General features: G+C 72.3%; 152 protein-coding genes, 4 pseudogenes and 1 riboswitch (1 of these 157 running past the window's edge). Of the genes and pseudogenes, 93 read left to right on the top strand and 63 right to left on the bottom strand.

The features are described from left to right. The 6 genes from ACFYW7_RS27295 to ACFYW7_RS27320 form a co-directional block, all read left to right on the top strand. A protein-coding gene (locus ACFYW7_RS27295) for a Zn-ribbon domain-containing OB-fold protein (protein ID WP_389506919.1) crosses the window boundary here: on the top strand, positions 1-706 show its 3' portion. Its footprint begins 239 nt before the window's first position; 706 of the gene's 945 nt are visible here — the last part of the coding sequence; its start codon lies off the left edge, out of view; the stop codon is at positions 704-706. Continuing rightward, the gene (locus ACFYW7_RS27300; protein WP_389506921.1) at positions 707-1,762 is read left to right on the top strand and encodes a thiolase domain-containing protein; all 1,056 of its coding nucleotides are present in this window, start codon (positions 707-709) and stop codon (positions 1,760-1,762) included. After that, a complete protein-coding gene (locus ACFYW7_RS27305) occupies positions 1,759-2,925 on the top strand; it encodes a thiolase domain-containing protein (RefSeq protein ID WP_389506923.1) in 1,167 nt (388 codons plus the stop codon). The genes ACFYW7_RS27300 and ACFYW7_RS27305 overlap by 4 nt, the downstream gene beginning before the upstream one ends. Positions 2,926-3,008: 83 nt before the next feature. After that, entirely contained in the window at positions 3,009-3,251 is a 243-nt protein-coding gene (locus ACFYW7_RS27310; protein ID WP_081222806.1) for a DUF397 domain-containing protein, read from the top strand. Between the two features lie 302 nt (positions 3,252-3,553). Further along, a complete protein-coding gene (locus tag ACFYW7_RS27315) occupies positions 3,554-6,445 on the top strand; it encodes an AAA family ATPase (protein WP_389506925.1) in 2,892 nt (963 codons plus the stop codon). A gap of 77 nt (positions 6,446-6,522) precedes the next feature. Then, positions 6,523-7,020 carry a hypothetical protein gene (locus ACFYW7_RS27320; protein WP_389506927.1) on the top strand — a complete coding sequence of 166 codons (498 nt, stop codon included), beginning with the start codon at positions 6,523-6,525 and terminating at the stop codon, positions 7,018-7,020. A gap of 21 nt (positions 7,021-7,041) precedes the next feature. Here the strand turns inward: ACFYW7_RS27320 and ACFYW7_RS27325 are convergent, their stop codons facing one another. The 3 genes from ACFYW7_RS27325 to ACFYW7_RS27335 all read right to left on the bottom strand — a co-directional run bounded on the left by ACFYW7_RS27325 (position 7,042) and on the right by ACFYW7_RS27335 (position 12,943). Further along, positions 7,042-9,360, bottom strand: a complete 2,319-nt coding sequence (locus ACFYW7_RS27325; RefSeq protein ID WP_389506929.1) for a PAS domain S-box protein — start codon at positions 9,358-9,360, stop codon at positions 7,042-7,044. A 209-nt stretch (positions 9,361-9,569) separates the two neighbouring features. Beyond that, the gene (locus tag ACFYW7_RS27330; RefSeq protein ID WP_389506931.1) at positions 9,570-11,540 is read right to left on the bottom strand and encodes an N-acetylmuramoyl-L-alanine amidase; all 1,971 of its coding nucleotides are present in this window, start codon (positions 11,538-11,540) and stop codon (positions 9,570-9,572) included. A 263-nt stretch (positions 11,541-11,803) separates the two neighbouring features. Beyond that, complete coding sequence (locus tag ACFYW7_RS27335; RefSeq protein WP_389506933.1) at positions 11,804-12,943, bottom strand: aminoglycoside phosphotransferase family protein; 1,140 nt, start codon at positions 12,941-12,943, stop codon at positions 11,804-11,806. A gap of 231 nt (positions 12,944-13,174) precedes the next feature. Here ACFYW7_RS27335 and ACFYW7_RS27340 point away from each other — a divergent pair, with 231 nt between their 5' ends. Beyond that, positions 13,175-14,674, top strand: coding sequence for a hypothetical protein (locus ACFYW7_RS27340; RefSeq protein ID WP_389506935.1), 1,500 nt, complete (start codon positions 13,175-13,177; stop codon positions 14,672-14,674). Between the two features lie 118 nt (positions 14,675-14,792). Here the strand turns inward: ACFYW7_RS27340 and ACFYW7_RS27345 are convergent, their stop codons facing one another. From ACFYW7_RS27345 to ACFYW7_RS27360, 4 genes are all read right to left on the bottom strand, one after another. Continuing rightward, complete coding sequence (locus tag ACFYW7_RS27345; protein ID WP_389506937.1) at positions 14,793-16,217, bottom strand: PP2C family protein-serine/threonine phosphatase; 1,425 nt, start codon at positions 16,215-16,217, stop codon at positions 14,793-14,795. A gap of 382 nt (positions 16,218-16,599) precedes the next feature. Beyond that, positions 16,600-17,280, bottom strand: coding sequence for a TetR/AcrR family transcriptional regulator (locus ACFYW7_RS27350; protein WP_389506940.1), 681 nt, complete (start codon positions 17,278-17,280; stop codon positions 16,600-16,602). A 205-nt stretch (positions 17,281-17,485) separates the two neighbouring features. Continuing rightward, positions 17,486-17,785, bottom strand: a complete 300-nt coding sequence (locus ACFYW7_RS27355; RefSeq protein ID WP_389506942.1) for a hypothetical protein — start codon at positions 17,783-17,785, stop codon at positions 17,486-17,488. A 229-nt stretch (positions 17,786-18,014) separates the two neighbouring features. After that, positions 18,015-19,028, bottom strand: coding sequence for a Gfo/Idh/MocA family protein (locus ACFYW7_RS27360; RefSeq protein WP_389506944.1), 1,014 nt, complete (start codon positions 19,026-19,028; stop codon positions 18,015-18,017). A gap of 251 nt (positions 19,029-19,279) precedes the next feature. Here ACFYW7_RS27360 and ACFYW7_RS27365 point away from each other — a divergent pair, with 251 nt between their 5' ends. Both ACFYW7_RS27365 and ACFYW7_RS27370 read left to right on the top strand, forming a co-directional pair. Next, entirely contained in the window at positions 19,280-20,698 is a 1,419-nt protein-coding gene (locus tag ACFYW7_RS27365) for a basic amino acid/polyamine antiporter (protein WP_389506946.1), read from the top strand. Between the two features lie 33 nt (positions 20,699-20,731). Further along, a complete protein-coding gene (locus ACFYW7_RS27370; protein ID WP_389506948.1) occupies positions 20,732-21,994 on the top strand; it encodes an arginine deiminase in 1,263 nt (420 codons plus the stop codon). A gap of 20 nt (positions 21,995-22,014) precedes the next feature. On the opposite strand, the gene ACFYW7_RS27375 is transcribed toward ACFYW7_RS27370, so the two are convergent. The 3 genes from ACFYW7_RS27375 to ACFYW7_RS27385 form a co-directional block, all read right to left on the bottom strand. After that, positions 22,015-23,610, bottom strand: a complete 1,596-nt coding sequence (locus tag ACFYW7_RS27375) for an FMN-binding glutamate synthase family protein (protein ID WP_389506950.1) — start codon at positions 23,608-23,610, stop codon at positions 22,015-22,017. Positions 23,611-23,730: 120 nt separating this feature from the next. Then, positions 23,731-24,279, bottom strand: a complete 549-nt coding sequence (locus ACFYW7_RS27380; RefSeq protein ID WP_389506952.1) for a DUF4232 domain-containing protein — start codon at positions 24,277-24,279, stop codon at positions 23,731-23,733. A 226-nt stretch (positions 24,280-24,505) separates the two neighbouring features. Further along, on the bottom strand, positions 24,506-26,110 hold the full coding sequence (locus ACFYW7_RS27385; RefSeq protein ID WP_389506954.1) for an alpha/beta hydrolase: 1,605 nt from the start codon (positions 26,108-26,110) through the stop codon (positions 24,506-24,508). Positions 26,111-26,417: 307 nt separating this feature from the next. Between ACFYW7_RS27385 and ACFYW7_RS27390 the strand changes: the two genes are divergently transcribed. Further along, positions 26,418-27,200, top strand: coding sequence for a chaplin (locus ACFYW7_RS27390; RefSeq protein WP_389506957.1), 783 nt, complete (start codon positions 26,418-26,420; stop codon positions 27,198-27,200). A 259-nt stretch (positions 27,201-27,459) separates the two neighbouring features. Continuing rightward, the gene (locus ACFYW7_RS27395; protein WP_389506959.1) at positions 27,460-28,317 is read left to right on the top strand and encodes a GNAT family N-acetyltransferase; all 858 of its coding nucleotides are present in this window, start codon (positions 27,460-27,462) and stop codon (positions 28,315-28,317) included. On the opposite strand, the gene ACFYW7_RS27400 is transcribed toward ACFYW7_RS27395, so the two are convergent. The 3 genes from ACFYW7_RS27400 to ACFYW7_RS27410 form a co-directional block, all read right to left on the bottom strand. Next, positions 28,295-29,053 (bottom strand): class I SAM-dependent methyltransferase, encoded by a 759-nt coding sequence (locus tag ACFYW7_RS27400; protein WP_389506961.1) that lies wholly within the window; start codon positions 29,051-29,053, stop codon positions 28,295-28,297. The two genes, ACFYW7_RS27395 and ACFYW7_RS27400, sit on opposite strands and share 23 nt — an antisense overlap. Continuing rightward, positions 29,037-33,356 carry an aminotransferase class I/II-fold pyridoxal phosphate-dependent enzyme gene (locus ACFYW7_RS27405; protein ID WP_389507242.1) on the bottom strand — a complete coding sequence of 1,440 codons (4,320 nt, stop codon included), beginning with the start codon at positions 33,354-33,356 and terminating at the stop codon, positions 29,037-29,039. Before ACFYW7_RS27405 ends, ACFYW7_RS27400 begins: the two co-directional genes overlap by 17 nt. A 340-nt stretch (positions 33,357-33,696) precedes the next feature. Then, on the bottom strand, positions 33,697-34,452 hold the full coding sequence (locus ACFYW7_RS27410) for a TetR/AcrR family transcriptional regulator (protein WP_389506963.1): 756 nt from the start codon (positions 34,450-34,452) through the stop codon (positions 33,697-33,699). Positions 34,453-34,610: 158 nt separating this feature from the next. On the opposite strand from ACFYW7_RS27410, the gene ACFYW7_RS27415 reads away from it, so the two are divergent. The 3 genes from ACFYW7_RS27415 (at position 34,611) to ACFYW7_RS27425 (ending at position 40,075) form a co-directional block, all read left to right on the top strand. Continuing rightward, positions 34,611-37,391 carry a DegT/DnrJ/EryC1/StrS family aminotransferase gene (locus ACFYW7_RS27415; RefSeq protein WP_389506965.1) on the top strand — a complete coding sequence of 927 codons (2,781 nt, stop codon included), beginning with the start codon at positions 34,611-34,613 and terminating at the stop codon, positions 37,389-37,391. Continuing rightward, positions 37,391-38,440, top strand: a complete 1,050-nt coding sequence (locus tag ACFYW7_RS27420; protein WP_389506967.1) for an LCP family protein — start codon at positions 37,391-37,393, stop codon at positions 38,438-38,440. The genes ACFYW7_RS27415 and ACFYW7_RS27420 overlap by 1 nt, the downstream gene beginning before the upstream one ends. 66 nt (positions 38,441-38,506) lie before the next feature. Continuing rightward, positions 38,507-40,075 carry a lipopolysaccharide biosynthesis protein gene (locus ACFYW7_RS27425; protein WP_389506969.1) on the top strand — a complete coding sequence of 523 codons (1,569 nt, stop codon included), beginning with the start codon at positions 38,507-38,509 and terminating at the stop codon, positions 40,073-40,075. A 1,129-nt stretch (positions 40,076-41,204) separates the two neighbouring features. Here the strand turns inward: ACFYW7_RS27425 and ACFYW7_RS27430 are convergent. After that, complete coding sequence (locus ACFYW7_RS27430; RefSeq protein ID WP_389506971.1) at positions 41,205-42,623, bottom strand: O-antigen ligase family protein; 1,419 nt, start codon at positions 42,621-42,623, stop codon at positions 41,205-41,207. An 8-nt stretch (positions 42,624-42,631) separates the two neighbouring features. Continuing rightward, positions 42,632-44,047: a Wzz/FepE/Etk N-terminal domain-containing protein gene (locus ACFYW7_RS27435; RefSeq protein ID WP_389506973.1), complete on the bottom strand. Its 1,416-nt coding sequence runs from the start codon at positions 44,045-44,047 to the stop codon at positions 42,632-42,634. A 126-nt stretch (positions 44,048-44,173) separates the two neighbouring features. Here ACFYW7_RS27435 and ACFYW7_RS27440 point away from each other — a divergent pair, with 126 nt between their 5' ends. The 4 genes from ACFYW7_RS27440 to ACFYW7_RS27455 all read left to right on the top strand — a co-directional run bounded on the left by ACFYW7_RS27440 (position 44,174) and on the right by ACFYW7_RS27455 (position 48,124). Continuing rightward, positions 44,174-45,247 (top strand): glycosyltransferase, encoded by a 1,074-nt coding sequence (locus tag ACFYW7_RS27440; protein WP_389506974.1) that lies wholly within the window; start codon positions 44,174-44,176, stop codon positions 45,245-45,247. Then, the gene (locus tag ACFYW7_RS27445; RefSeq protein WP_389506976.1) at positions 45,244-46,287 is read left to right on the top strand and encodes a glycosyltransferase family 2 protein; all 1,044 of its coding nucleotides are present in this window, start codon (positions 45,244-45,246) and stop codon (positions 46,285-46,287) included. The genes ACFYW7_RS27440 and ACFYW7_RS27445 overlap by 4 nt, the downstream gene beginning before the upstream one ends. A 146-nt stretch (positions 46,288-46,433) precedes the next feature. Next, on the top strand, positions 46,434-47,153 hold the full coding sequence (locus ACFYW7_RS27450; protein ID WP_389506979.1) for a sugar transferase: 720 nt from the start codon (positions 46,434-46,436) through the stop codon (positions 47,151-47,153). After that, positions 47,153-48,124, top strand: a complete 972-nt coding sequence (locus tag ACFYW7_RS27455; RefSeq protein WP_389506981.1) for an NAD-dependent epimerase/dehydratase family protein — start codon at positions 47,153-47,155, stop codon at positions 48,122-48,124. The genes ACFYW7_RS27450 and ACFYW7_RS27455 overlap by 1 nt, the downstream gene beginning before the upstream one ends. Positions 48,125-48,139: 15 nt before the next feature. Here ACFYW7_RS27455 and ACFYW7_RS27460 read toward each other — a convergent pair whose 3' ends face one another. Then, on the bottom strand, positions 48,140-49,111 hold the full coding sequence (locus ACFYW7_RS27460) for a class I SAM-dependent methyltransferase (protein ID WP_389506983.1): 972 nt from the start codon (positions 49,109-49,111) through the stop codon (positions 48,140-48,142). A 211-nt stretch (positions 49,112-49,322) separates the two neighbouring features. Between ACFYW7_RS27460 and ACFYW7_RS27465 the strand changes: the two genes are divergently transcribed. From ACFYW7_RS27465 to rfbD, 6 genes are all read left to right on the top strand, one after another. Next, complete coding sequence (locus tag ACFYW7_RS27465) at positions 49,323-50,600, top strand: glycosyltransferase family 4 protein (RefSeq protein ID WP_389506985.1); 1,278 nt, start codon at positions 49,323-49,325, stop codon at positions 50,598-50,600. A gap of 71 nt (positions 50,601-50,671) precedes the next feature. Further along, positions 50,672-51,997, top strand: coding sequence for a UDP-glucose dehydrogenase family protein (locus ACFYW7_RS27470; protein WP_389506987.1), 1,326 nt, complete (start codon positions 50,672-50,674; stop codon positions 51,995-51,997). Positions 51,998-52,016: 19 nt separating this feature from the next. Continuing rightward, on the top strand, positions 52,017-52,994 hold the full coding sequence (locus ACFYW7_RS27475) for a UDP-glucuronic acid decarboxylase family protein (RefSeq protein WP_389506989.1): 978 nt from the start codon (positions 52,017-52,019) through the stop codon (positions 52,992-52,994). Further along, positions 52,991-54,058 carry a glucose-1-phosphate thymidylyltransferase gene (locus ACFYW7_RS27480; RefSeq protein WP_389506991.1) on the top strand — a complete coding sequence of 356 codons (1,068 nt, stop codon included), beginning with the start codon at positions 52,991-52,993 and terminating at the stop codon, positions 54,056-54,058. The genes ACFYW7_RS27475 and ACFYW7_RS27480 overlap by 4 nt, the downstream gene beginning before the upstream one ends. Next, positions 54,055-55,050, top strand: a complete 996-nt coding sequence (gene rfbB / locus ACFYW7_RS27485; protein ID WP_389506993.1) for a dTDP-glucose 4,6-dehydratase — start codon at positions 54,055-54,057, stop codon at positions 55,048-55,050. The genes ACFYW7_RS27480 and rfbB overlap by 4 nt, the downstream gene beginning before the upstream one ends. Next, positions 55,047-55,934 carry a dTDP-4-dehydrorhamnose reductase gene (rfbD, locus tag ACFYW7_RS27490; RefSeq protein ID WP_389506995.1) on the top strand — a complete coding sequence of 296 codons (888 nt, stop codon included), beginning with the start codon at positions 55,047-55,049 and terminating at the stop codon, positions 55,932-55,934. Before rfbB ends, rfbD begins: the two co-directional genes overlap by 4 nt. Here the strand turns inward: rfbD and rfbC are convergent. Further along, positions 55,868-56,485 carry a dTDP-4-dehydrorhamnose 3,5-epimerase gene (gene rfbC, locus ACFYW7_RS27495; RefSeq protein ID WP_389506997.1) on the bottom strand — a complete coding sequence of 206 codons (618 nt, stop codon included), beginning with the start codon at positions 56,483-56,485 and terminating at the stop codon, positions 55,868-55,870. The two genes, rfbD and rfbC, sit on opposite strands and share 67 nt — an antisense overlap. Before the next feature lie 131 nt (positions 56,486-56,616). On the opposite strand from rfbC, the gene ACFYW7_RS27500 reads away from it, so the two are divergent. After that, entirely contained in the window at positions 56,617-58,425 is a 1,809-nt protein-coding gene (locus tag ACFYW7_RS27500; RefSeq protein WP_389506999.1) for a glycoside hydrolase family 15 protein, read from the top strand. A 130-nt stretch (positions 58,426-58,555) separates the two neighbouring features. Here the strand turns inward: ACFYW7_RS27500 and galE are convergent, their stop codons facing one another. Together galE and ACFYW7_RS27510 are read right to left on the bottom strand one after the other, a co-directional pair. Continuing rightward, positions 58,556-59,611 (bottom strand): UDP-glucose 4-epimerase GalE, encoded by a 1,056-nt coding sequence (gene galE / locus ACFYW7_RS27505; protein ID WP_389507001.1) that lies wholly within the window; start codon positions 59,609-59,611, stop codon positions 58,556-58,558. 356 nt (positions 59,612-59,967) lie between these two features. Continuing rightward, on the bottom strand, positions 59,968-60,717 hold the full coding sequence (locus ACFYW7_RS27510) for an MBL fold metallo-hydrolase (RefSeq protein ID WP_389507003.1): 750 nt from the start codon (positions 60,715-60,717) through the stop codon (positions 59,968-59,970). Positions 60,718-61,124: 407 nt separating this feature from the next. Between ACFYW7_RS27510 and ACFYW7_RS27515 the strand changes: the two genes are divergently transcribed. The 9 genes from ACFYW7_RS27515 to ACFYW7_RS27555 all read left to right on the top strand — a co-directional run bounded on the left by ACFYW7_RS27515 (position 61,125) and on the right by ACFYW7_RS27555 (position 73,133). Next, a complete protein-coding gene (locus ACFYW7_RS27515) occupies positions 61,125-63,131 on the top strand; it encodes a lectin (protein ID WP_389507005.1) in 2,007 nt (668 codons plus the stop codon). Between the two features lie 579 nt (positions 63,132-63,710). Beyond that, positions 63,711-65,825, top strand: coding sequence for an elongation factor G (gene fusA / locus ACFYW7_RS27520; RefSeq protein WP_389507007.1), 2,115 nt, complete (start codon positions 63,711-63,713; stop codon positions 65,823-65,825). 452 nt (positions 65,826-66,277) lie between these two features. Further along, complete coding sequence (locus ACFYW7_RS27525; protein ID WP_389507009.1) at positions 66,278-66,928, top strand: GntR family transcriptional regulator; 651 nt, start codon at positions 66,278-66,280, stop codon at positions 66,926-66,928. Positions 66,929-67,003: 75 nt separating this feature from the next. Beyond that, entirely contained in the window at positions 67,004-67,789 is a 786-nt protein-coding gene (locus ACFYW7_RS27530; RefSeq protein ID WP_389507011.1) for a PIG-L deacetylase family protein, read from the top strand. Beyond that, positions 67,786-68,496, top strand: coding sequence for a 4-carboxy-4-hydroxy-2-oxoadipate aldolase/oxaloacetate decarboxylase (locus ACFYW7_RS27535; RefSeq protein ID WP_389507013.1), 711 nt, complete (start codon positions 67,786-67,788; stop codon positions 68,494-68,496). Before ACFYW7_RS27530 ends, ACFYW7_RS27535 begins: the two co-directional genes overlap by 4 nt. Beyond that, positions 68,493-69,581 (top strand): 4-oxalomesaconate tautomerase, encoded by a 1,089-nt coding sequence (locus ACFYW7_RS27540; RefSeq protein ID WP_389507015.1) that lies wholly within the window; start codon positions 68,493-68,495, stop codon positions 69,579-69,581. The genes ACFYW7_RS27535 and ACFYW7_RS27540 overlap by 4 nt, the downstream gene beginning before the upstream one ends. Before the next feature lie 9 nt (positions 69,582-69,590). Then, positions 69,591-70,541 (top strand): catechol 2,3-dioxygenase, encoded by a 951-nt coding sequence (locus ACFYW7_RS27545; protein WP_389507017.1) that lies wholly within the window; start codon positions 69,591-69,593, stop codon positions 70,539-70,541. A 290-nt stretch (positions 70,542-70,831) separates the two neighbouring features. Then, positions 70,832-72,160 carry an MFS transporter gene (locus ACFYW7_RS27550; RefSeq protein ID WP_389507019.1) on the top strand — a complete coding sequence of 443 codons (1,329 nt, stop codon included), beginning with the start codon at positions 70,832-70,834 and terminating at the stop codon, positions 72,158-72,160. Between the two features lie 196 nt (positions 72,161-72,356). Continuing rightward, a complete protein-coding gene (locus ACFYW7_RS27555) occupies positions 72,357-73,133 on the top strand; it encodes a GNAT family N-acetyltransferase (protein WP_389507021.1) in 777 nt (258 codons plus the stop codon). A gap of 126 nt (positions 73,134-73,259) precedes the next feature. On the opposite strand, the gene ACFYW7_RS27560 is transcribed toward ACFYW7_RS27555, so the two are convergent. Together ACFYW7_RS27560 and ACFYW7_RS27565 are read right to left on the bottom strand one after the other, a co-directional pair. Then, positions 73,260-74,141: a GNAT family N-acetyltransferase gene (locus ACFYW7_RS27560; RefSeq protein ID WP_389507023.1), complete on the bottom strand. Its 882-nt coding sequence runs from the start codon at positions 74,139-74,141 to the stop codon at positions 73,260-73,262. A 470-nt stretch (positions 74,142-74,611) separates the two neighbouring features. Further along, complete coding sequence (locus tag ACFYW7_RS27565) at positions 74,612-74,875, bottom strand: GlsB/YeaQ/YmgE family stress response membrane protein (protein ID WP_351122977.1); 264 nt, start codon at positions 74,873-74,875, stop codon at positions 74,612-74,614. Positions 74,876-75,038: 163 nt separating this feature from the next. Between ACFYW7_RS27565 and ACFYW7_RS27570 the strand changes: the two are divergent. After that, positions 75,039-75,275: pseudogene (locus ACFYW7_RS27570) on the top strand (amino acid permease); the annotation flags it as partial. A gap of 66 nt (positions 75,276-75,341) precedes the next feature. On the opposite strand, the gene ACFYW7_RS27575 reads toward ACFYW7_RS27570, so the two are convergent. Further along, positions 75,342-75,911 (bottom strand): GNAT family N-acetyltransferase, encoded by a 570-nt coding sequence (locus ACFYW7_RS27575; RefSeq protein ID WP_389507026.1) that lies wholly within the window; start codon positions 75,909-75,911, stop codon positions 75,342-75,344. A 149-nt stretch (positions 75,912-76,060) separates the two neighbouring features. Between ACFYW7_RS27575 and ACFYW7_RS27580 the strand changes: the two genes are divergently transcribed. Then, positions 76,061-77,596 (top strand): AMP-binding protein, encoded by a 1,536-nt coding sequence (locus tag ACFYW7_RS27580; protein WP_389507028.1) that lies wholly within the window; start codon positions 76,061-76,063, stop codon positions 77,594-77,596. A gap of 215 nt (positions 77,597-77,811) precedes the next feature. Further along, complete coding sequence (locus ACFYW7_RS27585; protein ID WP_389507244.1) at positions 77,812-78,579, top strand: ArsR/SmtB family transcription factor; 768 nt, start codon at positions 77,812-77,814, stop codon at positions 78,577-78,579. An 87-nt stretch (positions 78,580-78,666) separates the two neighbouring features. On the opposite strand, the gene ACFYW7_RS27590 is transcribed toward ACFYW7_RS27585, so the two are convergent. After that, positions 78,667-79,107 (bottom strand): SPW repeat protein, encoded by a 441-nt coding sequence (locus ACFYW7_RS27590; protein ID WP_389507030.1) that lies wholly within the window; start codon positions 79,105-79,107, stop codon positions 78,667-78,669. 321 nt (positions 79,108-79,428) lie between these two features. On the opposite strand from ACFYW7_RS27590, the gene ACFYW7_RS27595 reads away from it, so the two are divergent. From ACFYW7_RS27595 to ACFYW7_RS27615, 5 genes are read left to right on the top strand one after another with little or no spacing between them, the layout of a single operon-like run. Continuing rightward, entirely contained in the window at positions 79,429-80,754 is a 1,326-nt protein-coding gene (locus tag ACFYW7_RS27595; protein ID WP_389507032.1) for an NAD(P)/FAD-dependent oxidoreductase, read from the top strand. Further along, positions 80,751-81,482 (top strand): DUF1365 domain-containing protein, encoded by a 732-nt coding sequence (locus tag ACFYW7_RS27600; protein WP_389507034.1) that lies wholly within the window; start codon positions 80,751-80,753, stop codon positions 81,480-81,482. The genes ACFYW7_RS27595 and ACFYW7_RS27600 overlap by 4 nt, the downstream gene beginning before the upstream one ends. Continuing rightward, positions 81,479-82,747: a class I SAM-dependent methyltransferase gene (locus ACFYW7_RS27605; protein WP_389507038.1), complete on the top strand. Its 1,269-nt coding sequence runs from the start codon at positions 81,479-81,481 to the stop codon at positions 82,745-82,747. The genes ACFYW7_RS27600 and ACFYW7_RS27605 overlap by 4 nt, the downstream gene beginning before the upstream one ends. Beyond that, the gene (locus tag ACFYW7_RS27610) at positions 82,744-82,869 is read left to right on the top strand and encodes a hypothetical protein (protein WP_389507041.1); all 126 of its coding nucleotides are present in this window, start codon (positions 82,744-82,746) and stop codon (positions 82,867-82,869) included. Before ACFYW7_RS27605 ends, ACFYW7_RS27610 begins: the two co-directional genes overlap by 4 nt. Next, a complete protein-coding gene (locus ACFYW7_RS27615) occupies positions 82,866-83,672 on the top strand; it encodes a DUF1295 domain-containing protein (protein WP_389507043.1) in 807 nt (268 codons plus the stop codon). The genes ACFYW7_RS27610 and ACFYW7_RS27615 overlap by 4 nt, the downstream gene beginning before the upstream one ends. 112 nt (positions 83,673-83,784) lie before the next feature. On the opposite strand, the gene ACFYW7_RS27620 is transcribed toward ACFYW7_RS27615, so the two are convergent. The 3 genes from ACFYW7_RS27620 to ACFYW7_RS27630 form a co-directional block, all read right to left on the bottom strand. Beyond that, positions 83,785-84,537 carry an anti-sigma factor domain-containing protein gene (locus ACFYW7_RS27620; RefSeq protein WP_389507045.1) on the bottom strand — a complete coding sequence of 251 codons (753 nt, stop codon included), beginning with the start codon at positions 84,535-84,537 and terminating at the stop codon, positions 83,785-83,787. After that, positions 84,534-85,118, bottom strand: a complete 585-nt coding sequence (locus ACFYW7_RS27625) for a sigma-70 family RNA polymerase sigma factor (RefSeq protein WP_389507046.1) — start codon at positions 85,116-85,118, stop codon at positions 84,534-84,536. Before ACFYW7_RS27625 ends, ACFYW7_RS27620 begins: the two co-directional genes overlap by 4 nt. Positions 85,119-85,271: 153 nt before the next feature. Next, complete coding sequence (locus tag ACFYW7_RS27630) at positions 85,272-85,865, bottom strand: sigma-70 family RNA polymerase sigma factor (protein WP_389507048.1); 594 nt, start codon at positions 85,863-85,865, stop codon at positions 85,272-85,274. Between the two features lie 112 nt (positions 85,866-85,977). Between ACFYW7_RS27630 and ACFYW7_RS27635 the strand changes: the two genes are divergently transcribed. Further along, the gene (locus tag ACFYW7_RS27635; RefSeq protein ID WP_389507050.1) at positions 85,978-86,976 is read left to right on the top strand and encodes a MerR family transcriptional regulator; all 999 of its coding nucleotides are present in this window, start codon (positions 85,978-85,980) and stop codon (positions 86,974-86,976) included. Positions 86,977-87,043: 67 nt separating this feature from the next. Here ACFYW7_RS27635 and ACFYW7_RS27640 read toward each other — a convergent pair whose 3' ends face one another. The 3 genes from ACFYW7_RS27640 to ACFYW7_RS27650 form a co-directional block, all read right to left on the bottom strand. After that, the gene (locus ACFYW7_RS27640) at positions 87,044-87,781 is read right to left on the bottom strand and encodes a DUF4142 domain-containing protein (RefSeq protein ID WP_389507052.1); all 738 of its coding nucleotides are present in this window, start codon (positions 87,779-87,781) and stop codon (positions 87,044-87,046) included. 229 nt (positions 87,782-88,010) lie between these two features. Continuing rightward, positions 88,011-89,384 (bottom strand): cryptochrome/photolyase family protein, encoded by a 1,374-nt coding sequence (locus ACFYW7_RS27645; RefSeq protein ID WP_389507054.1) that lies wholly within the window; start codon positions 89,382-89,384, stop codon positions 88,011-88,013. 76 nt (positions 89,385-89,460) lie between these two features. After that, the gene (locus tag ACFYW7_RS27650; RefSeq protein ID WP_389507057.1) at positions 89,461-90,990 is read right to left on the bottom strand and encodes an SDR family oxidoreductase; all 1,530 of its coding nucleotides are present in this window, start codon (positions 90,988-90,990) and stop codon (positions 89,461-89,463) included. Positions 90,991-91,144: 154 nt separating this feature from the next. Here ACFYW7_RS27650 and ACFYW7_RS27655 point away from each other — a divergent pair, with 154 nt between their 5' ends. The 3 genes from ACFYW7_RS27655 (at position 91,145) to ACFYW7_RS27665 (ending at position 94,425) form a co-directional block, all read left to right on the top strand. Further along, positions 91,145-91,666: a MarR family winged helix-turn-helix transcriptional regulator gene (locus ACFYW7_RS27655; protein WP_389507059.1), complete on the top strand. Its 522-nt coding sequence runs from the start codon at positions 91,145-91,147 to the stop codon at positions 91,664-91,666. Positions 91,667-91,857: 191 nt separating this feature from the next. After that, complete coding sequence (locus tag ACFYW7_RS27660) at positions 91,858-94,035, top strand: MMPL family transporter (protein WP_389507061.1); 2,178 nt, start codon at positions 91,858-91,860, stop codon at positions 94,033-94,035. Positions 94,036-94,257: 222 nt separating this feature from the next. After that, a complete protein-coding gene (locus ACFYW7_RS27665) occupies positions 94,258-94,425 on the top strand; it encodes a hypothetical protein (protein WP_389507063.1) in 168 nt (55 codons plus the stop codon). A gap of 221 nt (positions 94,426-94,646) precedes the next feature. On the opposite strand, the gene ACFYW7_RS27670 is transcribed toward ACFYW7_RS27665, so the two are convergent. After that, positions 94,647-95,633 (bottom strand): hypothetical protein, encoded by a 987-nt coding sequence (locus ACFYW7_RS27670; protein WP_389507065.1) that lies wholly within the window; start codon positions 95,631-95,633, stop codon positions 94,647-94,649. 178 nt (positions 95,634-95,811) lie between these two features. On the opposite strand from ACFYW7_RS27670, the gene ACFYW7_RS27675 reads away from it, so the two are divergent. The 3 genes from ACFYW7_RS27675 (at position 95,812) to ACFYW7_RS27685 (ending at position 98,096) form a co-directional block, all read left to right on the top strand. Beyond that, entirely contained in the window at positions 95,812-95,895 is an 84-nt protein-coding gene (locus ACFYW7_RS27675; RefSeq protein WP_358855171.1) for a putative leader peptide, read from the top strand. Positions 95,896-96,307: 412 nt separating this feature from the next. After that, complete coding sequence (gene ssuE / locus ACFYW7_RS27680) at positions 96,308-96,862, top strand: NADPH-dependent FMN reductase (protein WP_389507067.1); 555 nt, start codon at positions 96,308-96,310, stop codon at positions 96,860-96,862. 91 nt (positions 96,863-96,953) lie between these two features. Further along, a complete protein-coding gene (locus ACFYW7_RS27685) occupies positions 96,954-98,096 on the top strand; it encodes an LLM class flavin-dependent oxidoreductase (protein ID WP_389507069.1) in 1,143 nt (380 codons plus the stop codon). Positions 98,097-98,209: 113 nt separating this feature from the next. Here the strand turns inward: ACFYW7_RS27685 and ACFYW7_RS27690 are convergent, their stop codons facing one another. Continuing rightward, a complete protein-coding gene (locus tag ACFYW7_RS27690) occupies positions 98,210-99,262 on the bottom strand; it encodes an acyl-CoA dehydrogenase family protein (protein WP_389507071.1) in 1,053 nt (350 codons plus the stop codon). A gap of 103 nt (positions 99,263-99,365) precedes the next feature. Between ACFYW7_RS27690 and ACFYW7_RS27695 the strand changes: the two genes are divergently transcribed. Together ACFYW7_RS27695 and ACFYW7_RS27700 are read left to right on the top strand one after the other, a co-directional pair. Next, positions 99,366-99,719 (top strand): YciI family protein, encoded by a 354-nt coding sequence (locus ACFYW7_RS27695; RefSeq protein WP_389507073.1) that lies wholly within the window; start codon positions 99,366-99,368, stop codon positions 99,717-99,719. Continuing rightward, entirely contained in the window at positions 99,719-100,918 is a 1,200-nt protein-coding gene (locus ACFYW7_RS27700; protein WP_389507075.1) for an RNA polymerase sigma factor, read from the top strand. The genes ACFYW7_RS27695 and ACFYW7_RS27700 overlap by 1 nt, the downstream gene beginning before the upstream one ends. 23 nt (positions 100,919-100,941) lie before the next feature. Here the strand turns inward: ACFYW7_RS27700 and urtE are convergent, their stop codons facing one another. The 5 genes from urtE to urtA all read right to left on the bottom strand — a co-directional run bounded on the left by urtE (position 100,942) and on the right by urtA (position 105,760). Further along, complete coding sequence (gene urtE, locus ACFYW7_RS27705; protein WP_389507077.1) at positions 100,942-101,634, bottom strand: urea ABC transporter ATP-binding subunit UrtE; 693 nt, start codon at positions 101,632-101,634, stop codon at positions 100,942-100,944. After that, on the bottom strand, positions 101,634-102,437 hold the full coding sequence (gene urtD, locus ACFYW7_RS27710; RefSeq protein ID WP_389507080.1) for an urea ABC transporter ATP-binding protein UrtD: 804 nt from the start codon (positions 102,435-102,437) through the stop codon (positions 101,634-101,636). The genes urtE and urtD overlap by 1 nt, the downstream gene beginning before the upstream one ends. Beyond that, entirely contained in the window at positions 102,434-103,549 is a 1,116-nt protein-coding gene (urtC, locus tag ACFYW7_RS27715) for an urea ABC transporter permease subunit UrtC (protein WP_389507082.1), read from the bottom strand. Before urtC ends, urtD begins: the two co-directional genes overlap by 4 nt. Then, positions 103,546-104,442: an urea ABC transporter permease subunit UrtB gene (gene urtB, locus ACFYW7_RS27720; protein ID WP_389507084.1), complete on the bottom strand. Its 897-nt coding sequence runs from the start codon at positions 104,440-104,442 to the stop codon at positions 103,546-103,548. Before urtB ends, urtC begins: the two co-directional genes overlap by 4 nt. 61 nt (positions 104,443-104,503) lie before the next feature. Beyond that, on the bottom strand, positions 104,504-105,760 hold the full coding sequence (gene urtA, locus ACFYW7_RS27725; protein WP_389507086.1) for an urea ABC transporter substrate-binding protein: 1,257 nt from the start codon (positions 105,758-105,760) through the stop codon (positions 104,504-104,506). Positions 105,761-106,268: 508 nt separating this feature from the next. Between urtA and ACFYW7_RS27730 the strand changes: the two genes are divergently transcribed. Together ACFYW7_RS27730 and ACFYW7_RS27735 are read left to right on the top strand one after the other, a co-directional pair. Beyond that, positions 106,269-106,553, top strand: a complete 285-nt coding sequence (locus tag ACFYW7_RS27730; protein ID WP_389507088.1) for a hypothetical protein — start codon at positions 106,269-106,271, stop codon at positions 106,551-106,553. Between the two features lie 161 nt (positions 106,554-106,714). After that, complete coding sequence (locus ACFYW7_RS27735) at positions 106,715-107,737, top strand: zinc-dependent alcohol dehydrogenase (RefSeq protein WP_389507090.1); 1,023 nt, start codon at positions 106,715-106,717, stop codon at positions 107,735-107,737. Positions 107,738-107,888: 151 nt separating this feature from the next. Here ACFYW7_RS27735 and ppk2 read toward each other — a convergent pair whose 3' ends face one another. Next, positions 107,889-108,692: a polyphosphate kinase 2 gene (ppk2, locus tag ACFYW7_RS27740; protein WP_389507092.1), complete on the bottom strand. Its 804-nt coding sequence runs from the start codon at positions 108,690-108,692 to the stop codon at positions 107,889-107,891. An 86-nt stretch (positions 108,693-108,778) separates the two neighbouring features. On the opposite strand from ppk2, the gene ACFYW7_RS27745 reads away from it, so the two are divergent. Next, positions 108,779-111,160: a phosphoketolase gene (locus ACFYW7_RS27745; protein ID WP_389507094.1), complete on the top strand. Its 2,382-nt coding sequence runs from the start codon at positions 108,779-108,781 to the stop codon at positions 111,158-111,160. Between the two features lie 65 nt (positions 111,161-111,225). Here ACFYW7_RS27745 and ACFYW7_RS27750 read toward each other — a convergent pair whose 3' ends face one another. Then, on the bottom strand, positions 111,226-111,810 hold the full coding sequence (locus ACFYW7_RS27750; protein ID WP_389507096.1) for a hypothetical protein: 585 nt from the start codon (positions 111,808-111,810) through the stop codon (positions 111,226-111,228). A 455-nt stretch (positions 111,811-112,265) separates the two neighbouring features. On the opposite strand from ACFYW7_RS27750, the gene ACFYW7_RS27755 reads away from it, so the two are divergent. After that, positions 112,266-112,670: a hypothetical protein gene (locus ACFYW7_RS27755; RefSeq protein ID WP_389507098.1), complete on the top strand. Its 405-nt coding sequence runs from the start codon at positions 112,266-112,268 to the stop codon at positions 112,668-112,670. Between the two features lie 125 nt (positions 112,671-112,795). Here ACFYW7_RS27755 and gndA read toward each other — a convergent pair whose 3' ends face one another. The 3 genes from gndA to ACFYW7_RS27770 all read right to left on the bottom strand — a co-directional run bounded on the left by gndA (position 112,796) and on the right by ACFYW7_RS27770 (position 116,761). Then, a complete protein-coding gene (gene gndA / locus ACFYW7_RS27760; RefSeq protein ID WP_389507100.1) occupies positions 112,796-114,238 on the bottom strand; it encodes an NADP-dependent phosphogluconate dehydrogenase in 1,443 nt (480 codons plus the stop codon). 226 nt (positions 114,239-114,464) lie between these two features. Beyond that, on the bottom strand, positions 114,465-115,262 hold the full coding sequence (thiD, locus tag ACFYW7_RS27765) for a bifunctional hydroxymethylpyrimidine kinase/phosphomethylpyrimidine kinase (RefSeq protein ID WP_389507102.1): 798 nt from the start codon (positions 115,260-115,262) through the stop codon (positions 114,465-114,467). Between the two features lie 98 nt (positions 115,263-115,360). Continuing rightward, the gene (locus ACFYW7_RS27770) at positions 115,361-116,761 is read right to left on the bottom strand and encodes a purine-cytosine permease family protein (RefSeq protein ID WP_389507104.1); all 1,401 of its coding nucleotides are present in this window, start codon (positions 116,759-116,761) and stop codon (positions 115,361-115,363) included. Further along, a riboswitch (TPP riboswitch) is annotated at positions 116,752-116,846 on the bottom strand. It overlaps the preceding gene by 10 nt. Positions 116,847-117,277: 431 nt before the next feature. On the opposite strand from ACFYW7_RS27770, the gene ACFYW7_RS27775 reads away from it, so the two are divergent. From ACFYW7_RS27775 to ACFYW7_RS27785, 3 genes are all read left to right on the top strand, one after another. Further along, positions 117,278-118,111, top strand: a complete 834-nt coding sequence (locus ACFYW7_RS27775) for an alpha/beta fold hydrolase (RefSeq protein WP_389507106.1) — start codon at positions 117,278-117,280, stop codon at positions 118,109-118,111. Between the two features lie 236 nt (positions 118,112-118,347). After that, the gene (locus ACFYW7_RS27780) at positions 118,348-119,715 is read left to right on the top strand and encodes a phospholipase (protein ID WP_389507107.1); all 1,368 of its coding nucleotides are present in this window, start codon (positions 118,348-118,350) and stop codon (positions 119,713-119,715) included. Between the two features lie 773 nt (positions 119,716-120,488). Beyond that, positions 120,489-120,884 carry a DUF5994 family protein gene (locus ACFYW7_RS27785; RefSeq protein ID WP_389507108.1) on the top strand — a complete coding sequence of 132 codons (396 nt, stop codon included), beginning with the start codon at positions 120,489-120,491 and terminating at the stop codon, positions 120,882-120,884. 151 nt (positions 120,885-121,035) lie between these two features. Here the strand turns inward: ACFYW7_RS27785 and ACFYW7_RS27790 are convergent, their stop codons facing one another. Continuing rightward, the gene (locus ACFYW7_RS27790) at positions 121,036-121,629 is read right to left on the bottom strand and encodes a hypothetical protein (protein WP_389507110.1); all 594 of its coding nucleotides are present in this window, start codon (positions 121,627-121,629) and stop codon (positions 121,036-121,038) included. 129 nt (positions 121,630-121,758) lie between these two features. Continuing rightward, a complete protein-coding gene (locus ACFYW7_RS27795) occupies positions 121,759-122,292 on the bottom strand; it encodes a DUF5994 family protein (RefSeq protein ID WP_389507113.1) in 534 nt (177 codons plus the stop codon). 1,949 nt (positions 122,293-124,241) lie between these two features. Here ACFYW7_RS27795 and ACFYW7_RS27800 point away from each other — a divergent pair. Beyond that, positions 124,242-125,156, top strand: coding sequence for an aldo/keto reductase (locus ACFYW7_RS27800; protein ID WP_389507116.1), 915 nt, complete (start codon positions 124,242-124,244; stop codon positions 125,154-125,156). Between the two features lie 97 nt (positions 125,157-125,253). Here the strand turns inward: ACFYW7_RS27800 and ACFYW7_RS27805 are convergent, their stop codons facing one another. Further along, positions 125,254-126,003: a phosphatase PAP2 family protein gene (locus ACFYW7_RS27805; protein ID WP_389507118.1), complete on the bottom strand. Its 750-nt coding sequence runs from the start codon at positions 126,001-126,003 to the stop codon at positions 125,254-125,256. Between the two features lie 419 nt (positions 126,004-126,422). Here ACFYW7_RS27805 and ACFYW7_RS27810 point away from each other — a divergent pair, with 419 nt between their 5' ends. Both ACFYW7_RS27810 and ACFYW7_RS27815 read left to right on the top strand, forming a co-directional pair. After that, entirely contained in the window at positions 126,423-126,815 is a 393-nt protein-coding gene (locus tag ACFYW7_RS27810; protein WP_389507120.1) for a VOC family protein, read from the top strand. A 108-nt stretch (positions 126,816-126,923) separates the two neighbouring features. After that, positions 126,924-127,988, top strand: coding sequence for an adenosine deaminase (locus tag ACFYW7_RS27815; protein WP_389507122.1), 1,065 nt, complete (start codon positions 126,924-126,926; stop codon positions 127,986-127,988). Here ACFYW7_RS27815 and ACFYW7_RS27820 read toward each other — a convergent pair. Together ACFYW7_RS27820 and ACFYW7_RS27825 are read right to left on the bottom strand one after the other, a co-directional pair. Continuing rightward, a complete protein-coding gene (locus ACFYW7_RS27820; RefSeq protein ID WP_389507124.1) occupies positions 127,976-128,485 on the bottom strand; it encodes a DUF664 domain-containing protein in 510 nt (169 codons plus the stop codon). The two genes, ACFYW7_RS27815 and ACFYW7_RS27820, sit on opposite strands and share 13 nt — an antisense overlap. A gap of 133 nt (positions 128,486-128,618) precedes the next feature. After that, positions 128,619-129,512, bottom strand: a complete 894-nt coding sequence (locus ACFYW7_RS27825; RefSeq protein ID WP_389507126.1) for a LysR family transcriptional regulator — start codon at positions 129,510-129,512, stop codon at positions 128,619-128,621. Positions 129,513-129,658: 146 nt separating this feature from the next. Between ACFYW7_RS27825 and mgrA the strand changes: the two genes are divergently transcribed. Next, complete coding sequence (gene mgrA / locus ACFYW7_RS27830) at positions 129,659-130,651, top strand: L-glyceraldehyde 3-phosphate reductase (protein WP_389507246.1); 993 nt, start codon at positions 129,659-129,661, stop codon at positions 130,649-130,651. A gap of 164 nt (positions 130,652-130,815) precedes the next feature. On the opposite strand, the gene ACFYW7_RS27835 is transcribed toward mgrA, so the two are convergent. After that, positions 130,816-131,193: a nuclear transport factor 2 family protein gene (locus ACFYW7_RS27835; RefSeq protein WP_389507128.1), complete on the bottom strand. Its 378-nt coding sequence runs from the start codon at positions 131,191-131,193 to the stop codon at positions 130,816-130,818. A 363-nt stretch (positions 131,194-131,556) separates the two neighbouring features. Between ACFYW7_RS27835 and ACFYW7_RS27840 the strand changes: the two genes are divergently transcribed. From ACFYW7_RS27840 to ACFYW7_RS27855, 4 genes are all read left to right on the top strand, one after another. Beyond that, on the top strand, positions 131,557-131,967 hold the full coding sequence (locus ACFYW7_RS27840) for a hypothetical protein (protein WP_389507131.1): 411 nt from the start codon (positions 131,557-131,559) through the stop codon (positions 131,965-131,967). An 80-nt stretch (positions 131,968-132,047) separates the two neighbouring features. Continuing rightward, on the top strand, positions 132,048-134,390 hold the full coding sequence (locus ACFYW7_RS27845) for an FHA domain-containing protein (RefSeq protein ID WP_389507134.1): 2,343 nt from the start codon (positions 132,048-132,050) through the stop codon (positions 134,388-134,390). Positions 134,391-134,396: 6 nt separating this feature from the next. After that, positions 134,397-135,146 carry a hypothetical protein gene (locus ACFYW7_RS27850; protein WP_389507135.1) on the top strand — a complete coding sequence of 250 codons (750 nt, stop codon included), beginning with the start codon at positions 134,397-134,399 and terminating at the stop codon, positions 135,144-135,146. 34 nt (positions 135,147-135,180) lie between these two features. Further along, positions 135,181-136,176 carry a serine/threonine-protein kinase gene (locus tag ACFYW7_RS27855; protein WP_389507137.1) on the top strand — a complete coding sequence of 332 codons (996 nt, stop codon included), beginning with the start codon at positions 135,181-135,183 and terminating at the stop codon, positions 136,174-136,176. A 49-nt stretch (positions 136,177-136,225) separates the two neighbouring features. Here ACFYW7_RS27855 and ACFYW7_RS27860 read toward each other — a convergent pair whose 3' ends face one another. Next, positions 136,226-137,518, bottom strand: a complete 1,293-nt coding sequence (locus tag ACFYW7_RS27860) for a streptophobe family protein (RefSeq protein ID WP_389507139.1) — start codon at positions 137,516-137,518, stop codon at positions 136,226-136,228. A gap of 162 nt (positions 137,519-137,680) precedes the next feature. Here ACFYW7_RS27860 and ACFYW7_RS27865 point away from each other — a divergent pair, with 162 nt between their 5' ends. After that, the gene (locus ACFYW7_RS27865; RefSeq protein WP_389507141.1) at positions 137,681-139,090 is read left to right on the top strand and encodes a DUF6777 domain-containing protein; all 1,410 of its coding nucleotides are present in this window, start codon (positions 137,681-137,683) and stop codon (positions 139,088-139,090) included. Positions 139,091-139,170: 80 nt separating this feature from the next. Then, positions 139,171-139,674, top strand: a complete 504-nt coding sequence (locus ACFYW7_RS27870; RefSeq protein ID WP_389507142.1) for a helix-turn-helix domain-containing protein — start codon at positions 139,171-139,173, stop codon at positions 139,672-139,674. A 26-nt stretch (positions 139,675-139,700) separates the two neighbouring features. Here ACFYW7_RS27870 and ACFYW7_RS27875 read toward each other — a convergent pair whose 3' ends face one another. The 3 genes from ACFYW7_RS27875 to ACFYW7_RS27885 form a co-directional block, all read right to left on the bottom strand. Next, positions 139,701-140,303 carry a ClpP family protease gene (locus ACFYW7_RS27875; RefSeq protein WP_389507144.1) on the bottom strand — a complete coding sequence of 201 codons (603 nt, stop codon included), beginning with the start codon at positions 140,301-140,303 and terminating at the stop codon, positions 139,701-139,703. Between the two features lies 1 nt (position 140,304). Then, positions 140,305-140,958, bottom strand: a complete 654-nt coding sequence (locus ACFYW7_RS27880) for an ATP-dependent Clp protease proteolytic subunit (RefSeq protein WP_389507146.1) — start codon at positions 140,956-140,958, stop codon at positions 140,305-140,307. A gap of 141 nt (positions 140,959-141,099) precedes the next feature. Continuing rightward, positions 141,100-142,296, bottom strand: a complete 1,197-nt coding sequence (locus tag ACFYW7_RS27885) for an epoxide hydrolase family protein (protein WP_389507148.1) — start codon at positions 142,294-142,296, stop codon at positions 141,100-141,102. Between the two features lie 211 nt (positions 142,297-142,507). On the opposite strand from ACFYW7_RS27885, the gene ACFYW7_RS27890 reads away from it, so the two are divergent. Together ACFYW7_RS27890 and ACFYW7_RS27895 are read left to right on the top strand one after the other, a co-directional pair. After that, entirely contained in the window at positions 142,508-142,996 is a 489-nt protein-coding gene (locus ACFYW7_RS27890) for a VOC family protein (RefSeq protein ID WP_389507150.1), read from the top strand. Positions 142,997-143,136: 140 nt separating this feature from the next. Continuing rightward, a complete protein-coding gene (locus ACFYW7_RS27895) occupies positions 143,137-143,532 on the top strand; it encodes a nitroreductase/quinone reductase family protein (RefSeq protein WP_389507152.1) in 396 nt (131 codons plus the stop codon). 24 nt (positions 143,533-143,556) lie between these two features. Here the strand turns inward: ACFYW7_RS27895 and ACFYW7_RS27900 are convergent. After that, positions 143,557-144,271, bottom strand: a pseudogene (locus ACFYW7_RS27900) (PP2C family protein-serine/threonine phosphatase); the annotation flags it as partial. A gap of 159 nt (positions 144,272-144,430) precedes the next feature. Between ACFYW7_RS27900 and ACFYW7_RS27905 the strand changes: the two are divergent. The 5 genes from ACFYW7_RS27905 to ACFYW7_RS27925 all read left to right on the top strand — a co-directional run bounded on the left by ACFYW7_RS27905 (position 144,431) and on the right by ACFYW7_RS27925 (position 150,024). Further along, positions 144,431-145,228 carry a VOC family protein gene (locus ACFYW7_RS27905; protein ID WP_389507154.1) on the top strand — a complete coding sequence of 266 codons (798 nt, stop codon included), beginning with the start codon at positions 144,431-144,433 and terminating at the stop codon, positions 145,226-145,228. A 123-nt stretch (positions 145,229-145,351) separates the two neighbouring features. After that, a complete protein-coding gene (locus ACFYW7_RS27910; RefSeq protein ID WP_389507156.1) occupies positions 145,352-146,059 on the top strand; it encodes a ribonuclease H in 708 nt (235 codons plus the stop codon). A 433-nt stretch (positions 146,060-146,492) separates the two neighbouring features. Further along, positions 146,493-147,695 (top strand): FAD-dependent monooxygenase, encoded by a 1,203-nt coding sequence (locus ACFYW7_RS27915; protein WP_389507158.1) that lies wholly within the window; start codon positions 146,493-146,495, stop codon positions 147,693-147,695. A gap of 230 nt (positions 147,696-147,925) precedes the next feature. Continuing rightward, positions 147,926-149,371, top strand: a complete 1,446-nt coding sequence (locus ACFYW7_RS27920) for an MFS transporter (RefSeq protein WP_389507249.1) — start codon at positions 147,926-147,928, stop codon at positions 149,369-149,371. Continuing rightward, entirely contained in the window at positions 149,368-150,024 is a 657-nt protein-coding gene (locus tag ACFYW7_RS27925; RefSeq protein WP_389507160.1) for a TetR family transcriptional regulator, read from the top strand. Before ACFYW7_RS27920 ends, ACFYW7_RS27925 begins: the two co-directional genes overlap by 4 nt. 39 nt (positions 150,025-150,063) lie before the next feature. On the opposite strand, the pseudogene ACFYW7_RS27930 reads toward ACFYW7_RS27925, so the two are convergent. Then, positions 150,064-150,270, bottom strand: a pseudogene (locus tag ACFYW7_RS27930) (alpha-ketoglutarate-dependent dioxygenase AlkB); the annotation flags it as partial. Between the two features lie 59 nt (positions 150,271-150,329). Between ACFYW7_RS27930 and ACFYW7_RS27935 the strand changes: the two are divergent. Then, the gene (locus ACFYW7_RS27935; RefSeq protein ID WP_389507162.1) at positions 150,330-151,169 is read left to right on the top strand and encodes a helix-turn-helix transcriptional regulator; all 840 of its coding nucleotides are present in this window, start codon (positions 150,330-150,332) and stop codon (positions 151,167-151,169) included. 36 nt (positions 151,170-151,205) lie between these two features. On the opposite strand, the gene ACFYW7_RS27940 is transcribed toward ACFYW7_RS27935, so the two are convergent. Beyond that, positions 151,206-152,093, bottom strand: coding sequence for an aminoglycoside phosphotransferase family protein (locus tag ACFYW7_RS27940; protein WP_389507164.1), 888 nt, complete (start codon positions 152,091-152,093; stop codon positions 151,206-151,208). A gap of 332 nt (positions 152,094-152,425) precedes the next feature. Between ACFYW7_RS27940 and ACFYW7_RS27945 the strand changes: the two genes are divergently transcribed. From ACFYW7_RS27945 to ACFYW7_RS27955, 3 genes are all read left to right on the top strand, one after another. Then, the gene (locus tag ACFYW7_RS27945; RefSeq protein WP_389507251.1) at positions 152,426-153,478 is read left to right on the top strand and encodes a tetratricopeptide repeat protein; all 1,053 of its coding nucleotides are present in this window, start codon (positions 152,426-152,428) and stop codon (positions 153,476-153,478) included. Then, positions 153,478-154,542, top strand: a complete 1,065-nt coding sequence (locus tag ACFYW7_RS27950) for a polyprenyl synthetase family protein (protein WP_389507166.1) — start codon at positions 153,478-153,480, stop codon at positions 154,540-154,542. Before ACFYW7_RS27945 ends, ACFYW7_RS27950 begins: the two co-directional genes overlap by 1 nt. Before the next feature lie 270 nt (positions 154,543-154,812). Further along, positions 154,813-156,588, top strand: coding sequence for a M4 family metallopeptidase (locus tag ACFYW7_RS27955; RefSeq protein WP_389507169.1), 1,776 nt, complete (start codon positions 154,813-154,815; stop codon positions 156,586-156,588). 57 nt (positions 156,589-156,645) lie between these two features. Here ACFYW7_RS27955 and ACFYW7_RS27960 read toward each other — a convergent pair whose 3' ends face one another. Both ACFYW7_RS27960 and ACFYW7_RS27965 read right to left on the bottom strand, forming a co-directional pair. Next, on the bottom strand, positions 156,646-157,323 hold the full coding sequence (locus ACFYW7_RS27960) for an AIM24 family protein (RefSeq protein ID WP_389507171.1): 678 nt from the start codon (positions 157,321-157,323) through the stop codon (positions 156,646-156,648). 125 nt (positions 157,324-157,448) lie between these two features. Further along, complete coding sequence (locus ACFYW7_RS27965) at positions 157,449-158,012, bottom strand: NAD(P)H-dependent oxidoreductase (RefSeq protein ID WP_389507173.1); 564 nt, start codon at positions 158,010-158,012, stop codon at positions 157,449-157,451. Between the two features lie 124 nt (positions 158,013-158,136). Between ACFYW7_RS27965 and ACFYW7_RS27970 the strand changes: the two genes are divergently transcribed. Together ACFYW7_RS27970 and ACFYW7_RS27975 are read left to right on the top strand one after the other, a co-directional pair. Further along, positions 158,137-158,799: a TetR/AcrR family transcriptional regulator gene (locus ACFYW7_RS27970; protein WP_389507175.1), complete on the top strand. Its 663-nt coding sequence runs from the start codon at positions 158,137-158,139 to the stop codon at positions 158,797-158,799. A 52-nt stretch (positions 158,800-158,851) separates the two neighbouring features. Then, positions 158,852-159,979, top strand: coding sequence for a sulfite oxidase (locus ACFYW7_RS27975; protein WP_389507177.1), 1,128 nt, complete (start codon positions 158,852-158,854; stop codon positions 159,977-159,979). 118 nt (positions 159,980-160,097) lie between these two features. On the opposite strand, the gene ACFYW7_RS27980 is transcribed toward ACFYW7_RS27975, so the two are convergent. Further along, complete coding sequence (locus ACFYW7_RS27980; protein WP_389507179.1) at positions 160,098-161,294, bottom strand: glycoside hydrolase family 64 protein; 1,197 nt, start codon at positions 161,292-161,294, stop codon at positions 160,098-160,100. Between the two features lie 350 nt (positions 161,295-161,644). On the opposite strand from ACFYW7_RS27980, the gene ACFYW7_RS27985 reads away from it, so the two are divergent. From ACFYW7_RS27985 to ACFYW7_RS28005, 5 genes are all read left to right on the top strand, one after another. Continuing rightward, positions 161,645-162,331 (top strand): FadR/GntR family transcriptional regulator, encoded by a 687-nt coding sequence (locus ACFYW7_RS27985; RefSeq protein WP_389507181.1) that lies wholly within the window; start codon positions 161,645-161,647, stop codon positions 162,329-162,331. After that, positions 162,328-163,710, top strand: coding sequence for a hypothetical protein (locus tag ACFYW7_RS27990; protein WP_389507183.1), 1,383 nt, complete (start codon positions 162,328-162,330; stop codon positions 163,708-163,710). The genes ACFYW7_RS27985 and ACFYW7_RS27990 overlap by 4 nt, the downstream gene beginning before the upstream one ends. Continuing rightward, positions 163,707-165,551, top strand: a complete 1,845-nt coding sequence (locus ACFYW7_RS27995; protein WP_389507185.1) for a GMC family oxidoreductase N-terminal domain-containing protein — start codon at positions 163,707-163,709, stop codon at positions 165,549-165,551. Before ACFYW7_RS27990 ends, ACFYW7_RS27995 begins: the two co-directional genes overlap by 4 nt. Positions 165,552-165,690: 139 nt before the next feature. Beyond that, on the top strand, positions 165,691-166,320 hold the full coding sequence (locus ACFYW7_RS28000; RefSeq protein WP_389507188.1) for a hypothetical protein: 630 nt from the start codon (positions 165,691-165,693) through the stop codon (positions 166,318-166,320). 670 nt (positions 166,321-166,990) lie between these two features. After that, complete coding sequence (locus ACFYW7_RS28005; protein WP_389507191.1) at positions 166,991-167,863, top strand: universal stress protein; 873 nt, start codon at positions 166,991-166,993, stop codon at positions 167,861-167,863. Positions 167,864-167,958: 95 nt separating this feature from the next. On the opposite strand, the gene ACFYW7_RS28010 is transcribed toward ACFYW7_RS28005, so the two are convergent. Further along, the gene (locus ACFYW7_RS28010) at positions 167,959-168,312 is read right to left on the bottom strand and encodes a hypothetical protein (RefSeq protein WP_389507193.1); all 354 of its coding nucleotides are present in this window, start codon (positions 168,310-168,312) and stop codon (positions 167,959-167,961) included. A gap of 107 nt (positions 168,313-168,419) precedes the next feature. Between ACFYW7_RS28010 and ACFYW7_RS28015 the strand changes: the two genes are divergently transcribed. Next, a complete protein-coding gene (locus ACFYW7_RS28015; RefSeq protein ID WP_389507195.1) occupies positions 168,420-169,085 on the top strand; it encodes an NUDIX domain-containing protein in 666 nt (221 codons plus the stop codon). 71 nt (positions 169,086-169,156) lie between these two features. Then, positions 169,157-170,143: an aldo/keto reductase gene (locus ACFYW7_RS28020; protein ID WP_389507197.1), complete on the top strand. Its 987-nt coding sequence runs from the start codon at positions 169,157-169,159 to the stop codon at positions 170,141-170,143. A gap of 47 nt (positions 170,144-170,190) precedes the next feature. Here ACFYW7_RS28020 and ACFYW7_RS28025 read toward each other — a convergent pair whose 3' ends face one another. Further along, positions 170,191-172,740, bottom strand: a complete 2,550-nt coding sequence (locus ACFYW7_RS28025; protein WP_389507199.1) for a SpoIIE family protein phosphatase — start codon at positions 172,738-172,740, stop codon at positions 170,191-170,193. 252 nt (positions 172,741-172,992) lie between these two features. Here ACFYW7_RS28025 and ACFYW7_RS28030 point away from each other — a divergent pair, with 252 nt between their 5' ends. The 3 genes from ACFYW7_RS28030 to ACFYW7_RS28040 all read left to right on the top strand — a co-directional run bounded on the left by ACFYW7_RS28030 (position 172,993) and on the right by ACFYW7_RS28040 (position 175,697). After that, the gene (locus tag ACFYW7_RS28030; RefSeq protein ID WP_389507201.1) at positions 172,993-174,348 is read left to right on the top strand and encodes an MFS transporter; all 1,356 of its coding nucleotides are present in this window, start codon (positions 172,993-172,995) and stop codon (positions 174,346-174,348) included. A gap of 38 nt (positions 174,349-174,386) precedes the next feature. Continuing rightward, the gene (locus ACFYW7_RS28035) at positions 174,387-175,205 is read left to right on the top strand and encodes a methyltransferase domain-containing protein (RefSeq protein WP_389507204.1); all 819 of its coding nucleotides are present in this window, start codon (positions 174,387-174,389) and stop codon (positions 175,203-175,205) included. A 123-nt stretch (positions 175,206-175,328) separates the two neighbouring features. Next, positions 175,329-175,697: a DUF6479 family protein gene (locus ACFYW7_RS28040; protein WP_389507207.1), complete on the top strand. Its 369-nt coding sequence runs from the start codon at positions 175,329-175,331 to the stop codon at positions 175,695-175,697. Positions 175,698-175,792: 95 nt separating this feature from the next. Here the strand turns inward: ACFYW7_RS28040 and ACFYW7_RS28045 are convergent. Beyond that, positions 175,793-176,365: pseudogene (locus ACFYW7_RS28045) on the bottom strand (ATP-dependent DNA ligase); the annotation flags it as partial. Between the two features lie 273 nt (positions 176,366-176,638). Beyond that, the gene (locus ACFYW7_RS28050) at positions 176,639-177,532 is read right to left on the bottom strand and encodes a Gfo/Idh/MocA family protein (protein ID WP_389507209.1); all 894 of its coding nucleotides are present in this window, start codon (positions 177,530-177,532) and stop codon (positions 176,639-176,641) included. Positions 177,533-177,802: 270 nt separating this feature from the next. Here ACFYW7_RS28050 and ACFYW7_RS28055 point away from each other — a divergent pair, with 270 nt between their 5' ends. Further along, complete coding sequence (locus ACFYW7_RS28055) at positions 177,803-178,591, top strand: PIG-L deacetylase family protein (RefSeq protein ID WP_389507211.1); 789 nt, start codon at positions 177,803-177,805, stop codon at positions 178,589-178,591. A 205-nt stretch (positions 178,592-178,796) separates the two neighbouring features. On the opposite strand, the gene ACFYW7_RS28060 is transcribed toward ACFYW7_RS28055, so the two are convergent. Next, positions 178,797-181,277, bottom strand: coding sequence for a phospholipase D-like domain-containing protein (locus ACFYW7_RS28060; protein ID WP_389507213.1), 2,481 nt, complete (start codon positions 181,275-181,277; stop codon positions 178,797-178,799). 556 nt (positions 181,278-181,833) lie between these two features. Here ACFYW7_RS28060 and ACFYW7_RS28065 point away from each other — a divergent pair. Continuing rightward, entirely contained in the window at positions 181,834-183,261 is a 1,428-nt protein-coding gene (locus ACFYW7_RS28065) for a M1 family metallopeptidase (protein ID WP_389507216.1), read from the top strand. A 33-nt stretch (positions 183,262-183,294) separates the two neighbouring features. Here ACFYW7_RS28065 and ACFYW7_RS28070 read toward each other — a convergent pair. Further along, positions 183,295-183,500, bottom strand: a 206-nt coding sequence (locus ACFYW7_RS28070; RefSeq protein ID WP_389507217.1) for an alpha amylase C-terminal domain-containing protein, incomplete at its 5' end; no start/stop codon positions are given.

Consider the following 183,500-nt stretch of genomic DNA (forward strand, 5'->3'; position numbering starts at 1 on the left):
ACCCCGCCGCGGCCAGCCCCTCGGCACCCCCTTCGCCTGGGTCCTGGTCAGGCTGGACGGAGCCGACACCGCGCTGCTGCACGCACTCGACGCCCCCGGACCCGAGGCCGTCCACAGCGGTATGCGCGTCCGCGTCCGCTGGGCCCGGACACGCTCCGGAGCGATCACCGACATCGCCTGCTTCGAGCCGTACGACGCCGAGGAGCCCGGCGAACTCACCGGCCTCGGCGACCGGTTCGAGGACATGGTGACCGGCATCGTCGCCCCCGCCCGGCTCGACTACGTCTACTCACCCGGCCGCGCCCAGTCCGCCTACATCGAGAACCTCTCCGGCCGGCGCACCGTCGGCGAACGCTGCCCGTCCTGCCGCAAGGTGTACGTCCCGCCCAAGGGCGCCTGCCCCACCTGCGGCGTGGCCACCGCCGAGCAGGTCGAGGTGGGTCCGCGCGGCACCGTCACCACGTACTGCATCGTCAACATCAAGGCGAAGAACCTCGACATCGAAGTGCCCTACGTCTACGCGCACATCGCCCTCGACGGAGCCGGACTCGCGCTGCACGGCCGGATCGGCGGCATCCCCTACCACGAGGTCCGGATGGGGCTGCGGGTGGAGCCCGTGTGGTCCGAGGACGGCCGCCACCCGGACCACTACCGGCCCACCGGGGAACCGGACGCGGACTACGAGACGTACAAGGAGATGCTGTAGATGCGGACCGCCAGGGACATCGCCGTCGTCGCCTTCGGGCAGACCGACCACCGGCGCACCTCCGACGAGCTCTCCGAGGTCGAGATGCTCCTCCCGGTCCTGCACGAAGTCCTCGACCGGACGGGTCTGAAGGCCGGCGACATCGGCTTCACCTGCTCCGGCTCCACGGACTACCTCGCGGGCCGCGCCTTCTCCTTCACCATGGCCCTGGACGGGGTGGGCGCCTGGCCGCCCATCTCCGAGTCGCACGTCGAGATGGACGGCGCCTGGGCGCTGTACGAGGCGTGGACCAAACTCCTGACCGGCGACACCGACACCGCGCTGGTGTACGCGTACGGCAAGTCGTCGCCCGGCTCCGTACGCGACGTCCTGACCCGGCAGCTGGACCCGTACTACCTCGCCCCGCTGTGGCCCGACTCGGTCGCCCTCGCAGCGCTCCAGGCGCGGGCGCTCATCGACGCGGGAGAGACCGACGAACTCGCGCTCGCCGCGGTCGCCGCCAGAAGCCGGTCCTCCGCCACCGCCAACTCCCATGCTCAACTCAGGGGTTCGGTTCCGCAGGGCGACTACCTCGTACGGCCGCTGCGGACCGGTGACTGCCCGCCCATCGGCGACGGCGCCGCCGCCGTGATCCTCGCGGCCGGGGACCGGGCCCGCGAACTGTGCGAGCGGCCCGCCTGGATCCGGGGCATCGACCACCGCATCGAGGCGCACTCCCTCGGCGTACGCGACCTGACCGACTCACCGTCCACCCGGCTGGCCGCCGAACGGGCCGGTGCCTTCGAACGACCCGTGGACACGGCCGAGTTGCACGCCCCCTTCACCTCCCAGGAGGTGATCCTGCGCAAGGCGCTGCGCCTCGACGACAGCGTGAGCGTCAACCCGTCGGGGGGCGCGCTCGCCGCCAACCCGGTGATGGCGACCGGGCTCATCCGCATCGGTGAGGCCGCCGCGCGCGTCCATCGCGGGGAGTCCGACCGGGCGCTCGCCCACGCCACCTCGGGCCCCTGCCTCCAACAGAACCTGGTCGCCGTACTCGAAGGGGATGCCCGATGAGCAAGGAGCCCGTGGCCGTCGTAGGCATCGGCCAGACCAAGCACGTGGCGGCGCGACAGGACGTGTCCATCGCGGGACTCGTCCGGGAGGCCGCCCGACGAGCCCTGGACGACGCCGAGTTGACCTGGGCCGACATCGACGCCGTCGTCATCGGCAAGGCGCCCGACTTCTTCGAGGGCGTCATGATGCCCGAGCTCTACCTCGCCGACGCGCTCGGCGCGGTCGGAAAGCCGATGCTGAGGGTGCACACGGCGGGCTCCGTCGGCGGCTCGACGGCCCTCGTCGCCACCAACCTCGTCGCCGGCCGCGTCCACGGCACCGTGCTGACCCTCGCCTACGAAAAACAGTCCGAATCCAACGCCATGTGGGGCCTGTCCCTGCCCATCCCCTTCCAGCAGCCGCTGCTCGCCGGAGCCGGCGGCTTCTTCGCGCCGCACGTGCGCGCCTACATGCGGCGCACCGGCGCGCCCGACACCGTCGGCTCGCTCGTCGCCTACAAGGACCGGCGCAACGCGCTGAAGAACCCCTACGCGCACCTGCACGAGCACGACATCACCCTGGAGAAGGTCCAGGCCTCGCCCATGCTCTGGGACCCGATCCGCTACTCGGAGACCTGTCCCTCCTCCGACGGAGCCTGCGCCATGGTCCTCACCGACCGTGCGGGAGCGGGCCGTTCACCGCGTCCGCCCGCCTGGCTGCACGGCGGCGCGATGCGCAGCGAACCGACGCTCTTCGCCGGCAAGGACTTCGTTTCCCCGCAGGCCGGCAAGGACTGCGCGGCCGACGTGTACCGCCAGGCGGGCATCGCCGACCCGCGCCGGGACATCGACGCCGTCGAGATGTACGTGCCCTTCTCCTGGTACGAGCCGATGTGGCTGGAGAACCTCGGCTTCGCCGAGGAGGGCGAGGGGTGGAAACTCACCGAATCGGGGGTGACCGAACTGGAGGGCGACCTGCCCGTCAACATGTCGGGTGGCGTCCTCTCCACCAATCCGATCGGCGCCTCCGGCATGATCCGCTTCGCCGAGGCGGCACTCCAGGTGCGCGGCCAGGCCGGGGAACACCAGGTGGACGGGGCGCGCAGGGTACTGGGGCACGCCTACGGAGGCGGATCCCAGTTCTTCTCCATGTGGCTGGTCGGCGCCGCGCCGCCCGCCTCCTGAAACCGTCCCCCTCACGTGGCCTGTCCGCCACCCGAACCGATCGCTAGGCTGGCCGCGGACGACGAACCGGGAGGAGCACGGACGTGGCCGAGAGCACCATCGAGCAACACCCGCTCGCGGGCTGGGACAAGCCTGAGCTGGACCTCAGCAAGGCCGAATGGCAGTCCAGCAGCCGAGGACGCGGAGACGTCCAGATCGCCTTTGTCGAGGGCTTCATCGCGATGCGGAACAGTGGCCGCCCCCAGAGCCCTTCCCTGATCTTCACACCGGCGGAGTGGGGTGCGTTCGTGTCGGGAGCCCGCGAGGGCGAGTTCGACCTGACCTGACCTGACCTGACCTGACCTGACCTGACCTGACCTGACCTGACCTGACCTGACCTGACCTGACCTGACCGACGACCGCGGGCCCTCGCCCCCTCCGAGCGGGGGAGGGACGGCGGCCCGACCCGTGGGGCCCGACGGGTCGTCACCATCGGCTCCACCCGCGGCCGCACCGTCGCGACGGGCTCCCGATGTGGTGCGCTCGAACGGGCTGCCCCGTGGATGATCGGGGCGTACGCTGAGGTGCCTGAAGGTCACGGTGCGCATCCGCTCCCCGCGCGGACGCGCGATCGTGACAGGGGGTGATCATGGGACAGCGCAGCCTGCGCAGCCGACGGACGCTCTTCGAACGCGAGAGTGAACTGTCAGCCGTCGAAGAGGCGTTGAGCGACCTCGTCGGCCTGCGACGGCAGGCCGGCGAACCGTCGGGCCGCCCCCGCGGCGCGCTCCTCGCCATCGCCGGACGCGCCGGAATCGGCAAGACGACGCTCCTCACCGAGGTACGCCGACGCTCCGCCGCCAAGGGCTGCACCGTGCTCAGCGCGCGCGGCGGCGAGCAGGAGCAGCGCGTCGCCTTCCACGTCGCCCGCCAGCTCCTGCAACCCCAGCTCGCCGGATTCTCCGAGGCCGAACTCCGGGCCTCCCTGGGCAGTTGGTACGCGATCGTCGGCCCCGCGCTCGGCCTCTGCGCGCCCTCCGAGGGTGCCCCGCCCGACCAGCAGGGCCTGCGCGCCGGACTCGACTGGGTGCTCACCCATCTCGCCGTGCAGCGGACCCCGATGGTGCTCGTCCTGGACGACGCCCACTGGGCCGACGCCGAATCGCTCAGCTGGCTCGCCGCGTTCGCGCCCCGGGCCGAACAACTCCCGCTGCTGCTCGTCGTCGCCTACCGGCCCGACGAACTCCCCGAACACGCCGAGGCGTTCAGAGGCCTGCCCGGCCGCGCCGGACAGCGCCCCCTCGGCCTCGAACCGCTCAGCGCGGCAGCCGTCGCCCGCCTGGTCCGCGAGGACCTCGGCACCCAGGCCGACGACGCGTTCTGCCGCGAGTGCTGGGCGGTCACCGCGGGCAACCCGTTCGAGGCGGTCGAACTCACCGCCAAGGTCCTTGACCGCGGCCTGACCCCGACCGAGGACGGAGCGCATCTCCTGCGCGACCTCGCCGCCGCCGTCAAGGGCAGCGGCATCGTCGCCCGCCTCGAACGCCTCGGCACCGCGACCGTCCGTTTCGCCTGGGCCTGCGCCGTGCTCGGCACCGAGATCCGCCCGACGCTCGCCGCCGCCGTCGCGGGCCTCGGCTCCGAGGAGGCCGCCGACGCGGCGGACGCCCTGCGCACCGCCCGTATCCTCGCCGGCGCCGACCCCCTCGAGTTCGTCCACCCGCTGATCGCCACCGCCGTCTACCGGGACATCCCCGGCAGCGTCCGCGTCGCCCTGCACGGCCAGGCCGCCTGGTGCGTGATCGACGAAGGCCTCGGTCCCGCCGCCGCGGCCCGCCACCTCATGGAGACCCACCCCGACGGCGACCCCTGGATCGTCCAGCAACTGCGCGCCGCCGCCCGTGAGACCCAGCGCGCCGGAGCCCCCGACGCGGCCCGCCGCTGCCTCGCCCGCGCCCTGCGCGAACCCCCGCCCCCCGGGGACCGGGCCGCCGTCCTGTACGAACTGGGCTGCGCCTCCCTGCTCACCGAACCGGCGACCACCGTCAACCACCTGCGCGCCGCCCTCGAGGAGCCCATCTCCGACCCGGAGCTGCGCCACAACATCGTCTACCGCCTCTCCCAGGTCCTCGCGCACAGCGACCGCCTCGCCGAGGCCTCCGAGACCCTCGCCCGGGAGATCCCGGTCACCGGCGACGCCCGGGTACGGCTGCGCATGCAGTCCGAGCAGTTCATGTGGGACGCCTTCCGCGCCGACGAACCGGACTCGCCGACCCGGTCCCGCCGGCTGGCCCGCCTCGCCGAGCGGCTCACCGGCCGCGACCTCACCGAGCGCTACGTCATCGGACTGCGCGCCTGGGACGCCACCCTGCGGGGGGAACCCGCCCACGTGGCCCTGCGGCACGCCGAACGCGCCCTGGCCGGCGGCCTCGGCTGGGCCGAGGCCGACCGCGGCTTCGAAGTCCCGGTGCTGGTCGCCATGACCTTCATGTACGCGGACCGGCCGGGCCGCACCGAGGAACTCTTCGCCACGGGGATCGCCGACTTCGAGGCCCAGGGCTGGCACGGCGCCCATCTGTCCTTCGGCTACACGATCCTCGGATACGTACGCTTCCGCCGCGGCCGCCTCGCCGAAGCCGAGGACTTCGTCCGCGCGGGCCTCGGACTCGCCGAACGGGTCGGGCCCGGTACCCCCGTCCACTGGTACGCGGTGGGCACCCTCATCCAGGTCCTGCTCGCCCGCGGCCGGGTCGAGGAGGCCACGCGGACCGGCGAGGAGTACGCGTTCTGCGCGCCCTTCCCCGCCGCCGTCACCTTCCCGGACGCCCAGACCGTCTACGGAGAGCTGCTGCTCGCCCGCGGCCTCACCAAGGACGCGGCCACCGAGCTCGCGGCGGCCGGCCGGCGCCTCGACCCGCGCGGCATGCGCAACCCCGCCTGGTGCCCCTGGCAGCTCCACCTCGCCCGCGCCGAGAGCCACGACGCCCCCGAGCGCGCCGTCGTCACGGCACTCGAAGCGGTGAACCGCGCCCGCCAGTACGGCACCCCCTCCGCGATCGGCCAGGCCCTGCGCGCCGCCGCCGAGGTCTCCCCGGCCCCGGCCCGCGTCGAGCTCCTCGAAGAGGCCGTCGGTCATCTGGAACGTTCCCCGGCCGCCTACGAACTGGCCTGCGCGCTCGTCGCCCTGGGCATCGGACTGCGTCGCGCCGGACGCCCCAGGGAAGCCGCCGAGCACCTGTACCGCGGCCTCGACGCGGCCGTCCAGTGCGGTGCCGACGGGCTGATCGAGGAGGCCCGCGAGGAGCTGGCGGGCGCGGGCCTGCGGCCGCGCCGTCTGCACAGCACCGAGACCGACACCCTCACGGCCCGCGAGCGCACCGCCGCGGCGCTCACCGCGCTGGACCGGACCCCGGCCCAGATCGCCGAGGAACTGAGCATCGACGAGCACACCGTCGCCCGGCTCCTGTCGGCGGTCTACCGGAAGGTCGGCACGGACCGGACAGGACTGGCGGCGGCACTGGAGGAGCAGGCCACTTCCTGAGGAGCGGGCCGTCCGCCGGCCCGGAACGGACAAGCTCCGCGGGGCCCGGTGGGCGCCCGTGCACGTACCATTGCGGCATGTCCTTCCTCCGCCGCCGCAGCGCCACGCCCGCCGGGCCCGACTTCGATGTTCTGGCCATGGATCCGGGCGACTGGCCCGGCAATCTCGGCGCGGGCCTGCTGCCCGCTCCCGACGGCAGTTGCCAGGGCGTCTTCCTGCGCTACGACCTGTTCGGCGGCCGCGGCCCCGCGATGATCATCGGCAATCTGCCGGAGGGCTCCCAGGCCCGTGACGTCGCCGAGGGCGAGGTCCCCTTCGAGGTCGCCCAGCTGCTGATCGCGCTGGAGAACGACGAGGAGGTCACCGTCACCGGGATTGAGGACATGCCGGTGATGCAGGGCGACAACCTCCTGATCGTCCGCAGGCTGAAGCTCTCCGAGACCCGTATCGCCTGCGTCCAGTTCGACCGCAGCGACAACGTCCTGGTGACCATCGCCGCCTGGGACCGCCCGATCACGGACGACCTGTACGCCCTGCTGAAGCCTCTCCCGGCGGAACTCTTCCAGCAGGGCTGAGGCCGAACACCCTTCCCGGCGTCACAGTTTGAGCGTGAACCAGGTGGTCTTGCCCTCGTCGGTGGGACGTACGCCCCAGCTGTCGGCGAGCGCGCGGACCAGGATCAGTCCCCGTCCCGACTCCTCGTCCTCGGTGGCCGAGCGGGGCTGCGGCAGATGCGGGCTGTGATCGCTGATCTCCACGGTCAGATCGGTGGCGGTCCGGCACAGATGGAGACCGATGGGTCCCGTCGCGTGCTGGACGGCGTTGGTGAGGACCTCTGAGAGCAGGAGCCGGGCGTCGTCCTCCATGGTCGCGCAGTCCCACGAGGTCAGGGCCTTGCTGAGGAACGCGCGGCCCTCCGGAACCGACGCGGGCGCCGCGGGCAGATCCGTGCTGACCTTGGCCAGCGGTCCGTCGGGCAGCCGGGTGAGCAGCAGCGTGACGTCGTCGTTGTGTCCGTCGGCGTCCGGCAGCAGCGCCGCCAGTACGTGGTCGGCGGCCTCCTCCAGGTCCGGCGCCGTGGTGAACAGGTCCCCGAGCGTCGACGTGAGCTCGGCCAGCTGGTCCTCGATGTCGCTGCCCGGTGTCTCGATGAGCCCGTCGGTGTACAGGACGAGCGTCGCCCCGGGAGGTATCACCGAGGACACCTGCTCGTAGAGGACGTCGCCGACACCGAGGGGCGCGTTCACCGGGACGGGCAACGGCCGGGCGCCCTGGCCGGGCGTTGCCACCAGCGTCGGCAGATGTCCCGCCGAGCAGACCGTGACCTCGCCCGCGTCGGCGGAGATGACCAGATAGCAGCAGGTCACGAGCTGGTCGGGTACGTCCAGATCGCCGACCACGGCCTCCAGGGCCTGCATCAGCTGGCGCGGCTGCATCCCCGTCTTGGCCAGAGCGTGCGCGGCCGACCGCAGCTGCCCCATCACGGCGGCGGCTTCCAGACCGCGGCCCATCACGTCACCGATCAGGACTCCGACCCGGCCGGCCCCCAACGGGATCAGATCGAACCAGTCGCCGCCCACCCCGGCTCCCTGGGTGGCGGGCCGGTAGCGGCTCGCGGTGGTCAGGCCGGGAATGGCGGGCGGGGTTCCCATGAGGCTGCGCTGCAGGGTGAGCGCGATGTGCCGCTGCTGCTCGTACAGGAAGGTCAGCTCCGCCTCGGCCTTCTTGCGGTCGCTGATGTCCCGGACGATGGCGCACGCGCCGATCACGGAGCCGTCGGTGGCGCGGGTGGGCCACAGCGTGATGTCCACGTCGATCAGGTTGCCGGACCGCGTCAGCCGCAGCGTCTCGAAGTGCTCGACCCTCTCCCCGCTGCGCAGCCGGTCCAGCAGGATGTCGATCTCGCCCCGGCCCTCGGTGGTGGCCAGCAGGGACACGTGCTTTCCCATCATCTCGGCCCGGGAATAGCCGTACAGCCGCTGGGCCGCCGCGTTCCAGTACGTGATGTGGCCGTCGAGGGTCTTGGCGAGGATCGCGTCCTGGGAGGACTCCACCAGACCGGCCAGTTCGTTGATCCGGGCCTCGGCCCGCTTGCGGTCGCTGACGTCGCGGACGGCGGCGGAGATCAGGAGGCCGTCGGCGGTCTCGAGCGGGCTGAGGCTGATCTCGACGGGGAACTCGGTGCCGTCCTTGCGCAGGCCGTGGAGTTCGAGTTCGGCGCCCATGGGGCGGACCTGGCGGTTGCCCGCGTAGCCGTCGCGGTGGCGGTGGTGATGGGCGCGGAAGCGGCCGGGTACGAGGAGTTCGACGGGGTGGCCGAGGAGTTCGTCGCGCTTGTATCCGAAGAGGGCTTCGGTCTGGGCGTTGACGAGTCTGATGGTGCCGGTGTCGTCGACGATCACCATGGCGTCGGGCGCCGCCTCCAGCAGCCCCCGAAACCTTTCCTCCGCCGCCTTGCGGTCGCTGACGTCGCGGACGGCGGCGGAGATCAGGAGGCCGTCGGCGGTCTCGAGCGGGCTGAGGCTGATCTCGACGGGGAACTCGGTGCCGTCCTTGCGCAGGCCGTGGAGTTCGAGTTCGGCGCCCATGGGGCGGACCTGGCGGTTGCCCGCGTAGCCGTCGCGGTGGCGGTGGTGATGGGCGCGGAAGCGGCCGGGTACGAGGAGTTCGACGGGGTGGCCGAGGAGTTCGTCGCGCTTGTATCCGAAGAGGGCTTCGGTCTGGGCGTTGACGAGTCTGATGGTGCCGGTGTCGTCGACGATCACCATGGCGTCGGGCGCCGCCTCCAGCAGCCCCCGAAACCTTTCCTCGGCGCTTGCCGGAGCATCGTTGCGCGGTTCACCGGCGCACCGGCATCGCTGGAGGTCCGCCGCGTCGGCCGGTCGCGCTGAAGTCTCTTTGACGAAGTTGCCCATGTCCGTCCCAGATGTGCCGTGTTGCCGTGAACGGCTCATCAGACAGCACGGGGACCGGGCGTGCGGTTACATGTCGTTAACTGGCCCGAGCGAGGCTGAACCTGTCCTCGGCGGCACTTTCCCTGGTCGGATGCCGGTGTCATTGTCTTCGCCGACGGATGGAGTCGGACCCGCTCTCAACAGGCCCGACTCCCGAACCGCCGGATGTGCTAAGGAACCAGGTCCACGTCCGCGGCTCGTACGAACGCCACCCGGTGCCCGAACTGGATCTCGTAGTACATGTCCGAACCGATCACGACCCGGTGCGGCGTCGTGTCGAACGTCGGCGAGTAGAAGTACTCCCCGGGCACCTTGTCACCGGCCGCGTACCGCTGGCCCGCGAGCACCTTGTACGGCAGCGGTGAGACGGCCTGGACGGGCACGCCCGCCGGGTACGCCTCCTTCTCCGGGTACGCCCTGCCGTACACCGGGATCTCCGCCAGGCCGTCCTTGGGCGTCACGGCCGGCCCCGACGCGCGAACCGCCGTCGGCCGCTTCCCGGGGTTCTTGAACCAGGCCTTCTGGCCCAGGTACCAGATCGCCGTCCAGTCGCCCTGCCGTCCCGCGAGCGCGTACCGCTGTCCGGTGGAGACGCGCGAGCCCACGTCGTTCACGCCGGTCGTCGAGGCGTCGCCGTTCGGGTACAGGCCGATGTCCTTGACGAGCGGAGAACCCTCGTCCGGCGCGGAGTGGAGCCGCACCTCGCTGGAGCCGTGCGCGGCACAGGGTTCGCCCTTGGTGACGCAGCCCGTGTAGACCGGCCGGTTCGTGTCGAAGTCGGGCAGGACGGTCACCAGGTCGGTGCCCTTGCCGAGCGTCGCGTGGAACGGGTGCCCGAGGAGGGTGAAGTAGTGCCGCCAGTCCCAGTAGGGGCCCGGGTCCGTGTGCATGCCCGGAATCGTCGAGGCCGTCGGGCCCGGCACGTTGTCGTGCCCGAGGACGTGCTGCCGGTCCAGCGGGATGTCGTACTTCCTGGAGAGGTACTTCACCAGGCGCGCCGAGGCCCTGTACATCTCCTCCGTGTACCAGGCGTCGGGTGCGGCGAGGAACCCCTCGTGCTCCAGGCCGATCGACTTGGCGTTGACGTACCAGTTGCCCGCGTGCCAGGCCACGTCCTTGGCCTTCACATGCTGGGCGATGTGCCCGTCGGTCGAGCGCAGGGTGTAGTTCCACGACACATAGGTCGGGTCCTGGACGAGGTTCAGCACACCGTCCCAGGTCCCTTCCGTGTCATGGACGACGATGTACTTGATGCTCTGCGACGCTGGCCGGTCGCCCAGGTCGTGGTTGCCGTAGTCGCCCTCGCCGAACTCCTCGTACGGGGCGGGGATCCACTCGCAGGACACGGTCCTCGGGCACTCGGTGCCCTCGGCGGAGGCCGTCCGCAGCCCCGCGCCGCCCAGCCGGGTGGTGTCGGGGCGCAGACCGGGCCGAGCGGCGAGTCGTACGCGCTGCCCGGAGTCCGTGGTGCGCTCCTCGCCCGCGCGCAGTACGGCGTACACGTCGTCGGCGTACTGCGCCGCGGTGGCGGTGTCGTCCGCTCCCGAGAAGCGCGCCACCGCGCCGTACCAGTCGGCGGCGTCGTCGCTCAGCGGTTCGCCGAGGTCCCGCTGCGCGGCGGCGAGGAGGGCGGCGCCGCCCGCCACGTTGGCCGCCGCGTCGGTGCGCAGCCGCTCCGCGGGCAGGCCGGTCAGGTCGGCGGCCCTGGTCAACGTCTTGAGCCGGGCCGGGAGTTCGGAGTCCTTCGGGGCCTCGACGTCGGGCCGCAGGGCCGGCCGTGAACCGTCGCCGCGGGCGTCCTCCGTGCCGTCGCCGTGGTGCGGGGTCTCGGTGATCGCCGTCCGGGCGTCGGTCAGGTGCATCGGGCCGTAGCCGCCGCTGACGCTCGGGGCGCCGGCGTGCGCGTCCCAGCGGGACTGCAGATAGGAGACGGCGAGCAGCACGCCGCCCGGTACGTGGTACTCGGCGGCCGCGGCGGCGAAGGCCCGCTGCAGCCCGGTCGCGGGCGCGCCCTCGGCGGAGGGTGAGGGCGCCGCGCCGAGGAGCGGCAGCAGCAGCGCCGCCGAGGCGACGGCTCCCGCGGTCCTGCGCGCGCGTCTGTCTCCGGTGGTGCCCTTGGATTCGATGGCGGACCAGTGCAATGCGGCCTCCTGGGACGGTCGAGCGCGGTGGGGCGTGCGAGAGCCGAACGCGTCAGTGCTACCGGCTCTCCGACGATCCGTCAATCATGCCCAGAGGCAGGCGATTTCCCATGTCAGGGCGGGGCACGGGGGTTTCGTGGCGGCGGTCTCCCGGCCTGCGGGGCGTCAGTGGCGTGGACCAATGCCCCGGCCCGGCGGACGTCGGGAACGACGAAGGTCCGCGGTGGCGCCCGTGTCTCGGCGTCACCGCGGACCTTCGTCCCTCAGCGCGTTCCGACCGCCGCGCGCACGGCCCGACGGGCCATCTGGCAGTCGTCGTGCAGCCGTCGCAGCAGCAGTCGCTGCTCCTCGCCGGACGGCGCGGCGGCGGGGTTGGCCGGGCCCGGTGCCACCGGGGCCGCGTCGTGCAGGGAACGCTGCACGGCTGTCTCGTACGTACGGATCTCACGGGTCAGTACGATCATCAGGTTCACCAGGAAGGCATCCCGTGCCGCCGGGCCGGCCGCCTGCGCGAGCTGACTGATCTGACGGCGTGCCACGGGAGCGTCACCGAGGACCGCCCACAGCGTGGCCAGGTCGTAGCCCGGCAGATACCAACCCGCGTGCTCCCAATCCACCAGCACTGGACCGGCCGGTGAGAGAAGGATGTTCGACAGGAGGGCGTCGCCGTGGCAGAACTGGCCCATGCCCTGGCGGCCCGAGGAAGCCGCGATGCCGTGCACCAGCTTCTGCAGATCGCCCATGTCCCGGTCCGTGAGCAGACCCAGCTCATGGAAGCGGGAGATCCGTTCCGCGTAGTCCAGCGGGGCGTTGAACGTTCCCGCCGGCGGCCGCCACGCGTTCAGCCGGCAGACCGCGCCGAGCGCCGCGCGGATGTCCGCCCGGGGCGGGGCCTCCGCGGGGTGCCGGTGGAGCGCGGCCACCCGGCCCGGCATGCGCTCGATCACCAGGGTGCAGTTGTCCGGATCCGCTGCGATCAACCGGGGCACCCGAACGGGAGGGCGGTGCCGGACGAACGAGCGGTATGCCGCTATTTCATGCCTGATCCGCTCGGCCCAGACGGGGGAGTGGTCCAGTAAACACTTGGCGACTGCCGTACTGCGCCCCATCGTGCCGACGAGGAGCACGGAGCGTCCGCTGCGGCGCAGCACCTGCACCGGAGCGAACTCCGGACAGATCCGGTGCACCGACGCGATCGCCGTGCGCAGCTGGGCGCCCTGGGGGCCGGACAAGTCGATTCTCCCGCTGAGCGGTTGGGTGCCGAGACCCGGCACGCGCCGCGTCCGTCCGGCACCGAGCACGGGGGCCGCCTGACGCGCGGGGTCGAGGTAGGGGCCGCCGCCCACCGGGCGGGGAAGCAACGACCGGGGCGGAGCGGACACGGAGGACGATGCTGTGTACATGGGCGAAACAGATCCCTTCGTGTGCCTGCAAGTTGCCGCGCCGCCCGCCCCGGCCGCCCTGGTTCATCCTGGGGAATGTCCCTGGCGACCGGGTCGGGGTGGCGCGTTCCTACCTGACACCCGGCGCCCACTGGCACACCATCTGGCGCACCCTGGCGAACCCTGGCGAATAGTCGCTCAGCAACTGACAGGCGGTTACTGTCAAATCAGCCGAGAACCTGGGGGCTTGACGTGAACGGACAACCCAACGCCCGCCTGGCGGACCTGTTCGGCCTGGCCGGCTGGTCCAAGGGTGAGCTCGCGAGAATGGTCAATCGGCAGGCGGCGGCCATGGGCCACCCCCAGCTGGCGACCGACACCTCGCGGGTGCGGCGGTGGATCGACATGGGAGAGATCCCGCGCGATCCGGTGCCGCGGGTGCTGGCTGCTCTGTTCACCGAGCGTCTCGGCCGTGTCGTGACCATCGAGGACCTCGGTCTGGTCAGGCACGGGCGCGCGGGGAAACGGCAAGGCGGCGGGAGTGTGGAACATCCCGAGAGCATGCCGTGGGCGCCCGACCGAACCGCCGCGGTCCTCACCGAATTCACGGGAATGGACCTCATGCTCAACCGACGCGGCTTGGTGGGCGCGGGTGCCGCGCTCGCCGCGGGATCCGCACTCAGCCCTGCAATGCACGACTGGCTCCGCAACGATCCGGCCCTGGCGGCCGACGCTCCACGGTTCGAAGACCCCCTGCACGCCGACCCCGCCGGGTTCGACCGCTACGAGGCCGCCCCCATCGGGTCGCAGGAGATCGAGGAACTGGAGCGCTCCGTCGAGGTGTTCCGGGCCTGGGACGCGGCCCGCGGCGGCGGGCTGCAACGCAAGGCCGTCGTGGGCCAGCTCAACGAAGTGGGAGGCATGCTCTCCTACCGGCACCCCGACCATCTCCAGCGGCGCCTGTGGGGTGTCGCGGCCAACCTCGCCGTCCTCGCGGGCTGGATGTCGCACGACGTCGGTCTCGAGCCCACGGCCCAGAAGTACTTCGTCATCGCCGCCCACGCGGCGCGCGAGGGTGGCGACCGGCCCCGCGCGGGGGAGGCGCTCTCCCGGGCGGCCCGTCAGATGGTGCACCTCGGCCGGCCGGACGACGCGCTCGACCTGATGAAGCTGGCCAAGTCCGGTTCGGGCGAGGAGGTGCTGCCGAGGACCCAGGCCATGCTGCACACCATCGAGGCCTGGGCGCAGGCGTCCCTGGGCAAGGGCCAGGCCATGCGGCGCACCCTCGGTGTGGCGGAGGACCTGTTCGTCTCCGACCGCGGTGACGTACCGCCGCCCAGCTGGATGCAGTTGTTCGACGAGGCCGACATGCACGGAATGCAGGCGCTGGCCTACCGCACCCTCGCCGAGCACGAGCCCGCCGCGGCGGCCACCGCGCAGCGGCACGCCAAGGAGGCGCTGAGGCTGCGGGAGTCGGGCCGGGAGCGGTCGAAGATCTTCGACCACATCTCCCTGGCGTCGGCCTGCTTCATCGCCGACGACCCGGAACAGGCCGACCGCTACGCGCGACTGGCCCTGACGTCGATGGGTGCCAACTCCTCCCACCGCACCTGGGACCGCTTGCGCGAGATGTACCGGCTCACCGGGCAGTACTCCAGCTATCCGAAGATCAGCGATCTGCGTGAGGAGATCAAACTCGCGTTGCCGAAGGGCCCGCCGAAGCCGAGGAACGCCAACAGCGCCCGGGCCTGAGAGGCCCGCGTCCCTCGAGCGGGCCGGTGGCCGAGGCAGGTCGCCCCACGGCGCGCCGTCGTGCCGCGGCTGACAAAGGCGTCAGCCGTCGGAGGCCGATGCCGATCGGTACCGGACGTCAGGATCCGATGCGGGCGATCAGCACGCAGGCGTCGTCCTCGCGCTCCGTCTCGCCGAATTCCTCGACGACCAGCCGTACACAGTCCTGGGCCGTTCGGGCTCCGTCAAAGCGCGGGGCCAGGTCGAGCAGGCTCCGGACGGCCTCCGTGCCCTCCCGGACCAGGCCCTCGGTGTGCAGGAGGAGCAGGTCACCCACCTGGAGGGTCTCTTCGGCCTGCCCGTAGACGGCACCGGAGGTCGCTCCGAGCAGGACGCCGTCCGGAGCGGCGAGCGCACGCCCCGTCCCGTCGCGGAACAGCAACGGGGCGGGGTGGCCCGCCTGCGCCCAGCTGAGGGTGCGGGTCGCCGGCCGGTAGCGGCAGCAGACGGCACCGCCGAGGGCCGGCTGGACGGTGGCGTCGAGCAACTGGTTGAGCCAGGAGAGGAGCTGGCCGGGTTCGGTGCCCGCCACGGCCATGCCGCGCAGGGCGCCGAGCAGCATCGCCATGCCCGATGTCACGCTGACTCCGCGGCCGGTGAGGTCGCCGACGCTCAACAGGGTCTCACCGTCGGGAAGTTCGAGGGCGTCGTACCAGTTGCCGCCGATCAGCGCGCTGGTCGAGGAGGGCAGATAGTGCGCGGACACGTCCAGTGCCCGGGGACCCTGACGAGGAAAGCGCAGGGAGCCGCGCCAGGGCGGCAGCACCGCTTCCTGGAGTTCGATCGCGAGCCGGTGCTCGGTCCGTGCGGCGTGCTGCCGGCGCTGGAGCGACTCACGGCTCTCCCCCACCGCCCGCTGGCTGCGCCGCAGTTCGCTGACGTCGCGCAGCACCGCCCACATCGAGGTGGTGCTGCCGTCGGCGTCGAGGACGGGCTCACCCATGATGTGGACGCTTCGGACCCCGCCGTCGGGGTGCACGACGCGGAACTCTCCGTCGATGGGCTTGGCGTCGATCAGGCAGTCGGTGACCATCCTCGTGAGCAGCGGACGGTCCTCGTCGAAGACGAGCGAGGGCAGTTCGTCGAGGGTGAGCGGGGGAGCGGCGGCGTCGCGGCCCAGGATCTGGTACAGCTCACCGGACCAACTGGCCTCGTCCGTCAGCAGGTTCCACTCGGCGCTGCCGACCCGGCTCAGCAGCGAGCCGGGCCGGGGCGCGGTCGGCGCGGCTTCGGGGGAAGGGGTGTCCGCGGGCTGTACGGGAACGGCCGGCGGCCCGTCCCGCAGCTGGGCCAAGTGCGCGTCCAGGTCGTTCAGCTGACGCAGCGCCAGATTGCACAGCGCACGCTGCCAGCGTCCCTGCGCGTCCTCGCCGTCGGCGGGCGCCTCACGCCGTACGGCGTCCACCTCGCCGCGCAGGCGCCGCGTCTGCGAGATGAGCGCGTCGACCGCGCCGCGTGGGGGCGGTTGAGCGGCGGGGCGGTCCGCAGAGAGATGGGAGGGCATGACGTACTCCGATGCGGGAACGGTACGACCTAGGCTGACGGAAGGACCGTTACGACTGTCGCACAGGGCGCGACGCACTGTAAGGGATTTGGCAACACCCGATACGGCGGTGCTTCTGGTATATGCCGCAGTCCTCCCGGACCGGGCGAGTGGTCCCGATGTGGTGCGCGGGCTCCGGTCGCAAGTCGTAGACACCGTACGTGAGTTGGTGGTTCCGCGACGGGCCGGTGCACGGATTTCATCATCTTGTTCGAGGGTCGTATGTGCGATTGCCGGGGGTGCGGACGTGTTCCGGGTCGACCGCTCCCGTCGAGCGTCGGATCCGGTCGCGCGCCGTGCCCGCCCGTGCCCCGTCCGCGCGTCGCTCGCCGTGCGAGGCGTGTCAGAGCGAGCGCGCGAAGTCCGTGACCTCTGCCTCGTAGAGGAAGGACGGGTCGATGCCCATCGAGGTGAAGTTGCCCTCGATCTCCAGGGCGACGATGCCGTGCAGATGGGCCCACAGCATCGTGGAGCGTGCGGCGACCGCCTCCGAGGTGTCCTCGAACCCGTGGCGCTCCCGCCATCGCGTGAACCGTGCCGCCGGGCCTTCGGGGGTGCGCGTGTCCGGACCGGCCAGGGTGCCGACCGCGTCCAGCAGTACGGCCATGGCGGGCTGCGAGGCCTCGACCAGGTTCGTGGACTGGGCGTCGTAGCCCTGGAGCGGGGCCCGGAAGAGCAGGCGGTAGCGATGCGGCTCGGCCAACGCCCAGGCGCGGTAGGCCCGGACCAGCTCGGCGAGCCGGGTGATCGGGTCCGCGGAACCGGCCCCGGCGGCGCGGGAGAGCGCCGAGGCCAGGTCGCCGTAGGCGTCGACGACGAGTTCGGTCAGCAGGCTGTCGCGGTTGGCGAAGTAGCGGTAGAGCGCGGGTCCCGTCATGCCCAGCTGCTTGGCGATCGCGTTGAGCGACAGCGCTTCCGGGCCGCCCTCGGCCAGCTGGCGCAGTGCCGCCGTCTTCACCTCCTGCCGCAGTTGTGCGCGGAAGCGGTCCCGGGGGCCCGATCCGGTCCGGATGTCTGCGGCCACGTCATCGCCTCTTCGTCCGTCGGTGCGAGGTGCGGGTTCGTCGGCCGCGACCGTCCTCCTCTTCTTCGACGGAGGGGAAACGATCAGGCGTACCGCACTTGTTACACCGTATCACGAGAGAGATAGCCTCTAACCACCGAAGGTGTCGCGCCCTCCCCGGCGGGCCCCGCCGGGGAGGGCGACTGTGTCACGGCGTCGACAGGACCTAGGCGGCACCGCTCACGCCCGGGGCGACGAAACGCCGGTGGAGCGGGCTGAAGCCCGTCTCGGGGATTCCGGCGATGCCCGCCTTCTGGACGGCGGGGGCGAGCCGTTCGGTGAAGAACGCCTCGAACGCCTGCTGGGACTCCCAGACGTCGGTCACGTGCAACCCCTGGTCGTCGAACCAGGCCACGTGCACCTGGCCGCCGACCCCCGGGACCTCCTCCCAGTCGACCGCGTCCCGCACCGTGTCGTACTGCTCCGGTGTGACGCCCGCCCAGCGCATCGACATCACCATGGCCATGTCCAGCCCCTCACTGCTCGTAGTGGTGCACCGCGTTCGGGGCCGGCCGACAGCCCCCGGCCGCCGCGCGCATCTCCACGGCGGCCGACGGTGTCTCCCCCCGGCGGTTTCGGCAACGGGATCGTTCCACCGCCCGAGCCGCCCCGGACAGAGCGTGCGGAGGTGCGGCGGAGCCCGCGGGACACCTCGTACGCTCGTTTACGCGGGCACGGGCCGAAGCGGTGGCCGATCAGGCGTAGAGGCCGGGGCGCGGGGCGAGTTCCACGCTCACCCGGCCGCCGCTCTCCAGCGACCGCACTCCCGCCTCGGCGACGGCCGAGGCCGCGTACCCGTCCCAGGCGCCGGGCCCGGTGACCCGGCCGGCCCGGGTGGCGTCCACCCAGGCCTGCACCTCGCGGTCGTAGGCGTCGGCGAACCGTACGAGATAGTCCTGGGCCACCTCTTCCTGCGCGGCGCCCGCCGTCGTCACGACCATCGCGCGCGCGTCCCCGATGCGAGCGGTCCCCGCCTCGCAGACCGCCTCGCAGCCCACCTGGTACCCGAACCCCGAGTTCACGAAGACCTCGACGTCGACCAGGGCGCCGTCGGCCGTCTCGAAGAGGACGAACTGGGGATCGACCAGACCCTCGGGGGCGTGGGAGGAGGACCGGGGGCGCAGGACGGTCACCGCGGTGAGCTCCTGGCCCAGCAGCCAGCGCGCCGCGTCGATCTCGTGCGAGACGGAGCTGTTGACCAGCATCGCCGAGGTGAAGTCGGGCGGTGAGGAGACGTTGCGGTGCGTGCAGTGCAGCATCAGCGGGCGGCCCAGCCGGCCGCCGTCCAGCAGGGACTTCAGGCGCCGGTACTCGGGGTCGTACCGGCGCATGAACCCGACCTGCGCCAGCCGCCGGCCGAGCCGTACCTCCGCCTCCACCACCCGCAGCGCCCCGGCCGCGTCCGGTACCAGCGGCTTCTCGCACAGCACCGGCAGGCCGCGCGTGAAGGCCGCGAGCAGCGCCTCCTCGTGCGCCGGACCCGGGGAGGCGATCAGTACGGCCTGTACTCCCGGCGCGTCGAGCGCGGCCGCCGTCCCGGCGTGGACCGACACGCCGTCGATGCCCGCCACCGCCTCGGCGGCGCGATCGGCGTCGGGATCCGCGACGGCGGCGACCCTGGCACCGCTCACCACCTGGTCTATTCGGCGTATATGGTCAGCCCCCATGTGGCCGGCACCCAGTACCGCCACACCCAACAGCTCGCTCACGCGGTGCGCACCTCTCCGACGACAACTCGGACCATTCCGTCCCTGTGATCCGATTGTCGGTCGGAGAGATCCACGAAGCAGTACCCGGGCGAGATCTTTCGCGCCAGGGAGGCGTCACCTTCCCGGATCGAAGCGCCTGATACGCGCACTTGTCGGGCATCCAGGGCAATTGATTGTTACTGTCGCTCAAGTCGCCAGATGACGTCGCCCGCATCGTGGTCGCGACGACGATGCCCTCACGCAGGACGCCCATGACGCAGGCCGGCACGGAACCCAGGACGCCCCCCACCGCCAAACTGACCTTGCTGACCCTCACGATGATGGTCGTCGGTTCCATGGTCGGAGCCGGTGTCTTCTCCTTGCCGCGCCGGTTCGCCCAGGAGACGGGCGTGGCGGGCGCGCTCATCGCCTGGGCCGTCGCCGGCACCGGCATGCTGATGCTGGCCTTCGTCTTCCAGCGCCTCGCGATCCGCAGGCCCGACCTCGACGCGGGCGTCTACGCGTACGCCAAGGCCGGCTTCGGCGAGTACCTCGGCTTCTTCTCGGCCTTCGGCTACTGGGCCAGCGCCTGCGTGGGCAACGTGACCTACTGGGTGCTCATCATGTCCACCATCGGGGCGATCGCGCCCGCGCTCGGCGACGGGGACACCGTCCTCGCGGTGGTGCTCTCCTCGGTCGGCCTGTGGTGCTTCTTCTTCCTCATCCGGCGCGGGGTGAAGGAGGCCGCGGCCATCAACCGGATCGTCACCGTGGCCAAGGTCGTACCGATCCTCGTCTTCGTCATCCTGGCGCTCTTCTACCTGAAGCCGCACGTCTTCGCCGAGAACTGGGGCGGCGCCGACTACGCGGGCTCCCTGTTCCAGCAGGTCAAGGGGACCATGCTGGCCACGGTCTTCGTGTTCCTCGGCGTGGAGGGGGCGAGCGTCTACTCCCGGCACGCCCGGCGCCGCGAGGACGTCGGACGGGCGACCGTCCTCGGCTTCCTCAGCGTGTTCAGCGTCTTCGCCTCGGTCACGATCGTGTCGTACGGGCTGCTGCCGATGGCCGAGATCGCCGAGCTCAGACAGCCCTCGATGGCCGGAGTCCTGGAGAGCGCGGTCGGCACCTGGGGGGAGGTCTTCGTCAGCGTCGGCCTGATCGTCTCGGTGCTCGGCGCCTACCTCGCCTGGACGCTGATGGCTGCCGAGGTGCTGTTCGTCGCGGCCAAGGACGAGGACATGCCCCGCTTCCTGTCCCGGTCGACCGGCGACGACGTGCCGGTGCCCGCACTGCTGCTGTCGACCCTGCTCACCCAAGTGGTCCTGTTCGTCACCCTGTTCTCGGACGACGCCTTCAACTTCGCGCTGGACCTGACCAGCGCCCTGACGCTCATCCCGTTCCTGCTGGCGGCGGCCTTCGCCGTGAAGATCACCCGGGGCAGATTCGGCCGTGACCTCGTCGTCGCCTCTCTCGCCACCGTCTACACCGCGTTCCTGCTCTACGCGGCCGGACTGCGGTTCATCCTCGTCTCCTTCATCATCTACGCGCCCGCCACGGTGCTGTTCGTGATGGCGCGCCGCGAGCAGGGCAGAGCGCCCTTCGCACCCCGTGAACTCGTCATCCTCGCCGTCTCGGTCGCCGGTGCCGTCCTCGGGATCGTCGCCCTGGCGCTGGGCTGGATCAGCCTCTGAACCGTCAGCCTCCGACCTGGAGAAAGGCACACCGTGACCAGTCAGGACACCCCGGGCAGTGCGGCGTACGGCGTCCACTCCGAGGTCGGCAGGCTGCGCAAGGTCCTGGTCTGCGCACCGGGCCTCGCCCACCGCCGGCTCACCCCCACCAACGCCGACGACCTGCTCTTCGACGACGTGATGTGGGTGGAGAACGCGCAGCGCGACCACGCCGACTTCGTCGGCAAGCTGCGTGAGCGCGGTGTGGACGTCGTGGAACTGCACGACCTGCTCGCCCAGACGATGGCGCTGCCCTCGGCGAGGGACTGGCTCCTGGACCGGAAGATCACCGCGAACGAGGTCGGGCTCGGCCTCGTCGACGCCACCCGGGCCTTCCTGGAGTCCCTCGAACCCGCCCGCCTCGCCCAGTACCTGATCGGCGGCCTGGCCACCGCCGACCTGCCCGACGAGTTCCGCTCCGGCTACCTCGGCCTGGCCCGCGAATCGACCGGCGTGCGCGAATACCTGATGCCCCCGCTGCCCAACACCCTCTACACCCGTGACACCACGTGCTGGCTCTACGGCGGGCTCACCCTCAACCCGCTCTACTGGCCGGCCCGGCACGACGAGACGCTCCTGATGAAGGCGGTCTACTCCTTCCACCCGGACTTCGTGGGCTCCACCATCTGGTGGGGCGACCCCGAACTCACCTGGGGCCAGGCCACGTTCGAGGGCGGCGACATCATGCCGGTCGGCAACGGCGTCGTCCTCATGGGCATGAGCGAACGCACTTCGCGGCAGGCCATCAGCCAGGTCGCCGCCGCGCTGTTCCAGAAGGGCGCGGCCGAGCACATCGTCGTCGCCGGCATGCCGAAGCTGCGCTCCGCCATGCACCTCGACACCGTCTTCACCTTCGCCGACCGCGACCTCGTCACCCTGTATCCGGCCATCATGGACTCGGTCCACACCTTCTCCCTGCGCCCGAGCGACAAGGCACCCGGCCTCGAACTCACCGACGAGGGCTCACGCGCCTTCACCGAGGTCGTCGCCGAGGCGCTCGGGCTGTCCGAACTGCGGGTCGTCGAGACGGGCGGCGACGTGTACGCCTCCGAGCGGCAGCAGTGGGACAGCGGCAACAACGCCGTCGCCCTGGAGCCCGGCGTGGTGTTCACCTACGACCGCAACACCCAGACCAACACCCTGCTGCGCAGGGCCGGCGTCGAGGTCATCACCATCGTCGGGGCCGAACTGGGGCGAGGACGCGGCGGCGGCCACTGCATGACCTGCCCCATCGTGCGGGACCCCGTCGACTTCTGACCGGCCCGCGGCTCCGGCCCTCAGAAGGAGTCCGGGTCGGCGGCTGCCCAGTCCGCGGCCCAGGACCCCGGAGCCCCGTCGAGCAGCACCCCGGGCGCGAGCCACTCGTAGAGCTCCGCGTACGACCGTACGGCCGTCGGACCGACGCGCCGCAGCAGCCGGTGCGGCGTGAGCCCGCCCGGATCCCGGGCGCCCATCGCGGCCATGATCCGGCTCGCGCTGCGCACCGTCGCCCGCTGGTAGCGACGCACCCGCTCGGCCTTGTCGGCCACGTCCAGCGCGCGGACCCGGCGGGGATCCTGCGTCGCCACGCCCACCGGACAGGTGTTGGTGTGGCAGCGCTGGGCCTGGAGGCAGCCGACGGCGAACATCATGGCGCGGGCGGCGTTGGTGTAGTCGGCGCCCTGGAGGAGCCTTCGGACGATGTCCGAGCCGGTGGCGACCTTTCCGCTCGCGCCGATCCGGACGTGGCCGCGCAGACCGGTGCCGACCAGCGCGTTGTGCACGGTGATCAGCCCTTCGGTCAGGGGCGATCCGATGAGGCCGGCGAATTCCCGGGGCCCCGCCCCGGTGCCGCCCTCCGAACCGTCGACCACGATGAAGTCGGGCGTCACGCCCTCGGCGAGCATCGCCTTGCAGATCGCCAGGAACTGGCGCCGCGAGCCGACGCACAGCTTGAGACCGGTCGGCTTGCCGCCCGCCAACCGCCGCAGCCGCGCGACGAACAGCACCAGTTCGCGAGGCGTCGAGAAGACCCGGTGGCAGGGCGGCGACACCACGGTCTCCCCCACGCGGACGTCACGCGCCCGGGCGATCTCGGCGCTCACCTTCACGCCCGGAAGAACCCCGCCGCTCCCCGGTTCCGCCCCCTGGGAGAGCTTCAGCGAGACGCACTTGACCTCGGGCAGCGCGGCCTTGTCCGCGAACTCCCGCGCCTCGAAGTCCCCTTCGGCGGTGCGGCAGCCGAAGTACCCCGTGCCGATCTCCCATACGAGGTCGCCGCCGCCCCGCAGATGGTGGTCCGACAGACCCCCCTCACCGGTGTCGTGCGCGAAACCCCCCAGCGCCGCGCCCCTGTTGAGCGCCGTGATCGCGTTCGCCGAGAGGGCTCCGAAACTCATCGCGGAGACGTTGAGCAGGGACATGTCGTACGGCTGGGTGCAGTCCGGGCCGCCGACGCGGACGACGGGCGGTTCGTCCGGCACCTCGACCGGCCGCATCGACGGTTCCAGGAACTCGTGGCCGTCCGCGTACACATCACGCTCGGTGCCGAACGGCTCCTGGCTCTCGACGCCCATGGCGCGCTCGTGCACGAGGGCGCGCACCCGGCGGTCGAAGGGCCGCCCGTCCTGATCCCGTTCGACGAGGTACCGCTGGAGTCCCGGGCGCGGCGACTCCAGGAGGAGGCGGAGATGGCCCAGCAGGGGGTGGTTGCGCAGTTCGGAGTGGCGTCGCTGCCCCAGGTCCCAGCCGCCGAGCGCGGTCAGCGCCAGCAGCGGGACCGCCGCGCACCACCACCACGCGGAGACCCCGCGGACGAGGACCAGCGCCCCGGCCGCGCCGAGGGCGGCGAGCAGCAGCGAGATCATCCGGCGCACCCCCTGAGTCAAACCCATGCGGGCGGCGGCCGCCGATCGGGACACGGGCGGATCGGGCGGATCGCGTCCCCGGCGGCGCGGGGCGGACGCCGGGGACGCCCGGCGTGCGGTGCGCGCACGTCCCCGGGCAAGCTCCGCTCAGCGGAGTCCGAGCACCCGGTCCGCGGCGGCCGCGGACGGCTTCCACCAGGTCGTCACGGGTTCCCACACCAGTACGGCGGTACCGGCGCCCAGCTCGCGCGCGGTGAACGGCCGACCGAAGCGCGCGGGATCGGCCGAGACGGTGATCGAGCGGACCCGCCGTGCGTCCGGGTCGGACCGGTCGGCGATCGTGCGCACGGACGCGTACACCGTTCGGCCCGCCGTGATCCGGTACGGAGCGCTCTGCCCGGCGGGCTTCGGCAGTGCCGCTCCGTCGAGGTCGCCGAAGGTGACGGTGGGGAAGCGGTCGACGGTGCAGGCGTGGTTCGACCGGTTGGTCAGGCGCAGGTGCAGCACCCTGCGGTCCCGGGACGGCCCGGCCCGCAGCGCGAGGGACCGCGCGGAGCACTTCCCGGTCTGCGCGGCGGCCTTCGAGGGATGGGTGCCGGACGACGCGGACGGCGTGGCCGCCGCGCCGCTCTGGGGTACCGCGAGGAGCAGAGCGGCGGCGACGGCGGAGAGGGTGAGGACGGGTCGGATACGCATCGGTGGTGTTCCCCCTGCTGTGGTCACGTGCGGGTGCGGGTTCGGCCGGCCGGAAGACAGCGGCACCTGCCCAGTGTGACCTTCGGGAGGTACGAGAGGTCGCATCCGACTTGTCCGTGTTACGCATCCGCGCCCGTTCTGTCACCTTCCTGGGCCGCCTGAGCAGGCCGAGTCGTCTGAGTCGCCCGGGCCGGCCGGGGCGGACAGGGCGCCGGGGGCCGGTGGGTCAGCCGGTGCCCGTGTCCTCCGCGCCGCAGGAACTGCCTCCGGCTGGCAGCGACCCGTACAGCAGGAAGTCGTCGACCTTCCGGTGCACGCACTTCGAGGACCCGTACCCGGTGTGCCCCTCGCCCTTGTTGTCGAGGACCACCGCGGAGGATCCGAGGCGCTCGGCGGTCTCCAGGGTCCAGCGGTACGGGGTCGCGGGGTCCCCGCGCGTGCCGACCAGCAGCATCTTCGCGGCGGGTACGTCCCGGACCTCGTCCCGGATGTAGTCGGTGCCCTTGGGCCGGCCGTAGCACATCAGTACCTGGGTGAGCCGGGACCGGCCGAACACGGGGGACGCCTCCTCGTACGCGGCCCGCAGTTCGTCGACCTTCCGGGCGACCTGGTCGGCGCTGGGCCGGTCGGGGTCGTCGGCGCAGTTGACGGCCATCAGCGCTGCGGGGAGGTTGTCCGGAGGGATGTCCTCCTCGTCCACGAGCCCGCCGCTCTTCCGCTGCTGCTCCTGCCCCTGGCCTTGTCCCGGCCGCTGACGGGCGGCCGCGGAGGTGTCGGGCAGGGAGGCGCCGCCGGACAGCTGCGTGAGCCCGTGGGTGTCGCCGTCCTGGATCAGCAGAGCGAGGCCCTGTTCGAGGACGGGCCACAGCGCCTTGCTGTAGAGCGCCTCGCTGATCGCGCCCACCAGGTCCTGACCGGAGAACGGCGGGCCGAAGGCCGACGGCACCGGGTTCTCGTCGAGCGAGTCCACGAGCTGGACCACCTGCTCACGGGCGCCGCGCGCGTCCTGCCCGAACGGGCAGGCCAGGCTCTTCGTGCACCAGCCGATGAAGCCGTCGAGCGCGGTCTGCTGGCTCCGGGCGCCGGTCAGGCCCTGCTCGGCCATCGACTCGGTGAGGGTGTCGACACCGTCGAGGACCATCCGCCCCGTCTTCTTCGGGAACTGGGCCGCGTACACCGCGCCGAGCCGGGTGCCGTACGAGAACCCGAGGTAGTTGAGCTTCTTGTCGCCGAGGGCCTCGCGCATCACGTCCAGGTCGCGGGAGGCGTTGACCGTACCGATGTGCGGGAGAACGGCGCCGGAGTGCTCGGCGCATTCGGCCGCGGCCTTCCTGATCGCTCGGAGAGCCGCATGGACGTCCGTGTCGCCGGTGCCGTCCGCCGTCGCCCCGGAGAGTTCGTCCATGCCCTCGCCGCAGCTGACGGGCGAGGACCGGCCGACACCACGGGGGTCGAAGGTCACCACGTCGTAGCCGTTCGTCAGGCCCATGAAGTCCTTGCCGCCCGCGGCGAGCTGGGGAACCCCGGCGCCGCCGGGACCGCCGAAGTTCAGCACGACCGAACCCTTTCGGTCGCCCGTCGCCCGGTAGCGGGCCAGCGCCAGGTCGAGCGTGCCCCGGTCCGGCCGCGCGTAGTCCAGCGGCACCGTGACCTTGCCGCACTGCAGGTCGTCGGGCAGGCCCTCGCCCTCGCAGGCAGTCCACGACATCCGCTGGTCGTAGAAGCGGGACAGGTCGGGGCCCGGGCCGGCGGACGCCACCGCCGGGAGGCCCGCCGCGAGCAGGCTCAGCGTCGCGGTCGCGACTCCCACGACCGCGAAGCGTCGGCGCATGGACCACATGCATGCCTCCAGGGTCGCCCGCGGTGGACCGGCGATACCCCCCGGATCACGATAGACGCGGCTCCGCGGGCACGCCTCCGGACGGCGGGACCCCTCGCCCCGCCGGAACCTGCGCGCCGCGTTGCCCGCGCCGCGCAGCAACTGCGCGGCGCCGTCCCCCGTGCGTGATGCGTCACCAGTTCGAGAAGCGTGGCCCCCGATGGGGTGAAAGACCGATGAGCCATAACTCGGATGGTCCGCACGCGTTCTAGGCAATGTGGGCGAGTGCCCGCGATCCCGTACGGAAGGCAGTGAACCCATGAAACGGGTGACCCGAAATGGTCTGATCGCCGCGGCCGCCGCCTCGGGCGCGCTGGCCGCGACGATGCCGGCCCACGCCGACTCGACGGCGGAGGGCGCGGCGGCAGGCTCGCCCGGGGCGGTCTCCGGCAACACCGTCCAGCTCCCGGTACACGTTCCGGTGAACGTCTGCGGGAACACGCTGAACGTGGTCGGGCTCCTCAACCCGGCCGCGGGCAACAGCTGCGCCCGGCGGAGCGTGGGAGGCGGGGCCTCTCGGTCCGGCGAGGGGAGGGCCGGGCACGGCACGGGCGCCTTGGGCGTCGACACCCGGGGCGCGGACAGGCGTGGCGCGCACCTGGGCGGCGGGCGCCCGGGTGGGGCACCCGACGCCGGCGGAGCGGTCGCGCACGGTGGCGGAAAGGATTCGCCTGGCGTGCTCTCGGGCAACGGCCTTCAGCTCCCGGTGCGGCTCCCGGTCAATGTCAGCGGCAACTCGGTGACGGCGGTGGGTCTCGGCAACGCGTCCGTCGGAAACGGGTCCGTCAACGCCCCGGGCGCCGAGCCCCGGCGGCCGCACCACCCGGGCAAGCCGGTGCGGCGACCGTCCGGCCGGCCGGTGGCGCACCCGAACCCGGGCGTGCCGGAGCAGGTCCGGCCGCGCGGCGAGGTCGTGGCCTCCCTCGCCCACACCGGCATGGACCAGGCGGTACCGGCGGGCGCGGCGGGCGCGGCGGGCGCGGCGCTGCTGCTGGGCGGCGCCGTCCTGTACCGCCGGTTCCGTCCCGCCGCGGTGCGCTGACCAGGGGCGGTCATGAACGGGAGGCTCCATCGGACGGGTGACCGGTGGGCCCTTCTCCCTGTCCGGCGGGCCGGGTCAGTCACCGTCAGGCGGCGAGAGCTCCGACCGCAGGCCCGGGCGCGACGGGCGCGTGTGCCGCAGTGGCCGAATCCCTTCCGGTGCGGGGGAGCCGTCGCTGCGACCGGCGGGGAGATCGGGAAGGATGCTGCGCGTGCGCCCGGCCGGCGTACCCCGTGACCCGTACGCATTGGAGTGCCCCATGACCTCTCCGGGACCCGACGGCCTCGTCGTCAGCCAGGCCTCGCTCGACGACTGGAAGGTCGTCGGCGGCTGGGCGGCGGACGAGGGATGGAACCCCGGACTGTCCGACCATCCGAGCTTCTTCGCCCAGGATCCCGGGGGCTTCTTCATCGGACGCGTCGACGGGGAGCCGGTCTCGGCCGTCTCGGTGGTCAACCACGGCGCCGACTTCGCCTTCCTCGGCTTCTACCTCGTACGCCCCGATCTGCGCGGCAACGGCTACGGACTGGCCACATGGCGGACCGCCCTCGCCCACGCGGGCGACCGGACCGTCGGCCTCGACGGAGTGGTCGCGCAGCAGGACAACTACCGCAGGTCCGGATTCGAACTCGCCCACCGGACCATCCGGTTCGGCGGTGTCGCCCCGGTCGGGGAGAAGCCGTCGGGGGTGCGGGCGGCGGAGCCGGCGGACCACGCGGCGATCGCGGCGTACGACCGTGCCTGCCACCCCGCCGACCGGCCGGCTTTCCTGGAGTCGTGGCTGACCGCCCCCGGGCACCGGGCGTTCGTCCGGCACGCCGACGGCGGTCGGCTGAGCGGCTACGCCGTGCTCCGTCCGGCCCGGGACTCCCTGCGCGTCGGCCCGTTGTTCGCCGACGGCGACGACGACGCCAAGGCGCTGTTCACCGCGCTGGCCGTCGAAGCGGGCGGGAGGGCGGTCGCCATCGACGTGCCGGAGACGAACGAGGGGGCCGTAGCCCTCGTGGAGAAGCTCGGACTCACCCCCTCCTTCGAGACGGCCCGCATGTACACCGGGCCGGTCAGGGCGTTCGCGGGGGAGCGGGTCCACGGGGTCACGTCGCTGGAACTCGGTTAGCCGGACGGGCCGCCGTCACGCCGGTGAGCAGGACCATTCCGGAATCACCGTAGTCCGGCAGAGTCGGATCGGAACGGAGGTGGTCGACCGTCAACTGTTCGGTGAGCGGAGAGAACACCTCGGTGATGACGTCCGTGTCCACAGGGCAGCCGGGCCAGCGCGACGCGGCGCCGATCCGGTAGGTGGGCATGTTCTCCATGAAGGCGGCGACCAGGTGTCCGCCCGGCACGACACAGTCGGCGAACCGGCGGCAGAACTCCTTGAACTCCTCGAAGTCCTCGGTGGCTCCCTCGGCCACGAAGTGCATGGAAGCGAGTTCGTAGCCGCCGGGTGCAAGGGACCTGAGGTCGTCGTGCACGAGACGTACCGAGGACAGCGATTCCTCCAGAGTCACCGGCACATCGGGGTTGAGGCTGCGGCACAGTGCGTGGAAGGGCAGCCAGCTCCGGTCGGGCGCCCCGTTCAACTGCCGTCGCAGATAAGCGGTGTTGGAGGCACCCGCCTCGACGGCGTCGATGCGTCGGCTCGCGGCTGACGCGAGGATCAGTGGATAGAGGTTCGGTCCCGCCCCGATCTCCACGGACCGGCCGACACTGCCGGGTGCGAACCCCCGGTAGAACGCGCAGTGGTGGGCGATGACCGCCGCGTCGGCGGGGTGCAACTCGCGGTAGTTCTCCGCCAGATAGTCCTCGACGGGCCAGCTGTCCCAGTTCACGTCGTCATTGTGGACCGCCATCGCGGACTCCGTCCCTGGGCCGCAGCTGATGGCGCTCGGCCAGCATGCTCAGGGCGTCGTTGAGCCGATCGACATCCTCGTCGGAATTGAGCGCGGTGAGCTGGGCCCGGAAACCCACCCGGTCGCGTGGCACGAGGGGGTAGGCAGCCAGAGTCACGTAGATGCCGTTGTCCCACAGGAAGCCGGCGACCTCGTCCAGGTCGTCCGCGTCGGCCAGGGGGATCTCCACGATCGGCAGACGGTCCGTGTTGAGCGTGCCGACCCCGATCTCCTCCAAGTGGTCGAGCACACGGACGGTCTTGCGGTACAGATCGGCGCGGATCGCGTCCCCGCGGCGGTCGTTCACGTCGAGGCCCGCCATCGCCGTCGCGAGCGAGGCGGTGGGTGAGGGGCCCGAGTAGAGGTAGGGCGCCGCGGCGGTCTTGAGCCGGTCCTTGAGCGGGGTGGGCAGGGCGAGGAAGGCCAGCAGCGACGAGTACGCCTTGGAGAAGCCGCCGACGAGCACGATCCCGTCGTAGGACTCTCCCGTGTGCCGCACGACGCTGTTGCCCCGAGCGCCGTACGGACACGTCTCGTGCGGTCCGCGTTCCCCGATGACACCGAAGCCGTGCGTGTCGTCGATGTACAGCGTGGCGTTCCGAGCCCGGCACACAGCGGCCAGGCTCGGCAGGTCGGGGATGTTCCCGCTCATGCTGTTCACGCCGTCCAGACACACGAGCCGGGGCAGACCGTTCGGCACCTCACCGAGCATCGCGTCCAGTTCGTCGGGACGTTCGGCGACGAACCGCTGGAGCGTCGCACCCTGCCCGCGGGCCCCCACGCATCCGTCGAACACGGTCCGGTGCGCCGTGGCCTCGACGAAGACGTGGCCCTGATCGGCCAGGACCGGGATCACCGAGGCGTGGATGAGGGTCGCGGTGGGGAGCAGCAGCGTGTCCGGCGCGCCGAGCAGGTCGGCGAGCCGTTCCTCGATGTCGGGATACAGGCGGGGGCTGCCGATCAGCCGGGACCAGCTCGGGTGCGTCCCCCACCGGCGCACCGCCGGCTCGATCGCTTCGATGATCTCCGGATCGCAGTCGAAGCCCAGGTAGTTGCAGGACGCGAAGTCGATCAGCCAGTGGTCTCCGCTGCGGATGTGCCGACCGCGCACCTCGTCCAGGACCGCGTCGCTCATCGGGCTGGTCCGGCGCAGGTGTTCGAGATCGCGCCAGCGTCGGGAGCGGCGTGTGCTCCCGGACTCCGGCGTCCCGGACAGGGCGGGCCGCTTCTCGCGGGGGCCGATGAGGGGCTGAGGGCGCCCGTTCTCGCGCCCGGCCGCCCCAGGAGCGCCACCGTCCCGGGCGCCGTCCCGCTGCTTGAGCAGGAACTCGCTCTGCTGCAAGGTCATCGGGCGCGCGAAGAGAAAGCCCTGTCCGAAGCGGCATCCCATGCCGGCCAGCAGATCCCGCTGCGCCGGGTCCTCGATCCCCTCGGCGATCACCTGGATGCCCAGGGTGTCGGCGAGGCTGACGATGCCCTCCACCAGTGCGACCTGCCGGGTGTCCAGCGCGATGTCGTCGATGAACGTCTTGTCGATCTTCAGCACGTCGACGGGGAAGTCCCGCAGATAGCGCAGTGAGGAGTATCCGCTGCCGAAGTCGTCGACCGCGATGTGCACCCCGAGGTCCTTGAGCGAGTACAGCATCGCCTGGATCTGGGCGTCCCGGCGCATCAGGACCGTCTCGGTCAGTTCCAGCTGGAGCGACCCGGGGGCGAGGCCCGGGGTCGCCAGCGACCTGCGGACATGGTCGAGGAAGCCGCTCTCCCGGAACTGTCTGGGGGACACGTTGACGCTGACGTACGGCGGGTCCGCCCCGTTGGACAGTTGTTGCAGGCCGGCCATGTCGCTGGTGGCGTTCGTGAGGACCCAGGCGCCCAGCGACGCGATGTGCCCCGTCTCCTCGGCGAGGGCGATGAACTGTTCCGGCGGAACCGGGTCGCGCTGGGTGTGCGGCCAGCGCGCCAGGGCCTCGAACCCGACGATCTCGCCCGCGCCGATGTCGACTACGGGCTGGTAGCGCAGGGTGAACTCGGACCGTGCCATCGCGCCCTCGAGACGTTCCTGCAGATCGTGCCGTTCCACCATCCGCGCGCGAAGGCGTGGTTGGAACCGGCGCCACTGCCGTTTGCCCGCCGCCTTGGCCGCGTAGAGGGCCAGGTCGGCGTGGCCGAGGAGTTCCTCGGCGTCCCCGCTGTCCATCGCGGTGGCCACGCCCACGCTCGCGGACACGCTCAGCGTGCCCCCCTGAAGAGTGAACGGCCTGCTCAGCGCCTGGATCACCTGCGCCGCGAGCAGCTCGGCGTCCAGCGGCTTCTTCGCGTCCTCCATCAGCACCGCGAACTCGTCACCGCCGAGTCGGGCCGCCGTGTCGGTACGCCGCAGGGTTTTCGACAGCCGTTCACTGACGGCGGTCAGCAGGTGGTCGCCCGTCGAGTGCCCCATGGTGTCGTTGACCATCTTGAAGTCGTCGAGGTCGAGGAAGAGCAGACAGGTGAGGGTCGCTCCCCGGCGGCTGCGCAGCAGGGCGCGCTCGATCCGCTCCAGGAGCAGGGTCCGGTTGGGCAGACCGGTCAGCGGGTCGTGGAAGGCGCGCTCCGTCAGCTCTTGCTCCAGGCGCCGTTGCTCGGTCACGTCCCGCAGGGTGACGACCAGGCCGCGCACCGTGTGGTCCTCGCGCAGGTCGCTGCAACGCGCCTCGACCTCGATGCGGCCGCCGTCGCGCAGGACCCACCAGTGGTCGTGGGTCTCGGGTATCCGTCTGGTCCGCATGGCCTCCAGCCCCTTGACGACGCGTTGCCGGTCGCTGGAGTCGACCAGATCGGGCAGTGGCGTACCGGACAGTTCCGTCCCGCCGAAGACGGCTCGCGCGGACGGACTCGCGTAGCGCAGGGTGTTGTCGTCCTCGACGATGAGGATGACGTCCGAGGCATTGCGCACCAGCGTGCGGAAGTACGCCTCGCTCTCCTTGCGGATGATCTCCTGGCGCAGCGCGATGCGTTCCGTGGCCAGACCGGCGTGCGAGGCCAGGATGTCCAGCGAACTCCGCATCTCCCGGAGCTGGTGCTCCGGACCCGCCGCCATCAGCACGCCCGGCAGTTCTCCGGCGGGCTCGTCGGGCGGGATCATGGGGCAGACCAGAGTGGTCGGCAGGTCGTTGAGTCTGTTCGAGATGTCCTTCCCGAGCCCGGCCGTGGGCGCCAGGTACGAGTGGCGTGTCGCCAGCCCGTTCGTGTACTCGGCCGTCAGCACGAGACTCCGGTGATCGACCTTCGGTCCGAACAGGGAGCTGACGGTCCTGGTGCATGCCTGCTCGACATCCTCGGGCCGGGTCGCCGCGACGAGGGACGTCGCCGCCGTGCGCAGCGCCAGCTCCCGGGCGACGGCGTTGCGGTGGGCGACGACCATCCCGGACAGCCGGAGGATCACCAGCAGGAAGAGCGCGGCGGAGAAGACCGCGATCACGGCGGCGTCGACCGTGTCCCCCCGTCGTCCCTCGTACAGCAGGATGCCGGGCGCCACCAGGGTGGCCGCGGCGAGCATCAGAAGGCGGCGGCGCGTCGGCCGCAGGGACTCCTGGCGTTCCACGGGACGGGTCAGTTCCACCATCGAGGGATGCAGTCCGGCGAGTCCCCAGGCCGTGTAGAAGACGATCCAGCCGGCGTCGAGCACGGTCCCGGCCTGCCACAGTTCGTTGAGCTGGAGAATGCCGTAGAGGACGTCGAAGCCGAGCAGGGTCGCGGTTCCCACCGCGAGGAGCTGCAGGGAGCGGTTGCGGCCGGAATCGGGGCTCGACGACAGCAGCCGGGCGAGCATCACCAGGACGAGGACGTCCCCCAGCGGGTAGGCGATGCTGATGGCCCGCTGCTGCCAGGTCATGCCGTCCACGTGGGTGAGCGGCTGCACCAGGAAGACCCAGACCGGAAGCGCGAGAGCCAGGGCGAAGATCAGCGCGTCGAGGAGGCTCGGCAGGTCGTGTCCCGGCCAGCGGTAGCGTACGAGGCCGTAGAGCCCGGCGGCGAAGAGCGGATACACGACGAGGTAGCAGGCGTCGGCGGGGGACGGGAACGGGTTGTCGAAGGCGAAGTAGGCCTCCATCACGTTGTAGGACGTGTCCCCGGCCGCGAACGCCAGCAGCCCCGCGGCGAGCAGCCACCACGGCCACCGGTGGGCGGGGCGGTGGACGTGGACCCCCGTGAGGACGGCCGTGACGCCGCCGAGTCCGATCAGGGCCCACAGGGGTGGCCGCGTCGCCGGAACGGTCATGTAGACGAGTGTCGTGACCGCCACCAGCAGGGCGTACCCGCCTGTGAGGCGATGTGCCCGCAGCAAGCAGAACCGCCTCCCTACGTCGGACGGCACAGGACCGTTCGCCGGGTTACGGGGCTCTGTTGATCGTGGCACGGGCGAACGACCGCTGCATCTCCGGACGGGGACCGGCACGGCCGGCAGCCGACGCCCGGGGTCCGGGGTCCGGTGCGAGCCGACCGCCCGGGCCCATCGCCTCCCCGCGCTGGTGGAACCCGCATTCGAGACTGCTCGTCCAGGCCCTGTCGTCACCTTCCCGTCATCGCCCGCGGGGCAGGCGGGAAGGTGACGACAGGGCCTAGGGCCGTGCGAAGCGGTCCAGCAGGGCGTCCAGTCCGGCGGCCAGGCCGTCCGGTCCGCCCCGGTCGGCGAGGGCGGCGGCGGTCTCGCGGAGCCTGGGCAGCTCCTGGGGCGGCATCCGGTGCAGTCCCAGACGGAAGGCGGGGTCCGCCTCCTCGGGGTTGTCCACCATGGCGCGCAGTTCCACGGAGACATAACCGAGGACCCAGCCGGTGAAGGCACGGAACACGGCCGCGGAGCGGACGCGGTCGAGCCCGCCGTCCTGGAGCAGGACGAGCACCCGTTCGTGTTCCTTGAGCACGGCGAGGGGCCGCCGGGCGAGCGGCACCGCGAGCATGCGGGTGGACAGCAGGGGCACGACCTGAGGGTGGGCCAGGCAGACCTCGTACGTGGCGCGCGCGATCCGGTGCAGCTGAGCGCGCCACGCGGCCGGCCCGGCGTCCCCGGACCCCGGGTCCGGGCCTGGACCGGCGGACAGGCGCTCCTCCAGTTCGAGGTAGAGGGCCTCCACCAGCCCGTCCAGCAGCGCGTCCTTGCCGTCCGCGTACCGGTAGAGCGCCATGGCCTCGACACCGAGCCGGGCGCCGAGCCGGCGCATGCTCAGCGCGGACAGGCCCTCCTGGTCGACCAGGTCCAGGGCGGCGGCGAGGACCCGCTCCCGGCTCAGCCGGCCGTAGTGGCCCCGGTCGCTCGCGCGCCGGGCCGGCGCCGCGGTGGGCTCACCGTCCTTGCCCCGTGCGTGCTCCTTGCTCATGCCCTGCCTCCAGACGGCCCGCCCGCTTCGCGTTCTGCTCGCGTTGACTCTATGCACCTATGGGGGCAAGGTGTATGTATACAGCGTAAATATACGCCATTCGGACCAGGGTGGCGTCGCCATTCTTCCCCAACGGAGTCGGTACCGGGGAGCGGAACATGACAGTTGATCGGACGCGGCCCCGCAAGGAACCGGGGGAGACCGCCCGGATCGCCCCGAACGGGGTGTCGCTCAGGGGCGCCGACCGGCGGCCCGCGGCGGAGCCGGACGTTCCCTTCGCCGTCACCCGGATCAGCCCGGAGGCCCGGAGCGCGGCCCAGCGCGTGCTCGCCTCGGGATGGGTGACCACCGGTCACGAGACGGAGCTCTTCGAGAAGGAGTTCGCGGCGCACGTCGACGCCGACCACGCGGTCGCCGTCAGCTCCTGCACGGCGGCGCTGGAACTGTCACTACGCGCTCTGCGGCTGCCGCCCGGCGCGAAGGTCCTGCTGCCGGCCGTGACGTTCTGCGGAGCCGCGCAGGCCGTTCTGCACTCGGGCCTGCAGCCCGTGCTGGTCGACGTCGATCCGCGCACCGCCATGCCGGACCCGGACACCGTCGCCCGAGCGGCGAGGGCCTGCGGATGTCCCCACGCCATGATGGTCATGCACTACGCGGGTGCCCCGGCGCAGGTGACCGAGCTGGCACGGGCCGCGCGGCTCCCGCTGACCCATGTGATCGAGGACGCCGCCCACGCCCTGGGCACCCTGGTGGGTGAACAGCCCGTGGGAAGTCTGTCGCGCGCGACCTGCTTCAGCTTCTACGCCACCAAGAACCTTCCCATCGGCGACGGCGGCATGGTGACCACGGACGACCCGGCGTTCGCCGAGCGGATCCGGCGATCGAGGCTCCACGGGATGTCCGCCGACGCCTGGCGGCGGAACCTGCCCGGAGGCAACTGGCGGTACACCGTCGAGGAAGCGGGCCTGAAGGCCAACATGACGGACGTACAGGCAGCGGTCGGACGCGCCCAGCTCCGCCACCTCGACGCCTGGCAGCGCCACCGTCACGCCCTCGCGAGGCGTTACGCGGCATCCCTGGAGGCCGTCACCGGCATCGAGCCCCTCCACGTCCCGGGCCCCGGGCGGCACGCCTGCCACCTCTACGCCGTGCGGGTGACGCAGGAGTACGGGAGGGGCCGGGACGAGCTGATCGAACTGCTCGCCGAGCGGGGCATCGGCACATCCGTCCACTTCATCCCGCTGCACCACATGCCGTACTTCCGGAGCACCACGACGATTCCGCCCGGCGGGCTGCCGGGAGCCGACGCGCTCTTCCCCCAGTTGCTGTCCCTTCCCCTGCATCTCGACCTCACCGACAGCGACGTGGACCGGGTCTGCGAGGAACTGGCCCGGTTCGCCCCGAAGCGGCACCCGACGGCTCCTCCCCCGCCCGCCCCCACCGCCGATCGGTCCGAGCCGCCACGGTCCACCGGGCTGCGCACCCTCGTGATCGGAGCCGGGGAGGCCGGACAGGCACTGGCCCGCGATCTGGGCCGGACCCCGCAGTTCGGGCTCGCTCCCATCGGCTTCCTCGACGACGATCCGGCCAAACGCCGCGCTGCCGTCATCGGTGAACTGCCCGTCCTGGGCGAGGTGGACACGGTCCGGGAGGCCGTACTCGCCCACCGGATCGAAGCCGTGGTCGTGGCCATCCCCGGCCTGGGCCGGGACCGCTTCCGCCAGGTGGTCCGCGCGGCCGAGGCCGCGGGCGCGAGCGTTCGCTACCTCCCCTCGTTCATCGCGGCCCTGCGCCGCGACGTGGTGGGCAGCGACATGCGAGCCCTGGACGTGCATCAGCTGATCGGGCGCACCGAGATGCACGTGGTGAGTCCCGAGGCGCGCTCCACGGTCGCCGGCAGGCGGGTCCTGGTGACCGGCGCCGGCGGTTCGATCGGCAGCGAGCTGTGCCATCAGGTGCGCGCCTTCGGCCCCAGCCGCCTCTTCCTGCTCGATCACGACGAGTCCAACCTCCACCGGCTCCAGCTGGAGCTGTACGGCGACGCGCTGCTCAGCGACGACATCGTGATCTCCGACATCCGTGACCGTCCCCGGATCGACCAGATCTTCCGCGAACTGCGTCCCGACACCGTCTTCCACGCCGCCGCGCACAAGCACCTCCCCCTCCTCGAACGGCACCCCTGCGAGGGGGTGAAGTCGAACGTGCGGGGAACCGAGAACCTGGTCCGGGCCGCGGTCGACGCCGGAACCCAACGCTTCGTCCTGATCTCCACGGACAAGGCGGCCGATCCGGTGTCGGTGCTCGGCGCGACGAAGCGGCTGGCCGAACTCATCGTGCGCGACGCCCAGCGAAGCGCCCCGGACGGAGCCGTCTTCACCGCCGTCCGCTTCGGCAACGTGCTGGGCAGCCGGGGCTCGCTGCTGTCGGTCGTCGCCGAGCAGCTGGGATCCGGTTCCCCCGTGACCGTCACCCATCCCGACGTGACCCGGTTCTTCATGACCGTCGAGGAGGCCGTCGGGCTCGTCCTGGAAGCGGCGCGCATGGCCAGGGGCGGCGAGGTGTTCGTGCTGGACATGAGCGGTCCCGTACGCATCGTGGACCTGGTCCGCAGATTCGCCCGCTCCCTGAACGTGCCGGACGTGGACATCCGCTTCACGGGCCTGCGGCCGGGCGAGAAGCTCAACGAGACGTTGTTCTCCATGCAGGAGAACCGGACACGGACCGCGCATCCGCGCATCCTCGCCGCGACGTCCTCCGCCCCGCGGGAACGCCGAACCGCGCTGACCACGGGACTGACCGCGCTGTACGCCGCAGCGGAACGAAATGACACCGCCGCGGTGCGCCGGGCCCTGGCGGGGTTCTTCCCCGGCTTTCCGGCCGTCGCGTCGGACCGGCAGGCGTGCGCCGTCATGGCCGATCCCTACCCGGACGACTTCTGATGCCCGCGAACCGTGAGTGGACCCAGTGGCCGTCGAGGCCGAGCCCCGGGGCGGACACCCGGCCGCGGCACCGGATCCTGCGCACCGTGCTGGTCTGCGGTCTCGTCGCGGTGCTCGGGCTGCTGGGTCTCGTCGTCGGTGGAGTCTGGTGGGGGACCAACCACTACGGCGACCAGGTGGCCCGCATCCCCCACGCGTTCCCGACCGCGTCGCGTCCCCCCGGGACGAAGGGGGCCGACGCGGGAACGACCTTCCTGCTGGCCGGTGTCGACAGCCGTTCCCGACGTCCGACGACCGGCAGCGACGCCACGGCGGACCTCTGGAAGCCGGGGGCGCAGCGGAGCGACACCCTCATGCTGGTCCACCTCGACGCCGACGGACACGCCGCCTACACCCTGTCCATACCTCGCGACAGCTGGGTGCCGATCCCGGGCCACGGCTCCGCGAAGATCAACGCCGCCTTCTCCTGGGGCGGCCCGCCGCTCCTCATCCGCACGGTGGAGCAGCTCACCGGGACCCGCGTCGACCACTTCGGCGTCATCGACTGGCACGGTTTCAAGTCCCTGACCGACGCGGTCGGCGGTGTACCCGTGACCGTCCTCAAGGACTCCTACGACCCCGAACAGCGGCGGCACTTCACGGCCGGCACCCAGACCATGAACGGTGACGAGGCGCTCGCGTACGTCCGCCAGCGCCACGGTCTGCCGGGCGGTGAACTGGACCGGATCAAACGCCAGCAGCAGTTCCTGCGCGGCCTGGTCTCGCAGGTGCGCGGCGGAGTCCGCCTCACGGACCCGTTCGCCACCGACCGCACGCTGGACGCGATCACCCGCACCGTGAGCGTCGACAGCACCATGTCCAACGGCGATCTGCGCAACCTCGTCCTGGGCCTGCGGCATCTGGACGCCTCGGACGCCTCGTTCGGCACGGCCCCGATCGTCCGGTCGCAGATGATCCGCGGTCAGTACGCGCTGATCCTGGACAAGGCCGGACTGCGGGCCCGTTGGCACGCGGTCGAGGCGGGACACCCGCCCGGTGCCGGGCGGTGAGGCACGGTCATGCGCCCCCGCCACCACGCAGGCCGCGCTCCCGTCGGGCCCGTCACGGCGGCATCCGTGACCGAGGGTCCGGACGGGACGGGCGAGGCGTCGGCGGACGACGCGGGTCCGGGGCCCACAGGGGCGGACGGACCGTCACGGCGCCTGTCGTCGGGCATGGGCTACAGCGCGCTCGCCCAGGCGGCACCACTGGTCGTCAATCTGTGTCTCACCCCCTTCCTGATCCACCGGCTGGGTCTGGACCGCTTCGGCGTCTGGTCGCTGATCCTGGTCTTCCTCGCCACGCTCACCGTGCTCGACGGAGGTGTCGGCGCGTCGCTCGCGCGCTTCCACGCGTACCACGGCGCCCACGGAGACCGGGAGAGCACGGGACGGCTGGTGACGGGCTCGCTGGCCGTCTTCGTCGTCCTCGGCATGGTGGTCACGGGCCTGTGCCTGCTGCTCGCCCCCGTGATCGCCTCCGCCGTGAACGTACCGGACAGACTGGACGGGGAGGCGGAGCAACTGCTCCTGGTCCTGGGGCCGTTGCTCACCCTGGCCCTGGCCTCCAACTCGGCCGTCGCCTTGCTCCAGGCGAACGCGCGCTTCCGCGCGCTGGCCGCCGTCAGCGTGGGCGCGAACGTCGTGTACGCCGTCTCGGTGATCGTCCTGATCGACGGCGGACAGGACCTGCTCCTGCTGGCCCAGCTGACGATCGGCAGATATCTCCTGATGACGGTCGCCGGTCTCTGCGTGGGGGCGCGCTTCATCCGTTTCCGGCGGCCCCTGCTGCCTCCGCGCGCCGAACGCCGTGACTTCGGCGGCTACGCCGTCCGCATGCAACTGTCCGGGTTCACCGTCTTCCTCAACGGAGAGATCGACGCCCTGGTGATCGCCGCGATGCTGCCCGTGCGGTACGTCGGCGTCTACGCCGCCGGCTATCAGGCGGCCACGGGCCTGCGCAGTCTCCCGCTGTACGCCTTTCCCCCCGTCCTCACCCGGATGACCCAGGTCTTCGCCCACGGCGGACTGGCGCGCACGGTGCGGGAGTTCCACGTCCTCGAGGCGCGCTGGCTGCCGGCGGTCCTCACCTACGGGGTGGTGACCACCGCGTCCGTGGGACTCGCCGTCCAGGTGTGGCTCGGCCCCGAACTCGCCCTCAGCGGCGCCGTCGCCGCCGTGCTGCTGGCCGGCTACTCGATCCAGGTCGCCCTGACCGGCATGCGGACCTGCTTCGTGCGCGCGATCGGCCTGCCCGGCTACGAGACGCGCTACTCCTGGCTCTCGACGGCGGTGAACCTCACCCTCACCGTGCCGCTGGTCCTGCTGTTCGGCGTCATGGGCGTCGTCCTGGCGACCGCCATCGGCATCGTGGCCGGTTCGGTGTACTTCGTCGTGCTGTGCCGACGGCTGGCGGGACTGCGTGAACGGCGACTGCCCGCCCGCTGGTGGCCCGCCACCTCGGCGGCCGCGCTGGTGGCCTGTCTGGGGAACCTGCTCGTCCTGCGGCTGGGGTGGCACGGCGTCCTGCCGCTGGTGCTCGCCGGCCTCACCGTCCTGGGCGGCCTCGCGCTCGCCTGGTTCCTGATCCTCCCCGGAGTCGCGGCCGGAGCGCTTCCGGAGGAGAAGGTTCCTCGAACTCCATGAATCCCACCTCGGTGAATCCCACCTCGGTGAATCCCACCTCGGTGAATTCCACCTCGGTGAATTCCACGAACTTGCATGAACCCCATGAACAAGGAGGAGATGACGATGGTCACCGTGGAGCGAGAGGCCGAACGGCCGACCAGGCCGCGGCGCGTGCTGATCGTCGCCCAGTTGGACGGCTTCGCCAACAGCGTCAAACCGCGGGCGATCGAAGAGTTCCTGCGCGGTCGCGGCCACGACGTGCACCTCGTCGACACCAACTGCCTGGCCAGGGCCTCCAGCGAGCCGGGTTCCGTCGGCCGGCTGCTGCCGGGGTCCGTGCGGCCCAGGAAACTGGCGCTGTACGCCAATGACGTGGCGTCCAAGGTGCTCACCCGCCGCTGGACGTTCGGGCGGCGGCATCTGTCGTACTACGTGCTGCGGGCCGATCACCGGCTGCGGCGCGAGATCCTCGCGGACGAGCTGCGGCTCGACGACTTCGACCTCGTCATCTGCGAGACGCCCTTCGACGCGGGCGTGCTGACCACCGGCACTTCGGCGGGCACGCTGTACGACTGCCCCAACCCCTGGGCCGACGAGGTGTTCTACGAACACCGGCTCACGAACCGTCAGCACGCACGGTTCCGACGGTGGGAGACGCGCTTCCTGGACGAGATGGAGCACCTCTCCTTCTCCTGGGAGTCGTACGGGCGCTACGCCCGCGAGCACTACGGAATCAGCGGACGGAACTTCGTCCAGCTCAACTGGGGATGCACTCCCGCGAAGGAGCGGGCCCGGTTCGCCGAGCCGCCCCGCGTGGCCTACCTCGGATCGCTCAGCTCACGGTTCATCGACCTTCCGTTGCTCGCGCGCCTGAGCCGGAGGTTCCCGGGCATCCACGTGTACGGAGGGCCGCCGCCCGATCCCGCGCTCGGTCTCGACTACCGCGGCTACGCGTCCTCCGACGTCCTGCGGCAGTACCAGTTCGGGCTGATCACCTGCACCCGGGATCTGCTGCGCCGCGAGGGATTCTCGGCCAAGCACCTGCACTACCTGGCGCACGGTCTTCCCGTCCTCGTCCCCGGCTGGCGGCGCCATCTGGACCTGCTGCGCGGATCCGTGCCCTACACCGAGGAGTCGTTCGCCTCCGTCATCGGTGAGTCGAGCGACCCGGCGAGGTGGGAGCGGTTGAGCGACGAGGCGTACGAACAGGCGCGGCGGCTGGACTGGAACCGGACCCTGGAACCCCTGGAGCGGCTGCTCGCCGCACGGCCGTAGGCACGAGCACGGCGGCGACGAGGGCGAACGTCAGCGAATTGCTGATACTGAACGACCAGGGGCGTTCCAGGACGGAGGTCAGCAGGACGGGCAGCAGCACGCTCGCCGCTGCGGGGTAGCCGGGGAAACCGCCCCGCGTGAGCAGGACGACGAGCAGGAGCAGGAAGAGGGCCAGGGCGAGGAAGCCTCCGGCGTACAGAACGTCGATCCACTGGTTGTGCAGGGACGGTGAGACGGCCGCGGGGATCTCGCCCGCGGGGTACTTCGCGGCCCACGCCTTGCCGCCCAATCCGAACCAGGTGCCGTCGTGGAGCTCGTTCCTGGCCGTGTCCCAGATGACGGCCCGGTCTCCGAGGGTGTCGGCGCCCGGGTGGTGGAACGGCGCGATGAGGCCCACCGCGGCGGCGACACCGAGAACCGGTGCGGTGAGCAGCACACGCCCCGTCGAGACAGTCCGGTCCGACGTGCCCGCCTCGTCCGGAAGACGCGGGTGCAGCACGATCAGGAAGGCCAGGGTGGCGAAGGCGGTCGCGGTCGCCAGTCTGCTGCCGCTGGCGACGGCCACGAAGGCGACGTAGGAGGCCAGCACGACGCGGACGGGCCCGCGCAGCCCCAGCCAGACGAACGGGATACCGACGACCAGCAGCAGGCTGAAGATGTTCTCGTTGGTGAACACGCCCGCGTAGAGAATGCCGAGCAGGCCGCAGGGGTTGTCGGACCGGCACTCCCGCAGGACGGTGGCCGGCTCGACCAGCGCCTCGATTCCGCCCAGCACCGTGGAGAACAGGACGGCGGCCGCCCCGCCGAGGAACGCCGAGCGTCCGGGACGGGCCACGGCAGCCGCCAGCAGGGCCGCGAGCAGGACGAGTTGGCGGGGTGCGAGGAGTTCCAGTCCGTGGAGGCCGTCGGAGAAGGCGAGCAGCAGGGCGATCCCGAAGGCGATCAGCGGTGCGACGCGCACCTGCGCCCGGGCGAGGAGCAGCCGGTGCAGGAAGAAGGCGAGGCACGCCGCGAGCAGGAGGCCGTTGGTCACCGACCCGATCCGGTTCACCCAGTCGGGGAGACCGATCACGGTGTCGCCCAGCGAGTCGAGCCGCTCCGGACGGCCCATGTGCACCACGTACAGGATGGTGGGCAGGTTCGCCAGTACGCCGACGGACAGGACCATCGTGGCCGTGAGGTCCCAGTCCCCGAAGGCGCGGGCGCGCCGGAACGCGACCGTCGTGGGGATCAGGGACAGCAGCGCCAGGACCCCCATGAGGAGTGCCATGTCGGACTGATGCTGCGTCATCCGGTGCCTCACCCGGTCCGGTCGTGGTGCGGGCCCGCACCGGGTGCCACCGTCCGTGCCGTCGAGGGCGCGTGGCTGTGCTGCCGGGTGCGGTTCGGCCGCTCCGGTTCCCGGCGTGGGCGCCGGTCGGAGGGTGCCGCGGTGAGGACCGCGCCCAGGATCCGCGCGTCGACGGCCGAGAGGGTGTCGAGGGCGCGAACGGCGTCGTCGCGGCGGGTCCTCCCCGCCCGGACGACGAAGAGCGCGCCTCCCGTCATGGAGGCCAGGGCGGCCCCGTCGGCGAACGGAAGCAGCGGTGGGCTGTCCACCACCACGAGATCGCCGTCGGCCTCCAGAGCGCCCATCAGCCGGGTCATCTCCGGCGAGGACAGGAGGGTGTTCGGATCCGCCGGGACCGGGCCGCACGGCAGCACCCGTATCCGCCCGTCGTCCCAGCTCTCCAGGGCGTCGTAGAGTTCGGTCCCCCCGCCGAGCACACCGACGAGACCGGGACCCTCCCGCAGGCCGAGCCGCTCGGCCAGACAGGGCCGGCGCAGATCCGCCTCCAGGAGGATCACGTTCTGGCCGGTGCGGGCGACCGAGGTCGCCAGGTCGATCGCGGTCCGCGTCCGTCCCTCGTCGGGCAGCGCGCTGGTCACCAGCAGCGAGCCGGGGAGGCTGCCTCCGGCACCGAATCTCAGCCGCGTGCGGAACTGGTTCAGCGCCTCCGTCCGCGGTGTGGTCCCGGCGGACGGTTTGGCGTTCGGCCGGCTCGGGTCGGGCGGCGGCAGCGTGCCCACCGTGGCGAGGCCCAGATGGGTCCGCAGGTCACGCCCCGAGCGGAGCGTGGTGTCCAGGGACTGACGCATCACCGCGCCGCCGATGCCCACGACCAGCCCGGCGAGCACCCCGATGGCGATGTTCAGCGTGGGCCGGGGGCTCGTCGGAGCGGACGGCGGCTCGGAGCCGCCGACGACACTGGCCTTGACCAGGGGCGGGGATCCGGCCGGGGCCCCTTCGACGGCGGTGATGTACTTCGTGAACTGGGTGGCCGTCTCGTCGGCGATGTCCTGGGCCAGGGCGGCCGACCCGTCCTGGACGCGGATGTCGACCAGGGTCGTGTCGAGCGGAGCCTGCGCGCTGATCTTCTTCGCGAGCTCCTCGGGTGTCGTCCGCAGCTGGAGCTCGGAGATGACCCCGTTCAGGACCGCGGGGCTCGTGACGATGCGGGTGTAGGACTTGACGCGCTGTTGGGTGAACAGGCCGCCCTGGTAGGCGACGGCGCTGTCCGCGTCACTGGTGGCGACGAAGAGCTGTGCGTTCGCGGTGTAGGTGCGTGGCGTCAGGACCGTCACGGCGACGGCCCCTGCCAGTCCGAGCAGGACACACGTCACGACGAACCGCCACCTCTGGCGTACTACGTCGATGTAGTCGTGGAGATCCATGAAGGCTCCTCCGTGCGGGCCCGGGAGCCGCGCTTGACGTTGTCGGACTGAGGGAGCAATAGTGGGATTCACCTGGATTTACGTTGTAAACATACGGTATCAGCATACGGCGAGGTACGCGGAACCATGGATCGACGTCCGGATCGGCTGGAGCGCTGTGCGGTGACCCCCTACGGCCGGGGGGCCGGCAGCTCCCGGGTCCGTGTCTTCCAGTGGCTGGACCGCGTCGGCGTGGACTTCGCCGTCGGCAGCTATCTCTCGCTCCCCGACGCGGCCCCGTCCCGTCTCGCCCGCCACCCGGTCTCGCTGGTCCGGGCCGAACTCCGCCTGGCCGCCCTCGCGAGCGCCAGGCCGCGACGGCTTCTCCTGCACCGGGAGGCGTCGCCGCTCAGCCGCGGCTGGTGGGAGCGGCGACTGCTGGCGAGCGCCGAGTTCGGCGTGTACGACTTCGACGACGCCCTTCAGTGGGACCGGGGGGAGGGGGGTCTGGCCCGTCGGCTCGCGCCCAAGGCGGGCAAGATACGGGTGGCCGTCCGCCACGCGGACCGGGTCATCGCGGGCAACGCCGTCCTCGCGGAGTGGGCTTCCCGGCGGCATCGCGACGTGGTGGTGATCCCGAGCTGCGTGGCCCTGGAGGACTACACCCGCAAGGACGCGTACGCGGTGCACGACCCGCCCCGGCTGGGCTGGATCGGCTCACCCCACAACGAGGCGTGCCTGAGGTTGATCGCCCCCGCGCTCATGGAGGTGCACCGGCGCACCGGCGCGCGGCTGACGCTCGTCGGCACGACCGAACCGGCCCTCGGCGCCCTCGAGTCCATGGTGGACCGGATCGCCTGGAGCCCGGCCACGCAGCGAACGGCCCTGGCCGCCATGGACGTAGGGCTGATGCCGCTCTCCCGAACCCCCTACGACATCGGCAAGTGCGGCTACAAACTCCTGCAGTACGCCGCCGCCGGCCTGCCGGCGGTGGCCAGTCCGTCGGGCGTCAACGCCGAACTCCTGGCCGGATTCGGCATGCCGGGGGCGTGCTCCCAGAGCGACTGGACCGACGCGATCCTCGGTCTCGTCGGCGCCTCGACGGCCACTCGGGAGCGACTCGGGCGGACCGCGCGGGAGATCACCGCGCGCAGCTACTCGTACGACGCCTGGCTGCCCCGATGGGCGGCGGCGATGGAACTAGGGGTGGGGCCGTCATGACGTCCGGAACAGCGGCGCCGGGAACGCGGACCGTGCCCGCCGTCGACATCGTGATCGTGAACTGGAACGCCGGCCGGCACCTGCGGGCGTGTCTGCGCTCGATCGTCAGGGCGGACCGGTCCGCCCTGCGGGTGGCCCGGGTCGTCGTCGTCGACAACGCCTCCACCGACGGATCGCTCCAGGGTCTCGCCACGCCCGGAGTCCCCTTGGAAGTGGTGCGCAACAGCCGCAACGTCGGCTTCGCGTCGGCCTGCAACCAGGGCGCCGCGCTCTGCGATTCCGGCTTCGTGCTCTTCCTCAACCCCGACACGGAGCTGTACGCCGACGCCCTGCGCGTCCTCGGTGAGTTCCTGCGGACTCCCGCTGCCGAGGGGTACGGGATCTTCGGGGCGCTCATGGTGGACGAGGACGGCCGTCCGCGGATCTCGTGCTCGCGGTTTCCCAGTCTGCGTATCTACATCGGAAAGACGACCGGACTCGACCGGTTGGCGCCCACGCTGTTTCCGTCGCACCATCTGGCGCCGGGGGAGTTGCCGCACTCGGGCCCCGTGGACCAGGTGATCGGTGCCTGCTTCCTGGTACGCCGAACCCTGTTCGACGATCTGCACGGTTTCGACGAGCGCTATTTCCTCTACCTCGAAGAGGTCGACTTCGCCCTGCGGGCCCGGCGGGCGGGGCGGCCCTCCTGCCATGTGCACCAGGCGCGGGTCTATCACGCCGAAGAGGTGAGTTCCTCCCAACTCGGTGTCTGGCGCCACTATTTGATGCTGTGCAGTCGCACCCGCTACGCGTTCCTGCACTGGACGAGGGCCGAGGCGTGGCTGCTCACGGTCCTGAGCCTGTCCCTGGAACCGGTCGCGCGACTGGCGGCGGCGGTGCTGCGCGGACAGCGCCCGGACATCCGCGCCACCCTCGCCGTGCACTGGCGGTACCTGCGCTGGCTGGGTGGCGGCGGCAGGCGGGGCGCGCGCGAAGCGGCCGGGAACGACGGCCGGCGTCCGGCCGGGAGCGTGAGCGGGGCGGCTCCCGATCGGCCTTGACGTCGTCGGACGGAGGGGGCAATCTGGAATTGTCCTAATTTACGATGTAAACGTACAGTATCCACGTGGGGGTGGGAACGCGGAACCGCGGCGGAGGCACGGATCGTCCGGGGCGGACCGGAGCAGGGATCGAGCAAGGGGACCCCATGGACACGATCGACGCGCATCACCCAGAGACGCTGCGCCCCATGGGCGCGGAACGGCTGAAGCCCACGCGTCGGATCCTCGACATCGCCTTCGCCCTGACGCTGCTCGTCCTGCTGCTGCCGTTGCTGGCGTCGGTGGCGCTGCTCGTCAGGGTCACCAGCGGCGCGCCGGTTCTCTTCCGCCAGTCCCGGGTGGGAGCCGGCGGGCGCGAGTTCACCCTCCTCAAGTTCCGGAGCATGCGGCAGGGCGGCGCGGGCCCCGAGGTCACGTGCACCTCCGACCGGAGGGTGACGGGCCTGGGGCGGGTGCTGCGTCGCCTCAGCCTCGACGAACTCCCGCAGTTGTGGAACGTGTTGCGCGGGGACATGACCCTGGCGGGCCCCCGGCCCGAGGTTCCGCACCTCGCCGAGCGCTACCCGCCGGAGTGCCGGTGGGTGTTCCGGTACCGTCCCGGTCTCACCGGGCCGTGCCAGCTCCGCTCCCGCGAGTACGCCGGGCAGTTGGAGGGCCGTGCCGATCCCGAGGAGTACTACCTGAGGGTGCTGGTCGCCCGACGCACCGAGCTGGACGCGGAGTTCCTCCGCCGTGCCACGGTGCCGAGGGTCCTGCGCCTCACGCTCCAGACCCTGCGCTACGTGCTCGCCTCCATAGGGGACGGGCCCGGGCGCCACGGCCGGACCGGGAGCGGATCCCGGAGGCCCGAAGGAGGCGGTCCCTGATGCGTGCCGTGGTGACCGGCGCGGCCGGATTCATCGGTTCGCACCTGTGCGAACACCTCGTGTCCCGCGGGGACGAGGTCATCGGCGTCGACGCCATGACGGACTTCTACGAGCCCGCGCTCAAGCGTCGCCATCTTGCCGGGCTCCTCGGGCACGACCGGTTCTCCTTCCGGCGGGGCGACCTGCTGGATCTCCGGCTGGCACCGCTGTTCGCCACCGCGGACGCCGTCTATCACCTCGCGGGCCAGCCGGGCGTCCGCGGTTCCTGGGGCGCCGAGTTCGACGTCTACCTCGAACGCAACGTCCTCGCCACCCAGCGTGTGCTCGAGGCGGCACGGGACACCGGGCTGCGGCGGCTGGTCTTCGCGTCCAGCTCCTCGGTGTACGGGGACGCGGAGGCGTATCCGACCCGGGAGACGGTGCGCCCCCGGCCCGTGTCCCCGTACGGTGTCACCAAGCTCGCCGCGGAGCAGTTGTGCGAGACCTATCGCACCGTGTTCGGCGTTCCGGCGGTGTCCCTGAGGCTGTTCAGCGTGTACGGCCCGCGGCAGCGGCCCGACATGGCCTTCTCCCGGCTCGTCGCGGCCGCCTGCGCGCACCGGTCCTTCCCGATGTACGGGGACGGCGGACAGAGCCGGGACTTCACCTATGTCGGGGACGTCGTACGCGGGATGCGCGAGGCTGCCCTCTCCCCGTGGAGCGGGGTGGCGAACCTCGGCGGCGGCTGTGAGGTGACGATGAATCAGGCCATCGCCCTGGTGGGGCGGTTGGCCGCTCCGGTGCGAGTGACGCCGGGGCGCGCGAGGCCCGGGGACGCCCGCCGCACGGCGGCCGACATCACCGTGGCGCGAAACGCCTTCGGTTATCGGCCCGCCACGGACCTCCGTACCGGACTCGCCGCGATGGTGCTGGTCGAAGAGGTGTCCCGGCGGCCCGGCACGCGGGAGGAGCCGGTCGCGGGACGACGCTGACGTGCCGGTCCGGTGTCAGGCCGAGGTCTGAGCCCCGGGGTAGTAGGCGATGATCTCGCGGGCCGTCGTCTCCCGGTCGCTCCTGCGGCCCAGGAAGTAGAGGGCCGAGGCGCTGTCGGTCGCGAACCCGGGCGGGACGAGGCGGTCGAGGCCCCGCAGCCAGAAGGCCATCCCGCGTACCGCGCGGCCCGCGGACGCGGAGCGCGTGAGTCCGCGGACCAGGTGGTCCGCGCTCCACAGCATCTGGGTGCCCGGTCCGGCGACCGGTCCCGCGTCGATCTCCTCGAACCGCCGGAAGAGATAACGGTGGCCGCTCGCCGTGAAGCGGGTGAAGTCGTGGGCGCCGGCGTGGACCTGTTGGAGGAACGGCGTCTCGGCGTACACGAGTCCGCCGGCCTTGAGTACCCGGTGGATCTCCGCCACGACCGCTGCCGGGTCGAGCACGTGCTCCAGGACGGCCTGCGCGAGCACCGCGTCGACGCTCGCCGGGGGAAGGGGAATCCGGTGGGCGTCGGCGATGAACTGCGTCACCGGACTGCCGACGATGTCGAACCCGATCACCTGGACGCGCGGATCGCGGTAGACGGCGCCGACGCCGTTGCCGACCGTCGCCCCTCCGACGACGAGCAGGCGTGGCGCACGGCCCGGCAGGCTCCGCAGCAGCAGGTCGATGTTGCGCGCCGCGACGCGGTTGGGCGGCTTGAAGACATGGCGCAGCGGTGCCGGAAGCCCGTCCGCGCCCCTGACCGTCCCCGTTCCCGCCGGACCGGTGCCGTCCGGTGCGCGGAGCACCTCCGCCCGGTCCACGACGCTGCTCTCGAAGTCCACGAGCACCGGCCACCGTCCGGCCGTCGGGAGGGCGAGGGGGGCGTGGCAGCGGCAGTCGCGCGTGCCGCACCGCAGTTCTCCGGGCGCCGGCGTCAGAGCGGACCGGCACAGCGGACACACCAGCAGCCGCTCGGTCTCCGCCGGATCGGCCAGGACCATGGTCGTGCCTCCGGGAGAAGGGGGGACCTCCTGCGAGCCCAGTATCCGGGGTCCGGCCCGCCCCGGCATCTCGGGACCCCGCCCCGGGGGCCTCGCGGGGCGGCCCCCAGGGGCTCGACCGCCCCTGGATTGACCTGGATCGTCCCAGGGGTGATGATGTACGTATACAGCGTAAATATACGGAATAGTCCCTTTCTGGTGGTGATCGTCGATGCTGTACGGAACCGCCGTCCCAGGCTCGGGGCGGGACGGCAGGCCTGCGGCCTGGCCCGCGACGCCGCCGCCGGTGGCACCCGTCGGGGCACTGCCCCCGGCACCGGTTCTGCCGCGGATCAAGGTCCTGCACGTCATCACCAGGTTCTGGGCGGGCGCCGGGGGCAACACCCTGCTGGCGGCCGAGGGCATGGACCCTGACCGCTACGAGGTGTGGGTCGCCGGCGTGCCCGGCGGCGACCTCTGGGAACCGGCGAGGGCCGCGGGGATACACACCGTCGAAGTACCCGGGTTCCGGCACACGTTGACGCCCGCCGACCTGGTCGTGCTGTGGAGGCTGGTGCGGCTCATCCGCCGCGAGCGGTTCACGGTCGTGCACACCCACTCCGCGAAGGGCGGGTTCCTCGGCAGGATCGCCGCACGGCTGTGCCGCACACCCGTGGTGGTGCACACCTTCCACGGCCTGAGTTTCCACCCGTACATGTCCCGTCCCAGGCGCACGGTGTACCGGGGCCTCGAGCGCGTGACACGGCGTCTGGCGCACCGCTTCCTCGCCGTCGCGCCGCGGGTGGCGCAGGAAGCCGTCGAGCAGGGACTCGCACCGCCGGGGCGCGTCGAAGTGATCCCGTCCGCCGTGCAGTTGGAAGAGATCCCCGAAGGATTCGACCCGGCGGCCCGCGCCGTCCTCGGTGTTCCCCGGGAGAGGCCCCTCATCGGCACGGTCGGTCGCATCGACACGCAGAAGGACCCCCTCGGCTTCGTCCGCATGGCGGCCGCGATCCGGGTCGAGCATCCGGACACCGCGTTCGTCATGATCGGGGACGGGCCGCTGGCGGACGAGGTGCGACGGCTCGCCGCGGACCTGGACGTCGAGGTGACACTCACCGGTCAGCGTCCCGACGCCGACCGGCTCGTGGCCGGACTGGACGTCTTCGTGATCACTTCCCTGTACGAGGGGCTGGGCCGCGCGCTCACCGAGGCGCTCGCCTCCGCCCGGCCCGCCGTCGCGACGGCGGTGAACGGGGTCCCCGACCTGGTGGAGCACGGTGCCACGGGGCTGCTCGTGGTGCCGGCCGATCCGGAGGGTGCCGCGCGCGCCGTCGGCTGGCTCCTCGACCATCCGCGGGAGGCCGCGGAGATGGGTCGGCAGGGTGCCCGCAGGGTCCGCGCCACGTTCGCGCCGGAGGCCATGTGCGGGGCTGTCGACGCCTGTTATCGCGGCCTGCTGGGCCTTCCCGTCCCAGGGCGCGACCTGGGGGCCGCCTCCGGTCCCTGATCCTCTCGCCCCACGTTCAGACATACGCCTCCCGGCCACGAGCCGACCAAGCGCCGACCACGGAGATCGACATGCGCCTGACAGTCATCGGCACCGGATACGTCGGCGCGGTCCACGCCGCCTGCATGGCGGAGATCGGACACGACGTCCTGGGCGTCGACATCGACGCGGACAGGATCGCCGCCCTGACCCGCGGTACGCCCCCGTTCTTCGAACCCGGGCTGTCCGAGATGCTCATGAGAGCCGTGGACAAGGGCCGACTGCGTTTCACCACCTCGCCGGTCGAGGCCGCCCGGTTCGCGGACACCCACTTCGTCTGCGTCGGCACGCCACAACACCCCGATTCGGGCGCCGCCGACCTGAGTTACGTGGAGGCGGCCGTCGACGGTCTCGCGCCCTGCCTTTCCGGCACGGGGTACGAGCGGGTCCTGGTGGTGGGCAAGTCCACCGTCCCGGTCGGCACGGCCGACCGCCTGGCGGCGCGGCTGCGCGCCACCGCCCCGTCGGCCGAAGTGGTCTGGAACCCGGAGTTCCTGCGTGAGGGGTGCGCGGTCCAGGACACGCTGTGCCCCGAACGCATCGTGGTCGGTGCCCGGTCCGAGCACGCCGAAGCACGGCTACGGGAGATCTACGCACCGCTCCTGGAGGCGGGCACCCCGTTCCTCGCCACCGACCCGGCCACCGCGGAACTGGTCAAGGTCGCCTCGAACTCCTTCCTCGCGACCAAGATCTCCTTCATCAACGCCATGGCCGAGATCTGCGAGGCCACCGGAGCCGATGTGCTCACCCTGGCCGAGGCGATGGGACGCGACTCCCGTATCGGCCCCCGCTTCCTGGCCCCCGGACTCGGCTTCGGCGGCAGTTGTCTGCCCAAGGACATCAGGGCGTTCACCGCCCGGGCCGAGGAACTCGGTCTGGCACGGTCCGTCGCCTTCCTCCGTCAGGTCGACGAGATCAACACGCGGCAGCGCCTGCGCACGGTCGACCTCGCGGAACGCCTCCTGGGAGGCTCCTTCACCGACCGCGCCGTCGCGGTACTGGGCGCCGCCTTCAAGCCAGGCAGCGACGACGTCCGGGACTCGCCGGCGCTCGTGGTCGCCGACGCGGTCCGGCGCCGGGGAGCACAGGTCCGGGTGCACGACCCCGAGGCGATCGACAACGCCCGAGCGGCCTACCCCGCACTCCAGTTCGCGCTGGACGTCGCCAAGGCCTGCGAGCGGGCCGACCTCGTCCTGCACCTCACCGAGTGGCCCCAGTACCGGGATCTGGACCCCTCCGCGCTCGCCACGGTGGTGCGTTCCCCGGTTCTGGTGGACGCGCGGAACACCCTGGACCCGGAGTCCTGGCGCTCGGCGGGCTGGTCCCTGCACGCGCTGGGCCGCCCGGGGCCCGGCTGACCGGCGGGAGGACAGACCCATGCGTGTCGTCGTGTCCGGCGGGAGCGGCTTTCTGGGATCGCATCTGTGCGAGGCCCTGCTGCGCAGAGGCGACAGCGTCTGCGCCCTGGACAACCTCTCCTCCGGCAGATCGGTCAACATCGCCCCGCTCCTGCACGATCCCCGGTTCGCCTTCGAAGCGTGCGACGTCTCCGAACCGTTCACGGTCTCGGGGCACGTGGACGCCGTGGCGCACCTCGCGAGCCCGGCGTCGCCCGTCGACTACCAGCGCCTTCCGCTGGAGACACTGGCCGCGGGCAGTCGGGGGACGGAGAACATGCTGCGGCTCGCCGACCGTCACTCGGCACGATTCGTCCTGGCCTCCACCAGCGAGGTCTACGGCGACCCCACGGTGCACCCGCAGGACGAGGAGTACTGGGGACACGTCAATCCCGTCGGGCCGCGCAGCGTCTACGACGAGGCCAAACGCTTCGCCGAGGCCCTCTCCATGGCGTACCGGCGCACCCGGGCGGTCGACGTGGGAATCGTCCGCATCTTCAACACCTACGGCCCCCGCATGCGTTCGTACGACGGCCGGGTCGTCTCCAGCTTCATCCGGCAGGCGCTCGCGGGCGAGCCCCTGACCCTCTTCGGGGACGGAAGCCAGACACGGAGCTTCTGCTACGTCGACGACATGGTCCGCGGTCTGACGGCCATGATCGATTCACATCGGCCGGGTCCTTTCAACCTGGGGAACCCCGGTGAGCGGACCGTACGCGAACTCGCGGAGCTGGTGGTCATGATCACCGGATCGGACAGCGGACTGCGTTTCCTCCCGCTGCCCGTCGACGACCCCGTCCGGCGGCGCCCCGTCATCTCCCGTGCGCGGGAAGGCCTCGGATGGCGCCCCCTGGTGCCCTTGGAGGAAGGGCTGCGCCACACCGTCGAGTGGTTCCTTGCGCAGCCCCGGCGACCTGTCCGACCATCCGAGCAATCCCGAGTGGGGCGGCCATCATGAAAGCACTCGTACTGTGCGGCGGAGCGGGTACCCGGCTCCGCCCGATCACTCACACCTCGGCGAAGCAACTGGTGCCGGTGGCCAACAAACCGGTGCTGTTCTACGGCCTCGAGGCCATCGCATCCGCCGGCATCACGGAGGTCGGGATCGTGGTCGGGGACACCGAGCGCGAGATCCGCGAGGCGGTCGGCGACGGCTCCTCGTTCGGACTGGAGGTGACCTACGTGCCCCAGGACGCTCCCCGCGGCCTCGCCCATGCCGTGATCATCGCCCGGGACTTCCTCGGCGACGACGACTTCGTGATGTACCTCGGCGACAACTTCATCGTCGGGGGCATCTCCGGGGTGGTCGACGACTTCCGCCGGGAACGGCCGGACGCCCGCATCCTGCTGACCCATGTGTCACAGCCCACGGCCTTCGGAATCGCCGAACTCGACGCGACGGGCCGGGTGGTGGGCCTGGAGGAGAAGCCCCAGGAGCCCAAGAGCGATCTCGCGCTGGTCGGCGTCTACCTCTTCACCCCGAGCGTGCACGAGGCCGTGCGTTCCGTCCGGCCGTCCCGGCGCGGCGAGCTGGAGATCACGGACGCCCTCCAGTGGCTGCTCGACCGCGGGCTCGACGTGCGCTCCACGACGATCTCCGGCTACTGGAAGGACACCGGGAACGTCACCGACATGCTCGAGGTGAACCGGTCGGTCCTCGAGACGATCGAACCGCGGATCGACGGGAGCGTCGACGAGGCGAGCGAGATCATCGGCCGGGTCAGGATCGAGGACGGCGCCAAGGTCTTCACCAGCCGCATCGTCGGCCCGGCCGTCATCGGCGCCGGAACGGTCATCACCGACTCCTACATCGGCCCCTTCACCTCGATCGCGGAGGACTGCCGCGTCGAGGGGAGCGAGATCGAGTACTCCATCGTCCTGCACCGGGCGTCCATCGTCGGGATGCGTCGCATCGAGGTCTCGCTCATCGGCCACAACGTCGAAGTGACGCCGGCCCCCCGCACCCCCTCCGTGCACCGGCTGGTGCTCGGCGACCACAGCAAGGTGCAGATCCCGACATGACCACCACCCGCATCCTGGTCACCGGCGGAGCCGGCTTCATCGGCTCCCACTACGCGCGTACCCTGCTGGGCCCGGACGGCCCGCCGGACGTGGCGGTCACCGTGCTCGACAAACTCACCTACGCCGGAAACCCCGCCAACCTGGACGAGATCCGGGACTCGGACGGCTTCGCCTTCGTCCGGGGCGACATCTGCGACCCGGAACTCGTCGGCAGGCTCGTCTCCGACCACGACCAGATCGTGCACTTCGCCGCGGAGTCCCATGTCGACCGGTCCATCCTGGGCGCGGACGCGTTCGTCCGTACGAACGTGCTGGGCACCCAGACGCTCCTGGACGCGGCGCTGCGCCACGGGCTGGGCACCTTCGTGCACATCTCCTCCGACGAGGTCTACGGATCGATCCCCGAGGGTTCCTGGCCGGAGACCGACCCGCTGCTCCCCAATTCGCCCTACGCCGCGTCCAAGGCGGCCTCCGACCTGATCGCGCTGGCCTACCACCGCACGCACGGACTCGACGTGCGGGTCACCCGGTGCTCGAACAACTACGGGCACCACCAGTTCCCCGAGAAGGTCATCCCGCTCTTCGTCACCCGGCTCCTGGACGGACAGCCCGTGCCTCTCTACGGCGACGGCCTCAACGTCCGCGACTGGGTCCACATCGACGATCACGTCAGGGGCATCGAACTCGTCCGTACGGGCGGCAGGCCCGGCGAGATCTACAACATCGGCGGCGACAACGAACTGTCCAACCGCGAGCTGACCGGGCTGCTGCTGGACGAGTGCGGCGCCGACTGGGACATGGTGACCTACGTCGAGGACCGCAAGGGCCACGACCGCCGCTACTCGGTCGACTTCTCGAAGATCCGCGACGAGCTGGGCTACGTACCGCGGAAGGAACTCGCCGCGGGAGTCGCGGAGACCGTGGACTGGTACCGGACCCATCGTCCGTGGTGGGAACCGCTGGTGCCGGAGGCCGGGAGGCAGGCCGCATGACGGGCGACTGGCTGGTCACCGGAGCCGACGGCATGCTGGGCCGGGAACTCGTCTCCCGGCTCACGGCCCGCGGGATCGGCGTCCTCGCGGCGGACCACCGGCGGCTGGACATCACCGACGGCCGGGACGTGCGCGAGACGCTCGAACGGCACCGCCCGGCGGTCGTGGTCAACTGCGCCGCCTGGACCGACGTGGAGGGGGCCGAATCCCATGAGGCGCGGGCCCTCGCCGTGAACGGCCACGGTCCCGCCCGCCTGGCCGCGGCCTGCCGGCTGCGTGGCACGCTCCTGCTGCACGTCTCGACCGACTACGTGTTCCCCGGCGATAGCGCGCGTCCGTACGAGGAGACGGATTCCCCGGGGCCGCGCACCGCCTACGGGCGGACCAAACTCGCCGGGGAACGGGCCGTGCTGGAGACACTTCCCGAGACCGGTCATGTGGTGCGCACCGCGTGGCTGTACGGGGCCGGCGGCCGCAACTTCGTCCGTACCGTGATCCGCCTGGCAGAGGTCCAGGACGTGCTCCAGGTCGTCGACGACCAGCGGGGGCAGCCCACCTGGACCGGCGACGTCGCCGACCGGCTGATCCTTCTGGGGGGTTCGGCCCTGGCGGGAACCGCGCCGCCCGGTGTCTACCACGCGACCTCCGGCGGGGAGGCGACCTGGAACCGACTGGCGCGCGAGGTCTTCCGGCTGCTGGGCGCGGATCCGGCGCGGATACACGCCTGCCGCAGTACCGGGCTCGCCCGGCCGGCCTACAGCGTCCTCGGCCATGCCCGCTGGGCGGCGGCCGGACTGGGCCCGCCGCGGCACTGGCGTCACGCGCTGGAGGACGCGTTCCCGTCGTTGCGGGACGCCGAGGACAAGGCGCGGCAGGCTTCGTAGGAGGGCAGCAGTCCGCTGCGTGCGGCCTCGGCCAGGGTGGGCGCGGCGGCGTCCTTCTCGGACAGCACCGGGGGCCGGTCGACGGGCCAGTCGATGCCCAGGGTGGCGTCGAGGGGGTGGACACCGTGCTCGGCGTGAGGCGTGTATCCCTCGGAACAGAGGTAGACGACGGTGCTCTCGGCGGCCAGGGCGAGGAACGCGTGACCGAGTCCCTCCGAGAGGTAGACGCAGCGGTGACACTCGTCGTCGAGCCGCACCGCTTCCCACCGGCCGAACGTGGGCGAGCCCGTGCGGATGTCCGCCACGACGTCGAGGACCGCCCCGCGTACACAGGTCACGTACTTGGCCTGGCCCGGCGGCACATCGGCGTAGTGGATCCCGCGCAGGACACCCGGCGCGGAGACGGAGCAGTTCGCCTGTGCGAGGCCGAGGTCCCGGCCGACGGCCCGCCGGAACCCGGTGCCCGCGAACCACTCGTGGAAGGACCCCCGGTGGTCCGCGAATATCCGCGGCTCGTGGACCCACGCCCCCTCGACCTTCAGCTGCTTCATACGGACCAGGATCCTCCGCCGGTGGAGTCCGGGCGCGAGGAACGCTCGAAACCCCTGGTCAGGATGCGAATTGCAGTGCTATGGCCGTATCCTGGAAAGGCGGCAGAATACACGGCGGCGTGGCTTCGATCATGAACACACCCATCGAGGACTACGCCCTCATCAGTGATCTGGAAACCGCTGCCATGGTTGGCAGGGACGGGTCCATCGACTGGCTGTGTCTGCCCCGGTTCGACTCCCCGGCCTGTATGGCCGCGATGCTGGGCACGGAGGACAACGGGTTCTGGCGGATCGCGCCGGTCTCACGACTCGCGGGCGCCTCCTGCGCGAGCCGTTCCTACCGGCCGGACACGCTCGTCCTGGAATCCCGGTGGGAGACTCCCACGGGTGCTGTCCAGGTCACCGACTTCATGCCACCACGGACTCAACTGCCCTGCGTCGTGCGGGTGGTGGAAGGCCTGTGGGGGGCCGTGACCATGCGCAGCGAACTGCGGCTGCGTTTCCACCAGGGCCGGGTCGTGCCGTGGATCCAGGTCGGCGAGAACTGCACCGTCGCGGTCGCGGGGCCGGACGCCGTCTGGCTGAACACCGAAGGCCTGGAGCGCGAGCTCGAGGGAGGGAACTCGACGGTCCACGACTTCACCGTCCGGGCCGGGCGCAGGATGACGCTGACGTTCGTGTGGGCGCCCTCCTACGTGTCGGAGCCGCCCGCGCCGCTGTCCGTTCCGGCGGAGACCGTGCTCAAGGAGACCAGTGACTTCTGGCGGCGCTGGACCGGACAGTGCCGCTACGAGGGGCCGTGGCGGGATGCCGTCGTGCGGTCCCTGATCACTCTGAAGGCCCTCACCTACGCGCCCACCGGTGGAGTCGTCGCGGCCCCGACCACCTCGCTGCCCGGCTCCATCGGCGGCGTGCGCAACTGGGACCACCGCTTCTGCTGGTTGCGGGATTCCACCCTCACCCTGTCGTGCCTGCTGCGCAGCGGCTACCGGAACGAGGCGACCGCGTGGCTGGGCTGGCTGGTGCGGGCCATCGCGGGGGAACCCGCCGATCTGCAGACCGTGTACGGCGTCGGCGGGCAGCGCCAGCTCCCGGAGACGGAGGCACCGTGGCTGTCCGGCTACGAGGGCTCGCGGCCGGTTCGCTTCGGGAACTCCGCGGTGACCCAGTTCCAGCTCGACGTGTACGGCGAGGTCCTCGACACGCTCCTGCTGTCGCTGCGGGCGGGGATCCCCATGCCGGGCCATGTGTGGAATCTGGTCGAAGTCATGATGGGGCACCTCCGACGGCACTGGCGCGAACCGGACCAGGGTCTGTGGCAGGTACGCGGGCCGGCCAGACAGTTCGTCCACTCCAAGGTCATGGTGTGGGTGGCGGCGGACCGTGCGCTGAGGATGGGCGAACTGCTCGGCAGGAACGGATCCTCGGACGGGTGGCGGGTGATGCGGGACGAGGTGCACCGGCAGGTGTGCCGGGAAGGCTGGAACGCGCGACGTGGGTCCTTCGTCCAGTCCTACGGCTCGTCGGCGCTGGACGCCTCGGCGCTGCTCATCCCCCGGCTCGGTTTCCTGCCCGTCGACGACGACAGGGTGCGCGGTACCGTGGCCGCGATGCGGGAGCTGATGCACGGCGGGTTCGTGCGTCGCTACGCGCACAACGGCCAGGGCGTGCACGGCGTGGACGGCTTGCGGGGCTCCGAGGGCACGTTCGTGGCCTGTTCCCTCTGGTACGCCGACGCGCTCGCCCAGACCGGAAACCTGGAAGCGGCCCGGGAGGTCTTCGAGCGAGTCCTGGCGATCCGCAGCGACATCGGTCTGCTGTCGGAGCAGTGGGACCCGGACACGGGCCGTCAACTGGGCAACACACCGCAGGCATTCAGTCATATCGCGCTCGTGGAGACCGCGTTCCTCCTGTCGGAGCCGCAGCCACGTGGCGCGTGACGACCGGGGCCACCGGACGGCGCCCCCGCCGCCCGCCCGGCCGTCGGCCGACCCGGGTCCGCGAGCGGGGCGAGCTCTCGGTCCCGTTCGAGCCTCGGTCCCGCACGGGATCCAGGTCCGTGAGGGACCGTCAGTCCTTGGCGCTCGGGCGCCTGGCGGAGCCGGCGTAGCCGTGCGGATTGAGCTGCTGGAACCGCCAGGCGTCGCGGCACATGGCCTCGAGGCCCCGAGAGGGATGCCAGCCCCAGGCGCGTGCGACGGCGGTGGCGTCCGCCACGAGTTCGGCCACATCGCCGGGACGGCGCGGGACGATCTCGTAGGGAATCGGCGATCCGCATTCCATGGAGAAGGCGGCGACCACGTCGAGGACCGAACTCCCCTTGCCTATACCGAGGTTGTACACATGCATGCCCCGCTCGTCCGCGAGGTGGTCGAGGGCCACGCGATGGGCCTCGACCGTGTCCATCACGTGCAGGTAGTCGCGGATCGCGGTCCCGTCCGGCGTCGGGTAGTCGTCGCCGAAGACGCGGAGGCGTTCCCGCCGTCCGACGGCCACCTGGGCCACGTTCGGCAGCAGGTTCTCCGGTGAGCCGCGGGGGTCCTCGCCGAGCAGCCCGCTGGGGTGGGCCCCCGCGGGGTTGAAGTACCGCAGACACAGCACGGTGTACTCGGGGCGGCGCAGGCAGATGTCGGTGAGGATCTGCTCGCAGACGAACTTGGACGCGGCGTAGGGATTGGTGGGGCGGGGCGGGGTGGTCTCGTCGAGCGGTCCGTGACCGGCGTCCCCGTAGACGGAGCAGGAGGAGGAGAAGACGAGCTTGTGCACCCCGTGTTCGTGCATGGTGTTCAGCAGCGCGGTCGTTCCGCCGACATTGGCGTCGTAGTAGTCGGTGGGCATCCGTGTCGACGTGCCCACGGCCTTGTGCGCGGCAAAGTGCACGACGGCGTCCACGGAGTGTCGGTCGAAGACGGCCGATAGGGCACGTCGATCACGGATGTCCAGTTCATAGACGGTGCCGACGAAACGTCCCGCGATGCGTTCCACGCGGGCGAACACCTGAGGACTGCTGTTGGAGTAGTCGTCGACCACGATCACCTCGTAGCCGTGGTCGAGCAGTTCGACACAGGTGTGGCTACCGATGAATCCTGCGCCGCCCGTGACGAGAATGGTTGACGGGGCGCTCATGGGCCCGGCTCCTTCGTGTGCGCGCGGGCGGCGGTCCGGAGGCGAGCGCCGCGTCGGCACGGCAGGCTCGGAGCCGGTGCCCGGAGCGGGCCGGGCGTTCCGTACGCGCGGAACCCCGACCGGAACGAACCCGGCCTCGAAAGGTTCTGTGCGATTCGGCTTGCGGTGCGCCGTGCCGCGGTGCTCCCGGGGGAGATGCAGTAGGCGAACGACGTACGTTTACGCCGTATATGTACAACTGTGCCCCCATGTGCTCCCCGCGTCAAGCGCCGCGGTGGTACGGCGGTGTTCCCTGCCCGCGGCCGGGGTCGACCGGGTGCGGGCAGGGGGCGCCGGCGTACACCGGCCCGACCTCGTCAGCCGGCCAGCTCCCGGGCGCGCCGAGCCGCCTCGCCCACCGGGGCGCGGTGCACGGGGCCGTGCCCGGGCAGCAGCACGTCGGCGGCGAGGGCCTCGATGCGTTCGAGGGAGGCGAGCGCTCCGGCGCGCTCGGTGTCGAACATCTCGGGCAGCAGTTGCGGACCCCGTATCCGTGACGTGGGGTGGCCGCTCACCAGGGCGTCACCGGAGATCAGCACTCCGGCGTCCGGCAGGTGGTAGACGCAGTGGCCGGGCGTGTGTCCGGGGGTGTGCACCGGGACCGGCCGGCCGGGCAGGTCGAGCGGGCCCGCGTGCGGGAAGGCCTCGGGCTTCGTCATGCGTACGTCGGCCGTGCCGCCCGAGCGGATGGCGTGCACGGCCCAGGGCAGCACGCCGGGACGCCACGCCTGGCGCATCACCTGCCCGACGCTCACCTGGTGGAGGAACTCGCGGCGGGCGTGCGGCACTTCGGCCTCGTGCAGCAGGACCGGAGTGCCGTGGACGCTGTTCAGGAACTCGGCGGAGCCGAGGTGGTCGTTGTGGGCGTGCGTGATGAGCACGGCGCTCACCGCCTCGGGCGCGTGGCCGAGGGCCTCCAGGGACGCCAGGAGGTCCTGGCGGTCGCCGGGATACCCCGTGTCGATCAGGGTGACGGAGTCGCCCTCGGACAGCACCACCCAGTTCGTGTTGCTGCCGTGCACCAGATGAACTCCGGCGGCCGCCTCGACGATCGCTTCCTCGCGCATGTCCGTCCCCGATGGTGAAGACCCGCTGATGGCCCCGGAGGGCTCTGTCAGGGCGAAGGTATCGCGGGAGGGTGCGCCGGGGTGTCCGGGTGCCGCTCGTTCCGGGCCGTGCGCTCCGGGGTCGTGTCCTCCCGGGACTTGCGCACCCGGGATTCGCGCACCAGCCCTGCGCATCCGGGACTTGGGCACCAGGACCCTGCGACCAGGGACGTGCGCACCCGGTGCCGCGCACCCGGGCCGCCGCACCCCGACCGTCCGCCTCCTCGCCGTCGGTGACGGGGGGGGGCCGAAGGTGAACAGGCCATTCCGGCACGGAACTTGACGCGGCCCGGTCAAGGCGCTGCGATGGGGCGAGTCGCGTTGACTTTTGTTCGAGTCTGCGAACAAACCCCTCAAGGGAGAGCTGTATGTCCACTATTTCGAACAGGCCGGGTCTCGTACGCCTCCTCAGACGCGCGGGTGTCCACTGCTCCGTCCTGCTCCTCGCGGTGGCCGGGACGGCCGGCCTCGGCCGCTCGCCCGAGACGCTCGGGGCCGAGCCCGCCGCGGTCTCCACCACCCAGGTCGGGGTCGCTCCGGCCCCCATGGGCTGGGCGTCCTGGAACAGCTTCGCCAGTGCCGTCGACCTCGCCACCGTCAAGGCCCAGGCGGACGCCCTCGTCTCGTCCGGCATGGCCGCCGCCGGGTACACGTACGTCAACATCGACGAGGGCTGGTGGCAGGGCGCCCGGGACAGCGCCGGGAACATCAGTGTCGACACCGCTCAGTGGCCGGGCGGCATGAAGGCCGTCGTCGACTACATCCACGGCAAGGGTCTGAAGGCCGGCATCTACACCGACGCGGGGAAGAACGGCTGCGGCTACTACTATCCGACCCCCTCCACGACGCCGGCCACCCCGGGCACCGGTCTGGAGGGCCACAACCAGCAGGACCTCCAGGCCTTCCAGAGCTGGGGCTTCGACTTCGTCAAGGTCGACTGGTGCGGCGGGGACGCCGAAGGCCTCGACCAGGAGACGACGTACAAGGCCATCCGCGACGCGAACACCGCCGCGACGGCCGTCACCGGACGCCGGCTCGTCCTGTCGCTCTGCGAATGGGGCACCGGCAACCCGTGGAACTGGGCGGCCGGAACAGGGGACTTGTGGCGCACCAGCACCGACATCGTCTACTGGCCCGACAACCCGTCGATGACGAGCGTCCTCGCGAACTTCGACAAGGCGCTGCACCCCGCCGCCCAGCACACGGGCTTCTACAACGACCCCGACATGATGACCGTCGGCATGACAGGTCTGAGCGCCGCCCAGAACCGCACCCACATGGGCCTGTGGGCCATCGCCGGCGCACCCCTGCTCGCGGGCAACGACCTCGCCACCATGAGCTCCTCGACGGCCTCGATCCTCACCAACTCCGAGGTCATCGCCATCGACCAGGACCCACGCGGCCTCCAAGGGGTCAAGGTCGCCGAGGACACGCGAGGTCTCCAGGTCTACGGCAAGGTCCTCTCGGGCACCGGCAGGCGCGCGGTCCTCCTGCTGAACCGCACGTCGGCCGCCGCGAACATCACCGCCCGCTGGACCGACTTGGGCCTGACCGCGGCCTCCGCCGCGGTCCGCAGCGTATGGTCGGCGGCCGACGCCGGTTCGTACGCCACGAGTTACACCACCAAGGTGCCCGCCGGGGAGGCCGTCCTGCTCACCGTCGCCGGCACCGAGGGCGCCGGGACCACGTACGAGGACACCACCTCGGCCACGACACCGGTCTTCACCGGCGTCGACGCGACCGCCGCCGGCACGAAGCTCGTCGACATCAGCTACGCCAACGGCGGTTCCACGGCCCGCAGGGCGACGCTCCAGGTCAACGGCCAGTACGCGCAGACCCTCGCCCTCCCGCCCACCGGGTCGTCGAGCACCTACCGCACCGTCTCCGTCCTCGCCTCCCTGGCCAAGGGGTCCAACACCCTCACCTTCGCCCCCTCGGGCACCGCGCCCGACATCGACGCGGTCGCCGTCCGCGCCGTCCCCGGAACCGACGGCACCGCGATCGTCGGCACCGGCTCCGGACGCTGCCTCGACTTCTACCGGAGCGCCATCGCCGACAACACCCAGGCCGCGCTCTGGGACTGCGGCGGAGGCCAGAACCAGACGTTCACCGCCACCTCGCGCGGCGAACTCGTCGTCTACGGCACCAAGTGCCTCGACGCGTACGACAGCGGGACCGCCAACGGCACCCGGGTCGTCCTGTGGGCCTGCAACGGCGGTACGAACCAGAAGTGGACCGTGAACACGAACGGCACCGTGACCAGCAACGTCTCCGGACTGTGCCTGGACGCGTCGGGCAACGGCACGGCGAACGGGACCCCCGTCGTCCTGTGGACCTGCAACGGCGGCTCGAACCAGCGGTGGAGCCGCAACTGAGCGCCGACCGGCCGTGATCGGCCGCCGACCGATGCCAAGGGGCTCCGCAGCGACGGGGCTTGCCGGAGCACCTGGGCTGGTCCGAGCGCCAGGAGTGCCAGGAGCGGCCGGTCGACGCCAGGCGCGTACGGGGGCGCCGGTCGGGCCCGGAGGCCGAAAGCCGTGAGGGCGCCGGGGTCTTCGGGCCGGCCGGCGGAACACGCCCGGCCCGGAGGTCCGGGAAAACCCGGTGCGCCGCCCGTGCCCGGTTCCCTAGACTCGCCACGAACCACACGCCGTGCCGTCCGGTGCCGCGTGTGCCGTGACGAACGAGGGGAGCCGGGCCGTGCGTTACCGCACCGCTGTCGTCGTCCCCCGGTCACAGCACGAGGTGATCCTCGTGTCTTCGTGGGCCCGGTACCGGCTGCGCGGCCGGAACCGGACGCCTGCGACGACTTTCTGACCTCCCCTCGCACGACGCCGACCGCAAGCCCGGTCGCCGTGCGTCCTGCCTGCCGGAGGTCCGCCACCGCCTGAACACAGGCGTGTCGTCGGGGAATCGCGCCGACCCGTTCCGGATCGTCCGAAAGGCCCTCGGCCGTGCGTACCGACCTGCACCGTCATCACACCGACTCCGTCGCCAACCCCCTCGCCGCCGTGCGCAACCTGGGCATCCTCGCCCACGTCGACGCGGGGAAGACCACCGTCACCGAACGGATCCTGTACCTCACCGGGACCACCCACAAACGGGGCGAGGTCCATAACGGCACCACCGTCACCGACTTCGACTCCCAGGAGCGCGACCGTGGCATCACCATCTTCGCCGCGGCCGTCACCTGCGCGTGGGACGGCCACCGGATCAACCTGATCGACACCCCGGGCCACGTCGACTTCTCCGACGAGGTCGAGCGCTCGCTGCGCGTCCTCGACGGCGCCGTCGCGGTCTTCGACGCCGTGGCGGGCGTGGAGCCGCAGAGCGAGTCGGTGTGGCGGCGGGCCGACCGGCACGGCGTACCGCGGATCGCCTTCGTGAACAAGCTGGACCGGGCCGGCGCCGACCTCGACACCGCGGTCGCGTCGATCCGGGAGCGGCTGCATCCGGCCCCGCTGGTCGTCCAGTTGCCGATCGGCACGGAGGACACCTTCACGGGGGTGGTGGACCTGCTGCGGATGCGCGCGCTGGTGTGGGCCGACGGAGCCGGGTCCGCGGAGGAGGGCCCGGTGCCGCGGGAACTGCTGGAGGAGGCGGAGCGACGGCGCCGGCTGCTGGAGGAGGCGGTGGCCGAGCTTCACCCGCGGGCGCTGGAGGAGTTCTGTGCCCGGTCCACCGTCTCGGCGGCGACCCTCGCGTCCGCGCTGCGCGATCTCACCCGGACGGGTGAGGGCGTCGTGGTGCTCTGTGGCTCGGCGTACCGCAACCGCGGGATCGAACCGCTGCTGGAGGCCGTGGTGGCCTACCTTCCCTCGCCGCTCGACGTGCCCGCGGTCCGCGGCACGTACGACGGCGCGGAGCGGGAACGGGCGGCCGACCCGCAAGCGCCGTTCGCCGGGCTGGTGTTCAAGGTGAACGCCACCGCGACCGGACGGCTGACGTATCTGCGTGTCTACGCGGGCACGGTGGAGAAGGGACAGGGGGTGCTGGACGTGGGCACGGGACGCACCGAGCGGATCGGCCGGATCCTGAGGGTCCGCGCCGACCGCCACGCGGAGCTGGACCGCGCCGTGGCCGGTGACATCGTCGCCGTGATCGGGCCGAAGTCCGCCCGGGCCGGGGCGACGCTCTGCGCCCCCGGGGCGCCGTTGCTCCTCGAACCGCCGGTCGTCGCCGATCCGGTGGTGTCCGTGGCCGTCGAGGCACGCCGGAGCACCGAGACCGAGCGACTGGTGTCGGCGCTGGCACGCCTGGCCGAGGAGGACCCCTCGCTGGTCGTCCGCAGCGACCCCGAGACCGGGCAGACGGTGCTGTCCGGCATGGGAGAACTGCATCTGGAGGTGGCGGTGGAGAAGATCCGGCGCGACCACGGGCTCGACGCCGCCGTCGGGCGGCCGAGGGTCGCCTACCGCGAGACGGTGGCCGCCGGGGTCACCGGCCTGGTGTACCGGCATGTCAAACAGGACGGCGGCGCCGGTCAGTTCGCCCATGTCGTGCTCGACGTGGAGCCGCTGGGTCCCGACCCGGACGGCGCCACGGGGAGTCCGGTGGGCTTCGTGTTCCGTTCGGCCGTCGTGGGCGGCCGGGTGCCGCAGGAGTACGTCCGTGCCGTGGAGGCCGGGTGCCGGGACGCGCTCGCCGAGGGTCCCCTCGGCGGTCACCCGGTGACCGGGCTGCGCGTGACCCTGACCGACGGGGCCACGCACGCGAAGGACTCCTCGGAGATGGCGTTCCGCACGGCGGGCCGGTTCGGCCTGCGCGAAGCGCTGCGCGGCAGCGCGATGCTCCTGCTGGAACCGGTGGTCGAGGTCACCGTCACCGTCCCGGAGGACGCCGTGGGCGGAGTCCTCGGCGACCTCGCGGCACGGCGCGGCCGGGTCTCGGGCTCGCTCACGCGCGGGAGTACGGCGGTGATCACCGCCACCGTGCCGCTCGCCGAACTCTTCGGCTACGCGACCCGGTTGCGCAGTCGGACCCAGGGCCGGGGCGTCTTCACCACCCGGCCCGCCGGCCTCGCACCGGCACCCGCTCCGGCGGCCTCGAACGGGGGACCGGCGCGGTAGCCGTGTGAGTCCCGCGCAGGACGACGGCCCCGCCCTCACGGGGGCGGGGCCGTTCTCGATGCCCGGCAGGTGTCCTCGGTCCCAGTGGGATTCCTGGAGCCCCATGGGCCGGGTCGCCCCGGTCCGGGGGCGTCCTCGCCCGGGCGACCGCCGCCCCGGGCGCCGCGTGCTCGGCCCGTCCCGATCCGCTCGATCCGCGCACCCGCTCGGGCCGCTGTCCGTCCTTCGGCGGCGGCGGTCGCAGTCCATGCCGGGGCCGTCGCTCGCACACCACAACCCGGAAGCCGCTGGGGAGCGGGGATGCGCGACGGATCGTCCTCGGGCGGCCGGGAGCCGGCCCCGAGTGTCGGAGGAGCGCCCCGGGCCCTGTCGGCAACATGCCGAACAAAATTGTTGACAATCTTGCTGGTCTAGATTTACGTTCGACAGGCACTCACTCAGGGAGGGCAGCAATGCAGACGGAAGCCCGTCCAGGCACCGGCGAGCAGGCCAAGCAGCACGCGTTGGTGCAGCTGCGGCAGGCGATTCTGCGCGGAGAGATGGCACCGGCCCAGCGGCTGGTGGAGAACGAACTCGCCGAGCAGTTCGGTGTCACCCGGGCCAGCGCCCGGGCGGCGCTGATCGAGCTGGAGTCGGAGGGGCTGGTCGAGCGGATCCGCAATCGCGGATCACGCGTCCGGGTGGTGACCGTGGAGGAAGCGGTCGCCATCACCGAGTGCCGTATGGCGCTCGAAGGCCTCTGCGCCGCCAAGGCGGCCACCCTGGCCACCGACGAACAGCTCGCCGACCTGGCGGAGCTGGGCGCGGCGATGACCAAGGCGGTCGCCGACGGCGACCCGGTGACCTACTCCGAGCTCAACCACGAAGTGCACGCCCGGATCAGGGAGTTCTCCGGCCAGCGGACCGCCGTGGGACTCCTGGAGCGACTCAATGCCCAACTGGTGCGCCACCGGTTCCAGTTGGCACTGCGTCCCGGTCGTGCGCAGCAGTCCCTGAGTGAACACCTGGCCATGATCGAGGCGATCGGGGCCAGGGACCCGCAGGCGGCCGAAGCGGCCGTCCGCGCTCACCTCGGCAGTGTGATCGAAGCGCTGCGCGACTGACGTGTCGCGCGGCGGCGCGCGGTACGACGGACAGCCGAGGCGGGCGCCCACCTGTCCACCAAGGAGATAGCAGCCATGACGCACGCCAACGCGCCCGCACCCGAACCCTCGGACCCACCCGGCGAAGGAGGACGACCCGCGCGGTCGACCCTGGTCGTCACCGCGCACGCCGGAGACTTCGTGTGGCGGGCCGGGGGAGCCATCGCGCTGGCCGCCTCCCGGGGGGAGAAGGTCACCATCGCGTGCCTGACCTTCGGTGAGCGCGGCGAGTCCGCCAAGGCCTGGCGCGAGGGCAGGAAGCTCGACGAGATCAAGGCCATGCGCCGGGAGGAGGCCGAGAAGGCCGCCGCCACGCTCGGCGCCGAGGTCCGCTTCTTCGACGCGGGCGACTACCCGCTGACCGCCACCGCCGAGCTCACCGACCGACTGGTGGCGGTCTGCCGCGAGACCCAGCCGGACGTCGTGCTCACCCACCCGACCGAGGACCCGTACAACGGCGACCACCCGGCCGCCAACCGTATGGCCCTGGAAGCCCGTGTCCTGGCCCAGGCGATCGGCTACCCCGGCGAGGGCGAGATCATCGGCGCCCCGCCCGTCTTCTACTTCGAGCCCCACCAGCCCGAGATGAGCGGCTTCCGGCCCGAAGTCCTGCTCGACATCACCGAGGTGTGGGAGACCAAGCGCAAGGCGATGGAATGCCTCGGCGCCCAGCAGCACCTGTGGGACTACTACACCGACCTCGCCGTGCGCCGCGGCGTCCAGCTCAAGCGCAACGCCGGCCCCAACCTGGGCCTGGCCCACAAGACCATGGCCGAGGCCTACATGCGCCCCTACCCGCAGATCGCGAGGGAGCTGGCATGAGCGGCGTGATCGTCACCGGGCCGCCCAGGGCGGACGCGAAGGACGTCGAGGCGATCGCCGGACACGGCACCGCGACCGTCCACGAGGCGATGGGCCGCACCGGCCTGCTGGGCACCCGGCTGCGCCCCATCCAGCAGGACGCCCGGGTGGCCGGGACCGCGGTCACGGTGCTGTCCTGGCCCGGCGACAACCTCATGATCCACGCCGCCGTCGAACAGTGCGGCGAGGGGGACATCCTCGTCGTCACCACCACCTCGCCCTCCACCGACGGCATGTTCGGCGAACTGTTCGCCACCGCGCTCAAGCGGCGGGGGGTGCGCGGACTGGTCATCGACGCCGGCATCCGGGACACCGCCGAACTGCGCGGGATGGGCTTCCCCGCCTGGTCCGCCGCGGTCAGTCCGCAGGGCACCGTGAAGGCGACCGGCGGCTCGGTCAACGTCCCGGTGGCGATCGGCGGTCAGATCGTCCGGCCCGGTGACGTGATCCTGGCCGACGACGACGGCGTGGTCTGCGTGCCCCGCGAGGGCGCCGGCCGGGTCGCCGAGGCGTCAAAGGCCCGCGAGCGGAAGGAAGCGCTGGCCCGCGCGGCCTTCCTCGAGGGCCAACTCGGCCTGGACCGCTACGGGTTGCGCGAGACCCTCGTACGCCTGGGGGTGACGTACACGTCGTACGACGAGTACGTGCGGGACGGAGCCGCGCCGTGAGCGGGCCCGCGGAAGTGCGGTGCATGCTCCTGCGCGGCGGCACCTCCAAGGGCGCCTACTTCCTGGCCGACGACCTGCCCGCCGACCCCGCGGCACGCGACGACCTGCTGCTGCGCGTGATGGGCAGCCCCGACCCGCGCCAGATCGACGGCCTGGGCGGCGGGCACCCGCTGACCAGCAAGGTGGCCGTGGTGTCGGTCTCGGCCGATCCCCTGGCGGACGTCGACTACCTCTTCCTCCAGGTCTCGGTCGACCGGGCCGAGGTGTCGGACCGTCAGAACTGCGGCAACCTCCTCGCCGGGGTCGGCCCGTTCGCCGTCGAACGCGGTCTGGTCGAGCCGGCGGAGGGCCGTACAGCGGTACGCATCCGCATGGTCAACTCGGGGGACCTCGCGGTCGCGAGCTTCCCCACCGAGGGCGGACGCGTGGTCTACGAGGGTTCCGCCCAGATCTCCGGGGTGCCGGGGAGCGCCGCGCCGGTGGTCATCGAGTTCCCGCGGGGGAGCGGCGCGTTGCTGCCCACCGGCCACGCCCGGGACATCGTCGCCGACACCCCGGTGACCTGCGTGGACAACGGCATGCCGACCGTCCTGATCGCGGCGTCCTCACTGGGCGTCACCGGGTACGAGACCCCCAAGGACCTGGAGGAGGACCTGGCGCTGGCCGACCGGCTCCGTGAGATCCGGCTGGCGGCGGGCAAGCTGATGGGCCTCGGCGACGTCGAGAACGCCACCGTGCCCAAACTGACCCTGCTCGCCCCGCCACGCGACGGCGGAGCCGTCATGACCCGCACCTTCATCCCGGTGCGCTGCCACACCTCCATCGGCGTCCTCGGCGCCGCGAGCGTCGCCGCCGGACTGCGTGTGGAGGGCGGGGTCGGTCACGCCGTGGCCCGCCCGCCCGAACGCGGGGACCGGCTCCGCATCGAACACCCCACCGGATTCCTCGACATCGAAGCCGGTGTCGACTCCGGCCCCGGCGACGCCCTGCCTGCGGCCCGGCGCACCGCCGTCGTCCGCACCGCCCGCAAGATCTTCGACGGCACGGTCTTCCCCCGGCCGGCCGGAGCCGCATCACACTTCTGAGGAGGCCCCATGGCCCCGCCGCTCGGCGACATCGCCCACCTCGGGCACGTCGAACTGCTCACCCCCGACCTGGACGCCAGCGTCCGGTTCTTCACGGAGTACCTCGGCCTGACCGAGAACGGCCGCTCCGGGGACTCCGTCTACCTGCGGACCTGGGACGACTACGAGCACCACAGCCTGACCCTCACGGCCCACAGCACCTCGGGCATCCGCCGCACCGCCCTGCGCGCCTCCAGCGAGGAGGCCCTCCACCGCCGGGTCAAGGAGATCGAGAGCGCCGGCCGCGAGGGCCGCTGGGTGAACGACGAGCCCGGCCTCGGCCCGGTCTTCGTCACCACCGACCCCGACGGCCACGAATTCGCCCTGTACTGGGAGAGCGAGTGGTACCGGGCGCCGGACCGCCTCAAGCCCGGTCTGAAGAACCAGCCGCAGGCGAAGCCCGGTCACGGGGTCGGCGTGCGCCGCCTGGACCACGTGAACTTCCTCGCCGCCGACGTCGCCTCCAACGGAGACTTCGTCCGTGACGCGCTCGGGGCCCGCCCGACCGAGCAGATCCAGCTCGACAGCGGCCGGATCGCCGCCCAGTGGCTGACCTTCAGCAACAAGTCGTACGACGTCGTCTACACGGAGGACTGGACGGGTTCGAGCGGGCGCCTGCACCACATCGCGTTCGCCACGGACACCCGTGAGGACATCCTGCGCGCCGCGGACCTCGCCATCGACACCGGCGTGTTCATCGAGACGGGCCCGCACAAGCACGCCATCCAGCAGACGTTCTTCCTCTACGTGTACGAACCCGGCGGCAACCGGATCGAGTTGTGCAACCCGCTCACCCGCCTCGTCCTCGCCCCGGACTGGCCCCTGGTCACGTGGACCGAGAACGAGCGGAAGAAGGGGCAGGCCTGGGGCCTGAAGACCATCGAGTCCTTCCACACCCACGGCACACCGCCCATCGGCTGATCGAAGAAGCGGCGATATCCAGCCGCGCGGGCGCGCGGGCGGCACCGGACTGTGTGCCGCCCGCGCCCTTTTCACCTGGTTCTCCGTCACTTCACCTGGTTCTCGGCCACCTGCGCGACGGGCGCGGCAGGTGGCCGGATTGCTTCCTAGATTGTTGACAAAACCGTTGACACTCTAGAGGTCGACTCCTTAGCGTCTAGCCCATAATCGGGTCAGCCGCACGAGCCGCGTCGACCCGCGTCTCCGATCCCCTTCCAGGGCCCACGCCTCCTGGACGAGAGGAAACAACGATGTCCTCCTCCCTCGCCCTGCCCGCTCGCGGCGGCAGCAGAATGGCCGCACTGGTCGTCGGCCTCTGCTGGCTGGTCGTCCTCTTCGACGGCCTCGACATGTTCATCTACGGCTCCGTGCTGCCGCACATGATGGAGACGAAGGCGCTCGGCATCGACCCGGGCAAGGCCGGTGACGTCGGCTCCTGGGCCACCTTCGGCATGCTGATCGGCGCCCTGTCCTCCGGCACCGTCAGCGACTGGGTCGGCCGCAAGAAGACGATCGTCGCGTCGACCGCCGTGTTCTCCCTGGCCTCCGCGGTCTGCGCCGCGGCCTCGACCCTCGGCGTCTTCAGCCTCGGCCGCTTCCTGGCCGGCCTCGGCCTCGGCGGCCTGCTGCCGAGCGCGATCACCATGGTCACCGAGTACGCCCCGAAGGGCCGCCGCGCCCTGATCGTGGGCTCCCTGATGACCGCCCACCAGGCCGGCGGCATCGTCGCCGGATTCGTGGCGCTCGGGACGGGCGACTGGCGCCTCTCCTTCTGGATCTGCGTGCTGCCGCTGTTCATCGGCGTGCCGCTGGCGGCCAGGTTCCTGCCCGAGTCGATGGCCTTCCTCCAGGCCAAGGGCCGTACCGAAGAGGCCCGCGCCCTCGCCGACCGCTACGGAGTCGACCTGGCCGCCCGCGCCGAGGGGCGCCAGGCCGCCGCCGACCGCTTCAGCGCCCTCGCCGCCCTGTTCCGCGGAGGCCGGTGGGTCCAGACCCTGCTCTTCTGGATCGCGTCCTTCGGCGGTCTCCTCCTCGTCTACGGCGTCTCGCAGTGGCTGCCCTCGCTGATGAAGGCCAACGGCTACAACCTCGGGTCCTCGATCGGCTTCGTCATCGTCATCAACCTCGGCGGCATCGTCGGCATGCTGATCGGCGGACGCCTCACCGACAGGTTCGGAGGCTCCCGCATCTCCGCGATCTGGTTCGGCGCCACCGCCGTCGGGATCTACTCGCTCAGCGTCAAGATGCCACTGCCCCTCACCTACACCGTCGTCTTCCTGACCGGCATGTTCCTCTTCAGCGCCCAGGCGATGATCTACGCCACGGTCGCCCACCGCTCCGAGGACGACAACCGCGCCACCGCGGTCGGCTGGACGTCCGGCATGGGCCGCTTCGGCGCCGTCTTCGGCCCGTGGCTCGGCGGTCAGCTGCTCGCCACCGGCTCGACCACCGCGGGCTTCACCGTCTTCGCCCTCGCGGGCGTCTTCTCCCTGGTGTTCGTCAGCCTGACCGGCCTGCGCCGGGTCCAGGTCGCGTCCCCGGCCCCCGTGCCGCAGCAGGAACTCGCCCCGACCGGCTGACCGGGAGGCGTGGAAACGGCGCCCGGGCGGGGCCTGACGGAGGGTCCGCCCGGGCGTTCCCGCGTCAGGGACCAGCGGGTGCAAGGCGCGCGCCCACCGCGGCGCCTCCCCGTTCCGGGCCGTGCCGTTCCCCCCGGCGGCCCACGGGCCGCGTATTCCCGTTGCCCCGTTCGTCCCGGGATGCTGGAGTGGCCCCATGGATCACAGTGCGGTACTGGCCCTCTTCGACCGGGACATGCGCGAGAGCGCGCGCCCCGACGCGCCCGGCTCCCGGGTCGAGCGCGTCGGCAGGGTGGTGCGCCTGGTCGGCGCCGACAAGGGCTGGAGCGGGGTGCTCTGGTCCGATCTGGACGAGGCGAGCGCCGACGCGGCCATCGCCGAACAGGTGCGGTTCTTCTCCCGGCTGGGGGGAGAGTTCGAGTGGAAGCTGTACGGTCACGACCGGCCCGTGGACCTCGGACAACGCCTGCGCGCGGCGGGCTTCACCGCCGAGCCCGAGGAGACGCTGATGATCGCCGAGCTGAGCGATCTGGCCCTCGACGCCGAACCTCCCGAGGGCGTACGACTGCTGCCGGTCACCGACCGCGCGGGCGTCGACCTCGTCGCCGATGTCCACGAGCGGGCCTTCGGCATCGACGGCACCCGGTTGCGGCACCAGCTGCTCGCCCAGCTCACGGGCGACTCGGACACGGTCGTCGCCGTCGTGGCCCTGGCCGGCGACGTCCCCGTCAGCGCGGCCCGCATGGAACTCCTGCCCGGCGCCCGGTTCGCCGGACTGTGGGGCGGCGGCACCGTCGAGGAATGGCGGGGCCGCGGCATCTACCGCGCCCTCGTCGCCCACCGCGCCCGCGTCGCCGCCGACCGCGGCTACCGCTACGTCCAGGTGGACGCCTCCAGCCAGAGCCGTCCGATCCTCGCCCGGCTGGGCTTCCAGGCACTCACCACGACGACGCCGTACGTCTACCAGCCGTGACCCCGGCCCGCGTTCGCGAGGAGCGGCGGCGCCGCTCCGGCGCCGTCGCCGGGACCTGACGGCCGGGTGTGGGCCGCGCCCGGCACCCGGCCACGCTTCTCCCCCGCGCGGTCCGGCGCACGGGCCTCACAGGTCCAGCCGGTACTCCAGTTCCCGGTGGGTGGGCCGGTAGCCGAGGGCGTCGTTGACGGCGATCATGGGCGCGTTGACGTCGGCCGTGTCCGTGAGCAGGCCGGCCAGCTCCGGGTACCGCAGACGGGCCAGCCTGATCGACTCGGCCTTCATCCACAGCCCGAGGCCGTGGCCGCGGTGCTCGGGCAGGACCGCCGTTCCGTAGTGCTGGGCGTCACCCAGGCCGTCGCCCGGCACGACGAGTTCCGAGAAGCCGACCAGCGAGCCGTTCGAGCGGTCCACCACGGCCACCGTGTGCAGCGCCTCGCCCCGTTTCAGGACGGCCTCGGCCACCGCCACGACCCGCTCCACGTCCCAGACGTCGATCCCGCGGGCACTGTCCTGCATCGGCATGTCGTCCATGGCCCGCCGGGAGTCGGCGAAGGACTGTGCCAGACCGGAGGGGACGACCCCGTCCCAGTACGTCAACCCGTAGCCCTGGTGCGGGCGTTCCGCGATCGCGGTGACGGCCGGGAGGTCGAGCTCCGCCAGGGGGAGCCGCGCGAACGTGAGGGCCAGCACCCGGCGGAACCCGCGCGCCGAGAGGAAGGCGTCGCCGGGGGAGCCGGCCGTGGCCCGGGAGACGAGCGCCACTCGCCCGTCCTCGCGAGCGGCGGCCACGGCGGTGTCCAGGAGCGTGCCGCCCACCCCCTCGCGCCGTTCCGCGGGGTGTACGGCGATCTCCAGCTCGGCGATCCGCTCCGGCCCCTCCTCGGCGAAGGGCCGGAGGGACGCCGAGCCCACCGGGAACCCCTCGGCGTCGGAGGCCAGCCAGAACGGACGCCGGCTCGACGCGGCGGGGTCGGAATCGGTCAACGGCGTGATGCGAGGCGGCAAGGTCTCTCCGTGGCGTGGGTCGTACGGGTGCGAAGCCCGCAGAAAGTAGCCGCACGGGAGCGCTCCGCGCAACGGTTTTCGGCGGACGGGCCACCAGACACCCCACCTGTCCCTCGGCCTGGGCATGTCCGGGCCCGCGAAGGCCCGGCCGACCGGGCATTCGCGCACCCGGGCATTCGCGCACCCGCCCCCTCGCACGGTCCGCTCGGCGCGTCCGGCCGCCACCCGCCCGTCGGCGCCTGCGGGGGATCGCCGCCGTCAGGCCGTGAACTCCCCGTCCCCAGCGGCGAAACGGCTCCTGGCCGGTAGGTCCCTACTGGTGGGTCCCGAACGGCCAGTCCTGACGAGTCCCGGACGACGGTCCCCGAACGGCAGGCCCCGGACCGTCAGTCCAGGATTTCAGCCCAGGACCGTCAGTCCCCGGACGGGTCGGCCCAGGACCGTCGGTCCGAACCGTGAGCCCCGGCCCCTCAGCGCCGCCCCCGTGTCCGGTCCAGTGCCGCGACGCCCAGCGCGGCCAGGCCGATCTGGATGAGCCACTCGATCCAGTCGACGCCTTTCGTGTCGGCGACGCCGAACGCGGCGGCGACCCCCGACCCGATGAACGCGGCCACGATGCCCACCGCGATCGTCCACAGGATCCCGATGCGCTGGCGTCCCGGCACGGCGAGCCGGCCCAGTACACCGATGATGATGCCGATGAGGATGGCACTGATGATGCCCGAGATCTCCATCTCCGCCCCTCTTGTTCGGTCGCCCGTCGCTATGTGTCTGCCCCCCTCCGCGCTGAGCCAGTCCGCGCCTGGGCAGGCATCCCGTGCGGGACCCGGACGTGCTCTGCGCGGCCGCCTTCCGGCCATGCAGCGTTCGGGAATCTGTCGTGCCGAGGACGGTCGGGGCAGCTCGCGGGTGCCCTGCGACGCGGCCCGCGAACGCGTCTTCCACCGCCCCGACGCCAAGCCGCGCCCACGGCACCGCTTCCCGGCCCTGGGGCTCGCCACCATGGGCGTCGTCACGGCGATCGGTTGCCTGCTCGGCCGTCACACCGACCTCGCCGCGCTCGTCCGGCTGCTGACCGCGGTCATGGTGATCGCCCGGGTGCCGGCCCAGGTCGTCGCCCTGTCGGTGCTGCGCGGGGTGCTCTCGAACGGGTGACGCCGGGGGCACTGTCACGGGCTCCGCCGGGCGGCGGCGGGACGGTCAGCCGAGGGGGCCGGCGTTCCGCGGATGGCTCCAGGTCCGCAGGACGACGTCCCGGCCCTTCGCCGTACGGACCACCGGCTCGTCGTCGGCGAGGACGAAGCCCGTCGCCTTGGCCACGCCCTCGCTCGCGGTGTTCCCGTCCTCGATGCACAGGACGATGCGCCGGCCGCCGACGCGGCGGTGGGCGAAGTCCACGGCGAGCCGGACCGCCCGGGTCGCGAGCCCCCGGCCCCGGTAGGCGGCCCCCACGCCGTACGCGAGCTCGACGTCCCGGTCGTCGCCCGTGCCGGGGAAGAGCAGGATCTCGCCCCGAGGCCGTTCACCGTCCGTGGTGATGGCGAGTTGGACGGCCCGCCCCTCGGCGCTCTTCTGCTCGGCCGCCGCGAGGTAGGCGAGCGCCGCCTCGGTGTCGAAGGGCGAGGCCACCGGCGTCCACCGGTCGATCTCGGGATCGTCGTAGAGCGCGACGAGGTCCGCGACGTCGTCGTCGGACCACTCCCGCAGATGCAGCCCCATGCCGTCGATGCGCAGCGGTCCGGGGAAGTCGAACGTCGGTCGGCTGTCCATCCGACGATCCTGACGCGTGTCGTGGGTCCGGGCCAAGGGCGCCTCGCGGGGCGCGGGTACGGCGGTCGCGGCCACTTGGCGGTGGTCCCGGATGCGCGAGAGCGTGGTGGGGCAGAACGTGGACACCGTCCGATTGCCGGGAGGCCGTGATGCTCGTCCCCTTCGGGGCCCGTGATTTTCTGGACCGCGCTGTCACCGTGTACGGCGACCGCGTCGGTGTCGTCGACGAACCGGACCAGCCGGCCGAGCCCTGGGAGGGGCTCACGTACCGGCGCGTCGGTGAACTGGCCCGGGCGCAGGCCGCCGGGCTCGACGCGCTGGGCGTGCCGCACGGAGCGCGGGTGGCCGTCGTCTCGCCCAACAGCGCCAGACTGCTCACCTCGTTCTTCGGTGTGAGCGGCCACGGCCGGGTGCTCGTACCGGTCAACTTCCGGCTGACGGCCGACGAGGTGAGCTACATCGTCGGGCACTCGGGGGCCACCGTCCTGCTCGTCGACCCCGAGCTCACGGACCGGTTCGCCGGGGTCGGCTGCGAGCACCGCTTCACGCTCGGCCCCGACGCGGACGCCGAGCTGTACGCCTTCGGGACCGACCCCCGTCCGTGGCGGCCGGACGAGAACGCCACCGCGACGATCAACTACACCAGCGGAACGACGGCCCGGCCCAAGGGCGTGCAGATCACCCACCGCAACATCTGGGTCAACGCCACGACCTTCGCCTTGCACGCGGGTGTCACCGACCGCGATGTCTATCTGCACACCCTGCCCATGTTCCACGCGAACGGGTGGGGGATGCCCTTCGCGATGGCGGGCCTCGGCGTGCCGCAGATCGCGCTGCGCAAGGTCGACGGGGCGGAGATCCTGCGCCGGGTGGCCGAGCACGGGGTGACGGTCATGTGCGCGGCTCCGGCCGTCGTCAACGCGGTGCTGGCCGCCGCCGAGTCCTGGGAGGGCGAGATCCCGGGCCGCGGCCGGGTCCGCGTCATCGTCGCCGGAGCGCCGCCGCCCACGAAGACCGTCGCACGCGTCGAATCGCTGCTGGGATGGGAGTTCATCCAGATCTACGGCCTCACCGAGACCTCACCCCTGCTCACCGTCAACCGGTCCCGGTCCGAATGGGACGACCTCGACCCGGAGGCCCGCGCCGAGAAGCTGGTGCGCGCCGGTGTCCCCGCGCTGGGCGTCACCCTGCGCACCGCCGCCGACGGCGAGATCCTGGCGCGCTCCAACGTCGTCCTGGAGGGGTACTGGGAGCAGCCCGAGGAGACCGGACGGGCGCTGGCCGACGGCTGGTTCCACACCGGCGACGGCGGGTCGATCGGCGCGGACGGCTATCTGACGATCAGCGACCGCAAGAAGGACGTGATCATCACCGGTGGCGAGAACGTGTCCTCGATCGAGGTGGAGGACACCCTGTTCAGCCATGCCGCCGTCGCCGAGGTCGCGGTGATCGGCGTGCCGCACGAGAAGTGGGGCGAGACCGTCAAGGCGCTGGTGGTCCTCGCGCCGGGGGCGGAGGCCGGCGAACGGGAGCTGATCCAGTACTGCAAGGAGCGCCTCGCCGGATACAAGGCGCCGACCTCGGTCGAGTTCCGGAGCGAGCTCGCCAGGACGGCCACCGGCAAGCTCCAGAAGTACAAGCTGCGCGAGCCGTACTGGGAGGGACACGACCGGGAGGTCAACTGACCGCTCTCCCCGCGGCCGGCCGGCCCCGCCGTGCGGCCCGGCGCTCGCGGCGACCGGCCGTTCCGCCTCGGCCGATGACCTCGCCTCTGGCCCTTCCGCGTGCCGCCGCACCGGTGGGCGCCGACGGCCGGGCCGGCGCGGGGCCGCCCGCCGGCCTTGACATGCAGGTAATTGCCTGCATAACTTTGGGTGTGACATCAGAGAGCGACTCGGGAATGGACCAGGTCTTCAAGGCGCTCGCCGACGGGACCAGGCGACGGCTCCTCGACCGGCTCCACCGGCACAGCGGTCAGACGCTCGGTGAACTGTGCGAACACATCGAGATGACACGCCAGTCGGTGACGCAGCACCTGGCCGTTCTCGAGGCCGCCAACCTCGTCAGCACGGTGCGGCGGGGGAGGGAGAAGCTGCACTACCTGAATCCGGTGCCGCTCCACGAGGTCCAGGAGCGGTGGATCGACAAGTTCGAGCGCCCGCGACTGCGGATGCTCGGCGCTGTCAAGGAACGAGCCGAGGAAGCCATGACCGACAAGCCGAACTTCGTCTACGTCACCTACATCAGGAGCACTCCCGAGAAGGTCTGGGACGCGCTCACCGACGCCGACCTCACGGCCGCCTACTGGGGTCACTCCAATGTCTCGGACTGGCGTGCCGGGTCCCGCTGGGAGCACCGTCGCACGGACGGCTCCGGGGTCGCCGACGTGGTCGGGACCGTGGTGGAGAGCGAGCGTCCGACCCGCCTCCGGACCACGTGGGCCGCCCCCGCGGACGAAGGCGACGCGAGCGCGTACTCCAGCGTCACCTTCGACATCCAGCCGCACGCCGACATCGTGCGGCTGACCGTGACGCACGAGGACCTGCCCGACGGGGGCGCGCTCGCCGACGCCGCTTCGGGCTGGTCCGCGGTGCTGTCCAACCTGAAGTCCCTTCTGGAGACCGGCGGTCCGCTGCCCCAGGAGCCGTGGCTCATGCCGACCCGATGAGGCGAGCGCGGAAGCGGGCCTCCGCGCCGGACGGGCGCCGGGCGTGCGAGCCCGGTGCGGGACCCCGGCGCGGAGCCCCTGCCCGGACTACATCCGGCGGCCGCTCCGGTCCGCCGTGAGCGCGCACATCGCGCCGAGCGCCACCGCGAGGGCGCCGATGATGATGCTGTTGAGCGCGACCCCGGTGTCCGGGCTGCTGCCGACGATCCAGGGCGAGATGATCATCCAGGTGCCCAGCGCGCAGATCGCCCAGCTCAGGCCGTACATCCTTCCCGGTGTGACGGTGAATCCGAGAGCCAGGACGCAGATCGCGATGCCGATGATGAGATTGTGCGGCGCCAGGTCGGGCTGGCTCGTCGTGTAGTGGAGCACCCACGGGGACACGGCGCAGTACAGGCCGAGCAGGAACACCGGCCCGTCCAGGAGCGCCACGTCGCGACCACCGATCACGCGCTCGTACCGCGCGCGCATCTCGGATGCGTCCGGGTGGCTGGTGATGTCGCCACTCGGATGCGAGACATTGGCCATGACTTGTCACCTTCGATCTGTTCCGAAGCCCCGGCCCGGCCGCGCCAGGAACGGTGCGCGTCCGGTGCCGCGTACGACCATTCTGCGCTTATTTATTCTTTATGTGTAGAGATGGCTTCGTATGTGTCGTCATGGGTGATGGCGTGACCGCGCCGCGTGTCCGGGGTGACGTCCGCGGGACGCGGAGCGCCCCAGGTCGGGGCGTCGCCCGAGGGGCTCCGCGCCCGATCCGAGGTCGATCGCGCTCCGGCCAATCCGTCGAGGGCCCAGCTCCGGAATACCTCCCGAGAGCTCCGACGAGGAGCGGGCGGGAGGAATCCGATGAAGCACAGGTCCGCGGACGCGCCGGACGGCGAAACGCGGCGCACCGGCGGGGAACGGCAGGGGGCGCGGCGGCGTACCGCCGTGATCGGCGGGGGAGTGGCCGGTCTGACCGCCGCGTACGTGCTCAGCCGTGAGCGGTCCGTCGCCGTCTACGAGGCGGACGACCGGCTCGGCGGCCACGCGCACACCCACGACCTGACCTCGTCCGACGGGCGCCTGCACCGCGTCGACTCGGGCTTCATCGTGCACAACCACCGCACCTACCCGAACCTGCTGCGGCTGTTCGCCGAACTCGGCGTCGCCACCCAGGAGTCCGAGATGAGCATGTCGGTGCGGTGCGAGGGGTGCGGCCTCGAGTACGCGGGTGCCCGGGGTCCCGCCGGCCTGTTCGCCCGGCCGCGCGACGCCCTGCGGGTCCCCTACCTGCGGATGCTCACCGAAGTGCCGGCGTTCCACCGCGCCGCCCGCCGGCTGCTGGCCGAGGGCGGCGAAGACACCCTCACCCTGGGGGAGTTCCTGGCCCGGCGGCGCTTCTCGCCCTATTTCACCCGGCACTTCATGACCCCGCTGGTCTCCGCCGTGTGGTCCTGCGACGCGGCCACGGCCCGCCGCTACCCGGCCGCCTACCTGTTCCGCTTCATGGAGCACCACGGGATGCTGTCGGTGGGCGACTCGCCGGCCTGGCGCACGGTGACCGGAGGCTCCCGCTCCTACGTCGACCGGCTGGCCAAACAGCTCGACGCGGTGCACACCTCCACCCCGGTCCGGGCCCTGCGCCGCCACGCCGACGGGGTCGAGATCACCACCGAGGACGGCGCCACCGCCTCGTACGACTCCGTGGTCGTCGCGGCCCACCCCGACCAGGCGCTGCGGCTGCTCGCGGACCCCACCCCGCGCGAGCGCGAGGTGCTCGGCGCGTTCCGCTACTCGCGCAACACGACGCTCCTGCACACCGACACGGCGCTGCTGCCGCGTGCCCGCGGGGCGCGCGCCTCGTGGAACTACCTGATGCCGGACTGCGAGAGCGACGCGGACCGGGTCCGGGTGAGCTACGACATGAACCGCCTGCAGCGGCTGGACGCGCCCGAGACCTTCGTCGTCACCCTGGGCGGGGAGGACCGCGTCGACCCGGACCGGGTCCTGGCCCGCATGCGGTACGAACACCCCGTCTACACCCCCGAGTCCGTCGCCGCCCAGCGTCGACTCCCCTCCCTGAACAGTCCGGTGACCGCCTTCGCCGGCGCCTACCACGGGTGGGGCTTCCACGAGGACGGCTGCCGGTCCGGGGTCGAGGCCGCCGCGGCGCTGGGGGTGACCTGGTGACAGGCACCCCCGCCCTCTATCCCTGCACGGTCGCGCACATACGCACCGTGCCCACCCGGTACGCGCTCCGCCACCGGACGTACATGTGGCTGACCGATCCCGACCGTCCGCCCGAACTCCCCTATCTGCTGCGCCCGTTGGCCAGGTTCGACCCCCGTGACCACTTCGACGGCGACCAGCCGAGCATCCGGGCGGGCCTGGACCGCTTCCTCGCCTCGCACGAAGTCGACCTGCGCGGCGGACCGGTGGTGATGCTCGCCCACGCCCGGGTCCTCGGGCACGTCTTCAACCCGCTGACCCTGTACTGGTGTCACGACCCCGACGGCACCGCGCGCTGCGTCGTCGCCGAGGTGCACAACACCTACGGCGAACGGCACGCCTATCTGCTGCGCCCCGACGACAGCGGGACCGCGCGGACCCGGAAGGAGTTCTACGTCTCGCCGTTCTTCCCGGTCGACGGCGCGTACCGGATGCGGCTGCCCCGGCCCGGCAGCCGACTCGACCTGACGGTGCGTCTGGAACGCGAGGGCGTCCGGCCCTTCACCGCCACCGTCCGCGGGACCCGCCGGGCAGCGACGACCGGCGCGCTGCTGAGGCAGGCGCTGCGTCACCCGTGGTCCACCGTCGCCGTGTCCGCCGCGATCCGGGTGCACGGCATCCGCCTGTACCTGCGCGGACTGCCCGTGCAACCCCGCACTCCCCACCGAGCCCAGGAGAACGTGAAATGAGGACAGCCGAGTCCTGCCCCGTCGCGGCACCACGACAGGACACCGACCCGGTCGGCCCGCCGGACCTGATGGCACCGCCGGACTGCTCGCGAACCCGGACCGCCATCACCCGGGTCCTGCTGCGCAGAGCGCTGGAACGACTGCCCCTGCGGGTGCGGTTCGCCGACGGAACCCAGGTCGGCACGGGCGGGCCGGTCGTCGAGATCCACGACCCGGCCGCCTTCCACCGCCGTATCGGCGCCCAGGGCCTCATCGGCTTCGGCGAGTCCTACATGGCGGGGGAGTGGGACGCCCCGGACCTGGTGGCCGCCCTGACCGTGCTCGCGGGGAACGCGGCACACCTGATCCCGGCCCCTCTCCAGAGGCTGCGCGGCCTCTGGGCGCTGCGCCGGCCCGACGGCCAGCGCAACACCCCCACCGGCGCCCGCGACAACATCAGCAGCCACTACGACCTGTCCAACGACCTCTTCGCGCTCTTCCTCGACGACACCCTCAGCTATTCGGCGGCGCTCTTCCGGGGCTTTCCCGCCACCTGGTCCGTGCTGGCCGCCGCGCAGCACCGCAAGATCGACCGGCTGCTCGACCTCGCCGAGGTGGGACCCGGCACCCGGCTCCTGGAGATCGGCACCGGCTGGGGAGAGCTGGCGGTACGGGCCGCCGAGCGCGGTGCCCGGGTCACCTCGCTCACCCTCTCGCGGGAGCAGCGGGACCTGGCCCGCGAGCGCGTGCGCGCGGCGGGGGTCGAGGACCGGGTCACCATCGAGCTGTGCGACTACCGCGAGGCCACGGGGACGTACGACGCCGTCGTCAGCGTCGAGATGATCGAGGCGGTCGGTGAGGAGTTCTGGCCCGTCTACTTCGCCACCCTCGACGCCCGGCTCGTCCCGGGCGGCCGGGTCGCCCTCCAGGCGATCACCATGCCGCACGACCGCATGCTCGCGTCCCGCTCCACGTTCACCTGGATCCAGAAGTACATCTTTCCCGGCGGACTGCTGCCCTCCGTGGAGGCGGTGGAGGAGGTGGCCCGGGCGCACACCGGTCTGCGCACCACTCGGAGGGACGGCTTCGGGGCGCACTACGCGGAGACCCTGCGCCTGTGGCGCGAACGGTTCACCGAGCGGACCGACGAGGTCGCCGAGCTCGGATTCGACGAGACCTTCCGCCGGATGTGGACCTTCTACCTCGCCTACTCCGAGGCCGGGTTCCGCTCCGGCTATCTGGATGTCCAGCAGTATCTGTTCACGAAGGAGGAGACCACTCCATGAGCACCGCCCCCGGGGCCCGTCCCCTTGCACGTGCCGCGACCGACCGGCTCGCCGCACCGGCCGAGGAGGCGCCCGGCGGACCGCGGCCGAGCGTCCGGTACACCCCCGCGGACGAGCGATGAACGGCTTCCCCTGGGGCGCGTTCGCCCAGAACCTCGCCCTCGCGGGCGCCACGGCGCTCGCCGTCATGCTCGTCACCTTCGCCCTCGCCGTCCGCCGGGGCCTGCACCGGATCGTGGACGTCGCCTGGGGGATCGGCTTCACCGCGGTCGCCCTCGTCGGCCTCCTCGCCTCGAACGGGGAGGGCGACGACGCGCGGCGCGTCCTCGTCACCCTCCTCACCTGCGTGTGGGGACTGCGGCTGGCCGTGCACATCGCGCGGCGCGGCCGCGGGCACGGCGAGGACCCGCGCTACGAGGCCCTGCTGGCCAAAGCCCCGGGCAGCCGCGACCTCTACGCCCTGCGCATGGTCTACCTCCTGCAAGGGGCGCTGGTGTGGCTGGTGTCGCTGCCGGTCCAGGCCGCCCAGTACGTTCCCGGGCCCCTGACCGGGCTCACCTGGGCGGGCACCGCGCTGTGGGCGTTCGGCCTGTTCTTCGAAGCGGTGGGCGACGCCCAACTGGCCCGCTTCAAGTCCGACCCGGCCAACCGGGGCCGGATCATGGACCGCGGTCTGTGGAGCTGGACCCGCCACCCCAACTACTTCGGCGACTTCTGCGTCTGGTGGGGCCTGTTCCTGATCGCCTGCGACAGCGCGCCGGCGGCCGTCGTCTCGGTGGTGTCGCCGCTGGTGATGAGCTACCTCCTGATCAACGGCAGTGGAAAGCCGATGCTGGAGCGCCACATGGCGAGCCGTCCGGGCTTCACCGAGTACGCGGCGCGCACCAGCGGATTCCTTCCGCTGCCGCCGAAACGGCGCGGCTGACCGGGCCGGTCGGCCCGAAGGCGTCGCCTGTGGGTCCCCTCCCGCCGGAGGGGACCCACAGGCGCCACGGCGAGCACTCCGCGCCCGCACCGGCCGGTGCGGGCGCGGACGCTCAGGCGGGGAAACTCAGCAGGGCCACAGGAGCGGAGGTGGGTTCGCTGGAGCCGCCGGCCGGTTCCACCGTGATCCCCATCCCCGAGGCGTCGTCGACGGAGCCCTCCATGAGCACCGCCTGCGTGGTGCGGCCAGGATCCATCAGCCCGGCGGGCCGCATGGTGCCCGCGTCGTCGAACCACAGCTGGTAGACCTTGCCGCTCGGCGGCTTCGCCATCCGCGTGCCGACGAAGACGGCCCGGTCCCGGCTCCTGGACACGACGACCGTGCCACGCGCCCCGGACGCCGTCGTCGTCGTGCGCGAGACGGCGTCCGGGGCGGCGAGGACCGCGGCCACGTCGTCCGCGCGCCGCTCGACCCGCCGGGCCTCCTGCCGGGCGTCCTGGGCGCGCTCGTGCTGCCACACCGCCGTACCGCCCAGCGCGGCCGCGGCGGCGACGCAGGCGGCGAGCGCCCACCGGGCGGGCCGGAACCCGCGGGTGCGGAGGCCTCCGGGCACGGAGCGCGGCGGTGTGCGCGGCGCGTCCTGGCGGACCGTGGCGATCCGCCGCATCACGTGGTCCTTGAGCGCGGGGGCGGGCGTGGTGGTGACGGCCAGGCCGAGCCTCGCGGCGGTGGCCGTCAGTTCGCGGACCTCCTGGGCGCAGTCCGCGCAGGCCGCGGTGTGCCGCTCGAACCGCTCCCGTTCGTCGTCCGCCAGCGCGTGCAGCGCGTACGCGCCGGTCAGCGTGTGCAGGTCGGCCGTGGTCACGCGGTCACCCCCAGGCAGTCACGAAGCCGGATCAGACCGTCGCGCAGCCGGGTCTTCACCGTGCCGAGCGGAAGCGCCAGCAGCTCCGCCACCTCCCGGTAGGTGAGGCCGCGGTAGTAGGCCAGGGCCACCGACTCGCGTTGGAGCTCCGTCAGCGTGCGCAGACAACGGCGTACCTGCTCCCGTTCCAGGCGCGCCTCCACCTGCTCGGTCACCTCGTCGAACTCGGGCGTCCGGTCGAGGAGCGCGGCCTTGTACTCCCGTGCGGCCGACGCCTCGGCCGAGCGCACCCGGTCCACGGCCCGCTGGTGGGCGAGGGTGAGGACCCAGTTCATCACCGACCCGCGCTCGGGCCGGTAGCGGGCGGCACTCCGCCACGCCTCGACCAGTACCTCCTGGGCGACCTCCTCCGACTGCGCCCGGTCGCGCAGCACCTTGCGCACGATGCCGAGAACGGGCCCGGCCACGACGTCGTAGAGCGACGCGAAGGCCTGCTGGTCGCCTCGGGCGACCCGGGCCATCAGATCCGGCAGGTCCGGCTCCGCAGACGGGTTTCGCCCGATCTCCACGGCTTCCTTCACGGTGTGGTCCTCCAGGACGCGACGACGGTACGGATGTGATCCGAGGCTGAACGGGCGGCGGATGGGCCCGAGGTCCGGAAAGATCCCGACCGGGGGGTGCATGGGGGCGCGCCGGGCGGCGCGCGGATCAGGCCGCGCCGTCCACGGACGCCGTCAGACCTCCGCCACCGACCGCAGGCAGTCGCGCAACTGGTGCAGTCCGCGGCGGGAGTGGCTCTTGACCGTGCCCAGCGGCAGGCCCGTGCGCTGGGCGATCTGCGTCTGCGTCAGGTCCTCGTAGAACGCGAGGTGCAGCACCCGGCGCTGCGGTGCGGGGAGTTTGGCCAGCTCGTGCCGGACGAGGACACGGTCGAGCGCCGCCTCGGGCCGAGCCCGTGTGTCGTCGGAGAGAACCAGGAGCGCGCCGGCCGCGCCGACCAGCTCGGTGCGCCGGGTCCGCGCGGACAACGCGTCGGCGATCTTGCGACGGGTGATGCCGACCAGCCAGCCGGCGAGGGAGCCCCGCTCGGGACGGAAGCCCCGGCCGCCCCGCCACACGGCCAGGAACACCTGCTGGGTCACGTCCTCGGCCTCACGCGGGTCACCCAGCGAACGCCGGGCCAGCGTGTGGACGAGCGGCGCCCAGCGCCGGTACGCGGTGGCCAGGGAGGCCTCGTCCCCGTCGGCGATGCCGCGCTCCAGGTCCGCCTCCGCGATCTTGTCCGCGGGCTCGGCGGTCGACGCTCCGGCGGTCGGATCTGCGTTCATGGCCACGGCTCCTCGCTCCGGGCACCCGCTGCGATGGGCCCCGTGGACCCATCGTGCGAACAGCGGGACGGAAGCGACAACTCGCATCGTTTCTGCGTCGTATAGTCGCCGTATGGGTGAGAGCCGGTCGGACGAGGGACGGGGACCGGGTACGGGATCCGCCGAGGCCGGGGTCACCACCGGCGCGCTGGCCCGTCGGCTGGGCGTGTCACCCACCACGCTCCGGTCCTGGGACCGGCGCTACGGCCTGGGCCCCGCGATCCGTTCCGACGGACGGCATCGACGCTGGGCGCCCCGGGACGTGGCGATGCTGGAGGAGATGTGCCGGCTCACCTCGGCCGGAGTGGCGCCCGCCGAAGCGGCCAAGGCGGCCAAGGCGGGGCTGGATCCCGCGCCGCCCGAGGTCACGTCCTGGGCCGACGGGGACGATCCTGGCTCGCTGACGTCCGGAGCGCTGCCCCCCGCTGACGCCCGGCAGGAGTGCAAGGGCCTCGCGCGGGCCGCCGTACGCCTCGACGCGCCGTCCGTGGACGACCGGTTGACCTCACTCGTCACCCGGCACGGTGTGGTCGCCGGCTGGGAGGACGTGATGGTGCCCACCCTGCACGCGGTGGGGCGCAAGTGGGAGTCGGCCGGTGACCGTTACGTGGAGGTCGAGCACCTGCTGTCCTGGCACATCTCCCGGGTGCTGCACCGCGCCTCGGGACCGGCGGGCCCCGGAGCGCCGGGCACCGGCGGGGGCCCCGTGGTGCTCGCCTGCGTACCGGGCGAACAGCACAGTCTGCCGCTGGAGGCACTGCACGCGGCCCTCGTCGAACAGGGCCTGCTCACCCGGATGTTCGGCGCCGCGGTGCCCCCGGAGGCGCTGATCGCCGCGGTGCGGCGGCTGGGGCCGGTCGCCGTCGTGCTGTGGTCCCAGACCCGTTCCACCGCCGACCGTCCGCTGGCCCGGCACATCGCCGCCACCACCTGGGGCATCAAGGGCGCTCGCGCCCAGCCCGCCGTGCTCCTGGGCGGCCCGGGCTGGGCCGGCCGCGCGGAGCCCGGCATGCTCAGGCCGCCGGGGCTGCGGGACGCGCTCACCACGCTGCTGGACCTGGCCGAGGCCTGAACCGGTCCGGTCCCGCCGTCGCGCCGCCCCGCGTCCGCGGGGCGGCCGTACCTGTCGCCGGGGTCGGTCAGCCCACCGTCGGCGACGGCGAGGGCTTCGCGGAGACCGAGCCGCTCCCGGGGGGCGGCGTCAGGACGAGCGTCGGCTCGCCCGCTCCCGGCGGGGGCGGCGTCAGATTGTCCTGGGGCATCTTCGGAATGGTCGTCTCCTGGATGATCACCTGTTCGAAGTCGACCAGTCCGGTCTTCTCCATCACGGAGATGTGGTCCAGCACGGTGTCGTTGGCCTGGTCGGCGAGCTGCCGCACGAGGGTGTTCTCCGTCGACGCGCGGATCTTCGCGACCGTCGAGAAGATCTGTCCGTGGGTGATGCGCAGGATGTTCGCGAAGTCGGTGTCGAACTTCGTGCCGGAGTCCGCGGTCAACGTCGCCACGAAACCCTGCTGTTGCGGGGAGGGCTTGTTGGGCAGCGTGATGCCGAGCTGCTTGGCGATCTTCCGGGAGGTGTCGTCGAGCCCGGCGTGGCCCGAGATCAGGTGCTCTCCCGCGGTACGGACCGCCGGTATGGTCCCCTTCTCCAGGGCCAGTTGTCCGACCGGGTACTCCCACAGTCCCGCCGCCCGCACCTTCACGACGAAGTCGCGGTCGGCCTCGGTCAGCGGCCCCGACGAGGGATTGGCGATGATGTTCGTCGAGGTGGGGGTCGACGTCGACACCCCGAGCATGGCCGGATAGGCGAGCGCGGCGAGGGTCAGGGTCAACGCGCCGGCCACGAAGAGTGTTCCCGCGTTCCGTGCAATGCGCATTGAGCAGCCTCCTGGGGCGGGGCGGCGACCCGGAGTCGTCGACTTCGGTCGGCCGCGCGGGGGATCCGGTACGGACGGACCCGGTACGAGTGGTTCGGACGATCACCATTACGTCGGCAAGTGGTCAAGGAAACCTCTATACCGAGTAAAATCCCTGCCAGTTCTACTCGGTCGCCGGGGCATTTGACCAATCGGACGCGTACAGGCCCCCCGGCCACGCCGTAGTCGCTCAGTCGAGGCCCCGCGCCCGCCTGAACCGTGCCAGTCCCTCGGACAGCTCGACGATCGGTTCGGGATAGGCGAGGGCCGCGCGGTCCGGGTCCCTCAGCTTCCACGGTTCGTGCACCGCACGGCCCGCGACGTCCGCCAACTCGGGGACCCAGCGCCGGACATAGACCCCGTCCGGGTCGAACCGTCTGCCCTGGACCACCGGATTCAGGACCCGGTTCGGCCGGCTGTCCGTGCCCGTTCCCGCCATCCACTGCCAGTTGAGCTGGTTGTTCGCGACGTCGCCGTCCACCAGCAGTTCCAGGAAGTGCCGGGCCCCGACCCGCCAGTCCACGTACAGCGTCTTGGTCAGGAAGCTCGCGGTGAGCAGGCGGCCCCGGTTGTGCATCCAGCCCTCGTGGCGCAGCTGGCGCATCGCGGCGTCCACCACCGGATAGCCGGTGCGCCCCTCCCGCCACGCCTCGATGTCGTCCCGGGCCTCGGCGGCCGGACGCCAACGGTCGTGCTTGGTTCGGTAGTCGGCACCGGACGCGTCCGGCCGGGCGGACAGCACCTGGTGGTGGAAGTCCCGCCACGCCAGCTGGCGCACGAACGCCTCGGCGCCGGGGCCGCCCGCGGCGGCCGCCCGGTGGACCAGCTCGACCGGCGACAGCGTGCCGAAGTGGAGATGGGGGGAGAGCCGGGAGGTCGCGTCCCCGGGCAGGTCGTCGTGGCGGTCCTCGTACGCCCCGATCCCGTTGCGCAGCCAGGCCGTGACCCGCCTCCGCGCCTCCGTCTCACCACCCGTGTCCAGCCCCGGCGACACACCGGCCACATCGCGGCGGGCGGGGACCTCCTCCGAGTCCACACCGTCCGGCACCCGGACGACGCGGGGAGCGGCGACCGCGTCCCGCAACGGGTGCCGCGCCCACCGGCGGTGGTACGGCGTGAACACGGCGAAGTGCTCGGAGGCCGCCGGAGTGACCGCGCCGGGGGCGTGCGCGGTGATCACCGTGTCGTGGACGTGGAGACGGCATCCCGCCGCCTCCAGCGCGGTGCGCAGCCGTTCCTCCCGGCGGTGCGCGAACGCGCTGACTCCCGCCGCCATGTGCACCTCGTCGGCGTCGGCCTCGGCGACGGTCCTCACCGCCTCGGCCACCACGTCGCCGGAACGCACCACCAGCCGGCCGCCGCGCTCGCGCAGCCCCCGGTCCAGATCCGCCAGACAGTCGGCGAGGAAGGCCATCCGGTTGGGGGCGGTGAACCCGGCCTTCGCGACGCCGTCGTCCCGGACGAACAGTGGCACCACCGCGTCGGAGCCGTCGAGGGCGGCCCGCAGCGGCGGGTGGTCGTGCAGGCGCAGGTCCGAGGTGAACAGGACGATCGCGACGGTCATGGCGGGGCTCCGGGGCGGGTCTGCGAGGGGACGGCGTCGAGCTGCTTCCGCCGGGGCGGCCCGCGCGGATGCGGGGTCACCGGGTGAGCGCGGGTTCCTCCCGGCTGACGGGAGCGCCCCCGCTTGCGGCCTTCGCGATGTTGCGGGCCATGCCGCCGAACACCACGGAGTGGAACGGCGAGACGCTCCACCAGTACAGATGGCCGAGCAGCCCGTGCGGATGGAACAGGGCCCGCTGCCGGTAGCGGGTACGTCCGTCGTCCGTCACCTCGGCGTGCATCTCCAGCCAGGCCAGGCCCGGCAGTCTCATCTCCGCGCGCAGCCGCAGCAGCCGCCCCGGCTCGATCTCCTCCACGCGCCAGAAGTCGAGGGAGTCGCCCACCCGCAGCCGGGCGGCGTCCCGGCGCCCGCGCCGCAGCCCCACCCCGCCCACCAGCCGGTCCAGCCGGCCGCGCACGGCCCACGCCAGCGGGAAGGAGTACCAGCCGTTCTCGCCGCCGATGCCCTCGATCACCCGCCAGAGCGCCTCGGGTGACGCGTCCACCGGCAGCTCGCGGAGGTCGGTGTAGAGACTGCCGCCGGCCCAGTCGGGGTCGGTGGGCAGCGGGTCGCTGGGCGTTCCGGGGTACGAGGCCGACGACCAGCGGGTGGTCACCTGGGCGTCGCGCACCCGCTGCAGTGCCAGGGTCACCGACGCGTCGAAGCCGATGGGCCGGCCCGGCGGATCGGGAACGTACCGGGCGATGTCGTGCTCGCGGCACACGACCTCGTGGCGCAGCGACTCGGTGAGGGGGCGCGCGATGGACGCGGGCACCGGCGTGACCAGCCCGACCCAGTGACTGGACAGCCGGGGGGTGAGCACCGGCACCGGGAAGATGAGTCGGCGGGGCAGTCCGGCGATGACCGCGTACCGCCGCATCATCTCCAGGTACGTCAGGACGTCCGGGCCGCCGATGTCGAAGGCGCGGCTGACCTCGGCGGGCATCCGGGCGCTGCCGACCAGGGTGCGCAGCACATCGCGTACGCCCATCGGCTGGATGCGGGTACTCACCCAGCTCGGCGTCACCATCACCGGCAGCCGCTCGGTCAGATAGCGCAGCATCTCGAAGGAGACCGAGCCGGAGCCGATGATCACCGCGGCGCGCAGCACGGTGGTCGGCACCCCCGACTCCAGCAGGACGCGGCCCACCTCGGCCCGCGACCTGAGATGCGGTGACAACTCCTCTTCCGGTACACCCTCCGGAGTGAGGCCGCCCAGGTAGACGATGCGCCGCACGCCCGCCGCGCGGGCCTGCTCGCCGAAGATCCGGGCCGCCTCCCGGTCGGTCTTCTCGAAGTCGTGGCCCGAGCCGAGGGCGTGGACGAGGTAGTACGCGATGTCGCAGCCACGCATCGCCTCGGCGACGGACGCGGCGTCCGTGACGTCCGCGCGCACCACCTCCGCCTGCCCCGCCCAGGGGTAGTCGCGCAGCTTGGCGGGGGAGCGGGCCAGACAGCGCACCCGGTACCCCTCGGCCAGCAGTTCCGGGACCAGCCGGCCGCCGATGTAGCCGGTGGCGCCGGTCACCAGACACCTCGGGCCGGTGGGGGTGTCGTCCTCGCTCATGGCTCCTCCGTCGGTCTCCGCCGTTCGCCCCCGCCGCCCACCCTCTCCTGATCCTTCCCCGCGGGCGCGGCCCGCGGATGCGCCGGACGGGACGGGCCGCGCCCGCGGGCCGCCCGTACGGGGGACGCACCGCCGGCTTCTATAGGCTGATCGCGTGGCCACACGAGACGACCGTGACAACCGGACGGGTGAACCGGACTCCGACACGGACCGGGAGCCCGGGCGACCCGTGACGACGGATCTCCAGGCCTTCGCGGTGCAGCTGCGCCGCATGAACGGCGAGATCAACCGGCTGGTCCACGGCTTCGCCGGGGAGCACGGACTGCACGCCACGGACGTGCAGGCGCTCGCCGCGATCCTCGACGCGTCCGAACCGCTCACGCCCGGCCGGCTGCGCGAGCACCTCGGACTCACCTCGGGCGCGGTCACGGCCTGCCTGGACCGGCTGGAGCGCGCGGGCCACATCCGGCGCGTGCGGGAGAGTCCGGACCGCAGGGTGGTCCACCTCCACTACGTCCCCGACGCCAGATCGGCGGCGCGCGCGCACTTCCGGCCGCTCGCCGAGGTGACCGCGACCGTGCGGTCCGGCTTCAGCGAGGAGGAGTTGTCGGTGGTCCTGCGCTTCCTGACGGTGATGAACGAACAGCTGTCCGGCGTGCGGCCACCGGGGCGCTGAACCGCACGCCCGCGGGTCCGTGCGGGCATCCGTGCGCCACCGCCCCGTCATGTCCCCGCTACGTCCCCGCACGGTGCATCCGGGTGGGCGCCGTGGCCGGAAGTGCGGGCGTGGTCTACGATCCTGCCGAGATATCTCAATGATTGAGATTCTTTCTCATTGAGACACCTGCCCGTGAAATCTGGAGAGCGATGTCCATCACCCCGCGACGAGCCCTGTGGCTGATCCCTGTCGTCCTGCTCGTGGCCTGGCTCGGCATCGGCGGCACCCTCGGCCCCTACGCCGGCCGGCTCGGCGAGGTCGCCACCAACGACCAGGCCGCCTTCCTGCCGCGCAGCGCCGAATCCACGAAGGTGGTGGCCCAGCAGCGCGCCTTCCGTCAGGCCGAGACACTGCCCGCGATCGTCGTCTGGACCGTGGACGGCGACGGTTCCGCGGCCGGCGCCAAGACCTCCGCCGCGACCGGAGCGCTCGCCTCGCTCTCGGGCACCCCCGGCGTCGTCGGCGCCGCCTCGCCCGCCCGGCCGTCGGAGGACGGCAAGGCCCTGGAAGGCGTCGTCCAGCTCAGGCCCGACCTCGGCAAGGAACTGCCCGACGCCGTGCAGCGCGTCCGCGCAGCCGCCGAACGCGTCCCGGGAACGACCGTACGGATCGCCGGACCGGCGGCCACCCAGGCCGACCTCGGCGACGCCTTCGCCGGGATCGACGGCCTGCTCCTCGGCGTCGCCCTGGTGACCGTCCTGGTGATCCTGCTGCTCGTCTACCGCAGCGTGCTGCTGCCGTTCCTCATCATCCTCGGGGCGGTGTTCTCGCTCGGTCTCGCCTGCGCCGTCGTCTACGTCCTCGCCGACCACGACGTCGTGCGCGTGGACGGTCAGGTCCAGGGCATCCTCTCGATCCTCGTGATCGGCGCCGCGACCGACTACGCCCTGCTGCTGACCGCCCGCTTCCGTGAGGAACTCGCGGCGGGCGCCGACCGGTTCACGGCCGTCCGGGCGGCCCTGCGCCAGTCCTGGGGAGCCATCGTCGCGAGCGCCGGCACCGTCGCCCTCGGACTGCTGGCCCTGCTGCTCAGCGATCTGACGAACAACCGGGCACTCGGCCCGGTGGGCGCCATCGGTGTCGTCTGCGCCGTCCTGAGCTCACTCACCTTCCTGCCCGCCGTCCTGGTGCTGCTCGGCCGCGCCGCCTACTGGCCGGCCGGGCCCCGCCCGGTGGCCGACGCGCGGACCGGCGACGCGCGGACGGCCGGCGCGCGCACGGCGAGCGGCATCTGGAACCGGGTCGCGGACCTGGTCGACCGCGCGCCGCGCAAGGTCTGGGCGATCGCCCTGGCCGGTCTCCTCGCCTGCGCCGCCTTCGCGCCCACCCTCACCGCCAAGGGCGTCCCCCTGGACGAGATCTTCGTCAACGACGCCCCGTCCGTCGCCGCGCAGGAGACCCTCGGGCGGCACTTCCCCGGCGGCTCCGGGAACCCCGCCGTGATCATCACGGACGCGGACCGCGTCACCCAGGTCACGGCCGCGGCCCGCGCGACCGAGGGCGTCGCGTCGGCCGCGGCCGTCACGGAGTCCGGGCGGCCCGGCGGGGGAGAGCCCCGGGTCGTCGGCGGCCGGGCGCGCGTCGACGTCACCCTGCGGTCCGCCGCCGACAGCGACGCCGCCAAGGACGCCGTCGCGCGACTGCGCGAGGCGGTGCACGCGGTGCCGGGCGCCGACGCGCTCGTGGGCGGCTACACGGCCCAGCAGTACGACACCCGTCAGACCGCCGAACGCGACCGCGCGCTCATCGTGCCCGTGGTCCTGGCCATCATCCTCCTCATCCTGATCGGCCTGCTCCGCTCGTTGCTGATGCCGGTCCTGCTGGTGGCCACGGTGGCCCTCAACTTCCTCGCCACCCTCGGCATCTCGGCCCTCGTGTTCCGGTACGGGTTCGGCTTCACCGGCACCGACGCGTCCGTGCCGCTGTACGGCTTCGTCTTCCTGGTGGCCCTCGGAGTCGACTACAACATCTTCCTGATGTCCCGGGTCCGTGAGGAGTCGCTGCGGCACGGGGTGCGCCAGGGCGTGCTGCGCGGACTCGTCACCACCGGCGGCGTGATCACCTCGGCGGGCGTGGTGCTCGCCGCGACCTTCGCCGCCCTCGGCGTGATCCCGCTGGCCTTCCTCGTCCAGATCGCCTTCATCGTCGCCTTCGGCGTCCTCCTCGACACCTTGGTCGTGCGCTCGCTGCTGGTGCCCGCGCTGGTCCGCGACATCGGCCGCCGCGCCTGGTGGCCGGGGACGCTGAGCCGCGAGCCGGAGCGCGGACAGGAGCGCGAACCGGAGTCCGAGCCGGTACTCCACGGGGGTGAACGCGTCGAGGCGTGAGACGGCCTCGCTCGGCAGGGCCCGCCCGCGCGAACCGCGCGGGCGGGCCCTGCCCGTTGCGGCCGCGGTCGCCCCCCCCGCCGCTGGGCCCGGGCCTCCGCGTCGACGGCACCGCCGACGGGTGGCGCGCGAAGCCGACATGGTGCGGCGGAATCCGGGCAAGCGGATCCCACGGGACTCGTCGCCGCGGGTCCGAGGTCGCAGCTGGAGGTGTCTGCCGTCATGGGCACAAAGGTGCTGGAACGATTTCCCGCCGGGGCTCCGCGTGGATCCTGGACCGCCGAGGAGTACGCGGCGCGACGCCGGACCGAAGGGGTGGCGGCGACGGTCGTGATGGACCTGAAGTCCGACGCCTTCCTCGTGGTCGCGCCGATCGGCGACGAGGACTGAGGCGGACCCCCCGCGACCGGAGTCGGCCCCGCCCCTCCGGCTCGCCTGAACCGGAGCTTCGCCCGCCCGGCGCACCTGGAGCCGGTCTCGCCCGGCTCGGAGCCTCGGCCCGCCCGGCGACCGGAGTCGGCCCCGCCCGGCCCGGCCCGCACGGCCCGGAGCTTCGGCCCGCCCCGCGGGCCGGGCCGGGGACGTGCGTGCGCCGTGCTCCGGACGGGCCGTCACCCCAGGGGCGTACCCGCCGTCGCGGTGACCCGTCCGGCCCGTGCCGGCCGGGCCCCGGTCGGCAGGACCCGGGTGAGAGGCTCGGGGTCGTCGGCGCGGGCGACACGCGTGGGCCGGGTGGTGAGGCCGACCCGTGGGCCGCGGGCCCGGACGTCCCCCGGCGCAAGGACGTGATCCGCGGGGCCGGACGGTGCCGCACCGGAGGAACCGGCGCCGGCCGCCGGGGGAGCGGACCCCGCCGACGCGGAGCGCGCGGGCGGCGCTCCGGTGAACACGAGGCCGGACACCGCGCCCCAAAGGAACCGGACCTGGCGTCGTCGCGTCGGCCGGGCGGGTCCGGTCCGCACCGCGCAGGCGTCGAACTCCCGTGATCCGAGCAGGGTCCGGGCCGCCCGGCCCGCCGACGCGGCGATCCGGGCCGCCGACCCGAGGGCACCCTCGGGGTCGGTGACCCCCGCGGCGCGGAGCAGCGTCGCGATCGCCGCGTCCGTCCGGTCGTCGACGCCGCGCGGGACGAACGCGGCGCGCGCGGCGGCCGTCGAGTCGAGCGGGGTCCGGCCCGGCGCGCGCCCCTTCGCGTACCCCGCTTGGGAGAACCGCCGGAATCCCCAGACGACGGGCAGCACGGGAAGCGGGGTACGCGGCGGCGCCAGCGGGTGGGACCCGCCGCGCGGCGGACTTCCCCATGCCGGCGCCGGGCGCGGGACACGGTCGTCCGGCCGGTCCCGCCGCGCGACGGACGGGCGGGGGGTGCCGCGCGGTGGCCGCGGGTGAGGCACGGGGTCCCGGTCGGGGGAGCCCGGCAGCGAGCGCTGCACGAGCGAGTGGGCCAGGAGGACGCGCCGGTGCCTGCTCAGCGAGGGAGGCAGGGTGAGGTAGGCGAGCCGCACCAGCTGGCCGTACTCCTCGAGGAGGGCGGGCTCCGCCCGGTCGAGCGTGGTCCGCTCGGGTCGGACCGAACGCGGAGGCAGGGACAGGGGCATGGGACGGATGCCTTCCGAAGGAACTGACGTCGTGTCACGCCGCTCAGTCAAACGAGTGACTCTTCGGATGGTCACAGAACCGGCCCTCCCGTCACCGCGTTCGCCGGGGTGGTCCGGGATGCGAGACCGGTCCGCCGTTCCTTGACTGTCCGGACCAGGGGCTGCGACGATCGACGGCATGAAGACACGACTGGACCTCACGCGGCGACGCCATGTCGACCTCGCGCGTGTCTCCAGTTCCTTCTGTTGCCGCGAAGTCTGACGATCCCGACGGCGGGGCCTCCTTCTCGCGGGCCGTTCCGCCCCCGGTGATCCTCTCCCCGCCGTGAATCGGCGTCCTTCCCCGTATCGCGTCCGCCCGCGTCCGTGTCTCACCGCCCGGACCACGGTCGAACTCCCGGAACCCTTCCGTCGTCGAGCGGCGGCCCCGACCGTCGCCCCGCCGCCCGCGGTGCGTGCGATCGAGGCCCGACTCCCTTGACGGGGGCACGAGTTCGTCGCGACACCGGGTCGACCGCGACCGCGACGCCCCGTCCGCGTACCCCATGTCCTTCCGCCCGGCGGCGTGCCCGCCCGGACCCGCTCACCGGGTCCCGGGCGGAACCCCGCCCACGAAGTCCGCCCGGAACCCCGCCCACGCAATCCACGCGGAACCCGCTCATGAAAGAGGACTCATGGCCACCGTCCTGTCCGTCTCCGGCAGTCCCTCGGTCTCCTCCCGCACCGCCAGGCTCCTGCGTCACCTCGACGCCCGGCTCGCCGCGCAGGGCCACGAGGTGATCCCCCTCGACGTCCGTACGATCCCCGCCGAGGCCCTGCTCGGCGCTGACTTCCAGCACCCCGCCATCGTCGAGGCGACCGAGTTGTTCGCCCGCGCCGACGGGGTGGTCATCGGCACCCCCGTCTACAAGGCCGCCTACTCCGGAGTTCTCAAAGCCCTGCTCGACCTGCTCCCGCAGTACGCCCTGGCCGGGAAGACCGTGCTGCCGCTGGTGACCGGGGGCAGCACCGCCCATGTGCTCGCCCTCGATTACGCGCTCCGCCCGGTGCTCAACTCCATGGGCGCGGCCCACATAGTGCAGGGCTGGTTCACCCTCGACAAGGACATCACCACGGCACCGGACGGAAGTGTCGCCGTGGCGCCGGGCGCGGCCGAGGCCCTGGCCCAGGTGGTCGACCAGTTCTCGGCGGTCCTGGGGCGCACCTCCCTGCTCGCGGTGGCGGGTTGACGCCGACGGCCTCCGAATGGCCTTCTACCGAGCCGAGTTGTCAGCCGTAACCACCGTCCGCCCGTCCGGCCCCTGATCGGAGAACACCGTCGTGTCCCTGACCTTCCACTGGTTCCTGCCCACCAACGGAGACAGCCGGCATGTCGTCGGCGGTGGCCACGGCTCGCCCGCGACCGCCTCCGGTCAGGACCGGCCGCCGACGGTCGCCTACCTGAGCCAGATCGCCCGGGCCGCGGAGGACCTCGGGTTCGTCGGTGCGCTCACCCCCACGGGTGCCTGGTGCGAGGACGCGTGGCTGACCACCGCGATGGTCAGCCGGCACACCGAGCGTCTGAAGTTCCTCGTCGCGTTCAGGCCCGGCTTCGTGTCGCCCACCCTCGCCGCGCAGATGGCCTCCACCTTCCAGCGGCAGAGCGGCGGACGCCTGCTGCTCAACGTCGTGACCGGCGGCGAGAGCCACGAGCAGCGTGCCTACGGCGACTTCCTCGACAAGGACGCCCGGTACCGGCGTACCGGCGAATTCCTCGGGATCGTCAGGGACTTGTGGGACGGCAAGACGGTGGACCTGTCCGGCGAGCACCTCCGGGTCGAGGACGCCCGGCTGGCCCGGGTCCCCGACCCGGTCCCCGAGGTCTACTTCGGCGGTTCCTCGCCCATCGCCGGTGAGGTCGCCGCCCGCCACGCCGACGTCTACCTCACGTGGGGCGAACCACCCGCGCAGGTCGCCGAGAAGATCGCCTGGGTGCGCGGGCTCGCGGAGCGGGAGGGACGGACCCTCCGGTTCGGCGTCCGGCTGCACGTCATCACCCGCGACACCTCCGAGCAGGCCTGGGCCGAGGCGCGACGGCTCCTCGACGGCTTCGACCCGGAGACCGTGCGGTCCGTGCAGGCGGGGCTCGCCCGCAGCGAGTCGCAGGGCCAGCGAAGGATGCTCGCGCTGCACGGCGGCGGCCGGGACGGCCTGGAGATCCACCCCAATCTGTGGGCCGGCATCGGGCTGGTGCGCGGGGGCGCGGGCACCGCACTGGTCGGCAGCCACGAGGAGGTCGCCGAGCGGATCAGGGAGTACCACGCCCTCGGCATCGACGAGTTCGTGCTCTCCGGCTACCCGCACCTGGAGGAGGCCTACTGGTTCGGCGAGGGCGTCCTGCCCCGCCTCGCCGCGACGGGCCTGTGGCGGCACCCGTTCACGCCCGCGCCCGCGACCGCGTCCCAGGTGCCCTTCGCCGGCTGAAGGCCCCCACCGACAGCCCGACCGGGGTGCCGGGACCCGGCACCCCGGTGACCGGGCCACCCGGATCTCCGGATCTCCGGATCTCCGGATCTCCGGTGAGCTGGAGGGCCTGATCACCCCGGGGACCCCAGTGACCCCAGGTGTGCGGCGCGCACCTGGGCGGTCTGACCCTGCACCAGCAGGAACATCCCCTCGCGGGCCAGCCGCTGGGCGGGGCTGCGCAGGTCCATCGCCCGGCCGCCTCCCGCCACGACCGCCGCCGTCGTGGCCGCCCGCAGCACGTCGTACGCCCGTGTCTTGCACGCCAGGCGCTCGTCGACGCGCTCGGTCGGCACGGGGTGGTCGGCGAGTTCGTACGCCTGCCCTCGGACCGCGTCGAGACGCTCCCGCAGAGCGGCGGCGGTCTCCTTCGCGGAAGCGTCGCCCTCCAGCAGGCGGATCGCCGCCGCCGCGACCCCGAACACGGCCGGTGAGGCGTTGGTGTTCTTGGGCCGGTCGGTGACCGCCCATGACGCGTACGGGGTGCGCAGTGCCACCGCGTCCTCGGGCAGCCACAGCCCGTCCAGCTCCAGCGAGACCGTCCGGGACGCGGTGAGCGCGGCCAGCCGCATCGGCGGGGACGGGCGCAGCCCCGGCTGTTCCCGCGCCTCGGTGAACGCGAACAGCGCCTCGTCCGCGTCCGTCACCCCCGCCAGCAGCATGACGTCGTTCAGCCCCCAGCCCGTGTACCAGGGGACCTTCCCGTCGAAGCGCCACCCGCCGCGCTCCCTGGTGACCCGCACGGGAACCCGCGGGTGCGCGCGCAACTGGGCGTAGGCGACCCCGGAGAGCAACTCCCCGCGCGCGAGCGGGCCGAGCAGGCGCTCCCGGACGGGAAGGACGCTCGCCGCCAGGGTCGTCACCGGGGTGTGGTGCTGGGTCTGCACGAACCAGGTCGAGCAGCACGCGCCGGCCAGGATCTCCGCGGTCTCCCTGACCACGGCGGCGGGCGCCGCCGACCCGCCGTACCCGACCGGGGCGCTGATCCCGAGCAGGCCCGAGCGCTTGACCGCCTCGACGCTGCTCGCGGGTATGCCGTCCTGGTCGACGCGCTCCGCTCGGGGCGCCAGCACATCGGCCGCCAGTCTCCGTGCCGCGGTGACGAGCGGATGCGGTGGAACGGTCATCGACGGAATCTCCCGCTGTCGTCGTGGCGTGTGTCGATCCGGCGCGCTCTCGTTCGTGTAGTCAGTGAGAAGGCGAGCGACGGAACACCCGGAAGGACACGTCATGAAGTACTACCTGTTGAGCGTGATGCAGCCGCAGGGCGAGCCGCCCGCGCCCGAGGTCCTGGAAGAGATCATGCACAACCTCGAGGTGTTCCACGCGGAGCTCCGCGAGGCCGGTGCCTGGGTGTTCGCCGGCGGACTGCACGCGCCGGACACGGCCACCGTGCTGCGGGCCCGGGACGGGGACGTCCTGGTCACCGACGGGCCGTACACGGAGAGCAAGGAGTATCTGGGCGGGATCTGCCTGGTCAAGGCACCCGACCTCGACGCCGCGCTCCTGTGGGGCCGCAAGGCGACGCTGGCGACCACCCTCCCCGTCGAGGTACGGCCGTTCACGCACGAGGCCGAGGACTGATGCCGGTCGGCGGCGCCGACGTCGAGGCCGTCTTCCGCGCCGAGTACGGCCGGGCGGTCGCCGTCCTGATCCGCTTCCTCGGCGACATCGACCTCGCCGAGGAAGCGGTCCAGGACGCGTTCACCACGGCCCTGGCGAAGTGGCCGGAGACTGGCGTACCGCCGAGCCCGGCCGGCTGGATCATCACCACGGCCCGCAACCGCGCCGTCGACCGGCTGCGCCGCGAGTCCACGCGCACGGCCCGGCACGTCGAGGCCGCCCGGCTGCACGCCCCGGAGGAACCGGTGGAGGAGGGTCCCGTGCGCGACGACCGGCTCCGGCTGATCTTCACCTGCTGCCATCCCGCGCTCGCCCCCCAGGCCCAGGTCGCCCTCACCCTGCGGCTCCTCGGCGGCCTGACCACCCAGCAGATCGCGCGAGCCTTCCTCGTCCCCGAGACCACGATGGCCCAGCGGATCGTCCGCGCCAAGGCCAAGATCCGCGACGCCGGCATCCCCTACCGCGTCCCGCGCGACGCGGACCTGCCGGACCGGGTCAGAGGAGTGCTGGCCGTCGTCTACCTCGTCTTCAACGAGGGGTACGGCGGCCGTGCGGACCTCTGCGCCGAAGCGGTGCGCCTCGGGCGCCTCCTCGTCGAACTCATGCCGGACGAGCCCGAGGCCCTCGGCCTGCTCGCGCTGATGCTGCTCGTCGAGGCCCGCCGGCCCGCCCGCACGACCGCGGGGGGCGAGCTGGTCCTCCTGGCCGACCAGGACCGTACCCGGTGGGACCGGGAGCTCGTCGCCGAGGGACAGGACCTCGTCCGCCGCTGTCTGCGCCGCGACCGGCCGGGGCCGTACCAGATCCAGGCCGCGATCAACGCCGTCCACAGCGACGCGCCGACCGCGGCCGCCACGGACTGGGGCCAGATCCGCCGGCTGTACGACCAGCTCATGGACCTCGCCCCCAGCCCGGTCGTGGCACTCAACCGGGCCGTCGCCGTGGCGGAGACCGAGGGACCCGAGACCGCCCTCGCCCTCGTCGACGAGCTCGACCTCGACACCTACCCCGCCTTCCACGCCGTACGGGCGGATCTGCTGCGCAGGCTCGGACGGCGCACCGCGGCCGTATCGGCGTACGACGCTGCCATCACGCTGACCGGAAGCGCGCCGGAACGCGCCCACCTCGAGCGGGCCAGAGGGACCCTCGCGAGCAGCTGACAGCGTGTGAGCCACGGGGAGGCTCACACGCTGAGCGCCTCCCGTACCGCCCGTTCGGCGTCCTGGCCGCCCGCGCCGGACGACGTGACCCGGCCCGCCTCCAGGACGTAGTAGCGCTGCGCCGCCCGCATCGCGAAGCCGACGTGCTGCTCGACCAGGAGCACCGACAGACCGCCCCGGGCGGTCAGCGCGAGAATCGTCTCCTCGATCTCGGCGACCACGGAGGGCTGGATGCCCTCGGTGGGCTCGTCCAGAAGAAGAACCCGAGGCTCCGTCACCAGGGCGCGGGCGATGGCCAGTTGCTGGCGCTGGCCCCCGGAGAGCAGGCCCGCGCGGCGGCCCGAGAGGGCGCGCAGCGCCGGGAACAGGTCCAGCGCCCCGGCGACCGCCTCCTTACCGCGCCGCCGCCCGTCCGCGACCAGCTGGAGATTCTCGGCGGTCGTCAGGTGCGGGAAGGCCTGCTGGCCCTGCGGGACGTACGCCATACCGCGTGCCACCCGCTCGTGGGGTTTGCGGCGGGTGATGTCCTCGCCGTCGAGGCGGACGGAGCCGCTCTGCGGGTCGAGTAGTCCGACGGCCGCTCGCAGGAGGGTGCTCTTGCCCGCGCCGTTGTGCCCGAGCACCGCCGCCACCCCGTCCCTGGGCACCTCGACGGAGACCCCGTGCAGCACGAGACTGCGGTGGTAACCGACATGGACGGTGTCGATCTCCAGCATCACGCCTCCCGCGCGGCGGCCGGTCCCGGCACGCTCGCCGCGGGGTCCCCGGTGGCCGTATGGCCGAGATACACCTGCTGCACCTTCGGATCCGCCTGCACCTCGGCCACCGTCCCCTCGCTCAGCACCCGGCCCGCGTGCAGCACGCTCACGCTGCGCGCGAAGGAGCGCATGAAGTCCATGTCGTGCTCGATGACGACGACGGTCCGCTCCTGGCTGATGAGCTCCAACAGCTCGCCGGTGGACTGTCGTTCGTCGTGGCTCATGCCGGCGACCGGCTCGTCGAGCAACAGCAGCCGCACGTCCTGCACGAGCAGCATGCCGATCTCCAGCCACTGTTTCCGGCCGTGCGCGAGCGTCCCGGCCGGACGGTGGGCGAAGCCCGTCAGGCCCACCGTCTCCAGGGCACGCGCCACGGACTCGGGCACGTCCCTGCGGCGGCGCAGCATCGTCAGCGCGCCCCGCCCGGCACCCGCCGCGATGTCCAGGTTCTGAAGGACCGTCAACTCCTCGAAGACAGTGGCCGTCTGGAAGGTGCGGCCGATTCCCGAGCGGGCGATGCGGTGCACGCTGCGGCCGAGAAGGTCGGCCCCTTCGAAACGCACCGACCCCGTCGCCCGCACCAGTCCGGTGACCGCGTCGACCAGAGTCGTCTTGCCCGCGCCGTTCGGCCCGATCAGAAAGCGCAGATCACCCGGCCGCACGTCGAGGTCCACCCCGTCGACGGCGGTGAAACCGTCGAAGGTCACCCGCAGCCGCCGAATCTCCAGACCCGCCGGCGCACTGTCCGCGAACTCCGTCATGCCGTGTCTCCAGCCGGTCCTCGGTTCGCCCGGTACCGCCGCGCGATCCCGGCCAGAGAGGCGAGCCCGCCCGGCAGGAACGCGAGGGCGACGATGAACAACAGGCCCTGGAAGTAGGTCCAGGCCGCCGGGAACTCCTCCGACAGGGCCGTCCTGGCCCAGGCGACGCCGATCGCCCCGAGCACAGCGCCCGCCAGGCTCGCCCGGCCGCCGACCGCGGCGCCGATGACGAGCTCGATCGACGGCACGATGCCGACCAGCGCGGGGGAGATGATGCCGACGGCGGGCACGAACAGCGCCCCCGCGAGACCGGCCATGCCCGCCGCGACGACGTACGCGACGAGCTTCACGTTCGCCGGGTCGTACCCGAGGAAGCGCACCCGTTCCTCCGAGTCCCTTACGGCGACGAGGAGTTCGCCGTAGCGGCTGTGCATCAGCTGACGGGCCAGCGCGATCAGCAGGAGCAGCACCGCGGCGATGACGAAGTACACCATCCGCTGGTTGACCGGGTCGTTCAGGTCGTAGCCGAAGAAGCCCTGGATGTCGGTGAGTCCGTTGGTGCCGCCGGTCGTGTCCTGCTGGCCGATCAGCCAGATCGCGAAGGCCGCGGCGAGCGCCTGGCTGAGGATGGCGAAGTAGGCGCCCTTGACCCGGCGCCGGAAGACGAACGAGCCGAGGATCGCGGCTACGGCCATCGGCAGCAGCACGGTCGCAGCCAGAGCGAACGCCGGATTCGCGAACGGCCGCCACCACCACGGGAGTTCGGTGGCGGTCCCGTAGAGCTGCATGAAGTCGGGGAGGCCGCCGGGTCCGGCGTCCGCGATTTTCAGGTGCATGGCCATGGCGTAGCCGCCCAGCCCGAAGAACACTCCTTGGCCCAGCGTCAGCAGGCCGCCGCGCCCCCAGGCCAGACAGATGCCGACCGCGGCCATGGCCGTGCACAGGTACTTGGCGAGCAGCCCGAGCCGGAAGTCGGACAGGGCGAGCGGGGCGACCGCGAAGAGCGCGACGGCGGCCAGGGCGAAGCCGGCGCCGGACCGCAGGGACGCGAACCTGCCTCGGCCGCCTGGTAGTTGCCCGGCCTTCGGGGGCAGGGGAGCGGTCGTGGTCATACGAGACTCCTCGTGCGCAGCGTGTACAGGCCCTGGGGCCGCCACTGGAGGAACGCGACGATGGCCACGAGGACCAGCACCTTCGCGACACTGACGGTGGTGGAGTACTCCAGGACCGACTGCAGCGCGCCCAGGACGAAGGCGACGATCACGCTGCCCCTGAGCTGTCCGATGCCGCCCACCACGATCACCAGGAAGGCGTCGATGATGACGTTGGTGCCCATCGTCGGTCCGATCGGACCTACGAGGGTCAGCGCGACCCCGGCGACCCCGGCGAGCCCGGAGCCGATGAAGAAGGCGGTGCGGTCCACGCGGCCGGTGGAGATCCCGGACACCTCCGCCAGGTCCCGGTTCTGCACCACGGCGCGGATCCGCCGCCCGAGCGGGGTCAGCCGCAGGGTCAGGGACAGCGCCACGACCGCCGCGACGGCGAGCCCCAGGATGAACAGTCGGCTGCTGGCGAAGGTGAGCGGGTCGGCGCCGCCGATGACCGTGACGTTCCCGGTGAGGACATCGGGTGCGCGGGTCTGCACATTCGATGCCCCGAAAATGTCACGGGCGAGCTGCTGAAGCATCAGCGAGACACCCCACGTGACAAGAAGGGTGTCGAGGGGACGGAGGTAGAGCCGGCGAATGAGCAGCCATTCCAGCAGCGCGCCGAGCGCCCCCGACACGAGAAAGGCGACGGGCAGCGCGACGATCAGCGAAATTCCCGCACCGGAAACGGACTTCTGCAGGACGTACGTGGTGTAGGCGCCGGCCATGATGAACTCGCCGTGGGCCATGTTGATGACATTCATCTGGCCGAAGGTGAGCGACAGGCCGAGCGCGATGAGGAGCAGGACGGCACCGATGCTGACGCCGGTGAACAACTGCCCGAGGATCACGGTCATACGGCGGCTCCGGGGAGTCGGGACGCGGGGCCTGTGCGCGCAGGCCCCGCGCGACGAGTGGTCAGGAGAGGCCGGAGGCCCAGTCGTAACCCTTCAGGTAGGGGTCCGGTTCGATCGGCTTGCCGGAGTCCCAGACCTGTTTGATCAGCCCGTCGGAGCCGATCCTGCCGATGCGGGCGGTCTTGTAGATGTGCTGTGTCGCGCCGTCCACCGTGACCTTGCCCTCGGGGGCGTCGAAGGTGATGCCGTCGGAGGCCGCCTTGACCTTCTCGGGGTCGAACGACTTCGCCTTCTCGACCATCGCCTTCCACAGGTAGACCGAGGTGTACGCGGCCTCCATCGGGTCACTGGTCGGCTTGTCCTGGCCGTACTCGGACTTGTAGGCCTTCACGAACTCGGTGTTCGCGGCCCCCGGGGTGGTCTGGTAGTAGTTCCAGGCCGTCAACTGGCCCGCCAGGTACTGCGCCCCGATCGACTTGACCTCCTCCTCGGCGATCGACACCGAGACCACCGGCATGCTCCTGGCGGTGAGGCCCGCGGACTTGTACTCCTTGAAGAAGGCCACGTTCGAGTCGCCGTTGAGGGTGTTGAAGACCGCGTCCGCCTTCGACGCCTTGACCTTGTTGGCGATCGTGCCGAACTCCGTGGAGCCGAGGGGCGCGTAGTCCTCGCCGAGCACCTTCATGCCGTTGGCCTTCGCGTACGCCTTGATCTCCTTGTTGGCGGTGCGCGGGAAGACGTAGTCGCTGCCGACCAGGTAGATCCGCTTCCTGCCCTGGGACTTGAGGTAGTCGAGGGCCGGGACGATCTGCTGGTTGGTGGTGGCGCCGGTGTAGAAGATGTACGGGGACTGCTCGAGACCCTCGTACTGCACGGGATAGAAGAGCAGCGACTTGTTCTTCTCGAAGACCGGCTTGACGGCCTTGCGGCTCGCGGAGGTCCAGCAGCCGAAGGTGGCCGCGACCCGGTCCTCCCGGATCAGCTTGCTCGCCTTCTCGGCGAACGTCGGCCAGTCGGAGGCACCGTCCTCGCTGATCGGTTCGATCTGCTTGCCGAGCACTCCGCCCGAGGCGTTGATCTCGCCGATGGCCAGCTTCAGCGAGTCGCGTACGGTCACCTCGCTGATCGCCATCGTGCCCGACAGCGAGTTGAGCAGGCCCACCTTGACGGTGTCGCCGCTCACGTCCGCCTTCGCGGCCTTGTCCGAAGTACCGCCTGCGTCGGTCTTGGCGCCGCACGCGGTGAGCGCGACGACCGCCGCGAGCGCGGTGGCACCCGCCGCGATCCCGCGACGGAAGATTCGGGAACCGTTGGACAATAGAACCCCCTCGGGCTGTGGAGGAGACGACCTCCTGAAAGTGCGGTCCACAGCCTCAAGTCGGCCGGTTTCCAGGGTGTTTCACGGCACTTTCCCGGCCGTATATTCCCGCTCTCAGGTGGGGCTCGCGGGAGTGAACGGGCGGGCGGCAAAGAATGCGCGGAGCTGAATTCGGCGTCCGAATTCATGAACGCCCAAGGCGTTCTGAACCGGGAGATCCAGGCGTGGTGGCCGGGGCCGAGCGACGGGGCCGACGAACCGCGCGGCCGCCGCCGGAGCGGCCGGCTGACACTCTCCGCGCGGCGGGCGAGCGCTCAGGGCTCTGACGAGCACGGCTCGCGGAAAGCGATGGCGCGGACCCGGAACGCGAGGCCGGATAAAAGGTTGGCGCGTACATCGAACTGGGGTCGGTCCGTGAGTCCGACCGCGGAGCGGGTTCGCGCGGCCGCCCGCCGGCCCGCGCCCCCTCCAGCGCCCGGGCGGGCCCCACGTGGGCCGACCGTTGCCCATGGCCTGGCTGCCCGGGATCGGACCGGCCGTGATCGCCGGGGTCGCGCTGCGAATCTCCGCGGTTGCGGGCATGGTGACGATGGGACTGGTGCGGGTTGCCGAGTGGCTGCCCGCCCAGCGCCTGTCCGACGGCTCGCCGAGCAGGTCGGTCGCTCCGATCGTCGACCGCCACCCCGTCCACGCCGCCCTCCTGATCGTCCTGGCGCTGGCCTTCGGCGGCGACACCTCGGCGCCGGCAGGCTCTGGGCCGAACTGCCGGCCGTCCGCGCGGGCAGTCGGTTGAGCCGGCTGCCGCAGGGGCGGGGCTCCGCTGGGGACTCCGTCCCCCTGACGGCCCTACGGCCCCCCCGTGGGCGAACGGTCCCCGCAGGGGATCGGCGACCTTCACGGGCCGCCCTGGACCGAGCACCGATCACGGCCCGATCGCGCAAGGAGAGACATCCCATGAAGGCAGCAGTCGTACGAGCGTTCGGTGAACCGCTGGTCATCGAGGACCGGCCCGACCCCGAACCCGGCCCCGGCCAGGTCCGTATCCGGGTGGAGGCCTCGGGGCTCTGCCACACCGACATCCACGCGGCCCAGGGCGACTGGCCCGTCAAGCCGAGTCCGCCGTTCGTCCCCGGACACGAGGGCGTCGGTCTGGTCGAGGCACTGGGCGACGGGGTCACCCATCTCACGATCGGGCAGCGGGTCGCCGTGCCCTGGCTCGGCCGGGCGTGCGGACGGTGCGAGCACTGCCTCTCCGGCTGGGAGACGCTGTGCGAGCAGCAGATCAACACCGGTTACGGGTGCGACGGCGGCTACGCCGAGAAGATGCTCGCCTGGGCCGACTTCGCCCAGCCCGTGCCGGAGGGGATCTCCCCGCTCGACGCCGCCCCGCTCACCTGCGCCGGAGTCACCACGTACAAGGCGCTGAAGGTCGCCGACGTCAGGACCGGCCAGCTGGTCGCCATCTCCGGCGTGGGCGGACTCGGTCACCTCGCCGTGCAGTACGCGAAGATCGCCGGGGCGACCGTCGCGGCGATCGACGTCACCGACGAGAAGCTCGAACTCGCCCGCGAACTCGGCGCCGACATCGTCATCGACGCCCGCGAGGAGGACCCGGGAGAGGTGCTCAAGCGGCACGGCGGCGCGCACGTCGCGATCGCGCTCGCGGTGAACGAGGCCGCCTTCTCCGCGGTGTACACCGGGCTGCGACGCGGCGGGAAGCTCGTCCTGGTCGCGATGCCGGCGCAGGGCACCATCGAGGTCCCGATCTTCGAGACCGTGCTGAACGGCACCTCCGTGATCGGTTCCATCGTCGGGACCCGGCAGGATCTGACGGAGGTGTTCGACCTGCACGCCGCTGGCAGGACGAGAGTCATCCGCGAGTCCCGGCCGCTCTCCTCCGTCAACGAGTCCATCGACGAGGTGCTGCGCGGCCGGATCCAGGCCCGGATCGTCTTCGACTTCGGCGTGGCGAGCTGATCACGGGGTACCGGCCCTTAACGGGGCGGCGACGGTTCCGCACCGGGCGTGAACGCGGCGGACCGCGCCCGGTGCTGAGGAGGCCATGACGTACGGACCGCCGCCGCACCCGGTCTGGTGACCGTGCCGCGTGGCCACCGCGCCGAGTGGCTCAGAGGCCCGCCGTGTGATCGGGGACGAAGGTCTGCAGATCACGCGGCGGGCGCACGTAGCCTGTCGAAGGCGGCCTGCGGGGCAACTCCAGGACCGGCGGCGGGACCTCGTGGTAGGGAACGGAGGCGAGCAGATGGGCGATCATGTTCAGCCGCGCGCGGCGCTTGTCGTCGCTCTCGACCACGAACCACGGCGCCTCCACGATGTCCGTGTGCACCAGCATCTCGTCCTTCGCCCGGGAGTACGCCTCCCACCGGGTGATCGACTCCAGGTCCATGGGGGAGAGCTTCCAGCGCCGCGTCGGATCGTCCAGCCTGCGCCGGAACCGCTTCTGCTGCTCCGCGTCGCTCACCGAGAACCAGTACTTGTGCAGCAGAACGCCCGCCTCCACCAGCATCCGCTCGAAGATCGGGCACTGCCGGAGGAAGAGCTGATGCTCCTCCTTCGTGCAGAAGCCCATGACGTGCTCGACCCCGGCGCGGTTGTACCAGCTCCGGTCGAACAGCACGATCTCCCCGGCGGCCGGCAGATGCTCCACGTACCGCTGGAAGTACCACTGGGTGCGCTCGCGCTCGGTCGGCTTGGGCAGCGCCACGATCCGCGCGACGCGCGGATTCAGGAGTTCCGCCACCCGCTTGATCGTGCCGCCCTTGCCTGCCGCGTCCCGGCCCTCGAAGACCACGACCACGCGGGCGCCCTCGGACCGCACCCACTCCTGAACCTTCACCAGTTCCGCCTGCAGCCGGAGCAGCTCCTGCTCGTACACCGCGCGCGGCAGTTTCGCCGTCTTCTTCTCGGCCATGCCGCCTCCTCCGCCCGACGGCGCCTCGCGCGAGGCGCCCCGTCGACCCGTCTCGCCGACGTACCCCGATGTCTTACGGAGTCACCATGACCAAGGTCGAACACCAGGACAGCACCGTACTGACCGACGACGAACTGCGCACCCTGGACGCCCACTGGCGGGCCGCCAACTACCTCGCCGTGGGACAGATCTATCTGCTCGCCAACCCCCTGCTCGGCGAACCCCTGACCCCCGCGCACATCAAGCCCCGGCTGCTCGGTCACTGGGGGACCTCGCCCGGCCTCAACCTCGTGCACACCCACCTCAACCGCGTCATCAAGGCGCGTGGCCTGGACGCGCTGTGCGTCTGGGGCCCGGGACACGGCGGCCCGGCCGTCCTGGCCAACTCCTGGCTGGAGGGCACCTACAGCGAGACCTATCCCACGGTGTCCCGCGACGCGGCGGGCATGGCCGAACTGTTCCGGCAGTTCTCCTTCCCCGGCGGTGTGCCCAGCCATGTCGCCCCGGAGACGCCCGGCTCCATCCACGAGGGCGGCGAGCTCGGCTACTCCCTGGCCCACGCCTACGGCGCGGCCTTCGACAACCCCGGACTGCTCGTCGCCTGTGTGATCGGCGACGGTGAGGCGGAGACGGGACCGCTCGCCGCGTCCTGGCACTCCAACAAGTTCCTCGACCCGGTCCACGACGGCGCCGTCCTGCCGATCCTGCACCTCAACGGCTACAAGATCGCCAACCCGACCGTGCTCGCCCGGATTCCCGAGCCCGAACTCGACGCGCTGCTGCGGGGATACGGACACGACCCGATCCATGTGACGGGCGACGACCCGGCCCAGGTGCACCGCGCCATGGCCGCCGCCTTCGACCAGGCACTGGACCGGATCGCGGGCATCCGTCGCACGGCCCGCGAGGACGGGCCGGCCGAGCGGCCGAACTGGCCGATGATCGTGCTGCGCACCCCGAAGGGCTGGACCGGCCCCGCCGAGGTCGACGGCCTGCCCGTCGAAGGAACCTGGCGCGCCCACCAGGTGCCGCTGGCCGGGGTCCGCGAGAACCCGGAACACCTGCGCCAACTGGAGGCCTGGCTGCGCTCGTACCGCCCCGAGGAACTCTTCGACGCCGAGGGCCGTCCCGCCGCCGACGTCCTCGCCTGCGTACCCGAGGGAGCCGGGCGGCTCGGGGCCACCCCGCACGCCAACGGCGGCATCCTCCTCCGTGACCTCCCGCTCCCGCCCCTGGAGCACTTCGCCGTCCCCGTCGACAAGCCGGGCCTCACCCTGCACGAGCCGACCCGGGTACTGGGCGACCTCCTCGAACACGTCATGCGGGAGACCGCCGGGCGCCGCGACTTCCGGCTGGTCGGCCCCGACGAGACCGCCTCCAACCGCCTGGACGCCGTCTTCGACGCCACCGGCAAGGCCTGGCAGGCCGGGACGCTCCCGGTGGACGAACACCTGGACCGGCACGGCCGGGTGCTGGAGATCCTCTCGGAACACACCTGCCAGGGCTGGCTGGAGGGCTATCTCCTGACCGGCCGGCACGGGCTGTTCTCCTGCTACGAGGCCTTCGTGCACATCGTCGACTCCATGGTCAACCAGCACATCAAGTGGCTCAGGACCTCACGGCAGTTGGCCTGGCGGGCCCCGATCGCCTCCCTCAACTACCTGCTCACCTCGCACGTGTGGCGCCAGGACCACAACGGCTTCTCGCACCAGGACCCCGGCTTCGTCGACCACGTCCTCAACAAGAGCCCCGAGGTCGTCCGCGTCTACCTCCCCCCGGACGCCAACACCCTGCTGTCCGTCGCCGATCACGTACTGCGCAGCCGCGACTACGTGAACGTCGTCGTCGCCGGCAAACAGCCCTGCTTCGACTGGCTGTCCATGGACCAGGCCCGCGCCCACTGCGCCCGCGGAGCCGGCATCTGGGACTGGGCCGGCTCGGAGAACGGCGACGAACCGGACGTCGTCCTCGCCTGCGCCGGCGACGTCCCCACCCAGGAGATCCTGGCCGCCGCCGACCTGCTGCGCCGCCACCTGCCCGAGATCGCCGTCCGGGTCGTCAACGTCGTCGACATGACCCGCCTGCTGCCGCGCGAGGAACACCCGCACGGGATGGGCGACTCCGAGTACGACGGACTGTTCACCACCGACAAGCCGGTGATCTTCGCCTACCACGGCTACCCCTGGCTCATCCACCGTCTCACCTACCGCCGCACGGGCCACGGCAACCTCCATGTCCGGGGCTACAAGGAGATGGGCACCACCACGACGCCGTTCGACATGGTCGTCCGCAACGACATGGACCGCTTCCGACTCGTCATGGACGTCATCGACCGGGTCCCGGGCCTGGGCGTCCGAGCCGCCGTCGTACGCCAGGAGATGGCCGACGCCCGCTCCCGCCACCACACCTGGATCCGCGAGCACGGCACCGACCTCCCCGAGGTCGCGGACTGGACCTGGGGCGGCTGAGGGCCGGCCGCACCCGCCGGGTGAGCGCGGCCCGTGCCTCGGCGCGTGCCGGGCTCACCCCGGTGTCACGGGGTCTTGTGCCCCCACTGCGGACCGAGACGTTCCCACTCGCGTCCCCACCGGTCGTAGCGCCGCTGGTCGAGCCGCCATCGCGCGAAGCCGCCCAGGGCGAACACCAGGCCGCCGAGCGAGACGGCGGCGCCGACGCCCAGCAGAGTCGACTCGGTGGACGCCGCGCCCGCGCTCGGCGGCGCCGTGGCGAGCTGCCCCTCGGAGTCCATCCAGATCACCACGGGCGATCCGGCCTTGCGCCCGGATTCGACCAGAGCGCGGCCGGTACGGGGAGAGCCGTCCGGCGCGGTCCACCGGACGGCCGCCCGGACGTGGTCGTAGACCGCGCCCTCTCCGGCCGGCAGCGCGCTGCCCGAACTCTCGGTCAGGACAGCCGGAATGGCGTGGCGGTCCTGTCGCAGCCGGGTGAAGGACGCGTCCGCGGCATGGGACGTGATCAGACCGGCGAGGGTGCCGCCGAGCACGATCACCGTCCAGACGATCAGCACGATCCACGCCTCGAAGACGTCGTCACGGCGACGCAGCGGGTTCCTCCGCCAGCGCCAGCACCACTGCCTCGCATCCTGTGCTCCGCGCATGGCACCGCACCTCCTCGTTACCCCCAACAGTGCAAGGGGATCGCGACGCGCGCGAGCGGTGGCGGCGGCCGCCCGAGCCCGCGATGGCGGCCGAGCGGCCCACGGCGGAGCCCATCCGCCCCGGTCAGGCCCCATGCCGAGCCTCATGACGAGAGCCGGGGGAGCGGCGAAGACACGGTCAGGCCCACCCCGCCCCGGCCGGCGACGCCTCCCCGTGTCCCCTCCACCGACCGACCACGCCCCACCCTCCGAACCCCGTCGCCCGCCCCGGGCCCGACCCCGTTCCCGGGCGGTCCCGCGCACGACACCATCTCCGGATCGCACCCGAACCGGCCACCCACCGCGAACCGGTCGACGGCCGCAGGACCATGGGGGCGGCCTCGCCGCTCCGGCACCGGGACGTCCGAGGCCGAAATCCTCGGGCGAATCGGCGGCAACCCCGGCAGGATGCCCCGGTGAACCCTGTCCTGTGCGGTCTCGCCGCCAATCCCGCCCTGCCGCCCGAACTGGTCGACCGCCTGATCGAGGTCGCGGACGCCGACCTCGCCGACGACCTCGCCGGTCGGGCGGACCTGAGCCGTGCCCGGGCGGCCGCTCTCCTGTCGCGTGTCGGCGAGAGCGGTGTGGCGCTCGCCCACGCGGGCCGGCTGGCCGCCGCCGACGTCGACCCCGCGGCGCATCCGAGCGCCGCCCTCGCCCTGCTGGACGAGGGACGCGGCAGCGTGCGGTGGGCGCGTCGGTTCGCGGCGGATCCGGTGGCGGAGCACCGTGAGAAGCCGGCCGCCTGCCCCGGCCTCCCGGCCGCCGTGATGGCGCGTCTCGTGCCCCGGCCGCGGGGGGCGTTCATGGCCGCCCGTTGACGGGCCCGCCCCGCCGAACGCCGAAGACCTGATCACGGCCCGTCCGCCCGCACACGCGAACGGGCCGGGCATCCGCCGCCGCGGATGCCCGGCCCGTTCGTCACCGGTTCAGTGTCGGGTCGGGGTCACAGGACCTCGGTCTCCGCGCGGGTGGGCTCGCCCCACAGGGTGTGGAAACTGCCCTGGCGGTCGGTGCGCCGGTAGGTGTGCGCGCCGAAGAAGTCGCGCTGGCCCTGGGTGAGGGCGGCGGGCAGCCGGTCGGCGCGCAGGGTGTCGTAGTACGACAGGGCCGCGGAGAACGCCGGCACCGGGACGCCCCGGCGGGTGGCCGTGGAGACGACCTCGCGCCACGGGACCTGGGCGTCCTTGATCTCGGTGGCGAACCCGGCGTCGGAGAGCAGGCTGACCAGGCCCGGGTCGACGGCGTACGCGGCGCGGATCCGGTCGAGGAACGCGGCGCGGACGATGCAGCCGCCGCGCCAGATCTTCGCGACCTCGCCGAGGTCGATGTCCCAGCCGTACTCGGCGGCGGCGTCCAGGATCATCTTCCAGCCCTGGTCGTACGCGATCAGCTTCGACGCGTACAGCGCGTGTTCGACCTGGCTGGTGAACCGCTCGGCCTCCGTCGCCGACAGGTCCCAGTGGGTTCCGCCGGGCAGGCCCCGGTAAGCGGCGCGCAGTTCGTCCTGGCTGGACGCGGCGCGGGCGAAGGTCGCCTGCGCGATGGCGGTGACGGGGGAACCGAGATCGAGCGCGGTCTGCACGGTCCAGCGGCCGGTGCCCTTCTGCCCGGCGGCGTCGACGACGACGTCCACGAACGGCTCGCCGGTGGCCGCGTCCGTGTGCGCGAGGACCTCTGCGGTGATCTCGATCAGGTACGAGTCGAGGCGGCCCTTGTTCCAGCGCCGGAAGATCTCCGCGATCTGCGCCGGGGTGTAGCCGCCGACGCGGCGGAGCAGGTCGTAGGCCTCGCCGATCAGCTGCATGTCGGCGTACTCGATGCCGTTGTGCACCATCTTGACGAAGTGTCCGGCGCCGTCGGTGCCGATGTGGGTGGAACAGGGTTCGCCGTCCACCTTGGCGCTGATCGTCTCGAACATCGGGCCGAGGGAGGCGTACGACTCCGGGGAGCCGCCGGGCATGATGCTCGGCCCGTTCAGGGCGCCCTCCTCGCCGCCGGACACGCCCGCGCCGACGAAGTGGATGCCGCGCTCGCGCAGCGACTGCTCACGGCGCCGGGTGTCGGTGAAGTGGGCGTTGCCGCCGTCGATGATCATGTCGCCCGTCTCCAGCAGCGGGGCGAACTCCTCGATGACGGCGTCGGTGGCCGCACCCGCCTGCACCATGATCATCAGGCGGCGGGGGCGCTCCAGCGCGGCCACGAACTCCTCGGCCGTCTCGGCCGCCACGAAGGAGCCCTCATGTCCGAACTCCTCGACCAGGGCCTTGGTGCGGGCCGGAGTCCGGTTGTGGACGGCGACGGTGTAGCCGTTTCGGGCGAAGTTGCGGGCCAGGTTGCGGCCCATCACCGCGAGCCCTGTGACGCCGATCTGCGCGGTCGCCTTCATGGTGTGCTCCTTGGATCCGGATCTGCCTCCCCGCGTACCTGACGGGCGAGCAGACGACTGTCGCTGTGCCGATCAGTACGCACGGCAGGGGGCGAGGTGTTCACCTCCGGGCGCAGCTCGTGCGGCACTTCCCGCACTCGGCGCCCCGGGCCGGGGCCGGACCCGGACGTTCCGGGCGGGCGGGAACGGACGGAATCGATGGTTCCGTGTCCGGGCGGCCGCGGTCTCAGGCGTTCCGGCGCAGCCGCCATCCGTGGTCGACCGGCCCGATGCCGGCGCCGAGCGCGAAACCGGCCTCGATGGCGGCGGTCACGTACTCCTTGGCCCGCCGCACGGCCTCCGGCACCGGAAGGCCCTCGGCGAGGCCGACGGCGATCGCCGAGGCGAGGGTGCAACCGGTGCCGTGCGTGTGCCGGTTGTCGTGGCGCGGCGCGCGCAGCCAGTGCTCCGCCGTGCCGTCGGTCAGCAGATCGACGGCCTCTCCCGGCAGATGGCCCCCCTTCACCAGCACCCAACGGGGACCGTACGCGAGCAGCAGGCCGGCGGCCCGGCGCATGCCCTCCTCGTCCCGCACCTTCATCCCGGTGAGCTGGGCGACCTCGTCGAGATTCGGGGTGGCCACGGTCGCCCGAGGCAGCAGCCGGGTCCGTACGGCGTCCAGCGCCTCGTCGGCCAGCAGCCGGTGCCCGTGCTTGGAGACGCTCACCGGATCCACGACGACCGGAGCGGTCAGGTCGGACAGCAGCTCGGCGACCGTCGTGACCAGGCCCGGCGAGGAGAGCATCCCGGTCTTCACGGCCTGCACCCCGATGTCGTCGACCACACTGCGGTACTGGGCCCGCACCGCCTCCTCGGACAGCTCCCAAGCACCCTGCACCCCCACGGAGTTCTGCGCGGTCACGGCGGTGAGCACGCTCATCCCGTGGGCGCCCAGCGCCAGCATCGTCTTCAGGTCGGCCTGGATTCCGGCGCCTCCGCCGGAGTCGGATCCGGCGATCGTCAGAACGCGGGGCGGTGTGGTCATGCGAGGTGTTCCTCTCGGGTACGGCTTCGGGCGCGCGGCCCCTCGTCCGACGGAGCGTGGACCGATCCCGGGCAACCCCGTGCGGTCCAGGGCGAGTTCTAGGCGCGGCGGCGCAGCCGCACCGGGGCGTAGAGGCCGAGGGCGACGAGGAACGCCACGTAGTACGAGAGGTCGGCGCCGTGCAGGGCGTCGGCGACCGGACCGACGTACAGGCTCGTGTCCATGAACGGCACGGCGGCGCCGAACGCCGCGACGAAGGCCACCGACGACAGCCACCCGGAGTCGGGTCGGGCGGTCTCGGCGGCGAGGTCGACCGGTGCGCCGCCGCGTTGCCGGCCGCGGGCGATCCAGTCGACGACGACGATCGCGACGAACCCGGGGATCCAATAGCCCACGAACAGCAGCACGTTCTGGAAACGGGCCGTGGTGTCGGCGGCGTGCATCCACAGCACCAGCGGGAAACCGAGCGCGGCGGCCAGCGCGGCGGCCAGCGGACGCGGTATCCGTACGCCCACGGTCTGCAGCGCCAGCGAACCGCTGTAGTCGTTCATCGCGTTGCTGCACACCGCCGCCAGGGCCACGGCCAGCAGCCCGAACGCGCCCGCGGTCCCGCCGCCGAGCAACTCCTCGACCCCCGCCGCCGTCTGGTCGGTCAGCACCGACGCGCCCCACAGTCCGAGGACCTGGACGGCGACGAAGGACACGACGAGGCCGAGCAGGGTGCACCAGAACATCCGGGGGCGGGAGGTGGCCCGCGGCAGGTAGCGGCTGAAGTCGCTGGCGTAGGGCGCCCAGGACAGCGAGAGGCTGAGCGCGATGGTGCTGGTGAGTACGAACGAGCCCACGCGGTCGGCCCCGGTCGCGGCTCCGGTCGTGGCGGGGTGGACGCCGTCCAGCATCCGCCAGGCGATCACCGCGAACGCCACGGCGAGCACGAACGTCATGACGATCTGGAGGCGGTGGATCGCCTCGTAGCCGAGGACGCCGAGGGCCCCCTGGGCCAGCATCATGACCAGCACGCCGACCCAGAACGGCCAGCCGCACAGCCGGGCCAGCGCGTCCCCGCCGAACAGGCCGATCAGCGCGTCCCAGGCGACCGACGACAGCCACTGGAGCATTCCCGGCAGTGCGACCGCCCGGCCGAAAGCGAGGCGTGCGAGGGGGAGTTGGCCGCTCCCGGTGAGGCCGCCCCAGGTGCTGAGGTAGGCGGTCGGCAGCGCGCCGACCACGGTGCCGAGGACGACCGCCGCGAGGGCGGTGGTGAAGTCCAGGCCCAGAGCGATCCCGATGGTGCCGGTGAACACGCCCGTCATCGTCAGGTTCGGGGCGAACCACACCGTGAACAGGCGGCCGGCGCCGCCGTACCGGTTGTCCTCGGGGACCGGCTCGATGCCGTGTCCCTCCACCCGGAGGTCACCGGGTGCGGCGGGCATCCGTCCGTCGAAGACGGCGGGCCGGCTGTCGGCGGGCAGCCCGCCGGAAACATGCGCCAACGGCATGGAGACATCCCTCCGCCAGTATGAACTGGTTCAGGTTCGACGGGTGTGATCTCAGCCCTCGGACGGGGCACCCCGTGTCCGGTACGACGGACACACTAACCGCATCCCCTCGCTCCCGGGTACGCCGGTCCGCTCCTCCACGCGACGAAGACCCGCGCACACGACTCGGTCCAGACCGGCCCGGCCCACCTCACGTCCACCGGCTGCCCACGTCCATCCCCCCGTCCACCGGCTGTCCACGCGTTCCGCCCCGCCCGGGACCCGCGGTCCGGCGGGACGCGGCGCTGCGGGACAAGGCTCGGGCGGACGAACCCGTGGCCGCTCGGACGGAAGCGCGACCGGCGCACCCGGGCAGCACGCGCGGCGGCGCGCGTCCGTCGCGTCCGAGCGGTCACGATCGGGCTTCCCCACAGCGCGGCGAGTGCCGCCGCTCGGTACTGTCGGAAGTGATCGCCGCCCGCTCCCCGCTCCGGGTTTCCCGGACCCCGGGAGCCGGGCTGAAGGAGGCAGGGTGCCGTGACCGTGATCTCCCTGAAGTCCGCGCAGGTGCGGGAAGGGCTCACCCTCCCGTACGCCGAAGCCGGTTACCCCGGTGGCACACCGGTCGTCCTCGTACACGGGCTGGGCGACTCCTGGTGGTCCTTCGAGCCCCTCCTGCGGCGCTTCCCGGCGTCCCTGCACGGCTACGCGCCGACCCAGCGCGGTCACGGCGACGCCGACCGCCCTCCGGAGGGCTACGCTCCCGAGGATTTCGCCGCCGACCTGGTGGCCTTCCTCGACGCGGTCGACATCCCCCGCGCCATCCTGGTCGGAGCGTCCAGCGGCGGCGTCGCGGCCCGGATCGTCGCCGGCAGCCACCCCGACCGCATCGCCGGTCTCGTGCTGCTCGGCGTCCCCGGCACCCTCGCCGACAAACCCGCGGCGAGCGGCCTGCGGAAGGCGCTGGAAGGCCTCTCCGATCCCGTGCCCCGCCCCTTCGTCGAGGACTTCCTGTCCGGCACGGCGGCCCGCCCGATCGCCCGGGGCTTCATCGAGACGATGGTCGAGGAGAGCCTCAAACTCCCCGCGCACGTCTGGAAGGAGACCGCGGCCGGGCTCCTCGACACCGATCTCGCCGCCACGCTCGCGGGCATCCTGGTGCCCACCCTCGTCATCTGGGGCGACCAGGACGAGTACCTGCCCCGCGAGGACCAGCAGGTCATCCTGGACGCCGTCCACGGCGCCGGCTTCCTCGTCTACGAAGGCGCCGGCCACGTCGTCCACTGGGAACAGCCCGAACGCGTGGTCGCCGACATCGCCGCGTTCGCCGCGCGGCTCGCCCACCCCGGCACCCCCGCCGGCCCGGCCTGACGTCTCCGGAAGGCACCGCCCGACCTCGTCCGCGGGGTGAACGGCGGCGCGTCGCGGCCGTGTCGAGGACGGGCCGGCGCAGCTGTTCTCCGCACCCGGTCGCCGCGTCGGAGCGACGGGCGGGGCCGCCCGCGCGGAGCCTCGCCGCCCGCGACCGACCATTGACGCGATCCGTACCGCCGACGCTCGCCCTGTCATGGCATGCTCATGCTCCCCACAGGAAGGGATCACGTGCCATGAGACCGAGCCGACGCTCCCTGCTCGCCGCCACCGCCGTACTGGGCACCGTCCTCGTCGTTCCCGCGCCCGCCGGTGCCGCCGAAGTCCCGCCCGCCGGCGCCTATTTCGTCCAGAGCGCGACCACGGGCCTGAACGCCGCCGACAGTTCGGGCGCGGTCGTCCAGCACAACCCCAAGGGCAATGAGGACCACCAGCAGTGGACCCTCCGCGCGAACGGTTCCGCGTCCGTCCTCGAAAGCGCCGACAGCGCGGGCAGTTGTCTGGGCCGGGCGGGCGACCAGGCCCGGACCGTCGCCTGCGGGAGCGCCGACGCCGCCTGGGAGGTCGTACCGAACGGCGCCGACCGGTACACCCTGAAGGCGCCCGGAACGGACCGTTATCTGACGGTCGCGGCCAAGCCGTCCGGCGCCAACTACCCGGCCCAGCTGGCGATCGGCCCGCGGAACGCCCTCGCCGACTGGTACCTGACCCCGGTCGCGCCCGGCACCCGGCCGATGCCGCCGCAGGACCAACGCACCCTGGATCAGGTCACGTTCCTCACGGCCCACAACGCCTACGCCAACGGTGTGGACGGCGGATTCGCGCCGCCCTTCGTCAACCTGGTGCCCAACCAGAGTCGTGGCATCAATCAACAACTCGCGGACGGTGTACGGGGGTTCATGCTCGACCTGCACCAGACCCCGGACGGCGCGATCCTGTGTCACAACAGCTGCACCCTCGTCAGCAGGCCGGTCGCCCTCTGGGTCGACCTCCAGCGCATGGTCGACTTCCTCAAGCAGCATCCCGATCAGATCGTCACGGTGTTCTTGGAGGACTACGTCGATCCGGGCGTCCTGCGATCCGAACTCGCCCGTGTGAAGGGCCTGTCCGACGTGCTCTACCGCCCCGATCTGACGGGCGTGCGCGAGAACGGCTGGCCGAAGCTCGCCGACCTGACCGCCGCCGGACGGCGCCTGCTGATCTTCACCGACCACAGCCGTGCCTCCGACGAGTCCGCCGGGCTCACCCGGGACAGCTTCGGCGTCATGTACCAGCGTGAATGGACCGTCGAGAACTACTGGTCCATGGGCTCGCCCCTCGGCTCCTCCGACTGGTCCTGCTACAGCCGTTGGTACGACGCGGGCACGAACGTGCCGCTCACCCGCACCGAGACGGGCTTCCGTCCGCTCTTCGTCATGAACCACTTCCGCGACGCCGCCATCTCCGGGACCGCGGGCACGGACAACACCAAACTCGCCGACCGCGCCCGCCGCTTCTGCCAGCCCGCCGCCAGGAAGAAGCCCAACTTCCTCGCCGTGGACCGCTACGACCTGGGCGACCCCGCGTCCGCGGTGAACACCCTGAACACCTACACCTATCCGTAGCCCGGTTGAGACCGCGCGCCATGCGGCGGCCTCACCTGCGGGGAGCGGTCCACGAGGGGCCCGCCTGGCAAGGCCGGTGGGGTCGGGGCTGTCCGGGAGCGGTTCGGCTCCCGGACAGCCCGTTCCATGGCGGCCGCGGCCGACCGGCCCGGAACGGTGTCCTGACAAGGCGCTCCACGGAACCGGAAGCGGGGCGATCTGCGCGAGAGCTGGAAGAGAAGGGTGGGGCGGCGCCTTCGCAGACGTGCGGTCTCCGAAGTCCCGTTTCCCGGCGGGCGGGGTACGGTGGGGAAACCGAGGGCACGTCGTAGGCCGGTGATCGAGCCGGTCTTGTCCCCGGCGCAGGACGACGCCGGGTGGTTCATGGCCCGGGGCAGGTTCCGCCCTATGACGGCCGAAGGCGTTCGCCCCGTGCTCGGCTGTGCGGTCTCCGAAGTCCCTTTGCCGGTCCGGCCGGGGTGCGCGGGCCGGCGACGCGTGGACCGAACCGCTGGCGCCCATTCCGAGGCCGAGCGTGGTGCCGCCCGCCCATTCTGCCGGTGCCTCGTCCAGGACGAGCGGAAGTGACAACGGGAGCGGGGCCGTCGACCCTAGGGCCCGCGCACCCGCACACGAAGGCGGTCCGAGTCCCCGGCCACGCGGTTTGCACCCCGGCCACCGAGTTCAACGAGCTCGGCCCGTCGCCCGGCTCGACCGAGCCGTCCCGCTCACCGCCGGGTCACGGCGTGCGAGTCATCGGCACGCCGAAGGTGTGCCCTCAGACAGGAGCTTCCATGGCCGCCGTCCTCGAATCCCTGCCCTCCCTGCCCCTCGCCCGAGTGCGACTGGCGCCGCACAGTGTCCTGCCACGGCGCGTCGACGGGGCATGGTGGCCCCGCTCGCGCGATCTCCTCGCCGAACTCCCGCTTCTGATCGGCATGTTGCCTCGTACGTGGGGCCATATCACCGCCGTGGACGTCAACAGGGCGATGTGGCCGATGTCGCCCGGACGCATGCTCGTCGCCAACCACGTCGTTCGGTTGCACAGGTCGGCCGGGTCGCGTGGCCGGCACACCATCTCCTTGCTCGGCAACGGCCGGGACCGCAGGGACCTGCTGGTCGTGCCACCGGAGCTCGACGCGGCGGACGCCGAGCCGCTGATGGCGGCCGCGGCGGTCGGCACTCGCTGACGACCTGGCTCCGGCAGCCCGCGCACCACACGGTCGGCTCGCCTGTACGGGGACCGGGGCGGGAGTCTCTCCGCCCGCGGGACGGCGTGGGCGGCACGATCCGTGGCACGGCCCCGGGGAGTGACGCCTCGCTCCCCGGGGCGGCGTGGGATCACCCCGGCGGCCTCCGGATCCACACCTCTCGAGCGAACCCTGCCCGGCCAGGGCCGGCATCGGATCCGGAGTCCGAAGGGGTGTGGGAGCCGAGTTCGCCGAGCTTTGTCCAGCCCCAGGCGCGCAGGGTCTCCGCCGCCGCGTTCTCGTGGCCGTCGTCGCCGGACCGGTCCACGGCCGCGACGACCAGATCGGTGTCTAGGCGGGCCAGCAACCACTCACCCAGGCGTGTCGCGACGCCACCGCGGCGGTGGACGGGCAGCACCATCAACTCGGCCAGCAGAAACGTACGGCCGGAGGCGGTGAGTTCCTCGATGTCGGTGGGAAGCTCTCCTCGAAAGCCTGACCACCAGTCGCCGGTTCGAGGGATCCGGTACCCGTAGGCGCAGCCGACCAGGCCACCCATGTCGGCCACCACCATGTCGAAGTCCGGGCGCTGCACATGCTGCTCGAAGCGGCTCAGAAAGCCCTGACGGTCGCGGTATTCGGCGCCGGAGGCCCCATGGTAAGCCGCGACATGGACGTTCGCGACGGCGTCCCGCTGCTGCTCGGCCTGCCATCGGGACAGCCTGCGCAAGTACACCTCTGACATCTGAGCCTCTCCCCCCGGGGGACGCGGGACGTTCATCCCCGGACTCGGCATCGTGGCAGCAGGAGTCGACGGGGTGAACCAGGCGTCATGTCTGAGAGTTGCCGATGGCACCGGCGGTGACCATGGCGCTCACCGCGCCGTGATCAGACGGCTTCGCCCGGCAGTGGCCGCCCGGTAGGGGGAGGCGTCGTCCCCGTCACCCCGGGCTTCCGCGGCATCCTGCGGCCGGTCGGCCAGGGAACCGCCGTGAAAGGCGTGCTCCGCAGCCATGAGCGCGCTCGCGGTCGCCGGAGGGCCGGCGCTCGCGGCGGCCATCAGGCGACCGGCTGCCTGGGTGCTGGTCTCCGGGGGGATCACCAGCAGGTTCCAGCTGCCCGTCGTGTGGGAAAGCAGCAGGATCTTGTGGGGGTCCAACTCCGTCGTGAACCACCCGACCTTCACCATGCGACCGTTGACGGGCACACTGTCCGGGATGGTCGGCCAGTAGGTCGGGTTGACGGCGATCCGGGTGATCCGTCCGGACAAGGGGTCCAATACGTCGGCCAGGGCGGAGAGTTCGTCGGCCAGGTCCCGGGAGCGGGGCCACCAGGCTCCGTCGAGAGGTCCTCGGGACGTGCTGACGGTCTTCAGCGCGAGACGAGCGGTCGGAGCCCTGAAGGGCACGATCCGCAGGGGGGTTGGCTGATGGTCGCGGGCATCGCGCGTACCTGTCTTCCGGCCGCAGCTCGGGGCGGCGGCCCGGTGTCGTCACTCGCCGAGAACGACACCGGCATGGCGGCCGGTGTGCGAAGTACTCTCGATGCCTCCACGGTACTCCCACGGGAGGCTGGACGGGCTCTGCCGGGGCACCGGTTCCGAACGCCGGCAGGGACGACCGCACGCCTGTCACATGGCTGCCGCCGGGACCGTCGGACGTAGCCGCTGACCCCATCGGCGGCGAGAAGCGCGATGCCGATGATCGGCGGATGTCCCCGGCCCCGGCTGCCACGAGCCTCACGCAACGGCTCCGGCGCAAACACGCCGGAGCCGCCCTTCCGGGCGGTTGCACGTGAGAGTGAACCAACCCAGAACCAACCATACGGCGGCGAGCGTGGCTCGGGCATCGTCCGGGTCGGCCTCCTGGCGGTTCGGTTTGCGGCCCGTAGGGAGCCGGACGGCTTCAGCGCTCGCGGGGGCCAGGACCAGCCGCGTCGGCGTCGTCGCGGGTGAGGGCCGGGTCGTCCGGTGGGCCGAAGCGGAGGCTCGGACGGGTCCACGCCCTATGAGTACGGCGGTCGTCGCGAGGACGATCAGGGCGGTGATCACGACGATGAGCACGGCTGACGTTCCCCCGTTCTTCCTGGAGAGTGGAGAGTCACGCGTCGACGCCGACCGGGAGGTCTTCGCGCGACGGGGCACGGGCACAGCCCGGGGCCTTCGCGGTCACCGCCTGAAGGCGTGCCTCGCCTTCTCGCCCGCCTGCCTCAGGTTGCCGGAGACGCGTTCGACCCTGCCCTTCCGTTCCAGTTTCCTGTTGCGGGTGACCGGCCGAACGCCTCGGAGATCCGGCCCTTGATCTCCTGCGTCCTGTTCTTGACGGTTCGTCCAACACTCATGGTCGGCCTCGTCGTTGAAGGGGGACCACATGCGGCCACGGTCGGAACGGGTCAGTGGAGGAAGAGGAATCCGTGACGTCGCCGGACTTCGGATCGCAGGAAGTCGTGGTTCCGCGGGGACAGGGCGGAGCGGCAAGGGGAATCTCGCCAGAATGGTCCGGAGCGGCATGGCCCTGCGCCGTGGCCTGTCAGTGAACGCCCGGCGCCCTCCCTTGCCAACAAGACGTCGGAACAGGGGAGTTCTCGGAGTCGGCCTGGGGTCGCCGGAGCGAAAAGGGTCGCCTTGGTGAGGGTGCCCAGCTGCAGAAGCGTGTCCCGCGTGCTCTCGGTCGCCCTCGGGCAGGTCCACGCTGTGGGAGACCCCGGTCCCCGGTGTCGATGAGATGTCCGGGCGGGTGGACACCGTTCCTGCCGACTGCGGCTGCCAGGTGCCGAAGAGGCGGCCCGGGGAGAACGCGTACGTCAGGCCCTGTTCCGCTCGTTCCGCAACTGCTCTAGGCTCCCAACAGGGCAGGCGGGACTTCGTCCGTGTCGGAATCGACGGAACCGACGAGTCCCCTCCCCAGGCTCCCAGCCCCCGAGTCGCAATCGAGGCCGGCCGGAGCCGCATCACCGGAGAACGCGGCTCCAGCTTCCGTCCTCCCGGCGTTTCCACTCGGGGTGCTCCCGCAACCCCGCCGCCGCGGAGGGCAGCGCGCGCGGACCGATGGCCGGGGGGCCTCGCGTCCTCGCGACCACGGCCGCCGCCGTGCACCAGCGGCGGCGGCCGTCCGGCGCGTGAACCAGGGGGTCGAGGCGTGGCGACATGTGTATGTCCCTTGCCCCATACGGTACTTGGGAGGTCCACTTCGTGGAGATATGAGCCCGGTGGCACCCATCGCTCGTGCACGCGCCGCGGTCGCCCTCGCACGAGCCGGACACGCGAACGCATCCGGACACGCGAACTCATCCGGTCTCGTTCGCAGGGCCGAGCAGCCGGTCGACACCGTTCTGCGGACCGCATGCGAGACTGCCACGATGACCGCAGAAACGATCACCGCCGCAGCCGCGGGCACCTGGACACTGGGCGAACTCACCGTCAACCGGGTCGGATTCGGCGCGATGCGGCTGACGGGCAGCGCGGCCTTCCACCACGGGACGCCGAGCGACCGCGCACGCTCGATCGCCGTGCTGCGGCGCGCGGTCGAGCTGGGAGTCGACCACATCGACACCGCCGCCTTCTACTTCTCCTCGCTGCGCTCCGCGAACGAACTGATCAACAGCGCGCTCGCCCCGTACGCCGACGGGTTGGTCATCGCCACCAAGGTCGGTCCCTTGCGTGACCGGGCGGGGGAGTGGGGCACCCCCGCCCGGCCCGACCAGCTGCGCTCCCACGTCGAGGAGAACCTGCGCCAGCTCGGCCGCGACCACCTGGACCTGGTGTACCTCCGCCGCATGGGGCAGGACTCCGTCGCGGAACACTTCGGGGCCCTCGCGGAGCTGCGCGACACAGGTCTGATCCGGAACCTCGGCATCTCCGACGTCGAGCCCCGGCATCTCGAAGAGGCCCGGGCCATCGCCCCCGTGGTCTCCGTGCAGAACAGGTACGGGCTCGCCGCCTCCTCCCCCGACGGCGACACCGTGCTGCGGGTCTGCGGCGAGAACGGCATCGCCTTCGTGCCGTTCTTCGCCATCGCGGGAAGCGGCGGCGCGCTGGGCCCGGAGGGCGGCGTCGAGGCGGAGGTGACCGCCGTCGCCGAGGCGCACGACGCGACGCCCGCCCAGGTCCGCCTCGCCTGGACCCTCGCGCGGGGCCCGCACGTGCTCGCCATCCCCGGCACCGGCAACCCGGACCACCTGGCCGAGAACATCGCGGCGGGCGCTCTGCGTCTGACGGAATCGGAGCTCGCCCGTCTCGACGCGCTGCACGCCCGGGGCGCCGGGCGCGTATGACGCCGAGGACCCCCGTCCGGCCGGGCGGGGGTCCGCCGATCCCTGCCCGCCGACCTGTCGGTCCGGAGGCGCAGGGCGGCACCGGCGCCGCTGTCGCTCAGCCGGAGGGCAGGGCCGACCGGGGCGCCTGCCGGTCGTCCTGAGCGGTGCCGCGCCGGGCGTCGGACGCGCCCGGAGGCTTCTCGCCCGAGGGATGCGGGGGAAGCCGGGGCGCCGACCCCGCTGAGAAGGCGCCGGGCCGGAGCCGCGTGGTGAGGAGGACGAACACGCTCAGCCAGCAGAGGGCGAACAGCCAGCCGCCGAGGACGTCGGAGAACCAGTGGACGCCCAGGTAGACCCGTGAGAGGCCGACCAGCACGGACCAGGCGCCGATGACCAGGACCAGCGCCTTCCGGCAATGGGGGCCCCGGGCGAGCACCGCCAGGACGAGCAGCCCACCGGCGACGGCGGACGTGGTGGTGTGGCCGGACGGGAAGGACCAGCCCGAGGCGTGGGTGGCCCAGTCCGCCATGGGGGGACGCGGACGGGCCACCAGTGACATCACCGCGTACCGGACCGCCTGCGCCAGGGCCAGGCAGCAGACGCAGACGGTGACGGCGCGGATCCGCTGTCCCGAGGTCCGCCCGAGGACGAGTCCCGCCACGACGACCAGCGTGTAGGGGACGAGGCCCGTGCCCGTGTACGTCACGCCGCGGGCCAGCGCGAGCGCCACGTCCGGGCGGTGCGCGAGCGACCAGGAGGCGAGCTCCGTGTCCAGGAGCCAGGGGGCACCGTCGCGCCCTGCCACGAGCAGCGTCAGCACCACGAACGCGACCAGGCTCGCGACGGCCGCCACGAGCAGCGTCACGGCTGCCGCGCCTCCCGCCGGCGCCGGGCTCCCCGCTCCCGCCCGGCCGGTGGCGTCCCGGGCGCTCGCGCGTCTCACGGCGCGGTCCGGTCGGTGCCGGCCCGGCGGGCGGACGAGGGATGCGGGGCTGCGGCCATGGGGGTGGCCCCTTTCGGTGCGGGCGCGCACGGGGCCGATGACCTCGTTCGTGCCGACTGCCTTTCCGGTTTCGTCTGCGCACATTCTGTCTACATCACTGTAGACGATCGAGGCCGGGGTGTCCGTTCTCGAGGCCGCCCGGGACGAGCCCCGGGGGGCGTGGTCCGGGGCCGGCTCGGTGGCGCGCACGCGTCACCCTCCGCCGCCTCGCCGGTGGGTGACGACAGGCTCTCGACGGGATGACGTACCCTGCGTGTTACGTATAACCCTGGAGGGGCCCGATGAGACGTATCGCCCTGGTCACCCTCGTCGTCGACGACTACGACGAGGCGATCCGCCACTACACCGAAGCCCTCGGCTTCCGCCTGGTCGAGGACACCCCGAGGCCCGACGGCTCCCGCTGGGTCGTCGTCGAGCCGGGGACGGACGGCGGCGGAACCGGACTGCTGCTGGCCCGGGCCAAGAACGACGCGCAGCGGGGCCGGGTCGGCGACCAGACCGGCGGGCGCGTCGGCTTCTTCCTGCACACCGACGACTTCGCCCGCGACCACGCCCGGATGCTCGCCGCCGGCGTGACCTTCCTTGAGGAGCCCCGCCACGAGCCGTACGGCTCCGTCGTCGTCTTCCAGGACCTGTACGGCAACCGCTGGGACCTGCTCCAGCCCGCCGACTGACAGCCGGCGTCCGGCTCCGGCCCGCCGGCTGACACCCGTCGGACGGCCTGGCCTCCCGCACCCTCCAGCACCTTCCCGCCCCGAACGACCTGCCGAGGAACACCGCACATGACCGCGTCCCGCATCGACATCGACACGATCCGCCGCCTGCCCAAGGCCGTCCTGCACGACCACCTCGACGGCGGTCTGCGCCCGGCCACCCTGGTCGAGCTCGCGGAGACCGTCGGCCACACCCTGCCCACCACGGACCCGCAGGCACTGGCCGACTGGTACTACGAGGCCGCCAACTCCGGTGACCTGGTGCGCTACATAGCCACCTTCGAGCACACCCTCGCCGTGATGCAGAACCGTGAAGGCCTGCTGCGCACGGCCGAGGAGTACGTGCTCGACCTCGCCGAGGACGGCGTCGTCTACGGCGAGGTGCGGTACGCGCCCGAGCTGATGGTGAACGGCGGGCTGACCCTGCCCGAGGTCGTCGAGACCGTGCAGGAGGGCCTCGCCGCGGGCATGGCCAAGGCGGCCGCCGCGGGCACCCCGGTGCGCGTCGGCACCCTGCTCTGCGGCATGCGGATGTTCGACCGGACCCGGGAGACCGCCGACCTCGCGGTGGCGTTCCGGGACGCCGGAGTCGTCGGCTTCGACATCGCGGGCGCCGAGGACGGCTTCCCGCCCGCCGACCACCTGGCCGCCTTCGAGCACCTGCGCCGCGAGAGCGTCCCGTTCACCATCCACGCCGGGGAGGCCCACGGGCTTCCCAGCATCCACCAGGCGCTCCAGGTCTGCGGCGCGCAGCGCATCGGCCACGGCGTCCGGATCGCCGACGACATCGTGGACGGCAAGCTCGGTCGCCTCGCCGGCTGGGTCCGCGACCGCCGTATCGCCCTGGAGATGTGCCCGACCTCCAACCTCCAGACCGGAGCGGCGCGTTCGATCGCCGAGCACCCCATCACCGCCCTGCGCGACCTGGGCTTCCGCGTCACCCTCAACACCGACAACCGTCTGGTGTCGGGTACGACCATGACCCGCGAGATGGCGTTGCTCGTCGACGAGGCGGGCTGGGGCGTCGACGACCTGCGCACGGTCACGGTGAACGCGCTCAAGAGCGCCTTCATCCCCTTCGACGAGCGCGAGGCGCTCATCGCGGACGTCGTGCTGCCGGGTTACGCCCGCTGAAGCAGTCCCCTGGCGTAGGCGGCCTGTCCGACGTGCTGGAGATCGTCGGACAGGACGCTGACCAGGCGCACGCCCAGGGTGACCGGAGGGTCCCAGCGTTCGTCCACGACCCGCTCGAAGTCCTGGGCGGTGAGCCCGCCGAGGTACGCGAGGGTCCGCTCGTGGACGGCGTCGTAGTAGCCGACCAGCAGGTCACCCGACTCCACCCGCACCCGGGCGACCAGCGCCGACGTGTGGCCGTACCCGGTGTCGCGCCGTGGCAGGTCGAGCCCGAAGCGGTCGGCCCAGTCCTCGGTGAGCCAGACCTGCTCGCTTCCGGCGGCGTCGGCGACGTGGTCGTCCTGGACGCGGGTGAGATGCCAGACCAGCCAGGAGACCGAGTTGGCCGTCTCGGTGGGACGGGCGTTCAGGCCGTCCGGCGGGAGGCCGTCGACGGCGGCGTGGACTTCTTCCCGGATGCGGCTGTAACCGTCGATGAGGATGTCCTTGGCAAGCATGGATCCACCATCGCGCATCGCGCCCGTCCCCGCGTCCGGATTCCCGCGCGTCCCGCCACCGCCGAGGCGGCGCCGGCGGTCCGCCGCACCCGCCGAGTCTCCCGGGCGCCCCGCCCGAGCGGTGCCGGACGGGTCAGACGCCTTCCCGGGAGACGTCGAGAAGCAGCATCAGGGCGCGTGCGGCCGGGCTCGTGGCCTCCGGCGGAGGGAGCATGGCGACGGTCTCGTACGACCCCTCCGAGACGCCCTTGAAGGGGAGCGCCGTGAGATCGCGGGCCTCGCGCTTGAGCCCGAAGTGACGGGGTACGACGGCGATCCCGAGACCCTCGTGCACGAGTTCCAGAAGACTGTGGACGTCGCTGACCTCGAGGGTCACCGTCCGCTGCACACCCGCCTCGGCGAACGCGGCGTCCGTGGCGCGTCGCGGACCCCAGTCGGGATGGAAGTCGACGAAGGCCTCCGCGCCCAGTTCCTCGGGCGTCACCACGGCGGCGGTCGCGAGACGGTGCCCGGGGTGGCACAGCACGGTCATCGGCTCGGCGGCCAGCGGGACCGATCGCAGCTGCTCGGAGTCGGCGCGGGTGCGTACGGCGAACGCCAGGTCGAGCCGGCCCGCCGCGACCTCCTCGGCGAGCGCTTCGGAACCCGCCTGGCGCAACCGGATCTCCACGTCCGGGTGACGGCGCCGGAACGCGGCGAGCAGCCTGGCGCAGTGGACGCCCGCGATGCACTGTTCGGTGCCGAGGGAGAGAGTGCCGCGCAGCACGCCCTGCACGGCGGCCACGGCGTCGTGCGCCGAGCGGACCTGGGCGAGGATCCGCTCCGCCTCGACGAGGAGGGCGCGCCCGGCCTCCGTGAGGGTGACCCGGCGGGTCGTCCGCACGAACAGCGGCGCCTGGAGTTCCCGCTCCAGTGCGCGGATCGACGACGAAAGACCCGACTGCGACACCATGAGCCGCTCCGCCGCCCGGGTGAAGTGCCGGTCCTCGGCGACGGCGACGAAGTGCTGAAGGTGGCGCAGTTCCATGGCGCACCACCCTAGACGCCGGCGCACGGGTGTCGTCACCGATTGAGAAGCGGGAGCGCTCAATGCCATCCGATCCTCCCGTTGGACCGCTGACCGCGGGGCGCGCGAGAGTGGAGTCCCGATTCCCCGTCCTCCAGGAGACCGCGTTGTACACCGCACACCCCGACCGTTACGCGGACATGCCCTACCGGCGCACCGGACGCAGCGGCCTGATGCTTCCCGCGCTGTCGCTCGGCCTGTGGCACAACTTCGGCCCCGACAGGACGGTCGACGTCCAGCGCGCGATCCTGCGCCGCGCCTTCGACCTCGGCGTCACGCACTTCGACCTGGCGAACAACTACGGCCCGCCGCCCGGCTCCGCCGAGTCCGCCCTCGGCGACGCCCTGAAGGCCGACTTCGCCCACCACCGCGACGAGCTGGTCGTCTCCACCAAGGCCGGATACCTGATGTGGCCGGGCCCGTACGGCGAATGGGGTTCGCGCAAGTACCTGCTGTCCTCGCTCGACCAGAGCCTGGGCCGCCTCGGCCTCGACTACGTCGACATCTTCTACTCGCACCGCCCCGATCCGGAGACTCCGCTGGAGGAGACGATGGGCGCCCTGCACTCGGCGGTCCAGCAGGGCAAGGCGCTGTACGTCGGCGTCTCGAACTACTCGGCCGAGCAGACCCGGGACGCCGCGCGCATCCTGGCCGAGCTGGGCACCCCGCTGCTCATCCACCAGCCGCGCTACTCGATGCTCGACCGCCGCCCCGAGGACGAGGGCCTGCTGGACACGCTCGACGAGCTCCGGATCGGGTCCATCGCCTACTCGCCGCTCGAGCAGGGCCTGCTCACCGGCCGCTACCTCGACGGCATCCCGGAGGACTCGCGGGCGGCGAGCGACAGCCCGTTCCTGAGCGCGGACAAGGTCACCGAGGACCTCGTGGGCCGGTTGCGCACCCTCGACGAGCTGGCCAGGTCCCGCGGCCAGTCGCTGGCCCAGCTGGCGCTCGCCTGGGTGCTGCGCGGCGGCCGGGTCACCTCCGCCCTGATCGGCGCGAGCAGCCCGCGACAGCTGGAGGACAGCGTGGCGGCCATCGGCAACCTGGACTTCACCGCGGACGAGCTGGCCCGGATCGACGCGGTGGTCAAGGTCTAGATCCGGCGCGGTGCCGCGGGCCCGGATCCCGCTCGGCGACCCACCGCCGAGCGGGATCCGGGCGCCGAGCGAGCCGGGCGGACGCCGAGGCCCCGGAACGGGGGAGCGCCCCGGCCGCCTCGGCGGCGTTTCGAGGGCCCGCGCTAGGTGGGCCCACGCCCCGTTCAGGCCGGAACGCGGTCCAGGAATCCGTGCACGCTCCTGATCCGGCCCTCGGCGTCCAGGACGATCACGTCGAAGCCGGCGACGGGCGCCGAACCGTCCGCCTCGGCGATGAGCTCCCAGCGGAAGCGGGCCGTGTCGTGGTGTCCGTCGACAGCGCCCAGCAGGCGGAAGGCGAAGTCCGGGAACTGCTCGTGCGCGGCCGCGATCACCGCCGTGATCGCGTCGTGCCCGCGGACGTCGGCGAGCGGGTCGGTGTAGCCGCCGTCCGCCGTCCAGGCGGCGGCCACCGCCTTCGCCAGCGTGTTCCGCTCGCGGGTGTTCCAGGCCTCGAGGTAGCGGGTGACGGCGATCTCGTACCGGTCGGTGTTCGCGGACATGGTGAACCAGCCTCCATCGGGGGACGTATCCATGGTCGGGACCGCGTCCCCGGCCGGTGTGCCGCTCCGGGGCGCGATGCGACCACCCTGCCGGGCACCGCCCGGAGCGTCGATTACCCCGCGGGTAATGCCACCCCGGGTCCGGGCCGCCGCGCGGTACGCCGTCGTGCCCTTTCGGCCAACCCGCACCATGAATATGCCAAGAGACTGGCTGGAATCACATGGTGACAGTGTGTCAGTAGTGGCGATACTCAATCAGTAGGGCAATTCAACCAAGCCCGTGCAATTGCACGGAGCAACGCCCGAGAGCCGCAGGGAAAGTGAGGCCGGACCGGCGACGAGCGACGCCAATGGGGGAATACCGTGCACGACGAATTCCTGTGCCATGTCACCGCGTACGGAATCTGCGGCGGTCGGCGAGTCGGCGTTCCCCTGGGCACCTATCGCGCGCCGACCCTCGCGCTGGCCCTGTGGTGGATGCGGGACCGGGCGGCCTGGATGGCCGAACGGCTCGATCCGCAGCCGGAGGACCCCACGTTTCCGCCCAACTCGATCGCGCCCGTGGGGGAGAGCGTCCCCGACGTGCCGACGATGCTGCGCGCCTGGTGCGGTGACTCGCGGCAACAGGAGCTGGTGGCCGATGAGTTGGCGGCCGGCAAGCTCGTTCGCGTCTCCACCAACGACGACACCACCGAGTACGAACTGCTCGCGGAATCGGTGGACGCGCTGCGCATGCACCGCACCGCCGCGGTGCTGGGGGTCTCCGCCGCCTGACCCGGGGCCTCACCCGCCATGGGGCCCGGCCGTGCGGTGCTGATCAGGCGCACACGGGGGCGAATCGTTAGAATTCTGGCATGGCAGAGAGGCCGGTCGCGGCGACTGCACCCGAACTCGTCCTCGAAACCGAGACGGGTTCGACGGTGATGAGTCCGAACCACGACTACCACGTCGGACGCGATCCCCTGTGTGACGTCGTGATCGACGACGCCCGGGTCTCCTGGCACCACGCGGTGCTGCGGCCCGACGCCGATCACTGGACGCTCGAGGACGAGAACAGCACGAACGGCACGTACGCCGACGGCCGGCGCATCCACGAGTGGGGCGTCGGACCCGGCAGCGTCATCCGCTTCGGCAGTCCCGCCGACGGTCCGCGCGCCGTCCTCGTCGGCCGGCCCGCACCCGTCGCGGAGCGGCCCTCGGCGGTCTCCGTGCCGGCCGCCACCGGCACCTTCCGGCAGCCCACGACCGTACGGCCGCTGCCCTCCCGGACCGTGCGCATCGGCCGCGGCGGCGAGAACGACCTGGTCATCGACGACCTGATCGTCTCCCGGAACCACGCCGAACTGCAGGCCCGGCCCGACGGGACGTACGAGATCGTCGACCTCGGCAGTCACAACGGCACGTTCCTCAACGGCCAGCCGGTCGACCGCGCCCCGGTCACCCCGGGTGACATCGTCGGCATCGGGCACTCGGCGTTCTGCCTCGTCGGCGACCAGCTGCAGGAGTACGTCGACAGCGGTGAGGTCTCCCTCGACGTGCAGGACCTCACCGTCGAGGTGGACAAGGGCCGCAAGACGCTCCTGGACCAGGTGTCGTTTCCCGTCGGCGAGAAATGTCTGCTCGCCGTCGTCGGCCCCAGCGGTGCCGGCAAGTCCACGCTCCTGAACGCGCTCACCGGACAGCGGCCCGCCGACCACGGCACGGTGCTCTACGACGGCCGTGACCTCTACCGCGACTACGCGGAGCTGCGCCAGCGCATCGGACTCGTCCCGCAGGACGACATCCTGCACGCCCAGCTGACCGTCCGCCGGGCCCTCGCCTTCGCCGCCGAACTGCGCTTCCCGCAGGACACGGCCAAGGCCGAGCGCACCGCCCGGGTCGACGAGGTGATCGGCGAGCTGGGCCTGGAACAACGCGCCGACCAGCCCATCCACAGCCTGTCGGGCGGACAGCGCAAGCGTGTCAGCGTGGCCCTGGAGCTGCTGACCAAGCCGTCCCTGCTCTTCCTCGACGAACCGACCTCCGGTCTCGACCCGGGCATGGACCGCTCGGTCATGCACATGCTGCGCGGTCTCGCCGACGACGGCCGGACCGTCATCGTGGTCACCCACAGCGTGCTCAGCCTCGACGTCTGCGACCGGCTCCTGGTCCTCGCGCCCGGCGGCAAGGTGGCCTACTACGGCCCGCCCGACGACACCCTCGCCTTCTTCGGCTACCGGCAGTGGCCCGAGGCCTTCGAGGCCTTCGAGCGCGACCGGGACCGGGACTGGGCGGGGGAGTTCCAGGACTCGCCGTTCCACCGCCAGTACGTCGAGAAGGCGACCTCGCAGCCGAGGATGCCGGACGATCCGACCGGAACGCTCGTCGGACCGCCGCCCAAGGCCCAGAGCTGGGGCTCCCAGCTCCGTACGCTGGTCCGCCGCTACGCGGCCGCCCTCGGCGCCGACCGGACCTTCCTCGCCATCATGATCGCCCTGCCGTTCGTGATGGGCGCGATGGCGCGGGCGCTGGCCGGCAGCAAGCTGACCCAGGAGACGGCGATGAACGCGCTGCTCATCCTGTGCGTCGGCGGGGTGCTGACCGGCGCGGCCAACGCCGTGCGGGAACTGGTCAAGGAACGGGTGATCTACCAGCGGGAACGGGCTGTCGGCCTGTCCAGATCCGCGTACCTGATGTCCAAGGTCGTCGTCCTCGGCACCATCACCGTGCTCCAGGCGGTCGTCCTCACCCTCGTGGCCCTGTTCGGAGTCGACCTCAACGCGCCGGGCGGCGAAGGGGTCCTGATGCCACCGCTCGTGGAGATCACCCTGGCGGTCGCCCTGCTGGCCTTCACCGCGATGATGCTCGGCCTCCTCGTCTCCGCCCTCGTGCGCAAGGAGGAGGTGACGATGCCGCTGCTGGTGCTGCTGGCCATCGTCCAGGTCGTGTTCTGCGGAGCGCTGCTGAAACTGCACGGCGTGCCCGGCATCGAACAGCTGTCCTGGCTCGTGCCGTCCCGCTGGGCGCTCGGCGCGATGGCCGGGACCGTCGGACTCTCCCGGATCGTTCCCGGCGACCTGACCGGCGACCCGCTGTTCCGGCACTCGACCGGCCTGTGGCTGCTCAACATGGGGATGCTGGTCGTGCTCTCCGTCGTCTTCGGCTGGCTGGTCGCCCGTCTGCTGCGGCGCCACGAGCCCGCGGTCATGCGGAAGTAGGCGCCGGTGACGAGCCCCGACTTCCGCCCCACCCACGTCGTTCCGCGGGACGGGCTGCCCGCCTGGGAGACGCCGGACCCGTCCCGGCCCACCGCGCCCCTCGACGCGCTGCTGCCGGTCGAACTGGCGGACCGGCTCGGTGACTGGGGGCGGGTCGTCTGCGCGAACGGCTGGTCGGCCTGGGTCGACGGGCGCCTGCTGGTCGCCGTACCGCAGGGACCGCCGGCGGCGACCAGCCCGCTCGCCCGCACCGCCGATCCGCGCCCGCTGCTGGCCCGCGCCGAGGAGGCTCTCGTCGCCTACCGCAAGGGTGCCGAGGAACTGGCGTCCGGGCGGCTCGACGGAGAGGCCTTCCGCGCCCGGACGCAGGGCCGCCGGATCGGGCTGGTCGTCGACGGCGAGTCGTTGTGGCTCTACGACGCCGAGCACGAGCGGTGGGTGTACTGCGACGGGACGCGGCTGAGCACGTTCGCGGCCGAGCGCACCCCCTCGGCCGCGCGGCAGGAGCCGGTCCGCCCGGAGCCCGCGCGTCCCCCCGAGGTGCCGGACCCGAGCCCGTCGCAGGAACAGGAACAGGAGCGAGGGCGGGACCGGGCCTCGGAGCGGGGGCCGGGCCAAAAGCACCACGAGCACGAGCAGGACCTGACCAGGGCCGTGGAGGAGGTCACCCCCGGCGGCCCCGCCGACGGGCCTCCCCGCGGCCACGAACCCACCCGCCTGGTCACCTTCGACGGTGACGACCGGGGCGAGGAGTGATGGACCGCTCCGGACGCGACCGGGGTGACGGCTGATGGACGACGGGTCCCGGCGCGACGCCAGCATGTTCGCGGGGCGGCCGTCCGACCTGATCGGACGGCAGATCGCGGGCTACCGGATCGAGCGCGAGATCGGCCGAGGCGGCATGGCCGTCGTCTACCAGGCCAAGGACCTGCGCCTGGACCGCACCGTCGCCCTCAAGCTGCTCGCCCCGGAACTCGCCCGCAACGACACCTTCCGCGGCCGCTTCACCCACGAGTCGCGGGTGGCCGCCGCGATCGACCACCCGCACATCGTCCCGGTCTTCGAGGCGGGCGAGACGGACGGCGTCCTCTACATCGCCATGCGGTACGTCGCGGGGCGCGACCTGCGCCATCTCCTCGACCGCGAGGGGCCGCTGTCGGTCACCGTGGCCGCCCGGATCGCGCTCCAGGTCGCCTCGGCCCTCGACGCGGCCCACGACCACGGCCTGGTGCACCGGGACGTGAAACCCGGCAACATCCTGGTCGCCCAGGGCACCGACAGCGATCACCCCGAACACGTCTACCTCACCGACTTCGGGCTGACGAAGAAGTCCCTGTCGCTGACCGGGTTCACGAGCGTCGGGCAGTTCGTCGGCACGCTCGACTACGTGGCGCCGGAGCAGATCTCCGGCAAACCGGTGGACGGCCGCTGCGACGTGTACAGCCTCGGCTGTGTCGTCTACGAGACGATGGCGGGCCGGCCGCCCTTCCAGCGCGACGACGACATGGCCCTGCTGTGGGCCCACCAGTACGACCAGCCGCCCGCCCTGACCACGAAGCGCCCCGACATCCCGGACACGGTCGACGCGGTCCTCGCGAAGGCGCTGTCCAAGAGCCCCGACGACCGCTACGACTCCTGTCTGTCGTTCGTGAGCGCGCTGCGGATCGCCGCGCACGGGCCCGTCACCGGCGGCACCCGGTCGAGGGCGGACGAAACCCCACCCTCCGGGCGGCCCGGGCCGCCGCCGGAACCGCCGCTCTGGGCCCGGCCGGTGTTCCGGAACTGAGCGCGGCCGCGGTGGCACGCCCGCGGTGGCGGTCCGGCGGGATCCGGGGTCAGCGGGGCGCGACCTCGCCCCGGCGGCGGACCCGCCGGGCCAGGAGGGCGCCGAGGAAGCCGGTGACCAGCCCCCACAGCACGGCGAAGCCGAGGGCCCCCCACACCTGGGGCTTCAGGAAGATCACGCCGTTCAGCCCGCCGCCGACGTCACCGAGGCCGAGGATCGACAGACCGTAGTGCGCCGAGATCCGGCCGAGGAGACAGATCATGAGCACCGTCAGCGCGAGCGCGACGGCCATGTGGAGCGCGTGCTGCCAGGCCCGCGTCCGGGCCGGCGAGCGGGCCGCCATCAGGAACGCCGCCCCGAGCAGCAGGACGGCGTCGACGACCACCAGCCACCAGATCCTGCCGTCGTGGTCGGCGAGGCTGCCGAGATTGACCGCGGAGACGTCCGGGGTGCGCAGCACCTCGTCGAGCAGATGGGGCATCGGCAGCCCGAACGGCCCGTCCACGCGCCCGTTCCAGGTGGCGCCCAGTCCGACGGTGAACGCGAACCACACGACGTTGGGGAGGCCGAGGAGCATCACGGCGAACGTCTCGGCCACATGCCCGCGCGTCGCCGCCACCACCAGCCCGATCACCACCCCGAGGGCGACGCACGCGAGCAGCAGGACCACCATGGCGTACGCGGCCGGCCGTACCGACTCCTGGAAGCGCAGCAGCCGGGCGGGCAGCGGCGCGCCCCGCGAGACCAGCAGGGCGATCACCAGCACGCCCAGGAGCCAGAGCACGCCGAAGACCAGCGTCTGGGCCACGTCGGCGCGGAAACCCACCTCGGGCGTTGCGCCGAACAGGTCCCCGATGGCGCCGATCGTGCCGTCCCCGAGATCGACGGTGAAGTTCTGGCGGGCCACGACCGCCGGCCCGATGAGGGCGAGCAGCCACAGGAGGGCGACGCGCCCGGCCCACCCGGCCAGTTCCGGCGCGCCGGCGACGGCCCGATGGCGCAGGGGCCGCAGGAATCCGGCCCCGAGCACGAGAGCACCGGCCAGCGTCACGGACAGGGGGATCACCGTCAGGCCCGCCTTGGTCGAGGCGATGGCTCCCGCGTCGCCCGTGAGCTCGATCGTGCCGCCGACCGCCGTCACGACGGTGGCCGCGACCACGCGGGGATAGGCGTTGTCGGGAAGGTCGGTGGCGCCGGACGCCCAGAGACCCAGGGCGGCGACCACGATCATCAGGACCAGCCCGGCCAGTACGGTCACGAGGGCCTGGACCCAGCCGTGACGGGCGGTCGGACGGGTACCGCCGGGGTGGCCCGGCCGGTCGGACGGTGTCTGGGGACTCACGCTGCCACGCTAAGCAGCGCGGACCGGCTCCGCCCCTCGGGAGGGCCGACCGCGTCGGCTTGCGGGCGGTGCCGAACCGATGCACACAATGGGTCTGTTGTGGAAGAAATCGGCACAGAGCGACCGAGTGCCGTGGCATCCCTCCAGCGGGAAGAAGAGCTCGTGAGCGTCGAACCGCCGTCCTCCGGCCGCCCCACCGGACCGCCTTCGGGCCCCCTGTCGGGCCCGTCGCAGCCGAGCCCGACCCAGCCCGTCGCCCACCCGCCCGCCGGTCCGCCCGGCGGAGCGTCCGGCGCGGGCGGCGGATCCGGTGGTCCGGGCGGCGGCGGTGGTCCCTCCGGGCCCGGCGGTGGAGCGGGCGGGCCCGGGCGGGCGGGCGGCGGACCCGAGCGCCCCTGGTGGCGGTCGGCCCCACGGGTCGCGCTGATCACCGGTGTCGTGGCGGCGGCCGTCATCCTGGGCCTGGTCTTCACCAACAACGGCGGCGGGAGCAAGAACGCCGGGGGCGAGGTGTTCCTGCAGTCCGCGAGCAAGACGGGGCCCGACCCGTTCACCGAGTCGACGGCCAACGACAGTTCCACCGAGCCGCAGGCCCCCGCGTCACCGGCCGCGTCGGCGCCCGCCAACGCGACCCGCGCGGTGGACGGATCCGCGCCCGGCCTCTACGGCGGCACCCGCAACGTCTCCAGCTGCGACGTGGAGAAGCAGATCGACGCGCTCCGGGCGGAACCCTCGAAGAACAAGGCGTTCGCCTCCGTGGAGGGCATCCAGCCCGACGCGGTCCCCGCGTACCTGCGCTCCCTGACGCCCGTACAACTGCGCATGGACACCCGTGTCACCAACCACGGCTACCGCAACGGCGCGGCCACCAGCTATCAGGCGGTCCTCCAGGCGGGCACCGCGGTCCTCGTGGACGCCCGCGGTGTGCCCCGGGTGCGCTGCGCGTGCGGCAACCCGCTGCTCAAGCCGGTCCCGCAGAACGGCACCCCCAAGCCGACCGGCGACTCGTGGCCCTCGTACCGCCCGCAGAACGTCGTGGTCGTCGCGCCCTCGACGACGGTCATCGACGTGTTCGTCATCTTCGACCCGGATCACGACGAGTGGATCGCCCGGCACCGGGGAGACAACACGCACAAGGACAAGAAGACGCACCCCCCGGTGAGCCCCTCGCCGTCGGTGAGTGTCTCGGGTTCCGAGTCGCCGTGCGACTCCTCGTCCGACGGTACGAAGCCGGCCCACGGCAGCGCGTGCCCGTCGACCTCGGCCTCGTCCGAGAGCGCGTCACCCTCGACGTCCTCCTCCTCTTCCTCCTCCGCGCCGTCCTCCTCGGAACCCTCGACCCCGTCCAGCGAACCGCCGTCCACGGCGACCGAGTCGGCGCCCGCCTCCGGTTCCGCCCCGGCCTCCGATTCCGCCCCGGCCTCGGATTCGGCCCCGGCGTCCGATTCGGCCCCGGCCTCGGGTCCGGCTTCCGAGGGCGGGACGACCCGGTCGGAGTCCTCCTCCGCCCTCTCCTCCGAGGCGTCCACGAACGGCGCGCCGCGTTCCGCTGGGTCCTCCCCGGAGCTCTGAGACGCCGGTGCGACGCAGGATTCACCGAGAGCGGAACGCCGGTCCCTTCCGTTACGGCCGAGCCCTTCTAGGCTGAAGAGGTGAGCGACCACGTGCAGAACGAAGCCCGCGTCATCCCGCTGCGCCCGGTGGCGGCGCCCGCTCCCTCCGGGACCACCGGGGTGGCCCCCGCCCCGGTACGCCGTGCGGCCGGCCGGGGACCGGCGGCCCCCGCGTCCCCGGTCCCCACGGACAGGGAACCGTTGTGGCGCGACCTCGTCGGTGACGTGCTGCGCCGCGAACGGCTGGCGCAGGAGCGCACGTTGAAGGACGTGGCCGACGCGGCCCGGATCTCCATGCCCTACCTCTCCGAGGTGGAGCGCGGCCGCAAGGAGGCCTCCTCGGAGGTCCTCGCCGCCGCCGCGCGCGCCCTCGGCCTCGGCCTCACCGACCTGCTCACCCTCGCCCGGCACGAACTGGCCCGGCACGAACTGGCCCGGCACGAGCCGGCCCGGCGCGCCCGCGCCGGATCCGGCCCGGGCCGTTCGGTCTCGTCGACCTCGACCCCCACCTCGCGCCACGACGGAATCTGCCTGGCGGCCTGACCGGCCGGCCCGCGTCACGACCGCGGTCAGGCCACGGCGAGACGGCGGCTCAGGACCTCGTCCGCGAGCCCGTACGCCACGGCCTCGCGCGCGGTGAAGATCTTGTCGCGGTCCATGTCCGCCCGCAGGGTGGCGATGTCGTGGAGGGTGTGCCGGGCGAGGACCTCCTCGACCTGCGAGCGGATGCGGAGCATCTCCTTGGCCTGGACGCTGAGGTCCGACACCGTGCCCTGACGCCCACCGCTCGCCGGCTGGCCGAGCAGCACCCGCGCGTGCTCCAGCACGAAGCGCCGTCCGGGATCGCCCCCGGCCAGCAGCACCGCGGCCGTGGAGGCGGCCTGCCCGACGCAGAACGTCGAGATCGGCGCCCGCACGAAGGTCATCGTGTCGTAGATCGCCATCAGCGAGGTGAACGAGCCGCCGGGCGAGTTGATGTAGATCGCGATCTCGCTCTCCGGGCTCGCCGACTCCAGATGGAGGAGTTGCGCGATGACCACGTTGGCCACACCGTCGTCGATCTCCGTGCCGAGGAAGATGATCCGCTCCGCGAGCAGCCGGCTGAAGACGTCGTACGACCGCTCGCCCTGCGGGGTCCGCTCGACGACGTTCGGAATCGTGTACGCGGCCATGTCAGAGCCCCATCCGTCGCCGTGACGCGGCCGGGCGGACGTCGTCGAGCGATTCCACGACGCGGTCCACCATGCCGTACTCCCTCGCCTGTTCGGCCGTGAACCAGCGGTCGCGGTCGCCGTCCCGGGAGATCGTCTCCTCGCTCTGGCCGGTGTGTTCCGCGGTGATCCGTTCGATGGCCCGCTTGGTGAACTCGAGGTTCTGCGCCTGGATCTCGATGTCGGCGGCCGAGCCGCCGATACCGGCGGAAGGCTGATGCATCATGATCCGCGCGTTCGGCAGCGCGAAGCGCTTTCCCCGAGTCCCCACACTGAGCAGGAACTGCCCCATGCTGGCCGCGAATCCCATCGCGAGCGTGGAGACGTCGTTGGGGATCAGCCGCATGGTGTCGTAGATGGCGAGGCCCGCCGTCACCGATCCGCCGGGGCTGTTGATGTAGAGGCTGATGTCGGTGCGGGCGTCCTCGGCGGACAGCAGGAGGAGCTGGGCGCAGACCCGGTTCGCGGAGACCTCGTCGACCTGGGTGCCGAGCAGGACGATCCGCTGCGCGAGCAGCTGGGCCGCCAGATGGTCGTCGAAGCGGGTCGCCGGGGTGCCGTCCTCCTCGGCCCGTGGAATGCGGTCCGGATACCGGCCGGTGATGAGAAGAGTCATGGGTCCTCCTGGTCGTGACGCGGCAGGAGTCCGCCGCCGACTCCACTCTCGGTCCGTCGACGGCGCCGGTCGGGATTTCTCGGCCGACAGCAGATTCGCCGTGGGCAGAGCGCGGGCCGCGGGGGCCCGCCGCCCGGACCCTCAGGCGCTCGCGCGGAGTCCTCGGAAGAACGCCCGGATGTCCGCGACCAGCAGGTCCGGTTCCTCCATCGCTGCGAAGTGACCGCCCCGGTCGAACTCCGTCCAGCGCACGATGTTGTCGGTGCGTTCGGCGACATGGCGCAACGGGACGAAGTTCTCCTCGGGGAAGACGGCCAGCGCGGTCGGGGCGGTCGACGGCCCGGGCGGTGTGCCCCAGTAGTCGGCGTGGGCGCGCTCGTAGTAGATCCGCGCGGACGATCCGGCCGTGCCGGTCAGCCAGTACAGCATCACGTTGGTCAGCAGCAGATCGCGGTCGACGGCATCCTCGGGACGGTCCACCGAGTCCGTCCACTGCCGGAACTTCTCCGCGATCCAGGCGAGTTGACCGACCGGTGAGTCGGTGAGGGCGTAGGCGAGCGTCTGCGGCCGGGTCGACTGGATCGCCGCGTAGCCGGATTCCTCACGGTTCCACTCCTGGCCCCTGCGCCAGGAGGTCAGGTGGCGCTCGCGTTCGTCCGGGGTCAGCGCGGCCAGTTCCCCGGGCGTCGGCTCGGTGACGGCGGAGGAGCCGGGCAGCAGGTTGAGGTGGACCCCGATCACCCGGTCGGGGTGGGCCCGCCCCAGTTCGCGCGAGACGGCCCCGCCCCAGTCCCCGCCCTGCGCACCGTAGTTCCGGTGGCCGAGGCGTTCCATCAGCTCGGCGAACGCGGCGGCGACCCGGGTGAACTCCCATCCGGTGTCCCGGGTGGGACCCGAGAGCCCGAATCCGGGGATGCTCGGCACGACCAGATGGAAGGCGTCGGCCGGATCGCCGCCGTGGGCCCGTGGGTCGGTCAACGGGCCGACGACGTCGGTGAATTCGGCGATCGAACCGGGCCAGCCGTGCGTGATGATCAGCGGTGTCGCGGTCGGCTCCGGTGACCGGATGTGGGCGAAGTGCAGGCGTGCCCCGTCGATCTCGGTGGTGAACTGCGGCCAGGCGTTGAGGCGTTCCTGCGCGGCGTGCCAGTCGTACGTGTGCCGCCAGTACCGGACGAGGTCCTGGAGATAGGCCTTCGGGACCCCGTAGGCCCAGCCCACTCCGGGCAGTTCGTCGGGCCAGCGGGTGTGGTCGAGACGTCGGTGCAGGTCGTCCAGGTCGCTCTGCGGGAAGTCGACGCGGAACGGACGGACGCCGGGGATGTCGGTGAGGTTCATGTCCGCGGATGCTAACTCCGCGCCGGCCGCGTCCGGCAGGGGATTCTCCGTGGCCGGGACGCCCGGCGGGCCCGCTGCCACCCGGCGGTAGGGCCCGGTGGAGCGGTGGCCACCGGTCGTCGCGGGAGCGGTCGTGCGCGCGCGACAGATGAGTTTCCGGACGAGGATCGGTCGACAGAAGTGACGACGTTCCCTGTCCGAGGAGGTACCCATGTCCGCCGACGGTTTCACCACCTGCCTGTGGTTCGACGGCCAGGCCGAGGAGGCCGCGCACTACTACGTCTCGATCTTCAAGGACTCCCGGCTCGGCCGGGTGGGCCGTTACACCGAGGCCGGCCCCGGCCCCGCCGGATCGGTCCTTGCCGTCGACTTCGTGGCCAACGGCCAGAAGTTCGTCGCGCTCAACGGCGGGCCGCAGTTCACCTTCGACGAGGCGATCTCCTTCCAGATCCACTGCGCCGACCAGGCGGAGGTGGACCACTACTGGGACAGGTTCGTCGAGGACGGCGGCGAGGCGGGGCCCTGCGGCTGGGTCAAGGACAAGTACGGACTGTCCTGGCAGGTCGTGCCCTCCCGGCTCATCGACCTGATCGCGGACCCGGACCCGGACAAGGCGGCCCGTACGACGCGGGCGATGCTGCGGATGTCGAAGCTGGACATCGCGGCCCTGGAGCAGGCGTACGCGGGGGAGCAGGCGTAGGCGTACGCACCCCGGGGGGTCCGCGCGCGCGGCCGGTGGCGTGCGCGCGGCCGGCCCCCTTCCCGGAACGGTGGGGCGGTGCCGCCACGGTGTCCTGGGCCCAGCAGAATGGCGTTCGACGGCCCAGGGGAGGACCAGACGTGACGCGCTACCACGAGCTGAAGTACCGGACGTTCACGGCGTTCCAGCGACGGATCGGCAATCCGCTCGTCAGGCGGCTGCCGACGCAGACGCTCGTCGAGACCACCGGCCGCGTCTCGGGCCGGCCGCGCCGGACACCCGTCGGGGGCCGGCTCGTCGGCCGGCAGTTCTGGTTCGTCTCCGAGTTCGGCGAGCGGTCCCAGTACGTCCGCAACATCCTCGCCGATCCGGAGGTCCGCGTCCGGGTCGGCGGGCGCTGGTACACCGGCACCGCCCACGTGCTGCGCGACGACGACGCCCGGGCCCGGCTGAAGAGCCTCCCGCGGTTCAACAGCGCCGCCGTCCGCATGATCGGCGCCGCCCTCACCACGGTGCGCGTCGACCTCGCCGACTGACCGCGTCCGTCGCGCGGACGGGCCTCAGACCTGGTGGTTCCGGGGACGGATCCGGGCCGCCGGCACCGCCACGTCGTCCTTCGCGTGCAGGGCGTCGAGCCGGACGAGCACCTCGTCCAGCAGGTCGTCCACGCCCCCCGCGGCAGACGCGGCGCGGCCAGCTTCGCCAGCGACACGTCGATGTCCTCGCCACGGCGCTCCACGAGACCGTCGGTGAACATCACCAGGGTGTCCTGGGGGGTGAGGCCGAGCGTGACCTGCTCGTACCCGCCCACCCCGGTGCCCAGCGGCGGACCGACCGGCAGGGGCAGCAGTTCGCCGGAGCCGTCCCCGGCGAACAGGGCCGGCGGGAGATGACCGGCGCCCGCGATCGCCGCGGTGCCGCGGGCCGGATCGACCCGGACGAGTACACAGGTGGCCGGACGCCGGGTGCCGTCCTCGGCGACCGCCGCGTCGAGTCGGCGCAGCACCCGGTGGGGCGGCAGGTCCGTGGAGGCGACGTACCGCAGCATCGAGCGGTACGCGTTCATGTCCACCGCCGCGTCCGGACCGTGGCCCGTCACGTCGCCCACGACCAGCAGCGTCCTGCCGGAGTGCAGCCGTACGGTCTCGAACCGGTCCCCGCCCACCAGGGCGCTGCGCCCGGCCGGCAGACAGCGGGTGGCGAGGTCGAGGTCCGGATGGGGCGGCCGGGTTCGGCGAGCAGGGCCCGCTGGAGGTCCAGCACCGTGCCGCGGACGGCTCACCCGCATGCCGGCCCGGCGTTCCCCGTGACGCGGACGCCGCGCCGGGCCGCCCGCTCGCGGTGCCGCCGGGCGCCCGCGCCTCGGCGCGCGACCCGCCCGAAGGCTGGCTAGCGTGAACAGCGCAACCGTTCACCGGAGGAGAAGGTCGGGTCATGGCCGTACAGCCTGAAGGAACGCCCTGCTGGGCGGACGCGATGTTCAGCGATGTCGAAGGAGCCAAGAGTTTCTACGGGGACGTGCTCGGCTGGACGTTCGGCGAGGCGTCCTCGGAGTACGGCAACTACACGCAGGCCTACTCGGGCGGCAAGGCGGTGGCCGCCGTCGTACCGCCGATGCCCGGGCAGGAGGGCCAGTCCGCCTGGTGTCTGTACCTGGCGTCGCCCGACGCCGCCGCGACCGCCGAGAAGATCAAGGCCAACGGCGGCGAGGTGCTGATGGAGCCGATGAAGGTCGGCGAGTTCGGCACCATGGCCCTGGCCCGGGACCCCGGCGGGGCCGTGTTCGGCGTCTGGCAGGCGGGCGTCCACGAGGGCTTCGAGTCGCCCGGAGAGCCCGGCGCGTACGCCTGGGCCGAGGTCTTCACCCGTGAGCCCGAGAAGTCCGACCCGTTCTTCCCGGCCGTCTTCCCCTTCGGCGCCCAGCAGGTGCAGGACGACAACGTCGACTTCCGCATCTTCAGCGTCGGCGGGAACCCGGTCCTCGGGCGGATGAGGATGACGGACGAGTTCCCGCCCGAGGTGCCCTCGTACGTCAACGTCTACTTCGCCGTCGAGAACTGCGACGAGGCGGTGGCGAAGGCGACCGCGCGCGGCGGGGTCCTGCGCTTCGGGCCGATGGACAGCCCGTTCGGCCGGTTCGCCGCGCTGAGCGACCCGCAGGGCGCGTCGTTCTCGGTCATCGACCTGAAGACGACCCAGGGCGAGATGCCCACGATGACTGACGTGTCCTGAGAGCCGGCTCGTGGGACGCCGCCGGTGAGGAAGGCGCCCGGCGTCGACGGGGTGCGCGGCGCGGGCTCCTGCGGAGTGTGGTGAGCCCGCGCCCCGTGGGCCGCGGCCCTGCCCGGGCGTGGCATGATCGGGGTCATGCCTGAACGCGTTGTGGCCGCCTGTGACGGGGCTTCGAAGGGAAACCCGGGACCCGCCGGATGGGCCTGGGTCGTCGCCGACGGGGACGAGACCCCGACCCGCTGGGAGGCGGGACCGCTGGGCACCGCGACCAACAACGTCGCTGAACTGACCGCGCTGGAACGCCTGTTGACGGCGATCGCGCCGGACGTGCCGCTGGAGATCCGGATGGACTCCCAGTACGCGATGAAGGCCGTCACGACCTGGCTGCCGGGCTGGAAGCGCAAGGGCTGGAAGACGGCCGCGGGCAAGCCGGTCGCCAACCAGGAACTCGTCGCCCGCATCGACGAACTCCTCGGCGGCCGCACCGTGGAGTTCCGCTACGTCCCCGCGCACCAGGTCGACGGCGACCGGCTGAACGATTTCGCCGACCGTGCCGCCAGCCAGGCCGCGGTCGTCCAGCGGCCCGCGGGCAGCGACCTCGGGTCCCCGGAGCCGCCCGCGTCGCCCGACACCCCCGCGCCCTCCGGAGTCTCGCGCCGCCGCGCACCCGCCAAGGCGCCACGCCAGGGCGCGGCCGCCCGTACGCTCAAGGCCAAGTTCCCGGGCCGCTGCGTGTGCGGCCGTTCCTACGCCGCGGGCGAGCTGATCGCCAAGAACGCCCAGGGCTGGGGCCACCCCGAGTGCCGGACCGAGCAGCCGGACGGCGCCTGACGCTCCCGCGTTCCCCGTCCCTGCCCACCCGTCCCGGCCCACCGGCCCACCCATGATCGGACGCCCGTGACGGCGCGCCCCTCCGCGCGTGTGCCGTTCCGGGGTCCGGTCGCCCCGTCGAGGTCCACGGCCGTCTGTTCGGACAGACGTGCGACCGGTGCTACGGGCTGACACTCCCCGCCTCCGAGGCGAAGGCGAAACCGTCGAGGCGCTGGCCCACGCCCCCATGTCCCGCGCCCCCATGTCCCGCACAGCCGTGCCCCGCCTCGCCCCGCTCCGCCCGCCCGCCCCGCCCCGTCCCGCCTCGCACCCCGTCCTGCGACGCCATGGCCCGGCGGCGGTTCAGGCGTGCGCTCGGGCGTGATTTCCCGGCCGTCACCCCTGCTACTCTTAGTGATCAACTGACCGCACTGTGCAACATAGGGGAGTGCGCGTGAAGATCGCGTGCGTCGGTGGCGGACCCGCAAGCCTGTACTTCTCGATCCTGATGAAGCTCCAGGACCCGTCCCATGACATCACCGTCCACGAACGGAACCCGGCCGGATCGACCTACGGCTGGGGCGTCACCTACTGGGCGGGCCTGCTCGACAAACTGCGCGAGGGCGATCCCGAGTCCGCGCGCGCCGTCAGCGAGAACTCGGTGAGCTGGAACGACGGGGTCGCCCATGTGGGCGGCCGGGCGACCGTGCACCCCGGCGACGAGGGGTTCGGCATCGGCCGCCGCCGGATGCTCGACCTGCTGGCCGAGCGGGCCCGCTCCCTCGGCGTCCGCGTCGAGTACGAGCGGGAGATCGCCGCCGACCGGCTGCCCGACGCCGATCTCGTCGTGGCCGGGGACGGAGTCAACAGCGCCCTGCGCGAGCGTCACGCCGACCATTTCGGCAGCGAGATCGAGACGGGGCGCAACTACTACGTCTGGCTCGGCACCACCAAGGTCTTCGACTCCTTCACGTTCTCCTTCGTGGAGACGGACCACGGCTGGATCTGGTGCTACGCCTACCGGTTCGGGGACGACCACAGCACCCTCGTGGTGGAGTGCTCGCCGGAGACGTGGACCGGCCTCGGGCTCGACGGAGCGAGCGAACCCGACGGTCTCGCCCTGCTGGAGAAACTCTTCGCCGACCTGCTGGACGGGCACGAGCTGATCGGCCGGGCGCAGCCGGACGGCGCCGCCCAGTGGCTCCGGTTCCGGACCCTGACCAACCGGACCTGGCACCGCGGCAATCTCGTCCTGCTCGGCGACGCCGCCCACACGACCCACTACTCCATCGGCGCGGGCACGACCCTCGCCCTGGAGGACGCCATCGCCCTGGCCGGGGCGCTGCGGGAGGACACGGACCTCGAAACCGCCCTCACCCGGTACGAGCGGGAGCGCAGGGCGGCACTCCTCCCGGTGCAGAGCGCGGCCCGCCACAGCGCGCAGTGGTACGAGAACCTGCCGCGCTACATCCGCCTTCCTCCGGCGCAGATGTTCGCCCTGCTCGGACAACGGCACTCGCCGCTGCTGCCGTACGTGCCACCACAGCTGTACTACCGGATCGACCGCGCCGCCGGACGGCTGGAGGTGCTGCGCCGCCTCAAGCGCTGGCTGGGACCGAGGGTGGCACGCGGCGTCCAGGCCCGATCGCACCGCTAGGGAGCATTGCGGAGACAGCCCCGAGACGGGCCTGTCTCCGGGCTCGGGAGAGGCGGAGGCGGAGGCGGCGGAGCCTCGACGGCGTCGGCGTCGGCGCAGGTGCGGCGCGCGGGCCCGCGCGCCATGTCGGCGACCTCGTGAGAAGCGGACCCCGCTTGGGGTGAATGACAATTCACCAGTAGGGTGAATTGTCATTCACCTCTTTCTTCGTGTCTACTTCTGGAGTGCCGATGGCGGCCCTGCGCGAGCGGCTCGCGATTCCCGTCCTGGCGTTCGGCGGGATCCTCATGGCCGTCATGCAGACGGTGGTCGTCCCCCTGCTGCCCGACCTGCCACGGCTGACCGGCGCCTCCCCGGGCGCCGTCTCCTGGACGGTGACGGCGACCCTGCTCGCCGGAGCGGTGCTGACCCCCGTCCTGGGCCGCGCCGGAGACATGTACGGCAAGCGTCGCGTGCTGCTCATGGCCCTCGGACTGATGACCCTCGGCTCGCTGATGTGCGCGCTCACGTCGGACATCGGGGTGCTGATCGTGGCGCGCGCCCTGCAGGGCGCGGCGGCCGCCGTCGTCCCGCTGTCGATCAGCATCCTGCGTGACGAACTGCCGCCGGAGCGCACGGGTTCCGCCGTATCGCTGATGAGTTCCACCGTGGGCATCGGCGCGGCCCTGGGACTGCCCCTCGCCGCCCTCCTCGTGCAGTACGCCGACTGGCACGTCATGTTCTGGGCCACCACCGGGCTCGGTGTCGTCGGGCTCGCGCTGGCCTGGTGGGCGGTGCGCGAGTCGCCCGTCCGGGAGCCGGGCCGCTTCGACACCCTGGGCGCGCTGGGCCTGGCCGCCGGACTGGTGTGTCTGCTGCTCGCGGTGTCGCAGGGCGGCACCTGGGGCTGGACCAGCCCGGAGATCCTCGGACTGTTCGCCGCCTGCGTCGCCGTGCTCGCGCTGTGGTGGCGACAGCAGCTGCGTGCCGAGCGCCCCCTTGTCGACCTGAGGCTGGCGGCCCGCCCGCGCGTCGCCCTGCCGCACATCGCCGCGCTCCTGACCGGGTTCGCCTTCTACGGCAACTCGCTGGTCACGGCGCAGCTGGTGCAGGCGCCCACGGAGACCGGCTACGGGCTCGGGCTGTCCATCGTGGCCACCGGTCTGTGCCTGCTGCCCGGCGGGGTGACGATGCTGCTGCTGTCGCCGGTCTCGGCGCGCATATCGGCGGCCCGCGGTCCCCGGGTGACGCTGGCGCTCGGCGCGGCGATCATCGCCTCCGGTTACGCCCTGCGGATCCTGGACAGCCGCGAACTGTGGATGATCATCCTGGGTGCGACGGTCTGCGCCATCGGCACCACCTTCGCCTACTCCGCCCTGCCCACCCTGATCCTGCACGCGGTCCCGGCCGGGCAGACCGCGTCGGCCAACGGCGTCAACGTCCTGATGCGCACCATCGGGCAGGCCGTGTGCAGTGCGGCCGTGGCCGCCGTGCTGGTGCATCACACGAGCCTGGTCTCGGGAGCCCCGGTGCCCACCCTGCACGGCTATCTCCTCGCCTTCGCGATGGCGGGTACGGTCGCTCTGGTGGCCTGCGCGGCCGCCCTGTCCATACCCACCGACCGCGGCTCCCGCGAGGCGCCGCGTTCCGGCACCCGTACCGGCGCGCCCCGCGACGAGGCCCTCGAAGGAGCATGAGCACCGTGACCACTCCCCCCTCCGGTCTCACGGCGTCCCCGGCCGTGCCGGAGCCCGGCGAGCGGCTGGCCGCCGATCCGTCGCACCGGGGGGCGGCTCCCACCGCACCCCGCCGTGACGCCGAGGCGAGCAGGGCGGCGATCCTGCGCGCCGCCCGGTACCTGCTGGCCCGGCACGCCCACGCGGACATCACCCTCAAGGCGGTCGCCGACCGGGCCGGGGTGAGCGCGCCCCTGGTCCTCAAGTACTTCGGCAACAAGGACGCGCTCTTCGCCCGGGTGATGTCCTTCGAGTCCGACGCCGACGCCCTGCTGGACGCCCCGCTGGAGGAACTCGGCCGGCACATGGTCCGCCACCTCCTCGAAGGCCAGACCCAGCGCGGCGCCGATCCCGTCCTGCGGATCGTCTTCGCCCCGCTCCAGGGGGAGCGGGGCGACATACTGCGCGCCAACTTCCGCACCCAGGTCAGCGACCGTCTCGCCGGGCGGCTGAGCGGACCGGACGCCGGTCTGCGCGCGGAACTCGCGGTGAGCACCCTGCTCGGTCTCGGCGTGATGTACGGGATCGCCCGGGGCGCGCACCTGCGGGGCACCTCGATCGACGCCATCGTCGACCGGTACGCCCCGGCGGTGCAGGCCCAGCTCGCGCCGTGAGCCGTACGGCCCCCGCGCGAGCGGCAGCGGCGGTCGGCTCACCTCGTCGGGACGGAACCGGACACTGATCCGGGCTCCCGACGCCCGCGCCGTCCCGGGGATCGCGTGTTCCCAGGTGCGCCGGCAGGAGCCGCCCATGACGATGAGGTCGCCGTGGCCCAGCGGGCGTCGCACGGTGTCCCGGCCGCCACGGCGGGGCCTGAGCGGGAGATCGCGCGGGGCGCCCACGGACAGGATGGCGACCATCCTTCCTGGGACCCGCCGGTACCAGGCGGGTCCGACCGCGCAGGTGCACAGTGGGTGGCATGGCGAACACGGAGTTCGGGCGGACGGTGCGGCGCTGGCGCGACCGGGTGTCCCCGGAGGCGGCCGGGCTGCCCGGCGGCGGGACGCGGCGCGCGGCCGGGCTGCGCCGCGAGGAGCTGGCCCTGCTCGCGGGCATCTCGGTCGACTACGTCACCCGTCTGGAACAGGGCCGCGCGGCCCACCCCTCGGAGCAGGTCGTCGAGGCCCTGGGCCGGGCGCTGCGGTTGACCAAGGCGGAACGGGAGCACCTCTTCCGGGTGGCCGGGCTCGAACCGCCGGGACGGGACATGGTGCCCGCGAACATCACTCCCGGCGTCCACCGGCTGCTCGACCGGCTGAGCGGGACGCCCGTCGCGGTGTACGACGCGGCCTGGACCCTGCTGCTGGCCAATTCCCTGTACGCGGCCCTGCTGGGGGATCCCTCCGGCTGGCGCGGCAACGAACGCAACGGGGTCTGGCGCGCCTTCGTCGGCCCCGGCAGCCGGGTGCGGCACACGCCTCGGGAGCGGCGCGCCTTCGAGGCGACGCTGGCCGCGGACCTGCGCACGACCGCGAGCCGGTACCCGACGGACCGGCGCCTGCGGCAGCTGATCGACGACCTGTGCGCGAGCAGCGTGCGGTTCGCGGAGCTGTGGGAGACCGGAGCCGTCAGCCGGCACGCGGCGTCCCGCAAGACCGTCGACCATCCCCAGGTCGGCGCCGTGACGCTGGACTGCGATGTGCTCAGCGTCGCGGGCAACGACCTGCGGATCATGGTCTACACGGCCGAGCCCGGTACGGAGGACGCAGAACGCCTCGCCCTCCTGGAGGTTCTCGGCACCCAGGCCCTGGTGGAGTGACCCCCGGGCCGGCCGCCGGCGATCGGGCCGCGATTCCTACCTCTCGGCCAGCACCTCACGGATCACGTGCGTCGCGTTGGCCGCCATGACCGGGTTGGTCGTGCGGTAGTACGGGAGCTGGATCAGGGCCATGGACAGGGCCCAGCCGCGGCCCCGTGCCCAGCCGGCTTCGTCGGCGCCCGCGGCCGCGCGGAAGAGGGGCCTCGCGCCGGCCGGGAGGAGGTTCCAGGCCGGGATGAGGTCGCAGGCCGGATCGCCGGTGCCGAGGGTGCCGAAATCCAGGACGGCCGTGAGACGGCCCCGGCGGGTCAGGAGGTTCATCGGCATCAGGTCCGAGTGGACCCACAGCGGCGGGCCCGCCCACGGCGGCGCCGCGAGCGCCTCCTCCCAGGCCGCGGTCGCGGCGCGCGTGTCGATCGTGCCGCGGAGTGCGTCGATCGCCGACCGGGTCTCGGCGTCCACGGTGGCGAGCGGCACACCGCGGTAGGCGGTCGGCCCGTCGGGCAGGTCGATCTCCCGTAGGGCGGCGACGAACGCGCCCAGGTCGGCGGCGAGCGCGTCGGCGTCCGTGAGGGCGTCCGGCTCCGGGAGGTCGCCGTCCAGCCAGCGCATCACGGCCCAGTCCCAGGGGTAGCCGGCCCCGGGGGTGCCGACGTCCAGGATCTCGGGGACGGGGCACGGGAGCAGCGGGGCGAGTCGAGGCAGCCACGCGTGTTCCTTGGCCACGTCGTCGGCCCCGCCCGCGATACGCGGAAGACGGACGGCCATGGCATCGCCGAGGCGGTAGAGGGCGTTGACGGTTCCCGCCGACTCCACGCGCTCCAGGGGCAGTTCGGCCCACCGAGGGAACTGCTCGGCCAGCAGGCGTCGTACGAGCGAAGCATCGATCACCGCTTCGTCGGCGTGCATCGTGCCTGCGGGCATGGGTGCCTGCCTTCCGTGGTCCGTGGGGGGAGGTCCGACTTCCGCCATCGTGCGTCCCGTTCGAGCCGTCTCGCAACGTGTTTCGGGCGGCGGGCAACCTCGTGGACGCGATCCTCGTCTTGATCGGCAACGGCGGGTGACGCGTCGGCCTCCATGCGACAGCAATTCACGAGTGGAAACCGGGCGCTCTATACACCGCACGTATACATGCCATGTATACGTGCGGTGTATAGAGAGGTCGTCGCACGCCGGAGCCCAGAAGGAGACAACCAGAGCGTCACCGCCGGACCGTGATCGAACACGGAGGCGCGGTGGCGGACGGAAAGGCATCCATGTACGGCAAGGCCTCCGCCCCGGAGTACCAGGGCGCTTTGACCACCCTGTCCGTGAACTCCTCACTGACCGACGTCCTCGCGGCGGGCACCGAACAACTGCGCGCCGCCGAACGCGCGGGCGCTCACGCCGAAGCGGCCCGGTCGGGCCTCGCGGTCGCCGAGGCGCACCGCCGGCTCGGTCAGGTGGCGGACGCCGACCGGGCGTGGAAGGCGAGCTACCGCACGGCCCGCGAGGCCGGTGACGGTGCCGCGATGGCGTGGGCGCTGTGGAGCGGCGGCACGCTGGCCCGCCAGCGCGGAGCGTTCCCGCTGGCCTGGCGGCTGCTGCGGCTGGCCGCCGAACTCGGCGGCCGGGCGGGGGACGTGGTGGTGCGCGGCTACTCCCTCGCCGGACTGGCGGAGACCGGCCGCATCCAGGGGGACTACGCGGCCGTGACCGTCCTGCACGAGCAGTTGCTGGCCGAGGCCCGCAAGCGCGGCGAGGCCCGGCACACCGTGTGGGCCCTGGAGGGCATCGCCCAGATCCACCGCAACACGGGCGCGTACGACAGCGCCTACACCCTGTTCGAGGAAGCGGCCGGGATCGCCGCCCACGCAGAGGACCGGCGCGGCCACGCCTGGGCGCTGCGCGGCCTCGCGGACATCGTCTCGGTACGCGACGGGGACGCGGACCGCGCGCTGGAGCTGCTGAGCGAGGCGGAGGTGTCCTGCCGCGCGATGAAGCTGTCCGGCGCCCTCGCCTACAACCACAAGATGCGCGGCAACGTCCTCTACCGAGCCGGGCGTTACCCGCAGGCGCGCGACCTCTACACGCAGGCGCTCGGCGAGTTCGAGGCGATGGGGGAACCCCGTGGCCTGGCCCTGTCCCGGCTCGGCCTGGTCAAGTCCCTCGCCCGACTCGGCCGCGACCGCGCCGAGACGGCCGCGGAACTGGGCGAGTTGGCGCTGGCGCTGGAGGGGATCGGGCTGCGGCACGCCCGGCAGCTGATCGAACGGGCGTGCACGGAACTCGGGTTGACGCCCGAGACCGGCGAGGCGGAGGCCGCCTGATGACCTCCACCGCCCTGCGGCGCCCGGGCGCCCCGGCCGTCCACGCGCCGATCACCGCACCGCACATCCTGCGTCGCTGCCGCCGACTCGCGGCCCCCGCGCTGACGGAGGCGATCGGCCGGCTGCACCCCTGGATCGCCGAGATGGCCGGATACGCGCTGGGCCGCTGCGAGGTCGGCGGCGCCCCCGCCGACCACAGCCAGGGCAAGGGCGTGCGGCAGGCGCTGGCCGTCCTCGGCGCGGAGGCCGTCGAGGGCCCCGCCGAGGCGGGTGTGCCGGGAGCCGTCGCCGTGGAACTCGTGCACACCTTCTCCCTGCTCCACGACGACATCATGGACGGCGACGCGCTGCGCCGAGGCCGCCTCGCCGTGTGGAAGGCGTACGGCACCGGTCCCGCCGTCCTCGCGGGCGACGCGCTGTTCGCACTCGCCGTGGAGACCGTGGCCCTGACCCCCCAGGCCGGGGGAGCGGTACGGCAGTTGACCACGGCCCTCGGTGATCTGGTGCGCGGCCAGGCCGACGACCTGCTGTTCGCCGACCGTCCCTGGACCGGGCCCGAGGCGGTGAGCGCGGGGGAGTACGAGACGATGGCCGAACGCAAGACCGGAGCGCTCCTCGGCTGCGCCCTGGCACTCGGTGCCCGGCTGGCGGGAGCGCCGGACGGCACGGTGGCTGCCCTCGACCGTGCCGGACGCCACCTCGGCGTCGCCTTCCAGATAGCCGACGACGTGCTCGGCATCTGGGGCGATCCGTCGGTCACCGGGAAACCGGTCCACGGTGACCTGCGCCAGGGGAAGAAGACCCTGCCGGTCCTCGCGGCCCTCGCCGCGCCCCGAAGCTCCGAGCTCACCGGACTCCTCGCGTCCGCCCCCTCCCTCGACGACACGGGCGTCGGTCGCGCGGCGGTCCTCGTCGAGCGGGCCGGCGGGCGTACGGCAGCCGTGCGCGAGGCGCGCCGGCATCTGGTCGCGGCCGACACGCTCCTCGCCGGCCTGCCGCTCGCCCCGGGGCCCGCCGTGGAACTGCGCACGGTGCTCGCCGCCCTCGCCGACCGCACGATCTGACCCCCACCCGACTCCCGCGAGTCGACCCCCTCACCTCTCCAACTCCCGATCCCCATTGCCTGGTTGCACCCTCCCCGGCTCCGCGCCCCTGGTTCCGCCCGCTCCGGGCCGGGGGTGCGAGATGGATCACACGGGCGGGTTGATCGGCCTCGCCGGGCAACCGCGCCCGCCCCCTTCCCATCTGTCCGGTCGGTTCGGCCCCAGCGGCGCCCGACGGCGCCGTCCGTCAGGCGGTCGGTGCTCCCGGCCGCCCTCGCTCGAAGGAACTCAGTGCGTAAACCCCACATACGCCGCGTGGCGATGTCCGTCGCGGTGACGACGGCCGCCACGCTCCCGGGTCCCGCTTTCGCGGTGGCCCCCGACAGGCCCTCTCCCACGGCGGCTTCGGCCACGTCGCCGGTGGCCGCAGCCGAGGCGGCGGCGTTCGCGCACGCCTCGGCCACCGGTGTCACCCCGGGGGACACCCTCCACGCCAAGGACGTGATGACGGACCCGGACGGAAAGCGGCACGTCCGGTTCGTCCGCGGCCACCGGGGCCTCCCCGTCCTCGGCGGCGACCTGGTCGTCCACCTCGGCAAGGCGGCGGAGTACCTCGGCGTGACCCGGGCCGCCGACCACCTGGTCGAACCGTCCGGCGTAGAGGCGAAACTGACGCCCAGTGAGGCGGAGCGGAAGGCCGCGGCGGCCGCGCGGGGTGAGGCGGGCGACGCCCGGCTCGTCGTGGACGCCCGTGACGGCGCCGCCGCCCTCGCCTACCAGGTGCTGGTGACCGACAGCGACACCACGGAGGCCGGCGGCTCCCGCACGGTCGTCGTGGACGCCCGCACCGGCCGGATCCGCAGCAGCACACCGGAGAACGACGAGTTCATCTCGCCGTCCCTGGCGGACACCCTGCGCGGGCGGGGTGAGCACGCGACCCCGCGGACCGGTACGGCCACCGCGCTCCCCGGTCTCACGAGCGGGACCGCGGCGGGCCGCTATCCGGCCACGGCGACCGGGAGCGGGGCCTCGCTCTTCGCCGGGAAGGTGGCGCTGACCACCACCCGGACCGCGCGGGCCGCCTATCTCCTCAAGGACCCGACCCGGTGGAACACCGAGACCCGGGACGCCAAGGGGCAGGAGCTGGAGTCCTTCGCGCGGGGCAAGAAGTTCACCGACGGCGACAACAAGTGGGGAACCGGCGCCACGTCGAGCCGGGCCACCGCCGCGGTCGACGCCCAGTACGGCATCACCAAGACCCTGGACTTCTACAAGAAGACCTTCGGCCGCAAGGGCGTCAGGAACAACAGCGCCGGGGCCCGGGGCATGGTCCACTTCGGCGACAAGGTCGGCAACGCCTTCTGGGACTCGACGTGCGGCTGCATGCTGTACGGCGACGGCGACGGCCGGGTGTTCAAGAAGCCGCTCGTGGTCCTCGACGTCACCGGCCATGAACTGACCCACGGTGTCGTCGACGCGACCGCCGCCCTCGAACCGACCCGCGTCGACGAGGACGGCGACCAGTACGGCGAGCCGGGCGCCCTCAACGAGTCGCTCGCCGACGTCTTCGGCTCGAACGTCGAGTTCTCGGCGAACAACCCGAGGAACCCGCCGAACTACCTCGTGGGCGAGAAGCTGGGCCTCGCGCAGAAGTTCCTGCGCCGCCTCGACCACCCCTCCCTCGACGTGCTCGAGGAGTCGATCGACTACTGGTCGCCCGCCGCGTACGACACCGAGGTGCACGCCGGCTCCGGCGTCTCCTCGCACGCGTACTACCTGCTGGCCGAGGGCAGCGGCCGGAAGACGATCAACGGCGTCGCGTACGACTCGCCGACGTACGACGGTTCGCGGGTGACCGGCATCGGCCGGGCCAAGGCCACCGCCGTCTTCTACCGGGCGCTCACCCGGTACATGGTCTCCACGACCGACTTCCACGACGCGCGCAAGGCCACGCTCAAGGCCGCCGCCGACATGTACGGGGCGGGCAGCGCCGAGTACAAGGCGGTGGGCAGGGCCTGGGCCGCCGTGAACGTCACCGCCGCCAACACCCCGGCGCCGCGCCGCTGACGGACGACGCGTCGGGGGTCCCGCCGTCCGGCGTGACCCCCGACGCGGGTTTTCGGATCAGTGCTGCTGCGGCTTCTGCGGCGTGGCCTCGCTGGGACGCACGACGACGTGGCCCTCGCCCTCCAGCTTCAGCTGCACGGCCTCCCCGGAGCCCCCGCGGATCATCGAGCCGATCGACTGCGAACGGTGCAGCGAGGTGCGCAGATGCGCCGTCCAGCCGACGACCGCGTCCGTGTCGACGAACACCGGATGCTGCGGCGAGACGGGGATGACCAGCGGGTTGCCCTCGCAGATCAGGCCCAGGCTGCCGTGGCCGGTGAAGACGCTGTTGAACAGGCCGCCGCCGCTGATGCCCGCGCCCTTCACGGTCTTTATCTCGTACGACAGCGTGGCGTCGAAGCACAGGACGTTGCGGCCGTTGACGGTGAACACGTCGCCGGGTTCCACGCCCACGATGAAACAGTTCTGCGCCTCGTGCGCGAACCACGCCTCGCCCTGGCCGCGGACGGTCATCAACGGCAGCCCCTCACCGGTGACCGCCCGCTTGAGCATGCCGCCCACGCCCTGGCCCTTGCGCTCGAACTGGAGATCGCCCCGATAGGCGACCATCGCGCCCTGCCGCGCGAGCATCTCGCCCTGGACGGCGTACTTGATGGACTTGGCGTTCTGGACGGTCATGCCCGGCGCCGCGGCGGGCGTGACGATGTGGTCACTGGAAAAGAGATCGCTCTTCATGCGGGCATCCTGTCGCGGAGGATTCGGCTCCGCCAGAGGCGTGTCGATCTTGGGACAGGTGGTGACGGAGCCGCGACATGCCGAAGGCCGGTCCGGGTCAACCGAACCGGCCCACAAGCGAGTTGTCAGGCGGCGGCGGGCGCCGAGACGTGGCCGTGCAGACGGTTCAGGACCTCGGCGAGCTGCGCCGCGACCTCGGCGTCGTCGGCGGGGTGGGTCTCGGCGAAGCGGACCACGGAGCCGGGGACGGAGAGCTTGACGTCCTCCAGGACGGTGCCGCCGGCGATGCCCACCGCCTTGCGGGCCTCGTCCTGCGCCCAGACTCCGCCGAACTGGCCGTAGGCGGTGCCGACCACGACGACCGGCTTGCCGGTGAAGGCGCCCGCGCCGTACGGACGGGACAGCCAGTCGATGGCGTTCTTGAGGACGGCCGGGATGGTGCCGTTGTACTCGGGCGAGAACAGCAGGAAGGCGTCGGCGGAGCCGGCGGCGGCACGCAGCCGGGCCGCCGCGGCGGGCACGGCGCCCTCGACGTCGATGTCCTCGTTGTAGAAGGGGATCTCGGCCAGGCCCTCGAAGAGTTCGACCTCGGCACCCTCCGGGGCGAGCTTGACGGCCGCCTCGGCGAGCTGGCGGTTGTGGGAACCGGCGCGCAGGCTGCCGACGAGCGCGAGGATGCGTACGGACATGGATATCTCCCGAAACTGGAAACGCCGAAATACTGCCGAAACAAAACGGACCGGGGTCCGCTTAAAGGTGTACCACCGAAGCGGACCGCGGTCCAGTTGGCCTCTCAGCCGTTACGCTGGCTTCATGTCCACTCCCCTCCCGCCGTTCCCGAAGCGACAGGAACCGTCCGGCGAACCCGTCCTCATGGAGCTCACGGCCCCTGGGGGCACCCCGCTGCGCGCCGACGCCGCCCGTAACCGGGCGCGCCTCCTGGAGGCCGCCGCCCGGCTGGTCGAGGAGCAGGGAGTGGCCAAGCTCACGATGGAGGGCGTCGCCACCGCGGCGGCGGTCGGCAAGGGGACCGTGTTCCGGCGCTTCGGCGACCGCACGGGCCTGCTGATGGCCCTGCTCGACCACACCGAGCAGCTCTTCCAGAGCGCGTTCATGAGCGGTCCGGCCCCGCTGGGGCCCGGCGCGTCACCGGTGGAGCGCCTGCACGCCTTCGGAGGCCACGCGCTGCGCCAGGCCTCCGGGCAGCTCGACCTCTACCTCGCCGCCGAGCGTGAGGCCACCCGCCGGTTCACCTCCGCCCCGTACCGGGTCCGCTTCATGCACGTGTGCATGCTGCTGCGCCAGACGGAGTCGGGGCCGGGCACGGACGTCGAACTCGTCGCCCAGACCCTGATGGGATACCTGGAGCCCGCCCTGATCGGCCATCTGACCCGCCAGCGCGGAATGCCGCTGGAGCGGCTGGAGTCCGGCTGGCGCGATCTGGTGGACCGCAGTGTCGGTCCGTGTTCCGGGTAGGTCCCAGGACGGATCCTGGCGCCGCCTCCCCGCGCGGGCGGACAATGGAGCCATGGGGCATCGTCTTGAGGATATGAGCGCGTCCGCCCGGCTGGCCGACCCGGACGAGGGCATCAGCGTCCAGGAGCTGGCTCTGGCCGCCCGGAATCACGGGCTGCCGCTGGAGGCCATGCGGTACGAGGTCACGCCACCCGGTCTGCACTATGTGCTCACCCACTACGACATCCCGTACGCGGACGAGGCGTCCTGGCGGCTCGTCCTCGACGGGCGCGTGCGTCGCCGGCTGTCGCTGGGGGTCGACGAGCTGAAGGCGTACCCCGCGGTCAGGCAGCGGGTGACCATGGAGTGCGCGGGCAACGGGCGGGCCCTGCTGACGCCCCGGCCGGTGAGTCAGCCGTGGCTGGTGGAGGCGGTCGGGACGGCCGAGTGGACCGGCGTGCCGCTACGGGTGCTGCTCGCCGAGGCCGGGGTCGAGGAGGACGCGGTGGACGTGGTGTTCACCGGCGCGGATCACGGCGTCGAGCGCGGGGTCGAACAGGACTACCGGCGTGCCCTGCCATTGGACGTGGCGCGGGGCGAGGAGCCCGAGGTCCTGGTGGCGTACGCGATGAACGGTGCTCCGCTGCCTCCGCAGCACGGACATCCCCTGCGGCTCGTGGTGCCCGGCTGGTACGGGATGGCGCACGTGAAATGGCTGCACGACATCACGGTGTCCGGCACCCCCTTCAACGGGTTCCAGCAGGCGGTGGCGTACCGGCTCCGGCAGGACGCCGACGACGAGGGCGAACCGGTCACCCGGATCGCGCCGCGGGCCCTGCTGATCCCGCCGGGTTTTCCCGACTTCATGTCCCGGACGCGCGCGGTCCGGCCGGGCGCCGTCACCCTGGAGGGGCGGGCCTGGTCGGGGCGTGCCCCGGTGACCGGCGTCGAGGTCAGCACGGACGACGGGCGTTCCTGGTCCCCCGCCGAACTCGACGGGGCGGACGGCCACCGGTGGGCCTGGCGCGGCTGGCGCTGCTCTTGGACGGCGACCCCCGGCCACCATGTCCTGAGCGCGCGGGCCACGGATGCGGAGGGGCGTTCCCAGCCGCTCGACCAGCCGTGGAACCGGGGCGGGTTCGAGAACAACCTCGTCCAGCGGGTCCCCGTCGTCTGCCTGGACCCGGAGGACCACGGGTGACACCGACGACGGCGACGGCGCTCACGGCGGCACACGGTGCCGGAAGCGGAAGGAGCGGGAGCGGGAACGCGTCTCGTCAGAGAACCGCGCGCCCGCTCCCGCCCCTTCGCGCTGTCCGTCAGCTGAACGGGTCCAGCGTGACGAAGGCCTGCTGCGGATTGCCGTCGTTGACGAGGGACTCGTGGTTGCCGACGTCGTCGAACGCGAACGCGTAGGCCTTGCCGTCCGCCATCTGCGCGTGGAGGTGGCGGGCGTACTGGTTGGTCACCGCGTCCGCGTAGAAGTTCGCGGAACCGGTGTCCGGCTGGTTGGGATTGGTCAGGAGCGTGGAGCGGTTGAACCCCGCGCACAGGGTGCGTGAAATGGGGCCCCGCACCAGGTCGTTGGGTGCGTCGAGCCGCTTGTAGCAGCCGAAGACGCTGTCCGAGTCCGGCTTCTGGAAGCTGGTGACGACCGCTCCGGAACTGTTGGTGAAGTTCATGACGCCACCGGAGACCCGGCCGAAGTACTTGGTGTTCGGCTGGTCGCCGAAGGGCGTCACCGTCAGCGTCGACGAACTGTACTTCTGCCAGACGCGGTTGATGTAGTCGTCCAGCACGGTGGCCGGCAGCGCACCGCCCTCGATGCCGTGCCCCGGGGCGAGCGCCCGCAGCACGGTGCCGTCGGAACGGGTCTGGATCAGGTTCGCCCAGCCGCCCGACTGACTCCGCAGGGCGTTGAGGAAGCCGTTGTAGCCACCCGGCTTGAGGTGGCCGGTGCTCTTCGTGGTCCCGTCGGCGAGCTTGACCCCGACGGCGTACGGAGCGGAGAACATGTCGACCTGGGTGCTGTTGATCCACAGGCCGGCGTCGTTGAGCGTGTACTCGGACCAGTTGAAGAGGATGTTGCGGTTCGGGTCGCTCGGATTCTGCACGGCCGGCTGGACGAGGCCGCCGGTCGTCACCCGGAAGTCGAGCTTCTGACCGAACGAGAAGTAGAGCCGGCCGGAGAACTTGGGGAGCCGGATCGTCTTCGACTGGCCGTTGGCCGGTCCCACGATCGAAGCGTCGGGCGCGGGTGTCGGCGGGTTGCCGCCGACGGGCCACGCGTGGAAGGTGCCGTTCGCGTCGGCCCAGCCCTGTTGCCCGGTCGAGAGCTGGGTGCCGAGGTCGTAGATGTACACCGGCTCGTTGCGGCCCGAGTTGTTGGTGAACGTGAGCGGGATGGTCGCCGGGACGGCGGCTTCGGCGCGTGCGGGCACGCCGAAGGTGAGCAGTGACGCGGCGAGCGTGGCCGAGGCCAGCGCCCAAGCCGGCCATCTGGTTGTTACGCGCACTCCCTGCCTCCTTGATGTGGGGGTTCAGCGAGGTGGAATCGCGGACGCGGCTCGTCCGCTTCCATTTGAGAGCGCTCTCAGAATTGCGCCGGGTTACGTACATGTCAACGATTCACACAAAGTTGGTCCGGTCCAACTTTGCTTTGCCCGGGGCGGGTTGGTCTGTCGGCTGTCTCGGCGGCCGTGAACGCCCCACTTCGGTGCGGCGCGTACCGGTCGGCCGTCCTTCCGCACGATTCGATCCGGCGATGAGGTCAACAGGCCTTCGAGCGCCAGGGGTTGACCGGACCTGACCCCCACTGGTTCAGTGGCTCATCCACTCATCCACTCGCTGTAGCCCGGAGGGGACCATGGAGGCACTGCCGCGCGAGACCATCGTGGACGTCCTGGAGGACCGGCTGCGTACGGACATCCTCGACGGGCGTCATCCGGCCGGGAGTTACCTCCCTCCGGAACGACGGCTCGCCGACGGGTACGGGGTCACCCGCACCACGCTCAAGCACGCCTTCGGGCGGCTCGTCCAGGCGGGACTGCTGGAGACCCGGCACGGAGTCGGCACCCGCGTGCGGGACTACGCCCGGCTCGGCGGAGCGGATCTCCTGCCCATGCTCGTGCGGCACGACGCGACCTGGGTGCGCGAGGTCTTCGAGGTGCGGCGCGGGGTGGGCGCGCTGATCGCCGAACGGGCGGCCGCGCGCGGAACCCGCGCGCAGCGTGCCGAGTTGGGCGTGCTGCTCGCGGCCGTGCGACGGGCCGAGGGCGTCGACGCGGTGCAGCTGGCCGACGTCGAGGTGCACCGGGCGCTGGCCCGCGCCACCGGCAACCGCGTCTACGTCCTGCTGACGAACACGCTCTTCAACGCCTACCTGCCCGTCCGCTCGCTGCTGCGGGGCCCCTTCGTCGACCCGGAGGAGGCCCACGGCCGCCTCGCGCCCGTGGTGGAGGCGGTGACCGGGGGGGACGCCCGGCGGGCGCGCGCGGCGGCCGACGACTACCTCCGGATCACCGAACGCGTCATGCTGGACGGCCTCGCGTGAGGGGCACGGTGTTCACCGAGACGATGCTCGGCACGGTCCGCCTCGACGGCGAACCGGGGGAGCGGGGCATCCGGCTCGACCTGCGCGCCGAGGCCGACCGCGTGCTGCTCCCGCACCGGACGACACCGGCCCGGCTGACCGGCCGGGCACGGATCACCGGACGGGCCGACGACCCCCGCGCCGAGGGCGAGTTGGAGATCTCACCGATCGCGAGGCGGCGCATCCGCTACCGCCTCGCGTTCACCGCGGACGGACGCCGTCTCACCCTGGACGGCTGGAAGTCGGTCGACCCGCGCCGGCCGGTCGCGTCGATGACCGTACTGCCGTTCACCCTGTACGAGGGCGACGCGCGGGTCGGCCGGGGCGTCCTGCGCTTCCCGGTGCTCACCGGCCTGCTCCCCTTCCTGCTCGGCTTCCGCTTCCCCCGCCGGGAGGACCCCGCGGAGCACCTGGCCCCGCGCTGGAGCGGCCGCCCGGGCCGCACCGAGGTCTGGTACACCACCCTGACCGACCCGGCGAGCGGCACCGGAGTCTGGCTGCACCACGAACTCACCGCGCCCGCCGACGGATCCGAGCCGTTCGCCCACGGCTGGGCCGCGGTGTTCCCCCGCGAGGGCGAGGTGCGCCACGCCCGCTTCGGCCCCGTCCCCTGGACCCGCCCCGCCGACGGATTCGTGACCGAGGACGTGACCCGCACCGCCGGACGACTGGACGGCAGCGCGGGAGACTTCCGCTGGAACCTCACCGAACACCCTCAGGGCCCACCGCTGTTCACCTTTCCCCGCTGGTCGTGGCGCCGCCCGCTGCTGCCCGCCGCCCAGATGCTCCCGGCCGCCCGAGCGACGTACGACGGCGCGTTCTCGTACGGGGAGACGACCTTGAACCTCCAGCGCGCGCCCGGCGCCCCCGCCAGGATCTACGGGCACGGCAACGCGCACCGATGGACCTGGCTGCACGCGGAACTCGGCGGCGGCGACGTCCTGGAGATCGTCGCCGCCGTGTCCACCCGGCCGGTCCTGCGCCGGCTGCCCCCGCTCGTGTTCCTGCGTCTGCGCCAAAACGGCCGCACCTGGCCGCGGCGACCGGAGCGATCCGCGATCGGCGGGCTGGGACTCGGACGGTTCCGGGCCGGGTTCGGCCTGCCCGCATGGACGGTGACCGGCCGGACGGCGCTGCGCCGCATCCGCGTCGAGGTGAACCAGCCTCCCGAGCGGACCCTCACCCTCGAATACCGCGACCCCGACGGCGCCCGCGCCGTCTGCCGCAACAGCGAGTCCGCCGACGCCCGGGTCGTCCTGGAACGCTGGTGGGGCCGCTGGCGCCCGGAGGCCACCTGGGTGCTGGACGGCACCGCGCACGCCGAGGCCGGTGAACGGTGACCGCCCGGGGACTCGTCGCCGCGCTGCTCGCCGACACGGGCGACGCCCCGTGGCCCGCCCGGGTGCCGGACCGCCTCGACTCCGTGCTCGCCGCGCTGCCCCGGCCCGCCCGCGCCGGAGTGCACGCGGCCGTCGCCGCCCTGGAGACGTACGCCGTCGTGCGCACCGGCAGAAGCCTGGCGGCCCTCGGCCCCGCCGAACGCGAGGACGTCCTGGCCTCGCTGGCGGCACGGCCCCGGCTCGCCCCGCTGCTGGACCTCCTGAAGGTTCCGGTGCTGCTCGCCGCGGGCACCGAACGGATGCCGGCCCCGCCCGTACCCGCGACCGGTCCGGTGGATCCGCCGCTGGACCGCACTCCGGCCGAGGACTGGCCGGCGCGCAGCACCGCCGACGTGGTCGTCGTCGGATCCGGCGCGGGAGGTGCCACGGCCGCGCGGACCTTCGCGCTCGCGGGACTGAGCGTGGTCGTCCTGGAGGAGGGCGAACACCACTCGACGGCCTCCTTCGGGCGCCGGGCACCCCTCGACCGGTTCGCCGAGCTGTACCGGGACGGCGGCGCCACGGTCGCCGTGGGCCGGACGCCGATCCTGCTGCCGGTCGGCCGGGCCGTCGGCGGCACCACCGTCGTCAACTCCGGTACCTGCTATCGGACTCCGGACCACGTCCTGGCACGCTGGAGCGGCACGTTCGGCTTCGGACTCGCCGACGGCTTCGGCCCCCTCCTCGACGAGGTCGAGCGAACCCTCCAGGTGGCCTCCCAGCCCCTCGACGTCCTCGGCAACAACGGACTGCTCACCCTCGCGGGCGCCGAACGACTCGGCTGGCGAGCAGCGCCGCTGCGCCGCAACGCCCCCGGCTGCAAGGGCTCTTGCCAGTGCGTGGTGGGCTGCCCCACCGGCGCCAAACAGAGCGTGCAGCTCTCCGTCCTGCCCGACGCCTGCGCCGCCGGTGCCCGGATCGTCACCGGCGCCCGGGTCCGCCGCGTCCTGCTGGACCGGGACGTACCGGGTCCGCCCCGCGCGTCCGGGGTCCTGGCGAGCCGCCCGGACGGCAGCGAACTGGAGATCCTCAGCCCGCTCGTCGTCGCGGCTGCCGGGACCCTGGGGACCCCGCCGCTGCTGCGCCGCTCGGGCCTCGGCGGACATCCCCGGCTGGGCCGCAACCTCAGCGTGCATCCGGCCACCAGCGTCGCCGGACGCTTCACCGAACCGGTCACCGCCTGGCGGGGGGTGCTGCAGAGCGTCGGGGTCGAGGAACTGCGTGACCGGGGGATCCTGGTCGAGGCGACCGCGAGCCCGCCCGGCATGAGCAGCTTCGTCCTGCCCGGCCTCGGCGCCGAACTGCGGCGCGAGCTGGAGGACGCCGACCATCTGGCGACCCTCGGCGCGATGATCGCCGACCGCCCCTCCGGACGGGTCCTGGGCCGGGACCGTACGCTCGTCCGCTACGACCTCGACCCCCGGGACGGCGACCGTCTGACGACCGCCGTACGCGCCATGGGCCGGCTGCTCTTCGCCGCCGGGGCGAGCGAGGTCCTGACCGGGGTCCCGCGCGCTCCCCGGGCCCGTACGCCCGAGGCGTTCGACGCGCTGCTCAGCACCGTGCGCGCCCGCGACCTGCACCTGTCGGCGTTCCACCCGACCGGCACGGTGGCCGCCGGCGCCGATCCCGAGCGGTCGCCCGCCGACCCCGAGGGCAGACTGCGAGGAGTCCACGGAGTCCTCGTCGCGGACGGTTCGGTCCTGCCCGGCTGCCCGGAGGTCAACCCGCAGCTGAGCATCATGGCGGCGGCCCTGGCCGTCTCGCGGGCATGGCTCGACGGCAGACGCCACAGTCCCTGAACGGGTCGTGCGCCACCCCAATGGGCCCCCGTGGATCGCCGTCGGGGGGCGGGGCACGGAGCATGAGGGAGTCCGTGCGGACGGAAGGCGGAAGGGGACGAACCCTCGTGCCCCGTACGGCAGGAAGAGGCGAGCCCCCATGAGCAGACGCGTTCCCCACGGCCGAGGCGGATCACGGCGCATCGCCGTCGTGCTGTCCGTGATCGCCTGCGGCTCCCTCCTCGTCTCGTGCGGCGACGACAGCGGCGGTGACAGCGGGTCGGGCACCGTCAGCCCGCGCCCGACCCCGCCCGACTCGTCGAACTTCACGGGGTCGCCGCCGTCCGCGATCGCCTCGGCCGCCTCGTCGATCATCGAGTCCGCGAGCGGACGGGCGTCGTCGGCGGCCGCCTCCGTCTCGGCCAGGGCCTCGGAGTTCGCGGCCTCGGTCTCGGCCGACACCGCCCGCGCCGCCGCCACCGCCGAGAAGCAGCTGAAGAACGTCCAGGGAAGCGGCAACGCGACCTCCGACGTCAGCATGACCGGTCTGCCCACGGCGGAGACCGGCGGGCTGCGCGCCGTGGTCGTCACCATCACCAACCGGACGGACAAGACCGCGTCGTACGCCGTCCAGGTCGACTTCAAGAACCCCGACGGGAAGGTCGTGGAGACCGCGTTCGTGGGCAAGGAGAACCTCGAGCCGGGCAAGAAGGCCCAGCCGGTGGTGATCAGCAGGCAGCCCGCGGAACCCCAGCTCACTCCGGTGCTGGCCAAGGCCCAGCGGTACTGACCCGAGGCGGTACCGGGGACGCGGCCCGCGCCGGGTTCCCCGTGAGCCGGTTCCCACGCGGTGGGTTCCGGTGCCCGGCCGGGGCCGTGCGGCCGGCGCCGCGACGAGGCGGCGCGCAGGGATCCTTCCACGTGCCCGTAGCCGACGGCGGGTTGGGCGCCTCGGCCGGCTGCCCGGCGGCCGTGTCCGGACGGCGGCTCGGCGGACACCCGGACGCGGTCGGGGCATGTCGGCCGTCGGTGACTCGGTGACTCGGTGACTCGGTGACTCGGTGACTCGGTGACTCGGTGGTCCGGGGTGGGTGCCGGTCGCCGTGGGAGCGGCGAGTGTGTGCCGGACGGCGTCACGGGCGTCGGCTTCGACGACTCCGGCGGCGCCGTGACACGCCTGGTGGCCCCCGCCGGCCACCGCGCGGCAGACGGTGGCGCGGACGGTCGCGGCCGGTCTCCTCGACGAACACCCCCGGGCCGTGCGTACGGTACCCACACGTCGTCGGTCTTCGATCCGGTACCCGTGGTCCGCGCTTCCTCGTGGCCGCGGCGCGGCCGTCCGCTCGCCGCGGTCCCGCCCGCGAGTCCGGCGCCGTCGGGGGCGACGCCGATGGCCGAGACTGGACGGGGCAGGATCGAGGAGCACTCGGCCAGGCGGGCCGACGACGGAAGGCAGGCGGATGACTCAGCCGATCACCGTGGGCGTGGACGGATCACCCGAGAGCAGGGCGGCGTTGGCCTGGGCGGGCCGGGAAGCCGTCCGCCGGGGTGTGCCCCTGCGAGTGGTGTATGCCTGGCACTGGCCGCCGCCGGACATGGTCGGCGGCGGTGACCGGGAGGACCAGGCCCGCTGGGCCCACGGAATGCTCGAGGACGCGGCCCGTACGGTCACCGACCGGCACGGCGACCTGCCGGTGACGGCCGAGGTGCTCGACGGTGACGCGGTCGAGTCGCTGCTCGCCGTCGCGGCCGGGACCGGGACACTGGTCCTCGGGTCGCGCGGATACGGCGCGTTCGTCGGCTTCCTGCTCGGTTCCGTCGGACAGCGGGTCATCTCCGAGGCGCCCTGCCCGGTCGTGCTGGTGCGTTCGGAGGACCGGCCCGAGCACGAGGCCGGCGGCCGGGAGATCGTGGTGGGCCAGCAGGGCGGTCCGGAGGACGGTGCGGCCGGGCTCCGGTTCGCGTTCGAGACGGCGGCGGCGCGCGGCGCCTCGGTGCGGGTCGCCCGGGCCTGGAGTCTGCCGCCGGCGTTCGCCTACAGCCCCGGCTCCCTTCGACTGCTGGACGAGGCCGGCGGTCTGGAGCCGTACGAGAAGAAGGCGCTGGCGGAAGCGCTCCGGCCGTGGCGGGAACGCTTTCCCGACGTGCCCGTCATCGAGCACATCGAGATGGGCAGCGCGGGACAGGTACTGCTGTCCCTGTCCGGCCAGGCCCAGTTGATGGTGGTCGGCCGCCGGGCCGAGCGTTCCGCGGTGGGGGCGCGGATCGGATCGGTGGCCCACGCGGTGATGCACCACGCGCCGTGCCCGGTGGCGGTCGTTCCGCATTCCTGAGGACAGGTCACGCCCGGGGGCGGGGCACGCGTGAGAACGGGTCGCGCCCGAGGGCCGGCCGGCCTTGGGCGCACGGCCGCCCCGCGGACCCCGCCCTAACGGTCGTCGGCCTGGGACATCCGCAGCGCGAGATCCTGAAGGAGATCCGCCGTGGTGACGTCGGTCCGGCCGGAGTCGTGGAGATCGGCTAGTTCGGAGAAGAGGAACGCGAAGGCGCCCACGAGGGAGATGGCGGCGGGCAGATAGGCGTCCGCGACCGCCTGCCCGGCCTCCGCCGGTCCGGCGTCGCCGGGCACCTCGACGCGGGGGAACACCTCGGTGACGAGCGCGCCGAGGTTGTTCTCGGCCGCCTCGACCCCGTCCTCCTCGTCCTGGGCGATCCTGCGCACCATCGCGTTGGTCTCGGTGAGCACGCCGATGGCGCGCAGGATGATCTCCGTCTGTTCCATGCCGTGAGCCTAAACGGGCGAAGCCCCGCTGTGACCGGGATCTTCGTCTCGGGATGGTAGACAGGCCTCATGAACGACTTCTCCCGCTCCCGCCAGGGTGGCGCGCGATGACCGAGGGCATCGACACCCCCGACCGCCGGGGCCGCACCGGACTCGACCGGGTGGGCCGTGACCTGACCGGCAACCCCCGGGTCAAGATCCGCGACGTACGACTCCTGTCCTGCCACTGGTACGTGGAGCGCACCACCATCTTCGACCTCCGGCTCGCCGACGGCACCTGGAGCACCCAGGAGCGCGAGACCCACGACCGCGGCAACGGAGCGACCCTCCTGCTGTACGACGCCGAGCGTGAAACCGTGCTGCTGACCAGGCAGTTCCGCTACCCCGCCTACGTCAACGGACACCCCGACGGCATGCTCACCGAAACACCGGGCGGACTCCTCGACGAGGACGACGAGCACCCCGAGGACGCCGTGCGGCGCGAGGTCGTCGAGGAGACCGGGCACACCGTCGGCGCGGTGGAGCACGTCTTCGACGTCTACATGAGTCCGGGTTCGGTCACCGAGCGGGTGAGCTTCTACGCCGCGTCCTACGGCTCGTCGACCCGCACCCACGAGGGCGGTGGCCTCGACGAGGAGGGCGAGGACATCGAGATCCTCGAACTGCCGTTCAGCGACGCCCTGGCGAAGATCCGTACCGGGGAGATCGCCGACGCCAAGACCATCATGCTGTTGCAATGGGCCGCCCTGGAGGGCCCGTTCAAGAAGGCTTGACCTGAAGAGCGCTCCAAGGGACAGACTCCCGTTCGGGCCCGCGGACTTCGGGCCCGAACGGGAGGAACACCATGAAGTACCGCACGATCGGCACGGATCCGAGGACCCGTCGTGAGGTGAGCGTGCTCGCGCTCGGCGCGATGCTGTTCGGGTCGCTGACCGACGAGAAGACCTCGTTCGCCGTGCTCGACCGCTACGTCGAGGCCGGGGGCACCTTCATCGACACGTCCGACAACTACGCCTTCTGGACCGACGGCGGCCAGGGCGGCCAGAGCGAGGAACTGCTCGGACGCTGGCGGCGCAGCAGGGGCGTCGGAGACGAGATCGTCCTCGCGACCAAGCTCGGCGCACGGCCGCTTGCCCCCGGCACCGACTACGTCGACAACCCCGAGGGCCTGTCCGCGAAAGCGGTCCGGGAGGCGTCCGAGCGGAGCCGGGAACGCCTCGGCGTGGAGCGGATCGACCTCCTGTACGCGCACATCGAGGACCGCGCCGTCGCCCCGGGCGAGACCGTCGCGGCGTTCGCCGAACTCGTCGCGGACGGCAGTGTCGGACTGCTCGGCGTGAGCAACCACGCCGTCTGGCGCGTGGAACGGGCCCGCGCCCTGGCCGCCGCGGCGGGACTGCCCGGCTACGAGGTCCTCCAGTACCACCACAGCCTGCTGCGCCCCCGCTCCGACATATCGAGCGGCCTCTTCCCCGAGGGCGGTCTCGGCGCCGCGACCGGGGAACTGGTCAGCTACCTGGGGGCCGAGCCCGGCCTGACCCTGGTCGCCTACTCGCCGCTGCTGGGCGGTGGATACGGCCGGCCGGACAAGCCGCTGCCGTCCGACTACGACCACCCGGGGAACGCTGTCCGGCTCGCCGTGCTCCAGGAGGTGGCGAAGGAGACGGGCGCGACCCTCAACCAGGTCGTGCTGGCCTGGCAGATCGGCGCCGAACTGCCGGTGATCCCGCTGGCCGGCGCTTCCTCGGTGGCCCAGCTGGAGGAGAACCTGGCGGCGGTGGACCTGGAACTGACCCCGGAGCAGCGGGCCCGCCTGGACGCGGCCCACTGACGTCCCGTGAACGGGGAACGGCCGGCCGTGCGGCGGACGGCACGGGGCTACAGGTCCTCCCCGGACCGGGGCAGCCGGCGGGTGGTGAGCAACAGGGCGATGTCGTCCGGGCGTTCGCCGGCCCGCCGGGCCTCCGCGGTGAGCAGATCGGCGGCGCGGGACAAGGAGGGGCGGCCCGGCCTGAGATGCTGCGGGGGACCCACCCGTTCCAGGGTCGCGCGCAGGGCCTCGACGCCCTCGTCGATGTCCGTGCCGGGCCGCTCGACGAGCCCGTCGGTGTAGAGGGCCAGGACGGCCTCGGGCTCCAGCAGCAGGTCCGTCACCGGGTACTCGGCCCGCGGATCCACGCCGAGCACCACGCCGCCGGGCAGGTCCAGCACCTCGGTCCGTCCGTCGGGATGGCGGAGCAACGGCTGCGGATGTCCGGCCCGCGCGGCCCGGGCGACACCGGTGAGCGGGTTCACCCGGACGTAGCAGCAACTCGCGAACTGGCCCGGGTCGAGGTCGATGAGGAGCCGGTTGGTGCCGCTCATCACCTCGTCCGGAGTGTGGTCCCCGAGTGCGAACGCCCTTACCGCGCTGCGCAGTTGACCCATGGTCGCCGCGGCCTGGACGCCGTGGCCCTGGACGTCGCCGATGACGAGGGCGAGTCCGTCCCCGGCCTCGACCACGTCGTACCAGTCGCCGCCGACGTCCATGCCGACGGTGCCGGGCAGGTACCGCCCGGCCGTCCGGACCAGGGGATGCGCCGACAGACGGTGCGGCAGCAGCGCCTCCTGGAGCCCGCGGGCGAGCGCCGCCTCGCTGTCGTAACGCCGCGCCCGCTCCAGGGACTGCGCGATCAGGCCGGCCAGCGCGGTGAGGACCGTACGCTCCTCGGTGGTGAAGGCGCGGGTCCGGTCGAAGCCGAGGATGCAGGAGCCGACCGGGCGTCCGGAGGCGATCAGCGGAAGGAAGGCCCGGGCCCCGACCGTGGCGTCCAGGGCGAGGCCCGGGTAGGCGGCGGCGAGCTGCTCCATCGATTCGTAGAAGAGCGGGCGGCCGTTGGTGAGCGCCTCGACCCCGGGCATCTTGGCGTTCAGGTCCACGCCGTCGAAGGGGGCGAGGAAGCCCTGCGGGAAGCCGGTCTCCCAGGCCAGGTAGAGCCTGCGGTCCTGGAGGAGGTAGATGGCGAGGCGGCGGCTGCCGAACGCCGGCAGCAGCTCGCGCATCACCACCTCGGACACCTGCCGCGCGGTGACGGCCTCGCTCAGCGCGATCGCGAGGACGATGGGCCGGTACAGCGGCGCCGTGGCCGGGACGCCGCTGTCGGGCTCCTCGTGGCCCACCTGCAGGGTCCGTGCCGCCTCCGCCTCGAAGGGGGTGTTCCCGGAGGCCTCCGCGGCCGGCCCCAGCGGCATGATCTTGCAGGTCACCCCGTGGGGGCCGGGATAGACGGAGAAGCTCAGCCACGTTCCCGCCGGGCTGCCCGGCACCGTCTCGGCGGCGTTCCCCAGGGGGCTCCGCGCCCGGAAGTGCACCGGGTCGGGCGAGAGCAGCGCGCCCCGCAGATGATCCTCGTAGGCGGGGCCGTCCATCCACGGCACCACGTGCCAGAAGAGCCGCCCCATCAGCTCGGCGCGCGGGCGTCCGAGCAGGGTGGCGGCGCGCGAGTTGGCGTAGGTGATCAGTCCGAGCCGGTCGAGGGAGAACACACCCTCCGGGAGCTGGTCGGCCGCGCCGTCCGCGGCCGGTCCGGGACCCGGGTCGACGAGTGCGCCACTGACCCGGTACGGCGGCACGCCCGCGTCGCCCGAGGTCCACAGTTCGAGGAGCCGCAGGCCGCCACCGCTGGTGCGCACCGGCAGCGGATGGGGCGGCGGCCGCCCCGCGGAGGCCTCGCGCAGGGCGGCCATCAGCAGCCGGGGTTCGTTGTGGGCCACCGCGTCCGCGAGCGCCTCGGGAGTCTCCTCGACGTCCTCGCGGGGGATTCCGAGCAGGGCCCACAGGGCGTCGTCGGTGACCAGCGTGTTGTCGGCCGGATCCCAGGTGAAGCCCCCGACATACCGGGTGGACGGGCCGTCGGTCGGCGGCCGCGTCCCGAGCGGCTCGCCGTCCCACAGGACCGGGGACCCGCCCCTGGTCAGCGCCGCCAGACTTGCACCGAGCCCCGCCGCGACCGCTGTCATCCGGTCGCGGTCCGGCAGGACCTCCGTGGCGTCCGTGGCGGGCGGGCGCAGCACGGTGAGGACGCCGTACGGGGTCGAGTCCCCGACGACCGGCACGTACAGCGAACCGAACTGGAACGGCAGCCCCGCCGCGAGCTGCGGATAGCGGCGCATCGTCTCCGCCGGGTCGGCGAGCAGCACCTCCACCCCGAGCCGGTGCGCGTCCGCGACCGGGAACGGACGGTCCACGTGCATGCGCCACCACGGGCGGAAGAGCGGACCGGGCAGTCCCGCCAGCACCGCGAGACGCAGCAGGCCGGGGGTGCCGGAGCGCAGGTACACCCCTCCCGCGAAGCCCCGGGCCGCGCGGATCGCGTCCGTCACCGCGTCACTGAGCAAGGCGGCCAGACGGTCCGGCGCCCGGCTGTCACGCTCGGCGCTCCCTGTCATCGTTCTGCCCTCGTCCGCCCGCCGCCAGGGGAGTAACACAGCAAGAATGCGCCTCTCAGGTCCCTGACCGCACCTCGACGTCCTGCGCGGCACCAGGACGTGGGGCCATTCTTCCCGGCCGCGCCCGGATGCGCCCGGCGGGCGGACCTCCCTCCACGGACACCGCCCCTCGCGCCGAGGGGCGTGCGCGCATCCGGGACCCGGGGGACACCGGCCGCTCACGCTCGGCCATAGTGATCCCTGAATCGAAAGATGTATCGAGCAATCAGGGTGAGTGTGGACACCGGCGAGAGCAGTACGGACAGCGGCGAGAGCCGTACGGACCGCGGCACCGCGGCGCACGACGGGAGCCCGGCGACCGAGCGGGCCGACCGCTCGCGATGGCGTCGCTGGGCCATGGACACCCGTCCACTGCGCCGCCCCGCCTACCGCCGCCTGTGGACCTCGACCGCGATCACGTCCGTGGGGAGCCAGCTCACCGCCGTCGCCGTGCCCAAGCAGATCTACGACATCACCGGTTCCTCGGCCTGGGTCGGCTACGCGAGTCTCGCCGGACTGCTGCCCCTGGTGGTCTTCGCCCTGTGGGGCGGTGCCGTCGCCGACAGCGTGGACCGCCGCAAGCTCCTCCTGGTCACCAACGCGGGCATAGCGGTGACCTCGCTCCTCTTCTGGGTCCAGGCCGTCGTCGGACTGGAGTCGGTACCCGCGCTGATGGTCCTGCTCGCCCTCCAACAGGCGTTCTTCGGACTCAACTCGCCTGCCCGCAGTGCCTCCGTCGCCCGGCTCGTCCCGGCCGACGAACTGCCCGCCGCCAACGCGCTGGGCTCGACCGTGATGCAGACCGGCGCGGTGGCCGGGCCCATGCTCGCCGGGGCGCTCATCCCCCTCGTCGGGCTGCCCGAGCTGTACCTGATCGACGCCCTCGCGCTGACCGCCACGCTGTGGGCGGTCCTGCGGCTTCCCGCGCTGCCGCCCCTCTCCGGCGCGGCGACCCGGCGCGCGGGCCTGCGCCAGGTGGTCGCGGGATTCCGCTACATCGCCCTGCACAAGGTGCTGTTGCTGTCCTTCCTCGCCGACATCATCGCCATGGTCTTCGGCATGCCGCGCGCCCTGTTCCCGCAACTCGCCGCCGAGACGTACGCCTCGTACGACGAGGGATACGCGCTCGGACTCCTGTTCGCGGCGATCCCCGTCGGCGCGATCCTCGGCGGACTGCTGTCCGGCACGTTCTCCCGTGCCCGCAGGCACGGTCTGATGGTCATTCTGTCCGTCGCGGTCTGGGGCGCGGCCATCACCGGGTTCGGGCTCAGCGGCAGCCTGTGGGCGGCCGTGGCCTTCCTCGCCCTCGCCGGAGTCGCCGACATGGTCTCGATGGTCTTCCGCGGCGCGATCCTGCTGTCCGCCGCCACCGACGAGATGCGCGGACGCCTCCAGGGCGTTTTCACGGTGGTCGTGGTGGGCGGCCCACGCGTCGCCGACGTCCTGCACGGCACGGCCGGAGCGGCGTTCGGGGCACCCGCCGCGGTGGCCGGCGGCGGTTTGCTGGTGATCGTGGCGGTTCTTGCACTTTCCCTGGTCACACCGGCTCTCAGGCGTTATCAAATCTGAACCAGGGAAACGACCTTGGTGGTTCTAGAGTGGCCGCCATGGGGGACACGCGACCTACCTCGGAATTTCACGCGCAGAACTTCGGCGCGGACAGCACCACCCGGCTGGTGGGTGCCCTGGATGCGCAGGACGTCAACGACGGTGTGCAGCGCCTGCGTTCCTGGGCGCACGCGGCACTCGCCGTGCGGCCCGGAGAGCGCGCGCTCGACATCGGCGCGGGCACCGGCTCGCAGACCCGGCGTCTCGCCGCGGCCGTCGGTCCCCGGGGCCGGGTGCTCGGCATCGAGCCCAACCCCGGCCTGCGGACCGTGGCCGAGCAGCGGGCGATCGAGGAGCGCAGCGCCGCCCGCTTCGCCGACGGTGACGCCCTCGTCCTGCCGCTGCCCGACGCCACGGTCGACGTGGTGTGGTGCGAACGCGTGCTCCAGCACCTCGTCGAGCCGGAGAAGGCCGTCTTCGAGATAGCGCGCGTGCTGCGCCCCGGCGGGCGGGTCGCCCTGCTGGACACCGACTGGGCGACCACGATCCTGTACCCCGGTGACCCCGAGACGGTCGCCGCGCTCACCTCAGGCGCGCTGTCCGCGGCCGCGGACCCGTACTCCGGACGCAAGCTCGTGGGGCGGCTGACCGCCGCCGGAATGGTGATCGACGACCGCGGATCGCAGGCACTGCTCCAGGAGCACACCTCGGTCGCGTGGCCGCTGATCCGCATGCTCGGCGATTCGGCCCTGAGCCGTGGACTCATCGGCGAGCCCCAGCGCGACCGCCTGTACGAGGAGCTCACGGACGCGGCGCGGCAGGGCGGCCTGCACCTGTCCGTGACGATGTTCGGAGCGGTGGCGCACCGTCCGGAATGATCCGGACGCACCGTCGTGAATGATCGGGACGGCGCGTCCCGCATGATCCGGAATACAATGGACTGGCCGTCGTCGACGGACTAGTACGCAGGTTTCCCCTGGTATTGGGGGTACGCGAACACCATGAACATCGCGAGCAATGAACTGATCGCAGCAAGTTCGTCGTTGAACGCGGGCGCTGCTTTCATCGGTGGCCTCGTCATCGCCGGTGCGCTCGTCTGGGCCGTCCGGATGGGCATCAGGGTGCGGAACCTGGAATCGCCCCCACCCACCCCCGAGGAGCAGCCGAAGCTGCCCGCGACCGGGGCGGTGCACGAGGAACGGGAGATGCGGGAACCCGACGAGGTCCCGCACGCCGCGGACGAGAGCGAGCGGCTGATGCCGTACAACATGCACTCCGCGGGTACGAAACACGCCGATGACCAGCATCGCAAGCGCTGGCAACCGGGATCGAGCGGTTCCTTCGGCAGCGGCGGTCCCGGCAGGACCTGACCGGATGAGCGAAGGGGCCGGCCGCCCGCGCGGCCGGCCCCTTCGCGCGGTTCCCGAAGAGGCACCCGAGCCTCCGCGGGGCTCCGGGGGACCGGCTACGCCTTTGGGAGATCGGCCGCGGAGTCCTCCGGGGCGAGGTCGGGACGCAGCCGCAGCCATGACGGCTGGCGCAGCGGTCCGGCCCGGGTCCGGGTGCTGTAGCGGACCTCGCCCACCAGTCGGGGCAGCACCCAACGCGCCTCCGCCGCGCGCGGCAGGGTGTCGAAGGGGCAGCGCCCGGTCTCGGCGGCCCGCAGGAGCCGGGCGAGTTCGCCCCACTCGGCCTCGCTCCAGCCGGTGCCCACGCTCCCGACGTAGCGCAGCCCGTCGACGGTCCGCCGCCCCATGAGCACGGTGCCGGGCAGCCCCGACAGGCGTCCCTTCCCGGGGACCCAGCCGCCGACGAGGACGTCCACGGTCCGCAGGTTGCGGATCTTGATCCAGGAGCGCGAGCGCGTGCCGGGCTCGTACGCCGAGTCCAGCCGTTTGCAGACCAGCCCCTCCAGCCCCTCCAGCCCGTTCTCCCGCGTCGCCCGGAGGGCCCGTTCGCCGTGCCCCACCAGCGCCGTCGGCGTCGACCAGAACGGGCCGTCCAGGGACAGGCCCTCCAGAACCTCCCGCCGCCGCGTGTCCTGCCCGGCGGGCGGCAGGCTTTTGGGGGTCGCGAGCATGGGCGCGACCAGCGGCAGGTCCGGCACTCCCGGCAGATTCGACAGGTTCACAGCTGTTACGTCGACGGGGCGCCGCCCCCACACGCTTCACCGCGGCCCGTTTCGCCTGAACGGCTCCGCAGGGCCGGGCCCGGCCCTGCGGGCACTCCGACCTGTGGAGCCCTGCCCCGTGGAGTTCCGGTCGGGGGAGCCGTGGCCGTGGCCGGAGGACCGGGGGCCCTTGCTCCCCGCCTACCCTCGCAGGGCTTGGGAGATCAAGGTCTGCAGACGCAGTCCGCGGTGGGCGTCGAGCTCCCCGGACCGCCCGGACCGGACCGCCGTGGCGAACTCGCGGCGCAGCACGGGCCAGGACTCCTCGTGGTCGAGCGCGCCGCCGTCGAAGACCAGCGTGGGGTGTCGGCCGAACAGCTCGACGCGGTTGATGCCGCGCTCCACGTGGACCGACCCCGAGAGGGAGGCCTGGCTCACGGCGCCACCGTCGTGCTCGCAGGTGAGCTCGACCCAGCGCCTCGGGTCCCCGGTGGCGCGCACCCGGACGATCGGTCCCAGAGCCGCGTCCAGCAGATCGAGTACGTGCGGGCCGAGATCCAGCAGGGCCCCGTGCTCAAGACGCCAGGGAGTCGCGAAGTCCCCGCCGAGGAAGGCACCGCCGAGAAAACAGGACCGCGCTCCGGAGACGTCCAGCGCCCGCGCCTCGGAGAGGAACCGCCGGGTGGCCGGGTGGTAGCGGTTCGTCAGGACGAGCTGGGAGACGACTCCCGAGGCGTCGACGGCGTCCACGAGCCGTCGCGCCGAGGGCAGGTCGAGCCCGAGCGGCTTCTCCAGCAGCAGGGCCTTGCCCGCCTCGGCGGCCCGCGGGGCGAGTTCGGCCTGTACGGAGGGCGGCACCGAGAAGGCGATCGCCTCGCAGGTGTCGAGCAGTTCCTCGAACGTCGCGGCGACGGCGGCGCCGTGCGGTGCCGCCGTTTCCCGGGCGGCCTCCGGCCTGCGGGCCCACACCGCCGTCAGCAGGGTCTCGGGTCCGGCGGCGAGCACGCGGGCGTGCACGGCCCGGGCCCAGGGCCCCGCGCCCACGAGCCCCACCCGGACGGGTGCGTGGGTCCAGCCGGGCGAGGTGGTCGTCACGGGCTTCTCCTCTGCGGTGTGCGGGGCCTGACGTGCCGTCGACCGACCGGCGGGCGGTGCCTCGGGCGAGGCGAACGGCGGCGGCCGGGCGCCGGATCATCGGACGTGTGGACCGACTTCACCATGCCGGCGTGCGCTTCGACCAGGGGGGTGGACCTCGAGGGGCGCGCCCGCGGGCGTGTCCCGCGCACGGGGCGCGGAAGCCCGGCGTACGAACGGGGAAGGCGCGCCTCTGTCCGTCCCGAGATGTCACGCGTCATCATGCGGGACATGGATCGCACACAGGACAAAGCAGGCTTCGCGGGCGGTGCGGGCCTGCCCGCGCTGCCGGAGGACTGGGAACGGTGTCTCGCCGTGGCCGCTCATCCGGACGACATCGAGTACGGCACCGCCTGCGCCGTCGCGCGCTGGACGGCGCAGGGCAAGCAGGTGAGCTATCTCCTGGCGACCAGGGGAGAAGCCGGTATCGACGGACTGCACCCGGACCGGGCCGCGCCGCTGCGCGAGGCCGAGGAACGGGCCGGTGCCCTTCAGGTCGGTGTCGGGACCGTCGAGTTCCTCGACCACCGTGACGGTGTCGTCGAGGGCGGGACCGGGCTCCGCCGCGAGATCGTGCGCGCGATGCGTCGCCACCGGCCCGAGGTCGTGGTGTCCGGCGCGTTCACGGTGCGGATGATCGACGGCATCACCAACCAGGCGGACCACCGGGTCGTCGGACTGGCCACCCTCGACGCGGCCCGCGACGCGGGGAACCGCTGGATCTTCCCCGAACTCGCCGACGAGGGCCTCGAACCCTGGAACGGCATCCGGATGGTGTGCTTCGCCGGACCGGAACAGCCCACGCACGGCGTCGACGTCACCGGTGAACCCCTCGAACGCGGCATCGCCTCGCTGGAGGCGCACGCCGAGTACACCAAGGGGCTGGGCGAGGGCGCCTTCGAGGCGCGCCCCTTCCTCACCTGGGCGGCCGGCATGGGCGGATCCGCGCTGGGTGTCGAATCCGCCGTCCTCTTCGACGTCCACCAGCTCATCCCCGACGGCCCGCCGCCCTGGATGTGAGCACGGCCGATCCCTGTGCCGGGCCCGTCTCCGGTCCGGGCTGCCGGGCGCTGCCCGTGTACGTCGTGACCGGGTTCCTCACACAGATGACGGCGGACCCTGGGTGGGGTCCGCCGTCATCCGTACAGGTGTGCCGGTGTATGCGTTCTGGGGCCGGGGCGCGGGGGCTGTGAGGTCCCCGCACCCTGGTCACCGGCGCGGTCGGCTATCGGTTGGTGAAGCCGTCACGCAGCCTGACCTCGTTGAAGTCGTTCTGGTCGTAGTCGTCGGAGTAGGTGAAGGAGAGCCGTCCGGTCGGCGTGACCGCCACCGCCGGACCGCCCTGGTTGCCGCCCGTGACCACGTTCATCAGGTTCGCGGGGAAGCGGCCGGCGGTCGTGCCGTCGGCGTTGAAGCCGCGCGCCCACACGTCGTCGAAGGTCCACGCGTCGCTGAAGCCGTTCCAGAAGGTCTCCTTCCAGGTGATCACGAAGTCGCCGCTGCTGGTGATCGCGACGTCCGGGTCGTACTGCGGGCCGAGCGGCGGCTCGTTCGAGCCCGGCGCCTCGGTGACGGGACGGTCCGCGACGGCCGCGGTGCCGCTGGTGTCGAAGGCGCGGAAGAGGTTCCGCGAGGTGCCGGTGTCGTCGGACATCCAGGTGGCGGCGATCTGGCCGCCGGCGTTCTCGGCGACCGCGGGCTTGGTCTGCATCCCGGCGGTGACGCTGTTGGCCACCTTGCGCGGGATGCTCACCGCGCCGGCGCTGTTCAGCTCGACGAGGTCGATGTTGGTGGCGGCGTTGCCGTCGGCGTCCTCCTCCCACACCACGGCCGCGCTGCCGTTGCCGTCGACGGCGAGGTCGGGGCGGCGGTTGGAGCCGGTGGTGACGCCCGCGTTGATCACGGAGACGGCGACGTTCTGGTAGTTGGCGGTGCCGTTGGCGGCGTAGCCGCTGACACGGATGTTGGAGTTCGAGCCGTCGTCCTTGGCGTCCTCCCAGGCGATGGCGTAGCCGCCGCTGCCGGTGACGGCGACCGTCGGGCGCAGCTGGTCGCCGTCGGCGTTGCCGTACGGCATGGGCAGAGTCGTGACCGTGCCCTCGGGGGTCACCTTGCGGACGGAGATGTTGCCGACCTTGTTGCCGTCGGTGTCCTCGGTCCACACCACGATCGCGTTGCCGTTGCTGTCGACGCCGACGTCCGGCTTCTGGTTGGACCAGGTGCTGTTGGTGCCGCTGGTGCTCAGCTTCTTCTCGTTCCACAGCGGCACGCCGTTGCGGTACATGCGGATGTAGACGTCGGTGCCGAGTTCGGTGTCGGACGAGTCGTGGCGGTCGCCGTGCTCGTACACCACGGCCAGGTACGGGGTGGTGGTGCCGCCCGCGGCCATCGCGCTGTAGTGCTGGTCGCCGTCGCCGGTGACGTTGACGCGCTGGTAGTGGTCGACGTCGGGGGCCGAGCCGTACTTGGCGGCGTCGATGTCGAGCATGCCCTGGTAGACCTTGTTGAAGTTGTCCAGGTAGGCCTGGTACGTGGTGGCGTCCTTGATCCGCAGGATCGTCTCGTCGTTGCGCTCCAGGGAGCCCTTGGTCCAGTTGTGGCTGCCGGTGAGGACCTCCTTGTGCTGGACTCCCTGGCCGTCGACCCACTCCAGCAGCATGTACTTGGAGTGGACCATGCCGCGGCCGCAGGACACCGTCGGGTAGCGGCACCCACCGGCGCGGCTGCCGTACAGCGGTACGTCGAGGGCGGTCATGTCGTCGACGCCGGAGCTGTTGGTCTGGCCGTTCATCTCGACGGTGCAGCCCGCGTTCTTCGCCCGCTCGATCGCGGCGTACAGGCCGGGCCGGCTGGTGCGCTTGTCCAGCCCGGCCCCGGAGATCCGGATCCGGTCGGTGGTCAGAGACGGCGAGCAGACGACCTTGTCGATCATGGCTCCGGCGATGTCCGAGTCGCCGTACGCGGCCAGGTCGGCGGACGGGTCCCGGGGCGAGAAGAACGTCTGCATCCCGGAGGCCTCCGGCATGTCCTGCGCCGGGGCGTGGGTGTGGGTGCCGGAGACGGTCCTGTACTGGCGCTGCATCAGGTACTCGTCGACGTACGCGTTGCGCAGCGAGCTGTTGCCCTTCACGACGACCAGGTTGTTCAGCTCGCCGCCCTGGCCGTAGGCGAAGTTGGCCGAGCTCTGCGCGACGACGTTCGTGGTGCCGTCGGTCAGCTGGTCGATCACCAGGAACTTCTGGTGGTTGATGGCGGCGTCGTCGGAACTGCCGTTGCCCAGGCAGGAGTTCCCGCAGAGGACGATGTCTCCGCCGTTGTTCTTGCTCACGATGGCGGTGTGCAGCTCCTCGTAGGCGCCGGTGCCCCAGGAGTTGGCCACCTCGCCGACGATGTGGAGCTTGACGTTGCGGTCGTTCTGCGCGTCGAGCAGCGCCTGGACGATGTCCGGGGCACCGGCGCCCGACGGCCGGGTGAGCCCGTAGATCGACAGGTAGAGGTCGGTGCCGCTCGCGGCCTGGTCGACGAGCTCGACGATCCTCGTCGGTATCTGGAACTTCTCGGGGCCGTCCCGGACAGGGTCGTTGAAGACGGTTTCGATGGTGGAGGGGGCCGCTACGGCTGGCGTCGTCGTGGCCGGAACGCTCAGCAGGGAGAGCGCCAGCGCGGCGACAGCCGTCGTCGCCGCAGACCTCAAAGTTATTCGCACACACGTTCCTTTCGGGTGTCGTGCGTCGAATCTTATGATGATCAAGGGGGCTTGGGGAAACGGGACTTCGCGATCCGGTTCAGCTTGTCCCGCGTCAGACGGCCGGCAGGTTTTCGGGCCGGGGAAGGTCGGGGCGAGGAGGTCGGCGGCTCCGGTGCGGACGCCGTGGGACCGGTTCCGGGCGAGCGCCTGGCGAGGGACGGGACGGGGCGGCCGCCGACAGCGCGGACCTCGACGCCGCCGTACGCGTCTGGGGCGTCGCGCCGGAACTCGTCCGTGTCACCGGGGTCCCCGGCTTCACCGTGCTCCAGCAGTCCGTCGGTACGTACGGGGGCGACGGGTTCTCCGCTCCACCTCGGTGTTGTCGGGAGAGGTGGTGCTGCCCGGCCCGTTGCGGACGACGCCTCCGCGATGCGGAAGCCGTCGGTGTCGCCCCCGGAGCGCCACGGTCACCGGCACCGTGCCGGCGCAAGTTTTGACCTGAAGGTGAGGGATGTCCGGAGGGCGGACTCATAGGCTGTGCGCGAGTGATCACCGTCGAACCGGAGGAGCGAACGTGACACCACGCCCGCAAGAGGCCGCACGACGCACAACCGTCCTTCGCCGCGAAGCAGTTGTCGCGGCCGTCCCCGTCGCCCTCGTCGCGTTGCTGACCGCGGCCGGGCCGGCCACGGCGGCCGGGACCGTGGGCTCCGCCGGCGCGGGAGACCCGTACTTCCCCCTCTCGGGCAACGGCGGCTACGACGTCCACCACTACGACCTGACCCTCGGTTACGACCCGCACGGCGGCCACCTCGACGGCAGGGCCGTCATCACCGCGCGCGCCACCCAGCGTCTGACCCGCTTCGACCTCGACCTCCACGGGCTGAAGGTCACCGGCGTCACCGTCGACCACGTCAAGGCGTCCTTCACGCGCGAAGGCCAGGAACTCGTCGTCACCCCGCGGGGCGCGTTGCGCGAGGGCCAGGAGTTCCGCGTCACCGTCACCTACTCCGGCAAGCCCAAGCCGGTCACCGACCCCGACGGCTCCCTCGACGGGTGGATCCCCACGGACGACGGCGCGTTCGTGGCCGGTGAACCCCAGGGCGCCATGACCTGGTTCCCGGCCAACAGCCACCCCACGGACAAGGCGTCGTACGACTTCACGCTGACCGTCCCCAAGGGACACACCGCCGTCGCCAACGGTGTCCTGCTCGGGCAGCGGACGGCCGACGGCCGGACCACCTTCCGCTGGCGGCAGTCCGAGCCGATGGCGGCCTACCTCGCCACGGCGACCGTCGGCACGTTCGAGGTCGAGAAGTACACCACCCGCGACGGCATCGAGGTCTACAACGCGGTCGACCCCCGCGAGGCGACCGCCGCCGCGCCGGTCCTGAAGAAGCTGCCCTCGGTGCTGGCCTGGGAGAGCAAGCTCTTCGGGCCGTACCCGTTCCGGGCGGCCGGAGCCATCGTCGACCGGGCACCACAGGTCGGCTACGCCCTGGAGACCCAGACGCGGCCCGTGTACGACTCCGCACCGGACCTGGACACCCTCGTCCACGAGAGCGCTCACCAGTGGTTCGGGGACTCCGTCACCCTGACCAGGTGGAAGGACATCTGGCTCAACGAGGGCTTCGCCACCTACGCCGAGTGGCTCTACGAGGAGCAGCACGGCGGCGAGAGCGCGCAGAAGACGTTCGACTCGCTGTACGCCACCCCGGGGGACAAGGACCTGTGGGCGTTCCCGCCCGCCGACCCCGGCAGCGGTGAGCACCTCTTCGAGACACCGGTGTACGCCCGCGGCGCCATGACCCTGCACGAACTGCGCCGGGCCGTCGGCGATCCCGTGTTCTTCCGCATCCTGCGTTCCTGGGCCGCCGGCCACCGCGGCGGGCACGGCACGACGGCCCAGTTCGTCGAGCTCTCCGAGCGGGAGTCCGGCAAGGACCTCTCGGGCCTCTTCCGCACGTGGCTCTTCACGAAGGGCAAGCCCGCCTCCTCCTGAGACGGGCCTGCCTCCGGTGCGGCCGCGGCCGGCTCAGACCGGCCGCAGCCACACCGTCGCGAGCGGCGGCAGCGTCAGTTCGATACTGGTCGGGCGGCCGTGCGTGCCGATCGCCTCGGCCTTGACCGGGTCGGGGTTGGTGATGTCGCTGCCGCCGTAGCGGAGGTTGTCGGTGTTGAGGATCTCGTGCCAGGCGGGGATGTCCTCGGGGACGCCGAGGCGGTAGTTGTGCCGCACGG

Source organism: Streptomyces sp. NPDC002580 (assembly GCF_042889485.1).
In the GTDB taxonomy this organism is placed as follows: Bacteria; Actinomycetota; Actinomycetes; order Streptomycetales; family Streptomycetaceae; genus Streptomyces.

Excerpts from the sequence above, each read along its gene's own strand:
- ACFYW7_RS27300 (WP_389506921.1), top strand. The coding sequence starts at position 707 with ATGCGGACCGCCAGGGACATCGCCGTCGTCGCCTTCGGGCAGACCGAC.
- ACFYW7_RS27305 (WP_389506923.1), top strand. The coding sequence starts at position 1,759 with ATGAGCAAGGAGCCCGTGGCCGTCGTAGGCATCGGCCAGACCAAGCAC.
- ACFYW7_RS27315 (WP_389506925.1), top strand. The coding sequence starts at position 3,554 with ATGGGACAGCGCAGCCTGCGCAGCCGACGGACGCTCTTCGAACGCGAG.
- ACFYW7_RS27320 (WP_389506927.1), top strand. The coding sequence starts at position 6,523 with ATGTCCTTCCTCCGCCGCCGCAGCGCCACGCCCGCCGGGCCCGACTTC.
- ACFYW7_RS27325 (WP_389506929.1), bottom strand. The coding sequence starts at position 9,360 with ATGGGCAACTTCGTCAAAGAGACTTCAGCGCGACCGGCCGACGCGGCG.
- ACFYW7_RS27335 (WP_389506933.1), bottom strand. The coding sequence starts at position 12,943 with ATGTACACAGCATCGTCCTCCGTGTCCGCTCCGCCCCGGTCGTTGCTT.
- ACFYW7_RS27345 (WP_389506937.1), bottom strand. The coding sequence starts at position 16,217 with ATGCCCTCCCATCTCTCTGCGGACCGCCCCGCCGCTCAACCGCCCCCA.
- ACFYW7_RS27355 (WP_389506942.1), bottom strand. The coding sequence starts at position 17,785 with ATGGCCATGGTGATGTCGATGCGCTGGGCGGGCGTCACACCGGAGCAG.
- ACFYW7_RS27365 (WP_389506946.1), top strand. The coding sequence starts at position 19,280 with ATGACGCAGGCCGGCACGGAACCCAGGACGCCCCCCACCGCCAAACTG.
- ACFYW7_RS27375 (WP_389506950.1), bottom strand. The coding sequence starts at position 23,610 with ATGGGTTTGACTCAGGGGGTGCGCCGGATGATCTCGCTGCTGCTCGCC.
- ACFYW7_RS27380 (WP_389506952.1), bottom strand. The coding sequence starts at position 24,279 with ATGCGTATCCGACCCGTCCTCACCCTCTCCGCCGTCGCCGCCGCTCTG.
- ACFYW7_RS27385 (WP_389506954.1), bottom strand. The coding sequence starts at position 26,110 with ATGCGCCGACGCTTCGCGGTCGTGGGAGTCGCGACCGCGACGCTGAGC.
- ACFYW7_RS27390 (WP_389506957.1), top strand. The coding sequence starts at position 26,418 with ATGAAACGGGTGACCCGAAATGGTCTGATCGCCGCGGCCGCCGCCTCG.
- ACFYW7_RS27395 (WP_389506959.1), top strand. The coding sequence starts at position 27,460 with ATGACCTCTCCGGGACCCGACGGCCTCGTCGTCAGCCAGGCCTCGCTC.
- ACFYW7_RS27400 (WP_389506961.1), bottom strand. The coding sequence starts at position 29,053 with ATGGCGGTCCACAATGACGACGTGAACTGGGACAGCTGGCCCGTCGAG.
- ACFYW7_RS27405 (WP_389507242.1), bottom strand. The coding sequence starts at position 33,356 with ATGACCGTTCCGGCGACGCGGCCACCCCTGTGGGCCCTGATCGGACTC.
- ACFYW7_RS27410 (WP_389506963.1), bottom strand. The coding sequence starts at position 34,452 with ATGAGCAAGGAGCACGCACGGGGCAAGGACGGTGAGCCCACCGCGGCG.
- ACFYW7_RS27415 (WP_389506965.1), top strand. The coding sequence starts at position 34,611 with ATGACAGTTGATCGGACGCGGCCCCGCAAGGAACCGGGGGAGACCGCC.
- ACFYW7_RS27420 (WP_389506967.1), top strand. The coding sequence starts at position 37,391 with ATGCCCGCGAACCGTGAGTGGACCCAGTGGCCGTCGAGGCCGAGCCCC.
- ACFYW7_RS27430 (WP_389506971.1), bottom strand. The coding sequence starts at position 42,623 with ATGACGCAGCATCAGTCCGACATGGCACTCCTCATGGGGGTCCTGGCG.
- ACFYW7_RS27435 (WP_389506973.1), bottom strand. The coding sequence starts at position 44,047 with ATGGATCTCCACGACTACATCGACGTAGTACGCCAGAGGTGGCGGTTC.
- ACFYW7_RS27440 (WP_389506974.1), top strand. The coding sequence starts at position 44,174 with ATGGATCGACGTCCGGATCGGCTGGAGCGCTGTGCGGTGACCCCCTAC.
- ACFYW7_RS27445 (WP_389506976.1), top strand. The coding sequence starts at position 45,244 with ATGACGTCCGGAACAGCGGCGCCGGGAACGCGGACCGTGCCCGCCGTC.
- ACFYW7_RS27450 (WP_389506979.1), top strand. The coding sequence starts at position 46,434 with ATGGACACGATCGACGCGCATCACCCAGAGACGCTGCGCCCCATGGGC.
- ACFYW7_RS27455 (WP_389506981.1), top strand. The coding sequence starts at position 47,153 with ATGCGTGCCGTGGTGACCGGCGCGGCCGGATTCATCGGTTCGCACCTG.
- ACFYW7_RS27460 (WP_389506983.1), bottom strand. The coding sequence starts at position 49,111 with ATGGTCCTGGCCGATCCGGCGGAGACCGAGCGGCTGCTGGTGTGTCCG.
- ACFYW7_RS27465 (WP_389506985.1), top strand. The coding sequence starts at position 49,323 with ATGCTGTACGGAACCGCCGTCCCAGGCTCGGGGCGGGACGGCAGGCCT.
- ACFYW7_RS27470 (WP_389506987.1), top strand. The coding sequence starts at position 50,672 with ATGCGCCTGACAGTCATCGGCACCGGATACGTCGGCGCGGTCCACGCC.
- ACFYW7_RS27475 (WP_389506989.1), top strand. The coding sequence starts at position 52,017 with ATGCGTGTCGTCGTGTCCGGCGGGAGCGGCTTTCTGGGATCGCATCTG.
- ACFYW7_RS27480 (WP_389506991.1), top strand. The coding sequence starts at position 52,991 with ATGAAAGCACTCGTACTGTGCGGCGGAGCGGGTACCCGGCTCCGCCCG.
- rfbB (WP_389506993.1), top strand. The coding sequence starts at position 54,055 with ATGACCACCACCCGCATCCTGGTCACCGGCGGAGCCGGCTTCATCGGC.
- rfbD (WP_389506995.1), top strand. The coding sequence starts at position 55,047 with ATGACGGGCGACTGGCTGGTCACCGGAGCCGACGGCATGCTGGGCCGG.
- rfbC (WP_389506997.1), bottom strand. The coding sequence starts at position 56,485 with ATGAAGCAGCTGAAGGTCGAGGGGGCGTGGGTCCACGAGCCGCGGATA.
- ACFYW7_RS27500 (WP_389506999.1), top strand. The coding sequence starts at position 56,617 with ATGAACACACCCATCGAGGACTACGCCCTCATCAGTGATCTGGAAACC.
- galE (WP_389507001.1), bottom strand. The coding sequence starts at position 59,611 with ATGAGCGCCCCGTCAACCATTCTCGTCACGGGCGGCGCAGGATTCATC.
- ACFYW7_RS27510 (WP_389507003.1), bottom strand. The coding sequence starts at position 60,717 with ATGCGCGAGGAAGCGATCGTCGAGGCGGCCGCCGGAGTTCATCTGGTG.
- ACFYW7_RS27515 (WP_389507005.1), top strand. The coding sequence starts at position 61,125 with ATGTCCACTATTTCGAACAGGCCGGGTCTCGTACGCCTCCTCAGACGC.
- ACFYW7_RS27525 (WP_389507009.1), top strand. The coding sequence starts at position 66,278 with ATGCAGACGGAAGCCCGTCCAGGCACCGGCGAGCAGGCCAAGCAGCAC.
- ACFYW7_RS27530 (WP_389507011.1), top strand. The coding sequence starts at position 67,004 with ATGACGCACGCCAACGCGCCCGCACCCGAACCCTCGGACCCACCCGGC.
- ACFYW7_RS27535 (WP_389507013.1), top strand. The coding sequence starts at position 67,786 with ATGAGCGGCGTGATCGTCACCGGGCCGCCCAGGGCGGACGCGAAGGAC.
- ACFYW7_RS27545 (WP_389507017.1), top strand. The coding sequence starts at position 69,591 with ATGGCCCCGCCGCTCGGCGACATCGCCCACCTCGGGCACGTCGAACTG.
- ACFYW7_RS27550 (WP_389507019.1), top strand. The coding sequence starts at position 70,832 with ATGTCCTCCTCCCTCGCCCTGCCCGCTCGCGGCGGCAGCAGAATGGCC.
- ACFYW7_RS27555 (WP_389507021.1), top strand. The coding sequence starts at position 72,357 with ATGGATCACAGTGCGGTACTGGCCCTCTTCGACCGGGACATGCGCGAG.
- ACFYW7_RS27565 (WP_351122977.1), bottom strand. The coding sequence starts at position 74,875 with ATGGAGATCTCGGGCATCATCAGTGCCATCCTCATCGGCATCATCATC.
- ACFYW7_RS27575 (WP_389507026.1), bottom strand. The coding sequence starts at position 75,911 with ATGGACAGCCGACCGACGTTCGACTTCCCCGGACCGCTGCGCATCGAC.
- ACFYW7_RS27580 (WP_389507028.1), top strand. The coding sequence starts at position 76,061 with ATGCTCGTCCCCTTCGGGGCCCGTGATTTTCTGGACCGCGCTGTCACC.
- ACFYW7_RS27585 (WP_389507244.1), top strand. The coding sequence starts at position 77,812 with ATGGACCAGGTCTTCAAGGCGCTCGCCGACGGGACCAGGCGACGGCTC.
- ACFYW7_RS27590 (WP_389507030.1), bottom strand. The coding sequence starts at position 79,107 with ATGGCCAATGTCTCGCATCCGAGTGGCGACATCACCAGCCACCCGGAC.
- ACFYW7_RS27595 (WP_389507032.1), top strand. The coding sequence starts at position 79,429 with ATGAAGCACAGGTCCGCGGACGCGCCGGACGGCGAAACGCGGCGCACC.
- ACFYW7_RS27605 (WP_389507038.1), top strand. The coding sequence starts at position 81,479 with ATGAGGACAGCCGAGTCCTGCCCCGTCGCGGCACCACGACAGGACACC.
- ACFYW7_RS27610 (WP_389507041.1), top strand. The coding sequence starts at position 82,744 with ATGAGCACCGCCCCCGGGGCCCGTCCCCTTGCACGTGCCGCGACCGAC.
- ACFYW7_RS27615 (WP_389507043.1), top strand. The coding sequence starts at position 82,866 with ATGAACGGCTTCCCCTGGGGCGCGTTCGCCCAGAACCTCGCCCTCGCG.
- ACFYW7_RS27630 (WP_389507048.1), bottom strand. The coding sequence starts at position 85,865 with ATGAACGCAGATCCGACCGCCGGAGCGTCGACCGCCGAGCCCGCGGAC.
- ACFYW7_RS27635 (WP_389507050.1), top strand. The coding sequence starts at position 85,978 with ATGGGTGAGAGCCGGTCGGACGAGGGACGGGGACCGGGTACGGGATCC.
- ACFYW7_RS27640 (WP_389507052.1), bottom strand. The coding sequence starts at position 87,781 with ATGCGCATTGCACGGAACGCGGGAACACTCTTCGTGGCCGGCGCGTTG.
- ACFYW7_RS27645 (WP_389507054.1), bottom strand. The coding sequence starts at position 89,384 with ATGACCGTCGCGATCGTCCTGTTCACCTCGGACCTGCGCCTGCACGAC.
- ACFYW7_RS27650 (WP_389507057.1), bottom strand. The coding sequence starts at position 90,990 with ATGAGCGAGGACGACACCCCCACCGGCCCGAGGTGTCTGGTGACCGGC.
- ACFYW7_RS27660 (WP_389507061.1), top strand. The coding sequence starts at position 91,858 with ATGTCCATCACCCCGCGACGAGCCCTGTGGCTGATCCCTGTCGTCCTG.
- ACFYW7_RS27665 (WP_389507063.1), top strand. The coding sequence starts at position 94,258 with ATGGGCACAAAGGTGCTGGAACGATTTCCCGCCGGGGCTCCGCGTGGA.
- ACFYW7_RS27670 (WP_389507065.1), bottom strand. The coding sequence starts at position 95,633 with ATGCCCCTGTCCCTGCCTCCGCGTTCGGTCCGACCCGAGCGGACCACG.
- ACFYW7_RS27675 (WP_358855171.1), top strand. The coding sequence starts at position 95,812 with ATGAAGACACGACTGGACCTCACGCGGCGACGCCATGTCGACCTCGCG.
- ssuE (WP_389507067.1), top strand. The coding sequence starts at position 96,308 with ATGGCCACCGTCCTGTCCGTCTCCGGCAGTCCCTCGGTCTCCTCCCGC.
- ACFYW7_RS27690 (WP_389507071.1), bottom strand. The coding sequence starts at position 99,262 with ATGACCGTTCCACCGCATCCGCTCGTCACCGCGGCACGGAGACTGGCG.
- ACFYW7_RS27695 (WP_389507073.1), top strand. The coding sequence starts at position 99,366 with ATGAAGTACTACCTGTTGAGCGTGATGCAGCCGCAGGGCGAGCCGCCC.
- ACFYW7_RS27700 (WP_389507075.1), top strand. The coding sequence starts at position 99,719 with ATGCCGGTCGGCGGCGCCGACGTCGAGGCCGTCTTCCGCGCCGAGTAC.
- urtE (WP_389507077.1), bottom strand. The coding sequence starts at position 101,634 with ATGCTGGAGATCGACACCGTCCATGTCGGTTACCACCGCAGTCTCGTG.
- urtD (WP_389507080.1), bottom strand. The coding sequence starts at position 102,437 with ATGACGGAGTTCGCGGACAGTGCGCCGGCGGGTCTGGAGATTCGGCGG.
- urtC (WP_389507082.1), bottom strand. The coding sequence starts at position 103,549 with ATGACCACGACCGCTCCCCTGCCCCCGAAGGCCGGGCAACTACCAGGC.
- urtB (WP_389507084.1), bottom strand. The coding sequence starts at position 104,442 with ATGACCGTGATCCTCGGGCAGTTGTTCACCGGCGTCAGCATCGGTGCC.
- ACFYW7_RS27730 (WP_389507088.1), top strand. The coding sequence starts at position 106,269 with ATGGCCTGGCTGCCCGGGATCGGACCGGCCGTGATCGCCGGGGTCGCG.
- ACFYW7_RS27735 (WP_389507090.1), top strand. The coding sequence starts at position 106,715 with ATGAAGGCAGCAGTCGTACGAGCGTTCGGTGAACCGCTGGTCATCGAG.
- ppk2 (WP_389507092.1), bottom strand. The coding sequence starts at position 108,692 with ATGGCCGAGAAGAAGACGGCGAAACTGCCGCGCGCGGTGTACGAGCAG.
- ACFYW7_RS27745 (WP_389507094.1), top strand. The coding sequence starts at position 108,779 with ATGACCAAGGTCGAACACCAGGACAGCACCGTACTGACCGACGACGAA.
- ACFYW7_RS27750 (WP_389507096.1), bottom strand. The coding sequence starts at position 111,810 with ATGCGCGGAGCACAGGATGCGAGGCAGTGGTGCTGGCGCTGGCGGAGG.
- gndA (WP_389507100.1), bottom strand. The coding sequence starts at position 114,238 with ATGAAGGCGACCGCGCAGATCGGCGTCACAGGGCTCGCGGTGATGGGC.
- thiD (WP_389507102.1), bottom strand. The coding sequence starts at position 115,262 with ATGACCACACCGCCCCGCGTTCTGACGATCGCCGGATCCGACTCCGGC.
- ACFYW7_RS27770 (WP_389507104.1), bottom strand. The coding sequence starts at position 116,761 with ATGCCGTTGGCGCATGTTTCCGGCGGGCTGCCCGCCGACAGCCGGCCC.
- ACFYW7_RS27780 (WP_389507107.1), top strand. The coding sequence starts at position 118,348 with ATGAGACCGAGCCGACGCTCCCTGCTCGCCGCCACCGCCGTACTGGGC.
- ACFYW7_RS27785 (WP_389507108.1), top strand. The coding sequence starts at position 120,489 with ATGGCCGCCGTCCTCGAATCCCTGCCCTCCCTGCCCCTCGCCCGAGTG.
- ACFYW7_RS27790 (WP_389507110.1), bottom strand. The coding sequence starts at position 121,629 with ATGTCAGAGGTGTACTTGCGCAGGCTGTCCCGATGGCAGGCCGAGCAG.
- ACFYW7_RS27800 (WP_389507116.1), top strand. The coding sequence starts at position 124,242 with ATGACCGCAGAAACGATCACCGCCGCAGCCGCGGGCACCTGGACACTG.
- ACFYW7_RS27810 (WP_389507120.1), top strand. The coding sequence starts at position 126,423 with ATGAGACGTATCGCCCTGGTCACCCTCGTCGTCGACGACTACGACGAG.
- ACFYW7_RS27815 (WP_389507122.1), top strand. The coding sequence starts at position 126,924 with ATGACCGCGTCCCGCATCGACATCGACACGATCCGCCGCCTGCCCAAG.
- ACFYW7_RS27820 (WP_389507124.1), bottom strand. The coding sequence starts at position 128,485 with ATGCTTGCCAAGGACATCCTCATCGACGGTTACAGCCGCATCCGGGAA.
- ACFYW7_RS27825 (WP_389507126.1), bottom strand. The coding sequence starts at position 129,512 with ATGGAACTGCGCCACCTTCAGCACTTCGTCGCCGTCGCCGAGGACCGG.
- ACFYW7_RS27835 (WP_389507128.1), bottom strand. The coding sequence starts at position 131,193 with ATGTCCGCGAACACCGACCGGTACGAGATCGCCGTCACCCGCTACCTC.
- ACFYW7_RS27845 (WP_389507134.1), top strand. The coding sequence starts at position 132,048 with ATGGCAGAGAGGCCGGTCGCGGCGACTGCACCCGAACTCGTCCTCGAA.
- ACFYW7_RS27855 (WP_389507137.1), top strand. The coding sequence starts at position 135,181 with ATGGACGACGGGTCCCGGCGCGACGCCAGCATGTTCGCGGGGCGGCCG.
- ACFYW7_RS27875 (WP_389507144.1), bottom strand. The coding sequence starts at position 140,303 with ATGGCCGCGTACACGATTCCGAACGTCGTCGAGCGGACCCCGCAGGGC.
- ACFYW7_RS27880 (WP_389507146.1), bottom strand. The coding sequence starts at position 140,958 with ATGACTCTTCTCATCACCGGCCGGTATCCGGACCGCATTCCACGGGCC.
- ACFYW7_RS27885 (WP_389507148.1), bottom strand. The coding sequence starts at position 142,296 with ATGAACCTCACCGACATCCCCGGCGTCCGTCCGTTCCGCGTCGACTTC.
- ACFYW7_RS27890 (WP_389507150.1), top strand. The coding sequence starts at position 142,508 with ATGTCCGCCGACGGTTTCACCACCTGCCTGTGGTTCGACGGCCAGGCC.
- ACFYW7_RS27905 (WP_389507154.1), top strand. The coding sequence starts at position 144,431 with ATGGCCGTACAGCCTGAAGGAACGCCCTGCTGGGCGGACGCGATGTTC.
- ACFYW7_RS27910 (WP_389507156.1), top strand. The coding sequence starts at position 145,352 with ATGATCGGGGTCATGCCTGAACGCGTTGTGGCCGCCTGTGACGGGGCT.
- ACFYW7_RS27920 (WP_389507249.1), top strand. The coding sequence starts at position 147,926 with ATGGCGGCCCTGCGCGAGCGGCTCGCGATTCCCGTCCTGGCGTTCGGC.
- ACFYW7_RS27925 (WP_389507160.1), top strand. The coding sequence starts at position 149,368 with ATGAGCACCGTGACCACTCCCCCCTCCGGTCTCACGGCGTCCCCGGCC.
- ACFYW7_RS27935 (WP_389507162.1), top strand. The coding sequence starts at position 150,330 with ATGGCGAACACGGAGTTCGGGCGGACGGTGCGGCGCTGGCGCGACCGG.
- ACFYW7_RS27940 (WP_389507164.1), bottom strand. The coding sequence starts at position 152,093 with ATGCCCGCAGGCACGATGCACGCCGACGAAGCGGTGATCGATGCTTCG.
- ACFYW7_RS27945 (WP_389507251.1), top strand. The coding sequence starts at position 152,426 with ATGTACGGCAAGGCCTCCGCCCCGGAGTACCAGGGCGCTTTGACCACC.
- ACFYW7_RS27950 (WP_389507166.1), top strand. The coding sequence starts at position 153,478 with ATGACCTCCACCGCCCTGCGGCGCCCGGGCGCCCCGGCCGTCCACGCG.
- ACFYW7_RS27960 (WP_389507171.1), bottom strand. The coding sequence starts at position 157,323 with ATGAAGAGCGATCTCTTTTCCAGTGACCACATCGTCACGCCCGCCGCG.
- ACFYW7_RS27965 (WP_389507173.1), bottom strand. The coding sequence starts at position 158,012 with ATGTCCGTACGCATCCTCGCGCTCGTCGGCAGCCTGCGCGCCGGTTCC.
- ACFYW7_RS27970 (WP_389507175.1), top strand. The coding sequence starts at position 158,137 with ATGTCCACTCCCCTCCCGCCGTTCCCGAAGCGACAGGAACCGTCCGGC.
- ACFYW7_RS27975 (WP_389507177.1), top strand. The coding sequence starts at position 158,852 with ATGGGGCATCGTCTTGAGGATATGAGCGCGTCCGCCCGGCTGGCCGAC.
- ACFYW7_RS27985 (WP_389507181.1), top strand. The coding sequence starts at position 161,645 with ATGGAGGCACTGCCGCGCGAGACCATCGTGGACGTCCTGGAGGACCGG.
- ACFYW7_RS28000 (WP_389507188.1), top strand. The coding sequence starts at position 165,691 with ATGAGCAGACGCGTTCCCCACGGCCGAGGCGGATCACGGCGCATCGCC.
- ACFYW7_RS28005 (WP_389507191.1), top strand. The coding sequence starts at position 166,991 with ATGACTCAGCCGATCACCGTGGGCGTGGACGGATCACCCGAGAGCAGG.
- ACFYW7_RS28010 (WP_389507193.1), bottom strand. The coding sequence starts at position 168,312 with ATGGAACAGACGGAGATCATCCTGCGCGCCATCGGCGTGCTCACCGAG.
- ACFYW7_RS28015 (WP_389507195.1), top strand. The coding sequence starts at position 168,420 with ATGACCGAGGGCATCGACACCCCCGACCGCCGGGGCCGCACCGGACTC.
- ACFYW7_RS28020 (WP_389507197.1), top strand. The coding sequence starts at position 169,157 with ATGAAGTACCGCACGATCGGCACGGATCCGAGGACCCGTCGTGAGGTG.
- ACFYW7_RS28025 (WP_389507199.1), bottom strand. The coding sequence starts at position 172,740 with ATGACAGGGAGCGCCGAGCGTGACAGCCGGGCGCCGGACCGTCTGGCC.
- ACFYW7_RS28030 (WP_389507201.1), top strand. The coding sequence starts at position 172,993 with ATGTATCGAGCAATCAGGGTGAGTGTGGACACCGGCGAGAGCAGTACG.
- ACFYW7_RS28035 (WP_389507204.1), top strand. The coding sequence starts at position 174,387 with ATGGGGGACACGCGACCTACCTCGGAATTTCACGCGCAGAACTTCGGC.
- ACFYW7_RS28040 (WP_389507207.1), top strand. The coding sequence starts at position 175,329 with ATGAACATCGCGAGCAATGAACTGATCGCAGCAAGTTCGTCGTTGAAC.
- ACFYW7_RS28055 (WP_389507211.1), top strand. The coding sequence starts at position 177,803 with ATGGATCGCACACAGGACAAAGCAGGCTTCGCGGGCGGTGCGGGCCTG.